The sequence below is a fragment of the Marinilabilia salmonicolor JCM 21150 genome (genome assembly GCF_000259075.1).
GTDB classification, from domain to species: Bacteria; Bacteroidota; Bacteroidia; order Bacteroidales; family Marinilabiliaceae; genus Marinilabilia; species Marinilabilia salmonicolor.
In genome coordinates, this window is sequence record NZ_AJKI01000011.1 from 1 (window position 1) to 230,686 (window position 230,686).

Here is a 230,686-nt window from a genome sequence, read left to right on the forward strand (position 1 = left end):
TTGGTCAGTTATTATTCAGTACGAATACTTTTCTTAACCGTTCTTTTTCCAACCCCTCTTCGCTCTCTATCTCTTCGTGGCAGCCTCTTTTGGCGCCCCGTTTTTTTTCAAAAGCGAGTGCAAAGATAAAGTAAATTATTTTCTCTGCCAAAATTATTTTTGTCTTTTTTTCAAGTGCCGATCTCGTCGGCTGTTTTTCAAAAAAAACTGCTCTGCTGTTTCTCTCGGACCCCTTGGTCTCTCTTGCAAAGCGGGTGCAAAGATAACGCATTGTTTCCCGCTTTTCCAAATCTTTTTTCAAAGTATTTGTGTGAAAAAATGTCAATCCATTGAGGGTCAAATATAGAAGTCTCAAATTTTATGTCAGAAAAGTAAAAGTAAGAGTTTTTGGGGAGAGTGTCAAGGGAAGAAGAAGGGTTGAGGATTGAGGGTTGAGCTCTCATCAGCTCAACATCTCACCATCTCACCATCTCACCAGCTCAACAGCTCAACAGCTCATCAGCTCATCAGCTCATCAGCTCGCACAAAAGGTCTTGTTCCCCTCTCCAAGCCATTCCTTTTCCAAAAAACCTCTTATATAGAGCCGTTAACAAGTTCTAATTTTGTAAATTCGCAGAAATATAACTTCAAATATTATATACCTGCAAGCCAATGACAGCATCAAAAAATCTGGTAATTATACCAACCTACAATGAAAAGGAAAACATAAAAGCCATTATAACGGCTGTATTTGCTCAGCCTACTCCATTTGACGTTTTGATTATTGATGATGGGTCGCCCGATGGAACCGCATCCATTGTTAAAGAGATGCAACAATCTGCTTCAGAAAAACTTCATTTATTGGAACGAGCCGGTAAACTGGGACTGGGCACTGCCTACATCACCGGTTTTAAATGGGCTTTGGAAAACGGGTATGAATTTATTTGTGAGATGGATGCCGATTTTTCTCACAATCCGGAAGATCTGAACCGGTTATACGATGCATGCGATAAAGATGGTGCAGATTTAGCGATTGGATCCAGGTATAAGTCGGGAGTAAATGTGGTGAACTGGCCCATTGGAAGGGTGTTGATGTCCTATTTTGCTTCCACCTATGTAAGACTGGTTACCGGAATGAAAATCATGGATACCACAGCAGGCTTCAAGTGTTATCATCGAAAAGTTCTGGAAACCATCAAACTCGATAAAATACGGTTGAAAGGATATGGTTTTCAGATTGAAATGAAATTCTCGACCTGGAAGTACGGATTCAAAATTATCGAAATCCCCATTATTTTTACCGATCGCCAGGAGGGGGCCTCAAAAATGAGTGGAGGAATTTTCAGCGAGGCTTTGTGGGGTGTTATAAAAATGAAAATCAGCAGTTTCTTTAAAAAATACGAAGTCTGAAATTGATTAACAACCTAAATTACAATCAGCAATTCACTAAAAGAATTTAAAGGCAAAGATCTTATTATATAAGAGCTGTAATTATAGCAAACCTATATTAAATGGCTATTCTAAAGATAGTTAAAAAGAAGTTGACAGGGCGTTTTTAACAGAAGCCCCATGAAAACCCCGGAATTCTTTAACCAGGCTATTGACATCCTCTAATCCTGCCTGTTACTTTATTAATAAAACGCAAAATCATGAAAACACTTATAAAAAATGCAACCATCATCAATCAGGGAAGTTCCTTCGAGGGCAGTGTGTTGATAAACGACCGGCTGATTGAAAAAATCTTTCGAAAAGAAGATCTGCTTCCTGATGCCGACAAAACCATCGATGCAGAAGGATGTTACCTCATTCCCGGAGTCATCGACGACCAGGTACACTTCAGAGAGCCGGGACTCACGCACAAGGCAGACATTTATACTGAATCGGGCGCTGCTGTAGCAGGTGGAATCACCTCCTTCATGGAAATGCCCAATACCAATCCGCAAACTACTTCAATAGAGACACTCAATGACAAGTTCCGAATTGGTGAAGAACGTTCCGCTGCCAACTACTCTTTTTATATGGGAGCAACCAACGACAATCTGGAAGAGGTCTTAAAGGCAGATCCTTCCACTGTCTGCGGAGTAAAAGTATTTATGGGCTCCTCCACCGGAAATATGCTGGTTGATAAAAAAGAGGCCCTGGAGAATATATTCCGGGAAGTTCCCATGCTGATAGCAACGCATTGTGAGGATGAAAACACCATCAAAAACAACACAAAAAGATTTAAAGAAAAATACGGGGAGGAAATGCCATTCAGGTATCATCCTCAAATCAGAAGTGCCGAAGCTTGTTACAAATCTTCCTCCATGGCTGTTGAACTGGCATCAAAGTATAATACCCGGTTACATATCCTGCATTTATCAACAGCCCGGGAGATGTCTCTTTTTTCCAATAGTATCCCATTAAATGAAAAACGAATCACAGGAGAGGTATGCGTACATCACCTGTGGTTTTCAGACGAAGATTATGACAAATCCGGTGCCCGTATAAAATGGAATCCTGCCGTAAAAACTGCTCAGGACCGGGAAGCATTGCGTGAAGCACTCCGCACCAACATCCTGGATGTCGTAGCCACCGATCATGCCCCTCATACATTGGAAGAAAAAAACAACAACTATTTCCAGGCGCCCTCCGGAGGACCGCTGGTACAACACTCTCTTCCTGCTATGCTGGAATTATCTGCTCAGGGAATTTTCACCAAAGAGATGGTTGTGGAAAAAATGTGCCATGCACCGGCAGATCTTTTCGGAGTTGAGAGACGGGGTTATATCAAAGAGGGATACTATGCCGATCTTGTCATCATCGACCCCAATCAGAAGGAAAAAATTGAAGATTCCTCTGTACATTATAAATGCGGATGGAGTCCTTTTTCGGGAACCACCTTTTCGCATCGTATTACACACACTTTTGTCAACGGGTACCCGGCTTATTCCAACGGAGTAATCAACAGAGATCAAAATGGTATGATGTTAACATTTAAAAGATAGAAATATGGCCAAAACAATCCTTTATCTGTTCTTTTTACCGTTTTTATTTATATCCTGTCAGTCAGAGTCCGGAAAGAATAACCACCCTGCTCCCACCACCAATTCAGGAATTGTGGTTGCCGACACCATCCTCTACCCAGTGGACATCATTAATCTCGACATGACCAATACGTGGGCCTCGTCTCGCCTGCGCAACCTGGAACATCAGAAACTGATTGATCTTCTTTTCCAAGCAGTTTATAAAGGCAAAGCCAAAGCACTGGATTATTACAACCGGGAACCCATCCCGGCGGAGGAATTAAAAAAAATGGAAGAAACGGGGAAGTTTGACAGAACACAAGCCGCTCAATTGCAATTTGAAGAAACCTGGCGTGTTGATCCACAGGAAGGCACAATGACAAAGAGCATACAGTCGGTTCTTCTTGCATGGCCGGTTTTCGATAGTCAGGGAAACTTTCAGGCATATCAGGCAGGTTTTGTAATAGCACTGAATCATTAATTTATGAATTATTCAAAAACAATTAATACCGCATCCCTTGCTCTGCTGACCGACTTCTATGAAATCACAATGGCTTACGGATTCTGGAAACACAATATGCATGAGCAAAATGCGGTTTTCAATCTTTTTTTCAGGAGCAATCCGTTTGACGGAGGTTTTACCATTGCAGCAGGCCTGGAAACTGCAATTGATTATCTAAATAGCTTTCACTTTAGCGAAGCTGACATTGACTATCTCCGGAGTTTGAAAGGGAATGATTCCAAACCACTGTTTGATGAAAAATTCCTGGCGTATCTCACTTCCATGGAGTTTGATTGCGATGTAGAGGCGATTCGGGAAGGGACGGTTGTATTTCCAAATGAACCGCTCATACGCGTAAAAGGTCCCATTTTACAGTGTCAGTTAATCGAGTCCGCCTTATTAAACATCATCAACTTTCAGACCCTCATAGCCACCAAGTCGGCACGGATAAACCTTGCAGCCAACGGTGAGTCGGTCATGGAGTTTGGCCTGAGAAGAGCCCAGGGCATAGACGGGTCTATCTCTGCCACCAGGGCTGCTTTTATCGGTGGCTGTTCCGGCACCTCAAACGTTTTAGCTGCTAGCCAACTGGGAATTCCGGCTTTGGGAACGCATGCCCACAGCTGGGTACAGGCATTTGAAGATGAATTGGCAGCCTTTGATGCATTTGCAGAAGCATTACCCAACAACACCATTTTTCTGGTGGATACCTACAACACCCCAAAAGGAATAGATCATGCCATTGCAGCAGCAAAAAAAGCGGAAGCCCTGGGACATCGGATTAACGGAATCCGGCTGGATTCGGGCGACCTGGCTTATCTGAGTCAATTGGCAAGAAAAAAACTGAACGAAGCAGGTCTTTCCCATATGAAAATTGTTGCCAGCAATGATCTGGATGAATATCTGATATCAAGCCTGAAACAACAGGAAGCAGCTATTGATTCCTGGGGCATTGGCACCAAACTGGTTACCGCGTTTGACCAACCTGCACTGGGGGGTGTCTATAAACTCGCTGCCATTGAAGCTAATAATGGAATATGGCTTGACCGCATAAAACTGTCGGAACAATCCATCAAAGTCAACATCCCAGGAATTCAGCAGGTTAAGAGATTTTACAAAGAAGGAATCATGGCAGGAGACATGATTTTTGATGAACGAAAAGACCTCTCCGGCTCTGTAAAAATGATAGATCCTTCAGACCCTACCCGAACCAAAATACTGGATAAATCAAGCCTCTCTTGCGAGAATTTGCTGATGCCGGTAATAAAAAACGGGAAATGCGTATATCAGAAAGAATCTATTTTAAAATTACAGCAACGAACATCAGAACAACTTAATTTGTTAGATAAAAGCATCAAACGATTTGTAAACCCGCACATTTATCCTGTTGGAATTGAGGAGACCCTTTACAACAGAAGACTGGAATTAATTGTAAAATACAAACAGGATAAGCAGAGATAAAACCATCGCTGCTAAAAAAAAGCCACACCATGAATGCATTACTAATAGTCGATGTACAAAATGATTTTCTTCCGGGGGGCAACCTTGCTGTACCGAATGGTGATCTCATAATCCCCGTAATCAATAATCTCCAAAAGAAATTCAACCTGATTGTTGCTTCACGCGACTGGCATCCGGCCAATCATGGTAGTTTTGCATCTAACCATCCGGGAAGAAAACCGGGAGATACCACAATTCTCAACGGACTTGACCAGATTCTCTGGCCGGACCACTGCATTCAAGGAAGCCCGGGCGCTGAACTTTCTTCCATGTTAAACCAGTCTCTTTTTCACAAAGTTATTTTCAAAGGCTCCAACCCTGAAGTGGATTCCTACAGTGCTTTTTTCGATAACGGTCATAAAATAGAGACCGAACTGCACCATTTTCTTCAGAAAAAAGGGATAAAACGACTTTTCATTGCCGGACTTGCAGCTGATGTTTGTGTATGGTTTACTGTTAAAGACGCACTGAAGCTGAGTTATGAGACTTTTCTGATTACCGATGCCACCAAAGGTGTGAATATGAATCCCGGTGATACCGAAAACGCACTGAAGGATATGAAGCAAGAAGGTGCTATACTGATTTCATCAGAACAGGTTGAAGATTTCATGTAATACAAAAATAATAATAGTTCGTTAGATTTTTAGAAGTTAGAAGTTGGAGGTTAGTGACCAACAGGCAAAAATTTAAGAGGCAGAAGAAAAAATATTGACCCAAGAGCCATCTTTCAACATTCTAAATAGTGCCTGTCCATAAAGTACCATTTACTGCGTTACGCTTGTCCGAAAAGTACTCATTTACGAAAAGTAAACTCCGTATTTTCGGACTTCGCAAGCCTTGCAAATGGCACTTTCTGACCAGACACAGCTCCAGCAAGAAATTTTCCCGACTTTATAGACGGGCACTAAATAGTGTTTGTCTATAAAGTCCAACTTCTGCGTTGTTGCTCAAAATCTAAATCCTCAAATACTTTAGTATTCTGCGGTTTAGATTTTTCACACGCCTTGAATTTGAACTTTCTAGTTCAAACACGTAAAAAACACTTAGTTTTTGGACAGAGACTAAAGAAAGTTTTGCGTGATAAGCAAAAATCTAACTGCATGCCATAATATTTTGATTATTAATCACCACAGGTGCAAACTTTTTGAAATATTACTTGAAAAACCTTGCACTTTGAATGAAGCGAGCATGGCATATATACAGCCATAGTGAACTATGGCGAAAAAGCTTAACGCAGAAAAATTAAAATAGCACAAAAATTAGTTTGAGAAATTATGGGTCTTTACACAAGTAGATTCCGTGTCGGATTATAGCCACCGCGATGAATAAACCAGGTTAAGAACTCTGGAGAACAAAACGTGCATTTTTCCTTGTCACCTGAGAATCGATTACAATGCGGTCTTTTAGTTTCTCATCAATCACCGGTTGATTGTAATGCCGGATGGTCAGCAACTCCACCTGATCGTTGTATCTGACACTGTAAAACTCCTTCAGTTGGTCCACCATTTTTGCAAAACTATCTTTGCGGTCCACACAAACCGTAAAGTTAAGGGCCGAGGTCTGCAGCAGGTTGATGCGCACATGGTTCTGACTAAAAAGGGCCAGAATCCGGCTCAAATTCTCTTCTGTAATAAAGGAAAAATCCCTGGGAGATAAAGTTAGTACCACCTGGTCTTTCTTCAATATAAAAACAGGAACAGGAATTTTCGGGCTCTCCTGACGAATAACCGTTCCCGGCAATTCTCTGTCAAGAAAAGATTTTACATACAAAGGAATTTGTTTATTCTGAAGAGGTTTCAATGTTTTAGGATGAATAACCTGAGCACCATAATAAGACAATTCGATGGTTTCAGCATACGACAAGCTGTCAATTTTTTGGGCATCAGGAAAAATCCGTGGATCAGCATTGAGGATTCCGGGAACATCTTTCCATACAGTTACCCTTTCAGCATTTAACACATACCCGATAATGGCTGCCGTATAATCGGAACCTTCCCGCCCCAGCGTTGTGGAGATATTGCTGAATGTACCTCCTAAAAAACCCTGCGTAAGATAAAGAGAGGTGTCAACAAATGAAAAAGACCGTTCCATCAACTCGGTTGTCAATTTCCAATCCACATTGGCATCACGATAAAGGTCGTCAGTTTTCAGCACATGCCGCACATCCATCCATTTGTTATCAACATCGGAAAACTTAAGGAATGCACTTATAATATGCGTGGAAAAAATCTCTCCAAAAGAAACAATCTGATCGTATTCATAATCGAAATGCATCGAAGGCAATTGTTCCAGCCTTAGTTCCAACTGCTGGACACACTCTCTAAAAGGTGAAAGCAGCGGGTTCTGAAGGTCACCGAACAAATCGAGGACAATATTATTGTGAAACTCCTTAATAAACCTGAGTTGGGCATTGCATGCGTCTCTTTCTCCGGAGAAATAATGCTGAACCAGCGTCTCAAAAGCGTTGGTCATTTTTCCCATGGCCGACACAACAATAACCTGAGGTTTATCCAGATGACTGACAATTTCAAGAAGATTCCTGACCGCTCCTGCATTCTTGACCGAAGCACCTCCAAATTTAGATACCTGCATTGATGACTTCTGATTAAATGTTAAAAAACAATTTTTCTTTTCCCTGTTTGGGGTGGATAAAAGTAAAAATAATTTATGTATAAAATAGTACGTTAAAAAAAGCTTAAACGCAGAGACGCAATGACGCAAAGTCTTTATTATGAGCGAGTACTTGCTTGCTGCCATGGTTTTACAATGAATTAATTATCAACTATTTGTAAAAGTTTAACGGAGTGTTGTATAAGGTAATCCTTCTAAAAACGGGATTTTTTCCTTTTAGGGGAATACCTAATGTAACTTTGACAAATCAGGATTGTGTTTTTAAAAGGCCGAAGGTCTTGGCGCAATAGTCTGGAGCAATGTTCCGGGGAAATTGTAATAAATCAATCCCCCCTCTCTTTATGGGTCGCAAAGCGACCCATAAAGAGAGGGGGCGTGAGGGATAACTCCAGTCCCAGGGCGTTGCCCTGGGCTATTGCTCTCAGGCTTTCAGCCTGTTTACACATTATCCGGTTTAAGTATTAGGTAGGTTAGGAATACCGAATAAATAGTAGAAACCTCAATTTTTCCCCGGTCAGTAGTGAATTAATTGAATAGTTTCTACTTTTGCAGTAAAAATACACCACGTGGAAATAAGTACATTACCTGCAACATTCGCCGGTCATAACAGTCTTGGAGTAATAAAAAAATGGACCCAATCCCCTGAAGGCAATGTAACCCTCAAGGGTCTTTCAGGGTCCGCGGCGGCACTTTTAGCAGCGGCGGCAAGTGATAAAGTCAAACATCTTTTTATACTTGAGGACAAAGAAGAAGCTGCCTATTTTTACCACGATCTGGTGCAACTTTCAGGAGAAGAGAGGATTTTTTTCCTCCCCTCCACCTACAAAAGATCTCCCGAATTTGGTCAACCCGACAGCAACAACACCATCCTGAGAACAGAGGCATTGGAACAGCTTCAAAACACTGACAGCTCTGCATTGGTTGTCACCCACTCTGAAGCTTTGATGGAAAAAGTGCCAACACGCACGGAACTTACCGGGCAATCCATGACCATCAAAACAGGAGACAATCTGGATCCCGCATTTGTGGAAGACTTTCTGCAGGAATTATCATTCCAACGGGTGGATTTTGTTTATGAACCCGGTCAATATTCATTGCGTGGTTCCATCATTGACATTTTCTCTTTTTCCAATGAAGACCCCGTGCGGGTAGATTTTTTCGGAGACGAAGTGGAAAGCATCAGAACTTTCGACATAGAAAACCAGCTCTCGAAAAGAACTTTGGAACAAGTCACCCTGCTTCCGGATTTGGGCAAAAAACAGGAGGGAAAAGAATACATAACACTTCCTGATTTTCTGGGAAAAGAAACAAGAATCTGGATTCAATCACCACGACAGGTATTTCAGAAAACAGAGACCATCTACCAAAAAGTAGAAACGAAATATCATCAGGAAAACAAAGGTGAAGAAATACCGGGGCTCCCCGCTCCCGAAGACCTGGTATCCTCCGGTGAACTAAAGTCTGCCTTTGATAACTATCCTCTCATCAACTGGGGAAGTATTATAAATAAAGACGTTAGCGGTCCGGTCATCGATTTTCAGACATCACCACAGCCGGTTTTTAAGAAAAATTTTGATCTGCTGGAAAAAGACATCCTTTCCAAACAGGAAGAAGGTTATCGAATCTTTATTCTATCAGACAATCCCCGCCAATTGGATCGTCTGCGGCAGATTTTCGAAGATCGTGGAAAATCTCTCAAATATGAAGAGATCAATCATGCATTACACGAAGGTTTTATCGATCATGAATTGAAACTTTGCGTTTACACCGATCATCAGATATTTGACCGTTATCATAAATTTTCGCTTCGAACGGATAAAGTCAGAGCGGCCCGCCAATCAATCTCCATCAAGGAACTTACCCGACTTAACCCCGGGGATTATGTGGTACACATCGATCACGGAGTGGGGAAATTCGGCGGATTGGTAGCCTCAGAAGTAAACGGACAACAACAGGAAGCCATTAAGTTGATTTACCGGGACAATGATGTGATACTCGTCAACATCCATTCGCTGCACCGCATCAGCAAATTTAAAGGCAAAGATGGGGAGCCACCCAAAATAAACAAACTGGGAACCGGAGCATGGCAACGGGTTAAAGAAAAAACCAAGAAAAAAGTCAAGGACATTGCAAGAGAGCTTATCGCCCTGTATGCCGCCCGAAAATCACAACCCGGCTTTTCTTTTTCATCGGATAATTTCATGCAGAAAGAGCTGGAAGCATCCTTTATTTATGAAGACACCCCCGACCAGAATAAAGCAACGCAAGCAATCAAAGGGGATATGGAAGAAAAAACGCCCATGGACAGACTTGTGTGCGGTGATGTGGGATTCGGCAAAACAGAACTGGCAGTGAGAGCTGCCTTTAAAGCAGTGACCGACAACAAACAAGTGGCTGTACTGGTACCCACCACCATTTTGGCACTTCAACACTATCACACCTTCAGGGAAAGATTGAAAGATTTTCCCTGCAGCATAGAATATGTAAGTCGCCTGAGAAAAACATCGTCCACCAAAAGGGTAATTAAAGAGGTTAAAGAAGGCAAAGTTGACATTGTCATCGGGACTCACCGCCTGGTAGGGAAAGATGTGGAATTTAAAGACCTGGGGTTGCTCATCATTGATGAAGAGCAGCGATTCGGGGTTGCCGTAAAAGAAAAGCTCAAGCGCATCAAAGTAAATGTGGATACATTGACGCTTACTGCGACTCCCATCCCCCGCACCCTACAGTTCTCTCTGATGGGAGCCCGTGATTTGTCCATTCTGAACACGGCCCCGCCCAACAGACATCCGATTATTACTGAACTTCATACATTCAATGAACCCATCATCCGGGAGGCCATTTCTTACGAACTGGAACGCAACGGTCAGGTTTTCTTCATCAACAACCGTGTCCACAACATATATGAGATGGAGAAAGCCATCAATCAGTGGATGCCGGAAGTAAAAACCGTAGTGGCCCATGGTCAGATGGAAGGCGCCAAGCTGGAAAACATTATGATGGAGTTCATCGAAGGTGAATACGATGTGCTGATTGCCACTACCATTATTGAATCGGGACTGGACATACCCAATGCCAACACTATAATTATAAACAATGCACACCATTTCGGGCTGAGTGAACTACACCAGTTACGCGGACGAGTGGGGCGTTCGAACAAAAAAGCCTTCTGCTATTTATTGGCTCCTCCTTCCTCAACACTTACACAGGATGCACGACGACGATTGCACATCATTGAAGAATTTTCGGAACTGGGAAGCGGATTCAATATTGCCATGCAGGATCTTGACATCCGGGGCGCCGGAAATATGCTGGGGGCCGAACAGAGCGGATATATTGCTGACATAGGCTATGAAACCTATCAACGGATTTTGCAGGAAGCAATGCTTGAACTGCGCGAAGATGAATTCCCCGAACTCTTCAAAGATGAACCAAAACCGGGGGATGAAACAACCGCTTACACCCGCGATTGTCAGATTGAGACTGATGAAGCAGTAAGAATTCCGGAAGATTACGTCAGCAATACCGCAGAGCGCATGGATCTGTATCGGGAGCTTGACAATATTGAAAAAGAAGAAGAACTTAAAACATTTGAAAACAACCTAACGGATCGGTTTGGTGCGACTCCAGTGTCCACACAATCGTTACTTGATGTGGTAAGAGTACGTATGAAAGCCAAAACAATGGGCATAACACGTTTGCTGTTAAAGAATCACACGGCCCGGTTGCATTTTATTGACAATCAGCAATCCGGATTTTACCAATCAGAAACATTCGGCAAAATTCTTCAATGGATACAACAACACCCCAAAGAAGTTCAAATGCAGCAGAAAAATGAAAAACTGGTACTCACCATAAAAAACATAAAAGGGATTACCAACCTGCTAGATAAGCTGAAGGAAATTACGACCCCATCTGCTCCTTAGGTATAGCCTCCTGCAGAACCACAAGAATCTTTTCGGCTTCCCCCAGCTCATTATTCAAAACATATCCCCGGCATTCCAGCCGATGAGTGGTAGTCTCAATGGCCATATTTACAGCATCCGCATTGCCCTGATTAAAAATATTGGCCAGAGCTCCCCTGTCGATGTTCATCCAGGGCCTCATGGTAAACACCGAGTGCCCACGCATATCAAAAGCAGGATTGACATATTCTCTGAAAGCAGGATTGTAATCCACCACTTCAAAAAGACGATTAATTACCAAAACAGGTCCGGTTCCGGTAAGGGCAGCCTCTTTCCACTTTTTAAGTTCATCAACACATGCCATGAAACCGGATATTTCGACCAACCCAAACTGAAATGCAGGTCTTTGATTAAAAAGAATCCTGGAGGCATGCACCATAACCTTCAATGGTTTTTGGTGAAAAGTTTTTATCTGAAGATGAAAAGGCTCAATCTCCTCTGAAGTATCATCAGCAAGAACACTTTCCAACATAGGGACAAATTCATCATCCACAAAATCGACCAGGGAGGTTCCCACAATATCCTCCATATAATGAGTTTTAAACAAATCGAGCGCCAGATTATTCAGATACCTGATAACCCCATCCTGAACAATGGTCATTGCTATGGGAGCTTTGGAAATATAATTGCGAAAGCTTTGTTCTCTTCGTTTTTGGTCCACATCCGCTTTATGCTTGTAATAAGCCAGTTCCATGGTAATTCCCAACTCTTTTTTTGTAATTGGTTTTACCAGGTACCCATACGAATTGGAGAAAACAGCCCGTTCCACCACCTCATGACTAGTGTCGCTGGAAACAAAAATAACAGGAACTTCGCACTCTCTCTGAATATGCTCTGCCGCCTGAATACCATCCAAATCACCTTCGAGATGTATATCCATCAAAACAATGTCAGGTTTATTGGATTTACACTCCTCTAACGCTGCAACTCCATCTTTACATCGTCCGATAATATCGAAGCCTAAATCCTTAAGAAACAAAGAAAATATTGCGGAGATGAAACGATCATCTTCAACTACCAGAACTTTTCGCATAATATGGTACAATTTTTGGGAACATTCCCCAAACCAAAAAAAGTTGAGTTAACCTTTTAATTCATAAATCAGGTTAAATTTGCTTTGGAAAAACCGACAAATATTCAACAAAACGGCCCTTTAATAACATTTCAGAACATGAATTTAGCGATTGATCAGGGAAATAGCAGTACCAAACTTGGTTTTTTTGACAAGGGGAAATTAATTGCCACTTACAAGCTGGTTTTCCTTGACAAAAAAGTCATCTCTGAATTGATAAAACGGTACCGTCCGAACAATATTATTTTATCATCAGTAACAGATCAAACAAAGGAACTTGAGCAAATATCCGGAAATATTCCGGGACAATTTCTTGTTTTTGATCATCTTACTCCAATTCCGGTTAAGAATGGATACAAAACTCCGGAGACACTGGGGAAAGACCGGCTGGCTGCAGTCATTGGGGCGGCGGCCATTTACCCGGACATCCCATTACTCGTCATAGATGCCGGCACCGCCATTACTTTTGATCTTTATCACGACCATGTTTATTACGGCGGCAATATTTCACCGGGATTAAAAATGCGATTTGCCGCCCTTCATCAGCAAACCAGCAGATTGCCTGAAACAACAACCGGCGACACCCCCTTCTGGGGCAAGACCACTGAAGAGGCCATTCGCTCAGGAGTTCAGAATAGTTTGTTAATGGAATTTGAGGGATATATTAAAAAAGTAAAGAAACAATACCCAGATGCAAAGACCGTCTTAACCGGAGGAGATGCAGATTTTTTTGTCAGCTACACAAAAAGTATCATCTTTGCACAACCAAATCTTGTACTTTCCGGACTAAACCGAATAATTGAATACAATGCATAAAAACAACAGATACCACATCCTTTTGCTATTGGCACTTTTGATTTCAACTGCTGCATTTGGCCAAAAAAGAACCTTTTCTCCCTTTTCCCGCTACGGCATTGGTGAGTTAAACACCTCCGGATTCGGACAAAACGCCGCAATGGGTAATACCGGAATCGGTCTCAAAAGTGACAACCATCTTAACATTCTCAATCCTGCATCCTACTCCGGCATAGACACCATGTCGTTCTTTTTTGAAGCAGGAATTTCAGGATTTACACAAGATTTCTCCAGTGGAGGGGGAAACGAGACCTACAATAATGTTGACTTTAGCTATTTTGCCATGGGATTCCCAATAACAAGGAACATTCATGCTACCATGGGATTACGGCCGTTTTCCAACTCAGGATACAAATTTGAATTCTCGGATGGTACAAGCCTCAACAAAGCCATAGGAAGCGGAAACCTTTCAACCGTTTACGGAGGAGTCTCAATAATACCGGCCCCCAATTTTTCTTTAGGAGCTCATGCCAGCTATATTTTCGGGAATATTCAGCACACCACTTTTATTGAATTTCCGGAGGATGCTGATGCCTATAAATATGGTGTACAATCAGAAATTCACGCCAGCGACTTCTTCATAGATCTGGGAGCTCAATACACCCATCAGATTTCCGACGAGAAGTCCATGACTTTTGGTTTCACCTATCGTCCCCAGGCTTCCCTGAAAGGAGATTTTCAAAGAACAGTGGCCAAAGGAGCCAGTTACTCGGAGGACGGAAAACTTTTCGGGGCAAACATTATAATTCCTGAAGCAACGGACACATCGGATGTTTCAGGTTTTGACATGGCGCAATCCATCGGCGTGGGAGTTTCCTACAAAAGCGGGGACCGATTGTTACTTGCTGCAGATTACACCATGGCCAACTGGGGAGATGTGGATTTCCCCGACACTCATACCCAAACCACCAACAGCACTCAACTTTCGGCCGGTGCACAATACACCCCCGACAGCCGTTCACAAAACTATCTGGCACGCATGAAATACCGGGCCGGAGTAAAGTTCGGTGAAGAGTACATTCGAATTGGAGATGACAAAATCAATAACTTTGGCATAACTTTTGGAATAGGTTTACCATACAACCGATCAAAAACCTCGGTCAATCTGGTTTTTGAATACGGAAACAGAAAGCCAACGGGCAATCTGGATATGTCAGAAACCTATGGAAAAGTAACATTGAATTTCACTTTCCATGAGTTCTGGTTTAACAAATGGAAGTTCCAGTAAATCAAACTCAGAAATCAAAAGAATTTTTCTGATATTTTAATTACCTTTGCAGCTGTTTTTAAAAATATGCCTTTTTTAACTGGGTATCATCAATTCAAATAAAGAAAAAGAAGTCTTTAAAGCAAAGTAAAACAAAATATCAGATCAGAATCAGTTTTAAAAAGACTGTTTAAGGTTACAAACAAAAAATAATTCTCATGAAAGCGTTTGCAATTATAACTTTAGGATTGCTGTTGTCAACAGTCCAGACCTTTTCACAAAAAGGTCTGGAAGACGGATCGAAGTACGGACACGGAGAAGACAGCATTCAATGTCTAAAAAACCTCTCACTTTATACCGAGCTTGTAAAACAAGATCGTTATGATGAGGCTTTGCCTTATTGGGAAACTGCATTCAACGAATGCCCATTGTCCACCAGAAGACTTTACACTGATGGTGAGAAAATCATGGAACACAAAATAAAGCATGCAGAGAATCAGGCTGAAAAAGATAAATACTTCGATGAATTGATGAATGTTTATGATCAGCGCATGAAGTACTTTGGCGATCATTCCCGTTATGGCATTCCATACATCAAAGGGAAAAAAGCCATCTCCATGCTGGATTACAAAAAAGATGACAGTGAAATCAGGAAAGAAGCGTATGGTTTGCTCAAGGAATCTGTTGAAGGAGACGGTGAATCTACACAGCCTGCTGTCCTCGGCATTTTCATGACCAGCACTGTTGCCATGTTTAACGATGGTGAAATTCAGGCTGAGGATGTGGTTAACAACTACACAACCATTATTGATTTGCTGAATGCTCAGATAGAAAATCCCAAGATGGCTAAATACAAAGGCACGCTTGAAGATTTGGCCGGCAAAATCGAAGAACTTTTTGGCCGTAGCGGTGCAGCAGATTGCAATACACTGGACAGAATTTTCTCTCCCCAGTTGGATGAGCATAAAGAAGACCTTCCCTGGTTGAAGCGTGTAAGCCGTTTGCTGGCAAATGAAATGTGTGAAGACATGGATCTGCTCTACAAAGTATCAGAATACCAGCACAACATCGAACCATCGCATTCATCTGCTTACGGACTGGCTCGTATGTATCTGAAATCGGGAGATACTGACCGTGCTTCAGGTTATTATAAAGAAGCCATCAACCTGGTAGAGGATGATGGACAAAAAGCCAAATATTACTATCAGTTAGGATTGGTTAATCTGGCAGGAAACAATTTCTCCTCAGCCCGATCCAATGCATTAAAAGCTATTGAAGCTAATCCGGAATGGGGACAGCCTTACATCCTGATAGGGAAAGCATACGCCACATCAGCATCTGCTATAGGCGACGATGAGTTCACACACAAAACAGCCTACTGGGCTGCAGTGGATAAGTTCATTCGAGCAAAATCTGTAGATCCTGAAGTAGCTGACGAAGCCAACAACCTGATTAACGTATATGTGAAGCACTTCCCCGAAGAAAAAGAGATTTTCTTCCAGGGACTCGAAAAAGGCGGTTCATACACTGTAGGTGGTTGGATTGGTGAGCGTACAACTGTTAGAAGCAAATAATAATCTTTGCAGACAAAAAAAACAGCAATTCACTTGCTGACACTAAACAACAGATGAACCACAGATTTAAACACGATAAATCCAAAATACAAACAGCAGGCAGTATTTTTTTACTGCTTGCTGTTCTTGTTTTGTTTACCTCCTGCCAATCGAATACCTCTGAAGAGATACAGGCTGCAGTAGATGAGGAAAACCTTCCCTCTTTGTCGGTTAAAGATCTGGAAACAGCCGTTACAGATTCCGGCCGAATTGCTTATCGGTTTATCACCCCGGAAATGAATCAGTACGAAAACCTGGAAAAACCTTATACAGAATTTCCGGAAGGCTTACATTTGATTATTTACAATCAACAGGAAGAAATAGATGCTCAGATAAAAAGCAAGTATGCCATTTATCATGAAAGTGAGGATCTCTGGGAACTTCAAAACGATGTGGAAGCTGTCAACTTCAAAAATGAGGTCATCAACACCGAACAGCTGTTCTGGGATTCACGAAAACACATCATCTATTCGGACGAGTTCATTAAAATTACCACTGATAAGGAAATACTTACCGGCTACGGATTTGAGTCGGATGAACGACTGGAAAACTATACCATCAAGAGAATTAGTGGAATATTAAGTGTGCAAGAGAACCAGTCGGAGTAACTCCCGATCACAAAGATTTTTATTACCTTGCGATTCAGACTGCTATCAACTGAGTAATGGAATATTTACCAATCATTATTGCAACCATACTGTTTTCGGCTTTTTTTTCAGGTAGTGAAATGGCATTTCTCTCTGCCAATAAATTACTGATTGAACTCAACAGACGAAAAAATCCGAGAATCGCGCGCCTCATTGACCGTTTTCTCCGAAAGCCGGGAATGTTTATCACCACCATTCTCATTGGCAACAATATTGCGCTGGTAGTTTATGGTATTTACATGGGCCAATTGTTTGAACCAATGATTGCACGGTATTTTTCATCTGATTTTGCCATTTTATTGCTTCAAACGCTGATATCGACACTCATTATTCTGATAACAGCAGAGTTCCTGCCCAAAATACTATTCCGCCTCAATCCCGTTTTCACCCTGAATATGTTCAGCATACCACTGACATTATTTTACGGAACATTCTTCCCAATTTCACGACTCACGGTCGGGGCATCCAATTTTCTGCTTAAGAAATTTGGGAACTCAACTGAAGCCATTTCTACAGAAGATCTTGTAATAGGACGTTTGGACTTTAACCACCTGCTGGAAGAGCATCAGGAGCAAAATGCCACCGATAGTAGCGTGCCCCAGGAAGTCAAATTCCTTAAAAATGCGTTAGATTTCTCTTCGGTAAAAATACGTGAGTGTACCATCCCCAGAACAGATCTGGAGGCCATTGATGCAGAAGAATCCATTGAGAATCTGAGACAAAAATTCATTGACAGCGGTCATTCCAAGATTCTTGTATTCAAAGAGAACATTGACAACATCGTTGGCTATATTCATGTTTCAGAGCTTTTTAAACATCCGCGAAAGCTAAAAAACATCATTAACCCCATCAGTATTGTTCCCGAAACAATGACCGCCAATAAATTACTGGAAATATTCACCAAAGAACACCGCAGTATCGCACTGGTGGTAGATGAATTTGGAGGTACCGCAGGTATTGTAACGCTGGAGGACATTCTTGAAGAGATCTTTGGAGAAATAGATGATGAGCACGACATCTCGGATCTTGTTGAAAAGCAGGTTGACGACCAGAAATATCATTTATCGGCACGTTTTGAGGTGGATTATCTAAATGAAAAGTATCCCCTTGACCTTCCGGTTTCTGATGAATATGAAACTCTTGCCGGAATGATTCTCAATTTTAACGAATCCATCCCCACGATTGGCGAAGAAATAAAGATTCCCGGCTTCACCGTCCGCATTCTGGATGCCACCAGTTCCAAAATTGAATTGGTTGAACTCATCAAACAGACTGAAGAATAATTGGTCAGTTTCCATAATCATTATAAATTCGCGCTTCTTAAAGAGGAATAGGAAAACGGATTGTGCAATTTTTTGTATATTCGTCACCTGATTTAAAAAAACAAAATTAATCTGTATTCGAATGGCAACTTTAGAAAGAATCAGAAGTAAAGGAGGAGTTCTTGTAGCCGTGATGATCGGCTTCGCCCTGTTTGCCTTCATAATGACCGACCTGCTGAGTTCAGGCTCATCCATTTTTCAGAGATCACAAATGGAAGTAGCGGAGATTAATGGAGAATCTGTCTCCATTCAGGACTTTCAGGCACGTGTGTCAGAAATGGAGGAGTATACACGTTTGAACTCAGGAGAATCTTCTCTTGACGCTGAAATGGTTAACCGCCTGCGTGATCAGGCCTGGAACCAGTTAATAAATGAAGTAATCATGGGTGAAAAGTACCAGGAACTTGGTATTGAAGTAACCTCTGCGGAATTGCTTGAGATGGTCACCGGAACCAATGTTCACCCGACCATTCGTCAGCTTTTCAGCAATCCTCAAACCGGCGCATTTGACAAAGAGCAGGTGATTAACTTTCTCCGGTCCAAACAATACGATCCGACCGCAAATTTCTACTGGACTTTTGTAGAGCAACAAATCATTAATGAGCGCTTGTTCAGCAAGTATTCGTCCTTGTTGGAAAACGGCATGATGGTTACCAACCAGTGGGTTGACAGTGAAACTAACGCCCGAGGCTCAAAAGTAGATTTTAACTTTGTGGCAGGCAGTATCACTTCCATTGCTGATGATGAAGTGACTGTTACGGATGGTGAAATTGAAACCTATTACAACAACAACCACGACGATTTCAAACAGGAAGCAAGCCGCGATATTGAATATCTGACTTTTGATGTGGAACCCACCGAGGCAGATCATGAGCAGACACGTCAGCGACTGTTGGAAATGCGTGATGATTTTAGTGACCCTGAAATTGACGCAGCGCAGTTTGTAAGAATCAATTCGGACATTCCTTTCAACGGAAGATATCAGAAAGCGGAAGCGCTGGATGACGAAATCAGAGCATTTGTAACCTCTGCATCCGAGGACGAGGTGTATGGACCGTATTTTGAGGATAACACCTTTAAACTGACCCGTCTGACAGATGTGGCCCAGTTGCCTGATTCAATAAGAGCCCGTCACATACTGCTTCGTCAGAATCCACAAAACCCAAATGAGGCCAATGAAGTAGCGGACAGCCTCATTAACCTGCTAAACAACGGAGCAAACTTCGCAGAATTGGCCCGTCAGTATTCAGAAGACCAGGGATCGGCTGTTAACGGTGGTGACCTGGGGTGGTTCCGTCAGGGAATGATGGTAAAACCCTTTGATGATGCCTGCTTCTTCGGAGATAAGGGAGACATAGTAAAAGTTGAAACTCAGTTTGGAACGCATATCATTCACATTCAGGATAAAGGAGTGCCCACCACAAAATATCAGCTGGCCACCTTAGGACGTGAAGTTACTTACAGTTCACAAACTTATCAGAATGTTTACTCAGAGGCTACCAAATTTGCTGCCTTAAACAACACTGCAGAAAAATTCAATACTGCAATTGAGGAACAAAATCTTACCAAAAGATACGGACGTAACCTGAATAAGAATGATCGCCAGGTTGGTGCTTTGGATTCGCCCAGACAACTTGTAAAATGGGCCTTTGAAGCAGACCCGGATGATCTGTCCCCCATCTATGAATTTGGTGACCAATTTGTGATTGCTGTTCTAACTGATATTACAGAAGAAGGTACCATGCCGCTGGAAGAAGTTCGCAGCCGCATAGAGCGACAGCTGATGAACGACAAGAAAAAAGAGGTTCTGGTTGAACAACTACAGCAGGAAAAAGATAGTGGGAAGTCATTGCAGGAAATTGCTGAAACCCTGGAAGCGGAAGTTCAGTCGGCCAGCGGCATTGATTTTAGTGCTTTCCAGGTTACAGGAGCCGGCGTAGAACCCGCATTGGTAGCTCTGGCTGTATTCTCTCCCGAGAACCAGTTGTCCGATGCTGTTGCCGGAAACAACGGTGTTTATCTGGTAGAGGTGACCAACAAGGAAGAAGCTGAAGTGGATACAGATCAGGTAAAACAACAGTTGGCACGAACACTTAATTCAAAAGTAAGTTATCAGTTGCTGCAAACCATCAGAGAAGATGCTGAAATTGTGGACAACAGAGCCAATTTCTATTAAAAGACCAATACCACAATACAGAAAGGGCGGGATTTTCAGTAAATCCCGCCCTTTTTATTGTATTCATCCGTTTAAAATTTCATAATTACCTGATAAAAAAATAATTAAAAATTTGAGAACGAATGGAACCGCTTGGCTCTTGCATAGTTTTCCTTAAGCACCTGCCAATAAACGTTTCACAGTATTGGAAACATCCTTTCCGTCAGCTTTCCCGGCCAGTTTTTTGGTCGCAACTCCCATCACTTTGCCCATATCTTTTACAGACTCAGCACCAACCTCTTTAATAATTTCTTCAACGACTTTTTCCAACTCTTCGGGAGAAATCTGTTCAGGCAGAAATTCGGAGATGATTTCCGCCTCAGCTACCTCCTTATCGTATAGGTCGGCACGCCCCTGAGCAGAATATATATTCGCTGAATCCTTTCTCTGCTTAACCATCCGCTGAAGTAACTTCAATTCGTCATCCTGTGATATTTCACCGCCGGATTTCCCGGAAGTTTTAGCTTCAATGAGCTCTTTCTTAACACTTCTCAGCGCTTCGAGTCTCAACGCATTTCTGGCTTTCATAGCCACTTTAATCTCTTCGGAAATTTTATCTATCAAACTCATAACTAAAATTAAATTAGTTGTATATCAATCAACATTATCATTCAGCCAGGGGTTATTGTCACTCACCCAGGGACCATTTTTCCCGTCTTTCAGTGAAAACCTTGACACTTTATTCTCTGAACCCGGTTTATTAGGGTTATTTTCGGTATTAATACCGCTCTTTTTCAGTATCACACCCCTTCTTTTATAGGCAGGAACCTTTTCCATCTCTTCAATCATTCGTTCATCACCCAGTTCTTCAGGTGTCAGGGCTGCAGCAGATCCCGGCTCCAGCAAAGAAGCTGCCGACAAGTCAGTGCCCGATGACAAAGAGAACAGGTCATCGCCCTCAGTTTCATTTTCCGGAACATCCCTGTTCTCGCCATATAAAATTTCAATTTTTTCTTTTTTTCGCCGCTCTATTTCATCAAAATCGATAACATTTGCACGTTCCTCCTCCCTATCCAGTTCAATTTCTTCCTCATCACCGGCATTGGTCACATTCCCTTCTTCATCCATATTGAAACGGGTAACCTTATTCTTTACCGGTTTCTCCTGATCATTTTTTATAATATGTCCCGATGCAAACCCTGTAGCGATGATGGTAACACCTACTTCGCTTTCCAGTAGCTCATCGGTTCCTGAGCCCCATATAATAGATGCGGTAGCCCCCACACGTCCCTGAACATAATCTGTTATCTCAAACACTTCGTCCATGGTAATTTCATCCACCCCCGAAGTAATATTAAGCAAAATATTTTTCGCGCCTTTGATATCGTTGTTATTAAGCAATGGAGATTCCAATGCGGCCTGGATTGCATCAATGGCCCGTTCGTCACCATCGGCCGTTGCGGAGCCCATGATGGCCACCCCACTATCTTTCATTACAGTCTCCACATCTGCGAAGTCCACGTTGATGTAGCCATGCACCGTAATAATTTCGGCAATTCCTTTGGCCGCCGTTGACAGCACGTTGTCGGCACGTGAGAAGGCATTGCTCAGTTTCAGGTCGCCGTACATATCTCTCAGTTTCTCATTGTTAATAATCAACAGTGAGTCCACATGTTTTTCCATTTCTGCAACCCCCTCAAGGGCCTGTTCAATACGAATTCGTCCTTCAAACTTAAAAGGAATGGTTACTATGCCCACAGTGAGAATCCCCATATCTCGGGCGGCTTTGGCAATTATGGGAGCAGCTCCTGTACCCGTTCCTCCTCCCATTCCGGCAGTAATAAAGGCCATCTTGGTATTATCTGCCAACACCTGCTGTATATTTTCCAGACTCTCAATAGCCGCTTCACGGCCCTTCAACGGTTTATTCCCGGCTCCCCTCCCTTCAGTGAGCGATTCTCCCAGTTGAATTTTCACAGGCACGGGACTATTCGAAAGCGCCTGAGCATCTGTATTACAAACCACAAAGCTTACGTCTTTTATGCCCTGTCCGTACATGTAGTTAACAGCATTGCTGCCACCACCACCCACACCAATCACTTTAATGATGGAATTGGGATTCCCCGGGATATCGAAATTCATCAAATCTTCACTCATAATAACCTCCTTATGTACTGGAATTACATTTCCGTATCTTTCTCCTCAAACATACCGGCAAGTCGGCTGAACAAATCCCCGGTAATATACTCCAATTTATCTCGCTTTGGTTTTTTACTTTTTGTTGCATTGTTCTTTTTGCGTTCCGATTTAGAAGTAGGTGGTTCTTCCTTCTCCACATCCTCAAAAAGCTGCTGTTCTCGGGTAATGACACTGCCCGGATACTTCCCGGCAGAAATCAACAATCCGGCAGCTGTAGCAAAAGAAGGCATTCTCAACAGTTCCTCTTCTTCTGTGGAACGAGCTCTGGAAACAGCCCCCACCCTTGCATCGAAGCCGGTTTTCAGCTTAGTAAGTTCCACCAGGTGTTTCAACATTGATCCACCCCCGGTGAAAACAATACCGGCTCCAAGCTTCTCGAAATATCCGGATCGTTCGATATGATGCTCAATCAACTCAACGATTTCCTCCATTCGGGCCTGAATAATGCAAGCCAGACTTTTAAACGCAATTTCCTTAGGTTCCCATCCCGAAATACCGGGAATAGTAACCACGGCATCCTCACGCGCCATGGTTCCCAAAGCAGATCCAAACTGGATCTTCATCTTCTCGGCATGTTTTTGCAACACACCACATCCTTCTTTAATATCATTGGTAACCACATTTCCACCAAAAGGAATAACAGCAGAATATCTCAGCACATCATCCTGAAAAAGGGCCAGATCAGTGGTTCCTGCACCAATATCCACCATCACCACACCAGCTTCCTTCTCCTCGTCAGACAGAACAGCTTCAGCAGATGCCAGGGGTGTAAATACAAGTCCGTTCAGACGCAAACCTGCCTTTTCAATACATTTTTCTATTTTTCGCACATCAGACTGGGTCCCAATCACCACATGAAAATTCCCTTCAAGTTTCTGGCCGGAGTACCCGATTGGTTTCTTCACGCCCCTTTCATTATCAACGGCATAGTCCTGAGGAACCACATGCAGAATTTTTTCATCAGGTTGCAGAACAATACGGTAACTATCCTGCAATAGTTGCTCCAAATCGAAGCTTTTGATGAGTTCATCCTGCTTTATAAAGCGGTAACAACTGTTTCCGGTGGCACGGACATTAAATCCTGAAACACTGACAAACACATCAATCAGCTTGATATTCAAACGTTGTTCAAGTGCAGAAACCACCATTTTTACGGCGTTCACAATTTCCTCCACATTAAACACCACTCCGCGTTTCATTCCATCACATCTAACACTCTCCAAACCAAGGATTTCAACTTGTCCATCGGGGTGTTTTCGTCCGACAGCGGCAGCCACTTTTGCGGAACCGATGTCAACAGCTGCTATTAAATTCATATCCTGACTCATATATTTCGTTTTTTAGAGCAAAGAACCTGTCCTTTAAATTTCAAATTTATAACCTGATAATTATTCCACTCACGGGGCGATAACCCCTGTTTATAGAGGGCTCTCAGGTTTCTGAGTTTCTCTTCCACACGTTCGGGCGGGCCTAATAAAATCAGGTGATCACCAACGCGTGGAACCATAACAAAATCACCATTTCTTTTTACATAAACCTGTTCTATCTGGGCATTCCAGAAAGGATCATTTCTAAAAATCCTTGCCAGCTTCAATAAATCATCCATTTTGCCATCCAGCTCACCACTCACCACCAGCACACGAGCAGAAAAATTATCAAAAACAGGCATCTCCTGCCCGTCCTCATCAATATAATAGGTTCGGGTATTTTCAAACACACGAATCAACGGTAAGTGTTGTTCCAGATCAACCCGAAGATATCCTCCGATGGTTTGATAAACCTCACAGGTTTTAATGGCCGGATGTTTCTTAATAAAGTTTTCAATCTCGAACATGGAAACCGAATTCAACTCCTTACCCAATGTATTTTTATATTTCCCAAGTACGGCCTCTCTGATTTCCGTACCGGTTACAAAGCGGGTATCGGCACTATCGAGCACGGTAACCACGACATCACGACAAACCACGCCATCCGTGTGTTCACCGACAAAACTTAACATTATCGGGAAATAGAGCAATAACAAAGCCCAAAGTAATATTTTCCTTAATCGCTTCATCCTTTAGTTTCTTCAGCCCATTTTCGGATTACCGGCACCAACCGGTCAATATCTCCTGCTCCCATAGTCACCAACACTTCAGGATTTAACCTTTCAATATTTTCCAGAAGATCCTCTTTGGACGATAAGCACACCTTCGTTCCTGAAATTTTTTCAAGAATCAGTTCACTTGAGATCCCCGGAATAGGTTCTTCACGTGCCGGATAAACCGGCAATAAAATAACATCATCCAGTCCCCCGGCAAGAGTTTCAGCAAATCCATCAGCAAAATCACGGGTTCTTGAATACAAATGCGGTTGAAACACTCCGGTAATTCGACATTGAGGATACGCTGAGCGTACACTCTTCAATGTGGCCCTGATCTCTTCGGGATGATGTGCATAATCATCAATATAGACAAACCTGCCTGCATTGCGAAAAACCACATCAAAACGACGTGCAATACCACTGAACTGAGGCAATCCTTTCCGTATTTCGTCTTCCGTAACACCGCAAAGTAAACTCAATGTAATGGCCCCAAGAGCATTTTCCACATTGATCAGTCCCGGAATGGTCAGACGAAAATTATTCAGTCGCCCCGAAGGTGTTTCCACATCAAAAGTAAACCCATCACCTTCTTCCTTTATATTAATTGCCTGGTAGGAAGCATCTCTGGTGATGGAGTAAGAAATAACCTCTACATTATCGGCAAGTCCTTCGGGAACCGGCAGACCTGCTTTTAAAACCAGCCATCCATTGCTTTTAATTCTTTGAGCAAAACCATCAAATCCCGCTTTTACTTCATCGATGCTTCCGTATATATCCAGATGATCGGCATCCATTGAAGTTATCAGGGCAGCATAAGGCGTCAGCTGCCAGAAGGAACGATCAAACTCATCAGCTTCAAGAACTACAAAATCAGCATCCTTACTACCAATAAAATTGGTTCCGAAATTTTTCGATATACCCCCCAGGAAAGCATTTATCTTCAAACTGCTGTTATGAAAAAGGAAAGCCGTAATGGTAGAAACAGTTGTCTTCCCATGTGTTCCGGCCACACAAACAGCATTCAGACTTTCGGTAACCATCCCCAGCACTCTGGAACGCTTAAACACATCAAACCCCTCCTTTCGGAACCATACCAGCTGACTTTGAGTTTCCGGAACCGCAGGAGTATATACTACCAGCGTATCTTCAGCAGAAACAAAGTCGGCAGGGATTACCTGCTCAGAAGCATCAAAAAACACCAGGATTCCTTCACGTGACAAAGCCTCTGTTACAGGGCCGGCCACCCGGTCATACCCCGCAACCAAATACCCCGAGGTATGAAAAAAGCGAGCAAGCGCACTCATTCCGATACCTCCAATACCGACAAAAAAGACTTTTTTATATTTATCCAGTTGTGCCATTCGCCTGTTTAATCTCTGTTTCGAATAATCTTTTCGACCTCTTCTGCAATCTGGTCGGCAGAATTGATATGTGCAAATAATTTAATTTTCTCCTCCAGACGCTTTCTTTGTTCATCATTCTTCAACAATTCCAAAGCATCCGGGATCAGCTTTTCACTTGTTTCACGATCAGCAACCATCAGGGCAGCTCCCTCCTTAACCAATGACATGGCATTCTTTGTCTGATGATCTTCCGAAACATTAGGTGAAGGAATCAGGATGGCTGCTTTTCCAAGCAAAGCCAACTCGCTTATGGTACCGGCACCTGCTCTGGACACCACCACGTCTGCCATGGCATAAGCCATATCCATCTGACTGATGAATGGAACCAGCTTGATAGAGTCTCCGGCGTTTTCACCAATTTCTTTTTCCAGTTTTTCATAATAATAGGGGCCGCACTGCCACAACAATTGTATCTGATCCTGCTGTTTTAATGAATCAATGGCATGTAAAACCCCGTTGTTGATGCTGCCGGCTCCCAATGACCCTCCGATTATCAAGATGGTTTTCTTTCGGTTGTCCAAACCAAACTCACGATACGCAGAAGCTTTATCCACATTTCGAAGCAGATTCTGCCTTACCGGGTTGCCAGTCAGGACGATTCTGGATGGCGGAAAGAAACGTTCCATATTGGGATAAGCCACACAAATACGTTTGGCCTTTTTTGCAAGAATCTTATTGGTTACCCCCGGATAGCTGTTCTGTTCCTGCAACAAGGTCGGAATTCCTGCAGCAGAAGCAGCCTTAAGCACAGGGCCGCTGGCATAGCCTCCCACACCCACAGCCACATCAGGGTTGAAAGAACGAACAACACTTCTGGCTTTCCACAAACTGGCGGCCAGCTTAAAAAAGAAAGTCACATTCTTTAAAGTCAGTCTTCTTTGAAAACCTGCCACCGGCAAACCCACTATTTTGTAACCAGCAGCAGGAACCTTCTCCATCTCCATCTTTCCGAGCGCTCCCACAAACAATATTTCAACATCAGGATTCCGTTTCTTTACAGCATCAGCAATAGCAATAGCCGGAAAGATATGACCTCCCGTACCACCACCGCTGATAATTATTTTGATATTATTGTCCACTTCAAACATTTTTTATTTTCAATTCTCCTGCTCAGTCTTTGCCAAACGTGCTTCGGCTGCCTTCTCTCTGGCTTTTTCCTGTTGGTTGTACCTGCTGACAGTCAAAATAGCTCCAAGCCCAAAACAGGTAAACAGAATAGAAGTTCCCCCCATACTTACCAAAGGCAGCGGTTGTCCTGTCACAGGAAAGATGCCCACGGACACTCCCATATTCACAAAGGCCTGAATCACCAACATCAATCCAAGGCCAAGCACCATAAATGCAGGAAAAGTCCTTTTACTGGAATTTACAATAACTCCAATACGCCCCAACAAAAAGAAATAGGCAATCACAACGGCTACAGCTCCAAAAAACCCAAACTCCTCGGCAATAATGGCAAAAATAAAATCGCTGTAGGGGTGTGGCAAAAAGTTGCGTTGTTCACTGTTTCCCGGTCCCTTACCGATCATTCCTCCGGTAGCAATTGCTATTTTTGACTGGGTAAGCTGATAATCACTGCCATATTCATCCTCCTGATTTTCATCTTCCATAAAACGCTCAACCCTGGCAGCCCATGTTTCGGCGCGATCTATCAACACTACGTCATTCATTGCCAATATCAGCACCAAAGAGACTATGGCCAAACCGGTAAATCCGGTAAAAAACAAGTACTTGAATGGCACCCGCCCCAAAAACATCATCAACATCACTACTCCGGCCAATAAGACAGAGGTGGAGAGGTTTTCCGGAAAAATCAGCAAACAAACAATTCCGGCATGAATCATTATGGGCCAAAATGCGCCCTCCGTGGGTCCATCATCACGTTGATGTTGCGCCAGAACCCGGGCCACATAAACAATCAGTGCAAGTTTAGCCATTTCAGAAGGCTGAAAAGAGATGCCGATGCCCGGTACCGTAAACCAGCGACTTGCTTCGTTGAGGTTCTGCCCCGACACCAATGTCAACCCAAGCATAGCAATAGAGATGTAAAGAGCCGGAACACTAAATATGACAAAATACTTGTAAGGGATATGATGCACCACGACTATCACCCCAATGCCCATTAGAAGGAATGTAAGCTGTTTAAACATGAAATAAGTAGTGTTCCCTCCCTGTGTTTTATACGCAAGACTCCCTGTGGCACTATATACCGTAAGCAGGGACACAAGTGCAAGAAAAACCACAATGACCCAGATGGTCTGGTCTCCTTTGATATATTTTCGAACAAAACTACTCATCAACCTTCATGCTTTTTCACCTCCGCCTTAAACATATCGCCCCGATGGACATAATTATCAAACAAATCAAAACTGGCACATGCCGGAGACAACAGTACAACGTCTCCTGAACGGGCAGCATCCACCGCCTGCTCTACGGCCTGCGACATAGAGTTCGCCTCTGTCACAACCGGAAGTTTATTCCCGAAAACAGCCAGCAGCTTGCGGTTATCCACTCCAAGACAAATAAGATGCTTAACCTTCTGAATGGCCAGCTCTTCCAATTCGGAATAATCATTCCCCTTATCGGTACCCCCGGCAATCCAGATTACAGGTCGTTCCATGCTTTCCAACGCATACCAGGAACTATCTATATTGGTGGCTTTACTGTCGTTGATGTAAAGCACACCGTTCAACTCTGCCACACTCTCCAGTCGGTGTGCCACTGACGGGAAATCTGTTAGTCCCTCTTTTACCGCCTCTTCTGATGCCCCCATTCTCAATGCTGCCAACGAAGCAGCCATTGCATTGCTCAGGTTGTGCTTTCCCGGAAGAGCAATATCCACAACAGGAATGCTGAAATGGTGACGCGGTGTATTAAACACTACTTTTTCACCATCCACACAGGCTCCCTCTCCATAAACATCATCAAAAGCAAATGGACAGCGGTGTCCCGGATATTTCATCATCTTCAGGCGCACCATAATCTCTTTATCGTGGGCATTGAAGATGAAGATTTCATCATTGGTATGGTTATTCAATATGCGAAACTTTGCATCCACATAGTTCTCAAACTTGTAATCGTACCTATCCAGATGGTCGGGCGTAATATTGGTAATAATAGCGGTATGACATTTAAAGTCCTTCATGCCATCGAGCTGAAAACTACTCAGTTCGAGCACAAAAATATCGGGATCTTTCTCCAATAATTCACGTGCCATGCTGTTCCCCACATTCCCGGCCAGCACCACATTTAGCCCGCTCTTTTTCATTAGATGAAAGATCCACATTGCAGTGGTGGTTTTTCCATTGCTACCCGTTACCCCAACCATTTTTGCGTTGGAATAGCGACCTGCGAATTCAATCTCCGAAATCACGGGGATTCCCTGTTGATGCAAAGCTTTTATCAAAGGTGAATGATCCGGAATCCCGGGACTTTTCACCACTTCCAGAGCATTCAGTATCCGTTGTTCGGAATGCTTCCCGCTCTCAAAATCAATCCCCGCATGTTCAAGTTCAGCCTGATGCTGAGGTTTTATTTTTCCACAATCAGAAACAAACACAGAAAACCCTTTCGCCTTCGCTAAAAGGGCGGCACCGGTTCCGCTTTCCCCGGCTCCAAGAACAATAAGCTCCTTATCCATGCCTTATCTGATTTTCAAAGTTACAATAGTCAATACGGCCAGGATTATTCCCACTATCCAAAAACGGGTAACAATCTTAGATTCCGAATACCCTTTGAGCTGATAATGATGATGCAGCGGAGACATTCGGAAAATCCGCCGTCCCGCTCCAAAACGTTTCTTTGTATATTTAAACCATGAAACCTGAATCATCACAGAAAGATTTTCCACCAGAAATATGCCACAAAGAATAGGAATCAGCAATTCCATCCTGATAAGCACTGCAAATACTGCAATAATACCGCCTATGGTAAGACTTCCTGTGTCGCCCATAAATACCTGAGCCGGAAATGAGTTATACCACAAAAAACCAACGGTTGCCCCGATAAAAGCACTCATAAACACCACCAACTCCTCGGAATGGGGCACATACATAATATTCAGATAATCGGCATAAATGGTATTACTGGAAACATAAGCCAGAATACCAAGCGTTGTACCAATAATGGCCGATGTGCCCGTAGCCAGGCCATCCAGTCCATCTGTAATGTTGGCCCCATTGGAAACTGCAGTGGTAATAAATATTACTGCAAAAACAAAAACAATCCATCCCCAGTAAGGTGCTTTCTCTCCTATAAACCAGAGCACGGACTCATAATTAAACCTGTTTTCCTTAAAAAACGGAACATTGGTGATGGGGGCTTTAACATATTTTGTTTGGGGTGCTTCCACAACCACTTCCGTAGTTACCTGACGTGTTTCAGCATCTCCGGGAGATTCCATTCTTACCACCACATCATCGCTGAAATAGAGGGTAAGTCCAACAATCAATCCCAGGCCAACCTGTCCGATGATTTTAAATCTTCCGGCAAGACCTTCCTTGTTCTTTTTAAAAACTTTGATATAATCGTCCAAAAACCCGATAATCCCCAGCCAAATGGTGGTGGTAATCATCAAAAGCACATATACATTGTCAAGTTTCCCAAACAATAATACAGGAACCAGGATGGCAGTTATAATGATGAGACCTCCCATAGTGGGCGTTCCTTTTTTCTGATATTGTCCCTCCAGACCCAGATCACGAACGACCTCCCCAATTTGTTGCCGCTGAAGTTTTCGGATAATCAGTTTCCCGAAAATAGTACTCATCAAAAGGGCAAAAATGATAGCCATTCCCGAGCGAAAGGAGATGTATTGAAACATCCCGGCACCGGGAAAATCAATTGATTCAAGATATTGATATAAAGAAAAAAGCATAGCTACTGTTGTTGTTCAAAAAACGCTCTTATAATTTCTCTGTCGTCGAAATGTGACCTTTGCCCTTTCACCTCCTGATAAGTTTCATGCCCCTTACCGGCAACCAGCACAATATCTCCCGGACGGGCAATACTACAGGCTGTGCGGATGGCTTCTTTACGGTCGATAATGGTCAGCACTTTGTATTTATCTTCAAACTTTACCCCTTCCATCATTTGGTCAACAATTGACTGGGGTTCCTCGTCCCTTGGATTATCGGAGGTCAGTATCACTTTAGAACTCTGCTTCACTGCCTCTGCGGCCATGACAGGTCTTTTGGCAGCATCGCGGTTCCCTCCGGCACCAACCACGGTAATCAGCGATTGTTCAGGAGTCCGGATATTGTTAATGGCTTCCAGTACATTCTTTAAAGCATCCGGCGTGTGCGCATAATCCACCACTCCGGTAATTCCATTCTCCGATCGCACGGTTTCGAACCTTCCTCCCACCGGTTTCAGCCGACTCATAGCCACCAGCAACTCATCCTTAGGCCATCCAAGTTCTCTTCCGGCTCCGTAAACTGCCAGCAGGTTGGAAGCATTGAACTTCCCGATAAAAGGAGTCCAGAATTCATGTCCATCCATCAACAGTTGCATTCCCTCAAAAACCCCTTCCATAATGCGGGCTCTGTAAGTTGCTACCTCCCGCAACGAATATGTTTTAGCATCCGCTTTGGTATTCTGAAGCATCACGCGACCGTTTTTATCATCCAAATTGGTGAGTGCAAACGAAGATGATAACAAACCATCGAAAAACATTTTTTTGACCCGGATGTATTCGTCAAAGGTTTTGTGATAATCCAGGTGATCGTGAGTAATATTGGTAAATACACCCCCTTTAAACTCAAGGCCTGTAACGCGTCCCTGATGAACAGCATGCGAACTGACTTCCATGAAACAATAATCGCAACCAGCTTCCACCATTTGATGCATAAGCCGGTTCAGCGTTACCGAATCGGGAGTGGTAAGTCTTGTTTCCAGCATCAAACCGTCCACATAATTGGCCATAGTAGAACAAAGTCCGGCTTTATACCCCAACAATCTGGCAGTATGATAGAGCAACGTTGCTATGGTGGTCTTGCCATTTGTTCCCGTAACACCGACCAATTTTAATTTTTCAGAAGGAGCATCGAAGAAATTACGTGCCATGAAGGCCATTGCCTGATGCGTATCCTTTACTTTGAGAAATACCACATTGGGATGACTGCCTCCCTGAAATTCCTCACAAACCACCACGAGGGCTCCTGAAGCAATGGCTTTATCTATAAAAGCGTGACCATCAGCAAGGCTTCCCCGGAGCGCAAAAAAGAGCGAATGCTGTTCCACATTTCTGGAGTCGAATGTAAGATCGGCAATTAAGGGATCAGCACCTCCGATTCTCTCTTTAATTTCGACCCCTTTTATTATATCTGAAAGTCTCTTCTGCATAAAATTCCTTCTTTATTTATAAGTGCAGTCCAACCTGCTTTATTCAAGATAAATAGTTATCGTTTCCCCACCCTCAACGGGGTGCCCGTCGGGGATAGATTGATTCACCACCTTACCATACCCCGAGATGGCTACTTTAAGCCCTCTGTTTTCGAGTAAGGCTACCGCATCTTTGGCTCCCATGCCTTTAACCAGAGGCACAACAGACAAAGGAATATTTTTAGGCACCCACTCTACTGTATGTTCTTTGGCACGAGTAGAGACCCATTCGGTATTCAGTTCCTGATTGATTCCGGGAAACCTCATCTCTTCAAAGATAACTGACAAATCCTGAACAGTTCCTCCCTTGGACCAGGGATAGACGCCCTCTTCCACCTTTTTTGTATAATAATTATCTTCCAGTTTGTTATAACTTAAGGCATATACGCGGTCGGCAATCTCCCGGAAAACTCTTCCGGCCACCACATTGCCATAATAAACATTGTTGGATGGGCTGTTCACCGCAACAATACAAGAGTACATCGGCCTGTCGGCAGGGAAATATCCCACAAACGAAGCCAGATATTCAACTCCACCTTCACCTTTGTATCCCGAAGCGCCCTTAGCAAGCTGTGCCGTACCGGTTTTTCCGGCAATCTTATAAGTTTCATTTCTGATATTGGTGGCGGTACCTCTCTCCACAACCCCTTCTAATAAGTCCTGTACCTTTTCCAGGGTAGCAACAGAACAAATAGCCGGGTTCAGGACTTCAGTATCAAATTCTCGCAATACTTCCCCGTGCTGACTGATGGCCTTCACAAATTTGGGCCGGACAAGTTTGCCATTGTTGGCCACCGCGTTATAAAAAGCAAGCGTTTGTAAAGGCGTCTGCTTCACTTCATATCCTATGGACATCCAGGGCAAGGTGACGCCCGACCATGATTTATCCCCGGGATATTTTATCACAGGACTTCCTTCACCTTTAATTTCAACGCCCAGCGGCTCATTCAGTCCCATCGCATAAAGCCGGTCCACAAATCGTTGTGGATTGTTCCGGTAGTTTTCAAAAATTATTCTTGAGATACCAATATTTGAAGACTTTTCAAACGATTCCCGGACAGTTATTTTCCCAAAGCCGCCATGATGGCTGTCCCGCATAATCCGGTCATAATAAGCATAGGCCCCATTTCCGGTATCCACCGAATCGGTCAATCGAACCACACCATCTTCGAGGGCGGCAATCATGGATGCCAGTTTAAAGGTAGATCCCGGCTCAACAGCCTCCCCAATGGCATAGTTGAAATGATCCTCAATATAAATCCCCGGCCGACTTCGGTATAAATTCACCATTGCTTTTACAGCACCGGTTTCCACCTCCATCAGAATCGCCACGCCATGATCTGCATCATGCATCTCAAGCTGTTCCCGAAGTGATTGTTCAGCCACGTCCTGCAATCCGATGTCCAGGGTGGTTATGATATCTTTTCCATCCATGGGAGGAATATCCTCCTCAGGTATCCAGCTACCTGCAATGCGTTTCCATGTACTAAGACCGTTGGTTCCCCTCAGTACATTATCGTAGGCTCGTTCCAGACCTACCATGCCTCCTTTATTTTTTTCTCCATAAAGTTTACCAATGGTCCGGGAAGCCAGAGAACCAAACGGATGACGTCGTTCATCATACTGTCTGGGAATAAAACCACCTGTGTTTTTTCCCTGTCTGAAAATTGGAAATTCCTTTACTTTCTGAAGTTCCAGATAAGAAATTTTGCGGGGATGGACCAGATAATAACGAGAACCGTTGCGTCTGGCCTCCACCAGATCACGCTTATAGGCAGAAGCACTTTTATCACCGAAGAAACGGGACAAACTTAAGGCCAGACTATCAATTTTTGAAGTAAACAACTCAGATGTCAGCCCGTGAGCATGCAGATCCATATAAATACGGTAGCTGGGAACAGAGAGAGAAATTTTCCGCCCATTTTGATCCAGGATGTTACCACGGTTGGCTTCTATTACAATACTGCTGCTTTCCAGCGTTTTTGCTTTCTCCTCCCAATGCGAAGCCTCAAAAACCTTCAGACTAAAAACTTCAAACAAAATCCACAGCACTAAAGCGCCAAACACAAAGTAGATGGCAGACAGCCTGAAAAGTATTTTTTGTTTGATGCTCATATTCCCCAACCTGATAATTTCCCCAAATATTCTTTTTAATTTTTTAATCCAGTTCTTCCACCTCCAGCTTTCGGGGAGGCGTCTTCAGCACTTCCAGTTCAATGCCGGCCCTGTTTACCCGCTCCATCACTTCACTTTGCTTACTCATATTCATCAACTCGGACGAAGTGGTAATGGCCTCATATTTTAATTCTTTAATCTCCTGCAACAACTCCGCCTGCCTGTCCAGCAGATGCTCCATCTGGTATCTGTTTCCGATGTACAAAACTCCCAAAAAGACCAAAAAGGCCAAAAAGCCCCAATGTTGTCCGACACTTTTACCTGCCAGGAACCGTCCGTACAAAAACTCTTTAAAGGAAATTCCTTTCAGTTCTCTGAACTCTTCCTTGCCCGGGAGAAAGTCAGTCTCCCCTGTCTTGCTCTTTTTCTGTAGAAACTTAAACAACTTCATAGCTTCTCAGCAATTCTTAATTTGGCACTTCTCGCTCTCGGATTTTCTTTCACCTCTTCATCACCAGCCTGTACCGCCTTTCGTGTAACAGCCTTAAAAGGAACATCCCGATTACCATACAAATCTGTATCGGCCTGAGATTTGGCAAAGTTCCCCGAGCGAATAAAGTTTTTAACCATCCTATCCTCCAGTGAATGATAGGCTATAACCACCAAACGTCCCTCAGGCTTTATCACACTGGGCATTTGCATCAACACCTCTTCAAGAACTTCCATCTCCCGGTTGACTTCAATCCTCAGCGCCTGAAAAACTTGTGCCAGAAATTTATTGACATCCTTCTTCGGGGCAACTGTTTGTGCGAGGTTTCTAAGATCAGCAGTTGACCTGAAAGGCTTATTGTTTCGCTCAGCTAAAATAGCTCTGACAAGTTTGCCGCACGAAGGAACCTCTCCGTAAAGCTTAAAAATCGAAAATAATTGATTTTCGGAATACCCATTTATTATGTCAGCAGCCGTCAACTCAATCCCGGGTCCCATTCGCATATCCAGTGCCCCGTCGAACCTAAATGAAAACCCCCTCTCGGGTGAATCAAAGTGGTGAGACGAAACCCCCAGGTCCCCTAAAACACCATCTACTTTCTCAATACCAAGGTAATCCAGAAAGTGTTGCAGATAGCGAAAATTGTGCTTCACCAAAGTAAACCGATCATCTTCCGGAGCATTCTCCCATGCATCCGCATCCTGATCAAATGCAATCAGACGCCCTTCACGCCCCAGGTGTTTTAAAATCTCACGACTGTGACCGCCCCCGCCAAATGTAAGATCCACGTAAATCCCACCGGGCTGGATATTCAGCCCTTCAATGGAAGTATCCAATAAAACCGGAATGTGGTATTCTTTTGTCATTATCCTCCTTTATTCTGCAAAAATATCACCTATTCTTTTTCCTGAGACGGAAATTCACCTAAAATTTTCTCCGCAAGATTACCCAAACTTTCCGCAGGCATTAAACCCTGGTCGTAAAGCTCTCTGCTCCATACTTCAATATATTGATCCACCCCCAGCAAAACAATTTCCCGCTCTACTCCAATCTGTTCGGTCAACCGTTTCGGAATCAAAAAGCGACCATTTCCGTCCAACGAAACCTCAGCCGATCCTCTGAAAAACTGCCTTAAAAATTTGGAATGTTCACGATTGTACGGATTTATCCTTTTCCGAATATCTTCTAACTTCTCCTCCCAAACCGAATACGGATAAATATGAAGACATGGCTCAAAGAGATCTTTGCGCACAACAAGGCGCAAATCGTCCTCTCCCAACACCTTTTTAAAAGCGGAAGGAAAAACGACGCGACCTTTTGCATCGGTTTTGCACTCAAAATCTCCTATAAATGTGAACATTACAGTTTGGGTAATATTTTCGTAAAACTACAATTTTTTTAAACCACAATCAACCACTTCGCACCACTTTATTGCATTTTTTTGACAAAAAGATCGTCTGACGTTGCAGAACGGGGATTTCCACAACCTGATTTTTTTTTTGTAATATTGCCCTCAAAAGGATTTACCCTGGATTATTCATAAATTATCGATTACAATGTTCAATTGCTGCTAAATACATGCGTCCTCAATAAAATTGATTTGAAAATAATTCACTATTCCCTCCATCAATTTTCTTTACGGGTGCCAGTATTTATTGGCAATTGAACATTTCATAGCGAAAACTCATGAATCGAAAATCGACGAAGTCAATAAACCAGGTTAACCTGCTTTTATTCATAAAATTTTATTCAGGTGGAAACGAACAATCTCAACAACGACTCCAAACTAATTGATGTTGAAAAGGTTTTTGAAACCAAGAACCCTTCATTGTTTAAGATCATTCCTTCTTTTATTTTCCGGTATCTGAAACGAATCATTCATCAGGAAGAGATCAATGAATTTCTGGCACGAGAGAACCATTTGAAGGGAGCAGAATTTGCTCAATCCATTTTGACCAACTTATTTGGTGCCAGTTATGAAGTCTCTGGCCTGGAGAACATTCCCGAAAAGGGTCGTTATTTATTTGCCAGCAACCATCCATTGGGGGGACTTGACGGAATTGCATTTCTGGTAGCGGCAAGTCGCAGGTTTCCTGATCTAAAATTTCCGGTCAACGATATTTTACTTAATCTAAAACCCTTAAACAATATTTTCGTACCCATCAACAAACACGGAGGGCACTCACGCGAAGCGGCCCGGCTGATTGAAGAAGCTTACAAATCCGACAGTCAGGTATTGATGTTTCCTGCGGGTTTGGTCAGCCGAAAGCAAAAAGGAGTAATCAGAGATCTGGAATGGAAAAAGAATTTTGTGCGCAAAGCGATTCAACACCAGAGGGACATTGTACCCGTTCATATTTCGGGAAAAAACACCAATTTCTTTTACCGGCTGGCCAACATCAGAAAAAGGCTTGGCATAAAAGCCAACATTGAAATGCTGTATCTTCCGGATGAGATGTTTAAACAAAAAGGTGAAAATCTGACCATCCGGTTTGGGAAACCCATTGCCTGGGAAAGCATTAAAGAGCAGGGCACACCTGAACAATGGGCCATTAAAATAAAGGAAAAAAGCTATGAGCTTGCAAAAAACCATTAATTTTGTAAAAACCCTCTTCCCAAAGAAGCAACTATCCGGTTAATCCTTACTAAAGAAAGGTACCGGCAGTGTTGCCAAACAAAAAAGAAAGTTCCAAAATTGAACCAATAATAAGCTAATGAATTCTGAAAAGCCAATCATCCCTCCCGTACCACGGGAAGACCTGGAAGCAGAACTCACCCGTGAACGTTTTGTACGTTTCACCAACAAAGGTGAGAATAAGATTTATGATTTCACCGCCAATGACGCACCATCTCTGATGCGTGAAGTGGGGCGTCTTCGTGAGGAATCATTCAGAGCCGCAGGTGGCGGAACCGGAAAAGATTGTGATGTGGACGATTACGACATCGGTGATAACCCGTACCATCAGTTGATTGTATGGGATCCCAAAGCCAGAGAAATTCTGGGAGGATACCGTTACATCATGGGTGAAACCCTGAAGCCGGATGCAGAAGGAAAGATTCACCTGGCAACGGCCCGGATGTTTCATTTCTCAGAACAGTTTATTAAAGAATACCTCCCAAAGACCATTGAACTCGGACGATCTTTTGTTCAACCTCAGTATCAATCAAGTAAAATGGGGGCAAAAAGTCTGTATGCTTTAGACAATTTATGGGATGGACTGGGGTCATTGATCATCAATTATCCTGACATGGAATATTTCTTTGGAAAGGTTACCATGTACGCCCACAGCAACCTTAAAGCACGTAGCCTCATCAGAGCATTCATGGATAAATATTTCAACGATCCGGATAAGCTTGTATATCCCCATAACCCTGTAAGTTCAGCGCTGACTGAAAGTGAAGTTCAGGAAATCTTTTCGGGAGAGTCATTTGCTGCTGACTACAAAACCCTCAGCAAAACAGTTCGAGAACTGGGAGAAAACATTCCTCCCCTGATCAATGCATACATGAACTTATCTCCCTCCATGCGCACGTTTGGAACATCGGTAAATGAGCGCTTCGGAGGCGTGGAAGAAACCGGAATTATCATTACCATTAAAGAACTTTATCAGGCCAAGATAAGTCGCCACGTTCATACCTACAACCCCGACGAAAAAAATGAGGACCAATAAAAAGCGATAGTGCCCGAATCAATAATTTAATAGAGCAGTTGGGCATTGCATAATATTATCTCTCATGTAAATCTGCAGGCATGACAAAAGCTACCGACCAATATACTTTTGATGTTGTTGTGATAGGAAGCGGTCCGGGAGGGTTCGCTGCCGCAAACAGGGCCACCGACTTTGGAAAAAAAGTTTGTATCATCGAAAAAAGTCACATCGGTGGAGCCGGCGTCATCAATGGTGTATTGACTTCCAAAACCATGTATGAACTAAGCATGGATTATTCTGTGGCAGCACGTGTTGACCGTGGATACCGGGCCAGTGCATTAAGCGTTGATTACAATCTGGTACGAAACACCATTTTGGAAGCTGCCCGTGAGAAACAATACCAGATGCGCAGTCAGATCGAAACTTTTGCCAATGTATCCCACAAGGGCACTATCAGTCTGATTACCGGATATGCCAAATTTAAAGATGCTCATACGATAGAAGTCGATGACCAGGGAAAAATGCTTACGATTCAGGGTGAACATTTCATCATCGCCACAGGAGCTCATCCCCGCAGGCTTCCCGGAATTAAAACCGACGGAAAAAGAATCATAACTTCCGACAATATTCTCTCCTTATCAAAATTCCCCGGCCGTTTGCTCATTATTGGGTCAGGAATTATCGGATGTGAGTTTGCGACCATCTTTTCTAATTTCAACCAGACACAGGTACACCTTCTTGACCGGTCGAACCGGGTGCTTCCTTATGAAGATGATGATGTAAGTGAGTTTGTATCCGATAATCTGGAGAAAAACGGAGTTATTGTGCATCATACGGCACAGCTAAGATGCATTCGGGAACACCCCGGACACCTGGAAGTCGTATTGGATTATGATGCCGGGAACAGCAGGGTTATTGAGGTTGATGTTGCCCTAATTGCTATTGGCCGGGAACCGAATACACAAAACATCGGTCTTGAAGTACTGGGAGTTACCCCCGACAAAAGAGGGCTGATTCCCGTTGATGAAAACGGATGCGTGGAAAACAACAATGGCCATAAACACATCTATGCCATTGGAGATGTAACCGCACAAGCCCAATTGTACAGTGTAGCAGAATTTCAGGGAAGGCTGGCTGCCGAGGCCATTGCAGATAATATTTGTTATCTCCCCGATTATTCCAATATGTCAACTCTGATGTTTTTCAAACCCGAGGTTGCAGCCGTTGGGGCAAATGAGAAAACACTTCAGGAAAAGAACATTGGTTACAGAGCTGTTTATTATTCCAATATACTGGTAAACCGTGCCATAGCAATGCGCAACACCCATGGTTTTGTAAAAATCCTGGTTAGCAATGATGATGAACAGCGTATTTTGGGCATGAGAGCATCCGGCCCTCAGGCCTCTGCTTATATCGTTGCTGTGGCGCACCTCATCAACCAGGGGAACAGTCTGAGTGAAGTTTTGCGGGTGTTCTATCCTCATCCCAGCATCACAGAAGGCATTCAGGAAAGCATGAGAGCACTCGCCTCTAAATCAATTTTCAAACCGGTGGCATTTCCCAAACACATAAAAGTAAGTGAATGGAAACCCGGAGACCCGAAAACGCAAACTCCCAGAGATGAAAAAATCAGGAAAAGTCAAAAAAAGTAAGACCTTCAAAATTATTATTTTTTCAATTGTTGGTATAACGGCACTTTACACGCTACTTCCCGATTACCTTCAAAAAGGAATGATATACCTCACTCCCGATATTGATGACTATAAAATATTCGATAACAGAGAAGTGGAAACCGGAACGCCACGCTCCTGGCCGTTAACATTCGACTATAATCAATATACCATAACCCCGGAATCTGTCAGGGACTCGATGAAAACCCTTCAGACAACCGGCTTCCTGATTATTAAAAATGACTCCCTTCTTTTTGAACAATACTCAGAAGGACATAATTCTACAACAATTTCCAACTCTTTTTCCATGGCCAAAAGCATTGTCTCGCTACTCATTGGATGTGCCATTGAGGACGGACATATCGGCAGTTTGGACGATAAAGTAAAAAAATACCTGCCATGGCTGAAAGGGCCCCACAGTGATCAATTGACCATCCGGCACCTGCTCACCATGAGTTCCGCATCCGACTGGGATGAACACTACAGTTCTCCTTTCTCTATTACAACACGTGCCTACTATGGAAGAGATTTACCGGGAACAATGAAGCAGGTTAAAATAGTAAACCATCCGGGCATCATGTTTAATTACCGGAGTGGTGACACCCAGTTTTTAGAACGAATTCTTTCTGCAACAACCGGGATGCCACTGGCTGATTATGCATCGAAAAAACTTTGGGAACCATTAGGTGCAGAAGTGCCGGCCCTTTGGTCGCTTGACCGCCGTGAGGGCACTGAAAAAGCCTATTGCTGCTTCAGCAGCACCCCACGCGACTTTGCCCGCATTGGAAGCCTGGTGCTTAACGGGGGACTGTTTCATGGAAAAAGATTAATCTCCGATCAGTATATCAAAATGATGACAACACCAGCGAAGTATCTTACCAATGAAGAAGCACAAATGGTAGAATACTACGGACTTCATTGGTGGGTAATGAATTACGGAGGCGAACAAATTCCTTATGCACGAGGCATCCTGGGCCAATACATTTTTGTAATACCCTCCCACAACGCAGTAATTGTAAGGCTCGGGCATCAACGCAGCAATGAGTACCGCAATCATCACCCCAAAGATGCATACACCTGGATCAGAACGGGTCTGAATATCCTTGAGCAAAGGCAATAATCCACATCAGCAAAAAGGGTGAAACTATTAGCAGTTTCACCCTTTTGTTATCATCAGGTTAACTTTTTAATAAGCTCTGGTATTAATTCCTTCGATGAAGTTAATAAAGGAGGTATTTACCACTTTATTTCCGCCCGGAGTGGGATAATTCCCGGTAAAGTACCAGTCACCACGATCGTTGGCACAGGCACGATGCAAATTCTCGACTGTTTGATAAACCACTTCCACTTCCGCATCGATATCAGATGGAGTCAGCATTTCAGCAATTTTGGCAGAGATCTGCTCATCTGTAAATGGTCTGTAAATCTCTTTTACATAATTTACAATCTCCTCTTTGGGAAGGTTCTGTTGTTCCTTACACTGACGGTAAACCTTCTCTATTACTTCCTCCTGACCGGAATCTTTAAGCAATTCGACAGCCGCCCCAAAAGCACAAAAATCTTTCAGCCTGGCCATATCAATACCATAACAGTCAGGGAAACGTATCTGTGGAGCAGATGAAACAACAATAATCTTTTTTGGATGTAACCTGTCCAGTATCCTGAGGATACTTCGTTTCAGCGTAGTCCCCCGAACAATAGAGTCATCAATAATAACCAGGGTATCCACTTTGTTCTTCACAATACCATAAGTAACATCGTAAACGTGAGCTACCAAATCGTCGCGGCTGCTATCATCGGTAATAAAAGTGCGCATCTTCACATCTTTGATGGCCACTTTCTCTATACGGGGTTCAAGACTCAGGATCTCCGATACCTTTTCTTCTGTCAGGTCCTTACCCAAAGCCATTATTTTTCTGGTTTTCTCAACATCCAGATGAGAACGAATGCCCTCTATCATTCCGTAAAATGCAGTTTCAGCAGTATTGGGGATGTAAGAGAAGACCGTATTCTCCAGATCGAAATTTATTTTCTCCAGAATATTATCCGAAAGCAAACGCCCCAATTCTTTACGTTCCGTATAAATATCTCTGTCGCTTCCGCGGGAAAAATAGATGCGTTCAAAAGAGCAGGATTTTTTTTCCTGAGGCACGGTAACCAGCTCTTCCGACACTGTTCCGTCTTTTTTAATGATCAATGCATGCCCGGGCTTCAGCTCATTCACCTCCACCGATCGGACATTCAGGGCAGTCTGTATTACAGGACGCTCTGATGCCACCACCACAAACTCATCATTCGCATAATAAGAAGCAGGCCTGATACCCCATGGATCCCGCATCACAAAAGAGTCACCATGACCTATCAGACCGGCAATTACATATCCTCCGTCCCACCGCCGGCTGGAACGCTCCAATACTTTTCGGACATCAAGATTTTTTTCAATTAATGCGGATATTTCTTTATTGGAATAGCCCTCATTCTTAAACTGCCTGAAAAGCAACTGATTTTCCTCATCCAGAAAATGGCCCACATTTTCGAGCATGGATTCTGTATCCGTATAATCTTTCGGATGCTGCCCCAGATCTATCAATGTTTTAAAAATCTCATCCACATTGGTGAGGTTAAAATTACCGGCTAGCACAAGATTCCTCGAACGCCAGTTGTTTTCACGCATCACAGGATGTACGTAATCAATGCTGTTATTCCCGAAAGTCCCGTACCTTAAGTGTCCCAGGTAAAGTTCTCCCGCAAAGGGAAGATTCTCTTTGGCCCACACAGGGTCATTAAGTAGCTCGGGATGGTGATCGTAAGCATTGTCGAACCTGCGGTGAATGTCTGAAAAGACCTCCTGAATAGGATTGCCCTTATTGGAGCGTTGACGGGATAAATATTTCTTACCTGCCGGCTGATTCAGTTTTAAACTCACCACTCCGGCACCATCCTGCCCCCTGTTATGCTGTTTCTCCATCAGAAGATACAGCTTGTTTAGCCCGAAACGCCACGTTCCATACTTCTCCTGGTAATAGCTCAGCGGTTTCAACAACCGAATGAGAACAATACCACATTCATGCTTAATCTGATCACTCATAATTTAATTCATCAGTAAATAATTCATCTAAGTTATTGGTCTGATGGAACTCGCATGCAATAGTTATACCTATTAATTATAGCTAACCTTTGCATACTCATTTCAATAAAAAAAAATGGTCAATAGCAGCCCCCTGATACTGACATGCACACGAACCAAAAAAAATATTCTACAAAAAGAAAAGCCCGCTTGATTTACAAGCGGGCCTGATTTTTATTTTAAAGATCTTAACGGAACATCAGAAACTTTTACCACATAACAGGCCGGAAAAATCTTCTTCAACTTGTTTAGAAGCGGCAATGCTTCGTGTTTGTGTCTGAAATTCCCCACTCTGACGCGCCAGAATGGTGCACTGTACTCAATAAAAACATTCTCTTCGGGAAGATCGGCCAACACTTTTCCTTTGGCATCCAATGCTTCCTGCCTGGCTTTGCTACCCACCCCACTATACAACTGAACCCGGAATCCTTCAACTCCTCCGGCTCTTTTATTCATATCAATATGGGTATTAACAAGTGCTCTCATGCGAGCCGATTGTTCAATGGCAATAATTCCCTGATTACTGCTTACCTGCTCCAATCTGGAAAAAACATCGGAATTGTAAGCCGCATTTTCACCTGGCAATTGAGCATTCACCCCAATTGCAATCAAAAGAAAGATAAATCCTGCTACTATTTTCATCTTAATCTGTTCTTCTTGTGCAGGCAAAGTTACAATTTTTATTCCTTTACCGGCACTACCAGAACAGGAATATCTGCAAGATTGAGCAGCTCATTGGCAAAGGGCCTGAATACACTGTCGAAGGGACTGAGTGCCTTACTTAGATGAATGGCAATAACGGAAGCCCCTTTTTGCTGAGCAAGAGAAAGGATATTTTTGGCATCTCCGCCCCATTTAAAAGGAGTCACTGAAACCTCCAAATCGGTATTGCTCTTAATGTATTTTTCTGTCTGTTTGGCATAAATATCACTCAGACCGGGAAGAATCCACCTCGATTTACGCTGAAGAGCAAGAATATCAATCTCTGCTTTGAGCAATTTGGCAAAACCGGTTACCACAGGAACTATTTTCCGGGTAAGCTTATTGTGGTCCAATGGTAAAATGACTTTATGAGGAGATTCCCATTTCATACCTTTTCTGGTGGTCAATACCGGACATGGAGCATGCGACACCAATCGATAAGCATTACTGCCCAGCCAACGATCCTCAACTCCGGAAACACCATGTGTTCCAACCACAATAAGGCTCACATCATCATACCTTGCCTGATTGGTAATTTCCCTTACCACATTACCTTCCCTGACTTTAAAGTCGAATTCTCCATTGTAAACACGATATCCCGAACTGTATTTCTCAATGAGATGCTCCAGCCACACTTTAGCCTGCCCTATCAATCGTTCCTCCGGATTATCACCTAAAAATTCCGGTGCATATTGTTGACCTGTCTGAACATGAATCATCCTAAGGGATGCATGCAACTGATTGGACAACTCTATGCCAATTTTCAAAGCAAAAACCGAGTTGTCCGAAAAATCGATGGGGACGAGAACGCGTTTCATTCGTATAGGATTTGATTTTTAAGATCTAATGGAACTCGCGATTTTTTCATATATGCTCTAATGTGGCTGATTTGAGAAATCACAGCTCCATGCTCGTTTCATTCGTATATTTTCTATACAATCTGGAATTACACGAATATACGTAATGTCCTTCAAAGTAGTTGCACAAAACAGAAATTTCTTACTCCGATTCGAGAGATTGGGCAAGTTCGTCTGTCATTTCCAGATTATGAAACACATTCTGAACATCGTCATTGTCCTCAAATTCATCAATCATCCTCAAAAACTTCTTTGCATTTTCCAGATCCAGTTCCTTGTAATTATTGGGAATCCTTTGCAAAGCAGCATTCTCGACAGTAATGTCAAGTTCTTCAAGTTTTTTCTGAACAGCTCCAAAGTCTTCCATTTCGGAAGTTACCACAATCAAATCTTCATCTTTCTCTATCTCCTGAGCTCCTGCATCAATAAGCTCCAGTTCCAGCTCTTCCAGATCCATCTCATCATTTTTAACAATCTGAAAGACCCCTTTTCTGTCAAATAAAAAACTCAATGATCCGTTGGTTCCAAGACTTCCTCCCCGTTTATTAAAAATAGAGCGCACTGCTCCGACGGTTCGGTTATTATTATCTGTCATACACTCCAGAAATACAGCTACCCCCCCGGGGCCGTAGCCTTCAAAGGCAATTTCCTGAAAACTGTCACCTCCAATTTCCGATGCTTTGGCAATAGCCCGGTTGATATTGTCTTTCGGCATATTCACCGAACGACCATTCTGAACAGCTAACCGAAGGCGGGGATTGGTCTCAGGGTCTGCTCCCCCTTCCTTTACCGCCACCTGGATTTCCTTGGTAATCCGCGTAAACATCTTTGCTCTCTTAGCATCCTGTGCACCTTTCCGATGTTTAATATTCGCCCATTTACTGTGTCCTGCCATAATTCGAAACTTTTTATTTGCAGTTCGTTGAAAAAATGAAGCACAAAACTACAAAAAACCGCTTTTTCTCACAAGCCACTGATTCATTATACATTAGGGCGAAAACATCAAAAACATTCAAATACTCGTCACTTTGGGGAAACCACAGATTAGCATTAAATTTGCCACCTATTTTATTAAAAGAAAATGAGAGATCAGGAAAAAAAACAAGCGGTTGAGGGAGTGGAAAACGTCCTCACATACGAGCACAACGGGAAAAAACTTTACATAGAAACTTACGGTTGTCAAATGAACTTCGCTGACAGTGAAGTGGTAGCTTCTGTTATGCAAATGGATGGCTACGAAACTTCCGGAAGTCATACCGATGCCGATGCCATTTTTATCAACACCTGTTCCATCCGCGAAAATGCAGAACAACGGGTTTTAGCAAGGGTCAGGGAATTAAAAGCCCTCAAAAAGCAACATCCCAAACTGGTAATCGGCATTATTGGCTGTATGGCAGAACGTGCCAAAGAACAGCTGTTTGAGGTTGGTGCCGATCTGGTTGCCGGTCCCGATGCCTACATGGATTTACCCAATCTGGTCAGTCTTGTGGAGCAAGGAGAGAAAGCCATCAATGTTGAGTTGTCCACTACAGAAACTTATCGCGATATTATCCCCAAGCGCCTGGGGCCCAATAAGACCTCTGCATTCATCAGTATCATGCGTGGATGTAACAATTTTTGCACCTACTGCATTGTCCCTTATACCCGCGGGCGGGAAAGAAGCCGGGATCCGGAAAGCATCAGAGAAGAATTTGACAAGCTGGTTAAAGAAGGGTACAAAGAAGTTTCTCTGCTGGGCCAAAATGTCAACTCTTACCTGCACAAAAATGGTGATAAAGAAATGGATTTCCCGGTACTATTGGACTTTCTTGCCACTGAATTTCCGGAAACCCGTATCCGCTTTACCACTTCCAACCCCAAAGATATGAGCGATGAGACCCTCAAAGTGATGGCCGCTCACCACAATTTGTGTAAGCATATTCATTTACCCCTGCAATCAGGATCTACAAAAATCCTGAAACTGATGAATCGCAAATACACCGCCGAATGGTACAAAAACCGAATAGAAGCCATCCACGAGATATTACCCGGATGTGGCATCACCACGGATGTATTTTGCGGATTTCACTCCGAAACTGAAGAAGATCATCAGGCAACCCTTGATCTCATGCAATGGGCCGGTTTTGACATGGCCTTTATGTTTAAGTACTCTGAACGTCCCGGAACCTATGCCCATAAAAAATTACCCGACAATGTACCCGAGGAAGTGAAAGGCACGAGACTTCAGGAAATTATTGCGCTTCAAAACCGACTTTCGCTGGAAAGCAACCAAAAAGACATTGGAAAAACTTTTGAAGTATTGGTAGAAAGTGTTTCAAAAAAATCGACCCAGGAGTTTTTTGGACGCACCTCCCAAAACAAAGTAGTGGTATTTCCCAGGCATAATTACAAAGTCGGGGAGACCGTAAAAGTAAAAATAACTGAAGTCACCCAGGCTACAATGCTGGGCATACCCATTGAAAACAACTAATACATCATGGAAGATCAGATCAAAGAATTCAGAGATTTTCGTTCAAAAATGAATGAACGCATCCTTTCGCAGGACAATCTTGTAATAAAAAGATTATTTAATCTGGACACCAACACCTATCAGGATGGTGCCCTGCCGGTAAAAACAAAAGAGATGCTTGGACTTGTGGCATCAATGGTTCTGCGATGCGATGATTGCATCAAATACCATCTGGAAAAATGTTTTGAACAAAATGTCACCACCAAAGAGATGATGGAAATTTTTTCTGTGGCCAATATCGTGGGTGGCACCATCGTCATTCCTCACACCCGCAGAGCCATGGAATACTGGGACATATTGAACGGGCATCAATAGAAAAAATTGCTTAAATTTAATATCCGACCTTTCCTCCAAAGGAGATAATAACACGCCGTTAATTTCCAAAACCGGTATGTTTAAAGTAATTTTGCCACAAACCAAAAAGATAAAAATGACCAAAGAACTGGATTTTGAATCGATACGTCCTTACCAGGACCATGAAATTCAACAGGTATTTGAACGTCTCAAAAATGAAACTTCATTTTTGGATCTCATTGGATTTCTTTATCCTGAATTGTCGGCACAACGCTTCATCGACATGATGATGCAGATAAAAAGTATCCGCCAGTTTCAGCAGGAAGTAATATCTCCCTACGTAAAACAAATCATCAAGACCACCACCAAAGGAGTTACTTCCGAAGGCCTTGAGCAACTTGATCCCAATGAATCATATCTTTACATCTCCAACCATCGGGATATCGTGTTGGATCCGGCAATTCTGAATGTCATTATGTTTGAGCATAATTTTGACACCACCGAAATTGCCATTGGTGATAATTTATTGATTTATCCGTGGATTACGGATCTGGTAAAACTGAACCGGACTTTTATTGTAAAACGGAACCTTCCGGTTCGGCAAATGATGGAGAGTTCCACACTGCTGTCGGAATACATTCGCCATACCATTACCAGCGTTGGACACAGCATCTGGATAGCCCAGCGAGAAGGTCGCTCCAAAGACGGGAACGACCGCACCCAGCTCAGCCTTCTTAAAATGCTCAACATCAGCGGAGAGGACAAATCCGTGGCAGAAAATTTTAAACAACTTAAAATTGTTCCGGTATCCATTTCTTACGAATATGATCCGTGTGATTACCTTAAAGCCCGTGAATTCCAGCAAAAACGTGACAATCCGGACTATACAAAGACACAGGATGATGACTTGCAGCACATGGGAGCAGGCCTTCGCGGAAGAAAAGGACGTGTTCATTTTGCTTTCGGCCAGCCTATCAACAACGAGTTTGATATTTTAAAAGACATAGAGAACAAGAATGAGAAGTTTGAATTTCTTGCCGGACTAATAGACAGACATGTCCATGAGAACTATCGTCTCTGGCCCGGAAACCTGGTTGCCTGGGATCTGCTCAACGAAACAAATGAATACGGCAATCTTTACACAGCCGAGGAAAAAGACACTTTCAACAAATACCTGGAGGAACATCTAGATCGCATTGAAGGTGACAGAGCCTTCCTGAAAAAAACTTTACTCGAGATGTACGCCAACCCTGTGGTAAATAAGCGGGAACTGTCAGGAGACTCTTTTAAAACTGAAGAGTCATAATATTCTGACACTGGATTTTTCACTTGTATATCATGATATAAAAATTCAAAAGCCCGGAATAGCTTCCCGGGCCTTTTTTATTTCCGTTCTCTTCAGCAGGAACTTTAACCATTAAAAAGGCATACCCAAAATGTCAGGTACGCCTTTTTATAAATTACAAATGTCTGTTTTACTCCTCTCTGGTTTTCTTAGCAGCCTCACCTTTCAATTCTATCATCAACTCATTCAATTGAGCATCGCTGATGGCGGAAGGTGCATCGTTCATCACATCGCGACCGGCATTGTTCTTCGGGAAAGCGATTACCTCCCTGATAGAATCCAGACCGGCAAACAACGAAACCCAACGATCAAAACCAAAAGCAACACCGCCATGAGGAGGCGCGCCGTATTTGAAAGCATTCATAAGGAAGCCAAACTGATTCTCCGCTTCTTCTTCCGAGAAACCAAGAATCTTAAACATCTTTTGCTGCAATTCATCATTGTGAATACGAATGGAACCTCCACCAATCTCAACACCATTGATTACCAGATCATATGCGTTGGCACGCACCTCCCCGGGGGTGGTATCAATCAACTCCACATCCTCCTCTTTAGGCGAAGTAAACGGGTGATGCATAGCATAATAACGCTCTGTTTCATCGTCCCACTCCAAAAGTGGAAAATCGACCACCCAAAGCGGAGAAAACTTATTCTTATTTCTCAGTCCCAGACGGGATCCCATTTCCAAACGCAAGTCGCAAAGAGCCGACAAAGTTTTTTCTTCTTTACCGGCCAAAATCAATAACAGGTCTCCCGGCTTTGCTCCACACATATCAGCCCAGGCTTTAAAATCATCAGCAGAGAAGAACTTATCCACAGATGTTTTGAAAGAACCATCCTCATTGTATTTCACATACACCAAGCCCTGAGCACCCACCTGAGGGCGTTTCACAAAATCAGTAAGCTGATCCAGATCCTTACGGCTGTAAGAAGCACATCCCTGCGCACAAATAGCGCCAATATACTGAGCATCATCAAACACCTTAAAACCTTTTCCGGAAGCTGTTGATGTTAAATCAACAAATCGCATACCGAACCGGATATCAGGCTTATCGCTACCATAATATTTCATAGCCTCTGAATAAGGCATACGCGGGAAATCACCTTCCATATCAACACCTCTCAACGATTTGAACAGATGCTTGGTCATCCCTTCGAAAGTGTTGAGTACATCCTCCTGATCCACAAAAGACATCTCACAATCAATTTGTGTAAATTCAGGCTGACGATCGGCGCGAAGATCTTCGTCGCGGAAACATTTCACAATCTGAAAATACCTGTCGTAACCGGCCACCATCAATAATTGCTTAAACACCTGCGGCGATTGTGGCAAAGCATAAAACTGTCCGGGATTCATACGAGAGGGAACCACAAAATCACGTGCCCCTTCAGGAGTAGATTTCATCAATACCGGCGTTTCCACCTCCATGAACCCTTCCTTATCCATATAATTACGTATCTCGAGGGCCATTTTATGACGAAGTTCCAGGGCTTTACGGGCAGGATTTCTGCGAAGGTCGAGGTATCGGTATTTCATTCTGAGTTCTTCTCCGCCATCAGTCTCATCCTCGATGGTAAACGGAGGAAGATCTGAAGCATTCAGCACCTTCAGCCCATCGGCGATAACTTCAATATCCCCTGTAGGAATCTTGCTGTTTTTACTGCTGCGCTCGGCCACTTTACCGGTAACCTGCACCACATACTCACGACCGAGGTTTCTAACAGCTTCACTCAGCTTATCTTCTGTTTCACTGTTAAAGACAAGCTGGGTAATTCCATAACGATCTCTGAGGTCAATGAAAGTCATTCCACCCAAATTGCGAACACGCTGCACCCAACCACTAAGAGTAACGGATTTATCGATGTCAGCAATTCTTAATTCTCCACAGGTATGTGTTCTATACATTATAATTGTCATTTTTGGGGAATAAACCGCCCCGGTTCCAACAGAAATTTTGATTTTAGAATATCTTTGCGAAAATATAAAGAAAAAAAGAAACAGCGACATCGCTTTTCAAAAAGGTTAAAAAATATGGAAAAAATTGATTTCACAGACCAGTATTTCATGAAACAGGCATATTTGGAAGCCAGAGAAGCTCTGCGGAAGGATGAAGTACCCGTAGGCGCAGTAGTGGTAAGTGAAGGTACGATAATATCGAGGGCTCACAACCTTACAGAAACATTAAATGATGTTACTGCCCATGCGGAGATGCTTGCCATCACATCGGCCTCGGAAGCACTGGGAGGTAAATATCTGAACAACTGCACGTTATATGTCACACTGGAACCTTGTACGATGTGTGCGGGAGCATTAAACTGGTCCCAAATCGGACGTATTGTTTATGGAGCCGATGACGATAAGAGAGGTTACAAAAGAATGACACCGTCCCCGCTTCACCCCAGAACGGAAGTAATTGGAGGAGTCATGAAGCAGGAGTGCGGAGAATTGGTAAAACAATTCTTTACCGGCAAGCGATAAAAAAAAGTCCCCTCCTTCGGAGCTACCGAAAGAGGGGACAACCCAAGTAACCCTATGAAGTAATTAGCGAACAGCTACTTTCTTCGTGGTTCTGTGATTCCCCACGGTTACATTTACGATATATAGTTGACCACTCGCTAATTCTATTTGATTAAATCCTGATGCTGCCTTACGACTGGTTACCATCCGTCCACCCATCGAATAAACATCAATATTTGCCTGAGGTCCGGGGGCTGCCAGCAGCGCTTCATCAATCCGTACATTTACCTGGCCATAATCACTGGTTACAAAAACCGGCTCTTCAGCTTCAAATCCTTCTATCACGGAAGTTATAACCTTTGCACTGCGCGAAAGATGCAATACAAAACGATCGTTGTTAATTCCAAGGTCAATCGGGGTATAAGAGTAAGTCGAAGTTCTGAGATTGGTATATTGTCCCAGTTCTTTATCCTCCAGAACCACATCGTACTCATCCGTAAAATCATCAAGCGTTGCAGAAATGGTACACTCATTATATACTCTGTTTCTCACACTCACCGGAACAGCGATATAACTACGTCCGTTTAAGGCTGCAAAACCATTAATAGCCATAGCTTCAGTTCCGATACGAGTATATATTTCAGGAATCTTTTCATTTGAGTTAAACATCTTATGAGAATCTTCACGTCCCAATTCGTCGGTGAAAGAATCATAATAATAAATGACAGTGGCATCGAAAATAAATTCATTTTCAATTTTCAGACGAATAAGATCATAAACAGTAGTTGACTTCAACAAGTTACCTTCAGTTGATACTCCGGTAAACTCATTTCTTTGTTTCTGAGCATTGAGTGAACCACCAATAGCTACAAACAAAACGGCTAAAACAATTGAGTAAAACTTTTTCATAGGGCATTCTTTTATCCCGACAAACGGGGTTACTATCAATTTAATGGCTTCTTGGTTTGACGAACGACATCTTTTATTTGACTAATCAATGTTTTTCTTTGACGAACGTCTTGCTTTCTTTAACGAACCCCCACTTTAAAGGTTTCACTTTTTTTAAACTATTTTTTGACGAAAGGTCGGATTTTTTCCATACACGAGTCCTTTTTGCTGACGAACAACCTCCGAAGAGCCATTCTTCCACGCAAATATTCCTTAAACAAATCAGTGTACAGAAAAGTAATATCTCCTCAACTATGATTTACAAAAGAAGGTTGCCAATTTTTAAACAGATAATTACGAGAAGAAAAAATGCTTATAAATGGTTTTTTCCACAAAAAACGGATGCTCACAAGCAGCAAAGAAAATTTTTGTTTAACCGATTTAAGGCTATCGATTCCCTTCACCTCAGTTCAGTGAGCATTCGCAACAAAAGGTTCTATCGCACTGAAATTCGATTATCCAAAAAAAACAAGAGCATGCTGGGAAAACACTTAAAAAAGCTAATGTCAAGTCAAGCATAGTCTGACGGGCCAAACCTTGCTCTTTCTACCTTGTGCTTCTCAAAAAAAAGACTCACGTAGCTATTTTGTTGATTTGCACAAGGTGGAAAATCGCGGCGACTTACCCCACATTCTTCACTTTACTTGACACTAGTAGTGCGATCACAAAATACTATTTCATATTTCACATCCCTTTTTCCTTTCTGCATCGTTAAAATTTTGCACCGTAGCTATGGCTATGCTTTAAAATTTTGCCTTGCAGAAAGAAAAAATGAAAGCAAAATCTTCGAAACACTATTTAGCGAACGCACTACTAGTGAAAGACTTAGAGTGCAATATTCCATCCCGGGTGAAAGCTATTATATGGAAATACTAAGAAAAGCCTGTAGCTGCAAAAGTGAAATGTCAGCTCATCACAGTTTAAAGGAATGTCATAATGAAGAACAACTCCTGCTATTTGAAAGGCGCGTTGCCCTGTCCGCTTTCCTGGCCGGCAGATGGAGGAAAGGCTTAATGAGCCACCTTGCAACCCTTCATTCAGCAGGTTGTTGAAGACTGCAAAGGAAGTTTGTCAAAAGAGAGTTCGAAGTATTCAAAACACAAGATCAAAACATAAAGAAAGGCATAAGCACTCATTTGCATCAGAATGTTTTGAAAGAAATGAGTGTTTTAGCCGTCAATTTTCCGCAAAACACTCCAATTAACCAGACTACAAACCCGGTCTTTAAGCACCGGACATTTCTCATCTATAATCTGCCTAACCTCTGAAGGACGCTCAACCTTGCCGGCAAACAACGCTACAGGAAAAGCCACATCAGACAATTCCGGTTCGGTATCCATATTGCGGAGGCCAAAAGTACGGATAAACACCTCCTCGTATCCGGGCATGATCTGCCGAACTTCGCGAACATAACTAAAGGCTCCAACTCTGTCTTCAGCAAAAACAGGATGAACGTGAAAGGCATTATTAATTTGCTGCATGAGAATTTGACGAAACTCTCTGCCAGCAATACCAATAACCATTGCAGTAACAATACCCCCGGAAATAACAATCTCTCCCGGTTGATATCGCTGATAATTATAATGACTGGGGTGTGTATTTTTTAGATAGGTAGCCCAAAAAAGATTCTCACTTTTCCCAATAGGACGCACATATGGATGCAGCAACAAGTCTCCGGCACGGAAGCGCAATATAACATTCTCCATGTCGATACTACGTGTACGGGCCAGAATCTGCTCTTTAAACCTGTTATTGTGGTAAGGTGCTTTCCGCTCCGGAGGGATTGACTTTCGGGGGCTGACTTCCGGGAAAAGAGAAATTCGTGTTACCGAAAAAACAGCCTCTCCCTTTTGATTAAAAAGCAAATGAGAGGATTCAATAAGCGTATGTCCTTCAATTCGGGCAGGACGCACATCGGTAATTTTAATTGAACATGAAAAAGTATCACCCGGAAAAGCGGGATTCAGATAAAGCGCATCACGCATCTCCACTTTCAAAACACTCGAGTGTGCAAAGTTCTCCACCCCCAGACTTAATGTAAGGTTCAACAAAAATCCATAGGGTAAAAAAATCTGATGAAAGCCCAATCTTCCTGCAAATTCGCGACTGCTCTCGGGATAAGATGCGGTAGGCATAAACCCACTCCACATACTCAGCACAGACTCATCTACAGTAATATTGTAACGACTGACAATTTCTTTTCCGACAAAAACCTTGTCCAAATCAAGACCGTATTCGGCCCTCCGGTTTGGTTTCAAATACTCTTCCATACATATCAAACTTCCCTGCAAAAATAGCAAAACCACTCCATGCTATCAAACGACATTCATCATTGATTTAACCTGCATTATTCATCAGTATGAAATTTGTCTAAGTTGTTGGCCTGATGGAGATTGCATGCAAGAACTTAAACATGTTCTTTTGAGGCAATCATTGCCATGCCCGTTTCATTCGTTTAAAATTTTGTAATTAACTGACAAAAACCCAATTAAAAATTTGAGAACAAATGGAATTGCTTCACTCTCACATAATATTTTTTAAACATCTTCTAGTACCTCCCATCGCCACCAAAGGCTTGTCGACGGCGCGGCGCTAAAGCTTCAGCAACACGTGGTTTGTGAAATTTATGCTTAAAAAATTTCATGCTCGTTTCATGAATGAAGCAGGTTAAATCATCAGAACCTTTTAAGCATCAACAACCCTGCAATAAGCACTGTAAGACCCATTAGATATCCGGCATTGACCAGTCCTGCGAAAGGCACCAGAAAAATCGCCATAAGGAAAGAACCTATTGCCCCTCCGGCCACGTCCCCCATATAAATAAAAGCAGCTGATTGCTCAAAACGCCCCTTGTGAAGCGAAACTCCAGCAACAAAAATAGCTCCTCCAAGCACTGCAAAAGAGAAAACCAAAGAAAATACAGCTACCGGGAAAAACCAATATCCGGCAAGAGAATCAAGAAAAGGAACAGACAACACAGCTAAAACCGACATCCCAATCAATAAGACAGGAAAATAGCGGGCGCTGAAAAACCACACTTTGCGATGCCCTAACCAGGCACCTATCGCCAACCCTGCCATAAAAAAGGAGAATAAGAGCCCTGTTGCCTGAAAAAGATTCCCCATCACCAACTGCCAGTAAAGAAGCAACAAAACCTGCATTCCTCCCAAAACCAATCCGGCAAGAAAAACCCCACCTGCACTTTTACGAAACAAAAGCAGTCCCCCTACAAACAATACCCCCAACACCAAGGCAAACCAGGACAACTTAACATCCCAGAACCCACTTAAATCCCTAAGGGCCAACTGAAACAACACCGGACTAACCCGTGTATTCATACGAACATTACTGTCAATAATCTTTTCAACATCATCAATTTGCGACTGCAAAATCTGAATTGGAATAAACTCATCATTCAAAAATTTATTGTTTCTGCCCAAATCAGTGTGAAAGTCAAACCAACCGGCAGTGATCTCTTCCTTTGAAGCAACAAAAAGAACTTTTTCTCCTGCCCAAATCCGCAAAAAAGGAAAAACATCACTAACAGTCTCTTCCAATACCATCAGAATCTGTCTTCTGGAATCAGACAACGAAGAAGAGTATTCAATCCCACCTGTCACAAACAAACCATCAGGTCTAAGGTTATCAGCTATCAGCTCAAAGAAATCATTGGTGTAAAAACGCGTAGAAGCCAGGTTTTCAGGGATGCCTCCGCCAAGCAGAACCACATCATAAATATTTTCAGCACCGTGTTTAAGAAATCGGTGTGGATCCGACTTAACAAACCTCACCCTTCCATAATCAGCGTCATTAAAAGAAAGAAGCCTCTCTTCTAACGATATGCGGGCCTGATCCGAGGAGACAAAATCTATATACAACCCTTCATATTTCATTGCTTCGGAAACCAATCCCGGACTGGAATTAATTAACAAAAGACGCTTCGGAGAGGGATGCAGCATCAACGCCGGATTCAAATGCTCCGCACTTCCGGAGACAATAGTGGTATCCGCAATAAAACGCCCCCCCATAAAGACTCCTTGCTCCCCATCATCCTCCCACACATCAACACTGCCGTGCGGTGAAAAAAAAGTTTCGGTTAAATTCCGGTCACCTGAAACCATTTGACGCCCTGCCTCATATTGCGGCATAAAAAACAAAACCACAACCACAAGCAATCCCAGTACTGCCAACCCTCTCTTTAAAGGGCTCAGCACAGGTGCAAAAAGAAACAGGGCAACAAGTACATTGAGAACCACCAATAACGTAATGGCGGAAAAGGCATTCAACCAAAAAACCGGCACCAGATAAAATAACCACCCGGCAACCAGACTCCCCCATTGTTCGGAAATATAAACCCTTTCAGTTTGCCGTTCAGAAGTTTGATAACTCAGGGCCGCAGAAAACCAGGCAAACATCATTCCTGCAGGAAAACAATAAACAAAAGTCGCAAAAGCTGTAATCAACAACCAATCGGAGATACCCGCGGACAATCCGTCACCAGCCATCCAAAGACGGGCAAAATACAAAGACCAAAGCGACAATAATGCGGCAAATCCTGAAAACAATGGAAACAATCCGGAGTGTGACAACCTGAACCCCTTAAAAAACCGGGCAAAAAAAGCCCCAGCCCCGGAAAAGAGCATCCAAAACGAGAGAAAAACCCCAACAATCAACTCATTGACAACATACAATGACGAAAGCTCACGCAACAAAACAACCTGGACCATCAGCATGGAAAAACCACTCACAAAAATCGCTGTACGTCCTTTAAATAAAGAAGAAGAAAGGTTCGGCTTTACAATATTCAACATTATAAAAAGTTATCCTGATAAGTTTTTAAACAGTTTTATCTCCAAAAACAAGGGCTTCAAAAGCAAAAATATTGGCATCTTTCCAACCATCCCAGCCAAGCCCTGCTTTATCCCGGGCACAATGTCCCAATAATTCTTCAAGGTTCCAACCCGTTTTTATGGCCACCTGCGGAAGAAAAGTTCCACTACGTCCGTTTTTCTCAATGAGAATTCCATGCTTACCCGGAACAATCTCATCCACACAAGCCACTTTCACCCGCGGAGTCAGGACGGATATTTCAATGTCAACCTCATTCAACTCATCCTCTGTTACGGACTCAAAACGGGAATCATTCAAAGCAGCGGCAGCAGTCATTCTGTCTATTACCCTCCAAAGCGGCACATCATCACCAAAACTCCCGATACACCCACGCAATTCCCCACACTTATAGAGCGATACAAACGCCCCGGTGCCGATAGTCAGGTTTTCAGAACTCAGCTTTCCGGGGTCTTGCATAGTCTGCCCTGTCAAAGCCATTTTTAATGTCTGATGAGCCCTGTCAAGCAGCCACTGTTTTTCCTCGTTATTCAAAGAGAAACCAGCAATCTCCTTTTTTGTTTTGGGTAATCTGTAAACAGCCATAGCTCGATAGCCTACCACTCGTTCTTTATCGCCGACAGAGACATCTCCGGAATTGCCAAAATCAACCTCCTCCCATCTAATGCCACCGACATGCCTTGTAATGTTCAATAAGGTCAAGACAGACGACCATCCGCACATACTGGTTGAGAGTCCCTCAACGTTCAGTTTTCTGTTTCTTTCCAACACCGACAACAATTCATCCGGATCATTCTTCAGCACCGCCTCTGCAGTATTGGCATCAACCTGCAGGGCCATTTCATAAGAAGGATAGTGAGAGAAATCTGTACTTATGACAAATAAATTCCCGGAGGTAAACCATTTTTCCAGAGTTTTTGCAATACGCGGAGTTACGGAAGCATCGTGTGGCCCAACAAGCAAAGGAACTAATTTAAAAGGATGTTTGAGATGGAATTGCAAAAAAGGCACCTGCACTTCAAGAGAGTGTTCCCGGGCATGAACCTCAGGATCAGAAAATATCCCCGATTCCTGCTCAACCAACTCGCCGGCAACGTCTGCATCCACCTCCACCGGTCCGAAGGGAGTCATAAAATCGCCCTGCATATACACTGCTGCACCATCAAAGGCGACACGGTGGCTGGAGCCTATAAGAAATATCCGCTCAATTTTGGCATCCTCCGGAATCTGATTAAAACCCGAAGCCGCAATTTTCCCGGAATAGACATAACCGGCATGCGGAACAATAATGGCAGCTACCTCATCGTTCGTATCCCTTGGTTTGGCACGACTAAATAATTCCTTCAGATGCCCGTGCAGCAAACTTGCATCATCCTCATAAAACATTCCGGCCACTGCCGGTTTCCTGTCTCTTTTCAGCATCTTCTCCTTCATTGAAATTTGATAAGCTAAAATTAATATCGAATGAAAACCCGATCTTATGCAATCCTTGCTAAAGTTACAAACATAAACTGCAGACTCAAAAAAAAACAACCTCATTAATTCTCTCTATCCCCGCATATTAAAGGGACCAAAACATTTTTTAACGTCATTTTTTCTCTAAAAGACTTGCGAGTTCCAAATGAACCCCCTATTTTTGCACCGCGTTTGAGAGAAACGGATGACTCAGTAGCTCAGCTGGTAGAGCACGTCCCTTTTAAGGATGGGGTCCAGGGTTCGAATCCCTGCTGGGTCACCAATTAAGAAAGCCACTCATTTTTTGAGTGGCTTTCTTGTTTTTCAAGCACCCCATCTTGAAACATCTACTGACAGAAATCATAACAAAACTCGCTCAAAGATCGTAATTTCGGAAAAAGAAATCTCTTTTTAAGATGGGCAGACAACTAACAAACAGCATCTTCTCCAACACCCTTCGTGGTGGCGACATACGTTTTCCGTGAACAGAAAAAAGAACTAAAAACTCCTCAAAGTATAATTCTTTCAAAATAAACCATGGAAAACACACACATAATATCCCCCAAGCCACTGACTTTTGAAGTCATTTACCAGATTCTCGACAAAAATCAAAAACTGGAACTCTCAGACGAATCGGCCGGTCTTATAACTCACTGTAAAAATTGGCTGGATCACAAGCTGCAAACAGAAGAAGGCCCGGTTTACGGCATCAACACAGGCTTTGGAGCCCTACACAATCGTTCGATCTCCAAAGCAGACTTGAGCAAACTGCAGGAAAACCTGTTGCTGAGTCATGCTTGCGGAGCAGGACCTGAAGTGCCTAGAGATGTGGTACGTCTGATGCTGTTGCTAAAGATACATGCGCTGAGTCTGGGCAAATCAGGCATCCAGCTTCAGACAGTTAAACGGCTGATAAACTTTTTCAACAAAGGAATTGTTCCGGTAGTTCTGGAGCAGGGATCGCTGGGGGCATCAGGCGATCTTGCACCTTTGGCACACCTTTTCCTGCCACTACTGGGACATGGAGAAGTATGGATCGAAGACGAAAAAATGGCCGCTTCGGAAATGCTCCAAAGACACAACTGGCAACCGGTAAAGCTGGAAGCAAAAGAAGGATTGGCGCTGCTCAATGGAACCCAATTCATGAGTGCCCATGCAGTTTTCACACTTCTTAAAGCTTTCCGTGTGGAACAGCAAGCCGACATAATTGCAGCTCTAAGCCTGGATGCTTTTAACGGACGAATTGATCCATTCATGGAAATGCTTCACACCGTCAGGCCCCATCCGGGTCAGATTGAAACAGCACAACACATCCGTGAACTACTCGAAGGCAGCGAGCTCATCAACCAACAAAACAAAGAAGTACAGGATCCCTACTCGTTTCGATGTATTCCACAGGTGCATGGCGCAGTCAAGGACGCCATTGGATATGTGGCAAGAGTGGTAGAAACAGAGATTAACTCAGTAACCGACAATCCCATCGTTTTCCCTGAAGAAGAACAAATACTGTCGGGAGGAAACTTCCATGGAGAACCGCTGGCACTGGCATTAGACTTTCTGGGCATTGCTATGAGTGAACTGGCTAGTATTTCGGAACGACGTGTTTACCGACTCATATCGGGTGAAAGAGGATTACCTGTTTTTCTGGTAGCCAACCCCGGACTGAATTCCGGTTTCATGATTCCTCAATATGCAGCAGCCTCCATTGTGAGCCTGAATAAGCAAATGGCCACACCAGCTTCCGTTGACAGTATTCCGTCGTCTAACGAGCAGGAAGATCATGTAAGCATGGGTGGCAACGCAGCCACAAAAACCCTGAAAATTGTACGCAATGTAGAAAGGGTGTTGGGCATAGAACTATTCAATGCCGCCCAAGCACTGGAATTTAGAAGACCTGCAAAAACATCTGTTTTTCTGGAGAATCTGATGAAAGAATTCAGAGAAAAGGTTGCCTTTGTACATGAAGACAAAATAATGTACATGGAAATCGAGAAAGCCGTAAACTTCCTAAGGGGTAAACCCACGGATAAATTCAGGTCTTAGCTACTTTTTCAGGAGACAACTCATCACAATCCTCACACGAAGACTCCTTACCTTTTCGTATCAGGTGAAGCATTTTTTTCTTAAACTCATGCTCTGCACCATAAAGCTTTATTACCTGATCGATGGTAAGGATTTTTTTAAACTTTTCATGGTATTGCTTTTCCACACGGGCCTTTTCCACTTCATAGTTGATATAATTATCCACCGCCGTCTCTTTTTCAGAAGCACTCAACTCACTCTCAGAATGATAAAGCTTATTGATATTTTTCATTTTTTCGTTCCAAAGCTCATCCATCTTTTCACTCATCTCGTTGTAGACAGGCCAGAATTTCTGGGCATCTTCAGCACTCAACCCTATGCGCTCAGTCAAAAAAGCAACCTTCTGTGATTTCAACCGCTCAATTCTGGATTCTTTATTATCCTCCTGAGCATTTGCAGGCACAACAAGAGCCTGTCCCACTACAAAAAGTATTGCAATCAAATATTTAAAATGCTTCATGACTCAGTTTTTATCGTATGAAAAAATTATTGGAAAGAATGGTTATTCAAAATAAGTAACAGCAGCCAACTCTTCTTCAGAGAATGTTCCATAAAAAACAGAATCGGGCGCCAGGACAATGTCAGCACCTTCAGTCAGAATAAGTTCATTAATATCCTTTTCGTCAACAATCAATGCCAGAGAATTAATAAAGTCATCTTCCTCAGAAGTGGATTGTGTAACACCGGCATCACCGGGAAATAGTTTTGGCACCTGGTAATACAAAAGAGCAATAATCACGAACGCTGCGGCCATAGCCAACCAGGGTTTAACAACTGAGATTACGGAACCTACTTTATCCCCGGCAACCTCTGCTGCTGACTCTGCCTCTATTTTTTTCAGCATACGAGTCTCAAAATCCCCAAAATAATTTTCAGGAACTTCAAACGGACATTTTTTATTTCCAAATAATTCTTCACTCATAACACTAACATTAACCCGGCTCAAAACATTTACTAAGTGTTTGTCTATAAAGTCCAACTTCTGCGTTATTGCTCAAAATCTAAATCCTCAAATACATTAGTATTCTGCGGTTTAGATTTTTCACACGCCTTGAATTTGAACTTTCTATCTCAAACACGTGAAAAACGCTTAGTTTATATACGAGCACTACTTAGAACATTTACAGGCCCAAAGGTTTAACCTGCATTATTGACTTCGTCGAACTTCGTTTCATAAATAATCTATTCTGTGCCCAACTATCTGCAAAATACAACCGTCCTCATAAAAGCGAGGCTTTTCCTTTTAAGGGTATCCAAAATATTTTTGTGTTTTTAAAAGGCCGAAGGTCTTTAAGCAATAGCCTGGGGCGTTGTCCTGGGCTGTTGCTATCAGGCTTTCAGCCTGTTTACATCTTACCTGCCTTATGTATAAGGTAGGTTTAAACAGTCAAAACACTTCATCCTTTATAAATGCTTCTATTTTCCTCACTGCATGAAAATAGGAGGCTTTTAGCGCACCTACTGACGTTCCCAGAATATCGGACATCTGTTCATACGTCATACCATCAAAATATTTCATATTAAAAACCAACCGTTGCTTTTCTGGAAGGGCCAGCAAACATTTCTGCAGTCGCTTTTGAATCTCATCACCGGTAAAAAGCGGATCTGATTCCACCTTATTGCCCAGCATGGTTTCTATATCAGCATCTTCATGAAGCAAACCCTCTTTTTTCTTATTGATGTAATTAAGCGTTTCATTGGTAGCAATCCGGTAGAGCCAGGTGTATAAGGATGCATCACCCCGGAAATTGCCGATATGATTCCAGGCCTTCATAAAGGTATTCTGAAGCAGATCATCGGCATCTTCGTGAACAATTACCATTTTCCGAATATGCCAGTATAGCCGCTCCTTATACTTCTTCATGAGCAACGCCAAAGCCTCATTTTTTTTATTGGCTTTTTGCGCCAGATACAGTATTTCCTTATCGTGGGACTGCATGAAAATTCACATTTATTTAGTTGCGAAGATAACAAGAAAACACAATTTAAGGGTTTGTTAAGCCCCTTTATTCCTATCCCAAAAAAATCAGCTACATTTGCACCCTGATTTTTAGGAATCAGAGGTTGGCCCAGTAGTATAACACTAAAAAACACAAAATATAATGGCATTACAATGTGGCATCGTAGGTTTACCCAATGTGGGAAAATCCACACTTTTTAATTGTCTGTCGAACGCCAAAGCTCAATCGGCGAACTTCCCGTTTTGCACCATCGAACCCAATGTGGGCGTAATTACTGTCCCTGATGAAAGGCTGGTACAACTGGAAAAACTGGTCAAGCCCCAAAAGGTGGTTCCCACCACTGTGGAAATTGTGGATATTGCCGGGCTGGTCAAAGGTGCAAGCAAAGGAGAAGGACTGGGGAATAAATTTCTTGCCAATATCCGCGAAACCGATGCCATCATTCATGTTCTCAGATGCTTTGAGGACGACAATGTAACACATGTGGATGGATCCATTGACCCGGTTCGCGACAAAGATGTTATTGATATGGAACTTCAGCTCAAAGACCTGGAGACCATTGATGGCAGAATCACAAAAACTGAAAAAATTGCCAAAACATCTAAAGACCCTGAAGCCAAAAGATTGCTTGATGTTCTTTTAAAATATAAAGCAGCACTTGAAAGCGGGAAATCAGCCAGGACAGTAGAACTCTCCGAGCAGGAGCAAAAGGTAGCCAAAGATCTTTTTCTCCTGACCAACAAACCCATCATGTATGTATGCAACGTAGATGAAGCATCTGTGATAACCGGCAACAAGCATGTGGAAGCGGTAATAGAAAACGTCAAAGATGAAGACGCACAGGTTCTGGTAATTGCCGCACAAACCGAAGCAGAAATTGCCGAACTGGAGACCTTCGAAGAACGCCAGATGTTTCTGGACGATTTGGGACTTAAAGAGTCTGGTGTATCAAAGTTGATTCGTTCAGCCTACAAACTGCTGAATCTGAAAACCTATTTCACAGCAGGAGAGAAAGAAGTACGTGCATGGACTTTCCCGGCAGGTGCACTTGCTCCTCAGGCGGCTGGAGTAATCCATACCGATTTTGAAAAAGGGTTCATACGTACTGAGGTAATCAAGTACGACGAATATGTGAACCTGGGATCGGAACAGGCCTGCAAAGAAGCGGGCAAAATGCACATTGAAGGAAAAGAGTATGAGGTTCAGGATGGAGACATCATGCACTTCAGGTTTAATGTGTAGTATTCGACTCAGGGAGAATACTAATAACGGGCTGTTTATGATTTACAGTCCGTTTTTTTTCAAAAAACAAAAACACAATTCACCATTTGCACAAAACATTTTTTTCACAAATCGACCAATACAAAAACGACATTTTCTGAGCAAATCTTTTCATTTTATTCAACGAAAGGATTCATTAACAACCCCCTGACACCTAAATTAAAATATGTTAAAAAAACACAATGATAGTTCCCTCGCTTCAAAATATCTGCAATTTATTTTTCCTTTGCAATTATGAATTTCCTGAAAAAAAAAAAGATGAGAGAGACAGAAAACGATACGATAGCGAAGTTGAAGCGAAAGATTTTGATTTATTCAATCATTGAAGTAGCAATTGTAATTGTGCTGATAGTTTTCGGTGCATTCCTTTTTAACATTACTTTTTCGTAAAGAATCAGGGCAAAAATAACCTGAATTCTTTACGAGCAATTTCTTTCCCCCGAAGTCGGGTAATGAGTTCCCACTTTCCAGCTTTATCTTCATAAGGCTCCCACACAGTATCTCCAAGAAAGAATTCCCAGTCATTTGAATTTATTACGACTTCCCCCGAAAAGGGAGGAGCTGTTTTTCCATCCTTATCAAAAAAGGGAGGATGATTAATCGTAAATTCCAACACCTCTCCTTTTCCACCTTTTATTTTCAAAACATACCCGAATTCCACATCAGGAAACACAGGGATTTCCGTGGATATTTTTTTTAATTTCGGCAAGTCACGGGATTTTCGGTCCCATGAGCTGTAAATTCCATAACTGTAAAGTTCTATTTCCGGTTTTTTCCTTTTGGGCATAATTCAATAATTGGGATATTCAGACAAAGATTAGTCAACCAAATAATAGCGCAATTGATCAAGCATAATGGGAATATCCTCAGGATCCACTCCATGCTTCATTAATATAGGCCGATCTTCGACAAATGCCTGCACAAACTCCTTCAGAGACCACTCCTGATGCTTCACGGATTTCAGATACCACTCAAGGGCTGATTTCCGATCACCACGGCACCAGTTAATATGACCCATATTCATAAAATCATGCTGTGTGGGATGTTCTTCGATAGGTTTCTTCCCGTATTTAAGGGCCTGATCCAACTTCCCCTCAACAAGCGAACACCAGGCAATGGGACGCCAGACCTTATGATTATCCGGTGCCAGATATTCCACTTTAAAGTAATACTGTAAAGCCTCATCAAATCGCTTCAATTCAAGCAGGCAGTGACCAACACTAACCTGGGTATGCAAATCGTCAGGCTTGATTTGCTCAGCAGCTTTATAGTACTCAAGGGCTTTCTCTGGGTTTTTCAAATAACGGTAACAAAGGGCGATTTTTTTAAGATTCCACACCTGTGAATCGCCATAAAGATCGGCTTGCAAATAGTAATGCAGTGCCTTTTCATAATAATCATTCTGCTGATAACAATAGGCCAGTTTTTGAAGAATCTGTCGCTCCGGCATCTCTTTTTCTGCCTCCTGCTCATATATTCCGATAGCTTCACGGAAATAATTCTTACCAAACAAATACTCGCCCAGTTTCAGTGCAGTGTTCTGACCGGGTGTCAATAATGATAGAAACCATTTCTTGTGAAAAGCCATTTCCCAATTGAACGGATCATCGAAGGAAGACTTCTGGGGATGCAGTTTGAAAAACCGATAAAGATCCTGAATGTATTGATTGGAAATAAACAGTTCCTTCTTCCCGGGATCTACCAATTCATCACTCTGCTGAATCTCCCGCATAGCTTCCAGTTCACTTCCGAACATTTTCCCCATCATCTCTTTTTGCATTCCGGGCATCTGCGGAATACTCATCACCAGACTGTATTTATCGGAATTACACATAACTCCCGAATCGGCCATCGACTGAAGCATCTGCGCATTGTTCAACGGCCCTGTTTCATTCTTCAATGCATCTTTCACAATCGGGTTGGGATAGAAAAAGGGCAAAAACCAATGGTGCAGATCGTTGAAGAATGAAAAATGCTTAAGCATCTTAAAAGTGGACATAAACAAATCCGCACCCTCCATTTGCATATGACTCAACTCTTCCAGTTTATTCATCAACTCGGGAGAGTCCGAAAAAACATCCTCCCAGTCGGGATTTTTATCTTCCGACAGCGCATCGTTTAATAAGTTATCAAGATCCAGCTTTTTCCTGAGATTAGGTTGAATGCGAGCGACCTCGGGAAGAATCTCCTCATGCATCTTTTTCGTGAGCTTTTCGGTCTCTCGGGTACGAATAATCTGAATCAAAATAGATTGAATGGTCTCCACCGGAAATAACTCATTCAAACGGGAGATTTTTTCTTTCATTCCGGGAGTAATGGAGAGACGTGTATCGTACTCGTAAAGCACAAAAAGCAATCCGGTAAAGGCCCTCAGTTTAACTTGCTTATGCGGATGTTCACACAGCTGAAACAACAAATCAAGATTCTCCTGACGAAAGGTCGTAAGCAGATTAAGAGTAAGGGCACTTACCATGACACTCTGCCACGGCCAAAAAAATTCTTCTCCAAAAAACACATCCTGTACCTGTTGTTGTCTTGACCGGGCAAAACCAGGCAAAGCAGCAACCATCTCAAACAATCTGTCCTGAGATTTTTCCAGTTCATAAGACAATGGGATTTCAGAATCTACCGTGTAGGCAACCAGATATTCATCTGTAGCCTTCAGATAATCATCCATCATGCCTGTTAATTCCTCTTCAGACTTACTTTTCAAATATCGCCGTGCATCAAAAAGCCACCCCTGACCGGTCTTATTTCGCAATTCATCCACAATCCGGTCGGCAATATTATAAATATCCACCAACAAATGATTGTAAACCTGCTGTCGCTCCGGATCTGAAAACCCCTCCACGGTGTATCGCAAAAGGCTTTTATAGGTCATCTCCAGATTGTAGAGCCCGTCAATAAGATCACTGCTGTGCGTTTCTTTTACCAAATCGCCCAACACATCAAGCGATTCTTTCACCCGCTTTACCTCCAAAAGCCGGTAAACCTTCATTAGCTGTTTGTGCACTGGCGTTTCCATATCATTGTTTCTTTTCAAATTTCAGTATTACGTCCACCCCGGAATCTTTCACATCTCCCTGCGTAAGACGCAGAAAAAGGTTGCGGGTCACCTCATACTCAAGGGTAATAGTTTGCGGAGTCAGCGACTCATCCTCATTCTCTCCAAAACCACGTTGGTAAGTTACAAACAAATTGTTGGTGATATACTTACCAACCATAAAAGTAGCACTTTCCCAGTCATCACCCGCCTGCACCTCCACCATGTCAAGATTAAAAGTATTTCCAATCGTTTTTGTCAGTTGAGAAGACACCAAACCTGACAACATGGCCGATGGTACATTTCCGGAAACCCCCTGCTGATTGCCAAAACTAAGTTCATCAAACGACTGATTAAAAACAAGATAAGCCATCGCATCACGCTCAGTTATGCTACTTCCGTTGAGGGTAAAAGAGAGATTAGGTTCAAAGGCCGTGCCAGCAGCTTTCATGATCAGTTCATTTTTCTGTTTATCTTTCCCGCGAAACTGATAAGAGGCTTCCAGGTTTACCCGGGGATTAATTTCCTGTCCTCCCTGAAACGTTAACTCTCCCTCCTGTATAATAAGTTTTCGCCCATACAAAGTGTAATAACCCCGTGAAATCCCCAGCGTTCCAAAGATCTCAAAATACGTGTTGTTTTTGAGCAGATCAAAATCGCCATACAACTCCAGGTTCATATCTTCCGATTTCACCCAGGTGTTTCGTGGAATACGCACATTCAGACGACCGGTGAGGTTTCTCATCATATTGTTTGCCTGAAGAGTATCCCGACGAGAAATCGTAAGAGTATCTTCTCTGTTTAGCAGGATACTGTCAGTACCCTGTTCTTCCAGCGCCCTGACAAGCATAGGTTTGTTTACTTGAGACGGGGCACCCATATCCAGCAATGCAGGAAGATAAAAGCTCGACCGGAGGAGGGTAAGATCTCCGCCAAACTCAGGAACATTGTTTTTCATTCGCACCCACGCATCCGAATTAATCTGAATTTCATGATTCCTGTGTCGTGAGACAAAAAAATCCCGGGCCTTCAGCGAAACATCAGCATCCGACAACGTACCTGACACAAATGTTGAGTCAAAAGCAAGATTACCCTGAGCCATCAAAGTTCCCTTTTCGTTGCGGATAAAAAGAGAATCGACTACCACCCGGTTGCTGTCAAGCATTGTCACGAGTTTCAGATCAGAATATTTAATGCCGTAAGCAGGCCATATCAAGCCCCCGTTGGTTACACGGATATGCCCATGCAACACGGGACTGACTATTTCACCGGAAACTTTGACATCCATATCCAGCAGTGCTTTGAATAGTTGATCCTCGGTATCATCAAAAACAAAGAATGCAGAAGGACGCACTTTCCGGGCCACAATTTCTCCGTCGATAGTTTTAATCGTCGAAACCATCTGACTATCGGTAAAATTAATTTTCACTTCCGAGAGAGCCTCCACCAAAACTGAGTCATTACGCGGACTTTTTACCTTCAGAGAAGCTCTCAGAGTATCCGCAAGATGCGACACGTTCACATTCATTTTTTTCACCCTCAACTCGCCAGCCTGAAGGCTATCGCCCTGAATATTCAATTCAAAAGAAGGACCACTCAGAGGGCCGTTGGCACTCAGATTCACGAATGCCTCTCCCGATACCGGAAGTTTCTGCTTCAACAGTTGCCCAATCAGCGTCAGATCAAGATGCTCAATCAATGCATGCACAGCCACAGAATCTCCCGGCTGATACTCCCCACCTGCCTGAAGCCGGAAATTGCGATTATTTCTGGCCACTACCTGCAATGAATCCAAGGCCATGCGGGTGGAATCAATCACAATCTCCGGGCGCTGACCTGCAAGCGAAAATTCCTCAAACGCTGTAGTAACTCTGAGCTCCGGTACGTTAAACAGGAATGGCATTTCCATATTACCCTTTACCTGAGTCTGCAGTGAAAGCGAATCGGGCATCCACAAAGCCAGGCGGGCATCCCAGTTATCTCTCTCCATCTTACCGAAAAGTCTAAGTGAATCGGCCTTCTGTCCGGAAGCCACCACATCATTCAGCAGAATATTACCATTGCCGCAAACCCCATCAGAAGAGAGCAAACCGTCCCCGGAAAAGCGCAGTGAAGACACCGTAGCCAGTGTATCATAAGCCAACGAATCCGAAACAACGCTCACATCTACCAACAACGAGTCAGCCCGTCCGTGAGCAATCCCATTAAGATGCAGGTTTTCCCATTGAACGGGAAGCTCAAAATAAGACTTAAAAGCCTTCAGGTCAGTCAAGGTAAGAGTTACGTCAGATTGGATACTCCCATCCTCTCCATAAGAACCGGAGGCCGAAATGCTGGCAGAAGGATTTCTGAAAAACAGGGTATCCAACACAATATTTTGTTGCCGGATCCGTCCAGACATCCACAAAGAATCCACCGGCACCCGGGCTGCAACAGACTGGCGCATCAGCAAAGAAAAATCAGCCCGAAGCGATGAAAAATCATTACCGGTACCTTCAGCATTCAACTCCATATTGAACAATGTACTGTCGCCCCATGCAGGCAAAAAACGATCGGCAGGAAACCGATCAGCCTTCAGTTTTAACGATATGGGCGCTTTGTTTTCTTTCAAATCTGCCAGTGCTTTCAGATCAAAAGTCCCCAGATTGGTTGTAAAGCGGGTATGCACATCAGTCCTGCCATCAAGATAGCTTCCCTTTAACCCAAACTCTTTCAGCCGATGTTCCTGCCAGCTGGTACCCGAAAAATCGCCATCCACTTTAAGAGGAGAACTGCTGCCCTCCAGCCCGTTTCCGGAAATATTCAAACTCCCGTTAAGAATCAATGGCATATCAGCCAGAAGCAACCATTGCTGCGGATCTATCTTCCTAAAAAGCAGATCAATATTTACCCGGGACTGATGGCGGGTAGAATCATTCAGTATCTCAGGAAACCTCAAAACCCGGCCATTAACATTTATCTGTTGATCCTGATGCGATACCACCAGCTCAACATCCATATTTCCACTGGCAACAGAGGTTTTCAAATCAATACTAGGTGTCACCCCCAACCTGAAATCGGGCACCACCCATGCAAATTCATCCATCTGCACAGGAGCCGCTTCCAGATCACCCGAAAGTATCTCCATATCAGTGTAGCTTCCTGAAAACCCTATGCTGTTTCGCGGAGTCACCAAAGTCAGATCCCTGACTGTCCACACAGAATCCTTTTGCGCAACACGGACCTGAAAATGGTCCACATCAGGCATTTCAGCCGGAGTTTTGAAACCCAAATGACTCAAATCAACCTCCAACCCCTCAGGGCTGTATGCTCCCGAAAGCTCTAAATTTAGTTCTTTCACAAACCCCGGAACGAGCGTATCGTTCATTGCAAGATGAATATACCCGTCGGTAAGCGAAAACTTTCCTAACTCAAAACTCATTGGAGAAGCATCTGAAGTAGTTTCCTGTTGCTCTCCAGCAGGAGGAAGGATATCCTGAAAATTCCACGTAGAATCAGTCCGCTGAATCAAATTCACATAAGGCTTTTCCATCTGAATAGATTCCACGCTTACCTTCCCGTTCAGAAGCGGCCACAGCGAATAACGCAAAGAAAGGGATTCGATGGCCAGCATTGTATCCTCCTTTGTCTCGCCAACCCACAACTGACGAAGCGTAAGGTGCGTGAAAAAATTGCCTTCAATACTGCCCAAAGCCACTTCTCCCCTCAATTGTTCATTGGCAACTTTCACCATCTGTGACCGCACTATTCCCCTAAAAGCCGAAGTTTGCGTAAACAGCAGCAAGAGCAACACCAACACAATAAGACCGGTGAAAAAAAATATTATATATTTTAGTAGTTTCTGCATATCAAAAAGCGTGTCCTATATTCAAATGAAACTGCCAATCATCATCGTCATCAAAAACAGGACGGGCAAAATCAATTCCTACCGGTCCAATGGGAGTGGAAACCCTTACTCCTGAACCAGCTGCAAAACGAACCTCATCAAATTTAAAAGTATTCTCCTCACGCCAGACATTACCAAAATCCATAAACACAACCATACTCAACGGTCCGAATATCTTGATCCGAGGCTCAATACTACCTTCCAGCACAGAGTTTCCTCCGATGGGAATGTTCTCCTCATCCAAAGGCCCCAGCATTTGGCGTGTCCATCCGCGAACAGACTGGCTCCCACCGGCAAAGAAACGCTCTTCAAAAGGTGTCACAACACCATTTCCCCAGGGACGGATACTCCCCGCCTTAAAACGCATAGCCAGAACCAATCCACTTCGAACCGGCTGATAACGCTTAACCTCGAGAAGATATTTAAAAAACGGATAAGCCGAATCAAAAAAAGAACTGTTAGCCCGGGTATTGATTCCCAGTGACCATCCATCGGTTGGGTCGAAACGCGGATTGGCAGTGTAATAAAGAAATCCCAGCGAAACCCCGTTCTTAGAGTAGGTAGATTGATCCAAATCCCGGAGAGAACGTTCAAATTCTGAGGTGATTTCAATATCCACCCGCTCAAAATAGAGAGAAACTGAACCGGTCAGATAATCGCTGAAATTCTGATGAAGCGACAAATCACCTCCCCATATAAAAGAATCAAATCCCCGTTCATTTCTGCGCCTGATCATTGGCTTAAACTCCAGCGAAGAGCGAGGCCCCAAAATGGCAGGTTTGGTGATTTTGGCCTCGAAACGATAAGGTTCAAGCGCCGAATGCTTGGCATAGAAATTTGTCCTCATCACCGGGCCCGGGAAATTGAGATAACTCACATCCACAAAAGTCCGGAATTCATCTTCCCGGCCATAACCCACACCAAAGCGGGTTGACCACCGGGGGGCCTCCTCAATGTTCAGTTTTAAAGGGATGGTTTCCTTCTGACGGCTGGAAAGACCGGCCTGAAGGGATGCTATCCTGAAAAGCCCAAGTTCATAAATTTGCTTTTGAGATTGGGACACCCCCTTCGAACTGTAAACATCGCCCGGCGCAATGGTCATCTGTTTGCGAATGGCTTTCTCAGGAGTTCGGTCCAGTCCTTCAATACTCAACTCCCCAAACCGACAGGAGGGACCTTTATCAATATTCCAGTCAGCAAAAGCTTTTAAAGTATCAGCAGAAAGCGAAATAGCCGGCTGCACATCCACATAAGCAAATCCTAAAGAGGAAAACCATGTAGCAATCACTTCCTGGTCACTACTAACCTCTTCGTCACGAAACCGTTCTCCCCGTTTTGTTTCAAGCTCGTTCGTCTCTTTATGCCAGGCCTCACCCATCAACAAAGAGTCTTCCAGTCCTGCTTCTTTTGTAGAGAAGCTCACCCCTCCGACTGTAACCGGACGTCCCTCTTTTATCCGGATCAACAGATCCACTTTATATTTCCGGGGATGCATCTCCAGTTCAGGTTCTTGAATCTGCACATGCAAATACCCCTCACTTTGATAGAATGCTTTCAGTTGAGCTTTATTCATCTCCCAGGCCTCGGAGCTATAAAACGATGCTTCCTGCTTAAAAATAAGCTTTCCTATCCATGAAGCTTCATTAAACGTAATTTTCTCCAGCAACTCTCCATCATCAAATGCCTCATTTCCTTTAATTTTTATTTTCCTGATTTCCGCATTTTCCTGAGCATAACCGGCAAGGGAAAGGCACAATGCCATCCACAAAAGAAGGTACCGGATTGTATATCGATTATTGAATTTCACCATAATATGTTTTCATACCACTAGAGCATTGCGACAAGCGAAAAAGTTCAACAACTACAAACTAAAAGTATGCAATTTTTCCACCAACTCAGTTTTTTGATACCAGTCATTAAAAACCATTTCAAGGGAATCTGCTCTGAATGTCCCAAAACGATAGTCCCGATACGCTTCCAACACCTTCAGGAATCGCTTCTTATTTGCCAATGGTTCTCTGAAGCGCACCACTGTGGAATGAGCAGTCTGTAACTTGTATCGTTTGTCCAAAGATTGCTGCAGATCCGTATTTCTGAAATTCTTTCGCAAACGATCTCTTAGAATATTTAAACCAGTCCCTGTAGGAAATCCCTGAACCATGATACATGAAGGCGATGCTGTAATTCCCTTAAAAATAAATCCCATAGTGCCGACATCCGCAATACTTTCTTTTACAACTTCTGCATACCGCGATAAATCAATTCGGTCATAGTGAAAACCATCATAGCATGAAATAAGAGACATTACGGTAATGTGAAAATCTGATTCCGGATAGTAATACTGATCAGGTTCAACATCCTTCAATACGTTCAAAAACCGGGAGACCTCCTCTTTTACCTGATCATCAGGCCTAATCAATAGAGTAATTCCTCTCCGTTCATCAGATTCGGAATCCATCATTGAATCCACCACCAAACGCTCATCATTAATTTCATGAACTGCCTTTCTGTAAAGGGCATTATAATGCTGAAAAAGCTCCATCCTGCTTTACTTTTGGATTGTTTTGCACTAACCTGTTTTATTCATAAATAATTTATTCCAATGCCAGACTATCTGATAAATACAACCGCCAGTTACAAAGACGGTATCCTATCCATCACCCTTCCAAAAACAGAGGAGGTAAAGCCCAAACCGCCTAAAAGCATCAAGATTTCTTAAAAAGAGCCACTGTCTTAAAAAGGCAGAAATTTTTAATCCTTCTAAGAACTGCGTCGGAAAGCCTGCATAACAGAGCTTTCCGGCATTTATACTTAAAAAATATCATGCTCGTTTCATAAGGATAATTTATTAATGATTTCATCAATCAAGGTTAGTATTAAATTATTTTTCCTTTTAGTAAAGATAAAAATTATCCCTAAAAAAGAGTTCTCTGCAAAGTAATTCCAGCTAATCCAACTGCTTTCTATAAATATCTACATTTACCAGTAACAATATCCTACTATTTTAAAATGATTTAAAATTCACAATATATAAAACAACGACCAAGTCACTCTGCAAATCAGCAATCAATCACAGCCAAAACAAACAGATAATAATAACACAGAATAACTGGCATCTTATAAATTTCTTTCTTATATTTGCAATACACTATTTTAATAGGAATTATGACAACAATCAATTCACTCCAAAAGAGTTTTTCCATGTGTATGTGTATGCCGACAGGCAGACACAATGGAAGGCTCATGTACATATAAAAACCACTTTTTTTTCATACAGAGAAAGGCCTTCTGATAATCAGAAGGCCTTTTTTATTCCTGCAATTAATCCTCCAACACTAACCTGAATAATTCATAAATAATTTATTACGATGATCAACCACCTACGAAACATGAACGTCCTCGATAAAATTGATTTGAAAATAGTTCACTATTCCCCTCGTCAATTTCATCTGCGGTTGCCCATATTTCTTGCGGCTTGACCATCTCATCACAATAATTCATGAATTAAACAGGCTAAAATCAGAAACTATGAGCAACCGAATCATTCAAAAAAACAACCACTCCACATCCGCCATTACGCCTCAAAGAGAGCAATTCCTAAGGAAGAAGATCGCTCATCTTAAAAAGACAATCAATGGTAATGGTGACCTAAACACAAAACCCGATCAATCTTATTTACACCACAATTCACTGGGACTTTATGGACAGAAAGGGAGTGATGACTTTACAATCCGTCTCAAACCAACCGAAGCCGGTTTTTCTCCGGCGCAGCTGAAAAACATTGCCCAGACTGCATCCAATTATGGTCAGGATGCCCTTTACCTCACATCTCGCCAGGAAGTTGAAATTCCTCTTCTTCCGGTCGAGCACACCCCCGATGCACTGGAATACCTTTTATCACAAAGAATAGACATCTCGGGCAGCACCCACAATGTTTTTAACATCGTCAACCCGGAGGATGCCGGCACTTCACTCCAGGAAAAATTCGACACCACTCCACATGTCCTTGCGTTAAACAGAATTTTAAATCATTCCTCCAATTCATCCCTTCGTCACATTGGCCTCCGCATTGGGTTTGCCGGTGATTATCGCGACAATACATTGGCTCGCTACAACGACATTGGCTTTATTGCCACTACCCGTGAAGGGGAAAGAGGGTTCAGGGTTTTTATCGGAGGAGTACCGGGGCCCAAACCAACTCCGGGACACCTGTTGTCAGGATTCCTGGAAGAGACCGAAATTCTTTATGTCATTGAAACCATCAAACGCATACTTACTGAAAACGAGGAAATCATCCCTGAAAAAGCCCCAAACCTGCGATATATTATTGATCATCTGGGAAGAGAGAAGGCCTTTAAACTTTTTTCTTCATACTACCCAGACATAAAGCAGGAAAAGAAACATTACTTAAGTCCGAAGGAACTCAGGCTTTCATTCAGCACCCCCCGGAAACCGGGAAATATAAATTTCCCGTTGCTCTCCCGTCAATGGGTTTATCGCTATGTAAGGGATCAAAAACAGTCGGGCCTCTTTTCGGTGGAGTTGCCACTGTCTGATGGTAATATCAGCGCATCCGGTCTGATAAGGCTTGCAGAATTTCTAACCCCTCTCGGAGATGACAACATTCGGATAAGCGTTCATCGGAATTTTTTCCTGAGGAATATTCCGGGGGCACAATTACTTCCATTACAGGGATTACTAAAAGACATCAGCAACCAAAACGATGAAAAAGAAGACATAAGCCCAATTACACTAAATGGACACAACATACTGGAAAGACTTAGAAAAACAGGGTGCGCCCGAATATAGCTTTGCAAACAGTTCGAGCAATTTAAAACCAGATTTTTTTACCGGGGGAAAGAGGAATCAAGGCCACATTAAACAATGTCCCGCCCTCATTGGTTAATCAGAAAAACACAAGACTATGGAACTAAAAGACAAAACCATCGTTGCAGTTATTCATGACATCTTTGAAGACCTGGAATTATGGTATCCTGTCATTCGCTTACGTGAGGCAGGTGCCAAAGTCGTGCTGGCCGGAGAAAAACCGGGAAAACAATACACCGGAAAAAACGGACTTCCAGCCACTGCCGACATTGGTTATGACGACCTGAGTCACGAAAAATTTGACGGATTGCTTATCCCGGGAGGTTATGCCCCCGACAAGATGCGACGGTACTCCAAAGTGCTTGAATTTGTGAAGCAAATAGATGATGCCGGAAAACCGATCGGCATCATATGTCACGCAGGATGGGTCCCCATATCCGCAGGCATACTGAAAGGCAGAAAAGCAACCAGTGTAGGTGCCATAAAAGACGACATGACCAATGCCGGTGTCAACTGGGTTGATGAACCGGTGGTTACTGACAGAAATCTGGTTTCTAGCCGTACACCGGTGGATTTACCCGATTACATGATAGCTTATTTGCAACTGCTCAAATAAACAGAAAGAGAAATCTCGCTCTAGTGTGGCAATTAATAACTGACACACTAGCTACCCCTCCCATCGGGCATTTTTCACCCACTCAACCACAAACCTGGCATTTTCATAAGGAATGTCAGGTAGAAAGCCATGCCCCAAATTCAGTACCAGATCGGGATGTTCCCTGTAAAACGGGATATACTTTTCCAGCTCTTTGGCAATATCCTCCCGTGAGGCATACAACAGGCGCGGATCGATATTCCCCTGAAGTCCCACCCCCGGGTGTACCAGCTCACGCGCATCTCTAAGCGGCATTTGCCAGTCGACACTCACAAAATCGGCCAAATCGGGTGTTACATTTTTCAATCCGGTTCCCAGTCCTTTGGGAAAATAAATAAACGGGGTTCCCGTTTCCCGAACAGCCCGGGATATTTTCAGAATCGCAGGCCAGAAAAGCTCCCTGTACAAATCAGCAGGTATAACTCCGGCATGGGTATCGAAAAGCTGAAAAACATCCACCCCGTGCTTAATCTGACTTTGTGCATAAACAACCGACATATCGGCAATGGCATCAATCAATTTCTGAGCATCACGCTTGTTGCTATACAGATATTTAACCACATCCGGGAAATTGGGATCTTTTCCTGTTCCCTGCACCATATAGCACAACGTGGTGAGCGGGGCTCCGCAAAACCCAATCAAAGGCGTTCCACTGGGTCGGTCCGTGATAATGGAATCAATATTCCGGTAAATATATTCCAGCCGCGATTCATCAGGATTTAGTGCCTGGGAGGGCTCATTGAAAGCAGCCAGTGGTTGTTCAAAGACCGGCCCCCTGCCTGTAAATGACATATCCATACCCAACGCTACCGGGACCACTAAGATATCCGAAAACAAAATAGCGGCATCCACTCCCAAATCGTAAACCGGCATCAAAGTCACTTCCGAAGCCAGCCGGGGATCACTCATCAGTTCGTGAAAATCATACTGCTCCTTCAACTTTCGGTAATTGGGTAAAATGCGCCCTGCCTGACGCATAAACCAGACGGGAGGGCGTTCGGTTGGAATGCCTTTTAGTTTATTTAATAATAGTGTATTTTGCATCTTAATTTTTTTCAGATCGTAGAGGCGCACGATCGTGCGTCTCTACTCACCACCTGTTATTTCAATGCATTCAGCGCTTTCGCTGAAGCCTCAAGCAGTTGATTTATTTCATCCATGTTATGGGCCTGAGAAACAAAGGTGCACTCAAACTGCGAAGGAGCCAGGTAAATTCCACTTTCCAGCGATTTACGGAAATACTGTGCATACCTCTGAGTATCACAGGAAGAGGCCAACTCGTAATCAAACACCTCATGTTCTTCCGTAAAAAAGAGCGTCAACATACCACCTACCCGATTCACCACTCCGGGAACACCCGATTTTTCCAGATTTTTGAGCAGTCCTGCCTCCAGACTGGCTGCCAGCTCTTCTATATCATCGTAGATTTCCGGGTTGTCTTTCAGAATTTTCAACATAGTGCTTCCGGCGGCCATGGCCAGGGGATTCCCGGAGAGTGTTCCCGCCTGATAAACCGGCCCCTCGGGAGCCAGATAATCCATAATATCCGCACGTCCTCCAAAGGCTCCTACCGGAAGACCTCCTCCGATAATTTTACCCATGGTGGTTAGATCGGGAGTGACTCCCAGGTATTCCTGAGCGCCTCCGGGTGCCAACCTGAAACCGGTAATAACCTCATCAAAAATCAGCACCGTGCCGAATTTTTTGGTCAGTTCTTTGAGCCCCTGCAAAAACCCGGTACGCGGAGGAATCACCCCCATATTTCCGGGAACCGGCTCTACAATCACTGCTGCAATCTGATCGGGATATTCCTCAAATAATTTTTCTACTGATTCCAGATTATTGTAGGAAGCTATAAGCGTATCTCCGGCTGCAGCTTTTGTAACACCGGGACTGTCGGGCAATCCCAAAGTCATAGCACCGGACCCTGCCTGAATCAAAAAACTATCGGAATGGCCATGAAAACACCCCGCAAATTTGATCACCTTATCACGCCCGGTATACCCTCTGGCCAGCCGCAAAGCACTCATGGTAGCTTCCGTGCCGGAATTTACCATCCGCACCTTCTCCACCGAAGGAACCATCGAAACAATCAACTCTGCCATCTGGTTTTCCAGCAATGTGGGCGCTCCGAAGCTGGTTCCTTTAGCCGCAGTTTCCCGAATAGCCTCCACAATTTCTTCCCTGGCATGCCCCAGAACCAGCGGTCCCCAGGAAGCCACAAAATCAATGTATTCATTACCATCGATATCCCATACTCTTGATCCTTTTCCTCTTTCAATAAACAACGGATCGCCACCTACACTTTTGAAGGCACGCACAGGACTGTTCACCCCTCCGGGCATTAGCGTACGTGCTTTTTGAAAGGCTGCTATACTTTTGGTTGTGGTCATATAATTAATAGAATTTAATCGTTAAATAATTGTTATTATTTACCAATTCACTTAGAGTCCGTCTATAAACTAAGCAATATCTGTTTCTGGTCATGTGTTTGTCAAGAAAGTGCCAGTTACAAGGCTTGTGAAGCTCGAAAATACGCAGTTTACTTGAGTAAATGAGAAATTTTCGGGCAAACGTAACGCAGTAAATGGTACTTTATGGACAAACACTACTTAGCCTGAATTTGATTCAACATAAATTCTTTGGCATGATAAGAAATAATAACATCAGCACCAGCTCTTTTGATAGAGGTAAGAATCTCCCGGATAATCCGCTGCTCATCAATCCAGCCATTCTGCGCGGCCGCCTTCACCATTGAAAATTCACCACTCACATTGTAGGCAACCACCGGCATATTAAAGGTTGATTTCACCCGGCTAATCACATCCAGATAGCTAAGAGCAGGCTTTACCATCACCATATCTGCCCCTTCGCTGATGTCTTCCTGAACTTCTCTAAGAGCCTCATCACTGTTGGCCGGATCCATCTGATAAGTGGAACGGTCACCAAACTGAGGAGCACTCTCCGCAGCATCCCTGAAAGGCCCATAAAATGCAGAAGCATACTTGGCCGAATAAGCCATGATGGGTGTATTTTCAAAACCATTCTCATCCAGAGCTTTGCGAATGACTGCGACACGACCGTCCATCATATCGCTTGGCGCAATAATATCAGCACCTGCCTGCGCCAGTGCTACTGACTGTGCCGCAAGCGTTTTAAGGGTAAGATCGTTGTTCACATCCCCATCTACAATCGTTCCGCAATGGCCATGAGTGGTATATTCACAGTTACAAACATCTGCAACAATCATCACCTCTGGAATAGCCTCTTTTAATGACGTAATAGCGCGAGGAACAATCGCATGCTGACTGCAGGCCACAGTACCATCCTCGTCTTTTTCTTCAGGAATTCCAAAAAGCAGGATTTTGTCAACACCCGTTGTTTCGTAAAGATCCTTAACCTCTTTCACCAGCATATCAATGGAATGCTGATAGTTTCCAGGCATTGATTTTATAGGATTTTGTACACCCTCTCCGGGACACACAAAATATGGCATAATCAAATCATCCTTATAAACGATGGTTTCGCGCACCATATTCCGGATGGCAGGTGTTTTGCGTAATCTTCTGAGACGTGTTACTGGAAAACTCATAATATAGATTGTTAAATTTTAATAATAGTTTACTAAACATTTTTCAAAAATCCTCCATGCCCAATGCTCTATACACATCCCGGCGCTTCACTTCACCAACTCAAGCACACATTGCGCTAAACCTTCATAACTCTGTTCAGACGCAGTTGCTACCGGCTCTATACCTAATTCTCGTACAGCATCTGAAGTGGTTTCTCCAATACTTACAATCCTCAGGAGTCTGGCTGTTTCTTCTAACTGTTCATAAAGATTTCTAATGGCAGAAGGACTGCTCACGGCAATAAAATCATAATCATCTGCTTTGATCTGATTCATCACCGCCTGATCCATTGAATCGGGGCTTCTGGTTTCATAAACATCAATACGTTCTACCGTGTTTTGAGAAGTCAGGACATCCGACAAAGTATCCGGAGCAAGATTTCCCAAAGCCAAAAGGACACGTTTCCCCTTTCCCAACAAATCCAACAGTTCTCCGGCAAACTCCACCCCCGAATGTCCGGCTCCCACAAAATCCGGTTCAATACCGAAACTCCTCAACGGCGCAGCTGTGCCCTCCCCTATAACTGCTATTTGGTTATTGGAATGAAAAGAGCACTGTTCCAAAAAAGAAGTCGCCCCGTTTTTGCTGGTAAAAACCACCCAGTCATACTCCGACAAACGACCCGGAATAGAAAAAATCCGGAAGTTAATTTCAATCATTGGACACGATAAAACCAGCATCCCTTTTGCTTTCAGGACTTCAGCAAACCGGTCATTTGCTCTGACAGGCCAGGTGGATATGACAAGTGGTTGTTTCCGCATCTCACATCACTTTAACGTATTTGTTCTAATATTTCACGTCCTCCAGCCGACAAGAGCCTTTTGGCCAATTCCTGAGCACTTGCATTGGCATCTACCAATGAGCAGGTCACCGATTCCTTCAGCAATTTACGGCCATCCAACGAAGCCACCAACCCGGTCAGTGTAATCCCCTGTTCTTTCACTTCGGAATAACATGCCACCGGCACCTGGCAACCACCTTCGATGGTTGTCAGAAAAGCGCGCTCTGCAGTGGTTGTCAGTAAAGTTTCCGGATCTGTTATCTGATTTATAATTTCCGCCATTTCCGGATCATTATCACGAATCTCCATGGCTACAGCTCCCTGGCTCACTGCCGGCAACATTATTTCCACAGGAAGAAATTCCGTGATACGTTCCTCCAGTCCCAGACGTATAAAGCCGGCACCGGCCATAATCATAGCATCGCAGTGCCCTTCCTGCATTTTGCGCAACCGGGTATTAACATTCCCACGAATATCCACCACCTGTAAATGCGGATTAAAATGCAGCAACTGCGCCTGGCGTCTTAGGCTGGAAGTACCTATCTTGTCGGCTGACGTCAATTCATTTAACCCGCGTCCATCGCAGGAAACCAAAACATCCCGAACCTCTCCGCGAGGTAAAACACCTCCCAATCTCAGTCCTTCCGGCAATAAAGTCGGAAGATCTTTCAGACTATGGACTGCCACATCAACAGTGCCATCCAACAATGCATGCTCAATTTCTTTGGTAAAAAGTCCTTTGTCACCTATTTTCGACAGTGCCACATCCAGCACTGCATCTCCTTTGGTGTTGATGGGTACAATCTCCACCTGAGTATCCGGGAAAGTCTCCAGCAAAGCTTTTCTCACCGCTTCTGCCTGCCACATTGCCAGTTGACTGCTTCGCGTTCCTATATTTATTTTGTTTTTGATCATATTTATCAGTCAAATAACCGGTTAACCATCTGCACAAGTTCTTCTTTACGCCCGTTCTCCGTATTGCTTTTCAGGTTTTTAATCATCGTATTAATAACCTTTTCAGACAAGTGGCGTCCATATTTTTCCATGGCCTCCACCTCTTCCTGAGAATGAGCAGAACTGAAGTTTTTCAATCCGTCGTCGTGCATTTGTCGCACAGAAGAGATAATATACCTAATGGTAGGAGCCAGTCTCTGACTCATCAGCCAATCCTGAAACTCCTCGTTTTTGATGGCAATAATTTCTTCAGCAATATTGAAGTAACTTTTCTTCTTCTCTTCATTCTGGGTCACAACCTGTCTCAGGTCGTCAATATTCAGCAACTTGAGATTTTTCAGAAGTCCTAATGATGGGTCAATATTCCGGGGAACTCCCAAATCAATCATCATAATTTTATGTTCAGGAGAATGGGACATTGTTTCAGTATTAATCAGATGCTCTCCTGAGACCGAGGAAATAACTATTTCAGCATTACCCACTGCCTCCGACAAATGCTCAAAGGGAATTATCTCGGCGCCATAACGATCTGCAAGCTGCTGTGCTTTTTTCATGGTACGGTTGGCAATGGAGATAAAGCGACATCCCCTCTTGTAAAGGTTTTTCACCACCAACTCTCCCGTTTCCCCGGCTCCAACCAGTAGTATTTTTCGCTGATCCAGATCAGAAAAATGCGCCCGGCATTTTTCTACTGCGGCATAACTTACCGAAAAGGCCCCTTTACTGATTCCGGTACGGGTACGCACCTGTTTGCCCACCTCTAATGCTTTCGTAAAAAGCCGGTCGAGCACTTTCCCCAGATTTCCCTGTTCACGAGCATGAGCAGTGGCTTCTTTTATCTGGGAAACGATCTGATATTCTCCCACTACCATAGATTCCAGGCCGGATATCAACCTGAATAAATGAACAACCGCATCTGAGTCGAAAAGATGATAGAAAACATTTTTAGGAACAGCTGAATGCCCTGTATATTCGTCTAAACACTGAGTGATATGCTGCATAGCTCCTTTAAGGCAGCCTGACTTTGTAGAGAAATAAAGTTCCGTGCGATTGCACGTCGAAAGAATGAGTATGCCATCAACCTCGCTGCCTGAGAGAATGCATTTGGACAATGCGGTCGCATCATCCTTATTGAAAGCAAAACACTCCCGCACATCAAGGGAAGCAGATTTATGACTTAAACCGATGATTCCAATCATATTGACGGTCGGTAAATAATTGAAAATTCTTATAATGAAAAACTGGTGACAAGGTCCAGAGAAAACAGATCCCTGTTAAAAATCAAAACATTGCAACCGGGGGAGACAACCCCGAAAAAGAAAATTCAAATAACGTTTCAGACAAAAGCAGATCAACCTCTACCTTAGACACCTGCCTAACCGGCCATTTCGCAATCTCTACCACCGAACTACAATCGGGAATATGCATCACTACTCCACCATTCCCGGACCATTCTGAAGCATATTGTCCGTCGTCATAAACGACCAGATAATCAGCATGAGACAACGTCAAAGAAGTCGCAGGAATTAATAGATGATGATTAGAAGCAACGGAAGTTCCGTCAGAATTGAACACACCATTATCAGGCCGGGTAGTGACTTGCATTGAAAACAAAAATGCCACCCCCAGAAGAATCAGATAAGGAATAAAGCTGCCTGTGATGCCTATTAAAAACATTTAGTTGCCTGTATATTAACCTGAATAATTCTTAAATAATTTATTACGATGATCAACCAACTGCGAAATATGAACGTCCTCGATAAAATTGATTTGAAAATAGTTCACTATTTCCTTCATCAATTTCATCTGCGGTTGTCCATATTTCTTGCTGTATGACCATCTCATTACAAAAATTCATGAATTAATCAGGTTAAATCTGTTCTTTCCGGAAAATCAAAGATAGTAATTTCAAACAAACAATTAACGTCAGGAATTATGGTTTATTTCTAATTTTCGTCCAATCAGAAAAAAAAGAGTGATTCATTTAACCTGCATTATTGACTTCGTCGAACTTCGTTTCACAAATTATCTATTGCGATGTCCAACTATCGACAAAATACCAGCGTCCTCGCCAAATTTGATTTAAAAACAGTTCACTATTTCCTGCACCAAATTTGCCTGTGGTTGCTGGTATTTCTTGATATTTGAACATCTCATAACGAAAACTTATGAATAAAGCAGGTTATGTGAAATTTTTTATTAATACTCAATCCGTATGCTATTTCAACAACACACTATCGGGGGCGAATCCACTCAATTGCCTAAAAAAACAAAAAAAGTCTTTCGTAACCGGTCTAAGGCTACAGTAAAAATTGTATTTTTCAATTAATCACTAAACAGGAAACCAAAAGAATTGTTATTACTTGAAACAGGACTTAAAAAAATGGAACTTTATCCGGAATTAAGACCAACAAACCTATAAAGATTTTTATTATGAAAAAGAAACTTATTTATTCAGTATTTGTAGCCCTGGCCTTTATTGTTAGTGCCTGTGGAGGAAAAACAGATGTAGTTGACTCAGGAACCTACGAGGGAGCAATTAAAAAAGTTGAGGCAGAAAAAACTGAAATTTATGTTGAAACCAGTGACGGCAAGACACTGGAACTCTATTTTACAGATGAAACAAAGCTCACACAAGATGGAACAGAGACACCATTTTCATCTCTGACAGAGGGACAAAAAGTAGAAGTCACCGTTGAAAAAGTCGGTAAACGTCTTGATCCCAAGGCTGTAAAAATATTAGAATAACATGAACCAATTACCTGATTTTTGGCGGACGGAAATATGGCACCCGCTTACTGTGCATTTTCCGGTTGCCTTGTTATCGTTCGCCACAATTTTCATTATTGCAGGTTACTGGACAAAAAGGAGCAACCCTATGTTTACCGGGAAAGTTCTTCTAATTGCAGGAACTCTTGGAGCATGGGTTGCCATTTACACCGGTAGTTTAGCCGATGCTGTAATCACGCGGCAGCTCTGCGACCCCACCGTATTAGAAGACCACGAAAACGGAGCATTTACTGTTGCATGGCTTTTCACTGCAGCATCAGCCCTTGTTGCCATTGATCACTTTAACTTTCTGAAGAAATTTCAACAAATACTTCGTACAGTCATAATTGCATTAATCATTACCGGAACCGGCTTTCTGGTTTATGCAGGCCATCTGGGAGCAACCCTTGTTTACCAGCAGGCTGCAGGTGTTTATACACCTTCCGAAGATTGTATTGAATTTACAGACCCTGACTCTTAATTCACTGTTTTACTCGCCTGGTTAAAACGTTATCACCTTGTCGCTGTCAAGCACCCAGTCGGCCAGGAATCCCATGGTTGATTTATTAGCTCCTTCAAAGTAGGGATGATTCTTGTAAATTCCACATCGGGCCATGCAGGTGCCACAAACCTCCACCGGAACTCCCTGACCAATTAGATCCTTTAGCATCTGTGAAAGATCCTGGTCGTAACCTTCAGGTGGCTTACAAACATCTCTGGCCATATCCACCGAATCGTTCATCAGGAAGATTCTGACATCGTTTCCTTTTTTCTTTAATGTGTCCGCAAGGCGAAGTCCATTCCATGTTACATCTGTATTGTCGTATGGTTCACGATTAAAAATGAATAGAATTTTCTGCATTTTAGTATGATTTATTTGAGCATTAACAATCTTGATACAACTCCGGTTATTATTTCAACTGCTTTATCCACTTCCTCCGGCGTGGTCTGTTTTCCGGTAGATATACGAACTGTTGAAGCAGCTTTACCGGGCTCTATATTCATTGCTTTCAGCACCGATGATGTCTCCACGGAATTGGCATGGCAAGCGGAACCTGCAGAAACAAGCACCTGATCGCCCAAACTGGCAGTCAGGGTATGCGCATCGATTCCTGAAAACACCACACTTAATGTATTGGGAAGTGTTTCAGCGTGATTGGCATTAACACTCACTTTTCCACCAAATTTTGTCTTAAGTCCGTTCCACAACCTTTTTTTTGCCGACAACATAGTACTGGTATTTTGCTCGAAATCGCGGACAGCTATTTCACATGCCTTCCCCAAAGCAACAATATATGGAACATTTTCTGTCCCGGGTCTTAAGCCATTTTCCTGTCCGCCGCCCACCATCAGATTTTCCACTTTCACTCCTTTTCTCACATACAAGGCACCAATTCCCTTTGGAGCATACACTTTGTGCCCGGCAATGGTAAGCAGATCCACCCCCAGCAAATCAACATCGATATTTACTTTGCCAACCGATTGAGCTGCATCAGCATGAAAAATCACGTTATGTTCCTTGGCAACAGCTGCAATTTCCCGGATTGGTTGAATGGTTCCCACTTCATTATTGGCATGCATTATTGTAATGAGGATTGTATCCGGACGAATGGCCCTGGAAACATCATGTGAATCAACAACACCTTCAGAGTTAACAGAAAGATAGGTTACTTCAAACCCGGTCCGCTCCAAATACCTGCAAACCTCTAAAACAGAAGGATGCTCAATTTGAGAGGTAATGATGTGTTTCCCTTTATCCTGATGGGCCAGAGCCACCCCACGAATAGCCAGATTATTTGACTCTGTGGCACAACTTGTAAATACGATTTCTTCAGGAATGGCACAAATAGTGTCGGCCACTTGCTGTCTGGCTTTAGCGATGGCTTCTTTATTCTCCTGCCCCATTTTGTAAGAGCTGGAAGGATTACCGAAATGCGTCTGAACGAAATGCAGCATTTCCGTAATCACCTCCCGGTCAACAGGTGTTGTTGCGTTATAATCAAGGTAAATAGGAGTGTTCATATCTTACCAATTCTCTTAACTCGTAAAGCACTTTTTTACAACCAGCTTATACAATAACAAACAATATATAAACAGGCTTAAGGCCCTAACCTTACTTTTAGAAAAAACTCGATTATTCACACATAAGAAAACCCATAAAAAAGAAAAAAGTTAACAAAAAAGGGAGAACTTCTCTATAAATTAAAGCAGGCCCTCCCTCTATGATAAAAATTGTCAATTCTCTATTTCGTCAGAACCCTGACAATATCTTCAGTCTTCACCGATTGCTGTTCTCCGGTTTCCATGTTTTTGAGCGTCATAGTACCAGCGTTCATCTCCTCTTCGCCAACCAAAGCGACAAAACCAATATTTTTCTTGTTGGCATAGGTCATTTGCTTCTTCATTTTGGCACTGTCGGGATAAACCTCCACTTTCAGCCCCTGTTGTCGCAGCTTCCCGGCAATCTTTAAACAGTACGCTCCCTCCTGAGGACCAAAATTCACAAACATCAGCTGAGTGGTGCTGGTCACTTCCGGGGGATAAAGCTCCAACTGGTTCATGACATCAAAAATCCGATCGGCGCCAAAGGAAATCCCAACTCCAGACACATTCTTCAGTCCAAATATTCCGGTCAGGTCATCGTAACGGCCACCACCTGTAATACTGCCAATATCCATATCGAGAGCTTTCACCTCAAAAATAGCTCCGGTATAATAATTAAGACCCCGCGCCAGCGTCAGATCCAGTTCCACATTGGTTTTTAGATCCAGACTGTCAACCAGTGTCAGCACTTCACGAAGTTCTTCAACCCCCTTGGTGCCAACTTCTGAAGAGGTAAGAATCCCGGCCAGCTGCTCCAACTTGTCATAATTAGAGCCGCTAAGCGCAAGAATGGGTTGCAATTTATCAATGGCATCGTTTGTCAATCCCTTCTCTTCCAATTCGGAGTTCACCTTCTCCAACCCAATTTTATCCAGTTTGTCAATGGCCACCGTAATATCGGTGAGACGGGAAGCTTCCCCGATAATTTCGGCTATTCCGGCCAGTACTTTGCGGTTGTTGAGCTTTATCGTCACCCGAATTCCCAGTTTCCTGAAAACCTCATCCACAATTTGAATCAGTTCCACCTCATTGAAGAGGCTGTCGCTGCCAATCACATCCACATCGCACTGAAAAAATTCACGGTAACGCCCTTTTTGTGGACGATCGGCCCGCCACACAGGCTGAATTTGGTAACGCTTAAAAGGAAATGATAATTCATTTTGGTGCTGCACCACAAAACGGGCAAAAGGCACGGTCAAATCATAACGAAGCCCTTTCTCACTAATCTGCCCGGTTACCCGGTTAGAGTCCTTTTGTGCCAGCAAGCTATCATCAGCCTTATTCAAAAAATCTCCTGAATTTAAGATTTTAAAAAGAAGCTTATCGCCCTCATCTCCATATTTTCCCAACAAAGTATCGAGGTTTTCCATGGCCGGGGTTTCGATAGGCATATAGCCATATCGTTGAAAAACTTCCTTGATAGAATCGAAAATATAATTGCGCCGAACCATTTCGGCAGGAGTAAAATCGCGTGTTCCTTTAGGAATAGATGGTTTTTGAGCCATTGTTGATGCTTTATTTAAATTCGGTTGCAAATTTAGGAATAATTATCATTGCACCATAGCACTCTACTTATGAAGGGATAAACAGTTGATTCTAAAAAAAATCGAGAAAAAGATTCTTTCCTGTTATCCATTTCTTTGTATATTTGAATTATATCAAAAAAAAGAACATGAAAGCTGCACAATCAAAAACCGGTAAAAAACTCTTTTCCAATGAAAAAACAGGAAGAGAAATATTAAAACGCCTTCATGAAGCAGGACGAAAAAATCCGCACATAAAAATCAAACTTAATATTCCGTCTGACAAGCCACATCAAAGCAGGCAACTTGTTCTACGTGAGGGCTAATCCCCCAAAAACATCCCCTAACCCATGAATTTTGCTTTAGCTGCAGTCTTATTCTTGCTGCTATCCTTACCGGGAATAGCATTTAGAAGAAGCTATTATTCCTCCCGCTTCTCAATCTCATTCATCTCAACGAACTTTGTAAATGAGATTATTTGGGCATTGGTTCCTTCTTTTATATTTCACGCAATTGCCATCTGTTTTCTGGAATCCTTTTATCAGGAAGATTTAAAAATAGAATATGTAGGATATTTATTATCGGGAGGAACAGATAAAACCGAAATTTCAGTAATATTCAAAAACATCAATAACAACCTCTCCTTTATTCTTCTATATTTGATTTCGATTAGTATTGTTTCTGCTCTCTCCGGAAATATTTTCAGGTGGATCGTTCGGGGGACTGGCTTTGGACATCTATATTCGCTCTCTGAGATATCCAAACAGATGGCATTACCTTTTTACAGGTGAATATAAGATGATTGAAAAAGGCAAGGAAGGTTTATTGGATCTTCTCAAAGATTTGAGCAAAGGCAAATTTTCCCATGGATTTAGAAACTGGAAGATACATACAAAAATCAGCTTCATTGTAGTCGATGTTCTAATCTCAATCGAGGGCGAAAACATTCTTTACTCAGGGAAATTAGAAGATTATTATCTCTCCCAAAATGGAGGATTAGACCGGATTTTAATAAAATACCCCCTCAAAAAACCCTACTCGACCAAAGGAAAAGGAACGTTTATAGATATTCCCGGTGATTATCTTATTCTTCAATTTAAGAACGTTCAAAACATTAACATTTCATACATTTTTGAAGAAGAACCCGAAGTGCAATACGACGATTCTGAACAGGAGAATGTTCCTTCATTAGAATGGGAAAACTTGCATACATGAGTTTTCATTTACCTACAGCAACCAATCGAATATCAAATTGCAAAACAGCATTGGGAGGAATCTTATTGCCGGTTCCCCTGCGCCCCCATGCCAACTCCGCCGGAACCCAGAACTTATACCGGCTACCCACCGACATGAGCTGCAGCCCCTCCTGTAATCCATCTATGAGTTCATTCATCGGAACGATGGAAGTTTGATTGGCTCGGTAGGTATCTTCCAAAATAGTTCCGTTGAGCAACAGAGCCCGCTGATGAATCTCCACTTTACTCCACTCGTCGGGTTTTTCACCCTCTGTCTCTTCCACTATCGTGTACTGAAGTCCGCTTTCGGTTTCGACAACACCGGGTTTCCGGACATTTTGCTCCAGAAAGTCCTCGCCGGATTTCCGGTTATTCCCGGCGGAACCTTTACTCTTTTGACGTTTTTCTCTTCGCGCCATAGAATTTGAGATTAAAATTGATATTAAGGCTGAGACAGGCAAATCTCAAAGCCTAGTACACTTCGTTCACAACAATCTGCAAAGAAAGTAATTGCCCCGTAAAAAGAATAAATTACGTGTGATAAAATTATTTAGAAGTGTATGTCCATAAAGTACCATTTGCTGCGTTACGCTCATCCGAAATTACTCATTTACGATGAGTAAACTCCGTATTTTCGGACTTGCGCCACCGCTAAAGCTTTAGGTGGCACGCGGTCAGAAACCCCCGAAGAAAAATCGGGGCAGGCTTTACAACTGGCACTTCCTGAACAGACACAGATATTGTGAAAATATTTTTGTGAGTTTATAGTAGGACTCTATTTAGTGCCAGCAAGAAAACTTCTGTTTTTTAGGTGTGCTTAATAAGAAAACGTCAAGTGCAAGGCGGGCGATGTCTGAAAAACAGGAGTTTACTTTTCGTAAATAACTGTTTTGAAGGCAAGCCCAACGCAGCAATTGGCGTTTTCTTGCAAGCACTATTTACTGAAAATGCTCCTCATCCTTTTTCGGATATTTTTAATGGAGATAGAATGCTTTGCAGTCCCCTGATCTCCCAACAAAAAAGCATAGGGTTTCATTGACTCCACATGTGTGAATACAATCCGCGCAATTGCCAGAAAAGGAACGATAAGCAACATTCCAGGAATTCCCCAGATAAGACTGGCTGCCACCAAACCTGTAATAATAAAAAACGGGTTCACCCGGACATTTCCACCCACAATATTGGGTGTCAATATATTATTTTCAATAAACTGAATGATGATAAAAAGGATCACCACATGAAAGGCCATCGTTGGATTATTTTCTCCAACCAAAGCAAACAACAATGGAACGAGTCCACCCAGCAATGTTCCGAAATAAGGAATAAAATTAAATACTGCAGAAATAATTCCAAGGGCTATGGGATATCGAATCCCCACTATAAGTAATCCGGTGGAATTGATGATACAAAGAATAAAAACCACAGCCAAAACACCAGCCATATATCGTCCGAAAACACGGGATACTTCTCTTAAAACGCTAACCACCTCCTGTCTGTTTTCCCTTCCAAAAATCATCATCAGAAAATAGGCAAACTTGGTTCGGTAATAAAGAAAAAGGAAAATATAAACCGGCAAAAGCCCGAAACTGACGATTGTGCTTGTCGTAGCATTAAAAATATCCTGAAGGTATTGTCCTCCGGAAGACAAAATATTTCCTGCCTGTTCTTTTATCAGGTTCCGTGTTTCCTCCTTATCAAAACCGAAGTGTTCACTGATTCCGGATATGGAATCAGCCAGATTTCGTAGTCCACTCTCGGCCAACTGAGGCAAATCGCCTGCAATAGGGGTAATCTTGCTGTAACCAAACAAACCCAGACTAAATAAAACACCCAAACCAAGGATAATGGCAATAAAATTAGCCAGAATCCGTGGAACTTTGTGTTTTTCCAGCCAGTTACCCACCGGAAAAAACAAATAAGACAGTAAAAAACCAAAAGCAATTGGCCACAAAAAATTGCGGACAGCAATGAGTCCGTAAACAAAAAGAATCAGCGCCAAAAGAACAAAACTAACGCGCTGCACGAAGTTGAAGCGTCTTTCAGACTTTTTATATTCGGAGGTATTTCTCATGAATTCGAAAGATTTCTTTGGTGGCACGAAGTTAATAAATTAACCCCATAAGGTAAACCGGAAAAGACAAACTACACAGCCCGACCTAAACTTTTTTAATTACCAATAATCCTTTCCCAGAATATGAGATATTTCTATTTTAGGATTCTTTTATCCATTTATCCTTTTTAATTATCTTTGCACCCGATAATCAACAAAGGAAATCAAAAAGATGAAACGAGTCCCGAATGTTCGGAACGAGTTCCATCAGACCCATAACTTAGAGTCTGTCCATAAACAAAGCGTTTTTCACGTATTTGAGATAGAAAGTTCAAATTCAAGGCGTGTAAAAAATCTAAACCGCAGAATACTAATGTATTTAAGGATTTAGATTTGGAGCAACAACGCAGAAGTTGGACTTTATAGACAAACACAACTTAGACAAATTATTTACTGATGAAATACCACCTGATAACACTGGGATGCCAGATGAATATTGCCGACAGTGAGCGTGTAAGTGCTGTGTTGGAGAAAATGGGTTACGAGCGAACCGACAATGAAGAAGAAGCCAATCTTTTGGGGATGCTGGCCTGCTCGGTTCGTCAGAAGCCCATCGACAAAGTATATAACAAGATAGCTCAATGGAACCGATGGAAAAACAGGCGCAACCTCATTACCTTTATATCGGGCTGCATTTTGCCCACCGACAAGGAGAAATTACTCAAGCAATTTGATATCATCTTTGCCATGAGTGAATTACCGCAGCTTCCCGATATGATCCGGAATTACGGGGTGGTCAACGAAGCCTCCATCAGTTTGCCGGAACTCCGGACGCCAAAAAACGAGAATATCATCGGGCTTTGGGGCATCAAACCCAAGTACCATTCCTCTTTTGAGGCTTTTGTGCCTATTCAGAACGGATGTGATAAGTTCTGTACTTTCTGTGCAGTTCCTTACACCCGGGGAAGAGAAGTATCACGCCCTTCGGAAGAAATTGTTGATGAAGTGCGCCATCTCGTAAATCAGGGATACAAATCGATTACCCTGTTAGGACAAAACGTCAACTCTTACGGACTGGACAAAAATGGTGAAGAAATCTCTTTTGCTGAGTTACTTCGAAAAATCGGAGAATTGGGAAACGCTTCAGAGGAAGAGTTCTGGCTTTATTTCACCTCGCCTCATCCTCAGGACATGAACCGGGAAGTGATTGAAGTGATTGCCCAATACCCCTGTCTGTCCAAACAAATTCACCTCCCCATGCAAAGCGGAGATGACAAAGTGTTGATAAAAATGAACCGAAAGCACTCCATGACCAAATATCGTCAGATTGTGCAGGATATACGTGAACTGATTCCCGAAGCAACAATCTTTACCGACATTATTGTAGGTTTTACAGGCGAGGATGAGAAAGCATTCCAAAATACGGTCGCCGCCGTTAATGAATTCAAATTCAACATGGCCTTTATTGCCATGTATTCGCCACGCCCCGGAGCTGCCAGTTATCGTTGGGACGATGATGTGGATCCGGAAATCAAAAAAGAGCGACTTCACAGGCTGTCGGAAACCATGAAACAACACACCAGAGTTTACAATGAGAACCTCGTTGGTAAAACCTTGAGGGTCTTGGTCAATGGGCAGGACAGGAAATCCGGCTTCAGCAACGGACTTACCGAAGGCAAAATTACAGTAAGGCTTAATCGTTTTGCTCCGGAATTGATGGGCAAAATTGTTAATGTAAAGATCACCTCTGCAGCAGACATGTCCCTTAGCGGGGAGCTTTCAGAAATTTTAACAGCAAAGGAAGTGTAAGCTTCATCAAAACAACAAACAGTTAATTAGTTTCTGTCCATAAAGTACCACTTGCGTCGTTACGCTTGCCGCCAAAATACTCATTTACGATTAGTAAACTCCGTTTTTGGCGGCTTGCGCCACCCATCGGTCGCCAAAGGCTTGCCGACGGCACGGCGCTAAAGCTTTAGGCGGCACGCGGTCGCAAGCCTAGCAATTGGCACTTTCTGACTAGAAACAGGACTAAAAACTAATTGTGCTTAGTTTATAGACAGGCACTAATTACAATCACTTATGAATTCTGTCATTTCAGCAAAAAATTTTCAACCAATAACACTTTCATCCGGGGCAGGTCGTAAAGTAGCCTTTAAAACTCTGGGGTGTCGCCTGAATCAGTATGAAACCGATGCCCTGGCCACTCAATTCGACCAGGCAGGATATCAGATTGTCGATTTTAAAGAAAAAGCAGATATCGTGGTGGTGAATACCTGTACGGTGACCAATCAGAGTGACCAGAAGTCACGTAACCTCATCAATCAGGCAGCCCGCAACAACAAAGGTGCTGTGGTAGTGGTGACCGGATGCATGGCCAATAACCATAAGGAACAACTGGAAAGTGACCGGAAAATCACTTATGTGGTGGAGAACAACCGAAAAGGAAATATTCGCGATTTGGTGGATGCACAACTGACTGGGGAAATCATTCACCCTACTGACACCAATGGGGATGTATTCCGGTATAGTGCAGTTGACAAAAGTCTCCATACACGAAGTGCGATTAAAATCCAGGACGGATGTGATAACCACTGTACCTTCTGCATTATCCCAACAGTGAGAGGCAGGGCTGTAAGTCGTCCACTCCCCCAAATACTGGAAAATGTAAAACAAACTCTTGACAATGGATTCAGGGAATTGGTAATAACCGGAGTAAATATCGGACGATACCGGTGGGAGGATAAAACTTTTGAAGATGTGGTGGAAGCCATACTCAACATTCCGGGTGATTTCCGCGTGCGCATCTCATCTTTAGAACCCGATGGTTTTGGCGAACGGTTCTATAACCTCTTCAAACATCCCAAACTGGCCCCTCACCTGCACCTTTGTCTGCAAAGCGGTTCAGATAACGTATTGCTGCGTATGCGGCGCATGTACACCCGTAAAACATTTGCCTCTATTCTCAAACGTTTCAGGGAAGTACGACCCGATTTTAATTTCACAACCGACATAATTGTGGGCTTCCCCGGTGAAACCGATGAGGATTTTCAGGCGAGTCTGGATGCCGTAAAACGCTTTCAGTTTAGTCATGTACACACCTTTAAATACTCTGTTCGCCAGGGAACCCGAGCAGAGCGAATGGAAAATCAGGTGTCGGAAAAAATCAAAACCTCACGCTCAGCAGCCATCAGAGAACTGTCAGAAGAGAATAAAAAAAACTATTACACGAAGTTTGTCGGCCAAAAAGAACGGGTACTGATCGAAAAAATTGATAAAAACGGGTTTGCTACCGGATATGGCGAACACTATATCCCTTTCCGGTTCAAAGCCGATGGCATGGAAAAGAACACCTTTCAAACGGTTCGGGCCATTCGGGTAGAAGGCGAAGACGACAAATTGAGACTCTTCGGAGAACCGGAATAAAAAAAAATCAGAAAATCAACACCGGCCCCTGGCGCATGGACTATTGGTCACAAAAAATCCAAAGAACCCGCCCAAAACTACATGTTTTACTATTTCGTTGAATGTCATGGTGTCCATAGATTGCCCTCCGGTAAAGTAGTAGTACCCAAATCCGGCAGCTGCTCCCACGGCTATGCTGATGAGTGATGTTTTAAAATGCTTTGACTTCAAAAGGCCTTTGATGCCTTTCTCCCCTTCTAATTCTAATTTTTTAAACTGCATAATGCCTTCGTTTTACAAAATGCAAATATATAAATATTTAAATAACAATCTAAATCCTGACCTTCTTCAATTACGAAAGCATCCCCAATTTCTTCCCTGATTAAGATCCCATGTAATTTTTTCTTAACTTAATCGTCTGATAAAAAGCCACTCATCAACTCAATACTCGCATGAAGTTCTCACTTTTCATCCTGACATTTCTGCTCGTCACCACTTCTTTGAAGGGCCAGGAATCCAAAGAGGTTGTGGCTTTGCCAATAGATAAGCCATTAACCATCGACGCGGTGCTGGATGAAGCATTCTATCAGCAAGTCACTCCCGCTACAGATTTTCTACAACAGGCTGCGAAAAAGAAGGAATACTTCCTCCTGAAAGAACAAAAATGAAAAACCATCTGAAAGCATTGCATAGCGAACTCTAAAACCATTTATTGTCATCCTTTCTTTCAAGTCATCCACAAAGAGATTCCCGTACTGGTTGGTCAGGTTATCATTCTCAGGAATGCTTAGAGAGCCTCCTTTCAGTCCACTCTCTATCAAGAATTGCATAAACTAAATCATCAACCCATTTCCCATTTAAGTACAAACTCTCAATAAAATGAGCCTCTTTACGAAAACCTAAACGTTCCACTAATCTTATGGAACTGTTGTTTTCGGGATCAATAGACGCAATTACCCGATGCTTTTTCAAATCAAAAAACAAGAAATCCAGAACTCTCTCAACAGCCTCTGTAGCATATCCCTTATTATGAAAATCTTTATTTAACGTACATCCGATTTCAACCTGACGGTTCTCTTTATCCAGAAAATGAACCCCGATATCACCAATTATCTGGTTTATACTCTTTTCCACCAACACAAACTGAAACCATGTTTCAGGAACATTCAATTGCCGCGAAGTCTTATCAATAAAAACTTCTACATCCGTAATTGTCTCTGGAATCCATCCCTGGTATTTATTTACCTCTTTATCTGATCGATATTCAAAAACCATCTCCTTGTCAGCAACGGAAACTGGTCGGATATTTAATCTTTGTGTCTCAGGTATTATCATTATTCCTCATTCGAAAGGTTTAGATTCCTTTTGTGTCCTTTTGCCAGTTTAATTGTATGGGTCAGTAACTCTTTATTTCCCCAACTACCATGTCCGGGAATCACAATCTCTGCTTCAGGATAAGCTGCCAGCACCTTACCCACAGTTTTATCCCATTCTTCCACCACTGCATCTGCCAAATTCCCCAGACCACGAGATCCCATTGATTTTACAAGACATCCACCAAAAAGAATCCTTTTTTCAGGAAGCCAGACCGTAATATTGTCAAAAGAGTGGCCAGCTCCAAAATAACGGCAGATGATGGGCTCACCATTAAAATCAATTGTCAGGGAATCAGAAAAAGGCGTTGAGGGAACAGGTAAGTTCAGCTCCTTACACTTTTCAATCGTCATGAAGTTGGCCAGCGACTCAATCCCTAAATTGTGGAGATACCCCAGGCCACCAAGACAATCGTCGTGAAAATGACCAACGATTACTTTACTTATATCCACCGACATAGAGTCCTTTAAATACCTTGTCAGTTTTTCAGTTTTGCCATCGTCCATCGGGGTATCCACCATTAACGCTTCTCCATTTCTGACAACCAGCATCCCATTAGAGGGGAAACGACCAAATTCATCCGATTGATGCCAGGTAACATGAACATAAACAGAGTCGGCAAGCTGGAAGAGCTGAATATCATTATTGACCACAATAGTCTTAGGTTGCTTCGCATGTATTTGACAAAGCCCTAAAAGCCCGATGAGTAAAACAAACAATCTCTTATTCCCTTTCATCCTTATAAAATTTGTTTATTAAGGTCGGATGGAACTCGTCCCGAACATTTGGGACTCGTTTCATCGTTTTAGATTATTATATACTTGTGTTTACAACAAAAACTCCTTACAGTCGCCTTCTCCCAATTCGTAGACTTTATCAATAAATCCAATCTTTATCTGAGGAGAACGCCCCGATTCAAAAGAGACCTCCACGCGGTGTTGGGTAAAGTGCAGCCAGATCCAGTGCCCGCGGTAGCGAATACGCATGTTAAACCCTTTGATTTCTTTGGGCAACCGGGGATTCAACCACAACACGCCCCCTCTGATTTCCAGTCCGGTATAACAACGCTGGATCATATCCACAGTCCCGGCCATGGCTCCCAAATGAATTCCCTCAGCTGTAGTGCCCCCCTGGATATCCTCAAAATCGCTCTTCAGGGATTCCTTAAAAACCTGATAAGATTCTTCTCTGTCAGTCCGTGAGAACACCCAGGAAAACACCAGTCTGCTAAGAGTAGAGCCATGAGAACTCCGATCGATGTAATATTTTACCGTTTCCGGAATGGTGTTGCGGTCAAAATGATAACCCATGCGACGAAACAAAGCTTCTATCTCATCAGCCGATAAAAGATAAAAAAGCATCAAAACATCTGCCTGTTTGCTCACCTTATATCTATTGGGACTGTCACCTTCGGCTTTCAGGATGCGATCCAAACGTTGAATATCACCATACTTCTTTTTGTAGTGCTCAAAATCCAGTTCTTTTAAGTTATCATACCCCTCAAACTGACTGATGATGCCATTCTCCATAAACGGCACATACATTTTTCGACTAATGTGCTGCCACCTTTCAATTTCATCATCGTCGATTTTCAACTCTGCAAACAACTCCCGCTTCCTGGTATCCGAAAGCAAATCCACAAAATCAAGTGCTGTTCGCAAAACCCATACAGCCATCACATTGGTATAGGCATTATTGTTCAGTCCGGATTTCTCATAATCAGGATATTCGGTATGGAATTCATCCGGCCCCACAACACCGTGAATCTCAAATCGTCCACGTTTATCGTTAAATACAGCAATGCTCGACCAGAAACGGGCTATTTCAAACATCATCTCGGCCCCATAAGCCATCAAAAATTCGATATCCCGGGTAGCTTCATAATACTGATAGATATTGTAGGCGATGGCTACTCCCACATGACGCTGCAGATATGTATTGTCGGGATCCCAGTTCCCTGATTGGGGATTTAGGTGAACCACCTGGCTCTCCTCCCTCCCGTTACTTCCACTCTGCCAGGGAAACATAGCTCCTTTATAACCAGCAGTTTTTGCTGCCCTGCGTGCGGCCGGCAACCGATGGTAGCGATACATCAACAAGGAACGGGCAAGCTCGGGCAATTGAAAATTAAGGAATGGAAAAACAAACAGTTCGTCCCAAAAAACATGACCACGGTAGGCTTCCCCGTGCCAACCCCGTGCAGGAACTCCCACATCCAGTCCGATTGTATTGATTGAAGCTGTTTGAAGAATATGAAATATATGGAGACGCAGAATCATTTGAGTCTGGTCGCCATCCTTAATGTCAATATCGCACCGATACCACAACTCTGCCCATGATTGTGAATGCGCTTTCAGCAATTCGGAAAAACGTCCGGCTTCCGATAATGCATCACGAGCTTCCAGCACAGGTTCAGTAATTGCCCGGTCGCGTGAAGAAAAAACAGCAACAATCTTCTCAATGGTTAGAGGCCTTTTCTCCTCACATTCCAGCGTGAAAATATTTGCCACATATCCCACTTTTTTAAAAAATTCACTCTCCATGGAAACCGCTTCGCCATTTTTATAAATTTGAGTACGTGCAGCCTGAACCATTCTGGTTTTTGACTGATTGGCCTGAACGCGCAAATAAATTGTATCGAACTCAAAATGACCAATTTCCAAGGGCTGCAAGTGCTCCGATGTTAGATCTTGGTATCGGGGAACCCCACTATTTATCACAGTCCCATCAAGAGCAGAACGAATCTGAATTTTTCCTGACCAATTTTCCGGAGTCAGCGTCCATTCAATACCAGCCAGGTGGCAATTTTTCATATTCACAAAGCGACGGGCAACCAATGTCGATTCTTTCCCGTCATGCTCCCTGAATTTCATGCTCCGTGTCATAACACCCCCATACATATCCAGTTCCTGACGATAGAATAAAAGTTCTACATCATCAACTTTAAACCAACTCCCATCGTCATGCCTGAAGGAAAGTGGCAGCCAATTTGGCCAGTTTACCAAATCTTCATTCTCCACAATATGCCCGGAAACTTCAGAGCGGGCACGATTGTAACCACCCGCCATATATGTTCCGGGATAATGCACTTGGCCCGCAGCACATTCTTCGGCTGCAGAACGTGTGGCTACATAGCCATTTCCCAAAGTAAACAAAGCTTCCCGAAGTGGTTCGTGGTCGGGAATATAATCGTCGTAAATAACTTTCCACAGATTATTTTCCTTCATATTGCTGTGTTTTTTTCAGGAAGAATATCTTTTCCTGATGATTGATAAAGAAGTATTCCAAGCCCCATGAAGTAGCAACCTTTTCGGCACAATACGGTTTTACTAATATCCCGAATGCTCAAAAAACTATTCGTGAATTCCTCCAATGCAGGAATTATCCAACCAATTCGATTTTCTTAAATTTAGCAAGAAATATCAGAATACCAATGATATCTTTGCAGTCAAAGTGAGTTATTATGGCAATGAAAGACTACAGAAATCTGAGAAAGGCACTGGGAAAAGAGGAAGAATGGCCTCAACTTTATATGTTTAAATTTATCGTACCCAATCAACACGGGAAAGTGGACAAAGTAGTTTCCTTGCTTCCGGAAGAAAGCGACATCTCTTTTAAGCACACCAAAAGTCTCCGCCATGTTTCGATAACCTGCAAGGCAATGATGAGTCATCCGGACGATGTAATAACCATTACTCAAAACGTTACAGCCCTCGAAGGAGTGATGGCTCTATAGCATATAAAAGCACCGGAAGGAAAGATCCAGCCGGTGCTAATTTTATAGGAAATTCAGCAATGTTTCTCCCTATTCCCGGGGCAGTATCTTAATGGCAATTCCCTTCATAGTTTGCCATCCTGCTGCATCAGTTAGTCTTACCATAAAGTGATAATCGCCCGTATCCGCATCCTCGGGAACAAATATGTCAACTTCCGCCTCATACGAAGTCAAACCCGAAGGAATATTGTATTCATCGATAAGGTGAAACGGATTAACGGGTTCCTTTTCCGGCTCCATTTCACACTCAACCGCATCGGTGCTGTGGGTGTGATGGTCAAAATTATTGTGCGACTCAATACTGAAAGCACTCAATTCTTCATTGTCGGTAAACACAGCCCTGAAAGTAAAAGTCTCTCCCGGATATACCACCGAACAATTTACCGGAAAAGCATCGCTTCCTGACATATCAACAACCGGATACATATCGTCCTTATCATCGCTGCAGGATGAAAAAAGGAAAAGCGAAATCATCAACACACTCAAGAAAGTTCTCATCATCATCATAAAAATTTAAATATTTATCAATAATTAAAAGGAAACACTCATTGAAACAATAAAATTACGTCCGGGTCCCGGAGCCTCTATCAGCCGGTAGAAACTGGTATGATCGAGATACCGGACATTAAACAGGTTTCGCATCTGAAAACGCCAGTTGATTTGCGCCGCGCCGACCTGACGGGATGCCCCTGCCAATATGGAAGTCAGCCCATATCCCGGAGTTTTATTTTCGGGAGGAACTATCTCATTCTGAGCTGCAACAAGGCGATACTCCCCTCTAAGTATCAGGTTTTCAAATGACCGAAAAAAAGGATGGCTATATTCCAGAGAAAAGTCTGTCGTCCAGGGAGGTGAAAACGGCAACGTAAACCCTTCTTTATCTCCTGTCATCTGCCGGGAGTAAACATACTCCGATTCCAGAGCGCTTTTCAGTCGGTCAGAAATCCGATATTGCATCATCAGTTCACCTCCTGTGCGAAATACCTCATTATTCTGATATTTGAATCGTTGCAAACCCTGTTCATAACCGCCTTCCGGTCCCAGGTAAATATAATTTGGAAACCAGGTCACAAAGGGGTTTATCTCAAATCCAAAGAAATTCCATTCATGTCCAACCGCAGCATCCAGTTGCCACGACACCTCAGGCGAAAGATTGATATCCCCCTCCTCGTAGCGGTACATGTGATAGTTCATTCCATTTGCCGCCAGCTCTTTGGGGAGTGGCATCCGAAAGCCGTTGCCAAAATTCAATTTAAAAAACGAACGTTCCTGATGATAGTTTACACCCAGCGCCCAACTCACAAAGCTAAAATCCCTGTCGACATCAGGTGCTCTGAGAATATACTCTTCTCCATTTTCACGCGGACTCACAAACCAATCGCGATGCGGCTCAATCTGAATCCTTGAAAAGTCATAACGAATACCTGCATTAACAACCCAGGGAGGTGTCAAAAAAACCTTATCGTGAATGAAAAGGCCCGATTCAGTACTTTGAAATGCAGGAATAATAAAACCCCATCCGTCAATTTCATTCACCTGATGCTCTACATCTCCGCCAACAGTAAGGTTGTGACGACCTATTTCAGGAATTTTCCAACGCACATTTACACTTCTGGTTTCTTTTTGAAACCACCGTTCAAGATTATCGGGTGGTTTAGGCATATATCCATGCGCCACAGCCTCAGAGAATTCCTCACGCCGATTATGTTGCCATCCTGCATTGATTCGTATTTGATGAGCACCCGGAGAAATCGTGGTATTGCTCGTCACTTTTCGATGACGCACCTGCTGATATGGCAAATCTATGGTACGGGAAGAGCGGTCATAATCGATGGAAGAAGTTCTGATTTCCAGTCCGTGAGCATTGGCAAAAAAACCGCTTTTAGCATTAAGCTGACTAACCGTAAGTCGGGTCATAAATTTATCTGAAGTCCACCCTAAAGCCAGATTGCCATTATTCTCATAGCCGGCGGTATTGCGCATCGCACCGTCTTTGAGCTGAAAGTAATATGAATAGTACTCGATACTATCGGCAGGCACGCGGTAATCGGCATAATCTACAGCCGACACTCTGGCTCTTAAAAACAAATGATTCCATCTCTTAAAAAGTGCTACAGAACCACCAATCGACTGGTTGTTGCTCCGCCCCGTGAGGTCCACCGCCACACCTGAAGAATTCTGTCCGGGAATTGAAAAACTCCGCATATCAATAACACCACCAATGGCACCAGAACCATACATCAGAGATGCCGGTCCTTTAATTACTTCCACATTTTCAATCCCGTACTGGTCAATTTCCAGCCCATGGTCAGCTCCCCACTGCTGTCCCTGATGTGCTACCCCGTTTTCTGCCACCACCACACGGTCGAAACCAAGGCCCCGAATCAAGGGCTTCGACTGTCCGGAACCAATATCGATGGAACTGATACCCGGCAACCGCCTGAGGGTCTGCATCAAGCTTCCTGAGCGATTATCCGCGATAAATTTCCGATCCACCACCGCCACACTTCGTGAATCTTCCCTGTTCAAAATACTTCGATAGGTTCCTTCCACCACCACTTCGTTCAGCGAATGATCTTCCCGCTGCAAAGAAATATGCAACGGCATCTGTTCGTTGATGTCAATTTCTCTTAACCAGGGCTCATACCCTAAAAAAGAAACTTCAACCAAGTACTTTCCCGAAGGAATATTTTTTATCTGAAAAGCCCCATCTTCTTCAGTCACCGTCCCCATCCCCAATGATTCGATGTGAACCACTGCCCCCGGTAAAGGATCATTGTGCTGACAGGTAACCACCCCTTGCAGTGATAAACTTGACTGGCCCGTTAACCCTGAACTCACCAACAGCAGGGACCACAGAAAAACACTTTTCATATTCAACACTACCATAAAAAACAAACCGAAACACCGGAATTTTACCACATTACACATCACCAACCGTCACTGAGTCACCACATTGATTACAAATACCCCGAATCACCAAATCATGCTCTTCGTCCACGAACCCATCAGGTAGGTTCAACGATTGCACCTTAATGCTTTTCAGACAAAAAAGGTTGTGACATTTCCGACAATAAAAATGAGCGTGGTCCACCTGATGATGATGTCCTTTCTCACAGTTGTTCAGTGCATACTTTACCATCACATTATCGGCCACAATGCGATGAATTATTCCTGCATAGGTGAGCGTCTGTACACTGCGATAAAAAGTTGCCCGGTCGTACAATTCTCCCATCACATCTCTGATCTCATTTTCAGATTGAGGACCAGAAGACTCTTGTAATACCTGTATTAAGGCTATACGAGGTGTGGTTTTTTTCACCTTATGGTGGTCTAATATTTCTGAAGCAGTCATAAGTTTCATATTAAAACAATGCAACAAAGTTAATGAAATAACATTTCATTTGAAACAATGTTTCAATTAATCCGCTTTTTTCACAAATACCTCATTCCGATGCTCAACTACCTTTGATATACAATCGTCCTTAATATTTATTCAACCAACCAACACAACCTCAATCGGCTCCAACGACATGTAAATCATAAAAATTTTCATTACTTTAAGAGTTTTAAAACAACAAACCCAATAAAAAAATCTAAGATGAACCGTCACAAACGATTTTCAATAACAGCAATGCTGCTTTCGGCATTAATGTTTACCTCCTTTAGTCCCGAAGATGAATGGAAAAAACTGCTGGACAAAGACCTTTCCAAATGGGAAATGTATCTGAGCTTTAAGCATCAGAACAATTACGACGGCAGTCACCCACTGGATAAAAACGGAGAAACCATTGCACCCGTCGGCTACAACAATAATGTAAACAATGTTTTTTCGGTAATTGAAGAAGACGGAATCCCTGTTCTTAAGATAAGTGGCGAGTATTACGGGTGCGTTTTCACCAAAGAGTCTTTCGACAATTACCACCTGAAGCTAAAAGTGAAATGGGGTGATAAGAAATGGGAACCCCGCAAAGACAAACTTTTGGATTCCGGACTTCTCTATCATTCAACTGGAGACGCCGGAGTGGATTACTGGCGCTCATGGATGCTCTCTCAGGAATTTCAAATCATGGAAGGCCACATGGGTGATTACTGGGCCATTGGAAATACCGCAACTGATGTCCGCGCCTTCCCTCAGGAAGGAATGATGAACACGGTTGCCGGACATGAGGAACCATTCATTCCCATAGGCGGCTCAAGCGGGCGCGATGCTTTTTGTTTACGAAGTGCCGATTATGAAAGTGCCCCTGGTGAATGGACCACCCTGGAACTTATCTGCTTTAACGGGAAAAGTCTGCACATCGTCAACGGAAAAGTTGTAATGGTATTGCAAAACTCCAGAATGACAACCGAAGACGGAACCCAACCGCTGGAGAGTGGCAAAATTCAGATTCAGAGTGAAGCGGGTGAAGTTTATTTTAAAGACATCAAAATTAAACAACTGAATCAATTCCCCGCACAATGGGAAAAATTCTATCATTAATATAAGATTAACCTAACCCACCACCCACACAAAACGGCTAATACACTTAATTACAATTAGTTGCTTTCATGCATTTTTTTAAAAGGAAAAAGCCTCGGTTTTAGGAGGACTACCCTATACATAAAACAGGTTAGCCACAACAGGCTGAAAGCCTGGAAGCAATGGCCCAGGGCAACGCCCTGGATTTATCATCATTCCCCCCTCTCTTTATTGGTCGCAACGCGACCAATAAAGAGAGGGGGGAATGATTTATTACAATTTCCCTGGGGCGTTACCCCAGACTATTGCTTAAAGACGTTCGGCCTTTTAAAACCAATGGAACATCTTCGCTCTCGCATAATATTTTCTTTTCGGCAATCACTATTTTCAGACAAGCTTGTCTTACATTTTCCTAATTAAAGAAAAAATTCTATAAATCAACAAACATAAGACCTGCCACTCTGTTTTAGTTGCAGACAACACAATCATTTATCAGGAAAATAACAGAGAATCATGGTTAAAGAACAAAATCTCCAGGAAAAGAAACAGGTAATTGTTGTTGGAGGCGGATTTGCAGGACTCCAACTGGTTAGAAATCTGGACAAACGTTTTTTTAATGTCTTATTGATCGACAAAATCAATCATCACCAATTTCAGCCCTTATTTTATCAGGTCGCCACATCACAAATTGAGCCGGCAAGTATATCCTTCCCTTTCAGAAATATTTTCAAAAGCAGATCCCACATCCAAATAAGGATGACAGAGATGCTCAAAGTTAACCCGGATCATCAAACCATTACCACCACTATAGGTGATTTTTCATACGACTATCTGATATTGGCCACCGGTTGCAGAACCAATTATTTCGGAAACGCCAACATTCAAAAGAACGCATTTTCCTTAAAAACAACCTATCAATCCATCACCATCCGAAATCATATCCTTACAACTTTTGAGAAAGTAATTGCGGCCCCCAAGGCAGATCGTGAACGGATGCTGAACCTGACCATAGTCGGTGCCGGGCCCACCGGGGTAGAGCTTGCCGGAGCCTTCTCCGAAATAAAAAAAGAAATCCTTCCGAAGGACTATCACGATATCGACCTGTCAAAATTCACCATACGCCTGGTTGAAGGCAGCAACCATGTACTCAACAACATGAGCAAAGCATCGGGCGAAGCGGCTGAAAAATATCTGAAAAAGATGGGTGTGGTACTCCTAAAAAACACCTTTGTTAAAGATTATGACGGAGAAAATCTTACACTAAGCTCGGGAGAGACTATAAAATCTGCCACCGTCATTTGGGCTGCCGGAGTAACAGGGAGAAAAACTGAGGGAGTTCCGGCCGATGCAATTACGCGGGGGAACCGAATCATTGTGAATCGGCAAAACAAAGTACAAGGATTTGACAATATTTTTGCGGTAGGGGACATTGCTTATATGGAAACACCGGATTATCCCAACGGACATCCACAGGTTGCCAATGTTGCTATCAATCAGGCGCGTTTACTTGCAAAAAACCTAAAACAACTGCAACAAGGCAAACCGGTGGCCGATTATAAATACAAAGACCTGGGCTCCATGGCCACCATCGGACGGAATAAGGCGGTGGTTGATCTTCCATTTATCCGGTTTAAAGGATATATTGCCTGGCTGGTCTGGATGTTCTTACACCTCATGCTCATTCTAAGCGTCCGTAACCGGCTCATTATTTTTATCAACTGGGCCTGGCTTTATGTGACCAAGAATACTTCCCTGCGATTAATTCTTACTTCAGGAAAAACATCAGATGAGCAACCATAATTCGAACCACGTAAATCGCCCCCACAGCGTCTTAGCCCACCTTAGGAATAAAACTGGTTAGGAGTAAATATGCTGTAAGTATGAGAGCAATAGCCCGGGTTAAACATCGTAATAAATAATTTATGAAACGAAGTCAATAATCCAGATTAAATATCTCTAAGAACCACAAGAACTCAGGCTTGTCTTCTGCCCCACTTGACAGACAAAACAATTAAGGAAGTTACTTTAACAACTTCAAGTATCACATAATAAAGATGGACCAGGGAGTCGTCAACCTGCTTTCCGTCAATTATCATTAACGCTCTTTCTGAAAGGGCGGGCAAAAGAACAAAGGTCTGAACAAGCAAAACGAGCATTAAAACTATGGAAAGACTCTTAACAACAAGAGATAGTTTTCTGAAGCTCAACACCAGAATGGCCGAATAGGCTACCAATAAGGCCCATTCTATAAAATTTAATGCCCTGAAAACCTTCATCCCAATACCCAACCCAATGGGTAAAGTTACCCCGGGTGCCTGAAACTTAATCCAGGCTTCCATAAAACTTATGGAACTTACTGCACCGGCCCAAAACGTCAGGATAATTACGGCAAATAAAATGGCTTTTCTCATTACTTTAATTCAAGCTCAAAGTTCAACAGCAAGAGATTTTTTTACTTCACAAATATACAAAACCGCCGAATAAAGGACAAAAACATCCTCTATATTCCTCCATTTGAGCTGCCACTCTAAAACAAAACAAATGAAGGATTAGAAAAAGCCCCAATCTGTCCAACAATAATAGCAAACATCTTGTTACACTGTAACCTTATTAATTGACGGAATCGAACATCGTTTCACCAACCATCCATAGCAATGTTCAGTTTCAGAATAAACCTATTTAACAAATCAAAAAACAAGCTCATGAAAAATCAACTCAATAAATACAGTCGTCTCATTACACAGGATGAAAGTCTGCCGGCAGCGCAAGCCATGCTCTATGCCATTGGGATGAGCGAAGACGACCAGAAAAAAGCTCAGGTGGGAATCGTAAGCACTGGCTTTCAGGGGAATCCCTGCAATATGCACCTCAACGACATCGCCACCCTGGTAAAAAAGGAAGTTGACCGGCAAAAAGACCTTTACGGGCTGATTTTTCATACCATAGGAGTTAGCGACGGCATAACCAACGGTACGGAGGGCATGAAATATTCCCTTCCATCCAGAGAACTTATTGCCGACTCCATCGAAACAGTGGTCAGTGCTCAATTTTACGATGCCGTGATTCCCATTGTTGGATGCGATAAAAATATGCCGGGCGCCATGATTGCACTTGGAAGGTTAAATCGTCCGGCCATCCTCATGTATGGAGGAACAGTCAAGAAAGGAAGCTGGAAAAACCAGGACCTGAACATCGTTTCCGCCTTTGAAGCCTATGGCGAAAAATTACGCGGAAAAATCTCCGATTTCGACTACAAAGGAATCATCAGACACAGCATACCGGGAGCAGGAGCCTGTGGCGGCATGTACACAGCCAATTCCATGGCGGCAGCAATCGAATGTATGGGAATGAGTTTACCCTACACTTCCTCAAATCCCGCTGTAAGCCCCCAAAAAAGAGATGAAGCACAAACTTTGTCAAAAGCCATCAAAACGGTGCTGGATAAAGACATCAAACCCCGGGATATAATGACTCGCCAGGCTTTCGAAAATGCCATCACGCTAATTATGGCCACGGGGGGATCCACAAATGCGGTCATCCATCTCATCGCCATGGCCAAATCGGTAGGTGTACCGCTCAGCATCGACGACTTCCAGGAAATTAGCAACAGAACTCCATATCTGGCCGATCTGAAACCCAGTGGAAAATACCTGATGGAGGACCTGCACAACATTGGAGGAATTCCGGCGGTAATGAAATTCCTGCTTAAAGAGGGATTGATTGACGGAAATCCCATGACGGTGACCGGTAAAACAATAGGCGAGAATCTCGAATCGGTACCAAACCTTCCCGGAAACCAAAAAATTATTGCTCCGCTAAGTCATCCCATCAAAAAATCGGGTCATATCCAGATTCTCTATGGAAACCTGGCAACCGAAGGAGCTGTTGCCAAAATTACGGGGAAAGAAGGAGACCATTTCAGCGGGCCGGCTCATGTATTTGAGGATGAAAAGGAAGCCATCGAGGGCATTGGCAAAAGCGTGAAGCCCGGTGAAGTCATCGTGATACGAAACAGCGGCCCCAAAGGCGCCCCCGGAATGCCCGAAATGCTAAAACCTACAGGGGCAGTTATGGGAGCCGGTCTGGGCAACGATGTGGCACTTATTACAGACGGCAGATTTTCCGGCGGATCACATGGTTTTGTGGTTGGTCACATCACCCCGGAAGCATACAGTGGAGGCCTGATTGGTTTAATACAAGACGGAGATATTATCACCATCGACATCAATAAAAACCTGCTTGAGGTGGATCTTTCTGATGAAGAAATTGCAAAACGAAAAAAAGAATGGGAAAAACCTGTGGAAAAGCCGGCCACCGGAATCCTGAAAAAATTCAGAAACTCAGTCGCCTCTGCCTCAGAGGGGTGTATCACAGATCAATAACAAACTCCCCTATCAGTCTTTCCAGCCATACATTTGCATCCGGAGTTCCCTCTGCAGGAGCCCAGGATGCAAACTGTTTGTCATTGGAGGGATTATAGGGGCCGTCTTTCACCTCATAAACTACCGTTCCTCTCTCCAGCGAAATGGCCATATGCCATTCCCCGGGAGCTATCTCCACAGCATATTTCCCTGCCTTGTGATCCAGTAATTGACAATGCGAAACATTACCTTCATTATCAAAGAACAGCATCATTAATCGTCCCCTAAGCAAAATAAAAACCTCTCTCTTTTCCGGATTTTCATGCTTATGAGGACGCACATAAGTCCCGGGCTCAAAAGCATTGAGCATACGTTGCAAAACATCTTCATCCCCAAAATGGAAATTCAGATTTTTCCGTTTTCGCTCCAAACTATCGGCTTGTCCGGAAAGGTAATCCAACAATTGCTGATCAATCAACTTCATTGGCACAACACTATTTAATTAACCGAAGATTGTATGGATACCGATATGATCGTCCTTCATTCGTTTCCATTATGGCCTTAATCACAAAAATTACCGCAAAAATCACAATAGCGATCAATAAGGGAACACCAATTAGCACCACACTAAGTGCTCCGGCAACCATCACAGCAATGGCCACCGTAATCTGAAAATTCACAGATTCTTTCCCTTCTGCATCAACATGTGGATACTCATCCTTTTTGATAAGCCATATGATCAAAGGCCCAATCACATTTCCAAAAGGGATAAGCAGCCCGGCAAAGGCAGCCAGATGACAATACATTCCCCAGTTTTTTTCATCTGTCGTCATACGCTAATACTTTTAATCAACCATTCATTAATCACTCGTTTCTTACACCCGGGCAATACGAACAAAACAACCGTAAAAACCTCAAATAAGTAGCAAATCTTTGCTCCCCACAGGTATAAAAATATCCTTTTTTCTTATGAATCTCAAACCGAAACTCTAAAAGTAATCAGAACACGCCAGAGGGATGCCTTTTTATTCAATCCTAATCACATATTATAGCTGCTCATCCCTATAATAAAGTATTCCCGGAGATTTAACCTTAGAGGACAAACCTTTAGCTGACAAGAGCAGTCAAAACAACCTCAAACCACTGAATACAAAAAAATTATTATTTTTCTTTCTCCTCTATCAGGATTATTTTTCACTATTCACCAACCATAATCAGCCCTTGCCTTTAATCTTTTTTATCAGTTTGCTACAAGAAAAAACACATATCAAAAAAAACATTAACTTTGCTTTTCTAAAAACTCATTTTCAATGCCATCAAACAAACTGACGATACTGATTGCAGATGATATGGACAGCATTGCAGAGTTTATCAAAGCTCAGCTTCATACACTCAGCAATGACATCAATTTTCAGCGCGCCCGCGATGGTTACGAAACATATCGCTGCGCACTGGAAACTAGTCCGGACATCATTCTACTGGACTGGGAGATGCCTGAGATCTCAGGGATGGAGGCCTTGAAAAACCTCAAACTCAATCCGAAAACGCAGGACATTCCGGTCATTATCATTTCCAGCTTTTCAAGTTCTGATAAAGTAAAAGAAGCTCTGGAAGCAGGAGCCATTGATTATGTCCGTAAGCCTATCGAAACCGACGAGCTCATAGCAAGAGTCAGCTCTGCCATGACACTGGCCAACACGCTCCGGGAGCTGAAAGTTCAGAAACAACAGTTGGAAATTGAGCAAAAGAAAACCCACCACATTCTAAAGAACATTTTACCTGCCGAAATTGTCAAATCGCTTAAAAGCGGAGTAGTCATTCAACCCAGACCCTATCGGAATGTCACTATTATAATGGCCGATTTGGTGAATTTCACCGAAAAAGCCACACGTATGTCTCCACGCAAACTGTTGGATGAATTGCGCATAATTTTTACCAAGTTTGATGAAATATCTCAAAAACACAATTGTGTTCGCATCAAAACCATTGGCGATGCCTACATGGGAGTCAGCGGGATGTTCAGTAACTCCAAGGAACATGCCCTGAGAGCTGCAAAAATGGCCTGCGAAATGAGAGATTTCATCCGCGAACGCAACAAACAAAAGGGCATTCAGTGGGAACTTAGAATTGGCCTGAACTCCGGTGAAATTATTGCCGGTTTTATCAGTGAACACAATTTATCTTACGACATCTTCGGAGATAACGTTAATATAGCGGCCCGGATGCAAACCTACAGTGGTCCGATGCAGATAAATGTTTCCGAATCAACCCGGAAACTGCTCGAGCCCCATTACAATTTTGTGAGGCGGGTACCGCAAAGAGTCAAGGGCAAAGGTATGATTGAGATGTACTACCTACATAAGCCAAGGGAAAGCCAAAATTTTATTACCAAAAACGTCAACGGTAACCAGCGTTCACCTGTCACACGAACCTTATAAAAAAACAATGGTCAGATTGCGCCGACCACTGTTTTATTTTAGGAGTTCTCCTCTTTCCTGTCAGCCTTTCTTCTGCAGGGTTCTGTATTTTATTCGGTGCGGAGAAGCATCTCCAAGTCGTTTCTTCTTATTTTCCTCATAATCAGAATAACCGCCTTCAAAGAAATGCACATTTGAATTACCCTCGAAAGCCAGAATGTGTGTGGACACCCGGTCGAGAAACCACCGGTCGTGCGAAACGATTACTGCACAACCTGCAAAATCATCAAGCCCCTCTTCCAGCGCCCGCAAAGTATTCACATCAATATCGTTGGTTGGCTCATCAAGCAACAGCACGTTGGCCTCTTCCTTTAGTGTCATGGCCATGTGCAGGCGGTTGCGTTCACCGCCCGAAAGAGCTCCACACTTTTTCTCCTGATCACTTCCGGTAAAATTAAACCTGGCCAGATAGGCACGGGCATTGATTTCTTTTCCTCCCATTCTCAGGGTTTCATTACCTCCGGACACCACTTCGTACACCGACTTTTCAGGATCAATATCGGCATGCGACTGATCCACATAACCAACTTTGACAGTTTCTCCCACTTCAAACGTTCCACCATCGATGGTCTCCTGCTCCATAATCATTCGGAACAGAGTGGTTTTTCCGGCACCATTGGGCCCAATAACCCCCACAATGCCGTTTCGTGGCAACTGAAAATCCAGGTTATCGAACAACAACCGATCACCAAAGGCTTTTGCCACATTGTGTGCTTCAATCACTTTTTCTCCCAGGCGTGGCCCGTTGGGAATAAATATTTCCAGTTTCTCTTCCTTTTGTTTCACATCCTCCTGCATCAGGCTTTCATAAGCAGAAAGACGGGCTTTAGACTTGGCCTGCCGGGCTTTGGGGGCCATTCGCACCCATTCAAGCTCTCGCTCAAGTGTCTTTCGCCGTTTTGACACCTGCTTTTCTTCCATCTCCAGGCGTTTGGCTTTCTGCTCCAGCCAACCCGAATAGTTTCCTTTCCAGGGGATTCCTTCCCCCCTGTCAAGTTCCAGAATCCAGCCGGCCACATTGTCCAGAAAGTACCTGTCGTGTGTAATGGCAATTACGGTCCCCTGATAATTTTTCAGAAATACTTCCAACCATTGAACAGACTCAGCATCCAGATGGTTTGTCGGCTCATCAAGCAACAATATGTCTGGCTCCTGTAGCAACAAACGACATAGAGCCACCCGTCTTCTTTCACCTCCGGAGAGTTCACTCACCGGCTGATCTTCCGGTGGACAACGCAAAGCATCCATAGCCCTTTCCAGTCGGCTATCGAGATTCCAGGCATCATACTGGTCAATTTTCTCCTGAAGTTTGGCCTGCTCATCCATCAAAGTCTGCATTTTGTCAGGATCCTCAAGCACTTCCGGATCTGCAAATTTCAGATTGACCTCTTCATACGCCTTCAGCACATCCACAACATCCTTCACCCCTTCTTCCACTACCTGTCTTACCGTTTTCTGATCATCCAGGTGAGGTTCCTGCTCCAGGTATCCCACCGAATAACCCGGAGAAAAAACGACATCCCCCTGGTATTCTTTTTCAATACCGGCAATAATTTTCAAAAGTGTTGATTTACCGGAACCGTTGAGACCAATAATTCCAATTTTGGCTCCGTAAAAGAACGAGAGATAAATATCTTTCAGAACTTTCTTCTGTGGAGGATAAACTTTACTAACCCCCACCATACTAAAAATAATCTTCTTGTCGTCAGACATATTTTTTGCTTTTTAATTCTTACACTCCGATACAAAACAAAACCCGCCGGTAAAATCACCAACAGGTTTTGATAAGACCTTGTCAACGGACAAAATCTATCTTATTTTCTTTAAATCTTTTTCCTGAAAAGCATCATCCTGTGCCATTTTCATCATAGCATAGTCAAAATAATAAAAATGCGGGTCACCTGCGCCCACCAACATTTTATATACACGTGCTCTGATTCGGGTTTTCTCGGGCCCCACCTTATGGAGAAATACTACATCCTCGCGCTTCTCTGCAATAGCCTGGGCCACCTCCTCACGAGTTACAATTCGAAATTGATGTGGATAGATATCACGAATCTCCCGTTCAGTGTCAATCTCTTTGGCCAAATCTTCTTTGGTTAGGTAAAGCACCTTATTCTCCAAATCGTCCTTCTTCTGTTTATTGTAATACTTAAAAGGATTCTTATTAATTAAAGAAGGGTCATTCAGCATTAATTGAACATGGTTTTGCATAAAACGGATAAATGCTTCCAACTTATAGCTGTAACTATCATCCTCCACCTGTTCGTATGCCAGCGGCAATGAGCACAGATCGGGCATATCACGAACTTTTGCAGCTCTCTCTGCCATCAGCAAACTTAGAAAATTATATCTGGCTTTAGTTCTGTCTCTCTCAAAGGTAGCCTTGGTTATCATCAGAAAAGAATAAGACGAATTGTTGCGGTAAGCTTCAAACTCCGCATCATTAATAAACTGGTAATCGGTAAGCGTCCAAGAGTTCTCCATCACTTTTCGGATGGCCATATTAAAATCGCTCATTGGATTTTTCTCGAGCAAAACCAACGTTTTACTCTTCATGAAATTCTGATAATCCACCTGCTCAGGCACATGCTCCTGCGCCATAAGAGACAAATTCATTGCCGCACAAACAACAACAAAAAAAAGAATACGTTTCATATTATATCATTTTTCAAATTTCAACCACGTGAGGATCAGCTCAGTAATCAACAATTGCTTTCAAGCTTTATTTAAGAACCAATCCGCCTCAAAATTTAAAAGTAAAGGTACGCAATCAGGAATCAAAATTAAGGAAAATTTACCATCTTTATAATCAAAATAGAGCGAACACATTTGTTGAAACTCTCAAAAATCAGACTACATTTACCAAACGCGAAAAATCCTAAGAAAAAATTATGCTCACATCTTTTTTTAATAAGATCATCAGCCAGTTTATTTCCGATCGTGAAGATAAGGCTGATATGGATTCAAAAACCAAGACCCTGCTGCTCAACATTACAAATTTTCTCTTTTTCATCACGGTTTTAACGCAGGGCATCATTTCCCTGATTCATGAAAACCTCATTCTTGCTGCACCATTGCTTATCCTGGCTATTGCCTTCAGCATTAATTATTATTTTAGTTCAAGGGATGAGCAGGATTTGAGGTTTCAGAATATTTTTCTAATTATACTGGGGTTGACATTCTGCTTTTTCATAATCACAGGTGGCAGCACAGGCCTTGATGGCTACTGGACCATCTTTTTCCCATTGCTGACAATGACCATCAGTGGCAGAAAAAGGGGGAGTTACTGGGCGCTCTCACTGTTCGCCTTCATCATCCTCTATTTCATAATTCCAATTCAGCCTGCCGGCTGGATGAACACCTACACGCTGGAACAAAAACTTTTCATCTCCTCCTCTTTTATTCTGGCCTTTTTTGTGGGTTACACTTTCCAATTTATCCGGTCGGAAGTTTTTCTGGAAAAAGACAGACAAATTCTGGAGTCAGAAAATCAAAACAGAGCCCAGGAAAGCCTGATAAATAAACTTTCATATCAAATACGTACTCCCCTCAACAATATTACCGGCATTCTGGAGATGTTGGAAAACTCGGTAATGAGTGATCAGCAAAGAGATTATCTCAATACCATTCACGCATCCACCAATAATTTGGTTGATGTGGTTAATAATCTGGTTTTTTCGTCCAAAACTTTCTCACATGATCCTGAAAACATTACCAGCTTCAACCTTTACACAACGCTCAACAATACTATCCGCCTGTTTTCGGCAAAACCGGCGCACAGCAGAATAAGGTTTAACCTCTCTCTGTCTGCCGACATCCCCACATCCATTACAGGAAATAGCATCAAAATCAAACAAGTGTTCCTTAACCTGGTTAGCAGTATTCTCAATAACAATAACCAGCCCAATAAATTTATAACCATCGAAGTATCCCGTCTCGATAGTATGCCGGAAAAAGTGGAATTACAGTTTCGCATAGTGACCAACATGGTTGTTCCCATGGATAAAACCAGAAGTGACGAAGGGTTTTATAACCACAACGATCTGATCAGAATTAACCACAGCCGGATTATTGACCTGCTGGATTTAGGGATAACACTGAAAATAATCGAATCTGAAGGTCGCACTTTCAGCATTTTATGCGATGATGAAAAAACCGTCTTTGAATTTTCATCCTCTTTCACCGAGGGGCAGCAATCTATCTCAGAAAATGACGGGCATCACAAAGAAATCCCTCTGCAATCGCACGAAAAACCCGGAATAGACCTTAAAAACGCCAATATCCTTTTGGCAGAAGACAACATCAGTAATCAACAAATCATTATCCTGTACATCAAAAATGCAGTCAAGAAAATAGATGTGGCGTTTAACGGAAAAGAAGCGCTGGAGAAATTCGGGCATACCAAATACGATTTGGTACTCATGGATATCCAGATGCCCATCATGGACGGACTTAAAGCCACTCAGAAAATAAGAGAAATTGAACAAAGCACCAATTCACATACGCCCATTATTGCAGTAACAGCCAATGCTTTCCCTGAAGACAAAGAACGTTGCCTGGCCACCGGGATGGATGATTACATCAGTAAACCTTTTCAGCCCGATGAGTTGCTTCAACTTATTAAAAAGCACCTCTCCTGAAAGGTTTAATGTATTTGATGATTAATTACTGCATCTGGAAAAGGAGACCGTTTGCGTTCATCTTTAACCCAAATTTGTCCCCGTGGAAACGAGCCAATTCCGTCATAAAAGCATTGTGCTAATTTTTCCCGGGGGAAGCTACTACCAATGACATATTTTTGTAAAAAACCAAAATATCAACAGATTGACAGTTGGTCCCCATTCTGGGACGCGGTTTCATTCGTTCAACCTTTCCCCGGTTTTTTTGACTGGCGTCGATCTTCGATTCGAGCTTGCCTCCTTCGGGGGCGGACCAATTCTGTCATCAAAACATTATGCCCCAAACTTTTTTTGGAGCAGGCACTCAGGATGACGTTTCTGAAGAACCGTCTTTGTTAATTGAATTGCCAAGAGGTTTAAAACCGATAACAAGCATATCGTCCACCTGTTCGACAGCCCCTTCCATCCACTCCTCTGTTTTCTGATGAAGAAATTTTTTCTGTTCGCTAAACGCCATACGGTGCATATGCAGCAGCAACAACCTGAATCGACGATACTTAAACTTCTTATGATCTGGTCCTCCAAACTGATCCGGCAGTCCGTCTGAAAAGAGATAAACCACATCATCATCTTTCAGAAAGACCTCTTTTCGGGTAAATACCGGCGACTCTCCTTCCTTCAAGTATCCAACGGGAAAACGATCTCCTTTGTAGGTGTGAATTTCATTATCGCGCACCAAATAAAATCCGTTGTAAGCTCCTGAAAATTCCAAAGTTTTATTTTTTCGGTCTATCACAATCAGCGACATATCCATGCCGTCGTTTACCCGCCCCTCTTCTTCAACAGCCGGTTGCTGACGATGCAGCGTCCTTATGAGATCGCCATTCATGGTCTTTAATATTTCTGAAGGAGATTCCACCCCCTGCACTTCAACAATATTCTTAAGAAGGTCGATTCCGATAATGGACATAAATGCCCCGGGAACTCCATGCCCGGTACAATCCACTGCCGCCACAAAAACCTTATCTCCCTTTTCATGAAACCAGAAAAAATCACCACTTACGATATCGCGCGCCCTTAAATAAACAAATGACTGAGGGAAGACATCTAAAAAAGAAACCTCTGAAGGTGTCATTGCTTTTTGAATTCGTCGGGCATAATTAATACTATCCGTAAAGCTGCGGTTGATTCGGGTCAGAATCTCACGTTGTGCCTCAATCTGGTTTTTATTCACCGTCTTTTCCTGTAGTTCCCTGTTCGCTTTTCTGTAATGTCTTACACGATAGTTTACAAACAAATGAAGCACAAATATTAATGCAAGAATATAAAATGCAAGTGCATAGTTGGACATCCAAAGCGGAGGGTTTACAACAATTTTTAGTTCCAGGGGATCATTATTCCAGGTAAAGTCATTGTTGGAAGCAATCATTTTCAGCGTATATTCCCCCGGCAGCAAATTTGAAAAAGAGACACTGTTTTCTCTGGTCACTGCCCTCCATTCCGAATCATAACCTTCCAGAAAAACACGGTAGCGATTTTTAGCAGGCTGCGTAAACTCAAGAGCAGAAAAACCTATTTCCAGACTGGTAAAAGCCCTGTACTTAAAACTTATTTCATCCGTAAAAGGCCAGAATGATTCAGCTTTCTTACCCCGTCTGACAATTTCAATTCGTGTGATTGCCAGCGGAGGTTTGTGCAGATTATATTGAAGCGAATCCGGATGAAACCAACACACCCCTTTTGCCCCACCAAAAAACAAAGTCCCTTCCCTGTTTTTAAACACACTGTTTTGATTAAAAACATATCCGGGAAGACCATCCACCACATCAAAATTAAAAACTGTACCATCGGGATTGATGCAGGAAATACCTTTATTCGTGGAGACCCATGCTCTATTGGTATGATCAGCCACTACAGATTGAATCATATCATTCTCAAGATTCCTGTTTCCCGCCATCAATTCAGGCTCGGGATTTTGAGGATCTAATTTCCATACACCCGAACGGGTACCAACCCAGATATCACCATTGTATGCCAGTTCAACGGACAAGATGGATGTTCTGATCTCAGTACTGTCGCTTCCCAAAAAAGGAATCCTCCCAATCTGCTTTGTATCCCGGTTCCAAACATTTAATCCTCCGGAGGTACCTATCCAAAGATTGCCCTCTTCATCCGTGGTCAATGCATTGATGTGATCGCTGTAAAGTCCTGACCTGGCTTTTTCATCAAAAAAGTGACTAAATACATAACGTCCATCAAAACGATAAAGTCCAAAACCTGTACCAATCCACAAATTCCCGTCATAATCACTGGCCAGAGAATAGATATGGTTGGTCTTTATCAGATTATCAATACCAAAATCGAGACCACTCCTAAATTCTTCAAATCTATCCGTGGAAGCATTCAGGGAATAAAGCCCGCAATTGGTTCCGGCCCATAGCACTCCTTCACTATCTTCGAAAATCGCATAAACAGCATATGGATAAGTATGCATTTTTCGATCACACTGTATGGGATAACTCATTACGGTGTGAGCTTCGGGATTGTACTTGTATATTCCGGAATCATTAGTCCCCAGCCATAAATCCCCGCTGTTATCCTGAAAAACACTCTGAAAGTTTACCGAACCAAAAGCTTTACTTTTTATTACCTCCCCGGGCAGTGTTTTTACTTTCGGAGGAGCAGGATTCAATTTCAAAACGCCATTAAACTTAGTACCGGCCCAGATGATTCCTGATTGATCTTCAAAGACAGAAGTAATTTCATATATTTCAAAAAGCCTTTTCCCCGGGGTGAAGTCCTTCCCGTCGGACGTCTGATTGTAAAAAAACAAACCCTGCCCGGTACCTGCCACCAGGTTTCCGTTTTTTAACAGCAAAACATCTTTGGCCTCAGGAATTTCATCAGCCCCTAAATCGACCACCGGTTCTTTTCCAAAATGGCCGGACGAATTCGCCGTCAATATATTGAGCCCTGACGAACAAGCAAGCAGGAAGGTATTACCTTTCCAACGCAGCAAATCTAAAACTGTTTCATGATTCGCCTTTGAACCCGGTTTCTCACACCGCAATCTGGAAAAATGCCTTGATTCAGTATTAAATCTGTTCAACCCATCTTTGGTCCCAACCAGAATAGAACTGTCTGACTCCACCAACAGCGGATAGGTAATGGCATCGCGTACATTAAAAACATTATTAAAGTGCCCGTAATTCTCAAATCCGACGGAATCACCTTTAAAAACAGAAACGAAAGACTGTGTTTTCACCCACAGATTACCTGATTTATCGGTAAGCAAGCCATATACTCCGTTCTCCGGAAGCGAATTATCATCTCCGGGATGTGAAAGAAAAGAAGTAAACCGACCGGTAGTATAATCCAAACGACTCAAACCGTTATTTCTGGTACCAATCCACAAATCATTATTGTTTCCGGGAACGATACATTGTATATGATTTCCGGAAATAGAGTGTTTATCTGATGGGTTATGCCGGTAAGTTATATAATTATATCCGTCATACCTATTGAGCCCATCCTCGGTTCCAATCCACAAAAAGCCGTAACTATCCTGAAAGATTTCAGTCACGGAATTATTGGACAAGCCATCTGAGATAGTCATTTGTGATGTCCCGAAATCACCTGACAACTCAGCACTCCAGGTTGCATCCGCAATCACAAAAAACAAAAAAATATGAAGAAATAGTCTTTTCACAGTCAGGGATATTGGAAAACTACAATTTGTCTGGATACAACGAAAATATAAAAAAACATGGCAATTCCCATCTATCCACCATTAAAAAACCGGAAATACAGTGAAGCATTCCGGTTTCAATCTTTTTTGGCTTCAAAAACACCTCTTCAATCATTCTTTAAACCCAACTTTTTCCTTAAACCATTCAAGATTTTGAGACTTGGGACGTTCAATGGGTAATCCATACAAACGGTCCCATATCAGCTGAGTCAATACCCCCAAGGCCCTGGAAACTCCAAAGAGCATTGTATATACAGGATATTCCGTAATGCCGTAACTCGACAACAAACTTCCTGAAATGGCATCAACATTGGGCCATGGATTTTTTACTTTCCCTGTTTCGGATAAAATATCCGGAACAACATCATATATTTTTTTTACCAGCTTAATCAGCGGAGCTTCCGGAATATACTTATTGGCAAAATCAAGCTGAACAGCAAAACGGGGATCGGTTTTTCTTAAAACAGCATGACCATAACCAGGAATAACGCGTCCTGCATCCAGCGTCGCATTTGCATACTCGCGCACCTGCTCCGTAGTAGGATTATCGGTACCCAGTTCATCCATCAACCGCTGCAACCAGTGCATCACATTTTGATTGGCCATTCCGTGCAAAGGTCCGGCAAGGCCGTTCATTCCTGCCGAAAAACTATAGTAAGGATTAGAGAGGGCCGATCCCACCAGATGTGTGGCATGAGCCGAAACATTTCCGCCCTCATGATCCGCATGAATAACCATATATAAACGCATAAGACGCCTAACTTCCTCACTTTCGAACCCCATCATATGAGCCAGATTGCCTGCCCAGTCCAAAGACGGATCAGGGTCAATATACTTTTCATCGTGAAAAACCCTACGATAGATATAAGCAGCAATTACAGGCAAACGGCTAATGAGATCCATTACCCCTTCATACATCGGATCCCAGTAATCACGTTTATCCATACCTGCCAGATACGCTCTCCGGAAATGTGATTCAGTACTCATAGCAAGAATGGCAGAATTAAACTGAATCATGGGATGTGCACTTTTGGGCAATGCATTTATAACATCAAAGGCATGCTGAGGAATATCCTGCGCTCTCTTCGCCCATGAATCACTAAGAAACTTCACGTCTTCATCATTGGGGAGCTCACCCAAAAGCATGAGATAAAACAATCCTTCAGGCAATGGTTCTCCATCCTCAGAAAGTTTAGGTAACTTCTCTCTTAACTCAGGGATTGAATAGCCCCTAAAGCGAATTCCCTCATCCGGATCCAGTTTGGAGGTACAGGTGAGTAGGGAAACCACACCTTTCATACCTGAAAAAACCTGCCCCAGAGTGGTCTCCTGAATAATAGAATCGCCATATTCTTTCTGAATTTTTTTTACAGTTTCAGCCTGAGGTCTGCCTTTTGTAATAAGTTTATCTTTTATGTAGTCCATATAAAACAATAATTGGTTATTTGCATTTGATTCTTTGGAGAGTTAGCCTGTACATATCAAAACCTGATAAACAAACAAAAAAAATTAAAAAATGTTTTGATCAACACCTGCAAACCACCGTCCATAAAAAGACACAGCTGGACAAACAAAACATCGCACTGACAAAACAACAATCAATCAAGGCAGTACAATAGAATTTGGACCACAATTAACAAATTCATTATTTTAGTTAATTAACACAAACATAAAAAAGCCGGAAAGCATTTCTGCAATCCGGCTTAAAATTCTAATCCTCTAAAAAAATCAGAGGGCTGTAATTCAGAAACTGTAAATTATTTCTTTACAATTTTCTTATATCCATAAACAGCAGCATCACCCAATTCTTCTTCGATGCGAAGCAACTGATTGTACTTGGCCATACGGTCTGAACGACTCAATGAACCAGTTTTAATCTGTCCGCTGTTGGTAGCAACTGCAATATCAGCAATGGTAGCATCTTCAGTCTCACCTGAACGGTGCGAAGTAACAGAAGTATATCCGGCACGGTGGGCCATCTCAATAGCATTCAACGTTTCAGTCAGCGTACCAATCTGGTTAACCTTAATCAGGATAGAGTTGGCAGCACCAAGCTCGATACCTTTCTGCAGGTAATCAACGTTGGTCACAAACAAATCGTCACCAACCAACTGACACTTATCACCAATCTGATTGTTGAGTTTCACCCAACCATCCCAGTCACCTTCATCACAACCATCCTCGATTGAATCGATGGGGAATTTAGATATTAGTTCAGCCAGGTAAGCAGCCTGTTCCTCTGAGTTACGCTTAGCTCCGTTAGGACCTTCAAACTTGGTGTAGTCATAAACACCATTTTCAAAAAATTCGGAAGCAGCACAGTCAAGTGCAATAGAAACCTGACCACCATCTTCCAGGCGTCCGGGCTTATATCCGGCATTATCAATCGCTTTAATGATGCAGTTCAAAGCATCCTCTGTTCCTTCAAGTTCAGGGGCAAAACCACCTTCGTCACCAACTGCAGTGCTCAGTCCGCGCTCTTTCAAAACAGCTTTCAATGCGTGAAATACTTCAGCACCCATACGCAAGCCTTCGCGGAAAGTCTTTGCACCAACAGGACGAACCATAAACTCCTGGAATGCAATAGGAGCATCGGAGTGCGACCCACCGTTGATGATGTTCATCATAGGAACAGGAAGAGTTACTGAATTGGTTCCGCCAATATATCGGTAAAGAGGCATATCAAGATATTCGGCAGCAGCTTTGGCAGTAGCCAGAGAAACGCCCAAAATAGCGTTGGCACCTAACTTGCTTTTTGTTTTGGTTCCGTCCATTTCAAGCATCTTGTTGTCAACGCCTACCTGATCCAAAGCACTCATACCAACAAGCGCAGGAGCAATCACAGTATTAACGTTTTCAACAGCCTTAAGAACACCTTTACCAAGGTAACGACCTTTATCGCCGTCGCGAAGCTCCAGTGCTTCATTTTCGCCGGTAGAGGCGCCTGATGGCACAGCAGCACGGCCAATAACTCCACAATCAAGAGTCACTTCCACTTCTACAGTAGGATTTCCGCGTGAATCCAGAATTTCGCGGGCATGAACATTAGCAATTTGTCCCATAATGTTATCGTTTTATTTCGGTTTAATATTTGATTAGAAAAAATCTCTCACCCAAGAATTAATTTACCACCCCAAATATCTCAAGAAGTAGCAGAATTGTCAAAAAAAAAGGATAAAGCTCTGACCCTTTATCCTTTTTTAAGAACTTTTAAATCAAATGAGAGCTCATCTGGTTTATTCTTCTTTTTTCTCTTCAGCTGCATCATCAGCTTTTGGCTCTTCTTTCGCAGTTTCAGGAGCCTTCTCGGCAGCCTCTGCAACAGGAGCAGCAGTTTCAGCAGTTGATTTTTTAGCTCCTCGGCGACTTCTTCTGGTACTTTTCTTGGCAGCACCTGAAGTCTCAGAAAGCATATTTTCGTTGTAGTCAACCAGCTCGATGTAGCAAACTTCGGCAGCATCTCCCTGACGATTGCCCAGTTTCAGGATACGGGTGTATCCACCTGGACGACTGGCCACTTTTTCAGAAATTTCACGGAAGAGTTCTGAAACTGCTTCTTTGTTCTGAAGGTGACTAAATACAATACGACGGGAATGAGTATTGTCAGTTTTTGATTTATTGATCAGCGGCTCAACGTACATACGCAATGCCTTAGCCTTAGCCACCGTAGTTTTAATTCTCTTGTGAATAATCAGAGAACTGGCCATGTTTGAAAGCATAGCCTTACGATGAGCACTGGTGCGGCTTAAGTGATTAAATTTCTTTCTATGTCTCATTGCAATTATTCCTTGTCTAATTTATACTTCGTAATATCCATACCGAAGTTGAGCCCCATGTTGTCCAGGAGGTCATCCAACTCAGTAAGCGACTTTTTACCAAAATTCCGGAATTTCAACAAGTCGTTTCGGTTGTATTGTACCAACTCGCCAAGAGTTTCTACATCAGCAGCCTTAAGACAATTAAGGGCACGAACCGAAAGATCCATATCAACCAGTTTGGTTTTAAGCATCTGACGCATATGCAGTACTTCTTCGTCGAACTCGTCACCGCTTGCCTTCTCTTCAGAATCGAGGGTAATCTTTTCGTCTGAGAACAGCATAAAGTGATGAATAAGAATCTTAGAAGCTTCCTTCAATGCATCTTTAGGATGAATAGAACCATCAGTCTGAATCTCGAAAACAAGTTTTTCGTAGTCAGTTTTCTGCTCAACCCGGTAATTCTCTATATCGTATTTCACATTACGAATAGGGGTATATACAGAATCGATGGCAATGGTACCAATCTCCTGTTCGGAATTCTGATTTTCAGCTGCAGGAACATAACCACGCCCTTTTTGAATGGTCAGTGTCAATTGGATTTTCACATCTGTATCCATATGAGCAATAACCAAATCCGGATTCAGTACTTCAAACCCGTTAAGGAATTGATTGAAATCACCTGCAGTCAGGGTCTCTTTACCACTGACTTTAACAGTAATCTTCTCCTGATCGTGGTCTTCCACTGTCTGTTTAAACCTGACCTGCTTAAGGTTCAGAATAATCTCACTAACATCATCAACAACACCGGGGATGCTTGAGAACTCATGGTCAACACCCTCAATCTTCACAGTTGTTATCGCATATCCTTCGAGTGAGGACAATAAGATTCTTCTTAAGGCATTTCCAACAGTAATACCATATCCCGGCTCAAGAGGACGAAATTCGAAGCGACCGAATTTGTCGTCAGCCTCGAGCATGATGACTTTGTCAGGTTTTTGGAACGCTAATATTGCCATAAGAATTAATTATTTAGAGTATAATTCAACGATCAACTGTTCTTTAATATTTTCAGGTATTTCTGACCTGTCGGGAACATTAATAAATTTTCCCTGCATGGTGTTATCATCCCATTCAAGCCAGGAGAATTTCTGAACACTTGAATTACTTAAAGAGTTACTAATCACCTCAAGTGATTTAGATTTTTCACGAACACCCACTAACTGGTCGGGGCGCAAAGTATAAGAAGGAATGTTTACAATCTGACCATCTACGGTAATGTGACGGTGCAGAACAAGCTGACGGGCAGCTGCACGTGTGGGTGCAATCCCCATGCGGTAAACAACATTGTCAAGTCTGGACTCGAGCAATCCGAGCAAAATCTCACCGGTAATACCTGTCTTACTGGTTGCTTTCTTAAACAAGTTACGGAACTGTTTTTCGAGCAATCCATAGGTGTATTTTACCTTCTGCTTTTCTTTCAACTGCACACCATATTCACTGGTCTTACGACGACGTGAATTTCCGTGCTGTCCCGGAGGATAATTTTTTCTTTCGAAATATTTATCGGGTCCGTAAATGGATTCCCCAAATTTACGGGCAATTTTGGTTTTAGGACCAATATATCTAGCCATTCTACTAAATTTTTGATTTTAAATTTTTGATTTCAAATGATGAATATGACAGCCGCAAGATTATAGAGAGGAGGTTTATAATATATATAACCCACCATAATTCAAAACTCAAAACCAAAAACTTATGGTTAACAACTAGTTAAACAATTAAACTCTTCTTCTTTTTGGAGGACGACATCCGTTGTGCGGAAGTGGGGTCACATCAACAATCTCGGTAACATCAATTCCACTGCCGTGGAGGGCACGAATAGCCGATTCGCGGCCGTTACCCGGACCTTTCACATAAACTTTCACTTTTCTCAGACCCATATCATGTGCCACTTTTGCACAATCGCTGGCAGCAGTTTGAGCTGCATAGGGAGTGTTCTTCTTAGAACCACGAAATCCCATTTTACCGGCACTGGACCACGAGATCACCTGACCATTGTTGTTGGTCAGAGAAACAATAATATTGTTAAAAGAGGAATGAATATGGGCTTGTCCCACAGCTTCCACCTTAACAACTTTCTTTCTTTGACTTCCCGTCTTTTTTGCCATAATTCAGTTAATTATTTCTTCTTGTTAGCAACAGTTTTCTTCTTGCCTTTGCGAGTGCGGGCATTGTTTTTGGTTGACTGACCGTTCACGGGCAAACCAATCCGGTGACGGATACCACGATAACAACCAATGTCCATCAGTCGCTTAATATTAAGCTGAACCTGAGATCTGAGTTCTCCTTCAGTAGTGATGTTCGAACTAATAATCTCACGGATTTTGGTCAGTTGTTCATCAGTCCAGTCTGTGACCTTGGTTTCACGGCTTACACCGGCCTGGTCAAGCACCTTTTGGGCGGTACTGCGACCTATCCCAAAAATATAGGTCAGAGATATCTCTCCCCTTTTGTGCGTAGGAATATCAACTCCTGCAATTCTTGCCATATTCGTAAAATTTTATCCTTGACGTTGTTTAAACTTCGGGTTCTTCTTGTTGATCACATATAAGCGACCTTTGCGCCGTACAATTTTACAGTCGGCACTGCGCTTCTTAACAGATGCTCTTACCTTCATGTCTCTATAATTTGTAAAATTATTTGTATCTGTAACTTATTCTTCCTTTTGTAAGGTCATAAGGAGACATTTCCACCTTGACCCGGTCGCCCGGTAAAATCTTGATGTAATGCATCCTCATCTTACCGGAGATATGGGCTGTTATTACATGCCCGTTTTCCAACTCTACACGAAACATAGCATTGGAAAGTGCTTCGATAATAGTACCGTCTTGTTCTATGGAAGCTTGTTTTGCCATAAAATGTGTATCTTTTTATTTTTCAGACTGCAAATGTAATACTTCTTCGACAAATTTAAAACTGGATAATATATCTGCTTCATTTTTTCCCACTGCAATAGTGTGCTCAAAATGAGCAGAAACCTTTCTGTCACGTGTCCGGATCGTCCAGCCATCGGCTTCCTGTACAATGTGTCGCTTTCCCAGATTTATCATAGGCTCAATGGCAATAACCATTCCTTCTTTCAACTTCACACCATTCCCTCGTCGCCCATAATTAGGAACTTCCGGAGATTCGTGAAGGTTTTTACCGACACCGTGGCCCACCATTTCACGCACTACAGAAAATCCGTTATCTTCACAGTATGACTGCACAGCATAACCGATATCTCCGATTCTTTTGCCTTCCACTGCCTGCTCAATTCCATTGTACAATGACTCCCGGGTAACTTGCAAAAGTTTTTTTATTTCGTCATCCACCTCACCTACACAGTAAGTATAAGCAGAATCTCCATAATACCCGTTGAGCAGAGTTCCACAATCCACGGACACAATATCACCATCTTCCAATGGCTTATCGTTAGGAATTCCGTGAACCACCTGGTCATTGACCGAAGTGCAGAGAGAATTGGGAAAACCCTGGTAATTCAGAAAAGCAGGAACACCTCCATGATCTCTGATAAACTCTTCTGCAATTTCATCCAGTTTGAGAGTCGATACCCCGGGTTTGATCCATTTGGCAACCTCACCATGGGTTTTGGCAACCAACATGTTACTTTCCCGAAGTAACTCAATCTCCTCTTTTGTCTTTAAATATATCATTCTGTCAAACAGCCCTTCTTTTAATACATGGCAGCTCCACCACCGGTACGTCCTTTAATCCGTCCGGACTTCATCAATCCATCATAATGTCTCATCAGGAGGTGACTCTCAATCTGCTGAAGTGTATCAAGTACAACTCCCACAAGAATCAATAATGAAGTACCTCCATAGAACTGGGCAAAAGTCTGATCAACCCCTGCCAGCATTGCAAATGCAGGAAGAATCGCTACAATGGCCAGGAAGATGGAACCAGGTAATGTAATTTTAGACATTACAGAGTCCAGAAATTCCATGGTCTTTTTACCGGGTTTAACACCGGGAATAAAACCGCCATTACGCTTCATATCTTCAGCCATTTGCTGAGGATTGATAGTAATTGCAGTGTAGAAATAAGTAAATATAATAATCAGAAACGCAAAGGTAAAGTTGTACCAGAACCCGGTAAAGTCAGCAAAAGTTGCTGCAAATCCGGTAGCCGTTTCGCTGTCAGCAAACCCTGCAAGAGTAATGGGTACAAACATAATAGCCTGTGCAAAGATGATGGGCATTACACCCGCAGCATTAACCTTCAGCGGAATATACTGACGTACACCCCCATATTGCTTATTTCCTACAATTCTCTTGGCATACTGAACCGGTACACGACGAGTTCCCTGAACCAACAGAATAGTACCTGCAAACACAAAGAAGAGAACTACAAACTCGATCAGTAACATTACAAGACCACCACCTTCTTCAAGTCGGGAAACAAATTCCGCAATCAGGGCGAAAGGTAACTGTGCGATAATACCAATCATAATGATCAGCGATATACCATTACCAATTCCTTTGTCGGTAATCCGCTCTCCTAACCACATTACAAACATGGATCCTGCAGTAAGGATTATGGTCGAAGTCACTGTAAATCCCCATCCGGATGCAGCAAAAGCTGAATCGGGCAACTGTGCATGAAGATTGGCGATGTAACCGGGAGCCTGAAACAACAAAATTATAACAGTAAGATACCGTGTAATCTGATTGATTCTCCTTCGCCCGCTTTCACCTTCACGCTGTAAACGCTGAAAATAAGGAATGGCAATACCAAGCAACTGCACAACAATAGAAGCCGAGATATAGGGCATAATACCCAATGCAAAAATAGAGGCATTGGAAAAAGCTCCTCCCGAAAACATATTCAACAGTCCCAGTACACCACTGCTGGTTTGGGCCTCAAGATTGGCCAACTGATTTGGATCAATACCCGGAATTACAACGAAAGACCCCAAACGGTAAATAAGAATAAAACCGATTGTTGTCAAAATACGAGACCTGAGGTCTTCAATCTTCCAGATATTTCGGATGGTTTCTATAAACTTCATGAGTGTAATTTTCTATATTAACAAACAAACAATGACCCTCACATAAGGTGAGGGCCAATGCTGTGTGTCTATAATTCTTCAGCAGTTCCCTGAACAGCTTCGATGGCCTCTTTTGCCGATTTTGAAAATGCATGAGCTTTCACATTGATTTTTGCTTTCAGCTCACCATAGCCCAAAATCTTAACAAGGTCATTCTTGGCAATCAAACCGGCATTGTAAAGTGCTTCGGGAGTGATTTCTGCGTTATTGGTTTTGTCAACCAGCTCCTGCAGAGTACGAATATTGATTGATTTGTACTCTTTACGGTTAAAGTTCTTAAAACCGTATTTGGGAACACGTCTCTGCAAAGGCATCTGCCCGCCTTCAAAACCTACTTTCTTGGAATATCCCGAACGCGACTTAGCTCCTTTGTGTCCACGAGTGGAAGTACCACCCAGACCGGAACCCGGTCCGCGACCAAGACGTCTCCTGTAATGAGTCGATCCTTTTGCGGGTTTTAAATTATTTAATTCCATGATTTATTTCGATAAAAACGTTAAACCAAAATTACTTTTCAACACTAACAAGGTGTTGTACTTTCTTAACCATACCCAGAATATTCGGAGTATCCTCATGCTCTACGGTACCATTAAGTTTCTTAAGCCCAAGTGCATCCAAAGTGGCCTTTTGTTGTTTCGTACACCTGATGCGACTTTTAACCTGGGTAACTTTTATTTTAGCCATTTTAAAAGGTTTTATCCGTTAAAAACTTTGTCCAGGGTAACGCCACGTTGCGCAGCAACAGTTTTGGCATCACGCATTTCGCACAGTGCATTAATGGTTGCTTTCACAAGGTTGTGCGGATTTGCAGAACCTTTGGATTTCGCCAAAACATCTGTAACACCAGCACTTTCAAGCACGGCACGCATCGCACCACCGGCAACAAGACCAGTACCATGAGAAGCAGGTTTCATAAAAATCTGTGCACCTCCGAATTTGGAGATCTGCTCATGAGGAATGGTACCATTCAGGATCGGTACATGAACCAGGTTCTTTTTTGCCGCTTCAACGCCTTTAGCAATGGCGGTGGTCACCTCATTGGCCTTACCGAGTCCCCAGCCTACAACACCATTCTCATCTCCTACGACAACAATGGCAGAAAAGCTGAAAGTACGTCCACCTTTGGTTACTTTGGTAACACGGTTAATTGCTACCAGGCGGTCTTTAAGCTCGATATCATTATTCGTTTTAACTCTTTTGTTGTTTCCAGCCATAATGTTTAGAATTTAAGACCGGCCTCTCTAGCAGCATCGGCCAATTGTTTAACTCTACCATGATACAAATACCCGTTACGGTCGAAAACCACATTTTCGATGCCCGCACTTTTAGCTCTGTCGGCAATCATCTTACCAACCAAAGCTGCCTTTTCAGACTTATTACCTTTCTCTGCAGTGATATCTTTCACCAAAGAAGAGGCTGCTGCCAGGGTATTCCCGCTTTTATCATCGATCAGTTGAACAGAAATCTGCTTATTACTGCGATAAACTGACATACGGGGTTTATCTGCGGTTCCGGAAATATTTTTCCTGACCCGCTTTTTAATTTTCAGTCTTCTATTTTGTTTTGAAAAAGCCATATCAAATAACTTTATTTACTCAGATTAAACCTTTGCGCTCTTACCAGCCTTACGACGAATTTGTTCACCAAGGAAGCGAACACCTTTTCCTTTGTATGGTTCTGGTTTACGCAATGAACGCAATTTAGCACAAACTTGACCCAGCAACTGCTTATCAGCAGATTCCAGAGTAATCAAAGGATTACTTTTTCGGTCAGTTTTAGCCTCAACACTTACTTCTTTCGGCAATTCGATGTGAATCGGGTGAGAATACCCAAGCGAAAGTTCCAGTATCTGGCCGGTATTTTGTGCACGATAACCTACACCAATCAACTCGAGTTGCTGCTTATATCCTTCTGATACGCCAACAACCATATTACTGATTAATGAACGGTACAATCCGTGCATGGCCTTGTGCTTTTTCTCGTCTGAGGGCCTTTTCACTTCAATATTTCCGTCGTTAACTTCTACGATCATATCGGGGTCAATCTTCTGATGAAGTTCTCCTTTGGGACCTTTTACAGTCACCAAGCTGTCCTTAACCGTTACGTTAACACCGGAAGGTATGCTGATTGGTACTATTCCTATCCTTGACATAACTAAACCTCCTTTTTAATAAACGTAACACAAAACTTCACCACCCACTTTTTCATTGCGGGCTTCCTTATCGGTCATAACCCCCTTTGAAGTGGATATAATCGCAACTCCCAAACCATTCAAAACGCGTGGTACCTCACGATACCCGGTATATTTCCTTAAACCGGGGGTAGAAACACGCTTCAGTTTTTTAATGGCGGATTCTTTCGACGAGGCATCATACTTAAGGGCAATTTTGATAATTCCCTGCTTACCATCGTCCATCACTTTGTAGTTGAGGATATAACCTTTGTCAAACAAAATCTTGGTCATCTCCTTCTTAAGATTGGAGGCAGGTACCTCAACAACCTTATGCTTTGCCATAACGGCGTTCCTGACACGTGTCAGGTAATCTGCAATTGGATCTGTCATCTTCTTAAGTTTAAATTGATCCCGCAACCGGGACAATATTTAACACTTACTCTCCTTACCAACTGGCTTTTTTAACTCCGGGGATCAAGCCCGAAGAAGCCAATTCACGAAAAGTAATCCTGCTAACACCAAATTGACGCATATATCCCTTGGGACGACCGGTGAGTTTGCAACGGTTGTGTTGTCTTACGGGAGATGCATTACGAGGAAGCTTTTGCAAGCCCTCGTAATCACCCTCGGCCTTCAGTCTGGCCCTTTTTTCAGCGTATTTGGCAATAAGTTTGTCCCGCTTACGATCGCGGGCTTTCATGGATTCTTTTGCCATATTAACTAGTTCTTTTTAAGGTTTTTAAACGGTAATCCGAACTCACGAAGCAAAGCAAATGCTTCTTCATCGGTTTTTCCTGAGGTCACAAAGGTAATATTCATACCCATAATTTTGTTAACGGTATCAATATTTATTTCAGGAAAAATGATTTGTTCTTCAACACCCAGGGTATAATTCCCTCTGCCATCCAGCTTACTGTTGATTCCTTTAAAGTCACGAATACGAGGCAAAGCCACGCGAATCAGACGCTCAAGGAATTCATACATATTATCGCGGCGCAAAGTAACACTGGCACCGATGGGCATTTTCTTACGCAATTTAAAATTGGAGATATCCTTTTTGGAATAACGGGGCACTGCCTGCTGTCCGGAAATAGTTGACAACTCTTTTACAGAGATGTCAATCAGTTTTTTATCGGCAACAGCATCACCAACACCCTGGTTGATTACAATCTTCTCCAATCTGGGAACCTGCATCACAGTTTTGTAGCCAAACTCTTTCATAAGAGCTTGTACAATCTGTTCCTTGTATTGTTTTTCTAATGTAGGTGTATAGCTCATTACTTGATCTCCTCTCCTGATTTTTTAGAATAACGAACCAACTTCCCCTGATCGTTCAATTTACGACCAATACGGGTAGCTTTACCTGAGGAGGGATCCTTCAGGTTAAGATTGGAAATATGAATAGGGGCTTCCTTTTTCACGATGCCGCCCTGTGGGTTTTCAGAATTGGGTTTGGTATGCTTACTTACCATATTCACCCCTTCCACAATGGCGCGCTTCTTCTCGGGAAAGACCTCCAGAATTCTTCCTTCCTGTCCTTTGTTGACACCGGCATTTACAATGACGACATCACCTTTTTTGACATGTAATTTTCCCATGATTTTTTAACTCTTTAAAATTTAAAGCACTTCAGGCGCCAATGAAACAATCTTCATGTACCCTTCGCGAAGCTCGCGGGGAATGGGTCCAAAAATACGGGTTCCCCGCATTTCGCCCAAATTATTAATTAGCACACAGGCATTATCATCGAAACGGATATAAGAGCCGTCGGCGCGCCTAACTTCCTTCTTCGTGCGAACAACTACCGCTTTACTAACGGTACCTTTCTTCATTTCGCTTGAAGGCAAGGCACTTTTTACGGTTACCACAATGCGATCGCCCACGGAGGCGTATCTGCGTCCGGTACCTCCCAGTACGCGGATACAGAGAACCTCTCTGGCGCCACTATTGTCGGCAACATTAAGTCTGGATTCTTGCTGTATCATGATTACTTAGCTCTTTCAAGGATTTCAACTAATCTCCAACGTTTGGTTTTGCTCAGGGGGCGTGTTTCCATAATACGAACAGTATCCCCTATATTGCAGGTGTTCTCGGCATCGTGCGCGTGAAACTTCTTTGTCTTCTTCACAAATTTCCCGTAAATGGGGTGCTTCTCACGGATCACGACGGCAACAACGACGGATTTTTCCATCTTGTCGCTCACCACTACACCTGTTCTTTCTTTTCTAAGATTTCTGGTTTCCATCTACTTACGATTTTTCATTAAGTTGCTTCTGACGCAGGATTGTTTTCATGCGTGCGATGTCTTGCCGGGTATGCTTAATCTTCATAGGATTCTCCAGGGGAGAAATGGTATGATTAAGTTTCATACGAACCAGCTCTTGACTAAGCGCATCAATACGCTCCTCAATTTCCTGAGGTGCCATTTCTTTAATTTCTGAACTTTTCATACTCCTTAATCATTTGAAGATTCAACAAAATCCCGACGCACCACAAACTTGGTGGTAACGGGTAGTTTCTGAGCCGCCAAACGCAGGGCTTCTTTGGCAATCTCGAAAGAAACGCCGTCGCATTCAATAAGCATGCGTCCGGGTGTTACAGGGGCAACAAATCCTTCAGGAGAACCTTTACCTTTACCCATCCGAACCTCTGCAGGCTTCTTGGTAATGGGTTTATCGGGAAAGATACGAATCCAGATTTGTCCCTGACGTTGCATATAACGTGTCACTGCGATACGGGCAGCCTCTATCTGGCGGCCGGTAATCCATTTAGTCTGCAGTGATTTAATTCCAAAAGAGCCGAATGCCAGCTCATGCCCGCGTTGGGCATTACCCTTCATTCTTCCCTTTTGTTGCCTTCTGTGTTTTACTTTTTTAGGTTGTAACATCGTTAATGTTTCAATTAAAGTTTAACAGATGATTACTTTCTTCTCTTTTTGAATCCGCCTTTTCCTCCACGGTTTCCACCAGCTTCCTTCTGATTAAAATTAGGAGAAAGATCAGGTTTACCATAGATCTCACCTTTACAAATCCAGACTTTGATACCAATCAAACCTGTTTTTGTCAAGGCTTCGGCTTTGGCGAAGTCAATATCGGCACGGAAAGTATGAAGGGGTGTACGACCTTCTTTATACATTTCGGAACGAGCCATTTCAGCTCCGTTCAAACGACCTGATACCTGAATTTTAATCCCTTCAGCTCCCATACGCATGGTAGAAGCAATAGCCATTTTAGTAGCACGACGGTAGGCGATACGGCCTTCCAGCTGACGTGCAATATTATTGGCTACGATCAGGGCATCCATTTCAGGACGCTTTACTTCAAAGATATTGATCTGTACCTCTTTATCAGTAATCTTTTTTAACTCTTCTTTCAGCTTGTCCACCTCTTGTCCGCCTTTACCGATAATAATACCCGGACGGGCAGTATAAACGGTAATGGTAACGAGTTTCAGCGTACGCTCAATGATGATACGTGAAACACTTGCCTTGGCCAGACGAGCGTTGAGGTATTTGCGAAGCTTGGAATCCTCCAACAGCTTATCGCCGTAGTCTTTCCCACCGAACCAGTTGGAATCCCATCCACGGATAATTCCTAACCTGTTACTTATTGGATTTACTTTTTGTCCCATCTAGCTCAATTTAATTTTCTTGATTTTCAACTTTACTGTCAACCTTGATAGTCACGTGGTTCGACCGCTTGCGAATACGGTGCGCACGTCCTTGCGGAGCGGGTCTTAACCGTTTAAGGATACGACCTGAATCCACATAAATCTCTTTCACAAAGAGATTGGCATCTTCCAGCCGAACGTCCTCGTTCTTTTCTTTCCAGTTGGCGATGGCTGACAACAAAAGTTTCTCAACACGACGGGAGGCCTCCTTGGTGGAAAACTTCAGGACGTCAAGTGCCTTATTCACTTCCATTCCGCGTACCATATCGGCAACGAGCCTCATTTTACGCGGGGAAGTAGGCACATTCCGAAGCCGGGCAACATATTCCTGCTTCCTGGCTTCTTTTATTTTTTCTGCTCTTATTCTTTTTCTTGCACCCATTTTTTTGTCATTAATTAATTAAAACTGGGGGACGATTAACGTTTTTTGTTCCCACCATGACCTCTGTAGGTACGTGTGGGAGCAAACTCGCCCAATTTATGTCCTACCATATTTTCGGTTACATAAACAGGAATAAATTTATTTCCGTTGTGTACCGCTATGGTATGCCCCACAAATTCAGGGGCAATCATTGATGCACGGGCCCATGTTTTAATGACCGACTTCTTGCCGGATTCATTCATTGCTGCGACTTTCTGATCCAGCTTGTAATGAATATAGGGTCCTTTCTTTAACGATCTGCTCATAATTCAAACAATTAACCGGTTACTTTTTCCTTCTTTCGAGAATGTACTTGGAAGAGGCTTTTTTCTTGTTACGGGTTTTGTAACCTTTGGCAAGAACGCCATTCCTTGATCTTGGATGTCCGCCGGAAGAGCGGCCTTCACCACCACCCATCGGGTGATCTACCGGGTTCATCACAACACCACGAACACGGGGGCGACGACCCAACCAACGGGTACGACCGGCCTTACCTGATTGTTCGAGGGCATGATCGGAGTTACCAACAGCACCAACAGTGGCGCGACAAGTGGTAAGCACCATTCTCGATTCTCCGGAAGGTAATTTCACAACGGCATACTTTCCTTCGCGAGCAGAAAGCTGAGCAAAGGTACCGGCACTACGGGCCAATGCACCTCCCTGACCGGGACGCAGTTCGATGTTGTGCACAATAGTACCTAAAGGAATATCTCCCAAAGGAAGACTGTTTCCAATTTCAGGCGCGATACCTGAACCGGATTGTACTTTGTGACCAACCTGCAACCCGTTAGGTGCAAGAATGTACCGTTTTTGACCATCTTCATATACCAGCAATGCGATTCGTGCACTACGATTAGGATCGTATTGAATAGAATCTACAGTTGCGGCAACACCGTCCTTATTTCTCTTGAAATCGATTACCCGGTACTTCCTCTTGTGACCTCCTCCGAGGTAACGCATAGTCATTTTACCACTATGGTTACGTCCTCCGGATTTTTTCAGAGGCCGCAATAAGGACTTCTCTGGTACACCTGAGGTAATCGAGTCAAATGCACCAATAATTTTGTGTCTCTGCCCCGGTGTTGTGGGCTTTAATTTTCTTACTGCCATGTCAATTAAATATTGCTAAAGAAATCAATCTTATCTCCTTCGGCTAGTGTTACAATTGCTTTTTTGAAAGAATTGGTCCGTCCGTTGATGATACCGCCTTTGGTATAACGGGTTTTCAGTTTACCACCATAAACCATAGTGTTTACATCGGTTACTGAAACGCTATACATTTCCTCAACGGCTTTTTTAATCTCAATTTTGTTGGCACGCTTGTCCACAATAAAGCCGTATCGGTTCAGGGCATCGCCAAGCCAGGTCATTCTTTCTGTTACTATAGGCTTAATTATTACTTCCATGACTTAATTTGTTAAGCGTTAAAAAGTTGGGCGATTTCTTCCACCGAGCTTTCGGCCAGAACCAGCGACTGCGCTTTCATAATACTGTAGGTATTAAGTGCGGCAGTGGTAGCTACTTCTGATTTGGGAACATTACGTGACGAAAGATAAACGTTACGATCCAGATCTTTCACTACAACCAGTGAGCTCTTTCCTTCAACATTCAGATTCTTACGAATATTCACAAACTCTTTCGTTTTAGGACTTTCCATCTGGAAATCCTCGACCACTACGATGGCATTATTTTTTGCTTTGTATGCCAGGGCCGATTTACGAGCCAGTTGCTTCAGTTTCTTATTCAGTTTAAAGCGGTAGTCACGCGGTTGTGGGCCGAAAACACGACCACCACCACGGAAAACAGGTGATTTCACACTACCGGCACGAGCAGTACCCGTACCTTTTTGCTTTTTAATTTTTCTAGTACTTCCGGCAATTTCAGCACGCTCTTTCGATTTGTGCGTTCCCTGACGGTTATTGGCCAGATATTGTTTCACGTCCAGATAAATGGCATGATCGTTGGGCTCAATACCGAAAACAGCGTCGGGCAATTGCACTTTTCTGCCGGTTTCCTGTCCTTGTATGTTAACTACGTTCAGTTCCATTACTTTTCAATAATTAGATATGAACCCTTAGGTCCAGGAACAGACCCTTTAACCATCAACAGGTTACTTTCGGGAATTACTTTGATAACTTTCAGGTTTTCAACTTTCACATTGTCACCGCCTGTACGGCCTGCCATTCTCATACCTTTGAATACCCTCGAAGGATATGAAGAAGCACCCAGAGAACCGGGAGCACGACCACGGTTATGCTGACCATGGGTTTTGTCACCCACACCTGCAAAGCCATGACGCTTTACTACACCCTGAAACCCTTTTCCTTTGGAAACACCGGTAATATCCACAAATGTGTTCTCACCAAAAAGATCCACTGTAACGACATCACCCAGTTTGAGTTCATTTTCAAATTCTTTCAATTCAACCAGCTTGGCCTTGGGAGAGGTTCCTGCCTTCTTGAAATGTCCTTTCAAGGGATTGGTAGTACTTTTCTCTCTTTTCTCGTCAAAAGCCAACTGAATGGCTTCATACCCATCGGTCTCCATTGTTTTGACCTGAGTGACGACGCAAGGACCAGCTTCGATAACAGTGCATGGAACATTTTTCCCCTCGGCACTGAAAACGGAAGTCATTCCGATTTTTTTTCCAATTAATCCTGGCATTGCTTAAAGATTTAAATAATTAGATCACACTTTAATTTCAACTTCCACACCACTGGGAAGTTCCAACTTCATCAACGCATCGATGGTTTTAGCAGTAGAACTGTAAATATCGATCAGACGCTTATACGAAGCCAGTTCGTATTGTTCACGTGCTTTCTTGTTAACGAAAGTGGAACGCAGAACTGTGAAAATCCGCTTGTGTGTGGGCAGCGGAATTGGGCCGCTTACCACTGCTCCGGTGGTTTTAACGGTCTTCACGATCTTCTCGGCAGACTTGTCCACCAGATTGTGATCGTATGACTTGAGTTTGATTCTTATTTTTTGATTCATAATGGTTGATGAGAACTGTTTCTATAATAATTCGACTTTACCTTTGGCCTCTTTAACCACTTCCGTTGCAATGCTCTTGGAAACTTCTTCGAAGTGACTGAATTCCATTGAGGAAGTTGCACGACCTGATGAAATGGTACGCAAAGCGGTTACATAACCGAACATTTCGGCCAATGGCACTTTGGCTTTAACCACACGTGCACCGGCTTTGGATTCCATTCCTTCCACCTGTCCGCGACGCTTATTAAAGTCAGAAATAACATCTCCCATATATTCTTCAGGAGTTACCACTTCCACTTTCATAATTGGCTCGAGCAGCACAGGCTTGGCTTTCATACAGGCAGCTTTAAATGCCTGGCGACCGGCAATTTCAAACGAAAGCTGGTCAGAGTCCACCGGGTGGAAAGATCCGTCAAGCAGTTCAACTTTAAGGCTGTCAACATTGAAACCGGCCAACACACCATTTTTCATAGCGTCTTTAAAACCTTTTTCAACAGAAGGGATAAATTCCTTAGGAATGTTACCACCTTTTACCATATCAATAAACTGAAGACCTTCTTTATCGTCATCTGCAGGGCCTACCTTCACAATAACGTCGGCAAATTTACCACGACCTCCGGTCTGCTTTTTAAACACCTCGCGGTGATCAACAGTCTTGGTAATTGCTTCTTTATAGTTCACCTGAGGACGTCCCTGGTTACATTCAACCTTAAACTCACGTTTCAGACGATCAACAATAATCTCGAGGTGCAACTCACCCATACCGCTGATAACAGTCTGTCCGTTTTCCTCATCAGTTTCAACACGGAAAGTAGGATCCTCCTCGGCCAATTTGGCAAGTCCGGCACCCAGTTTATCCATATCTTTCTGACTCTTAGGCTCAACAGCAACACCAATCACAGGATCCGGGAATTCCATTGATTCCAAAGCAATAGGATGCTTCTCATCACACAGGGTATCTCCGGTGCGAATATCTTTAAAACCTACTCCGGCACAAATATCACCTGCAGAGATGGTATCCCTGGGCAACTGCTTATTGGATTTCATCTGATACAAACGTGCGATACGCTCTTTTTTCTCAGTACGTGAGTTCCAAACATAAGAACCTGCATCAATTTTACCGGAGTAAACACGCATAAACGCCAGACGTCCCACAAACGGGTCAGTAGCAATTTTAAATGCAAGCGCGGTAAACGGAGCATCTTCGTCATGAGGACGAGCCTCTTCTTTACCGGTCCTAGGGTTTACACCTTCAATCTCTGCCACGTCGATGGGCGAAGGCAGAAAACCGACAATCGCATCGATCAAACGCTGAACACCTTTATTTTTGAAAGCAGATCCGCAAAGCATGGGAACAACTTTCATATCGATGGTGGCTTGACGCAACACCTCGATCAATTGCTCTTTGGTGATGGAATCAGGATCTTCAAAATACTTCTCCATCAATTCATCATCATACTCAGCAACTGATTCAATCAGTTTTCCGCGCCACTCTTCCACTTCGTCCGCCATTTCGGCAGGAACGTCCTGAAGTTCGTATCGGGCACCCAGCACGTCGTCATCAAACCAAACAACGGCTTTATTCTCAATCAGGTCAACCACTCCGCGAAAATCCTCTTCAGCACCGATGGGTACCTGAACAGGAACGGGGTTAGCGCCAAGGACTTCTTTCACCTGGCGAACCACTTCGAAGAAATTGGCACCTGAACGGTCCATTTTATTCACAAAACCCATACGGGGAACACCATACTTGTTGGCTTGTCTCCATACGGTTTCGGACTGGGGCTCAACACCACCAACGGCACAAAACACAGCAACGGCACCATCGAGAACCCTCAGTGAGCGCTCTACCTCAACGGTAAAGTCAACGTGACCCGGGGTGTCAATGATGTTAATTTTATAATCTTCGTTGTTGTATTTCCAGTTGGTTGTAATGGCAGCGGAAGTAATGGTAATACCTCTCTCCTGCTCCTGCTCCATCCAGTCCATTGTAGCGGAACCATCGTGCGTCTCACCGATTTTATGCGTCATACCGGTATAAAACAGAATCCGCTCGGTAGCGGTTGTTTTACCGGCATCGATGTGCGCCATGATTCCGATATTTCTGGTATATTTTAAGTCTGCCTTTGCCATATTAAGGTTTCCTTTTATTTAGTTAAGTTTAAAATCTGAAGTGAGCAAATGCACGGTTGGCTTCGGCCATTTTATGCATATCCTCTTTTCTTTTGAAGGCTCCACCTTCCTGGTTATATGCGGCAACAATTTCAGCACCCAGCTTTTCGGCCATTGATTTACCACTACGCTTACGTGCAAATGCAATCAGGTTTTTCATACTTACAGATAACTTTCTGTCGGCACGAATTTCGGTTGGAACCTGAAAAGTTGCACCACCAACGCGACGGCTTTTAACCTCAACTGCGGGTGTAACATTTTCCAGTGCTTTTTTAAACACTTCAAGAGGTGCTTTACCCTCTTTTTCTGCTTTTTCAGCAATACGATCCATCGCATCGTAAAAAATAGCATAAGCCACGGATTTCTTTCCGTCGAACATCATGTTATTTACGAACTGCGTCACCATGGTGTCATTAAACTTCGGATCGGGAAGAATAATCCTCTTCTTTGGTTTACTTTTTCTCATCTCTTCTTTTTGTTTATTAGCTTTATTATTGGCTGTATCCGTGTCTTCAACGGTCTCGCGACCATTTACTCAACCTTTGTTTACAAACCAATAAACAAAGACCAAACAGTGAAACTAAAATTACTTCTTAGGACGCTTAGTCCCGTACTTGGAACGACGCTGAGTACGTCCCTCAACTCCTGAAGCATCGAGTGCTCCGCGAACAAGGTGATAACGAACACCGGGAAGATCTTTTACCCTTCCACCGCGCACCAATACAATTGAGTGCTCCTGAAGGTTGTGTCCTTCTCCCGGAATGTAGGCGTTCACCTCTTTTCCGTTGGTCAATCTTACCCTAGCCACTTTACGCATAGCTGAGTTCGGTTTCTTTGGTGTTGTGGTATAAACTCTCACACAAACACCACGTCTTTGCGGACATGCATTCAAAGCAGGCGATTTACTTTTCTCCACCTGTTTTTTCCGTCCCTTCTTTACTAACTGATGAATTGTTGGCATATAAACAATTGTTTTAAACTTAAATTACTCTTTTAAAACGGGTTGCAAAGGTAGTCTTTTTACATTAAAAATCTCACTGATTCTCAACATTTTTCACACCTATGCACAAAAAAGCGGTGCAAAAGTACTAATTTTCAATTGAAAATACATAATATAACCTGAAAAATTCTTGTAATTATTTGGTTAAAAATACTTTTAATAAAATTATGATGGTTCAAAGAAGAGGTCTAAACCGCAAAACCCGGGAAAATTCATCTTTCCGGTTCCAAATCCCGTAATCATCCGAAAAAACATTTTAAAGATCTGATTACGAATAGAAATGCTTTTCTCCCTGAATGGTTTTAGCTTTTGACATTGGTTTCATTAACTCTCAAGCAAAAATTAATTCTTATTTTTAACCACCCGTGTCCGGTTAATGATTTTTATTTCCCCACAACAAGAAAAAACACATTAAATATGAAAACACTGTCGTTTATTACATTTTTGTTTCTTTTTTCTACTCAATACGCTTATTCTCAGAATACCTATGAAAAAAACAAAGCAATAGAAAGCATCTCTGCCAATGAACTGATGACTGATATCGAATTCCTCTCCTCTGACCTGCTTGAAGGCCGGGAGGCAGGCAAAAGAGGAGCCCGGATTGCAGCCCTTTACATTGCCTCAAGGTTTAAACAACTTGGACTGAAACCATTCAACTCCACCTCTGACCTGAATAACACCACTGATCAGTACATTCAAAAAGTCCCTCTGGTATGGAGTAACGTCGAAGAAGCATGTATGGTATTAAAGAAGGGACAACAAGATATCCGATTTGCCCCTGAAACTGATTTTAATCCACCGGTAACGGATTACTCCTTTAACATTAATGGGAAGGTGGTTTTTGCAGGATATGGATTAGGAGTGAAGACCAAAGAAGGGCTTAAAAACAAAATACTTTTAAGAGCAAAGGGATATACCGGAATGAGAGACACTTTGTCCAAAGGATATCAACAATACAACTCCCTTTCCGAACGCGAATTGACAAACATTAAGAACAGTTTTGCCGGTGAAGCAGGAGTTTCCGTAATCCTTGAATTTGATCCTGAAAATCCAACATTCCCGGTGCTGACCGGTAACGAGAAAAAAGATTACGCTGAGAAAGAACTATCAAAACGCTCTTCAGGAATATACAAACGCTCAGTTCGCCGAAGTGGAACTGAACTTAGCGTTAATCCTCCGGTTTTCAAAGTATCTCACCGTATCGTAAATGCCCTGTTTCCCAATTGGGAGGAAATGTTATCAGAATATAATCCCATTGACAAAAGAAAAAGATCTCTTCCCACTTCAATTTCCGGAATCGAAGTATCCGTTGAGGTAAAAGAAACTCCTTTCACCTGTGGTAATGTGATTGGGGAAATTGAGGGTAAAAACAAAGACGAAATCATTGTTATCGGTGCACACTATGATCATTTGGGCATGTACGATGGTTATATATACAACGGAGCAGACGACAATGCTTCAGGGGTTGCAGGCGTTATCGCCCTGGCAAAAGCATTTACAAAATCCGGCGCCATCCCGGAGAAGACGCTGATTTTTGCAGCCTGGACTGCAGAAGAAAGAGGCCTCCATGGTTCAACTCATTTCGTTAATACTTTTAACGATACAGAAAAAATAAAATATTACCACAATTACGACATGATTGGACGAAGTTCAAATCCGGAAGAGCCGGACTCTGCTGTTTCGTTTTTATATACTAAAAGCTGGGAACACGCAAAAAAAATCACCATGGAAAACAACAAAGGTGCAAACATCAACCTCAACATTCGTTGGGGTGCAATGGAGGATCCAACCGGAGGAAGCGATAATGCACCATTTGCAAAGAAAGAGATTCCCATTATGTGGTTTCATACAGGGGGACATCCCGATTATCACGGGCCATATGACCACTCCGGAAAAATAGATCAAGCAAAGATTGAAAAAATTATAAAACTCAGTTTTCTGAACATCCGGGATTTAGCCTTTGGGAAAAACCAATAGAGAACATTCCCCGATAAACAAGACTTTTACAAGGAACAATTGTATATTTGCAGCCTGAAATTTGTAAATTCATCAAAACCAACAAAAAATGAAGGCATACGTATTCCCCGGGCAAGGCGCCCAATACGTTGGAATGGGAAAAGATGTTTATGACAACAATCCCATGGCCAAGGAACTTTTTGAAAAAGCGAATGAAATTCTGGGATTCCGTATTACCGACCTCATGTTTGAGGGAACGGACGAGGATCTGAAGCAAACAAAAGTAACCCAGCCGGCAATATTTTTGCATTCGGTAATTCTCTCTAAGACACTGGGCAATGAGTTTCAACCAGAGATGGTTGCAGGGCATTCACTGGGGGAGTTTTCTGCATTGGTTGCAGCCGGAGCCCTGTCATTTGAAGACGGACTCAGGCTGGTATATCAGAGAGCAATGGCCATGCAAAAAGCCTGTGAAATAAAACCCTCTACCATGGCAGCCATTGTCGGTCTGGAAGACTCGGTTGTTGAGGAGGTTTGCAACGCCATCGATGATGTGGTGGTAGCAGCCAACTACAACTGTCCCGGACAGTTAGTGATTTCAGGAACCTTTGAAGGAATCGACAAAGCCTGTGACCTGTTGAAAGAAAAAGGTGCTAAAAGAGCGTTAAAACTTCCGGTAGGAGGTGCATTTCACTCTCCACTGATGGAACCTGCACGTGCAGAGCTGGCCGAAGCCATTGAAAACACCAGGTTTGATATTCCGGTTTGTCCTGTTTATCAGAATGTGGATGCCAAACCTCAAACAGATCCGGCCAATATCAAAGCCAACCTCGTATCGCAATTAACAGCACCGGTAAGATGGACCCAAACGGTACAGAATATGCTGGCCGACGGAGCCAATCACTTCACAGAAATCGGCCCGGGAAAAGTACTTCAGGGACTTATCAAAAAAGTAGACCGAAGTGCTCAAACCGACGGAGTCAGTCAATTACAATAATTATTTCAATATCAGAAAACAGTCTGCCGAAACATTCAGCGGACTGTTTTTCTTTATAATCTAGCCTGCTTTATTGTTGATTTGCACAAGGTGAAAAATAGCGGCGGCTTGCCCGACATTCTTCACTTGACTTGACACTAGTTCCACATCACGACCGCTTTCTGCGTTTTTCCATCCATCAAAATGGTAAGCGGTTTTTCAAACTGAATTACTTTAAAATATTTTGTCTCCTCGACGGGTGTTTGTTCCTGAAGAAAATCAAGGTCAACAAATTCCACATCGGTTGTTCTTCTGACAGAAAAATAACCTACATTCATGGAAGTCACGTTGTGGAAGAAATGTGACCCCAGGGATGCATCAAGGGGAAAATCCGGCAGTCCCATTTCAACAACAACTCTTGCCTGGGAAATCTGCGACCAGTAAACAGGAATTCCTGTTGATGGATCACGTGTTCCCCAACGCCCGGGACCAATTAAAACATATTCACGCCCCTCCTTTTCCATTTTTTTATTCAGCTCAGCCATCTCAGCAGCCATCTCACGGGTCTTAATACGATCAAACTTTTCCACATCCATAAAAACCAAATCGCGGATATGTTCATACCGTCCATTTCCCATCCCTTTTTCTGATTTCAGAACTATTCGTTCTTCTTTTACCTCATCAAAATTCACATCCACATGGTTTTCCAACCGTATCAAAGGTTTTATTTGCAACAACCACAAGGTTGGGTACCCGTTGGGCCCGGCATCAAGATCAAGAGCAAATTCAATCTCCACCGGGGCCCCCATCGCCTCCCTGAAATAGCGCAACAGGACATCCAATGCATGAGGCAGTGGAACCAAATCATATTTCAGGATATTGGCAAAGTTCAACACCCGGGGACCTCTCAACGAAAGATCTGTGGTTAACCGGTCATTGTTGATATCATAAACCATTGCGCAATGTTTGAGGTTTCCGTCCTCCTCTGCCTCGGTGATATCCAGTTTCCGCACAAAAGCATCCTCTCCTCCATCCATCAGGGTTGAACTTGTATCTTCAAGATCAACTGCATAAAAATAGTCCTGCGAATCTTTGATCTGATCCCCCAGAGAACTCAACTCCAGGTTCGGAAACCGCGGACAGAAACGCCAGGCTTTTTCTCCTCCTACCACATATTTTCCCAGTCCAACACCAATTACGGCAAATCCATCCTCGGGCTTCATATAAGAAAATGGGTAATAATTGAAAGACTGGGCCACACCGCTCACATGGGGATAAAAACGTTCGTGCGCTTTCTGGCCAACAAGTTTTTGAATGATGACGGCCATTTTCTCTTCATCTATTTTATAATGTACTGCATCGAAATAATCTCTGGCCGTTGGACTAAAAATAGAAGCATAAACCAATTTAACAGCAGATGCGAGCTGGTCAAAACGAACTTCCGGATTGGGATCGTTATTGGGCAAAACATAAGTGGTGAAAACTCCTGCAAAGGGCTGTAAAAGACTATCTTCAAACAATCCGGAAGAACGCACAGCCAGCGGGGCGTCCATATATTCCACATATTGACGCAGTTTCCGGTCAACCTCGTCACTCAGGCGCGCAGAAAGAAAACGCTTCTTTACCTCCTCATAATCTTTTTCGTCATATACCGATTTCTGAAAATTGTTTTTTTCCAGAAAAGCGGTGAACTCACCGGCTCCTAGAATGGTAGTTGGCGGGATTTTTATATTCAGTTCGGGTACGATAGAATTAAAGTCAATGTTTTCAATAAAATTGCTTAAAAAGGCAAGCCCTCGTCCCTTTCCGCCAAAAGATCCATCACCAATGCGCATCACAAATCGATCCATGTGAACCATCGCCGGGTCGAACTGCACAACACGTCCTCTAAGCCTTTCCATCCGCGCCTCCTCAAAAACATCCAGAATCTTCATTCTCAACTTGGTGGTACTGTCGAAATCTTCAATTCTGTATGGCCGTAGCCTTTTGGCAATGGAAATTTCACCCCGTGCCATCAGCCAGGTAGAAATCCCGTTTCGCTGAGCATGGTAAAGAAGGGATTCGGGAGGAACATCCTGCAGGCAACGAATAAACTCTTTCAGATTCCGGGCAGTGGCAAGAATAATTCCCCGGGAGTTGGTAAAAACAAAATTTCCAAACCCCAGCTTTTGATGGATAAAATTATAAATATCCATACTCAGGGTGTCGGAATTTTTATCTATAAAATCAGCATCTACCTCTTGTGCTTTTTGCGCATTGGCAGGATCGGATGACTGTAACAAAGCAGGCAGCGTGGTTTTTGATTTGACATACTTAATCAAATCAACCCCGGCATTTCTGTCCAGCTTGCCGTTACGTGAATATTTGACATCTGAAATAACACAAATAAGGTTATCAAGATAGTGATCTACAATTTCAACCGCCTCCTCGTACGAACTGACCAGCAATACCTTTGGGCGAACCCGCATTTTCAATATTTTATGGGTCTGATCCGAAGTTTCTTCCGTAAGGATATTTTGCGTCTGCGTCATTATAATGGAGTAAAGCAATGGCAGGTATCGGGTGTAATAGCGTTGGGAATCTTCCACCAGCAAAATAATCCTGACATCACCCACTGCCACATCATTGGCCACATTCTTCTTATCTTCCACATATTTAATCATGGCCAGAAAGACACGGGAATCCCCATTCCATACAAAAACTTTATCGATACTTCCTCCGGGTGACGATGGCTCATCAAAATATTTGAGATCCTCATTGTTATTGACCATCAACAAAATGGGCAACTCACTGTTTTCCCTCCTGATTTCCTGACTCAATGAAACAGGCATTTGTTTATCCAGGCCTGCCATCAGAATGACCATATCAAACCGGCGTTTCGATATCAGCGAAAGAGCTTCATCATAAGTCGCAACACTGGTAATGCGGGGGGCGGAAAAAAGGTTAAGCTGAAGATACTCTCCAAAAATTTTATCAAAAAAACGACCTTCACGTACAATCGAATAGGAATCGTAATGAGTGGCAACAAGCAACACCTCGGTTACCTTAAACGCCATCAACTCCTGAAAGATATCCTGATCTGATTTTTTTCTTTTGAATATTTTAGACAGCTCAACGTAATGATTTTCAGTGCCCATAGTTAATCCTACTTTTTAATAAAACATCAAAACAAGGTATAGGATTTTAAGTACAAAACAAAGAGGTTTATCTCCATTAAAGACCAAAAAAAATCCTGCCCGAAGACAGGATTTCTTATTTCATCCGTATAAAATTTGTTTATCAAGGTCGTATGGAACTCGCATGATTAGGTTTTATACATGTTCTTGTGGGCCGGCCAATCAGGAGGAACCTAAGATCGAATGCCCGCTTTACTAGAGTTTTCTATTTTAAGATCGAATCAACTAGAAAATTTCTAAGAGACGGAACATTATCTCCCGAAAAACCCAATAGCCTATTACCTTCCCAATACAGATAAACAGTCCCGTTAAAAGGATCCTCAATGACATACTCACCTTCAACCAGCCCGGGAATATCCATTTGAGCAAATTTAAAATAATTGCGAAGAATCTCCTTTATCCGGTCATTATTCTCTCTCTCCATTATAAACATCGTCACCTCGCCCTCATCATTCTCATAACCTGCCCTGAAAGCACTTCCCATAAACTCCAGTCCCATAAAAGTGTTGGGAATAAACTGCCGGGTGTTAAGAACCCGGTTTTCCTGTGGAAAAAGTTCTATCACAGGGGGAAGACCTGTACTCTCAGATAAATCGGGAACAAGTTTTTTGGCAGTATTGAGCAGCACGCCGCTACCAGCTCCCGGCTCACGATATGAATTCATTTTCACATAATAACGATCCACAACAAAGTTCAGGATTGCGTCTTCATAATACCCCTGAGCACCGATTTTCCGCACATCCGCTTCTGGTGGACGTTCCATGCTATAAATGCCAAAGGCATGATTAGAATCTCCATGATCATACACCTCAAGCGTTAATTCAGCATCTCCTTTTTCATAGTGAACAACCCAGACTTTCTGGAAGTTATAGCTAAAGTAGAACTCAGAGGCTCCATTGATATGGTTAAATAAATTGCTCTGATCGAAAACCTTAACCTCTCCATCTTGTTGCCACCCATCTATCCGGGGAGGTGTAAAAGAAAAAGCATTCACAGAAGCAGACAGCATCAATGCAAAAGAAAACAACAAGAGTTTCATCCGTATAGTAATTAAAAAATTAACAATAACTCAACAGGCCAAATATTCTTTTATACAAGAAACTCCCCGGGAACATTTCCGATTCTGGCGATATTTGTAATCTTAGCTTTTACATCAAAACCCGCTTTACAATGTACTGTGCACTCTTCGCACCCCACACAGGGATCGTCAGAAAGGTTCAAGGCAAGCACCGTTTCACGGGCTTTTGCGGGATACGAATAAGCATAATTATACATATATGAACGCATCAGGTCAGAGACCGGCAGATTGCGCGGGCACTGGCCAACACACGAACTACATCCGGAACAAAACATCCCCTGTTCATTTCGGGCCAGTTGCAAATCGCTTTCTTCAGACGGGGAAAGCCTCACATCCGAAGCGACAGACCAGTTTTCCATCAGCATATCGAACGAAACAATCCCCGGAATACAAGTATGCACGTAAGGTGTGGAGAGTGCAAATTTCAACGCAGCCTTACAGTTTACCGGTTTGGTTTTATCTTCATCCAACCATCCTCCGGCCATATTCTTCATTCCTACTATGCCAATGCCGGCTTCATGGGCTCTTTTAAGAGCTCCATTCAATTCATCATCCTCTGCATACCGAAAATTATAGGTGGTTAAAACAACCTCATAAAAACCTTTATCAACTGCTGCATTGATCAGGTGAGCCATATTACGGTGTGTGGAGAATCCAACATGCTTCACTTTACCCGACTTCTTCGCCAGCGTCATAGCTTCAATAAATGCGGGTGAGTGAAGATATTCCTCATCATCAACTGCATGCAAATAAAGGATATCCACATACTCCATCCGGAGTCTTTCCAAACTGAGGTCAAGCATTTTCAGGAATTCTTCACCCGAAGCATTTCTTTCCGGCTTTACTTTTGTTGCAATAACAAACGAATCACGTGGCTTATCCTTAAAGAAATTGCCACACATCTCTTCATTTCGCCCGCCCTGATAACCATGGGCCGTGTCAAAATGTTTAAACCCAAGACCATAGGCTGCCTTAAGAATATTCGGATTATCTGCCCTCATTACACCAAAACTTACCACAGGAAGACGGATTCCGGTATTACCAAGGTTACGGTAAATAACCGCATCCTGCTTTTCAGGATTCACAGAAGAAACTTCGGCCGTTTTACCGGAAGAAGAAATAAATCCGGCTGTAGCGGCCGCACCCAGTTTCAGGAAATTACGCCGGTTAAAAGAAGATTTGCTCATACAATCAGCATTTAAGAGAGATAAAAAAGCAAAACACAATGCTTAAATATAAGCAAGAAAAGGTCTAAAAACAAAAAAGGTCGATCTCAGCTGAGATCGACCTTTTTATTATTTTGATCAGAAATCTTAAATTCTAAAAATGCAATAGAGTCGGAGGGTTTCACCTTAATGCCAAAACCTAAATCAAGTTTCCATCTCAGCACCTGAGAGGGAAAGCCTTTCTTCAGATAGGCATAAATATAAGGATGCACCCACAAGGTCAAATTCTTCAATTTATGCTCTTGCACTACAAACCGGAGTTGATTGTCTAACGAATCAACAAACAGAACAGATGGAGTGATCTCCCCTGTTCCTTTACATACAGGACATTTTTCAGCTGTTTGAATATGCATTTCGGGTCTGACCCGTTGTCGCGTGATTTGCATCAGACCAAATTTACTCAACGGCAGGATGTTGTGTTTTGTCCTGTCGGAGTCCATGGCCTCTTTCATTTTCTCAAATACGCGCTGACGGTGTTCAGCCGTTTGCATATCAATAAAATCAACAACAATAATCCCTCCCATGTCACGAAGTCTTAGCTGCCGTGCGATTTCTTCGGCAGCCGATACATTGACTTCCACAGCATTGGTTTCCTGATCGGATGAAGATCGCGACCTGTTACCACTGTTCACATCAATAACATGCAGGGCTTCTGTATGCTCGATAATAAGATAAGCTCCACTTTTGAACGATACTGTTCGTCCAAAGAGGGCTTTCACCTGCTTTTCGATTCCAAACTGGTCAAACAAAGGTGCATCACCTCTGTAAAGTTTTACAATTTTTTCTCTTCCGGGAGCAATCAACTCAACGTATTCTTTCACCTCCCTGAAGATTTCGGTATCGTTAATATATACCGACTGAAATGAGGGATTAAGAAGATCTCTTAGAATGGCGGAGGTACGTCCGACTTCACCCAGAACAAGTCCGGGGATTTTTACGTCACGTACCCTGGCAACAGAATCTTCCCATCTTTTAACGAGGGTGCGAAGCTCCTTGTCAAGTTCGGCTACTTTTTTCCCTTCAGCCACGGTTCGGATAATGACCCCGTAGTTTTTAGGTTTTATACTGAGCAACAAACGTTTCAGACGGCTTCGTTCTTCTGGAGAATCAATTTTCTGACTCACCGACACTCGGTCAGAGAAAGGAATGAGAATAAGATTTCGACCAGCAATGGAAATTTCTGAGGTCAACCTGGGGCCCTTGGTAGAAATAGGTTCTTTAGCCACCTGGACAAGAACTTCCTGTCCACCGGTTAACACATCTGAAATAGTCCCGTTCTTATTAATATCGTTTTCCGGTTTGAACTTGTGCAATGAAACACTCCCTTTTTTGGTTTTGGCGAGTTTGAGATATTTATTAAGGCTCTGAAACTGAGGTCCCAGATCCAAATAATGCAAAAAAGCATCTTTCTCATATCCGACATCCACAAAAGCGGCATTTAACCCGGGCATAATTTTCTTAACTTTTCCCAGATAAATATCGCCAACGGCAAATTTGACATTGCTCTGCTCCTGCCTGAGTTCAACCAGGCGTTTATCTTCAAGCAAAGCAATAACAAGTTCGCTGGGAGTTACATCTACAAATAGTTCTGCACTCACAATACGAATTAAGTTAAATAAAAATTATTTCAAAGAGCGATTTTATACTTATAACAAAAGAACAAACACCACAAAAAGGGGAGTTTGTTCTTTTAAGTCTTATGAGGTCAAAAGATTACTTTCTCTTCTTATGACGGTTTTTCCGCAATCTTTTCTTCCTTTTGTGCGTTGACATCTTATGCCTTTTTCTTTTTTTTCCGCTTGGCATAGCTTTTCAATTTAACAGTTAAACATCTTTACTGAACATTGTTTTTCACTTTCGTAACGAAGCTCTTAGATGGCTTGAACGAAGGAATAAAATGCTCGGGAATAATAATGGTAGTGTTTCTGGAAATATTACGGGCAGTTTTTTCTGCACGTTTCTTTACTACGAAGCTACCAAAACCTCTTAGGTACACATTTTTACCCTTTACCAGGTTACCTTTCACTGTTTCCATGAAGGCCTCAACAGTCTTCTGAACCGTAACCTTCTCAATTCCTGTATTCTTCGAAATTTCGTTAACAATATCAGCCTTTGTCATCTCTTTATAAAATTATTTAATTATCAACTAATTAGACGTCTTTTTCGAAATTCAGAATGCAAAGATAAAGGAATTCCATAAGAAAAAAAACAAAACCCCTATTTTTGCATAAAATTTTAATAATGACCAATTTCCCCGAACAAATCAGAGAATGGTATTTCAAGCATGGTCGCCAACTGCCCTGGCGTGACACCAAAGATCCCTATAAAATATGGATCTCAGAAGTCATTCTGCAGCAAACGCGGGTGGATCAGGGGCTGGCTTATTACCAAAGGTTTATTGAAGCTTTTCCGGATGTAACTGCATTGGCGCAAGCATCTGAAACCCGCTTAATGCGACTCTGGCAGGGCCTTGGGTATTACTCCAGGGCCCGAAACCTGCATCAGGCAGCTCAAACCATTGTCAACGAATGCAATGGTAAGATGCCACAAACATACAAAAAAATCAAGAATTTAAAAGGAATAGGTCCCTATACAGCATCCGCAATTGCCTCTTTTGCTTATAACCTGCCCCATGCAGTAGTTGACGGAAATGTTTACAGAGTACTGTCACGCTACTTTGCCACAGATTTACCCATTGATTCTACAGCAGGCCGGAAACATTTCTCAAAAGTTGCCGATGAGTTACTGGATAAAAAAGACCCTGCCGGTCACAACCAGGCCATCATGGAGCTGGGTGCTTTGATATGCAAACCGGCAAAACCGCTTTGTGAGCAATGCCCGGTAAACGAAACATGCGATGCATTTGCGACAGGAACACAAAATCGTTTTCCCGTAAAATCAAAGCGAATAACCAGAAAAAAAAGATATCTGCACTACCTTATAATAATAAAGAATCAACACATCATTATAAATAAGAGAACAGGGCAGGATATCTGGAAAGGACTTTATCAGTTCCCGCTGATTGAAACTCCCGGGCCGGCATCTTCGAACGATCTTGAAAAAGAACTAAAAAACAAAAACACCGGGTTTTCAGGCATCAAGAAATCATTGGAAAAGAGACACCTGCTCACTCATCAGGAATTACATACCAGTTTCTATAAGGTGGAAATAACTTCTGAGGAGCTTTTAAGCAGATGGACAGATGAAACCTCTTTTCAATCCATTCCTATAAACCAAATCAAAGAAATTCCGTTCCCACAACTTATCGCTGAAAACCTCAGCAAACTTCTCCCTTAAAATAAACAGCACGACAGCACCCGTCACAACCAACACAGACAACAGATACAGGAGATTCTGACCAATGGAAACAAATCAAAAATCCTGAAAAAATAATGAAATGCAGCCAAAAGTTTAGTACTTTAGCTTTTTAAAATCCAAAACCTGAAAACAATGATAAATAAGGTAATTTTAGTAGGCAACGTAGGGAAAGACCCTGATGTAAGATATTTTGACAACAATAAAGGAGTAGCCAATTTTACCCTGGCAACCACCGAAAGGGGGTTTACCACACGTGATGGTCGGCAAATCCCGGAACGGACAGACTGGCATAATGTTACCGTACGTCGTGGTCTTGTTAAAGTTGCAGAATCATACATCAAAAAAGGCACACAACTGTATGTGGAAGGCAAGCTTCGCACCCGGTCGTACGAACAGGACGGAGTCACCAAATACGTAACAGAAGTGATTGCCGACACGGTAAAACTACTGGGCCGCAAATCGGATAACCCCGCCGTTGATGACAATTCATACAGTGGCAATTCAGGAGCACAACCGACTCCGGATTCAGGTCAGAGCATGGCCCCACAAAATCAGTCATCCGGAAATGAAGGTTTCAGTGCCGGAGACGACAGCAATGAACAGGAAGACGATCTTCCATTTTAATTAACACCGAAAAACAATTACATCCATGGAAACGGAACCTCTTCTGTCGGGATTTTTTCTAATGGCTTTTGATGTATCGCTACAACCGTTCACTACCAGTTTGGGAGTGGCCATTGTAGCGACCATCTTTTTACTGACAGGATCGGCGCTTGTCTCAGGCTCCGAGGTGGCATTTTTCTCACTCAAACCCGATGACATCGATCATCTGAAAGTAAACAACACTTCCCGAAGCAAGCAAGTCATAAAGCATCTGGAAAACCCGGAATTACTTCTGGCCACAATCCTTATTGTCAATAACTTCATCAATGTTGGCATTGTAATATTGGCAGCATTTATCTCCTCAGGACTAATCTCTTTTGGTGACAGCACTACCCTGAAATTTGTATTTGATGTCATCATCATTACGGCCATTATTCTGTTTTTCGGAGAGATTTTACCCAAAGTTTTCGCCGGACAGTCGCCTGCCCGTTTTGCATTACGTGTAGCATTCCCACTGAAAACAGCCACCAATCTGCTGAAACCACTCAGCATGCTTTTGGTTAGATCGTCGGAATACGTAAGAAACAAGGCCGCACAACGGGCAAGAAATCTGTCGCTGGACGATTTATCTGACGCACTGGATCTGACAGGTGATGAAGTATTTGAAGAAAAAGAGATTCTCAAAAGCATTGTAACCTTTGGCAACATCAACGCCGGAGAAATCATGACCTCCAGGGTTGATGTAACCGACATAGACATCAAAAGTGATTTTAACAAAGTGTTGTCTGTCATCGTTGAATCGGGGTATTCACGAATCCCGGTTTTTGAAGAAACACCCGATAATGTAAAAGGCATTCTGTACGTGAAGGATTTACTCCCACACCTTGGGAAAGACAACACATTCAGGTGGCAAAATTTAATCCGTCCTGCCTTTTATGTCCCCGAAACCAAAAGAATCAATGATCTGTTGACTGAATTCCAGACCAATAAAATCCACATGGCCATCGTAGTAGATGAATATGGGGGAACCTCAGGAATCGTTACGCTGGAGGACATCCTTGAAGAGATAGTTGGCGAGATAAGTGATGAACTGGATGAGGAAGAAGACTTTTTCTCTGTTCAGCCCGACGGATCACTAGCCTTTGAGGGTAAAACCATGCTGAAGGACTTTGCAAAAATCACAGAAACGGACGAATCGGTTTTCGATGATTTTAAGGGAGAAGCAGAGACGCTTGCTGGACTATTGCTGGAAGTAAAAGGAGTTATTCCGGAAAAACATGAAATTATTGAAATTGGTCCTTACAAATTCACCATTCTGGCAGCGGACAAACGCAGGATAAAGAAAATAAAATTTACAAAAAGGCAGGTTTTATGACACAAAAATCTCTGATACAACGATTTACTTTTCTTTTATTTGCAATACTTTTCGTTTCGTGCAGCAACAACTATGCACCTAAACCAAGAGGGTATTTCAGAATAACCCTGCCGAAAAAAACGTATCAAAAAGCGGACACCACATTGCCCTATACTTTTGAATTTCCTGAATATGCCCGTTTAAAACCGGACAACAGCGGAACGCAAGAACCTTTTTGGATAAATCTGGATTTCCCCCGGTTTGATGCAAAAATCCACATAAGTTACAAACCGGTTGAAGACAACCTATACCAATTGCTCGAAGACAACCGGGAACTGGCGTTTAAACACACCATTAAAGCCGATGCCATTAAAGAACAACTCTTTGAATCTCCGGAAAAAGAGGTTTATGGAATATTGTATGAAATAGAAGGCAACACAGCCTCTCCGGCTCAATTCTTTGTCACCGACAGCACCAGACATTTCCTGCGAGGATCACTGTATTTCAACACAGTACCCAACAAGGACTCCATTGCTCCCGTTCTTGAATTTGTAAAGCAGGACATTATTCACTTAATGGAAACACTCACCTGGAACTCATTGTAGCATGCCGGTAATGTTTGAACAGAAAGAAAGGTCATCGCTTGTGACAGTGGTATGGCAAATCAGCGAGACAGAAGAAGAGCTCCTGAATCTATTGCCCGCTCTGAAGGAAGAAGAAAAGTCATTCTTTTCACGGCTGAGTTTTCCTGCACGCCGGCTCGAATGGCTGGCCTCCAGGGTCCTTATCCATCATTACACAGGCCAATACCCGGCAGCACGCTACAAAGACAACGGGCAGCCATTCCTGATCGATTGCAACGACAAAATAAGCATTTCACACACAAGAGGATATGCAGCCATCTCTGTTTCCAAAGAAAAGACCCCCGGAGTAGACATCGAATACCCATCACCAAGAATTGAAAAAGTCATGAATCGTTTTCTGCATCCTGAAGAGAAAACGTTTTTATCCTCAAACCGTGTGCTGAAAGAGCGTCAACTGGGGCTCATCTGGTGCCTGAAAGAAGCTGCATTTAAACAATGTGGCATCCCTGGACTCATTTTTAAAGATCAGATAATCGCTCAACCTTTTACTCCCAAAACCCACGGTGGCAATTTCTCAGCCAAAGTAATACACACCCAGCGTTCTCCCGAGCTCCTTCAACTAAAGTACACCATACACAAAGATTTTTATTTGGCATGGACTGTTTAATCTTCATGAATTACCCGTCACGAAAACGCATGAAGAATAAAGGTCAGAGCAACTGAAAAGTTCCGGCTTTTTTCAGGAACTATTGTATATTTGCTGAAACCGGAATAAAACATTAATCATTTATTGCTATTGACATTGAGTATTTATTCACATATTCTCCAAAACACAAGCCGGCACAGCAAAATGCTGGCATTGTTGATTGATCCCGACAAGTGCCGGAACAAAGACCTGGAAAAACAAACATATCTGATTAACCAATACCGGCCGGGACTGATTCTGGTAGGCGGAAGTCTGACAACTCAACCGGTTGAACCCGTCGTAGAGTATCTGAAACAAAACACAGATATTCCCGTCGTTTTATATCCGGGGCATCCATCACAAGTTTCCTACAAAGCAGATGCTTTGCTTTTCTTATCTATGATATCGGGACGCAATCCGGAGCTGTTGATTGGAGCACATGTTACCTCAGCACCGGCAATTCGCCAAAACAAGCTTGAAACCATACCTACAGGTTATATGCTCATTGACGGAGGAAGTCCCACTTCGGTGGAATACATCAGTCAGACCCGCCCCATTCCGGCAGAAAAACCCGACATCGCCGTGGCCACTGCCATTGCCGGTGAAATGCTTGGTTTAAAAATGATTTATATGGATGCCGGCAGCGGAGCCAAAAACGCCATCACAGCTGAAATGATCAGGAAAGTTAAAGAACAACTTGAAATCCCATTGATGATTGGAGGGGGCATAAATACTCCTGAAAAATTTAAAACAGCAATCTCTGCAGGTGCAGATATTGTTGTTATCGGGAGTGCCCTGGAAAAGACCCCCGAACTTCTGAGAGATTTTTCAGAGATCACAGCTCATTCGTAATGTTCGCCATAACGGAGCACCTCCACATCCTCAATAGTTATAAGACCTCCGGCATTGGCTTTGTCCAGCAGACGATTTATTATCAAAGCAAAATCTTTCAACCGGTCTCCCACATCCACAAGACTCACAATCACAGGCTTATCTTCCGAAAGAGCAAATATCTTACTGCTATGCAACAGGCTTTTTTCTCCATACGACATTACCCCTCTGGTTATCGTAACACCTGACATTTTGTATTTCTTTGCTGCATAAATTATTGCCTCAAAAAGAGGGCGCTGATACACCTTATCGGATTCCCCGACAATAATTACCAGCTTCTTAACCCTACCGGAAAGATTCATAATACATCATTTGATAAAACAGATAATCAATTTACTGATGTATTTTGACAATTTCAATTTAACTTTTACAAAGGGTTGTTTTTCGGTGATTTTAAGATGACCATTTGGAAAGTAATCTACCACAACGTTCATCGGTTTGCGAAATACAATAAACCGCACATCTCTGGCCGGAAAAATTAGAATCTAAAGTTGAGCCGGCTTCCATTCATCACCCAAAACTTATAATTTAATCTTCTCAATCACTAAAGTTCATTTATAAACATTTTAACAATAGAAAATCACCCTCATTACTTGTATCTTTTCAGGGATTTACTAATTTTACGTTGAACCCTTTTTTAACGAATATTATTAACCTTTTATTAAATTTATGCTACTATGAAAGTATATCAGGCCGATCAAATCAAAAACATATCGCTGCTTGGAAGCAGCGGCTCGGGGAAAACCACCCTTGCTGAAGCAATGCTTTTCGAGGGTGGTGTTGTAAACCGCAGAGGTAATATTGAGAACAAAAATACTATATCTGATTATCACCGGGTAGAACATGAATATGGCTACTCGGTTTTTTCGTCCGTACTCTTCACTGAGTGGCAGGAGAAAAAACTAAATTTCATCGATGCTCCGGGAGCTGATGACTTTATTAGTGGCGCCATTACTGCACTAAATGTTACCGACACAGCCCTCATGGTACTCAATACCGCACAAGGAGTTGAAGTAGGTACCGAAAACCTTTTCCGCTATACGGAGACCTATCACAAACCGGTAATTTTCGTGGCCAATCAGCTGGATCATGAAAAAGCGAACTTTGACAACACCATGGATATGGCCAAAGAGGCTTTTGGCCGGAAATTGGTTATCGTTCAGTACCCGATTAATGTTGGTCCCGGATTTGATGCTTTGGTGGACGTTCTGAAAATGAAAATGTATAAATGGGGTCCCGACGGAGGAGAGCCCGAGATACTGGAAATTCCTGATTCCGAAAAGGCCAAAGCCGATGAGTTACACAACGAATTGGTAGAAGCAGCCGCTGAGAATGATGAAGACCTGATGGAACTTTTCTTCGAAAAAGGATCCCTGGACGAAGAAGAGATGCGTCGCGGAATTCGGAAGGGGCTTGTCGGAAGAGACCTTTTTCCTGTTTTCTGTGTTTCTGCCATAAAAGACATGGGAGTGCGCAGATTAATGGAATTTCTGGGCAACATTATCCCACTGGTATCTCAAATGCCTCCAAAAAAGAACAATAAAGGCGAAGATGTTCTCTGTGATCCCAATGGACCTGCCTCCATTTTTGTTTTCAAGACAAGCATAGAGCCACACCTCGGCGAAGTGAGTTTCTTTAAAGTGATGTCGGGAAAAGTCTCAGAAGGCATGGATTTATACAATATGACCAGGGAAAGTAAGGAAAGATTGTCCCAACTATATTGTGTAGCAGGAAACACCCGCCATAAAGTGGAGGAACTTCAGGCAGGAGACATAGGTGCAACTGTAAAGCTTAAGGAAACAAAAACTAACCATACACTTAACACCAAAGGATGCAACTTCATATTTGAACCAATCAAATATCCGGACCCCAAGTATCGCACGGCAGTTCGGCCGGTAAATGAGAGTGATGATGAGCGACTGGGCGAAATCTTCCAGCGTATGCATGAGGAAGACCCCACCATTGTTGTGGAGTACTCCAAAGAGCTGAAACAAATACTGGTTCACGGTCAGGGAGAGTTTCACCTCAACACCATGAAATGGAGAATTGAAAACAACGATAAACTGCCCATCGAATTCCTCACTCCGAAAATTCCTTATCGGGAAACCATTACAAAACAGGCCCGGGCGGATTATCGTCACAAAAAACAATCAGGTGGTGCCGGTCAGTTCGGGGAAGTACACCTCATCATTGAGCCTTATTACGAAGAAATGCCTGCTCCAACTGTTTACAAATTCAACGGACAGGAGGTTAAGGTCAACGTTAGGAACACTGAAGAAATTGAGCTCAACTGGGGTGGGAAACTGGTTTTCTGCAACTGTATTGTGGGGGGTGCCATCGACAACCGATTTATGCCTGCCATCATGAAAGGACTGATGGAAAAAATGGAAGAAGGACCACTTACTGGTTCATATGCACGTGACATCAGGGTTTGTGTATATGACGGCAAGATGCACCCCGTAGACTCCAACGAAATTAGTTTCAAACTGGCCGGACGCCATGCCTTCAGTCAGGCTTTTAAGGAAGCCGGGCCAAAAATTCTGGAGCCCATCTATGATGTGGAAGTAAGAGTTCCTTCTGATCGCATGGGTGATGTTATGAGTGACCTTCAGGGACGAAGATCCATCATCGAAGGGATGAATAGTGAAAAAGGCTTTGAGGTTATTAAAGCCAAGGTCCCGCTCAAGGAGATGAATAAATACTCCACATCACTGAGTTCACTCACCGGAGGTCGTGCCTTCTACACAATGTCATACAGCAAGTATGAGAAAGTTCCGCCCGAGATCCAGGAACAATTGCTTGCAGATTACGAGAAAGCATCCAAAAATAAAGAAGAATAAGCTTTTTCATTTTTTCGGAAAGGGTGTCTCTTGCAGGGACACCCTTTTTTGTTTAACTTATCGAACATTAGACCTGGCGAAAAGGTTAGTTTAGTAGTGTCTGTCCATAAAGTACCACTTACTGCATTACGCTTGCCACCAAAATACTCATCCCTATTGTGCTTTTTGTTGGTTTTTTGTTCAAAAAACCTTACCAAAGCTACTTCGGGACTGCGCTTTTGGCGGCTTGCGCCCACCGCTAAAGCTATAGGCGGCGCACGGTCGCAAGCCCCCGATGATATCGGGGCAGGCATTGAAATTGGCACTTTCTGATCAGACACATGACTAAAAACAAACTTTAGACAGGCTCTAAAATAAAACCAATAAAACGGCACTTTATGAAAATAGCCTTTTTTAATACAAAATCTTATGACAAAGAGTATTTTAAGAACGTCAACAAAGGAACAGGCATTGAGTTGACCTTCTTTGATGGCACACTGAACTGCGAAACCACTGAACTCACGAAAGGACATCAGGGAGTTTGTGTTTTTGTAAACGACAAATTGGATACAGATGTCATCAAAAGCATTGCAGAAAACGGGATTCAGCTCATCGCACTCCGCTGTGCCGGATTCAACAATGTTGATCTGGAAGCCGCCCAAAAACACAACATTAAAGTAGTGAGAGTTCCGGCATATTCACCAAGCGCAGTAGCAGAACATGCTTTAGCCCTGATTCTCACACTAAACCGAAAAACCCACAAAGCATATAACCGTGTGCGGGAAAGTAATTTTTCGCTGGAACGGCTTACCGGATTTAACCTCAAAGGAAAGACAGTAGGAGTAATAGGAACCGGTAAGATAGGTGCCGAATTTTGTACAAACATGTTGGGATTGGGATGTAAAGTCATAGCACAAGACCCTTACCCTAATAATGAACTAAAAGACAAAGGAGTAAAATATTTGAAAATTCCACAACTGTTGAAACAATCCGATATAATATCCCTTCACTGTCCGCTCACCCCGGATTCAAAACACCTGATTAACAAGGAGACCATTAAGCAGATGAAACCGGGAGTTATGCTGATAAACACCAGTCGCGGGGCACTTATCAATACCAAAGATGCCATCAAAGGACTTAAAAAAGGACAAATCGGCTATCTTGGAATAGATGTTTACGAACAGGAGGAAGGTTTGTTTTTTCATGATCTTTCTGAAAACATCATCCAGGATGAAGATATCATGCGGTTGATGAGTTTCCCCAATGTATTGATCACCTCGCATCAAGCGTTCTTTACCAGAGAAGCACTGGAGCAAATAGCAACTACCACAGTGCAAAATATTCAAGACTTCAAAGAGGGGAAACCACTTGAAAACGAAATAGTTTCCAAACATTAAAACTCAACATTATGGATACTTTATCAGAAGCAATCAACAAACTAAACAAGGACGGTTTTACCGAAGACTTTCGGGCCACCGAAGAGTGCATAGAAGCCCTGAGGAGCAAGAAGAAATTCAACCCCGAACAACTCAAAATTGTACAGTCGTATCGCTTTGAAGGGCCTACCGACCCTGCCGACGAGATGGTTTGCTTTGCCATAGAAGCCAATGATGGCACTAAAGGAACCTTGGTTATGTCATTCAATTCCGAACATTCACAAGCCATAGAAACCATCAGGAAAATACCCGTAAGAAAATAAAATCGATTATCTTTGAGTTACACCTGAAAGCAAAAGCATAATAAGGTAAGCAAAACCCTTACAGGCAAACTATGGAAAACCGTTCAAAAAAGATCAGACTTGGAATATTTATATTGGCGGGCTCCGCAATGTTCATCTTTCTTATTGCCTTCTTTACAGCCCGCGAATTCTTTGAAAAAACCGACACCTATTATGTTTCCTTTCAGGATGTATCGGTAAGCGGTATGGAAGTGGGCAGTACCGTGAAGTATTTGGGGATAAACGTAGGGACCATTTCGAACATAAGCATTAACCCTCAGGATGTTACAAGCATTGTGGTGGAATTATCATTAAAGCCGGGAACCCCCATCAAGGAAGATTCCAAGGCAGAAATAGTTTCACTTGGAATAACAGGCATGAAGGCTATTGAAATCAGAGGTGGCACCAATGAAGCGAACCTTCTCTCTCCCGGCTCTTACATTCAACCCGGGGGGTCTCTCACATCTGAAATTACAGGAAAAGCAGAAGTCATTGCCACCAAAGTTGAGAATGTGCTCAACAACTTGCTGGTTATCACGCATCCCGATACACTTTCAAAACTCCCCCGTCTGCTCAGCAATTTCAATGAACTTACTATTGATGCAGACCGGACTATTTTGCGCCTTGACTCTTTGATTGACAACAACCAGACGGACGTTCGATCCGCCATCCGAAATGCCAATAAAATCAGTGAGAACCTTCTGGGATCAAGCATCGCACTGGATCAAACACTCCAAAAAATCAACAAACTCATTGGGAGTGACTCTATTGCAGACATTCTCGGAAACACCCGGGACATTACCCAAAAGCTTAACGAATCAGACATTACCCGACTGATTGAGGAATTGGCAGGAGTAGTTGCCCGTACACAGGACTTACTCATCAAGGTAGATGACGATATAAATCAGGGAACCCGTGATTTTGTAGAAAGTCAGGAGTTACTTAAATCCACCTTACGCAACCTGGATGAGGCATCAAGAAAAATCAACAACAACCCCTCCTTGCTTATCCGAAAAAACAAACAAAAAAATCTGCCCGACGAACAATTAAAAAATTGATATGAGACTAACCATTCTACTTAGTTTACTAACTGCATTTTTAGCGGCCGGTTGCGGATCTCAGAAAGAAGCCATAAAGAGATATTATGTCATTGAATCATTAAATGATACCACTATAGTATCTTTAGATTCACTGCACCAATCGGATGCATGGTGTGAAGTGGATGAAGTAGAGGTTTATCCCGCATTCGATACCCGACGCATAGTACTGCGGGATAATTCTCATCAGGTACGCTATTTCGGAAATCATGAATGGGCAGTTCCACCTGCTGATTTTCTTACTCCCATCATTATCGATTATCTGGCTGAATCCGGAACCTTTGCCAGAGCTGCTGCCCGTTTCTGGGAAAGAACACCTGACTATAGGCTTCAAACCACCATCTTTAATCTTGAGGTAGTCTCCTCAAAGCGAAAAACATTTGAAGCACATCTGAATCTGAAGTTTGATCTAATTGACATAGATACCGATGCCATTTTACTAACTCACAGTGCAGACAGGAGATCCGCTTTGCAAGAGCGGGACCTCAACCTGCTGGCTTCGGAAATCAGTCTTATTTTCCATGAAGAGCTGGCTGCATTCGCAGCTAAAACTCAAGAAACCTTATCAAAGCACTAGCCGGGCGTGAAGCAAAAAGACATTCATACATCGCAATATTTCTATCTTAAAGGAAGTACCATTTGTGTTTCCGGACCTTTGAACATCCACAACAGTGCCGGATTCCTTCATGATACAGAAGCTTTTTTTCGCTCAAATCCCGGCTCCGGTTTCACGATCAGTTTATCAAACCTCACCCAACTTGATAGTGCCGGAGCAATAGCGCTGCATTCTCTTCAAGAAACCGCTCAGCATTACGACATCACGCTGAATATGCAGGATGCCTCCGAAGAAATTACAAACAAACTGGAACTCTTCCGACCGGTAAAAAACAAAACTGTTGCAACCGGCAAACAAGAGCCTTTCTTTTATAATCTTGGTGATAAAGCAATCCACATATTAAATGAATATGTTGTCACATTCTTTTACCTGGTTTCAGATATTTTGTTCTGGTCGGTGAGGGATGTCTTCAATAAAAAACAACGACGAAAAGGAGAATTTCTCAATCAGGCAGTATCCATTGGAGTCAATGCACTACCAATTGTAGCTTCAATGGCTTTCATAATAGGGTTGGTACTGGCACTTCAATCCTCCTCACAACTGAGAAATTTTGGGGCCAACATTTACATTGTTGACCTTACTGTAATCGCCATGATGGCTGAAATGGGGCCTCTGATTACGGCTATTCTGGTGGCAGGCCGAAGTGGGTCAGCCATTGCCGCGGAAATTGCCACCATGAAAGTCACTTCGGAGCTTGATGCTTTGAAGACCATGGGACTCAACCCACTTCGATTTGTGGTAATTCCCAAAATATACGGAAGTCTGATTACTCTTCCGTTTCTGACAATTCTGGCGAGCATATCGGGCATTGCAGGAGGAGCCCTTGCTGCTTATTTATACCTTGACATCACCCCCGAAATATTTTTCAACAGAATGCCGGAAGCCCTCTATCAGAAAGACATCCTTACCGGGTTGATCAAAAGCATCGTATTTGCAGTGATTATTGTAATTACCGGAGCATTTTTTGGTTTTAAAGTAGAAGAAGGAGCCGAAGGAGTAGGACGTTCCACAACCAGTTCGGTAGTAGCCGCTATAACCCTGGTCATTATTGCCGACAGTATTCTTGGGCTGATGTTTTATTAGTTCACAGACAATAACATGAAACAAAACAACATAATAGAAGTCAACCATCTTAAAGTGTCTTTCGACGAGCGGGAAGTATTGAAAGACGTCTCCTTTAGCGTATCCCAGGGAGATGTCACCGTCATTCTCGGAGGCAGCGGCTCAGGCAAAAGTACCATACTCAAACACTTACTAGGTCTGTTTCCTGTGGAAGCCGGAGTTGTCAATCTGTTAGATCAGGACATTGCAACTCTAGAAGAGAAGAATGAACTTGATTTTTATTTGAAACTGGGCGTATTTTACCAGAACGGAGCATTGCTAAATTCTCTAACCGTTGGTGATAATGTCGCACTCCCTTTGGAACAGCACACCGACCTCCCCCCGCGACTGATTGAAGAGATGGTCAGAACCAAGCTTAATCTGGTCAACCTGGAAGATGCCTATTATCTGTATCCCTCCCAATTGAGCGGCGGAATGCTTAAACGGGCGGCCCTTGCAAGGGCCATCATTCTGGATCCTCCGCTGCTTTTCTGCGATGAACCGGGAGCCGGATTGGATCCTGTGTCACTGGCAGCACTGGATGAACTTATTCTGAAACTACGGGATCAACTGGGAATGACTGTAGTAATGGTTACTCACGAAGTCTCCAGTATTCTCCGAATTGCCGACAAGATACTTTTTGTGGAAGATGGAGTCATTGGTTTTGACGGGACACTAAGTAGCGCCAGGAAGTCTTCCCTCCCTTCGCTGAAGGACTTCTTCACTGTGGGAACAGGCGGGAAAAAAGGATGACATATTTCACTTCAATAAGCGGGGAAACAACAGGGTAAGAATTATCCCACGAGCCAGCATAAACAACAACATTCCCAACCACAAGGCATGATTCCCCATATACGGGAAAAGCACAAAAAATGGAAGAAAAAAGAAACACCCGGCAGCAATAACCATACTGTTGCGCATAGGCACTGAAGCAGTCGCCCCAATGTAAACACCATCCCAGATATAGGAAGGAAAACTTACAAGGGGAAGGAAAATGACCCACCAAAGAAAATCACTTCCTCTATCTACAACCTCTTGCTGATCGGTAAAAAAGTGAAGCAATTGGTCTCCTGCAATCGCATAAAGCACTGTAAACAAAGCCCCCATACCAAATCCCCAATAAAAAAGGAATCCAATGGTTTTTTTCAGGGTACTTTTATCGTTAGCTCCAAACCAGCGCCCAACCATGGCCTCGGCGGCAAATGCAAAGCCATCGAGGAAATAAGAAAAAAGTAATGCAAACTGAAGCAATGCGCTATTCGCAGCAAGTGTATCATCTCCTATGCCTGCAGAACGCGAAGTAAAAAAAGTGAAAACTGCTATCACACTGAGGGTCCGGATAAAAATATCTCCACTGACATTCATGAATTTGGAAAACCCCTGACGTAAAACCTCTAATCTGATAGTAAAAAATTGCCAGGCCCATTTGTATTTCCTAAAAAACAATATGATTGCCAGGATAAGACCAGCATACTGACCAATAACCGAACCAAGTGCAACTCCTTCAGCCTTAAGTCCCATCACCCGTACAAACAAAACACTGCTCAAAACATTCAATATGTTTACACTAACGGAGATTAACATCGGGTAAAAAGCATTCTGCATTCCAAGAAACCAACCATAAAAAACCATCAGTGAAATTGCCGCCGGTGCAGCCCAAATGCGAATAAAATAATACTCCCGCGCAATCGCTTTCACCTCCGCGGAACCTTCCAGTAACCAAAAACTAAAATCTCCCACCGGAACCTGAAACATCAATAAAAGCGCCGCTCCCGAAAATGCCACCATTAGCCCGCGCTGCAGAACCAGCGCCATTTCCTGCCGGTTTCCCCGGCCAAAGGACTGAGCGGCCACCCCGCTCATACTCATGCGTAAAAAAGCAAATCCCCAGTAAACAAAATTAAATATGACTCCGCCCAGAGCTACTGCACCCATAAATAGTGTGGAATTCAGATGCCCCATCAGATAGAGATCAACCATACCAAGTAACGGAACCGTAAGGTTGGTCAGGATATTTGGAATCGCAAGCCGCAGTATTTCTTTATTCATATTCAAGCGAGTTGAGGGATGCAAAGATAACAAACCCCCATGATTGAGAAACCGGCTCCGTTCATCAGAATAGTAGTACCCTCAAAAAATACTGTGTCATTATTTACACCCCCACTACAAGCAAGTCTCAGCACCTAAAGGTTCTTTTGTCGAAGCCGCATAACAAAACATTTAACAAATTTTAATTCGTTTTATTTGGAATAAATCCAAATAGGCATTAATTTTGGACAAGTTTATCTGAAATAAGAGAAAATAAATTGATTGTCTAATCATAAAAACTTAAACATTATGGCATTTGAACTTCCAAAACTCGATTATGCATACGATGCATTAGAACCTTACATTGATGCCAAAACCATGGAAATCCACCATACAAAACACCATGGCGGATACACCACCAAACTAAATGCAGCCGTTGAAGGCACAGAACTGGAAGGGAAAAGCATTGAGGAAATCCTATCCAATGTTTCCAAACACTCAACTGCAGTGCGGAACAATGGTGGTGGCTTTTTTAATCACAATCTTTTCTGGAAAGTAATGGGACCTAATGCCGGCGGAAAACCTGAAGGCGAATTGCTTGCTGCAATCGAGAAAAAATTCGGTTCTTTTGATAATTTCAAAGAAACTTTCAACAATGCAGCAGCCACTCGTTTCGGATCAGGATGGGCCTGGCTGGTAAAAAAAGAAGACGGTTCACTGGAAGTAGGAAGCACTCCCAACCAGGACAATCCGTTGATGGACGTTTCCGACCTGAAAGGAACTCCGATTCTTGGACTGGACGTATGGGAACACGCCTACTATCTGAAATACCAGAATAAACGTCCCGAATATATTGATGCATTCTGGAGTGTGGTGAACTGGGATGAAGTAAACAAACGCTTCAAAGGATAAGAATACCAATAACCATTTGTCGATCAATATTTTATACCTGAAAAAGAGGCTGTCGTTTGAGACAGCCTCTTTTTTATGCGAGCTATTTAACTTACCTTATACAGGCTGAAAGCATGAGAGCGATAGCGATAGCCCAGGGCAGCGCCCTGGGTTTAGAGGCACCCCTCACGCCCCCTCTCATGGAGTTGTCCAAAAAGTAAAAAGCACCAAAAAGTGTCATGTTGAGCGTAGTCGAAACATCTGGTTTTCAACCGAACAGATTCTTCGACAAGCTACCAATGACAAACCAGGTGCGGCGGATTCTGTGGCAAGCAAAGCAGCAAAGCTGAACGCCAATCCGCCGTTTTGTCTCCTGTGGCGGATCGGCTTCGGCTTTGCCGCTTTCCCAAGAAAGAATCCACCACACCTAATTCGGTAATTACCTCTTTAAGGGATTTTAATTTTGAGCATTCCCCTGTCAAATATATTATTCCCCAAGCTTTTTTTGGGGTAGGTTCTCAGAATGTCATCAAAATTGAATTTTTTGGAAAGCTTCATGAGACAAAAGCACACCCACACAAAAACTCCCTCTGCCGGCAAAGCTAACAGAGGGAGTCATCAAAAAGAGTCACTCAAAAATAATTTAAGACAAATCAATCACCCGCTTATTTAATTTCAATCATACGAGCAGGCTTCGGTTTTACCTCTTCACGCTTCTGCAATTTAATTTTCAGAAGACCATCTTTGTAAGAGGCATCGATTTTTCCTTCATCCACCTCATTTTTGGGGATAGCAAATGAGCGATTGAATGATGAATAGCAAAACTCACGTCGGGTATATCCATGTTCTTCATCCTTCTGCTCATCTTTCTCTTCCATTTCAGCAGAGATGCTTAACACACCGTTGTTGACCTCTACCTTGAAATCATCTTTCTTCATACCCGGAGCGGCAACTTCAATCACATATTCATCTTCATTCTCCATTACATTTACTGCAGGAGTGGAAGTTTTGTATCCCTGACGAGCTGGAGCTTCAAAAAAGTCGCCACCAAAGAAATCATCAAATATGTTGGCGATTTCTGGTACCTGGTTGTTAAATCTTCTTACAAGTGTCATAATTATATCCTCCAATTTTTTAGTTTAACATTTAAATTTTTGTACTCTGATAAACCTTACATCAAAGGAAATGCCAACACCATAAAGCTGTCTAAATGACAGATTTAAGACACCTTGTGCGCCAAATTGTCACCAGAACGCTCAAGAATCAGCCAATTTGTCATATTGCTTACTCAAAAATCATTTTAAACCCGAAAACATCACTCTCTAAACTCCAAGAAGAAGCCACCCCATTTGCCGGATAAACCGAACATTCCTACGATCAAAGAAATTTCCATCTTGCAGGGATGAGATCAACTTAAAGAAACGGACAGGCAACAAAACAAAGAACACGACCATAATAAAAAGTAAAATCCCCTGAACAGTCTCCATTGAATTAACCTCAGATTTCTGAATAAATTTATCGGGCAAAGCTATTTCTATTCGCGAAAAACGGGAATCAATAGTTTCACCTCTATAGGCTTGAACCTCTTCCGGAAAGAGAAAAACACTCTCTTTGGGGGTAACACTTAAATAACAGACATCAAACAGAGAATCCTTTACCAACCCTTCCTTATTTTCATAGCCTTCGACGCCATATCCCCGCAGAAAACTCATTTTATGGTCTTCCCAATCATCATATATGGGAAAAATCAACATCCAGACATAAAGCACGCCGGCAACTACAGAAAGAAATGTGATTTTTCTCTTTAAACAAAGCCCTTTAAGCATGCCCTTTTCTTTCTTCAAAAACAAATATATTTTATTGAAAAACAATATATTTTTATTTAAAATCAATAACCAGGAAGGACTTTTCAATAACTTTTGGATTATTTATCTTCTTAAAGCTCCGATTAACTGCCGGCCCGCCATCGGGCCTCCTGCTTCATCACTCCTGGTTAGCACGGAGTGGAGCGATTATATGGAAGAAGTAAGACCAACAAGAATTTAAAATACGGATAACATAGAGGTAACATGGAAGAGCAGGCAAAACAAGATCTTTGAGCCGGAGACATTTTTTTTAATTTCCTCCCAACAATTCCTGTGTGTAAAGGGTCGTTTCAAACGAGAAACGACCCTTTAATTAGTGTATGCTCCTAAAGTACCATTTGCGTCGTTACGCTTGCCGCCAAAATACTCATTTACCCAAGTAAACTCCGCTTTTGGCGGCTGCGCAAGCCTTGCAACTGGCACTTTCTGACCAGACACATGGCCATGTACAAACTTAGCTTTGTTTATAGACGGGCACTAATTAGCCCTTGTGTTTGTAATTGGTTAGTGCATAAATTTAAGTCCATTAATATCAAATTAGTGTATGCCCATAAAGTACCATTTGCTGCGCTACGCTTGCCCCCAGAATGCTAATGCTCTTATTCATCCGTCTAAAAATTATTTTCAAGGTCGGATGGAACTCGTCCCGAACATTCGGGACTCGTTTCATTGGTAATTAATCATTGTTAACTGGTAATTGCCAATCACCCTCTGTAAAACAAGGCCTTAATAATATAAAAAGCCATGCGTGGATTTTCTTTCAAACGTCTGGTTGAATATCCAAACCACTGCTCGCCGAAAGGAACATAAACCCGCATTTGATGTCCGGCAGCCAGAAGTTCTTTTCTCAATTCGGGAGTAACACCGTATAGCATCTGAAATTCGTAATTCTTCCCGTTAAGTGAGTAACGCTCAATAAGCCCTTGCGCACCATCTGTCAAAGCCCTGTCGTGAGTTGCGATTCCAACATATATACCTTTTTGAAATAGAAAGTCAAGAGCTTCCAAAAAGTGAGAATTGATTTCTTTCCTGTCTTTAACCGCAATATTCTCCGGCTCCAGATAAATCCCTTTACAAAGACGCACATTGACCGGTTTTTTGGCAGAATGCAACGCCGCAAGAAACTCCAGATCTTTTGGCGTTCGCTTGAGGTAAGCCTGAATAACGATGCCCACATTCTCGGGGTACAAATCGTGAATCTTTTGGTACAGTTTTAGTTCATCATCCACGCAACTGCTGTCTTCCATATCAATTCGCACAAAAGAATTATAGGAACGTGCCTTTTCTACAATTTCCTGCACATAATTACATCCCGTTTCAAAATCAATCTGAAGTCCGAAACTGGAAGGTTTCAGAGAATAAGTTGCCTGAATCCCATCCTGCTCAAAACGATCAATCATATCCAGATAAACTTTTCTAACCTCATCCGCCTGACTTAGTTCTGAGATATATTCCCCGAGATGGTCGATGGTTACACGGATTCCTTCCTTTGCAAGTTTCTGTGAAGCAGCAACAGCATCATCAATTTTTTTACCTGATATATAGCGTCTTGAAAAGATCCAGACAAATTTCTTTGGAAGGTAAGGCAAAACCGATGCAATGAATTTGTTTATCATACGTTAAAGAGATAAGGACCGCAACCATGATGGGAAAAAACCCTCATCAGGGTCAAAAGTCGTGAAACATAAGTCCTCATTTTCAGTATAACCCCACCCAACCGCGAAGGACTTATGTAAATTTTCCAAAATAAGGTCAGAAAAAAAATGACACATCTCACGATTAAGTCAGCAATTGACTTAGTCTGATAAAATTCATATTTTGTTGTAAGTCTGATTTGTAAATCAAATCAGCACGATGCAAAGAGGGGAGAGAAAGGGTCATACTAAGAAATATGAACAGAAACATATTCACAGGGTTATTTGGTGCCGCAGCAATCTGGCTGTTAACGGCAAACATGGGTTTTGCGCAAAGTTGTGATTACACCAACGGACAAAACGATGATTGGATATTCAATAAACGTTGTGCTCCGGTGACCGTGGAACGCATTGTCACTTTCCGCGGAGTGGATGATGGAGGTACCGGAAACGTAAGCATTTACTTCGACTGGGGGGATGGGACAGATCCGGAAATTATTTCTGCATCAGAACTCACAACTGGTAACTGGCAGGCCAGTGCCACACATATATATCCTAAAAACGGAGACAGATGCAATTACTACGCAGAGGCCTTTTTAATGGTTGATGGCGTATTATGTACCAGCTCGGGGCAGGGCCAGACGGCAACTGTATGGGACATTGACAACGAAAACGGAGGCGAATTAAACATCAGCCCAGTGGTTTTCCCCATTTGCGTTGGAAACGACGGAAGCGTGCGTTTCACGGATGTAAGTCAATGGAATTGTACTCCACCGGATGAAGAAGACACCCCAAATAATAAAAATCGATGGACGCAATGGATTTATGGAACAGGCTCAACTTCCATAATCGATGCAACAGTTGGTGGCGTTGGATACTCCTGGCCACACCGTGGCTCGGTGGAATATTATCCCGAGCCTGTTGAAGCTCCTGCCCCTCCTCCCTCGATCTCTGAAGAGATATACATCCCCGATTATTACGACGTAGGCGATTTTTTTGAAGTCACCATTCGCAACTGGAATACCTGTAACCCATACAATGAAGACCCCACAACTCCTCCGGGAGACCCGATAAACGGTGACAATCCTCCGGTGACAACCACTGCCATGGCTCTGATTGTAGCCATCCCGGACGGATCTGTTGATCCTGCAGGACCATTTTGTGAAACAGATGCTCCTTACACACTGGTGCCCGCCACATCCGGAGGGACCTGGTCGGGGCCTGGGGTTGATCCCTCCACAGGAGAATTCACCCCTGTTGCGGCAGGACCGGGGACACACACCATAACTTATAATGTATCGAATGCCTACGGTTGCTCAGCATCAGGAAGTGTTGATATTGATGTGAGGGAAGCACCTTCCCTCGACATCACACCGGGCACAGCTATTTACCTCTGCCCCGGACTGGATCTGCAACTCAACGCAGCAATAAGTGGAGGAACCCCGCCATATTCCATTCAGTGGACAGGAGATACCGGTCCCCTCAGTGCCACCAACATTACCAACCCTGATTTTAATACCGCCAACACAGGAAACTTCAATCTCACTGCAATAGTCACCGATGATACCGGCTGTAGCAATCAGGCAGACATCACCATCGACATTGAAGATGTTTCCATTGTTTTCGACCCCAACCCAATAGAAGTTTGTGCCGGACAAACCGTAGAGCTAAGTCCGATAACTGATGGTGGCTCCACGGTATTTACAAGTCATACATGGAGCGGGAGCGATACAGACAAACTATCCGCCACAGATGTTGCAAACCCGGAATTTAGTTCTTTCGAAACCGGAACATTCACCTATACCTACACGGTAATCGACGACAAAGGTTGCTCAGATCAAACAGACATCAGTGTTATTGTCAAAGAACAACCCGTGGCTGATGCAGGTCCTGATGAACAACTCTGTTCACTGACACATCAACTCAACGGCAACCAGGTTAATGGAGCCACCGGACTCTGGCAGACAATTTCAGGCCCCGGGACCCTCACTTTTGATAACGCAACCATTCACAATGCCACCATTACTGCTGACACTTACGGAACCTATGAGTTATCCTGGAATATTGACCTGAACGGCTGTACTTCCACAGATGTTGTAACAGTTATTTTTTCCGAAAGTCCTTCTCCTTCAACAGGCGATGACATAAAAGTATGCGGATTATCCACCAGTCTTGAAGCGATTCCCGATTTTGGGACCGGTAACTGGACCGCAACTTCAGGGCCAGGAACCGCAACATTTACAGATGCCACTGACCCAACCACAAATGTCACTGTTGACACCCCTGGCGAGTATCTCTTCACCTGGACGGAAGCGTCTGCTGACAACTGCTCCGGAAGTGCCGTTCAGACAGTCAACTTTCTTCCACAAGCAGAAGCAAGTGTGGCACCATTTAGTACCGAAGCGTGCTCCCCTCTGGAGATTACCTTTGAAAATACATCAGTCAATGCCGAAACTTATCAATGGGATTTTGGAGACGGAGCCGCAAGCACCCTGGAAAACCCCACCCATATATTTCGAACCACCACCAATTCTCCTGAAACTTTTGACATTACCTTTACGGCAAAAAACGCAGACAACTGCAACGACACAAAAAATTATCAAATAACTGTCAACCCCATTCCTCAGGCCCTATTTGAAACTTCGGACCTTGCAGGATGTTCACCGATGAATGTCACACTTAACAATCAAAGTTCAGGTGCCACAAGTTACAGCTGGGATTTTGGTGACGGGAGCGATTTTAGTGAAGAAGAAGCCCCCGCGCACACCTACACAAATTCGGAGGCATATGTTCAATCTTTCAGAGTAAATCTAACGGCAGAAAACGACTATGGATGCACCGACAGCTATTTCACATACATTACAGTTTATCCCGTCCGTGAAATTGAGTTAACAGCCACTCCGGAGGAGGGCTGTTCTCCGTTTACCTCACAACTACTGACGCAATCAGGTGCAAAAAGTTATTATTGGGACTTCGGTGACGGAAACACCGAAACAGGCACTTATCAAACCGCACATATTTTCGAAAACAACACCGGGGAAGACATCAGCTACGAAGTATCTGTAACAGGCACCTCCTCGTTTGGATGCCCTGAAGAGGCGGCTACGATGATAACCGTACATCCGTCTCCTTCTCCAGGCTTTACCGCTACTCCGACTGAGCAGCAAATGCCCGACAGAACCGTTTCTGTAAATAATACCACTACCGGTCAATGGAATTATTCCTGGTCCTTTGGAGATGGCACTACTTCTGAAGAAATCAACCCGGAACCGCATCAATACGAAGCCTCAGGGGATTATGAAATCAGCTTGCGTGCTTATAGTGCTTTCTGTGAAGCCACCATTTCAGAGATTATATCCATCCGTCCTATGATGCCTGCCATCGACTACGGACAAGATGAGAGTGGCTGTCCTCCATTAACGGTGTCTTTTTATAACAACACCCTTGATGCAACTTCTTATCTCTGGGAGTTTGGTGATGGCCAGTCCTCAAATGAGAAAGAACCAACACACACCTATCGGGTACCCGGCATTTACACCGTGCGCTTAACCGCCTATGGCCCCGGAGGCACCATCACTGCAGAAGATGTAACCATTGAAATATACAACACACCGACAGCCCTCTTTGAACCGGTCCCCAAAGTTGTTTACATTCCTGATGATGAAGTAACATTCCTGAACAAATCACAGGGAGCCAATTTCTGGGAATGGTCATTCGGAGACGGCAATTCATCAGTAGAATTTTCTCCCACCCACTCCTATGCCAGTACCGGCAGCTACGATGTTACATTAAGAGTGGAGAATTCAGATGGATGTACAGATGAGATTACCATTCCGGATGCAGTCAAAGCAGAGCAGGGAGGAGAAATTGATTTCCCCAATGCATTCACGCCCAACAAGAATGGCCCCACAGGAGGTCAGTATCAATTTGGCGAGCGAACCAATCATGTATTCTATCCATTTGTGCAGAAAGGCATCGTAGAATACAAACTCCAGATATTCTCCCGTTGGGGAGAACTACTGTTCGAAACCACCGAGATCAATCGCGGATGGGACGGATATTACCGTGAAAAGCTGGCCCCCCAGGGAGTATATATATGGCGGGTAACAGCCACCATGAGTGATGGAAAACGAATTGAAAAAGCAGGAGATGTAACCCTGCTCAGATAATGAGATGGCCCCGTTATGCATAAAATCAGACCAATACATATCGCTCTTTGGAGTATGCTTTTTCTTTTTTCAGGAACGGGCACTTATGCACAGGACCTTCATTTTTCTCAGTTCTATGCATCACCGCTGTATCTGAGCCCCTCTTTTGCCGGTGCCACCGATGGGGGCCGGCTGGTAATGAATTACAGAAACCAGTGGCCGGGTATAGAAAAAGCATTTTCCTCTTATGCAGTCTCATTCGACAACTACTTCAACTCATTCAACAGTGGACTGGGCGTACAACTCATACAGGATAAGGCAGGAAGTGCCGGATTAACCACCACCCATGCAGCACTTCAATATTCCTACAACATTCAGATTACAGATCAGTGGCAGGTTGTGCCTGCCATCCAATTTGCCTACGGAAACCGTTCCATTGATTTCAGTAAATTGCGGTTTGCCGATGAGCAAATCGGAGGCGGAGCTTCAGGTTCATGGGACCAGCTGACCAATGAACAAGCGGAATATGTTGATTTTGCCTCCTCCGTGCTGTTTTACAGTCCGTTTATGTGGGTTGGCATGACAGCGGATCACCTGGCTACCCCCAACTATTCATTTTTGGGAGAACGAATGCAGCTTCCCCGAAAATATGTATTCTTTGGAGGTGTGAACCTCTGGACGGAGAGGCGGCGCAGAATAAAAGGAGACCGTTCCTTCAGCGGAACCTTCAGAATTCAGCATCAGCAAAATTTCAACCAGGCAGATGTTGGCGCCTACTGGTTCAACGATCCGTTGGAAATAGGGCTATGGTACCGGGGGCTTCCGGTTTTTGGTAACGATACAGAATCCAAATTCAATCAGGATGCCATCGTCCTTTCCCTATCGTACCGTCACGGCGCAGTTCGCTTTGGATACAGCTACGACATTACCATAAGCAATCTGGGATGGAATTCTGCCGGAGCACATGAACTCTCCCTGATTTTTGAATTCAATCAGAACTTCAGCCTGCGAAACCGAGGGCAAAGACCCGCTGTGCCGTGCCAGGCATCGTCCAATCCACTCATAGACCAACAAAATACCGGAAAATACAGAAACAAACGGAAGCGAATTTTCTGATCCGGACAACATTGTAAACGAATAAAAAAATACAGAAATAATTCTTTAGTTTTTATTATATTTGTTAAAACGGTGAAGTAACCATGCATCGACACACACCTGGCTCACATTGGGGTATCACGTATTTAACCGACCTTATACATAAGAAAGATACGGTGACAGGATGAAAGCATGAGAGCAAGTGCCTGAGGCAACGCCCCAGGAAAATTGTAACAAATCCCCCCTCCCATTATTGGTCGCGTCGCGACCAATAATGGGAGGGGACGTAAGAGATACCTCAAAACCCAGGGCGTTGCCCTGAGCTATTGCTCAAAGACCTTTGGCCTTTTAAAAACGCAACACATTATGTATTCCATTGAAAGAAAAAAGCCTCGCTTTTTAGAAGCCTGCTTTATTCATGCAAAGCAGACTATCATGCAAAAAACAAATTACTAACAGATAAAATAAGCACTATGAACTTTTCACTTCCTCAATTACCTTACGCTTTGGATGCTTTGGAACCAAACATCTCAAAGAAAACACTGGAGTTTCATTATGGCAAGCACCATCAGGCTTACGTAAACAACCTGAACAACCTGGTGTCGGGAACCGAATTTGAAAATGCCGATTTGGAGACCATTATCAAAAAGGCCGATGGAGGCATCTTCAACAATGGAGCCCAGGTCTGGAACCACACTTTTTATTTTTCTTCCTTCTCTCCCAAAGGAGGAAATGCGCCCACAGGCCCTTTGGCACAAGCCATAGACGAAGCATTTGGCTCGTTTGAGCAATTTAAAGAAGAATTTGCCAAAGCTGCCGCCACATTGTTTGGATCAGGCTGGGCCTGGCTGGTAAAAAACAGCAGCGGGAAACTGGAAATTGTAAAAGAGAGCAATGCCGGCAACCCGCTTCGAAACGGACTCACCCCCATCCTCACTTGTGATGTGTGGGAGCATGCCTACTACCTCGATTACCAAAACAAACGCCCTGATTACATTCAGAAATTCTGGAATTGTGTGGACTGGGACATCGTTGGAAAAAGATTCTAACAAATTAAACCAATCAGGTCCGGATTAACCTGCTTTATTGACTTCGTCGATCTTCGATTCATGAATTATCGTTATGAGATGTTCAAATATCAAGAGATACAATCAACCGCAGATAAAATGGATGCAGGAAATAATGAAACGAGCAAGCTTGCGAGTTCAATACGACCATAAAAAATAATAATAAACCGTATTAATTATTTTCAAATCCATTTTATTGAGGACGGTTGTATTTTGCAGATAGTTGGACATTGGAATAGATTATTTGTGAATAATGCAGGTTAAATGCCGGAGTTGATTTTTCAAAATTAACCAAACACTATGAACAACCTGAAAGATTTAATCCGACGAAACAGAAGTTATCGTCGTTTCTATGAAGAAGAAAGCATTCCTCAATACATTCTGGAAGGGCTTGTTGACCTTGCCCGTCTTTCCCCGTCAGCCCGCAACGCTCAAACGCTCAAATACTTCATATCCTGCGATGCTGAAACCAATGCAAAGATCTTTCCGCACCTTTCCTGGGCAGGTTATCTCCCCAACTGGGACGGCCCTGTAAAGGGAGAAAGACCCTCAGCCTACGTCGTGGTACTCAATGACACAAAGATTTCGGATAATTATTTTTGTGATGACGGCATTGCTATCCAAAGCATCCTTTTGGGAGCAGTCGAGCAAAATCTGGGAGGCTGCATCATTGGTTCGGTGGACAGACTAAAACTGTCCAATGCACTGAACATCCCCAAACATCTGAAAATTGTTGAAGTCATTGCCCTAGGAAAACCAAGAGAACAGGTAGTCATCGAAGACCTTAAAGATGACAACATCAAATACTGGAGAGACGAAAGCCAGACCCACCATGTGCCCAAAAGAGCACTGGATGAAATTATTATAAAATGCTGATTTCTCAGAGGCTGTCCGGCAAAGACAGCCTCCTTTTGCTTTACAAAGGACGACTGGTCAACTCTACATCCATGGCCACATCATCTCCTTTTTCGTTGGTTACAATTCTGAATTTCACCTGATCGCCCGGTTCAAGATCATTAAAATCACACCCAACCACTGCCTCATAGTGAAAGAACAGATTAAGTGGCGGATACTTTATAAAACCATAGCCCGATTTTACAGACAAAATGGTACTCACCTCATAATCCTCTCCCAGTGGTTCTTCGTCCTCCTCTTTAGGTGCCAAATCTCCATTTTTTGTTGTCGAATCCTTATTCACAAAAAGGCTTTCCACCAACGGAATCTCCTCAGGTTTTGGTTCATTAATGATCTCTTCCATATAAACCGGATAAGTAACCATATTCAACAAATCCTGCGAAGTTCTCGTAACCCGGTGATTCCCGTAGTCGTCGCGATAATCAAAATCCCAGGACAGCAGCATTATGCGCACACCGAGGGAGTTAAGCTTTCGCGCCAGCGGCACATAGTCACTGTCGGACGCAATCAGGACAATTACGTCGAAGCGGTTGTGAAATGCCAGGTCAAAAGCTTCAAGCGCCAATAATACATCAATGCTCTTGTCGAATCGGGAACTTCCACCTGCATTACTTTTCTGAGGAAGATAGTGCGTGGTAATACCCTCTGACATCAATATATCATCAAATACCCGGTCGTAATAAAGCAAATTCCCTTTCTGACTGGCTTCAGCAGCACCTGGACGGCTTCTGAAGTAATGTGCATCAACAATCTGACAATGAGCGAACCCCATGGGGCCATACTCTACTGAAGCCACTTTATTACGAATGAAATCATGTAATCCCGAGATGCTTATTCTGCTGTGTTTTGAATGAACGTAGTTGTAATAATTACTTACATGAAAGAAATAATTGCCATCATAAAATACTCCTATTCGAATCAATTCTTTGTTTTTTTCTAATTGCATTTTTCAGTATTTGTTTTTTGATTTTTCCAAGACGCCTTCCCATCTCTATTTCCCTCTAATCAGGTGGACAGCGCCTTCTTTTCTGTGCACTTCATTATCATTATATCCTACGCCCCGTATATTATAAAAATAAACTCCCGGAGCGCCCATCGTCCCCCCTATTTTACCATCCCAGCCACGCGCAGGGTCATTCCCCTCATAAACGCGACGTCCCCAGCGGTTAAAAACAACCATTTCAAACTTCTTAATGGACTTGTAAGCCACTCTGAACTCATCATTTATCCCATCACCATTGGGCGTAAACACATTGGGCACTTCCAGTTCCGATTCCCATACGCTCACCACAAAGGGGGCACTGAGGCTTTCACACCCTGAGTCGCGGTTCACAACCCGCAGATATACGCTATCGGTTCCCGCTGCAGAAAACACAAATAACGGGTTTTGTTCAACCGACTGCCCCGAGTCTCCAAAAGACCACTCCCAGGCATTCACTTTCCCCTGAGATTGATTGTTAAATTTGATCTCAATGGGGGCAGACCCCTGTGCATCAGAATGACGTTCATTTAGCACAGTATCTTTTTTCACATCGGCTTCAAATTCGGCTGACACAGCAATGGCTGAATAATCAAGGGTCGATTCAAGGACATTGCCAAAGCGGCCGGAAACTGTTACCACATAAGCTAAGTCTTCAAAAGGAGCATCAAACTCCACACTCCTTCCTGATTTCGATTCGTTACCGTCAGGCAGGGTAGTCCACTCAAAAGACAGATTGTAATGAACGCCTCCAAAACTTCCGTCTGCAGGATCATAAAAAATCAACGGAACGGTATCTGCAGAGGCAGACATTTCAACACCAAAACAATCATCATAAGTTATCTCAGCCTCCAGATTGGTGATTTCCTGGGTATTGTAAACCCAAAATCTTTCATCTGCCACAACAGCACCCGTCTCATCCTCCACTACTACGCGATATCCTCCGGGAGATCCGGCAACCAATTGGTTTCCGGTATTGGTCAAAGGATTATCCCAACTGTTATTGGTTACATCGTGCTGAAACCATGAGAAAGAAGGACTGCTTCCGGAATAATCAAATCGAACCGACATGGGGCTGGCTACAGGAAAGCAAAACACTATATCATCCGGGGTCGTGGACGAATACTCAGTTTGAGCAACAAAAGCATTGTCCGCAGAGAGTTGTCCACGAACACTGAATGAAGTCAAAAGAGAAACAATAAAAAACAACAGTAAAGATCTAATTGAGAACATTCTGAAAATCATTAACCGTTAGAATAAGTGACGAAATTACAATAATAAAACGTACCATAAAGTAATTTAATTGTGAATCTGATATTAAAACCCCAAAATTCAAAACTATAGAGCAGTTTCATGTCCCATCACTCAGGAATTCTTATATTTGAAAGCGAAAAAAACAACCACAACTGTTATGCACAACAAATCCCTGAGATACAAAACATATAGCTTTTTAGTGATACTTTTTGTCATGATTATTGCTGCCTGTACTTCCCCGGAAAAGAAAAAAGAAACTGAAAAAGAAACAGGCGGAAAAGAAATTTACACAGAAGCATCCGAAAAGAAACTGGAAGAATGGCATAAAAACAAACTATCGCTTTTCGTTTATTTTGGTGTCTATTCGCTCTATCAGGGAAAGTCGGACAACCAACCGGTGGGCAGCGCAGCCGAAAACATCATGGCTACGGCAAGCATCTCACCCGAAGAGTATGAACGAAAAGCACGGGAATTTGACCCCAAAAAGTGGGATGCCAATGAGATTGTTAATATGGCACGGGACATCGGGATGAAAAGAATTGTGCTGAACGCAAAACACCATGACGGATTCTGCCTGTTTAAAACCAATACAACAGATTTTAATTCGGTAGATTTCACCCCGGCAAACACAGATCTGGTAAAAGAGATGTCGGATGCCTGTAAGTCGGGCAACATAAAGTTCAGTCTGAGTTACTCCCTCACCGACTGGCATCTTCCGGCTGCCGGACCAATGTCAGCAAATCACAACACCCCTGTAACAGAAGAGCATCATAACACAAACCTGAAACAAATCGAGGAACTGTTGACCAAATACGGTTCTGTTTCCGAAATATATTTTTATTCAGGATTAAACACCCCGGAACAAAGCAATGAAATACGCCGGCTGGTCAAAAGGCTTCAACCCGATTGCCTGATCAGCGATGGCATCGGCAATGATATGGGAGATTTTATTGCCACAGAATTCAATACATTACCCGGTACGCCCCCCGATATTGCATGGAACATGCTTGCGTCGGCATTCCCGGACACCAGAGCATTTACCGATGTAAAATCAGGCAAAAATCCGGTAGCTATAGCAAAAGAAAAAGTCAGGGAGATGATACAGGTAATCTCCTCCGGCGGGAATTATTCTTTAAGTATTGGCCCTAAGGCTGACGGCTCAACGGAGGGAGAGGAAGAAGAGATTCTCAAAAATATTGGACGATGGATAAAAGTAAACAGAAACGCTGTTTATGAAACAATTGGATCTCCTTTCAACACCCAATCATCAAACTTTAAAATCACCAGAAAGAAGAATAAGCTATACCTTTTTATGGAATCAGTTCCCGCAACTTCCACCATCCGGCTGTCGGGGCTGGACAATAAAATTACCGCCGCCAGGTTTCTGGGTAGCGGCATATCCCTCCAGTTTGTCAACAAAGGCAGTGTAAATGAAATCCTTTGGACATCCCCCGCCATGGCAGACCCCATGGAACTTCCTGTAATTGAGGTAGAATTTGAAAACACCATTCGTCCCTTACCACGCAAAAGCATAAACGTCACCTCCGCAGACACTCTGATTTTAGGAAGAAAAGAGGCTATTCACCACAACAGTATCACACAACAGGACCGGGTTACAGCCATCCCCTCCACCATCGCTCTGACATGGCATATTAACGCATCACACCAGCAAAAAGCAGATTTCAAATATCTGAAAACTCAAAAAGACAGAGAGATTGAGGCCATAACAGCCCAGGGAAGCCAAAACTTTATTCTAAAAGGCAAACAAGGTCATCTGATTTGTTCTAAATATGACACCATCCAAACAGGAGACATCTACAGATCTGACATCTTTTACGGAGACTTAAAAGAAGTCCACGTAAACCCCAATGGCAGTAACCGTTTAAGAATTTTGAAAACATCATGGCATAACCTCAGGAACATCAAGGATACACATCTCATTCCTCTCCCCATGTCCACCAGATATTACTATGTGGAAATAGAATCTGAGAACGAACAACAATATTGTTACAGAATAACCGGAAACGATGGTTTGCAGATTTGGTTCAATCAGGAAGAAATTCTTCTGAACCGTAATCATGCTCCAGGCACACCAATGACAAGAGAGCTGGTGTTCGACCTCAAAAAGGGAAAAAACATCCTACTGATAAAGAACTATAATCGTGTTGGTAGCAAGGACTATTTTGATCTTCTTTCGCTTCCCGATGCACATTGGTGGCGACAGACCATTTCCATCCCCGCAAATCCGAAATACCTGAAAATAAAATCTGCAGGTCAACAAAATCCCTTTCAGGATATAGGGTTAGGACATTTAACCATTACATTAACCCCCGAAAAGTAATCGAAGTAACCCACAGACCACCAGAAAATTAAAAACCGAAGAAATCTGTTTTTTCGTGGAGAATTATTTACAACAGCTGAACGAAGCACAACATAAAGCGGTGATTAACACCGAAGGACCTTCATTGGTCATTGCAGGAGCTGGCTCGGGAAAAACCCGTGTGCTGACATACAGAATTGCATATCTGCTTGAAAAAGGGGTAGCCCCCTGGTCCGTTTTGGCATTGACCTTCACCAACAAGGCAGCCAGGGAGATGAAGAACCGAATCGGACAGATTGTAGGACAGGAAACGGCCTCCAAGCTATGGATGGGCACTTTTCACTCGGTTTTTGCCAAAATACTTCGCATAGAGTCAGAAAAACTGGGTTATCCATCCACTTTCTCCATTTATGACACTACCGACTCCAAAAGCCTCATCAACAGCATCCTTAAGGAATTGGGGCTCAACAAGGAAAAAGCCTACCGTCCGGGAGCTGTACTGGGAAGAATCTCTGCAGCAAAAAATGACTTGATTATTCCGGCAGTATATGCCAAAGATCCTCAACGCACCAGCGCTGATGCAGCAGCCCGTATGTTCAGGATGCCGGAGATTTACCAGCGTTATATGAGAGAGTGTCGAAAAGCAGGAGCCATGGACTTTGATGATTTGTTGCTCAACACCAATATTCTTTTTCGCGACAATCCAGAGATTCTGGAAAAATATCAAAACCGCTTTCAGTACATTTTGGTCGATGAGTATCAGGATACCAATTTTTCGCAATACCTTATTACCAGAAAGCTGGCCGAGAAACACAAAAACATCTGTGTGGTGGGAGATGACGCACAGAGCATTTACAGCTTCCGCGGGGCCAAAATTGAAAACATCCTAAACTTCCGGAACGATTATCAGGGCTATCAGCTTTTCAAACTCGAACAGAACTACAGATCCACTCAAAACATTGTAAACGCAGCCAACAGCATCATTGCACATAACGAGAAACAGATAAAGAAAGAAGTCTATTCACAGAACGATGAGGGGCAGAAAATTAATATGTTCCAGGCACAGTCAGATGTGGATGAAGGATTTATTGTCATCAACGACATCAATGACAACCGCCTGAGACACCAGTCTCAATACGAGGATTTTGCCATACTCTACCGGACCAATGCACAGTCACGGATATTTGAAGAAGCACTCCGTAAGAAAAACATACCTTATAAAATATATGGAGGTCTTTCGTTTTATCAGCGAAAAGAAATAAAAGACCTGCTGGCTTATCTGAGAATTACCGTAAATCCACGGGACAGCGAAGCTCTCAAGCGGGTTATCAACTATCCGGCCCGGGGAATTGGAAAAACGACCATGGAAAAGATTGAAAACCTGGCCAGCCAGAACAATCTCAGTCTTTGGGAAGTAATAACCAACCCGGCCTTACCCAATACCGGATTCAACAGCGGAACCCTGAAAAAACTGAGCAGTTTTGCACGACTGATATCAGGTTTTATGAGTCAGGCACCAAATATGTCCGCCTTTGACCTCACCAATGAGATAGCCACTCAAAGTGGTATTATGAAAGAGCTTCATCAGGAAAAATCGCATGAAAACCAAACACGCATTGAAAACCTGGAAGAACTTTTCAATGCCATTCGTGAATTTTCCGATGAACGGCAGGAAAGTGGAGAAAACAACAGTCTGGTTGATTTCCTGGAAGAAGTATCTCTGTTAACCGACCAGGACAATGACAAACCCGACGACCTCAATAAAGTCACATTAATGACCATTCACACAGCCAAAGGGCTGGAATTCAAAAATGTTTATATCGTCGGCGTGGAAGAAGGACTTTTCCCTTCATCGATGGCCTCGGCTACCGAATCAGGCATTGAAGAAGAACGCCGTCTTTTTTATGTAGCACTTACCCGTGCGGAAGAACGGGTTACATTGACTTTTGCCCGGAATCGTTACAAATACGGAGAATTAACCTTTGCCAGACCCAGCAGGTTTTTAGGAGAAATTAACCAGGAATACCTGAATATTCCTAGCGAATCCAGAAGTTTTGCACCAACAGGAAAGGATCGCGGCTCAGCCATAAAAAAGAAACGATTCAATCTGAAAGATGACACCTCTCAGGAAAAGAAAAAATTTAATTTCAGCGGGAAAACACTGCGGGACAATGAATCATCATCGCGGTTTAATTCTCTTGCTCCCGGTGAGCAAAATCATATTCAGCCCGGCGTAATTATAGAGCATGAGCGTTTTGGACAGGGAAAGGTTCTGCATCTTGAGGGAGTCACCCCAAATATCAAAGCCACTGTGTTTTTTAAGAATGCGGGACAAAAACAATTATTACTTAAATTTGCCAAACTTAAAATAATCACTTAGATTTGCAATACATTTAAGCTTCAAAGGATTACGATTAAAAAAAATCGCATCTCTTACCAGAACAATCATTTTTTGAAGATTTTTCCAGGCAAGTTCGTTTTTTTTAACAATGAAATACGATATTTGCAAACCCTGAAACTTACTTGAGAGGTTACCGTTATAACAAACAATTTTATATTCAAAAACCGAGGTCGGAAATCCGGCTTTCACAGCGTTAACATCAATAACAACCCTCTTGTGAACCCGGTGTCCGGGTGCTTTTAAGACACTACTCCGGACATCTTACCTTTTTCAAAAGAACCTTGCTGAAGTATAAATTAAAACGCTACGTTAATCAGCAAAAAAATAATTTTTTTAAACAACTAATGGATTATAATTCAAGCCGAAAGAAACTGGTCTTGCCTGAATATGGACGTCATATTCAGAAAATGGTAGATCATGCACTTACCATTGAGGACCGCGAAGAAAGAACCCGATTTTCGAGAGCCATTATTGGCGTAATGGGAAATTTATTTCCACATCTGCGTGATGTCAGTGATTTCAAACATAAATTATGGGACCATCTGGCCATTATGGCCGACTTCAAATTGGACATCGATTATCCGTACGACCCTCCTGTTCCCGAAAACTTCCAGGCAAAACCGGACCCCGTTGCCTACAATCAGGGTAAAATGACTTTCAAACACTACGGGACCATCGTAGAAGAAATGATACAGGAGGCCTCCCAAATGGAAGAAGGTCCCTTAAAAAGGCATCTCATCATGCTTATCGGAAATCACATGAAAAAATCTTTGTCCAACTGGAACAAAGACAATGCAACCGATGATCGCATTCTCAGCGATATAGAACGTCTCTCAAATGGCAAAATCAAGATTGAAGGAGAAGCAAGAATCAATGATTTCCGTGAATTTAAAGACACCAACAACAACCACAATCGTCAACGGAAAAAATTCATTCGCAAAAACAACAACTAACTATAACTAGTGTCTGCAAGGAAACTCTGGTATTTAGCGTCTTTATACATTATAGGATGCGCTTCGGAATAGGAATAGCCCAGGCAAGCCTGGCTCTTCACTCTGCTTTCACTATATTTGATAAGAAGTCGCCAAATACAAGGCTTTCGACCGCGTGCCGGCCAAAGCTTTAGCGGTGGCGCAAGTTTTTGAATCTAAGGAGTTTATTTTTCATAAATAACTGATTCAAAAACAAGAATAACGCAGTAGTTGGCGTTTTCTTGCAAAGACTAACTTCTTACCGGAAATAATTTTACAAAATCACCCAGAACAATGAACAGCTTCGAAGTGCAGGGGGGTCTGCAATTAAAGGGCGAGATCACACCCCAGGGTGCGAAAAATGAAGCCCTGCAAGTTATTTGTGCCGTTTTACTATCACCCGAGGAAGTTATTATTGATAATCTTCCGGACATTTTGGATGTCAACAACCTGATTGACCTTTTAAAAGATCTGGGTGTAACGGTAAAACGTCTCTCTTCCAAAAAGTGCAGCTTCAAAGCTGAAAACATCAACCTTGACTATCTGAAGACCAAAGAGTTCCGAAAGCGAGCAGCCTCGCTTAGAGGTTCCATTATGATCATGGGCCCACTGCTGGCACGTTTTGGAAAGGCTTATTTCCCAAAACCGGGAGGTGACAAAATAGGGAGACGACGCATGGACACTCACTTTTTTGGCTTTGAGAAACTGGGTGCCACATTCAATTTCGACTCCGACGATATATTTTATACCGTTCATGCAGAAAAGCTGGAAGGATCATACATGCTTTTGGATGAAGCATCCGTTACCGGCACAGCCAACATAGTGATGGCAGCAGTAATGACTCCGGGCAAAACTGTCATTTATAATGCAGCCTGCGAGCCTTACATCCAGCAACTCTGTCGGATGCTCATCTCCATGGGGGCAAAAATTATTGGAGTAGGGTCCAACCTGTTGACCATTGAAGGGGTTAAAACACTGAAAGGATGCAAACATCGCATTCTGCCCGACATGATTGAAATAGGCAGTTTTATCGGCCTTGCAGCAATGACCGGAAGCGAAATAACCATCAAGGATGCAGCCACCGACCACCTGGGAATCATCCCACTAGCATTCAAACGGATGGGCATCAATATGCACATAAGTAAAAACGAAATATACATTCCTCCAAAACAAAAATATACCATCGAGACCTTCATTGATGGTTCTATTATGACCATCTCAGATGCCCCCTGGCCGGGATTAACCCCGGATCTTCTAAGTGTATTTCTGGTGGTGGCAACACAGGCCAACGGAAGTGTTCTCATTCATCAGAAGATGTTTGAAAGCCGCTTGTTCTTTGTGGATAAACTCATTGATATGGGTGCCCGGATTATATTATGCGATCCCCACCGTGCAACAGTGATTGGTCTGAATCAGGAAGCGCCGCTGCGAGCTAGTGTTATGACTTCTCCTGACATTCGGGCCGGTGTAGCTCTACTCATTGCAGCTCTTTCCGCCAAGGGTAAAAGCGTCATTCATAACATCGAGCAAATCGACCGGGGTTATGAGCAAATCGACCAGCGATTAAACCGGTTGGGAGCTAAAATCAAGCGCATTTGAAGAAATATTTCTTTAATAGAGGCCTTTATTTTGTCTTTTTTACACCTTTTTAACTCGTCTTTGACTGCCTCATAATCAGCGGCTTAATATATCGACGCATTAAAGATATAATTTATAAGCATTTTTCAAAACAAACAACCCGCTTTTTTTCATGTTTTACAGCATAGTTTTGTTGCGCAATTAAAACCACTGGTCACTCTTTTGATGGTATTCATCTAAAAACTTTGACCAGTCCGAATAATTTATTGAAACTTTGTGCAGTAACATTTCGGGAAAGACTATGCTTATGAAGAACAAGTTACTAATAATCATCACACTAACAGGAATTGTATTTCTGTCTTTCATCAATGGTTCTCCTGAACCACGTGTTGGGCTTGACATCGGTAATAAAGTTCCTGAGATCAGTGAACCTCTTTTGGATGGGACTCGCCTTACTAGCGAAGACCTGAAAGGCAAAATGGTACTGATTGACTTCTGGGCGTCCTATGATGCTCAATCAAGGGTGGAAAATCCATTAAAAACAGAGATGCTCACAAATTACAGCAATCAGGAATTCCTCAACGGAAAAGATCTGGTGATTGTCAGCATATCTCTTGACAGGTTTAAAACCCCCTTGAATCAGGTTATTCAACGAGACAATCTGGAAACACTAAATCACATTTGTAATTTCCAGGGTCGTGAATCAAATCTGGCCAAGGATTTTGAGGTAGAAGAACAAATGAAAAACTATCTGGTGGACGGTGATGGACGGATTGTGGCAGTGACCAATGACATAAGGAAAATCGACCAGACATTAGCACGACTCAGAAAATAGCTTTTTGTAATTATTTACAGGGATTCAAGGACAGTAAAAAGCATCGACTTTTTGCTGTCTTTGTCATTTTTGCGGTAGTCGTTATGCCAAAATGTCCCTCTTTTTAATATGGCAAAGAAATTGCATACCTTTGTGCGCCAAATATTAAAAAAAAGACTACAAGATATGAGCAGAAAAAAAGCAACTGAAGAAAAAACAAAACAGGCTGAGGCTCAGGAAACTTCAGACAAAAAGACTGAAGAAACACAAGAAAAAGCAACTACTGAAGCCACCGACAAGGAAGCCGAAGAGATAAAATCAGAAGATAAATGTGAAGAAGCCATGCAAGATGCCGAAGATGAACAAACTCTGTTAAAAAGGCAGCTTGAGGACTTGAACGACAAACACCTGCGACTAATTGCTGAATACGACAACTTCAGAAAAAGAACCCTGAAGGAAAAAATGGAACTGTCAAAAAGCGCAGGAGAGGGCATTCTTGCAGGCATACTCCCCGTTATCGATGACTTCGACAGAGCAAGAGCACACCTGGGAACTGCCAGCGATCTTGACGCAGTAAAAGAAGGCATAGACCTGATATACAATAAATTTCAGGAATTCCTGAAACAACAGGGAGTCGTGGAAATCGCCACAGAAAATCAGGAGTTTGACAGCGAGACTCATGAAGCCATCACTAAGATTCCGGCACCATCGGAAGATATGAAAGGGAAAATCATCGACTGTGTTCAAAAAGGCTACAAACTCAACGACAAAGTGATTCGCTATCCCAAAGTTGTTGTTGGAGAATAAAACCAAAATATTATCATGTCAAAAAGAGACTATTACGAAGTACTGGAGGTTTCGAAAAGTGCAAGTGCTGAAGAGATAAAAAAAGCTTATCGAAAAAAAGCCCTGAGATTTCACCCCGACAAAAACCCCGGTGACAAAGAGGCAGAAGATAAGTTCAAGGAGGCAGCGGAGGCCTATGAAGTACTTGGAAATGCAGAGAAACGACAACGATACGATCAATTTGGACATGCCGGTGTAGGCGGTGCTTCCGGAGGTGGTTTCGGAGGTGGCGGAATGAGTATGGACGACATATTCTCGCACTTTGGAGATATTTTCGGTGGCGGCTTTGGCGGATTCGGAGGTTTTGGCGGATTCGGAGGCTCTTCCCGTGGCGGGCAACGCGTAAACAAAGGGTCTAATCTCCGGGTGAAAGTAAAACTTACCCTGAAAGAAATTGCCAACGGTGTCGAGAAAAAAATAAAAGTTAAAAAATACGTCTCCTGCGATCATTGCAACGGTACCGGAGCTGATGGCGGAACAGCTTACAGCAACTGCTCCACCTGTGGTGGATCCGGCCAGGTAACCAGAGTTGCCAACACCATTCTCGGGCAGATGCAAACACGCTCCACCTGCCCCACATGTAACGGGGAAGGTAAAACCATCACCAAAAAATGTGCGCATTGTAACGGAGATGGTGTTATGCGAACCGAAGAGGTCGTCAGCATCAATATCCCGGCCGGCGTGGAAGAAGGTATGCAACTATCAGTTTCCGGCAAAGGAAATGCTGCCCGACGAGGTGGAATTAACGGCGATTTACTGGTACTTATTCAGGAAGAGAAACATCCGGAGTTGATTCGCGATGGCAGTGACCTGATATATCATTTGCAACTGAGTGTACCTGATGCCATAATGGGGACTCCGGCAGAAATCCCAACGGTGGAAAGTAAAGTTAAAGTTAAAATTGAACCAGGCACTCAGCCCGGAAAAATCCTCCGCCTTCGGGGAAAAGGATTACCCGAAGTAAACAGTTATCATCGCGGTGATTTACTGGTTCGTGTCAATGTGTGGATTCCCTCCGATGTATCCAAAGAGGAGCGGAAAACACTAGAAAAACTTAAAGAATCAGATTCTTTCACACCAAAAGCCGGGAATGAGCAGAATGGTTTTTTCAGTAAAATGAAAGACATCTTTTAATTGTTGAAACTGTTTATAAAATACCACAAAACGGGTATCCGGGAAAGGATTCCCGTTTTTTTTATATCTTTTGCCTCGTTAAAACGCAAAATATGAATATCCAACAACTGGAATATATTGTGGCCCTTGACGATCATCGTCATTTTGTCGATGCCGCCGAAAGCTGCCACATCACCCAACCAACGCTCACCATGCAGGTGCGCAAGATGGAAGACGAAATAGGTGTGCAAATATTTAACCGGTCCAGGAAACCCATTGAACCCACTCCGGCAGGCGAAGAGATCATTATCCGGGCCCGTCAGATCCTCCGGGAAATTTCAGATTTGCGCAATTATGTCAGTCACGAAAAGAAAAGCATCGAAGGAGAATTCCGTCTCGGTATCATTCCCACGCTGGCACCATACCTTATCCCGCGTTTCCTGCCTCAGTTCATCAGCGAGAATCCAAATACGCACTTGCGGATCGAAGAACTTGAGTCAGAGCAGCTGCTGAAAGCACTGCACAACGACCGGATAGACATAGGCTTAATGGTTACCCCGACAGAGGAAAGACAAATCAGGGAAATACCCCTCTTTTATGAGCCATTCCTGTTTTATGCCCCCTATGACCATCCTTATATGCACAATGAATTCATCGAGGACAACCTTTTGGATCCCGCAAAGGTACTGGTTTTAACAGAAGGGCATTGTTTTCGCAATCAAACACTTGACATTTGTGGCAAAGCCAATCAGGCCAACAATGCCTTTGGGTTTTATTACGAAAGCGGAAGCATAGAAGCCCTTAAAGCAATGGTGCGCAAAGGAATCGGATATACCCTGGTGCCTGAATTATCGGTTGATTCTATGACTGACCGCCCGTTTGTCAGGAGGTTCACTGTACCAGAGCCGGTAAGGGAAGTGAGCATTGTGGTACACCAAAGCTTTACCCGCCAGTTGTTGATTGACCAAATAAAGTCAGCCGTACTCGACAACCTGCCGGATAATATAAATAAAACAAAGAGTGTGAAGAAGATTAAGTGGAGGTAAATAAAAAACTTTCATAAAAATTTTGCATTTTAAAAAATCATTCCCTAAACTTGCAAAGTCTAAAACATAACAAATGTCATAAATAGTGGGTCTGACCCGCAATTAAGCAAAAACATGAACATTTCAGTTGCAAATATTTGGTGGTGGCGTCATTTCTTTTTTCCTCAGAGGGATTAAGGTGGTGTCTTCATGCTCAAATTTGTAACAAAAGCATAATACAGAAAGGCTTACCGGAAATCCCGGTGAGCCTTTTTTTTATCTCAACATCGAAAACAGAAAAACAACCGATACCTATGAAAAAGCAAAAATTAAATCTCTCATGCAGTCGTATTCCGGCCCACGTGGGCGATGTAGTAACTCCGGTAAGCATTTATCTGAAACTTCGGGATCTGTTCCCCAATACCATTCTTCTGGAAAGTTCAGACTATCATAGCGGAAACAATTCCCTCTCCTTCATCTGCTTCAACCCCATCGCCGATTTTATCGTTAACAAAGAAACCGTAAGGACCCGCTTTCCTGACGGAAACAAATCGGAGATCAAGCTACCGGGCCAGAAATCTGTACCTCAGATAATGCAGGAATTTATCGACAGTTTTGACATCCCGGAAACAGAACAAAAAAAGTGCCCGGTTCCCGCTTCCGGTCTTTATGGCTATACCTCCTATGATGCCATCCGCTATTTTGAAGATATCACACTTAATATTAACACGGAAGCTCCCCACGCCATACCCGATATCCGTTATCACCTCTACCAGTCTGTTATTGCCTTTAATCATTTCACCAACCAGCTTTACCTGGTGGAACATCTTCTTCCAGGTCAGGAGTCGTCTTTAAATGACACACTGGAAATTCTAAAAAACCGCTCGGTACCCTCCTTTTATTTCTCCCCCATTGAACATGAACAATCGCCTCTGAACGAGCAACAGTATATGGAAATGGTCACCAAAGGTAAAGAACACAGTTATCGGGGAGATGTCTTTCAGATTGTATTGTCGCGCCAGTTCTCGCAGGCATTCAAAGGCGATGAATTCAATGTTTACCGGGCATTGCGCCACATCAACCCCTCACCTTATCTTTTCTATTTCGATTATGGCAATTACCGCCTGATGGGGTCTTCTCCGGAAAGTCAGCTTGTCATTGAAAAAGGACTGGCTACCATCAATCCCATTGCCGGTACATTCCGCCGCACAGGAGACGACCTGAAAGATATGAAACTGGCCGAAGAGCTTAGCCAGGACCCAAAAGAGAATGCAGAGCATGTAATGCTGGTGGACCTTGCCAGAAACGACCTTGGCCGTAACTGTAAAGAGGTGGAAGTAAAAACCTACAAAGAAGTTCAGTACTACAGCCATGTACTCCACCTTGTATCTGAAGTAACCGGAAAGTTAAGAGACCCCAATGCCGTTGCTCGTGTCATGGCTGACACATTTCCTGCCGGAACCTTATCCGGAGCACCTAAGTACAAAGCCATGCAACTTATTGACAAATATGAACCTCACAATCGGGGATACTATGGCGGTTGCATCGGAAAACTGGGACTGGATGGTTCATTTAACCAAGCCATTATGATACGGTCGTTCCTAAGCAAAGACAACACACTCTTCTATCAGGCAGGAGCGGGAGTGGTTTCAGAGTCTGTTGAAAAGAAGGAACTTCAGGAGGTAAACAACAAGCTGGGGGCCTTGAAGAAGGCGATCGAAATGGCTGCAGAGTTCTAGTTTTTTAGTTAACAGTCAGCAGAGAATAGAAAAAAGAACTAACAACCCGACAAAGACCGTCATTTTGGCTTTGCAAAAAAACAAAAAAATGAAGATACTCGTTATAGACAACTACGATTCATTCACCTACAATCTGGTGCATTATCTGGAGGAAATAGCCGACCAGGAAGTGGATGTTTTCCGGAACGATAAAATCACCATCGAAGAAGCGCGTGCTTACGACAAGATTGTTTTATCACCGGGCCCGGGAATTCCCGATGAGGCGGGAATACTAAAGCCGCTGATAAAAGAGCTCGCCCCTACCCATTCCATTTTTGGAGTTTGCCTGGGTTGTCAGGCCATAGCCGAAGTTTTTGGTGGATCCATCTATAACCTACCGAAGGTATATCATGGCATCGCCACCCCCATCAGCGTATGCGACCGCAACGAAATGCTTTTTAACACACTGCCTGACACCTTCATGGGTGGCAGATACCACTCATGGGTGGTCAATGAAAAAGACCTTCCGAAAGAATTGAACATCACTGCACGGGATATTCAGGGACAAATCATGGCCATCACCCACAAAAAATATGATGTCAGAGCAGTTCAGTTCCATCCCGAATCAATCCTTACCGAGCATGGAAAGCAAATGATAAAAAACTGGCTTGAAGGATAATTTAGTGAGTAGTTTTTAGTCAGTAGTCAATATAAAAAACCTGACTTCAAAAACATAGAGCTACCAAAGGTTAACGGGATTTCAAAAGCAAATTGATGAATAGAATGATCAGTCATCCATTCAAATCTCAAAACAGGAAATCAGCTTAATCGTTATCCTCTTCGCAATATCACCAGTGCATCAAACGATGATGCCAATATTTAATTTTAACACCTGGAAAAATGTTACAGCCAACATTAAAAAGACTATTCGAGTATAACACCCTCTCAAAAGCAGAGGCCAAAGAAATACTCGTCAACATTACCAGTGAAAACTACAGCAAATCAGAAGTCGTAGCGTTTCTGTCCGTTTTCATGATGCGCCCTGTAACCGTTGAAGAGTTATCAGGATTTCGGGACGGGCTGTTGGAACAATGCAAGCGTGTAGATTTGTCGGATTTTCAGACCATTGACATGTGTGGCACCGGAGGTGACGGAAAAAACACTTTCAATATCTCCACACTTGCCTCACTCGTGGTAGCCGGTGCAGGCTACAAAGTGGCGAAACACGGAAACACCGGGGTCAGCTCTGCATGTGGCTCCTCCAATGTAATGGAACATCTGGGCTACAAATTCACCAATGACAATGATCTTCTAAAAAGGCAAATTGACCAGGCAGGCATTTGTTTCCTGCACGCGCCACTTTTTCACCCGGCCATGAAAGCAGTAGGTCCCATCCGCCGTGAACTGGGGATTAAAACCTTCTTCAATATGCTGGGTCCAATGGTAAATCCCGCCAACCCGCAATTTCAGCTGGTAGGTGTTTTCAGCCTGGAACTGGCACGCATTTATCAGTATATTTACCAGCAATCAACAACAAAATTCAGCATTGTTCACAGCATCGACGGCTATGATGAAGTATCTTTGACAGATGCTTTTAAGGTGATATCGCACGAAGGTGAAAAGTTACTAAAGCCGGAAGATATCAAGTTGCCTGTAAACCGTCCTGAAGACATTTTCGGAGGCAACACGGTGGAAGAATCAGCCTCCATTTTCAAAAAAGTATTGAACCAACAAGGAACCCCGGCCCAAAAGAATGCTGTACTTGCCAATGCTGCTCTGGCCATCGGCACTATGGATGAGCAACTAACCTTTGAGCAATGTCTGGAAAAAGCTCACGACTCGCTCGAAGGAGGAAAAGCAGCTGCCACCTTAAAAAAACTTCTGGAAATTGTTTAACCCATATATCTCAAACTCATGAATATTCTGGATAAAATAGTGGCACAGAAACAGAAGGAAGTAACTGCCGCAAAAGATAATGTGTCGATAAAAGAACTAAAATACTATCGGCACTTCACGGCTCCAACAGCCTCAATAAAAGAACACCTGATAAAAAAGAGTGATTTTCCGGTCATCGCCGAGTTTAAAAGACAATCGCCCAGCAAAGGACAGATTCATGCCAATGCAAAAGTTGAAGATATCATACCGGGATATTCAGAGGTGGGAGTCGCCGGGATTTCAGTACTTACAGACACCCAATTCTTTGGCGGATATAACGATGATCTTAGTAAAGCCCGAGACCTTACGGACACCCCCATCATTCGCAAAGAGTTCATCATCGATCCATATCAGATATATGAAGCCAAAGCCATTGGGGCCAGTGCCATTTTGCTCATCGCAGCCATACTCAAAAAACAACAAGCCGCAGAACTTGCTGCTTTAGCAAACTATCTGGGGCTGGAGGTATTGATGGAGTTACATGATGAAAGCGAAGCAACAATGATTAACAGTTATGTAGATATGGTAGGCATCAACAATCGAAACCTCAAGACCTTTGAAGTAGATTTGCAACACGCCGCCAACATGATATCACTGCTTCCCTCACACATCCTTCCCATTGCCGAAAGCGGAATACATTCAGCAGATGATTTCAGATTCTTGAGAAATGCAGGTTTTCAGGGTTTTCTGATGGGAGAATACTTCATGAAGCACCCTGATCCCGCTCAGGTTTGTGCCAATCTAAAAGCGGAAGTTATCGGAAAAAGCGTCACCCGGTTGTGAGCTGGGAAAATAAAGAACAAATCATGCAAAACAAGATAAAGATAAAGGTATGCGGAATGCGTGATCATCAGAACATTCTGGACCTGGCTAAGCTGGAGCCCGACTATATGGGATTCATCTTCTACCCTAAATCGCCTCGTTTCGCCGGTAATATTTTAAATCCGGAGACCACCGCCCTGTTGCCTGAAGCCATTCACAAAACAGGCGTTTTTGTCAATGCAAATGCACAAACCATTAAAGATACCTGCAAAATATATAACCTAAACACGGTTCAGTTACATGGAAACGAATCAATAGACCTATGCATGGAATTAAAAGAAGAAGGGTTGGAAGTCATCAAAGCGTTTTCACTAAAACAACATTCAGATATTGAAATCACCAATCAATACAAGGATGTTTGTGACTTATTTCTGTTTGATACACCCACTGCCCAATACGGAGGAAGCGGCAAGAAGTTTGACTGGTCGATCCTGGAAGGGATTCATCTCTCCCGTCCTTTCTTCTTAAGCGGCGGAATTGAAAACGGAGACGCTTCCGGAATCCTGAAAGATTGCCCCATCAGACCCTATGCTCTGGACATTAACAGTAAATTTGAAACTGCTCCGGGTTTTAAAGACATCGCTTCAGTAGAACAATTTATCAAAACTATTCGCCAACAATAAAAAAACAATTCAATCCATATGTCAACTTCATTTCAACCCGACGAACGGGGCTTTTACGGTCCTTATGGAGGAGCATACATCCCCGAGATGCTCATTCCCAACATCGAAAATCTCAAAGAGAACTACCTGAGAATCATGAATTCGGAATCGTTCCGAAAAGATTTTAAAACACTGCTCGAAGATTATGCCGGCCGGCCGTCACCTCTTTATCACGCCGACCGGTTATCAGACCATTATGGTTGCAATATCTGGCTCAAAAGAGAAGACCTCAACCACACAGGCAGTCACAAAGTCAACAACACCATAGGCCAGATTTTGCTGGCCAATGAAATGGGGAAAAAACGCATCATTGCTGAAACCGGGGCCGGGCAGCATGGAGTAGCCACAGCAACCGTTTGTGCCCTGATGGGACTGGAGTGTGTGGTGTATATGGGTGAAACCGACATTGAGCGACAGGCTCCCAATGTAGCACGCATGAAAATGCTGGGAGCCGATGTCCGCCCCGCCATGTCGGGCAGTCGCACCCTCAAAGATGCCACCAACGAAGCCTTGCGGGACTGGATTGCCAATCCGCTGGATACTTTCTATCTCATCGGATCTGTAGTCGGTCCCCACCCCTATCCCGACATGGTAGCCAGGCTGCAGTCGGTCATCAGTGGCGAAATACAGTGGCAGATGAGAAACAAAACCGGCAACAGCAACCCCGACTATGTGGTAGCCTGCGTAGGTGGAGGATCCAACGCTGCCGGATCGTTCTATCATTTTCTGGACGAGCCGGAAGTACAACTCATCGGGGCTGAAGCCGCCGGAGAAGGCCTGACATCCGGGAAAACAGCAGCCTCCATTGCCATGGGCGAAACAGGTGTCATTCACGGAAGCATGACCAACCTGATGCAAACCGATGATGGCCAGATCACCGAACCGTACAGCATCTCTGCAGGATTGGATTATCCCGGTATCGGACCACTCCATGCCTGGCTGGCAAAAAGCGGAAGGGCCAAATACCTTTCGGTTACTGATCAGGAAGCACTGGATGCGGCCCTCCAGCTTACTCAAAAGGAAGGCATTATACCTGCACTGGAATCGGCACATGCACTGGCAGCACTCAACCAGCTGGATCTAAAATCGGGCGAAAATGTGGTTGTTACCATTTCGGGGCGCGGCGACAAGGATATGAAAACCTACATGGAACGCCTGAAATTAACCTAACCTGATGGATTCAAAAATCGTCAGGCGGTTATAATGCAAAATTGCTAAAACCAACGATACCCTTCAAAAAACAAAAAGAACAATACCAATGGAAAAATTAAAGTCCCTGCTTCAACGCAAGAAAGACCTGTTATCGGTCTATTTCACAGCAGGATTCCCCCATATCGACAGCACCGTAAAAGTTCTGAAATCGCTCGAAAAAGCAGGAGTGGATTTCGTGGAAATTGGAATGCCCTACTCCGATCCGCTGGCTGACGGTCCGGTTATTCAGAACAGCAGTACCATTGCCCTCCAAAACGGCATGACACTTAAAAAGTTGTTTGAACAGCTATCTGAAATTAAAGGAGAAGTATCTATCCCCATCATATTAATGGGATACCTCAACCCGGTACTCAAATTCGGCCCTGAGAAATTTGTAGAAGAATGTAAAAAGAACAATGTTAGTGGACTGATTCTGCCCGATCTTCCTTATGAAACTTATGTGGAAGAGTTTCAGGAACTATTCACCTCCCACGGACTCAGCAATATTTTCCTGATAACCCCGCAAACTCCGGAAGAGCGAATCAAGAAACTGGACAGCGCATCCACCTCCTTTATTTACATGGTATCCTCAGCGGCTGTAACTGGGGCCCGGGACGGATTATCGGCCCAACAAATTGAATACTTTGAGCGGGTCAACACCTTGCAGCTCAGCTCTCCACGCATGGTGGGCTTTGGCATCAGCAACCATGACACCTATAAAAATGTGTGTCAATATGCCCATGGGGCAATTGTGGGAAGTGCTTTTATAAAACATCTGGAACAAGCCGGCGATGACGAGGAGGGAATTATCTCCTTCATCAAGAAGATGAAAACGGGAAAGAACGCAGAATAATGGGGGTGAGGAGTAAGCTGATAAGGATTGAGGAATGAGCTGATGAGGGGTGAGAGATGAAAGTAATCCGGTATTCCATCCACTCTTCTAACAAACTAAGCCACGGAGCCCCTTATCGCTTTTTAATTTATTACTTTTGTAGCCAAAACAGTTACAAATATGTCAAAAAACCAAACAGCAATATTACGAATTCATTGCCCCGACCAGGGTGGAATTGTAGCCCGTGTCACCGATTTTATACATCAAAACAAAGGAAATGTCGTTGCCCTGGATCAATATACCAACCGTGAAGAAAACCGTTTCTTCATGCGGGTAGAGTGGGAACTGAATGGCTTCATGCTGGAGCGTGACGATATCGGAACCGTGTTCGGGCCCCTTCTGGGCAAACCGCTGGAAATGGTCTGGGATCTGAAGTTTTCGGATCAAATTCCCAGGATGGGGATATTTGTTTCCAAAAGTTCACACTGTCTTTACGATCTGCTGGCCCGTTACGAGGCCGGAGAACTGAAGGTGAACATCCCCGTTATCATCAGCAACCATCAGGAAATGGAAAAGGTGGCCAAACGTTTCGAAATTCCGTTTTATCATGTGGCTGTGACCAAAGACAACAAAAAGGAACAAGAACTGAAAGAGCTGGAGATACTGAAAGAGCACAATGTGGATTTTATCGTTTTGGCCAGATATATGCAAATTCTTTCTTCTGATTTTGTAAGCAATTTCCCCAACAAGGTTATCAACATCCACCACTCTTTTCTCCCGGCTTTTGCAGGAGCCAAACCATATCATGCAGCCCATTCACGCGGGGTAAAAATTATCGGAGCCACCAGCCATTATGTAACCACGGATCTGGATGCCGGCCCCATCATTGAGCAGGACATCATCCGGATTTCGCACCATGATTCGGTCGAAAGTCTGGTGCAAAAAGGAAAAGACATTGAAAAAATAGTTCTTTCGAGAGCCGTAAAAGCTCACCTGGACAGAAAAACATTGGTTTACAATAACAAAACGGTTGTTTTTGCCTAAATAGTGTTGGTCTAAAAAGTCCAACTTCTGCGTTGTTGCTCAAAATCTAAATCCTCAAATACATTAGTATTCTGCGGTTTAGATTTTTCACACGCCTTGAATTTGAACTTTCTATCTCAAACACGTGAAAAACGCTTAGTTTATGGACAGACACAGCTTCAGTTAGAAATTTTCCCGACTTTATAGACGGGCACTAAATATAACGCTATGCTAAAACTAAAACACCTCTTTTTTATAGTGATGGTCATGATCGGTTTCAGTTGCGAGAGCCAGACTAATCACCGGGGGTACATCGTTGATGTCGGCGATAAAGCTCCGCTTTTTGAAGCCACACTGGCGAACGGTGAGACTTTCCGACTCGAGGAAACCCGGGGAAAAGTTGTAATGCTACAATTTACTGCCAGCTGGTGTGGTGTATGTCGAAAAGAGATGCCCCATATTGAAAATGAAATATGGCAGTCCTACAAGGACAAAGGGCTGATTGTTATTGGCATTGATCGGGACGAGCCACTTGAAACCGTAAAAGAGTTTGCCAAAGAAACAGGCATTTCCTACCCTCTTGCACTGGATCCCGGAGCTGAAATTTTTCAGCTTTACGCCAAGAAAAAAGCAGGAGTAACACGAAATGTATTGATTGACCGTGATGGTAAAATCGTTTTTCTAACGCGGCTTTTTAACGAGGAAGAATTCTCAGGCCTCGTGGAAAAGATCGACCAATTGATGAAGTAATGAAGATTGTAATTATAAAATATAATGCCGGTAATATCCAATCGGTTAGCTTTGCACTGGAACGTCTGGGGTATCAGGCAGAAATCACAGCCGATCATGATACCATCCGGAAAGCCGATAAAGTTATTTTTCCGGGAGTAGGAGAAGCCAGCACAACAATGGCCTACCTAAAAAAAGAGGGGCTCGATCAATTGATTCCAACGCTGAAGCAACCCGTGCTGGGAATCTGCCTGGGAATGCAATTGATGTGCAGCCACTCGGAAGAGGGTGACATCCCCTGCCTGGGAATTTTCGATGAAAAAGTAAAGAAGTTTATAGCCCCGCCAAAGGACTCCGGAAACATAAAAATCCCGCATATGGGCTGGAACCAGCTTACCAATGTCAGGGAACCGCTGTTCAATAAAGAGCTGGAGAACGAATTTGTCTATTTTGTACACAGTTTTTATGTTGCTACAGGTCCCGACACTGCTGCAGAAAGCAATTACATCCATCCCTTTAGTGCAGCCCTTCGAAAAGACAATTTCTACGCCACCCAGTTTCACCCGGAGAAAAGTAGTAAAGCAGGAGAGCAGATACTCAGGAATTTCTTAGAAATGTAGGGGCGGAGATAGAAGCTAGAGGCTAGAAGTTAGAGGCTAGAGGTTAGAATTTAGATGTTAGAGTTTAGAAATCATACTTTCAATAAATGCAATCAATCGAATTAATACCCGCGATAGACATCATCGGAGGAAAATGTGTAAGACTCAGCAAAGGAGATTACAGCACACAGAAAACTTACAATGAACATCCACTGGAAGTGGCCAGACAATTTGAAGACAACGGCATCACACGGCTTCACCTGGTGGATTTGGATGGTGCCAAGGCTGGACATATTGTCAACTACAAAGTACTTGAGACCATCGCCGGGAAAACGAGTCTGACCATTGATTTCGGCGGCGGGCTAAAAACGAGTGAGGATTTGCGCATTGCCTTCGAAAGCGGAGCCCAAATGGTTACCGGAGGAAGCATCGCCGTAAAGAACCCTGACGAATTTTTGCAGTGGCTTACCACCCATGGTCCTGAAAAAATCATCCTCGGCTCCGACGCCAAAGATCGGAAAATCGCCACATCAGGCTGGCTGGAAACCTCCGAACTCGACCTGATGGATTTCCTGAAAGAATACATCAGCAAAGGAGTGACCCAAACCATTTGTACCGATATCAGCAAAGATGGAATGCTTGAAGGCCCGTCAACAGAGTTATACAAGGAGATACTGGCCAATTTCCCGGATCTGTATCTTATTGCAAGCGGCGGTGTGAGCAGCATGAAAGACATCGATGAACTGGAGGAAGCAGGTGTGCCGGCGGTAATTTTTGGGAAAGCCATTTATGAAGGAAGAATTAAGATGGAAGAGATTGAGAGGAGGAGTAGAGGGTAGGTAGGAGTCAGTAGGGAATAGTCAGTAGAGAATAGTCAGTAGCCAGTAGAGAATAGAAAATACCATTTTCTCTGGTGAGAGAATTATATAATTAACACTTAACTCAAACCATCATGAAAAAATTCAATTCATTTAAAGACCTATTGGTTTGGCAAAAGTCCATGAACCTCACAGTTACTGTCCATTCCAGTATTAAGAAGCTCCCTCAAATTGAAAATTTCGGGTTAATTTCGCAAATGCAAAGGAGTGTCGTGTCCGTCCCAAGCAACATTGCAGAAGGGTATGGACGAAATCAAACAAGAGATTTCATTAGATTTCTGCAAATATCAATGGGCTCACTTTACGAGTTACAAACCCAAATGGAGATATGCTACAGATTGGCCTATATTGAAAAAGAAGAATATGATAATTTTGACCTTGACAGTGTGGAAATTGCAAAAATGCTTTCTGCCCTGATCCGTAAACTCAAAGAGTCCCTTTAAACCTAAAATATAATACAATTCAAACTACTGACTACTGACTAAAAACTATTCACTATATCATGCTCGCAAAAAGAATCATACCATGCCTGGATATCCGCAACGGACAGACGGTAAAAGGCGTAAAATTTCTGGATATTAAAGAGGTAGGTGATCCGGTGGAACTGGGTGCCCTTTACGCACAGCAGGGTGCAGACGAACTGGTGTTTCTGGACATCACTGCCAGCCACGAAAAGCGGAAAACCTTCGTAGATCTTGTGAAAAAAATTGCCCGGCACATCAACATCCCGTTTACAGTAGGGGGCGGCATTAGTGAGTTAAGCGATGCCGATGCACTGCTGAGCGCAGGAGCCGACAAGATATCCATCAACTCTTCGGCAGTCAGGAATCCACAATTGATTAGCGATATGGCGCAGCATTTCGGCAGCCAGTTTGTGGTGGTGGCCATCGATGCCAAACAAATTACCGGAGACGACTGGGCGGTAACGGTAAACGGAGGTCGTATCCCCACAGAAAAACGACTCTTCAGCTGGGCCCGGGAGGCAGAAGAGAGAGGAGCCGGCGAGCTCCTGTTCACCAGTATGGATCACGATGGTGTAAAGCAGGGATTTGCCAACGATGCCCTGGCCAAACTCTCCGATGAACGAGGCATTCCCATCATCGCCTCGGGAGGAGCCGGTACCAAAGAACATTTCAAGGATGTATTTACCAAAGGAAAGGCCGATGCCGGTTTGGCCGCCAGCATTTTCCACTTTAATGAAATACCCATACCCGAATTGAAGAGCTATCTGAAAAACGAAGGTATCTCCATTCGGTAACCTTGCAAGCCATGCCGGACAAATCATTATCTTTGTCCTCAGATAATTATGTAAAAACACAAACAACATATCATGCAATTAGATTTTTCAAAACTTGGGAACGGACTTATTCCCGCCATCGTACAGGATGCTCAGACCAATGTGGTACTGATGCTCGGATTTATGAATGAAGAGGCATTTGCGAAAACGCAAAAGGAAGGCAAAGTAACTTTCTTTAGTCGTACAAAAAACCGCCTCTGGACCAAAGGCGAGGAATCGGGCAACTTCCTGAATGTGGTTTCCGTCACCCCCGATTGCGACAACGATACCATCCTCATCAAAGCCAATCCTGTTGGACCTGTTTGTCACCTGGGAACCGACACCTGCTTTGCTGAAGAAAACAAGGGCAACATTGATTTCCTGGTTCACCTGCAGGATTTGATTGACAAACGTCTGCAGGACATGCCCGAAGGCTCTTACACCACATCTCTGTTTGAAAAAGGCATCAATAAAATAGCCCAAAAAGTTGGTGAAGAAGCTGTGGAGACTGTCATTGAAGCCAAAGACAACAACGATGATCTCTTTCTTAATGAGGTAGCTGATCTTACTTATCACACTTTGGTATTGCTTACTGCCAAGAATTACCGCATCGAGGATGTTGTGAAAATTCTTCAGGAAAGACATAAGTAGTGCCCGTCTATAAAGTCAGGAAAGTTTCTGGCTGGAGCTGTGTCTGTTCAGAAAGTACCAGTTACAAGGCTTGCGAAGTCCGAAAATACGGAGTTTACTTTTCGTAAATGAGTACTTTCCGGACAAGCGTAACGCAGTAAATGGTACTTTATGGACAGAGACTAAGTAGTACTTGCAAGAAAACGACAGTTGCTACGTTATGCTTGTCTTCAAAACAGTCATTTACGAAAAGTAAGTAAAAAGGGCTCAACACAAAAAAACCGGAAGGAAAAAGATGGAGGGGAAAAAAGACGCTATTCTTCAGATTTTTGACAAATACTATTCTACCATTCACCCGGCACATGAATTGCTGATTATTCACAGCCAACTGGTTCGGGACAAATGCCTGAGAATAGCATCCAATCATCCGGAACTTCATGCGGATGATTCATTTATCGAAGAAGCTTCGATGCTCCATGACATCGGAATTTTCCTGACCGATGCGCCATCCATTGGTTGTCACGGGCAATACCCATACATCTGCCATGGTTACCTGGGCCGTGAAATACTTGAGAAAGAAGGGCTTCCCAGACATGCGCTGGTTTGTGAGAGGCACACCGGAACCGGACTGACCGTAAAGGAGATCAAAAAGCAGCAGTTGCCCTTACCTCAAAGAGACATGGTGCCTCGTAGTATTGAAGAGCAAATCATCTGTTTTGCTGATACTTTTTATAGCAAAGGAAAAGACCTGAAAAAAGAAAAAAGTCCGGATCAGGTAAGGAAGGCCCTTCAAAAATTCGGTGAGGATAAAGTAAAAATATTCAATCTATGGTGCGAGATGTTTCTGTAAAGGCTAAATCCCGGAATGCCGCCTGGTATTACCACCATCCGGATTACGGATACAACTGTGCCCAGGCCATGGTGAAACATTTTGGCGGCAGCGAAGAAGAGATTCAGTCCATGAGGAAGATGGGATCAGGTCGTGCACCGGAAGGTCACTGCGGAGCCCTGCATGGAGCTTTATATTTACTAAAAAAGTATCCGGAAGCATGGGATGAACTTATTGAAAAATTCAGTCAGCAAACCGGAAGTCCGTTTTGCAGATCTATCAGAAAAGAAAACAAGGCTTCATGCCGTCGATGTGTGGAAATTGCTGATGATGTCCTTCTAAAAATTAAAAAACCCTTAAAATAGACAACCTTATGCCCTCAAAAATATGGAAAGAACAGATTACTGTATCTTCTTTTGATGTAGGTGCTTCAGGTCGTCTGGAAGCAGCAGCACTGATGCGCCATTTTCAGGAGGTGGCCGCTCATCATGCAGATGAATTAGGTGTTGGTTTTTCCGACCTGATGAAAGAAAAGGTCTTTTGGGCCCTTACGCATTTGCAAATTGAAGCTGACCGATGGCCGCGAATGGAGGAAAAAATCACCGTAGAAACCTGGCCCCGGGGAACCCAAAAACTTTACACCACCAGAGATTTCATAGTTTCGGATAGTTCGGGGAAAGTCATCATTCGGGCCACTTCTGCCTGGATTATGGTGGATTATCTGCGAAAACGACCGGTGAGACCAACAGAGAGACTGGGAAACATTGATTTCACTCCTGAAAGAGAGGCTATCAGCAGTTTCCCCGAACCGTTCACCTGTGAGGGAGATCAACAATCTAAAACAGAGAGGAAAGTTGCTTATTCCGATCTGGACATCAATCAACATGTCAATAACACCCGATATGTGGAATGGATAATGGATACCATCGGTTTCCAATCAGACAAATCACTCAGTTCTCTGAATATCCACTTTACAAATGAATTTAAATACAACGAAACGGCGCTTCTCAAATGGGCGACAAACGGAGATAATTTCTATTGCTCAATTACTCACCAGGCAACAGATAAAACAGGGGTTGAGGCTTGTCTGAAATTTACAAAATAAGCACATCATACCAATACGTACCTCAAAAGTTTACAAAGGTGTTACTAAATACAAAAATGGCTTAAGCCATTTCTTGCCTTTTTGATCCACGAATTACGCGAATTAAACGAACCAATAAAACAAAAAAGCGCTTTCGGGAAGCCCCGAAAGCGCTTTTTGCTCTTAATCATAAGAAATCCAAGCGACATCTCTCGATAAAAGTCAGAATTTCTTATTGCTGTTGTTGATCTGCTAATTTCTCATCCACCTTTTTCTTCACATCAGGATTGGTACTGTAAGCAGCAATCATCTCCTGATACAAAGCAGGGCTGATTCCGGCATTTGAGATAATTTCATTCATTTTTTGCTGGGTTTCCATCTGGATTGCCTGCAATTGTTGAGAGATACTCTGGAACTTTTTCATATCAGCTTCTTCAACACCTTCCGGCTGCTGCCCCTGCTGCATCTGGCGGGCAATCTGATTAAAGTTGTCCAGTTTCATTCCTCCTTCTTCAATTTCTTTCATCATTTTCTTTTCTGCATCCTGCTGTACCGGCACTACTTTCACCACTACATCAGCAAACAAATCAACCTCCTCATCAGAATAACTTTTTTGTGTCTGCTGCCCCTGTTGTTGCATCATCATCTGATTCTGGGCAGCAACAGTTCCACCTAGCAAAAAAATTCCCGTCAAAAATAAACTTACAAATTGTTTTTTGAAACTCATATTATTACCTGTTTTACAGAGGGCTGAAAAAAATCATTCATTCGGAAAATCGCCCTCATCTGATTAAAAAAAACCGAACAAAAATTCTTAAATCATTATTATTTAACAACATAAGCAAACCTACAAAACCAACTATCCAATTCCAAAAAATTAATCTGTTGATTTCCCCTGTCGCACGACATCCCTTACTTATTTAGGATATGCTGCAAAACGCATATTTCTTTTGTTATTGACCTCTTAAAGCATAACAACGAGTAAATAGGTACAAGGTTATTTCACAGCACACTCTTATTCCTTTGAACTTGTATATAAAAAAACGGCTAATCAAAAAAACAAAATTTCTTCACCGCTCCAAACTGGAAGTATTTCAATACTCCTTCGATTGGATCGGCTTGTAAATTCTGCTCTTTTGACTATTTCAGCAGGCCCTATTTAGAAACAATCTTGTTACAAATTACTAATTACAAATATTTGTATTTTTATATATCTGAATTCATCCCTAAATTCGAGATCTCAAACAGGCACTTGCACATAGAAATGAAAAAAACGGAGCAAATACCACAGTTCATTATTTTTCTGTAATGCAGACAGCCACAGAATAAACTTTTATTAACAACCATACGTAACAAAAAATAGTTCAACCAACAACAAACAAAATATGAAGAAGGTCGTTTTTTCCATCATTTTGTCATCCATCGGAATCCTGATTCTGATTCACATAGCTTACGACCCGCCACTTCCAAACCTGGGCGAGCTGAAGCTGAAACAAGAGTATGCTATCAAGCCAACGCCATCGGTGGACCACACCCTTTTTGAAGAACTTCAAAAGGATTTCAATTCACCACAGGAAGTTACGGAAGCCTGTATTGAGTGTCACAACCAGCGACATAAAGAAGTGATAGCCTCCAGCCACTGGAACTGGGAGCGTATTTCATATGTTGAAGATCGCGGAATCGCAAGTATGGGAAAAAGCAATGTATTAAACAACTACTGCATAGGGGCCAGTTCCAATGAGCAATCGTGTGCTGCCTGCCATATTGGTTTTGGGATGACAAACGACCGGTTCGATTTTGACAACGCCAGAAATGTAGACTGCATGGTTTGTCACGATAATAGCGAAGAGTACCACAAGGGCTCGTCTATGGCAGGATACCCTGACCGGTCAGTCAACCTGGCCCGAGTAGCCCAAAGTGTAGGCCGCCCTCAGAGAATGAACTGCGGTGCCTGTCACTTCTACAGTGGTGGAGGAAACAACGTAAAACACGGAGATCTGGAAGAAGCCCTTCTGTCAACAACCCGGGAGGTGGATGTACATATGGCAGCCAACGGGATGAACATGACATGTGTGGACTGTCACTCGGCAGAGAATCATAACATGAAAGGAAAACTCTATTCTGTTTCCTCCAGCGATGAGAATCGTTTGACCTGCGATCACTGTCACACCAGCACTCCCCACATGGATCGGAATCTGGATTTGCACACAGCACGGGTAGCCTGTCAGACTTGTCATATCCCCACTTATGCCAAAGAAAATCCCACAAAAATGGAGTGGAGATGGTCTGACGCAGGCCGTCTTGTAGAAGGAAAACCAATCCATGAAACAGATACCTCAGGGGTGGAAACCTATCTTTCCATTAAAGGATCATTCCGCTGGGAAAAAGACGTGGCACCCGAATATTACTGGTTCAATGGCCATGCAACCCATTATGTCCTGGGCGACCAGGTTGACAGCATCCCTATTCAGGTAAATCAACTCCTGGGTTCAGCTGATGATAACCGCTCTAAAATCTACCCAGTAAAAGTCCATCGTGGCGACCAGATTTATGATCCGGAAACCAACCTCCTGATTCAGCCAAAACTTTGGGCTGCCGAAGAAGGAGACAGTGCATACTGGAAAGACTTTGACTGGAAACTGGCAGCAGAAGCCGGAATGAAAAGAGTAGGCCTTCCATACAGTGGCAAACATGAATTCGTCAATACCGAGATGTACTGGCCTGTCAACCATATGGTGGCTCCCAAAGAAGATGCATTGTCCTGCGAAGAATGTCATCGCAGAGACGACAGCCGTCTGGCCGGGCTAAATGATTTCTATATGCCCGGAAGAGATTCACATGCAGGTCTCGATTTCATTGGCAAACTACTGATTATTGCTGCCATGGCAGGGGTCATTCTTCACGGACTGGGAAGAATCGTTGCCGCCATAAAAAACAAAGAGATAGAATCTGAAGAGATCAACACCAATTACAATCAATAAGCGACAGAAGATTATGCAAAAAGTATATATCTATAAAAAATTCGAGCGGTTCTGGCACTGGACCCAGGCCGCCCTCATTTTCTTCCTGGCCATAACAGGCTTCGAAGTACATGGAAGCTTTTCATTTCTGGGCTATGAGCAAGCCGTTGAGTCACATCGGGTGGCTGCCTGGATGCTGTTGATTCTCATAGCATTCTCCATATTCTGGCATTTCACCACCGGTGAATGGAGGCAATACATACCGACTTTCTCAAAGTTGCAGGCACAGCTTCGTTACTATACATTGGGCATTTTTAAAGGAGAACCACACCCAACACGAAAGTCAGTGCATAAAAAGCTGAATCCACTACAGGCCCTGACCTATCTGGGATTTAAGCTTGTGATGGCACCATTACTGGTAATCACCGGTATTGTTTATATGTTCTATCGCACCATTGATGCCAACAACATGGTCATTGTAAGCGATATTCCGCTGGAAGTTGTTGCTTTTTTGCACACTTTAGGAGCTTATCTGATCATTATGTTTGCAATCGTGCATATTTATATGACAACTACAGGACATACGCCCACCTCAAATATCAGGGCCATGCTCACAGGCTACGAAGACTTAGAAGATGATTCGGAACAAGAGTTAAAGGACGAAAACAAAAAAGACGAATAACATGGACCGAAAGAACAAATTCATGAACCCTTATCTGGCAGGTATTCTCCTGGGGTTTGTATTGTTGGCGACCATTTACATAACGGGACGGGGGCTGGGTGCCAGCGGAGCAATGAAAAGTGTGGCAGTAACCTCTGTCAAGGCCGCTGCCCCTGAGCATTACGAATCCACCGCCTATTATCAGGATTATGCGGCAGATCATCCGGATGGCCCCATGAAATCATGGTTGGTATTTGAGATGCTGGGAGTTTTGATCGGGGCTTTCCTAAGTGGAGCACTGTCAGGCCGGTTGGGGCTTAAATTGGAAAAAGGTCCCGGTGTAACCAATACCACCAGAATTATCGGAGCTATTATTGGCGGAATGCTATTTGGTTTCGGAAGTCAGTTGGGACGAGGCTGCACCAGTGGATCAGCCCTCAGCGGAATGGCAGTGATGTCGTTTGGTGGCATCATCACTATGTTAGCGATCTTTGGCGGCGCCTATGCTTTGGCATGGTTCTTCAGAAAATTATGGATAACCCGATAAATTGTAAAAAATGGCACCATTAATACCTGAAATAATATCCCCCGAATATAATTATCTCGTAGCCCTAATTGTGGGCCTGGGGTTCGGATTTGCCCTGGAACAGGCAGGATTTTCGAGTACACGTAAATTGGTAGGGCTGTTCTACGGATACGATTTTACCGTATTAAAAGTATTCTTCACAGCTGGCGTTACTGCAATGATCGGAGTAGTAATGCTCTCGCACCTGGAGATGCTCAATACGGAAATCATTTTTGTGAACCCGACGTTTCTCCCTTCTGCCATCACGGGCGGAATTATTATGGGAGCCGGATTCATTATCGGTGGCTTTTGTCCCGGTACAAGCGCGGCGGCAGCAGCCATAGGAAAGCTGGATGGCTGGGCATTTATTGGAGGAGCCACCATTGGCATCTTCGCTTTTGGAGAAGTATTCCCCCTATTGGAAGATTTTTACCTGGCCGGAAACCAGGGGCCGTTACTCTTTTACGAAGTACTTGGCATTGAGAGAATCACCTTTGCATTGATTCTGACAGCAGTAGCCATCTTCGCTTTTGTGGCAACAGGCATGATTGAAGATAAAGTCAACAAAAAGCCGGTACATATCCTGAGTGGTAACTGGAAAAAAAAGACCATTGCCGCAGCCATCCCCCTCGCCGTGGTTCTTTTGATAATGTTTACTCCTTCGAGGAAGGAATTTACCATGGAAAAACTGGAAGCACGGGCAGCAGCAGGAGAATGCAAACCAGATTTGATTGATGCGGACAAGCTGGCGTTTGAACTCATGAACAATTATTATCATTATAATGTAATTGACGTTCGGTCGCCCGAAGAATATGAAGAATTTCATATTGCCACAGCCATCAACATTCCGTTGGACGATTTGCACAGCACAGCCTACCGGGAGTTACTCAATCAACGCATACAGACAAACGTTTTCTATGGAGCCTCTCCGGCACAGGCAAAAAAGGCCTGTCTGATTGCCCGATATCACGGAAATACGACCAGCTTGGCACTTGATGTGACTGCCGAGAATTTCAGAAACACTTTTTACGGTGAAATCAATATACCGGAGAACCCCACAAAATCGGAACAAACCGTGGCACTATTCAGACGCAGGGCAGCCGAAAAGATGAAAGAAATTGAAGCAAATCTGGCTTCCCGGGAGAAACCCGTTCAGAAAAAAGTTATCCGGGTACAGGGAGGATGTAGTTAGAGAAGTTAATCAAAGACAGAGTTATACTTTAAAGGACTAAATTACAAACAACCAGTAACAACGTTATCAAAAAAGAGAGGGCCTCCAATTCAGGAAAGCCCTCTCATTTTATTTCAAACACTTAAAGCTATTCATTTCCTTCCGAATACATCCCGATATAAGTACCCACAAAGCCACCTGCGTTAGCAGTACTCAGATAGGTTGCATCCTGGCCTTCGGCCAGCACATCCCAATTCTGCTTATCTTCCGAAATAGAGAAATTAAGAAATTCTCCCTCCCCCTCAACACGCAGAAAGACAGAATTATGGGCCCCGAGCCCTGTCTTTTTCATAGCCAGACGTTTTTTCTCGGGAGTTCCCTGCCTGACAGTGGTTTTTTCCACAAACGCAACGAGTTCACCATGCTCTATACCGACCCCAAGAAAATAGTTATTGGCTTCTGTCCTAAAACAAGCCAACCCGGCACGATCACCAACATTTTGAGACACAACCTTTACTTCCGTCGTTACTGAAAAGTTCTTATGTTGTTGTCTTCTACCGATAAATGAAGGATTCTTCTTCTCTCTCATTGTAACGGCCCTGAAATCCAATCTCAGACTTCCATTGTCCAGTTCGTACCATTTCTTTTTAGGAGTGCGAATAAAGTTCCAATAAAATTCCAGAGAATCTGTATCAAAATCATCTCTGACAGTGAAGTTTCCCGATGGAAAAAAATCCCTCTCCTGTTTTCCGTTCAACTGATGTCCAGATTCCCCTTTCAGCGGAACCTCCTTCCCGGGTTCAAGAATAACAGGCCATCCGTCCTGCCATTTTACAGGCAGCAGAAAAGTCTCCCGACCGGTATTGTAGTGATTCTCAAGGTATGGCCGGCACCCCAGAAAAACGGCCCACCAACTTCCGTCTACGTACTTAATCAAATCGGCATGTCCGGTCGAAGTAACAGGATTTTCCCTTTCGTTTGGAAGATTTCTTTGCGTAAGAATCGGATTATTCACGAAAGCCTCATATGGTCCTGTTACATTACGACTTCGAAAAATAACCTCAGAATGATTTTCTGCTGTTCCGCCTTCGGCAGCCATCAGATAGTAGTAGCCATTCACTTTATAAATGTGAGGTCCTTCAATCCAGATGGGCTTTTTGGAGATGTCGTGTCCTCCATCAACAATCATTTTTCTCGGACCGGTCATTTCGTCCTTTTCCAGATCGTACTCCTGAATCCAGATTGCTTTGTGTCCCGGGTAAACAGGATCACCCTCAGGATCGCCGTTATTTACAATCCATGCCCTGCCGTCATCATCAAAGAATAATGAAGGGTCGATACCTGGGACCTCCGAAATAAAAACAGGGTCACTCCAAGAACCTGCCGGATCTTTTGCTTTGACCAGGAAATTGCCTTTTCCTCCAACAAATGTAGTAACCATGTAGAAGGTATCATTGTGGGGATTATAACTAATTGCAGGTGCAAAAATGCCTTCCGAAATTTCCTGGTTCGTAATGTTCAGCTGCGATGATCTGTCCAACACATGACCTATCTGTTTCCAATTCACCAGATCGGTACTGTGAAAAACAGGAACCCCGGGAAAGAAGGAAAAAGTAGAATTTACCAAATAATAGTCCTCTCCTTTCTTACAAACAGAAGGATCGGGATAGAACCCACTTAAAACAGGGTTAAAATACTCCATTTCCCCGAGTTGATTTTCATCATAAAACTTGTCGGTCCCCCGGTATTCAAACCAATGAAAAAAAGCTCCTTTTTTTACAGTCTCATGAGTACCGCACGAGCTAACCAAAATAAAGAGTGGCAGCAGTATAAAAATCCTGAATTTGTGCATAACAGCGTTTTTTTAGTTGTGGGATCCGGAAAATATTTTCCGAATTAATTATGATGTGTCATGTCGAATTTGATTTTCTTCAATTCATCCAAATCGTGAACCGGTCGCTCAAGTTCTGCAGGAATAGGCATCTTTGAAAAAGTCTGAAAATAGAGCAAACAAGCATCTCTCCACCATTCCGCCTCGCGGGACTGTATTTTCAGTTTATGTCTCACATGCTCGAAACGTTCTTCATCAATCATTCCCTGCATCCGATCCCATTTTTTCTGCATCAATCGCACTTCCTCCACGCCGTCATAATAATGGTAGCAAAGTTCGTCCCACAACGACAGGCCTGAACTCATGGTATAATCCCATGGAAGGTGATGAAACCAGAGGATCAGGTTTTCCGGACATGTTTTGGGATTGTTGTACATAGATGCCAGTGGCTCCTCATATTGCTCAACCGCATTACTACCACTCTCTGAGCGGTCAAACCCAATTCCGGATTCCGAAGCATTGTGGTAGTATTTAGGCAACCAGTCGGGACGTGCCCCTTCAATCTCAGTCCACGGTTCGGGACCATGATGGTGGCTCCATCCCATCAGGTGGTGAAGCCCGAGTGGTGTCATATAATTGACCACAGCCTCACGTGAGCGCATCATGATATTCAGAGTAGGATCAATAAAAGCAGAATCATTGGAGAAAGTCATTTTCAACCATTCCTGACCAATTTCATCGGCCCTTAATGTATGATCCCAGGCCAGTCGCCCATAAGCATACCAGTTGGCTTGTGCAAAATGATGCCCTGTCCAGTTGGTATCGCGACCAATGTTAGCCACTCCGGCAATAGCGGTATGTTTCTGATTAAACAAAGAACCATCCGTAGCTTTGGCAACAGTTGAACCCGGCCCTTTGACATAAGTATCGCTTTCAAAAGTCTCCTTTTGCATCGTAGGCAAGTAAGCCAAATGATTAGAGAAGCCCAGGTATTCCTGGGTTATCTGGAATTCAATCATCAGAGAAGTCTCCTCCATGGCTCCAAATACAGGGCTAAAGGGCTCTCTGGGTTGAAAGTCGACAGGACCGTTTTTCACCTGAACAATAACATTCTCATGAAACTTGCCATCCAATGGCACAAATTCAGTGTAGGCTTGCTTGGCACGGTCGTCTCCGGATGGTGCATAAACAAAAGCCCGCCACATTACTATTCCGTTATAGGGCTCCAAAGCTTCGGCCAACATATTGGCGCCATCAGCATGGGTACGGCCATAATCCTGCGGACCTGGCTGACCTTCTGAGTTGGCCTTCACAAGGAAACCTCCAAAATCAGGTATCTCTTCATAGATTTCCTCCACTTTATCTTTCCACCATTCCCGAACTTCGTCTCTTAACGGATCTGAATCTTCCAGACCTCCAATTACAGCCGGGGAAGAAAAATTTACAGACAGGTAAACTTTAATATTGTAGGGGCGCAATAGATTGGCAAACCGAACAACCTGCTCCAGATATTCATCAGTTAAAACTTCGGGAGCAGCATTTACATTATTTAGAACCGTACCATTGATTCCTATCGAGGCGTTGGCCCGCGCATAAGTTTGGTAATGCTCTTTCAGGACTTTAAAAATTTTCTCTCTGTTCCACCAGATGGAATGCCCGGCATATCCGCGTTCAACTGTTCCGTTAAGGTTATCCCAATGATTAAGTAATCGGAGTTCATACTTCGGAGATTCAACAATATTAATAGCGGCAATATCTTCCTCACTTTGCAACATGCGAATAAAGGCAAACGTTCCATACAACACACCGGCATCACTATTGGCTGTAATCACCACCTGCGCATCGCTTCCCGTTCCGATCGTTTGGATAACATACCCTTCCGGACCACAGTTCTTCAAACGGTCTTTCAACCCCTGAATGTTTATTTTTTCATCGAGTCCAACACCCATAAGAATAGAACTTCCTGCTAACTTCTTATTGACGACTGCATCCACCGATGTCATGGCTTTGATCGCTTTCATCAATTCATTTTGTGCCACTTCAATCACAGGACTACTTTCTTCCACATAAATTTTCTTCAGTCCTGAATATTCATCAAGAACTTTATTTGATACCTTCTCATATCTCAGCCATAAGTTTTCACCTGATTCGGCCATCATCAATCCCGGCATTGAAAAAACCAGAAAAAACAATAATAAAATCTTTCCTCTCATATCTGTTTATTTTGAATCATTTATATTCATACAATTGAATCCGCTGTATATCAAACTCATCAACAGGAATGCGCAAATGCCGTCCCTGATGACTCTGATCTCCATTCATCCTGAACTTCCGCATCCAGTCTCCCCCGGTCTTCTCAATCTGGTCTATCTCTCCTATTCCGGCAACTGACTTTTCGTCCAGACTTTCAAAAGTCACTACAACACCTGTTCCTGCGATAATAAATTCATCCTCCCCCATGTAAATTATCAACCCGCCGGTTTCGGGCCATTCCGATCCATCTTTTGCAGCCGGACTCCAACCAAGGGTATAATCATGTTTAAAATGAAACCTATAGTTCCCCATCACGAAGGAAGTATCCCGTCGTTCATTATTGAACCAGACCCCGGCAGTCTGTTCTCCCTGCTTTTCAGCCAGAAGGGGCATTAGCTGATGGAGAACTTCGTAGCTCCTGGTTAACGGGGCATTCGTGGGATCGGGTGTATCTTCAATTGAAAATGGACTGAAACCCAATGCAGCATGTTCTCCGAATGCATAAAACACCCGGGCATGATTGCCTGGCTCATTTCTGATTTCAGGAATAAACAATGGATTATTGGGTAAATGATAAAGATTGCACCAATGATTGAACCCGGAATCATAAATATCAAGTGCATAAACATCAATGGCAGGAGCTCCCAGTTTCCAAACATCAATAAGATGAGCCAACGGACCGGCTGACGGATATTCGCCCGGTTTCCTCCCTCTGGAATTCAAGGCTGCATTTACATACATGGGCAAAGGATAAACGTCCTTTCCTGCTTGTGTTATCTCCCCGGCATATTTGGCAAAATGCCATGCCATAAACAGTTCATCAGTATAAAGGCTTTCACCAAAAACTTCCTCCCAGTCACCAGTCTCCCTTTTACCATTAGATTCCCACATCTGAGAAAGGTGTTCCTGTGTTTTCGGATTATCCTCCTTCAGAAGAACAATTAATTCTTCGGGGACATCTTGATTAAAAGCCTTGTTGGCCTCGGAATGATAATCACGGGCCTGTGGAATCATACCTATCTCATTCTCCACCTGCACCATGATCACTGTGTTCTGATCCCTGTCTCTTTCTTTTAAAAACTCCATCAGCTTCACAAAAGCCCTTTTGTCAGCTTCAAGATTATTCCTGGAAAAAGGGGTCAGTATTTCCAATGCTTTCCTTTCTTTGGTTTTACTTCTCGGAAATCGTTCCCAGTCCTCTTTTACCCACAAAGGAGCGTAACAGGACATGCTGTTCTTCCAACTCCCGAACCAGAGTAAAACAAGTTTAGTATCATACTTCCGGGCCTGATTTATCAATTGATCCACCGAAGAAAAATCAAATTCTCCTGCCACAGGCTCTACCAGTTCCCAATAAACGGGTGCAAGAACGGTATTGAGTTTCATTGCCTGCAGGTCGGGCCAGATTTTTTCCATAAATCCCAGGTCGGAAGCACTTGAATTCCCAAGTTCTCCTCCCAGCATGAGCCAGGGGGCATCATTCACCATCAATTGAGTCGTCTCTCCATTGGAACCCAGGTATGGAATTTTAGATTCTTGTCCCACAATGACATAGGGTGCCATCAACAACAAAATCACAAAACCTGAAATAAAACGTTTAACCATAACTTTCATCTTTTATTCATCCAGTCTCAAAAAACTATCCGCCAAACCATTAATTATCTAAAAGAAATTATCAATAAAATCTCTTTTGTGGTCAATAAAAGAGAGACTTTGAACACGTCAATTTTCCGAAAACCTTTCTAACAGATGATTCCATTTCCCATTGGCCAGTTCTGTATGATATAGAAAAGCAAAAACTATCACCTACCAATAAAATCCGTTAACAGCATAGAATAAAACTAACTCTCCCTGGAACAGTTAATCAAAAAACAGATTGGCCACACAAGAAAGTGCAGCCAACCTATTTATTTTTACTTAACAAGCTTCATCTTCGATATTCTTCTTGAAGAGTGGAAACAAAACTTGCATGAGTTTTTTCTTTAATATATGGCTTCACAGTTTCAATTAGTTATACCCCGGATTTTGATAATCCGCTTTCTCCGCTTCATCCATTTCCATTGCATCAAGTTGTCCTTGAGGAATTGGGCGCAGATAATGAAAATCCTGGATGTCCCGGGTAAACACATCAGGTTCATTTCCCTGTTCATCCAATGCTGCGGACCCAATGGTATATTCTGAAGAAAGCTCACGCCACATTTGGGTACGCACCAAATCATACCACCGATACCCTTCGCCGTAATACTCACGAGAACGTTCAGCAAGAATATACTCAACATCAATATCAGCCGGAGTTGCATCCATCATTTCCTGGCTAAAATCGTCCATTTTGGGAGCATTTCCATTGTTGTCCCATCTCCAATTTCCGGCACGACCACGGATCACATTGATAAGATCTCTCGCAGTCATTCCAGCTGCAGTAGCAGCGCCCTTCACGGCAGCTTCAGCTGCAATAAAATAAAATTCAGAGAATTTAGCGATATTAAAAGGTCTGGTACTACCTGCATTGGGTTGTCCAAGTCCACCATCATTATCGGTACGATAAACACCTAGCTTCCAGAGACCGGGATATCTCAGGCGGCTAATTCCACTTGGAGGAATCACATAATCAGCTCTACCAGGAACAACTCCGGCACCAATATCACTTTTATAAGGATCATTGGAATAATCCACAGCGACAACAGGCTCCTCTTCTAGAAAAGTAAGAATTGGTTCTCCCGGAGCAACAGTCATATTATTGGCATTGTAAACAACATCCAGATCAGTTCCACCTTTAGGCCAGTTGGCACGATATACTGTGGTAAAAGTTCCGTCAAACCGGGAATCCAGCGTTTTCTCAGCAAAAGTCTCCGTTACAACTTCAATTGTTGGACACATCCTTGTCCATGGACGACCCAATGGCTGAGAAGCTTCACGTAGTACAGGACTTATTCTGTCATTCCAGTCAGGGTCAGCACCACTTTTGGTATTGATGTAGTTCCAGGTCATAAACCAAACTGCAAAGTTGTCCGGAGCACCTCCACTTCCGTATGTCAGACTACCTCCGTTATAATATTCACTTTCTTCAGTATGATCAGCATACAGCAAAATCTCACTGTTTCTATCATTTTGTGCAAGATTAACATCGTAGTAAGTAGGCTGAAGGCTGTAAGGGCCTGGGTTCTCAATGGCGAAAGTTGCTACATCATAAGCCTGCTGAAAATACCACTGCGCATCATGTCCGTCAGGATCATTTCTGTTTGTTTCCGGATAAGTAGGAATGTTTTTAGGATTCTCTAACCACCACCCATAAGTCAGATACGCCTTCGAAAGAAAAAGACGAGCCACAGTCTTGGTAACGCCACCTGTTACTCTTGGATCGTCAGGAAGATTCTCCACTGCAACTACCAAGTCGGGAAAAATAACTCGGGAATACACTTCCGGCACAGTATTTCTTTTGGAATACCTGGAAGTTGAAGTATTAAAAGCCAACTCTCCGGCACCTAAATCCAGAGGCACACCACCAAAAGTTTGTACCAGCATAAAATAATTGAATGCTCTGAAAAAACGGGCCTCAGCAACAAGTGCATCCGAGATCGTTCCAACTTCTTCAGCATTTTCTATAATACCATTGGCAGTATTTATACTTGAAAAAGCATTCCCCCACAACACATCGGCACGACTACTGGTAGATGTTAAAGAACCGGCTCCGGATAAATCCATATCTTTAAAGTTTCCATCAGCACTTTGTGCATAGGTTACCTCATCAGTTCCTGTAAGGGTAGCATTGTAAAAATACCCCTGACCAAAAACATATCTAAGTTGAGAATACAATGCTGTAACTCCACTTTCCACACCTCTTTCAGTTTTAAAGAAAGATGGCTCATAAATGCTTCGGGGATTTTCTTCCAGAACATCAGAACATCCCCCAAGAAGAAATGCAAACAACGCAATCCCCAATAGTCCTTTTATATATTTATATTTCATTATAATGCTTTTTTAAAATGTCAAATTAATACCGAATAAGAAGTTTCTGGTAGAAGGTGTGTTGGTACCAATAGTAAGCAGTCGCTCCTGCATCTGATCGGTTACGGCAACATTCTCATCTGCATAAGAGTTGGTTTCAGGATCCATACCCGACTCATCATGATATGGTGAGAAGAGAACAAAAGGATTCTGAACTGTAAAATATACTCTCAAATTGTTCAGACCGGTTCTTTCCAACCACCCTTCACGATCGAAATTGTAGCCCAAAGTCATTGCACGCACTTTGAGATAGGATGCATCAAAATAACCCAGAGTGTTACCATATTTGGGGTTATCACCGCTGGTCAGGCCACCTGGCTTGGGATACCGTGCACCTGTATTTTGAGGTGTCCAGTAATCAACATCCACATTTCCTCTACGGCCACTCAACATATTGAGATATCCATTCGCTGAATACAAGGTACTTATAAGTGTCCCTCCATTCTGGAAAGCTCCGATTGCAGTGAAATCAAAGTTTTTATAAGCGACTCTTGTATTGAAGCCCCCCTGGAAATTGGGATCAACTTCAATAATCTGACGATCATCTGAACCAATACGACGGACAGGTGTTCCATCGTCGTTATATTCACCATCATATTTTACTTTAATCATACCTGCATTTCCCCCGGGCTCCAGAATATCCAGGTAAGGATCATCTTCCTGCCAAAGACCGGTACGCTCATAGTCATAGATTACATTGATGGGGTGTCCTACAAACCACCAGTTGCTTTCATCGACTTCGCGACCCGAAGAGAGTGCAACGAGCTCATTATTATTAGAGTAAAGATTCACTCCGGCTTCCCAGGTCCAACCATTTCTGTCATCAATGATTACACCATTAAGAGAAAGTTCAAACCCTTTATTCTGAGTCTCCCCTACATTTGCCATATAACTGCTCACCCCGGATGTTCCAGGCATATTAACACTCAACAGCAAATCTTTGGTGTTTTGCACATAATATTCAAAACTACCGGAAAGACGATGTTTCAAAAGAGAAAAATCGATACCATAGTTCCAGGTCTCAGAAAACTCCCATCCTAATTCATCATTGGGCAGTTCACTCACATACATACCAGTAGCATACTCACTCCCAAAATTATAAGGACGTAGATTCAGACGACCAAGTGTTTTGTAAGGATCTACTGCCTGATTGGATGTCTGTCCGTAACCAACACGAAGCTTTAGTCGGTTAACAAAGGAAACATTATCCATAAAGGACTCTTCAGAAATATTCCAACCGGCAGAAACTGCAGGATAAGAGTGCCATTTTTGCCCTTCTGCCAGGCGGGACGATGCATCAGACCTAAATGTAGCCATCAACATATACTTACTTTGGTAGGAATACATCACACGTCCCATCCATGACATCAGCCCACTTACGCTATAATCCTGGTTGTCCGGATCAATGGTTTTCTCACCCTGCGCATGTCCAAGATTGTAAAACTGAAATTTATCCGAAGGAATGTCTTTAGCAGACATATGTGATTTGTTGTAGCGTGTTTCCTCTGCTGAGTATAATGCAACAACATTCAAATTGTGCTTTCCGTTAAAAGTACGATCGTAGGTAAGCAAATTCTCAATAGCCCAATTAGTGGTCAGTGAATTAGCTACCATTGCTGTTGACTCAGTCGTCGGATTGGAGCTAAACACACCCTCACCGGTATATTCACCTTCATTCTTTGTACGGAAATTTAATCCCAGATTAGCTCTGTATTTGAGTCCCTCAATTCCGGGGATGCCAACCTCTGCAAACAAGGTATTGTAAGACCCAAAAGCTTTGTCCTGATCAATCCAGGCATCTCCAAGGGCATCTACAGTTTCCTCTGTATAAACCCACTGCTCATCGAGCGGCATATTAACCGTTCTTTGAGTTGTTCCATCCTCATTGAAAGGATCAGCAATTGGAGACATGCTCAAAACCCCATAAAGGCCCATATTGTTGCCATTAGAAACAGAGTAATTATTATTCGAGGTAAAACCAACACGAACATAATCACCTATTTCCTGATCAAGAGTTCCCCGGAAGGATATTCTTTCATAATTCTGGCCAGGAATAACCGCTTCATCCTTATAATAACCAACACCAAAGTTGTAGCTGGCTTTCTCAGTTCCACCGGAAACACTTAAATCGTGACTAGTAACCATTGCCGAAGAATAGAACAAATCCTGCCAATCTGTATTCACATCATCAAACTCATCAACAGTATTTGTGAATTGTCCGGCGGCCTGGCGCAAAGCCACAAAATCAGGTCCATCCATCATGGGGTATTCGGCAAAAAGACTCTTTACTCCATAATAACCATGATAGTTAACCGTGGCTTTTTGACCCTTTTGTCCTTTTTCGGTAGTAATCAAAATAACACCATTAGCTCCTCTGGAACCATATATAGCTGTTGAGGAAGCATCCTTCAAGATATCAATACTTTTAATATCATTAGGATTGATATCTCCGATAGAACCGGCAAATGGGATACCATCTAATACAACCAAAGGATCATTACTGGCATTAAGAGAACGAGTTCCTCTAATCCGAATTTGCATCTCCGACCCGGGCTTGGTAGATGTTCTGCTCATTTGAACTCCGGCAACCCTGCCTTGAAGCGCTTCTGACACATTGGAAGAAGGTACCTCACTCAGTTCATCACCCCGCATAGAAGCCACAGAACCAGTAACCGCCTCCTGTCGCTGTGTTCCGTAACCAACAACCACAACCTCATCAAGTGACATTAACTCCTCCTGAAGAACAACATCAATGGTTTGGCGTCCTCCAACAGGAATTACCTCAGATTGGAATCCGATAAAATTAAATACCAGATTTGCATCAGCAGGTACCTCAATAGAATATACCCCGTCCACATTGGTAATCGTTCCTGTAACAGTGCCTTGCACTATTATATTAACTCCGGGCAAAGGACCACCTGCAGGATCCGTTACTGTACCCGTTACTTTCACCTCTTGGGCAAAAGCAACAAAGGATACTGATAGAAAGAGATACAATGCAAGCATCGTTCCCTTTTTAAATACATTAGTTTTTCTCATGGAAATAAAATTTGTTGATTAGTAGATTGAAATTTTGATGATTCATTAACTTTTTATTAAAACAGAAGAATCTTACTCTTCCCAAACACATATCACAAGAATCGACACACTAAGCATTGCTAAACCAATATTCATCAAAAAACCCTAAAATTCCTTGCACGAAGTTAACAGGAAGCAGTAAGCCATGGGAGGAGAAACTTATTTTAAAGGCGTACTTATATGATAAAAGGTAAATTTTTAGTGTAAAATGGTGGATATTTTTAAGGATTGCCCATTTAGACGGCACAATCCTGTTAAAAACATTTAATAAAAGCGAAAATGATACTGACACCCTACCTCTTTAGCGATTCTTACAAACACAAAAAGTCAACCGGAAAAGTGGCTCATTTCGTTGGTGACAGAAGCGAACCAAAATCTTTCAACCTATCAAAAAAGGCCTGCCGGAAAATTCCGACAGGCCTTTACTTAAAAGGAACCTAAAGTATCATCAAAAATTTAGTCTTCCAGTTCACCGGTGAAGTCCTCACTAACATCACGACCAGCAAGGCCATCGGCAAAATATTTGTAAGCTACCTTACGTTCATAATCAGCATCCCACAACAATCTGACAATTTATCCTACCTTATTACCCCCTGGCAAAGCAATCTGCTATGAACTAATTATCAACATTACAAGTGGTGATCCTTAATATATTCTGTTGGTTTCTTACCAATTTGCCTGGAGAAGCACTTACTAAAGTACTTGGGATCTGAAAACCCTACCATAAAACTTACTTCAGAAACAGATAGCTTGTCCTGTCTGAAAATCTGGGCAGCCCTCTTTATTCTCATCGACCGGATAAATTCCACCAGAGAAAGCCCTGTCATTGACTTTACCTTTTTAAGAATAATAGAGTGACTCATATGCATTTCGTCCACCAGTACCGATACATCGAAAGAAGGATCTCCCATCTTATTTTCTGTTACTTCCATAAGTTTTGTCAAAAACTTTTCGTCTGCTGGAGTAATTAACTCCTCAGAAGGCTCAAGAGATAATTTCCCTGCAAAATTTTGCTTAAAAGCCATCCTTGACTTAACAAGAGAACCAACCTGAGCTTTAAGGATATTAACATTAAACGGCTTGGTAATATAACTATCAGCGCCGGTTTTAAGCCCCTCCAACATATTGTCATCCCCGGTTTTTGCAGTAAGCAGAACTATCGGTATATGACTGGTTTCAAAACGCTTTTTAAGACTTTCAGTCAGCTCGGTGCCCAACATTCCGGGAAGCATTACATCACAAATAATGATGTCCGGCATTTTGGATAATATCCCGGGGAATGCTTCTTTTCCATCATAAAAAACATCCACCCTAAATTCCTTTTCGAACACCCCTGCCAACCAGTTGGCCAACTCATGATCATCTTCCACAATACACATTCCCGGCTTTTCCCTTTCTTCATCATTCGTGGAAAAATCATTTTCTGAAACCGTTTCCACAACAAACCCGGAATCATTTCTTTCATCTGTCTTCGCAGACAGAAACCCTTCACTTTCCGTAATCTCTGCACTTCCCGAACTTTCAGGCAATATCATTTCGAAACAGCATCCTCCTTTTTCCCGATTGTAAGCCCTTACTTCTCCCTCGTTCAAAGCAACAAACTCCTTTACAATAGAAAGCCCGATTCCGGAACCGCCCAAATGTGAGTGTTCTCCGGTTTTCACCTGACTAAACCTTTCAAAAACCTTAGTAAGCAAATGGTCGGGAATTCCTGGTCCGGTATCACAAACACGCACCATCACCTTTCGCTCTCCGTGTGGCAAGTCCCCATTGTTACAATTCTCCAACTGAAGAGAGACTCTGCCTCCGGATGGAGTAAATTTCATTGCGTTAGACAATAGGTTATACAATGCTGTGGAAATCATTTTTTCATCTGAAGTAATCCATAACTCTTCAGTCGCTTCAACACAAACTTCAATATCCTTTTGATCCGCCAAAGAGTTAAAAGCAGCCAGGGTATCCTGGCACAAGGTCAAAAGATTAAACGTTACAGGTTTTACTTCAGAATGCCCGGTATCTATCTTTCGAAACTCAAGCAACTGATTCACCATGTTCAACAGACGCATCACATTCCGATGCATTATTGAAAGTGTACCGTAAACCTCATTATTTAAATCATTTCTGTTCAAAATTTCCTGAAGAGGGGCATGAATCAAGGTAAGAGGAGTACGGATTTCATGGGATATATTGGTAAAAAAGCGCATTTTTGCTTCAGTCAGCTCCTTATCCTTCCTGTGTTGGATACTCTCAATAATCAGATTGTTTTTCTGCTTGGCACCAATAAGGGAATACTTTCTAAAAGTAAACAACAAGAAAACGACCAGTGCAAAATAAACAAAATAGGCCCAGCCTGTTCTCCACAATGGAGGCTTAATGGTCACAAGAATGGAAGCCGTTTCCGAAAACCACTCCCCGGCACAGTCTGTAGCTTTAACTTCAAAAACATAATCACCTTCATGAAGGTTTGTGTAAGTAGTCCGTCGGTTTTCGCTATCCGTCTCCTGCCATGATTCGTTAAAGCCCTTCAATCGAAAAGCATATTTTATATCTCCCGGATTGGAAAAATGAAGTGCCGAAAACTCAAAAGTAACCTCATTATTCCTGTGAGACAATGTAAGATGATCCGTATAAGGAATATTTTTATCCAGAATATACTTCCCGCTCACCTTTTCACCCGGAAAGACCGGATTGTTATGCAAAAGCAGTCCGGTAATCTGAGGCTTTGGAGGAAAGGGATTAGACCGCATACTGTCGGGATGGAAAACCGCAACTCCGTCAACACCCCCAAAATACATTACTCCAGTATTCGGATCTTTGTAAGACGCATTGACATGAAACTCACCGGATGGCAACCCGTTGTTTACTCCATAATTTGTGAAAACCTCTTTTTCAACATTGAATCTGGATATTCCTTTATTAGTCCCCAGCCATAAGTAACCATGATTATCCTCCTCAATAAAAAGAACCAGACCTCCGGCTAATCCATCATCTTCTGAATAGGATCGAAAAGTTAGCTGTCCGTTTTCCGCAGATGTGGTAAGTCCTGATGACTCATCATATAAGACTTTATTCAACCCACTTCCGGTAGCCAGCCACATTTCTCCGTTCTGATCTTCCCATATATCATAAACATCATTATAGCTTAAACTGAGCGCATTTCCAGTAATGTTTTTGTAAGCTACAAATTCGCCGGTTCTAGCGACAACTTTCTCTTTACTACAAACATTCACTCCTCCACCTTTTGTACCTATCCAAAGAAGCCCCCGGGAATCTTCCAAAACACACAACACTTTATCACTGCTCAACCCCAAAGAATTGGCGGCCGTTCCATAATATTCCTCCACACGGTCAGTCTTCTTGTCAATAAACCCCAATCCCCGCCCCCAGGTACCAAACCAAATCCGGGAATCTGAGTCTTCAAACAATGAAAAAACAAAACCATTTACCAGATAATTTCTAGACTCTTCTGCCTGATTGTAAACAGTCACCCTGTTGCTTGCCGAACCGATCCACAACTCGTCTTCGCTATCGACCAATAAGGACATAACTTCTCTGGTATATTGCTCATCATCGAAGTAAACCCGGGAAATATTATTTCTTTTGGATATCCCTTGATTCTGAGTAGAAAAAACATCTATCCCTGCGGCCGCTGTACCCACCCAAAGACGTTCATCCATTCCGGTAATGGCAGTTACCAGATTATCACTAAGTCCTTTATCAGGCGTATTCCCGGGACGAATAACATGAAAGCCTCTGGAATAAAGATCCAAATAAGTCAAACCCTTACTTTCAGTTCCTATCCAGAGAATACCGGTTCGGTCAATCATCAAAGAGTTGATAAGGTCATCGGGAAGAGATGCATTATTTCCCTGCACATATTTATATTGCGCACTTACGCGGTCTTTAGAGATTTTAAAGAGGCCTCCCCCCCTGGATCCAACCCACAAATTTCCCAAATGATCAAAAGCAAGATCTTCAACCCAATCAACTTCAAGCCTCTGTGCAACCGACGATGCACCAGTGTAGAAATGCTCAAGTTCGACCCCGGGCTCAGTAATCATTCCTTCAGGAATTTTAAACAGTCCTTCATAAGAACCTGCCCAAACATTTCCTTGTTCATCGACTACAATCGAAGTAAACACAGTTACGCCCAACGTCTGATCCGAAATGGAAGTAAACTCATTCCTTTTAATATCATATCTAAACAAGCCTTCCTCACCCCCAACAAACAAAATTCCTTCGCGAATTTCTTGAATCACAGTAATAGAAATATTTTTTTTCCCGGGTTCAAATATCTTTCCTTCCGAATTAAAATATCTAGCCGTTTCAGAAACGTTTCGAATCATATTTCGCTCTCCTGTCTCATCAGCAGAGAACAACAATAACCCTTCGGAAGTACCTGCCCATAAATTATTCAGACTGTCAGTCTCAAGATCCTGAACCAAATCATCATAGGTGAGATTATTGAACCGGGTGATATCACCTGTCGCAAAATCCAATCTATTGATACCACCACTTCGGGTACCTATCCACAAATATTTATTCTGATCGTTTTCGAGACAAATAATTTCATTATTGGAAAGAGATTCCGGGTTATTCTGAATGTATTTGTAGGAAAGAAACTCATATCCGTCATAACGATTCAGACCATCCTTTGTTCCTATCCATATAAACCCTTTATCATCTTGAAGCATGCAATAGACAGAAGATTGTGACAAGCCCTGACCGACAGGTATATCCCGGAAAAAAAGTTCTGAGTTCCAATAGGAGCGCCCTTCTGCAGCAGTTAAAGCCATGAAAGACAACAATAAAAAATTAATAACCAACTTTTTGCACTTCATCAGCGATTTTTTTTCAGCAGAGAACTGATTCCAATTTACTATTCTTTTGCCGGATTCTGCACAAAGTTAAAAAATATTTTATTTTACGCAATCGATTGCGCAAAGCGAATCATTATTCTTACATTTGCACTTCAGAACTTTAGAAAAATGCAAAAAAAGGAAGTCACCATATACGATATAGCACAAGCGTTGCAAGTGTCTCCGGCCACGGTAAGCAGAGGATTAAAAAACCATCCTTCCATCAGCAAAAAGACCTGTCAAAAAATCCAGGAAACTGCGCAAAAAATGGGATATCGGTCCAATGCTCTTGCCAGCAGTCTTCGAACCAGCAGGAGCTTCACTCTGGGCGTTATTGTTCCGCGACTGGACAGTAATTTCATGTCAACCGTTCTTGCCGGGATGGAAAAATCGGCAGTAGAACTGGGGTATCACCTCATCATAATGCAGTCTTTCGAAACTTTGGAAAAAGAGAAAGAGTGTGCACAACTGCTATTTAACCACCGGGTGGATGGGCTGTTGGTCTCAACATCTGCAGAGACAGGCCACATAGAACATTTTGCACCTTTTTTAGCCAAAAGTATTCCCGTACTTTTTTTTGACAGAGCCCCTTTAGATCCACATCCTTTCAGCAGTGTTACCATTGACAATCATCGGGCAGGCTACGAACTAACAAGAATCATGTTACAAAAAGGAGCCACCCGGTTGCTTCACATTACCGGAAACACCGGACTCAGGGTATATAAAGAACGACTGGAAGGGTTCAAAGCTGCACTTAAAGAATTTAACCTCTCTTACTCAACCGACAACCTCTGGCAAACCAATCTGGGCGTTGAAGACGGAATCCGGGCTGCAGCAAAGATACTTCAAATGCACCCATTGCCTGATGGGATCTTTGTGGCCAATGACACCTGCGCCATTGCCATTATCAACCATCTTCAAAGTAACAACATTCTAATACCAGGTCAAATTCAGGTATCCGGATTCAACAATGATCCTTTTGCTTCACTATTTACACCACAACTCACCACAGTGGAATATCCGGGGATTGCAATGGGGGAAAGAGCAGTTGAAACCATCATCGATCTGATTCAAAACAAAATTAAAACCACAAAAAAAGAATCGCTGGACTTTAAACTAATCAACCGTTCGTCCACACGGTGAATAGGAATCTGGATTCAGAAGGCAGCCTATTTTCTTTAGCCTGCTTTATTCATAAGTTTTCGTTATGAGATGTTCAAATATCAAGAAATACAAGCAACCACAGGCAAATTTGGCGCAGGAAATAGTGACCTATTTTTAAATCATATTTAGCGAGGACGCTGGTATTTTGTCGATAGTTGGACATCGCAATAGATAATTTGTGAATAATGCAGGTTAGAGTTTAATAATTAAAACGTATAAATTATGACAAAGCAAAAAACAGCAATCATCACAGGTGGAACCACCGGCCTGGGAAAAGCAATTACCAAAACATTTATTGATGCAGGAATTTTCACCATCATCATCGACCTGAATGAGGAAAACCTGAATGCAGCAAAAAATGAATTTGGAGACAAATCCGGTTATGAACTCTTCAACCTGGCAGAACTGGATAAGATCCCTGCTTTGGTGAATTCATTGGAAGAAAAATACGGGCATTTGGACATCCTGGTTAATAACGCAGGAATCCATCTCAAAAAATTCGCATTGGATGTCACAGATGAAGAATTCAAAAGAGTCATCGAAATCAACCAAAATGTAATCTTCTCATTATCCAGAGAGGTCGCCCGCAAAATGATTAAGCATGAATCAGGCGCTATCCTCAATATCAGCTCAATGGCAGCCATTTACGGGATACCGCAGGTAATCGCTTATACCGCAGCAAAAACGGCAGTAGAAGGAATGACCAGAGCCATGGCAGTGGAGTGGTCTCCAAAGGGAGTCAGGGTAAATGCCATTGCCCCCGGATTCATTTATTCAAAAATGTCAGGCAAAGCGCTGGACAGTGACCCCGAACGCAAGCAAAAGGTATTCTCACGAACGCCGATGGGACGGATGGGAAATCCGGAAGAAGTTGGCTCTGCAGCCCTGTTCATGGTTTCGGATGCAGCCAGCTACATCACAGGAGCTGTCCTGCCTGTTGACGGAGGAAACTCCATTGGATTTTAGTCCTGCCAGCTGATTCTAAAACATCAAAAAAAAATATCATGAAAATTACCAATGCAAAAGTGATTGTTTGTTCCCCCGGCAGGAACTTCGTCACTTTAAAGATATATACCGATCAAGGCGTATATGGTTTGGGCGATGCAACACTTAATGGACGGGAACTTGCAGTAGCAACCTACCTTAAGGAGTATTGCATTCCTGCGCTGATCGGGAAAGACCCCCGGAACATCGAAGACATCTGGCATTATTTCTACCGTGGTGTTTATTGGAAAAGAGGTGCTGTTACGATGACTGCCATATCCGCCATCGACATGGCATTATGGGATATCAAAGGCAAAATGCTGAACACCCCTCTTTACAATCTTCTGGGAGGAAAAAGCCGGGACCGGGTAATGGTATATGCCCATGCCAACGGGGTAGATCTGGATCATGCACTGGAAAGTGTAGCTCACGAAGTTGATCAGGGCTTTAAAGCCATTCGCGTGCAATCGGGAATTCCCGGACTGGATCACACTTACGGGGTGGCCAAAAAAGGGGAAAAATATGAACCTGCCGGCAAGGGACTTCCTAAGGAGGACTTCTGGGATACGCACAAATACCTAAACTGGGCTCCTAAACTGTTTAGCAAAGTCAGAGAACACTTCGGTGAAGACCTTCTTCTTTTACACGATGTTCATCACCGTCTGACGCCCATAGAAGCAGGACGATTGGGAAAAGAGTTGGAGCCATTTCATCTTTATTGGATGGAAGACGCCGTAACAGGCGAACTTCAGGAAGGGTTAGAAATTGTTCGTCAGCACACAACAACCCCAATCGCCATTGGAGAAGTTTTCAATTCTGTATATGATTATACGACGCTTATCTCAAAACAGCTCATCGATTTTGTCCGGATGCCGATTGTACATGGGGGAGGAATCACGCATCTCCAAAAAGTGGCCGCATTTGCCTCCATCTATCATGTCCAGACAGGATTCCATGGGGCCACCGATTTATCCCCGGTAAATATGGCTGCGGCACTGCATTTCGATTTTGCCATCAATAATTTCGGAATCCAGGAGTACATGCCTCATGAAGAAATTGTCAATGAGGTATTCAAAACCAATTACACTTTTGAAGACGGCTACATGTACATTGACGACACTCCCGGAATTGGAGTGGACATTGACGAAGAAGCGGCAGAAAAATTCCCGTACAATCCGGCAAGCTTGCCAGTCAACCGCAAAGCCGACGGAACCCTGTTTTATTGGTAAATAACAACCATATCAATAATGCCGGTTTCTTTTAATTAAGATGATTGTTTCTATATTTGTCAGGAACAATCATCTTTTTTATGACCTGGACACGCAAACAACTATCCATCCTGGCAATTGTAGCCATCACCTCGTTCATGGGAACCTTTTTAATTTCTTCCATCAACATTGCTTTGCCGGCCATAGAAAAAAGTTTCGGACTGGATGCCGTAACCCTCAGCTGGGTCATTACTGCATTTCTTCTTGCAATGGCTATTCTGTTACTTCCGGTAGGACGCTGGGGC

General features: G+C 43.0%; 205 protein-coding genes and 1 tRNA gene (1 of these 206 cut by a window edge). 93 read left to right on the forward strand and 113 right to left on the reverse strand.

Annotated features, from left to right (window positions below):
* Window positions 1-4: 4 nt before the first annotated feature.
* Window positions 5-301 carry a hypothetical protein gene (locus W7W_RS0107015; RefSeq protein WP_157202454.1) on the reverse strand — a complete coding sequence of 99 codons (297 nt, stop codon included), beginning with the start codon at window positions 299-301 and terminating at the stop codon, window positions 5-7.
* Between the two features lie 350 nt (window positions 302-651).
* On the opposite strand from W7W_RS0107015, the gene W7W_RS0107020 reads away from it, so the two are divergent.
* The 5 genes from W7W_RS0107020 to pncA all read left to right on the forward strand — a co-directional run bounded on the left by W7W_RS0107020 (window position 652) and on the right by pncA (window position 5,600).
* Entirely contained in the window at window positions 652-1,389 is a 738-nt protein-coding gene (locus W7W_RS0107020) for a polyprenol monophosphomannose synthase (RefSeq protein ID WP_010663091.1), read from the forward strand.
* A gap of 239 nt (window positions 1,390-1,628) precedes the next feature.
* Window positions 1,629-2,966 carry a dihydroorotase gene (locus W7W_RS0107025; protein WP_010663092.1) on the forward strand — a complete coding sequence of 446 codons (1,338 nt, stop codon included), beginning with the start codon at window positions 1,629-1,631 and terminating at the stop codon, window positions 2,964-2,966.
* A 4-nt stretch (window positions 2,967-2,970) separates the two neighbouring features.
* A complete protein-coding gene (locus tag W7W_RS0107030; protein WP_010663093.1) occupies window positions 2,971-3,465 on the forward strand; it encodes a hypothetical protein in 495 nt (164 codons plus the stop codon).
* 3 nt (window positions 3,466-3,468) lie between these two features.
* Complete coding sequence (locus W7W_RS0107035; RefSeq protein WP_010663094.1) at window positions 3,469-4,947, forward strand: nicotinate phosphoribosyltransferase; 1,479 nt, start codon at window positions 3,469-3,471, stop codon at window positions 4,945-4,947.
* A 29-nt stretch (window positions 4,948-4,976) separates the two neighbouring features.
* Window positions 4,977-5,600, forward strand: a complete 624-nt coding sequence (gene pncA, locus W7W_RS0107040; protein ID WP_010663095.1) for a bifunctional nicotinamidase/pyrazinamidase — start codon at window positions 4,977-4,979, stop codon at window positions 5,598-5,600.
* 721 nt (window positions 5,601-6,321) lie between these two features.
* On the opposite strand, the gene W7W_RS0107045 is transcribed toward pncA, so the two are convergent.
* Window positions 6,322-7,578 (reverse strand): aspartate kinase, encoded by a 1,257-nt coding sequence (locus W7W_RS0107045; RefSeq protein ID WP_010663096.1) that lies wholly within the window; start codon window positions 7,576-7,578, stop codon window positions 6,322-6,324.
* A 605-nt stretch (window positions 7,579-8,183) separates the two neighbouring features.
* On the opposite strand from W7W_RS0107045, the gene mfd reads away from it, so the two are divergent.
* Window positions 8,184-11,543 (forward strand): transcription-repair coupling factor, encoded by a 3,360-nt coding sequence (gene mfd, locus W7W_RS0107050; RefSeq protein ID WP_010663097.1) that lies wholly within the window; start codon window positions 8,184-8,186, stop codon window positions 11,541-11,543.
* Here the strand turns inward: mfd and W7W_RS0107055 are convergent.
* A complete protein-coding gene (locus W7W_RS0107055) occupies window positions 11,521-12,615 on the reverse strand; it encodes a response regulator (protein ID WP_010663098.1) in 1,095 nt (364 codons plus the stop codon). The two genes, mfd and W7W_RS0107055, sit on opposite strands and share 23 nt — an antisense overlap.
* A gap of 138 nt (window positions 12,616-12,753) precedes the next feature.
* On the opposite strand from W7W_RS0107055, the gene W7W_RS0107060 reads away from it, so the two are divergent.
* From W7W_RS0107060 to W7W_RS24005, 6 genes are all read left to right on the forward strand, one after another.
* The gene (locus tag W7W_RS0107060; protein WP_010663099.1) at window positions 12,754-13,470 is read left to right on the forward strand and encodes a type III pantothenate kinase; all 717 of its coding nucleotides are present in this window, start codon (window positions 12,754-12,756) and stop codon (window positions 13,468-13,470) included.
* Window positions 13,463-14,737 carry a membrane protein gene (locus W7W_RS0107065; protein ID WP_010663100.1) on the forward strand — a complete coding sequence of 425 codons (1,275 nt, stop codon included), beginning with the start codon at window positions 13,463-13,465 and terminating at the stop codon, window positions 14,735-14,737. The genes W7W_RS0107060 and W7W_RS0107065 overlap by 8 nt, the downstream gene beginning before the upstream one ends.
* A gap of 197 nt (window positions 14,738-14,934) precedes the next feature.
* Complete coding sequence (locus W7W_RS0107070; RefSeq protein ID WP_010663101.1) at window positions 14,935-16,290, forward strand: tetratricopeptide repeat protein; 1,356 nt, start codon at window positions 14,935-14,937, stop codon at window positions 16,288-16,290.
* Between the two features lie 53 nt (window positions 16,291-16,343).
* Complete coding sequence (gene lptC, locus W7W_RS0107075; protein WP_010663102.1) at window positions 16,344-16,937, forward strand: LPS export ABC transporter periplasmic protein LptC; 594 nt, start codon at window positions 16,344-16,346, stop codon at window positions 16,935-16,937.
* A gap of 56 nt (window positions 16,938-16,993) precedes the next feature.
* Window positions 16,994-18,259, forward strand: coding sequence for a hemolysin family protein (locus W7W_RS0107080; protein WP_010663103.1), 1,266 nt, complete (start codon window positions 16,994-16,996; stop codon window positions 18,257-18,259).
* A 121-nt stretch (window positions 18,260-18,380) separates the two neighbouring features.
* The gene (locus W7W_RS24005; RefSeq protein ID WP_010663104.1) at window positions 18,381-20,474 is read left to right on the forward strand and encodes a peptidylprolyl isomerase; all 2,094 of its coding nucleotides are present in this window, start codon (window positions 18,381-18,383) and stop codon (window positions 20,472-20,474) included.
* Between the two features lie 153 nt (window positions 20,475-20,627).
* On the opposite strand, the gene W7W_RS0107090 is transcribed toward W7W_RS24005, so the two are convergent.
* Genes W7W_RS0107090 through W7W_RS0107155 form a run of 14 tightly spaced genes read right to left on the reverse strand, consistent with a single transcriptional unit; the run spans window position 20,628 to window position 36,484 of the window.
* Window positions 20,628-21,083 (reverse strand): GatB/YqeY domain-containing protein, encoded by a 456-nt coding sequence (locus W7W_RS0107090; protein WP_010663105.1) that lies wholly within the window; start codon window positions 21,081-21,083, stop codon window positions 20,628-20,630.
* A gap of 24 nt (window positions 21,084-21,107) precedes the next feature.
* Complete coding sequence (ftsZ, locus tag W7W_RS0107095) at window positions 21,108-22,610, reverse strand: cell division protein FtsZ (RefSeq protein WP_010663106.1); 1,503 nt, start codon at window positions 22,608-22,610, stop codon at window positions 21,108-21,110.
* Window positions 22,611-22,633: 23 nt separating this feature from the next.
* Window positions 22,634-23,980 carry a cell division protein FtsA gene (ftsA, locus tag W7W_RS0107100; protein ID WP_010663107.1) on the reverse strand — a complete coding sequence of 449 codons (1,347 nt, stop codon included), beginning with the start codon at window positions 23,978-23,980 and terminating at the stop codon, window positions 22,634-22,636.
* Window positions 23,977-24,708, reverse strand: coding sequence for a cell division protein FtsQ/DivIB (locus W7W_RS0107105; protein WP_010663108.1), 732 nt, complete (start codon window positions 24,706-24,708; stop codon window positions 23,977-23,979). Before W7W_RS0107105 ends, ftsA begins: the two co-directional genes overlap by 4 nt.
* Window positions 24,705-26,096, reverse strand: a complete 1,392-nt coding sequence (murC, locus tag W7W_RS0107110) for a UDP-N-acetylmuramate--L-alanine ligase (RefSeq protein ID WP_010663109.1) — start codon at window positions 26,094-26,096, stop codon at window positions 24,705-24,707. The genes W7W_RS0107105 and murC overlap by 4 nt, the downstream gene beginning before the upstream one ends.
* Before the next feature lie 8 nt (window positions 26,097-26,104).
* On the reverse strand, window positions 26,105-27,226 hold the full coding sequence (murG, locus tag W7W_RS0107115) for an undecaprenyldiphospho-muramoylpentapeptide beta-N-acetylglucosaminyltransferase (protein ID WP_010663110.1): 1,122 nt from the start codon (window positions 27,224-27,226) through the stop codon (window positions 26,105-26,107).
* Between the two features lie 9 nt (window positions 27,227-27,235).
* Complete coding sequence (locus tag W7W_RS0107120) at window positions 27,236-28,435, reverse strand: FtsW/RodA/SpoVE family cell cycle protein (protein WP_010663111.1); 1,200 nt, start codon at window positions 28,433-28,435, stop codon at window positions 27,236-27,238.
* Window positions 28,435-29,778: a UDP-N-acetylmuramoyl-L-alanine--D-glutamate ligase gene (murD, locus tag W7W_RS0107125; RefSeq protein WP_010663112.1), complete on the reverse strand. Its 1,344-nt coding sequence runs from the start codon at window positions 29,776-29,778 to the stop codon at window positions 28,435-28,437. The genes W7W_RS0107120 and murD overlap by 1 nt, the downstream gene beginning before the upstream one ends.
* A 3-nt stretch (window positions 29,779-29,781) precedes the next feature.
* Window positions 29,782-31,014 (reverse strand): phospho-N-acetylmuramoyl-pentapeptide-transferase, encoded by a 1,233-nt coding sequence (mraY, locus tag W7W_RS0107130; RefSeq protein WP_010663113.1) that lies wholly within the window; start codon window positions 31,012-31,014, stop codon window positions 29,782-29,784.
* 2 nt (window positions 31,015-31,016) lie between these two features.
* Window positions 31,017-32,480: a UDP-N-acetylmuramoyl-L-alanyl-D-glutamate--2,6-diaminopimelate ligase gene (locus W7W_RS0107135; RefSeq protein WP_010663114.1), complete on the reverse strand. Its 1,464-nt coding sequence runs from the start codon at window positions 32,478-32,480 to the stop codon at window positions 31,017-31,019.
* Window positions 32,481-32,519: 39 nt separating this feature from the next.
* On the reverse strand, window positions 32,520-34,634 hold the full coding sequence (locus W7W_RS0107140; RefSeq protein WP_010663115.1) for a penicillin-binding protein: 2,115 nt from the start codon (window positions 34,632-34,634) through the stop codon (window positions 32,520-32,522).
* 43 nt (window positions 34,635-34,677) lie between these two features.
* Entirely contained in the window at window positions 34,678-35,085 is a 408-nt protein-coding gene (locus W7W_RS0107145) for an FtsL-like putative cell division protein (protein ID WP_010663116.1), read from the reverse strand.
* A complete protein-coding gene (gene rsmH / locus W7W_RS0107150; RefSeq protein ID WP_010663117.1) occupies window positions 35,082-35,990 on the reverse strand; it encodes a 16S rRNA (cytosine(1402)-N(4))-methyltransferase RsmH in 909 nt (302 codons plus the stop codon). Before rsmH ends, W7W_RS0107145 begins: the two co-directional genes overlap by 4 nt.
* Before the next feature lie 29 nt (window positions 35,991-36,019).
* On the reverse strand, window positions 36,020-36,484 hold the full coding sequence (locus W7W_RS0107155; RefSeq protein WP_010663118.1) for a division/cell wall cluster transcriptional repressor MraZ: 465 nt from the start codon (window positions 36,482-36,484) through the stop codon (window positions 36,020-36,022).
* A gap of 393 nt (window positions 36,485-36,877) precedes the next feature.
* Between W7W_RS0107155 and W7W_RS0107160 the strand changes: the two genes are divergently transcribed.
* From W7W_RS0107160 to W7W_RS0107175, 4 genes are all read left to right on the forward strand, one after another.
* Window positions 36,878-37,720 (forward strand): 1-acyl-sn-glycerol-3-phosphate acyltransferase, encoded by an 843-nt coding sequence (locus W7W_RS0107160; RefSeq protein WP_010663119.1) that lies wholly within the window; start codon window positions 36,878-36,880, stop codon window positions 37,718-37,720.
* A 118-nt stretch (window positions 37,721-37,838) separates the two neighbouring features.
* Complete coding sequence (locus W7W_RS0107165; protein ID WP_010663120.1) at window positions 37,839-38,795, forward strand: GNAT family N-acetyltransferase; 957 nt, start codon at window positions 37,839-37,841, stop codon at window positions 38,793-38,795.
* A gap of 80 nt (window positions 38,796-38,875) precedes the next feature.
* On the forward strand, window positions 38,876-40,426 hold the full coding sequence (locus W7W_RS21880) for a dihydrolipoyl dehydrogenase family protein (protein ID WP_010663121.1): 1,551 nt from the start codon (window positions 38,876-38,878) through the stop codon (window positions 40,424-40,426).
* On the forward strand, window positions 40,395-41,564 hold the full coding sequence (locus W7W_RS0107175; RefSeq protein ID WP_010663122.1) for a serine hydrolase domain-containing protein: 1,170 nt from the start codon (window positions 40,395-40,397) through the stop codon (window positions 41,562-41,564). Before W7W_RS21880 ends, W7W_RS0107175 begins: the two co-directional genes overlap by 32 nt.
* Window positions 41,565-41,630: 66 nt before the next feature.
* Here the strand turns inward: W7W_RS0107175 and W7W_RS0107180 are convergent, their stop codons facing one another.
* The 4 genes from W7W_RS0107180 to W7W_RS0107195 form a co-directional block, all read right to left on the reverse strand.
* Window positions 41,631-43,532 (reverse strand): amidophosphoribosyltransferase, encoded by a 1,902-nt coding sequence (locus tag W7W_RS0107180; RefSeq protein WP_010663123.1) that lies wholly within the window; start codon window positions 43,530-43,532, stop codon window positions 41,631-41,633.
* Between the two features lie 213 nt (window positions 43,533-43,745).
* Window positions 43,746-44,213 (reverse strand): SPOR domain-containing protein, encoded by a 468-nt coding sequence (locus W7W_RS0107185; protein WP_036163438.1) that lies wholly within the window; start codon window positions 44,211-44,213, stop codon window positions 43,746-43,748.
* 38 nt (window positions 44,214-44,251) lie between these two features.
* Window positions 44,252-45,091, reverse strand: a complete 840-nt coding sequence (locus W7W_RS0107190) for a universal stress protein (protein WP_010663125.1) — start codon at window positions 45,089-45,091, stop codon at window positions 44,252-44,254.
* Between the two features lie 181 nt (window positions 45,092-45,272).
* Window positions 45,273-46,025 carry a YebC/PmpR family DNA-binding transcriptional regulator gene (locus W7W_RS0107195; protein ID WP_010663126.1) on the reverse strand — a complete coding sequence of 251 codons (753 nt, stop codon included), beginning with the start codon at window positions 46,023-46,025 and terminating at the stop codon, window positions 45,273-45,275.
* Window positions 46,026-46,211: 186 nt separating this feature from the next.
* Here W7W_RS0107195 and miaB (W7W_RS0107200) point away from each other — a divergent pair, with 186 nt between their 5' ends.
* The 3 genes from miaB (W7W_RS0107200) to W7W_RS0107210 all read left to right on the forward strand — a co-directional run bounded on the left by miaB (W7W_RS0107200) (window position 46,212) and on the right by W7W_RS0107210 (window position 49,239).
* Window positions 46,212-47,600, forward strand: a complete 1,389-nt coding sequence (gene miaB / locus W7W_RS0107200) for a tRNA (N6-isopentenyl adenosine(37)-C2)-methylthiotransferase MiaB (protein WP_010663127.1) — start codon at window positions 46,212-46,214, stop codon at window positions 47,598-47,600.
* A gap of 6 nt (window positions 47,601-47,606) precedes the next feature.
* Window positions 47,607-47,954 carry a carboxymuconolactone decarboxylase family protein gene (locus W7W_RS0107205; protein ID WP_010663128.1) on the forward strand — a complete coding sequence of 116 codons (348 nt, stop codon included), beginning with the start codon at window positions 47,607-47,609 and terminating at the stop codon, window positions 47,952-47,954.
* 76 nt (window positions 47,955-48,030) lie between these two features.
* Window positions 48,031-49,239, forward strand: coding sequence for a 1-acyl-sn-glycerol-3-phosphate acyltransferase (locus W7W_RS0107210; protein ID WP_010663129.1), 1,209 nt, complete (start codon window positions 48,031-48,033; stop codon window positions 49,237-49,239).
* Between the two features lie 169 nt (window positions 49,240-49,408).
* Here W7W_RS0107210 and aspS read toward each other — a convergent pair whose 3' ends face one another.
* Entirely contained in the window at window positions 49,409-51,184 is a 1,776-nt protein-coding gene (aspS, locus tag W7W_RS0107220; protein WP_029510459.1) for an aspartate--tRNA ligase, read from the reverse strand.
* Window positions 51,185-51,310: 126 nt separating this feature from the next.
* Here aspS and W7W_RS0107225 point away from each other — a divergent pair, with 126 nt between their 5' ends.
* The gene (locus W7W_RS0107225) at window positions 51,311-51,757 is read left to right on the forward strand and encodes a nucleoside deaminase (RefSeq protein ID WP_010663131.1); all 447 of its coding nucleotides are present in this window, start codon (window positions 51,311-51,313) and stop codon (window positions 51,755-51,757) included.
* 63 nt (window positions 51,758-51,820) lie between these two features.
* Here the strand turns inward: W7W_RS0107225 and W7W_RS0107230 are convergent, their stop codons facing one another.
* The 4 genes from W7W_RS0107230 to amrB all read right to left on the reverse strand — a co-directional run bounded on the left by W7W_RS0107230 (window position 51,821) and on the right by amrB (window position 58,966).
* Window positions 51,821-52,645 carry a T9SS type A sorting domain-containing protein gene (locus tag W7W_RS0107230; RefSeq protein WP_010663132.1) on the reverse strand — a complete coding sequence of 275 codons (825 nt, stop codon included), beginning with the start codon at window positions 52,643-52,645 and terminating at the stop codon, window positions 51,821-51,823.
* A gap of 1,208 nt (window positions 52,646-53,853) precedes the next feature.
* Window positions 53,854-54,954: a hotdog family protein gene (locus W7W_RS0107240; protein ID WP_010663134.1), complete on the reverse strand. Its 1,101-nt coding sequence runs from the start codon at window positions 54,952-54,954 to the stop codon at window positions 53,854-53,856.
* Between the two features lie 405 nt (window positions 54,955-55,359).
* A complete protein-coding gene (locus W7W_RS0107245) occupies window positions 55,360-57,495 on the reverse strand; it encodes a spermine/spermidine synthase domain-containing protein (protein WP_010663135.1) in 2,136 nt (711 codons plus the stop codon).
* A gap of 25 nt (window positions 57,496-57,520) precedes the next feature.
* Complete coding sequence (gene amrB, locus W7W_RS0107250) at window positions 57,521-58,966, reverse strand: AmmeMemoRadiSam system protein B (protein ID WP_010663136.1); 1,446 nt, start codon at window positions 58,964-58,966, stop codon at window positions 57,521-57,523.
* Between the two features lie 228 nt (window positions 58,967-59,194).
* Here amrB and W7W_RS0107255 point away from each other — a divergent pair.
* Window positions 59,195-59,270 (forward strand) — tRNA-Lys (locus tag W7W_RS0107255).
* A gap of 254 nt (window positions 59,271-59,524) precedes the next feature.
* On the forward strand, window positions 59,525-61,030 hold the full coding sequence (gene hutH / locus W7W_RS0107260) for a histidine ammonia-lyase (protein ID WP_010663137.1): 1,506 nt from the start codon (window positions 59,525-59,527) through the stop codon (window positions 61,028-61,030).
* Here the strand turns inward: hutH and W7W_RS0107265 are convergent.
* From W7W_RS0107265 to W7W_RS0107275, 3 genes are all read right to left on the reverse strand, one after another.
* Window positions 61,020-61,529 (reverse strand): hypothetical protein, encoded by a 510-nt coding sequence (locus tag W7W_RS0107265; RefSeq protein WP_010663138.1) that lies wholly within the window; start codon window positions 61,527-61,529, stop codon window positions 61,020-61,022. The genes hutH and W7W_RS0107265 overlap by 11 nt on opposite strands.
* Window positions 61,530-61,571: 42 nt before the next feature.
* Window positions 61,572-61,991 (reverse strand): hypothetical protein, encoded by a 420-nt coding sequence (locus W7W_RS0107270; protein ID WP_010663139.1) that lies wholly within the window; start codon window positions 61,989-61,991, stop codon window positions 61,572-61,574.
* 465 nt (window positions 61,992-62,456) lie between these two features.
* Window positions 62,457-63,008, reverse strand: coding sequence for an RNA polymerase sigma factor (locus W7W_RS0107275; RefSeq protein WP_010663140.1), 552 nt, complete (start codon window positions 63,006-63,008; stop codon window positions 62,457-62,459).
* Window positions 63,009-63,171: 163 nt separating this feature from the next.
* Here W7W_RS0107275 and ychF point away from each other — a divergent pair, with 163 nt between their 5' ends.
* The gene (gene ychF / locus W7W_RS0107280) at window positions 63,172-64,272 is read left to right on the forward strand and encodes a redox-regulated ATPase YchF (protein WP_010663141.1); all 1,101 of its coding nucleotides are present in this window, start codon (window positions 63,172-63,174) and stop codon (window positions 64,270-64,272) included.
* Between the two features lie 433 nt (window positions 64,273-64,705).
* On the opposite strand, the gene W7W_RS0107290 is transcribed toward ychF, so the two are convergent.
* From W7W_RS0107290 to W7W_RS0107310, 5 genes are read right to left on the reverse strand one after another with little or no spacing between them, the layout of a single operon-like run.
* Window positions 64,706-65,098, reverse strand: coding sequence for a DUF3859 domain-containing protein (locus tag W7W_RS0107290; RefSeq protein WP_010663142.1), 393 nt, complete (start codon window positions 65,096-65,098; stop codon window positions 64,706-64,708).
* Between the two features lie 30 nt (window positions 65,099-65,128).
* A complete protein-coding gene (locus W7W_RS0107295; protein WP_010663143.1) occupies window positions 65,129-67,336 on the reverse strand; it encodes a tetratricopeptide repeat protein in 2,208 nt (735 codons plus the stop codon).
* 1 nt (window position 67,337) lies between these two features.
* The gene (locus W7W_RS0107300) at window positions 67,338-71,201 is read right to left on the reverse strand and encodes a translocation/assembly module TamB domain-containing protein (protein WP_010663144.1); all 3,864 of its coding nucleotides are present in this window, start codon (window positions 71,199-71,201) and stop codon (window positions 67,338-67,340) included.
* 1 nt (window position 71,202) lies between these two features.
* Window positions 71,203-73,050, reverse strand: a complete 1,848-nt coding sequence (gene bamA, locus W7W_RS0107305; RefSeq protein ID WP_010663145.1) for an outer membrane protein assembly factor BamA — start codon at window positions 73,048-73,050, stop codon at window positions 71,203-71,205.
* A 51-nt stretch (window positions 73,051-73,101) separates the two neighbouring features.
* Window positions 73,102-73,782, reverse strand: coding sequence for a 2'-5' RNA ligase family protein (locus tag W7W_RS0107310; protein ID WP_010663146.1), 681 nt, complete (start codon window positions 73,780-73,782; stop codon window positions 73,102-73,104).
* 60 nt (window positions 73,783-73,842) lie between these two features.
* On the opposite strand from W7W_RS0107310, the gene W7W_RS23455 reads away from it, so the two are divergent.
* From W7W_RS23455 to W7W_RS0107330, 3 genes are all read left to right on the forward strand, one after another.
* The gene (locus tag W7W_RS23455) at window positions 73,843-73,959 is read left to right on the forward strand and encodes an Hsp20 family protein (RefSeq protein ID WP_010663147.1); all 117 of its coding nucleotides are present in this window, start codon (window positions 73,843-73,845) and stop codon (window positions 73,957-73,959) included.
* An 809-nt stretch (window positions 73,960-74,768) separates the two neighbouring features.
* Window positions 74,769-76,049 carry a ferredoxin--nitrite reductase gene (locus tag W7W_RS0107325; protein ID WP_010663149.1) on the forward strand — a complete coding sequence of 427 codons (1,281 nt, stop codon included), beginning with the start codon at window positions 74,769-74,771 and terminating at the stop codon, window positions 76,047-76,049.
* Window positions 76,050-76,164: 115 nt separating this feature from the next.
* The gene (locus W7W_RS0107330) at window positions 76,165-76,683 is read left to right on the forward strand and encodes a type 1 glutamine amidotransferase domain-containing protein (protein WP_010663150.1); all 519 of its coding nucleotides are present in this window, start codon (window positions 76,165-76,167) and stop codon (window positions 76,681-76,683) included.
* 51 nt (window positions 76,684-76,734) lie between these two features.
* Here W7W_RS0107330 and hemE read toward each other — a convergent pair whose 3' ends face one another.
* From hemE to W7W_RS0107365, 7 genes are all read right to left on the reverse strand, one after another.
* Window positions 76,735-77,766, reverse strand: a complete 1,032-nt coding sequence (gene hemE, locus W7W_RS0107335) for a uroporphyrinogen decarboxylase (protein ID WP_010663151.1) — start codon at window positions 77,764-77,766, stop codon at window positions 76,735-76,737.
* Window positions 77,767-77,822: 56 nt separating this feature from the next.
* Window positions 77,823-79,115 (reverse strand): glutamate-1-semialdehyde 2,1-aminomutase, encoded by a 1,293-nt coding sequence (hemL, locus tag W7W_RS0107340; RefSeq protein ID WP_010663152.1) that lies wholly within the window; start codon window positions 79,113-79,115, stop codon window positions 77,823-77,825.
* Window positions 79,116-79,330: 215 nt separating this feature from the next.
* Entirely contained in the window at window positions 79,331-80,314 is a 984-nt protein-coding gene (hemB, locus tag W7W_RS0107345) for a porphobilinogen synthase (RefSeq protein ID WP_025006919.1), read from the reverse strand.
* A gap of 87 nt (window positions 80,315-80,401) precedes the next feature.
* The gene (locus W7W_RS0107350) at window positions 80,402-81,115 is read right to left on the reverse strand and encodes a uroporphyrinogen-III synthase (protein ID WP_010663154.1); all 714 of its coding nucleotides are present in this window, start codon (window positions 81,113-81,115) and stop codon (window positions 80,402-80,404) included.
* A gap of 11 nt (window positions 81,116-81,126) precedes the next feature.
* On the reverse strand, window positions 81,127-82,050 hold the full coding sequence (gene hemC, locus W7W_RS0107355) for a hydroxymethylbilane synthase (protein WP_010663155.1): 924 nt from the start codon (window positions 82,048-82,050) through the stop codon (window positions 81,127-81,129).
* A 5-nt stretch (window positions 82,051-82,055) separates the two neighbouring features.
* Window positions 82,056-83,288 (reverse strand): glutamyl-tRNA reductase, encoded by a 1,233-nt coding sequence (hemA, locus tag W7W_RS0107360; RefSeq protein WP_010663156.1) that lies wholly within the window; start codon window positions 83,286-83,288, stop codon window positions 82,056-82,058.
* Between the two features lie 82 nt (window positions 83,289-83,370).
* A complete protein-coding gene (locus W7W_RS0107365; protein ID WP_010663157.1) occupies window positions 83,371-83,766 on the reverse strand; it encodes a hypothetical protein in 396 nt (131 codons plus the stop codon).
* A gap of 756 nt (window positions 83,767-84,522) precedes the next feature.
* Between W7W_RS0107365 and W7W_RS0107370 the strand changes: the two genes are divergently transcribed.
* Together W7W_RS0107370 and W7W_RS0107375 are read left to right on the forward strand one after the other, a co-directional pair.
* Window positions 84,523-84,837 (forward strand): hypothetical protein, encoded by a 315-nt coding sequence (locus W7W_RS0107370; RefSeq protein WP_010663158.1) that lies wholly within the window; start codon window positions 84,523-84,525, stop codon window positions 84,835-84,837.
* Window position 84,838: 1 nt separating this feature from the next.
* On the forward strand, window positions 84,839-85,339 hold the full coding sequence (locus W7W_RS0107375; RefSeq protein ID WP_010663159.1) for a DUF2231 domain-containing protein: 501 nt from the start codon (window positions 84,839-84,841) through the stop codon (window positions 85,337-85,339).
* A gap of 21 nt (window positions 85,340-85,360) precedes the next feature.
* Here the strand turns inward: W7W_RS0107375 and W7W_RS0107380 are convergent, their stop codons facing one another.
* From W7W_RS0107380 to hisS, 3 genes are all read right to left on the reverse strand, one after another.
* A complete protein-coding gene (locus W7W_RS0107380; RefSeq protein WP_010663160.1) occupies window positions 85,361-85,720 on the reverse strand; it encodes a DsrE/DsrF/TusD sulfur relay family protein in 360 nt (119 codons plus the stop codon).
* Between the two features lie 11 nt (window positions 85,721-85,731).
* Window positions 85,732-86,880 carry a cysteine desulfurase family protein gene (locus W7W_RS0107385; protein WP_010663161.1) on the reverse strand — a complete coding sequence of 383 codons (1,149 nt, stop codon included), beginning with the start codon at window positions 86,878-86,880 and terminating at the stop codon, window positions 85,732-85,734.
* A 221-nt stretch (window positions 86,881-87,101) separates the two neighbouring features.
* Entirely contained in the window at window positions 87,102-88,466 is a 1,365-nt protein-coding gene (gene hisS, locus W7W_RS0107390) for a histidine--tRNA ligase (RefSeq protein ID WP_010663162.1), read from the reverse strand.
* Between the two features lie 167 nt (window positions 88,467-88,633).
* Here hisS and W7W_RS23460 point away from each other — a divergent pair, with 167 nt between their 5' ends.
* From W7W_RS23460 to W7W_RS0107405, 3 genes are read left to right on the forward strand one after another with little or no spacing between them, the layout of a single operon-like run.
* Window positions 88,634-88,810: a hypothetical protein gene (locus tag W7W_RS23460; RefSeq protein ID WP_010663163.1), complete on the forward strand. Its 177-nt coding sequence runs from the start codon at window positions 88,634-88,636 to the stop codon at window positions 88,808-88,810.
* Window positions 88,811-88,834: 24 nt separating this feature from the next.
* Window positions 88,835-89,275: a hypothetical protein gene (locus W7W_RS0107400; protein WP_010663164.1), complete on the forward strand. Its 441-nt coding sequence runs from the start codon at window positions 88,835-88,837 to the stop codon at window positions 89,273-89,275.
* A gap of 7 nt (window positions 89,276-89,282) precedes the next feature.
* Window positions 89,283-89,699 (forward strand): hypothetical protein, encoded by a 417-nt coding sequence (locus W7W_RS0107405; protein WP_010663165.1) that lies wholly within the window; start codon window positions 89,283-89,285, stop codon window positions 89,697-89,699.
* Between the two features lie 4 nt (window positions 89,700-89,703).
* Here the strand turns inward: W7W_RS0107405 and W7W_RS0107410 are convergent, their stop codons facing one another.
* Window positions 89,704-90,138 carry an FKBP-type peptidyl-prolyl cis-trans isomerase gene (locus W7W_RS0107410; RefSeq protein ID WP_010663166.1) on the reverse strand — a complete coding sequence of 145 codons (435 nt, stop codon included), beginning with the start codon at window positions 90,136-90,138 and terminating at the stop codon, window positions 89,704-89,706.
* Window positions 90,139-90,653: 515 nt separating this feature from the next.
* Complete coding sequence (locus tag W7W_RS0107415; RefSeq protein WP_010663167.1) at window positions 90,654-91,790, reverse strand: AI-2E family transporter; 1,137 nt, start codon at window positions 91,788-91,790, stop codon at window positions 90,654-90,656.
* Window positions 91,791-92,225: 435 nt separating this feature from the next.
* On the opposite strand from W7W_RS0107415, the gene miaB (W7W_RS0107420) reads away from it, so the two are divergent.
* Complete coding sequence (gene miaB / locus W7W_RS0107420; protein ID WP_010663168.1) at window positions 92,226-93,578, forward strand: tRNA (N6-isopentenyl adenosine(37)-C2)-methylthiotransferase MiaB; 1,353 nt, start codon at window positions 92,226-92,228, stop codon at window positions 93,576-93,578.
* 273 nt (window positions 93,579-93,851) lie between these two features.
* Window positions 93,852-95,195 carry a tRNA (N(6)-L-threonylcarbamoyladenosine(37)-C(2))-methylthiotransferase MtaB gene (gene mtaB / locus W7W_RS0107425; protein WP_010663169.1) on the forward strand — a complete coding sequence of 448 codons (1,344 nt, stop codon included), beginning with the start codon at window positions 93,852-93,854 and terminating at the stop codon, window positions 95,193-95,195.
* Between the two features lie 15 nt (window positions 95,196-95,210).
* Here the strand turns inward: mtaB and W7W_RS0107430 are convergent, their stop codons facing one another.
* Window positions 95,211-95,456 carry a hypothetical protein gene (locus W7W_RS0107430; RefSeq protein WP_010663170.1) on the reverse strand — a complete coding sequence of 82 codons (246 nt, stop codon included), beginning with the start codon at window positions 95,454-95,456 and terminating at the stop codon, window positions 95,211-95,213.
* A gap of 170 nt (window positions 95,457-95,626) precedes the next feature.
* Between W7W_RS0107430 and W7W_RS0107435 the strand changes: the two genes are divergently transcribed.
* Window positions 95,627-95,842, forward strand: coding sequence for a hypothetical protein (locus W7W_RS0107435; RefSeq protein ID WP_010663171.1), 216 nt, complete (start codon window positions 95,627-95,629; stop codon window positions 95,840-95,842).
* Window positions 95,843-95,951: 109 nt separating this feature from the next.
* On the opposite strand, the gene W7W_RS0107440 is transcribed toward W7W_RS0107435, so the two are convergent.
* The 3 genes from W7W_RS0107440 to W7W_RS0107450 all read right to left on the reverse strand — a co-directional run bounded on the left by W7W_RS0107440 (window position 95,952) and on the right by W7W_RS0107450 (window position 99,775).
* Window positions 95,952-96,509 carry a GNAT family N-acetyltransferase gene (locus tag W7W_RS0107440; RefSeq protein ID WP_010663172.1) on the reverse strand — a complete coding sequence of 186 codons (558 nt, stop codon included), beginning with the start codon at window positions 96,507-96,509 and terminating at the stop codon, window positions 95,952-95,954.
* On the reverse strand, window positions 96,509-97,285 hold the full coding sequence (gene bla / locus W7W_RS0107445; protein ID WP_010663173.1) for a subclass B1 metallo-beta-lactamase: 777 nt from the start codon (window positions 97,283-97,285) through the stop codon (window positions 96,509-96,511). The genes W7W_RS0107440 and bla overlap by 1 nt, the downstream gene beginning before the upstream one ends.
* A 90-nt stretch (window positions 97,286-97,375) precedes the next feature.
* Window positions 97,376-99,775 (reverse strand): glycoside hydrolase family 65 protein, encoded by a 2,400-nt coding sequence (locus tag W7W_RS0107450; RefSeq protein ID WP_010663174.1) that lies wholly within the window; start codon window positions 99,773-99,775, stop codon window positions 97,376-97,378.
* A 236-nt stretch (window positions 99,776-100,011) separates the two neighbouring features.
* Between W7W_RS0107450 and W7W_RS0107455 the strand changes: the two genes are divergently transcribed.
* Window positions 100,012-100,284, forward strand: coding sequence for a DUF493 family protein (locus tag W7W_RS0107455; RefSeq protein WP_010663175.1), 273 nt, complete (start codon window positions 100,012-100,014; stop codon window positions 100,282-100,284).
* Between the two features lie 69 nt (window positions 100,285-100,353).
* Here the strand turns inward: W7W_RS0107455 and W7W_RS0107460 are convergent, their stop codons facing one another.
* The 3 genes from W7W_RS0107460 to W7W_RS0107470 are packed head-to-tail and all read right to left on the reverse strand — an operon-like array spanning window position 100,354 to window position 103,678.
* Window positions 100,354-100,824 carry a DUF4625 domain-containing protein gene (locus tag W7W_RS0107460; protein ID WP_199898068.1) on the reverse strand — a complete coding sequence of 157 codons (471 nt, stop codon included), beginning with the start codon at window positions 100,822-100,824 and terminating at the stop codon, window positions 100,354-100,356.
* 30 nt (window positions 100,825-100,854) lie between these two features.
* Window positions 100,855-103,197, reverse strand: a complete 2,343-nt coding sequence (locus W7W_RS0107465; protein ID WP_029510466.1) for a TonB-dependent receptor — start codon at window positions 103,195-103,197, stop codon at window positions 100,855-100,857.
* A gap of 49 nt (window positions 103,198-103,246) precedes the next feature.
* Window positions 103,247-103,678 (reverse strand): Fur family transcriptional regulator, encoded by a 432-nt coding sequence (locus W7W_RS0107470; protein WP_010663178.1) that lies wholly within the window; start codon window positions 103,676-103,678, stop codon window positions 103,247-103,249.
* Window positions 103,679-103,924: 246 nt separating this feature from the next.
* On the opposite strand from W7W_RS0107470, the gene W7W_RS0107475 reads away from it, so the two are divergent.
* Together W7W_RS0107475 and W7W_RS0107480 are read left to right on the forward strand one after the other, a co-directional pair.
* Window positions 103,925-104,806, forward strand: coding sequence for a 3-keto-disaccharide hydrolase (locus W7W_RS0107475; protein WP_010663179.1), 882 nt, complete (start codon window positions 103,925-103,927; stop codon window positions 104,804-104,806).
* Window positions 104,807-105,298: 492 nt separating this feature from the next.
* Entirely contained in the window at window positions 105,299-106,585 is a 1,287-nt protein-coding gene (locus tag W7W_RS0107480) for an NAD(P)/FAD-dependent oxidoreductase (protein WP_010663180.1), read from the forward strand.
* A gap of 173 nt (window positions 106,586-106,758) precedes the next feature.
* On the opposite strand, the gene W7W_RS0107485 is transcribed toward W7W_RS0107480, so the two are convergent.
* On the reverse strand, window positions 106,759-107,196 hold the full coding sequence (locus W7W_RS0107485; RefSeq protein WP_010663181.1) for a hypothetical protein: 438 nt from the start codon (window positions 107,194-107,196) through the stop codon (window positions 106,759-106,761).
* Window positions 107,197-107,487: 291 nt separating this feature from the next.
* Between W7W_RS0107485 and ilvD the strand changes: the two genes are divergently transcribed.
* On the forward strand, window positions 107,488-109,167 hold the full coding sequence (gene ilvD / locus W7W_RS0107490) for a dihydroxy-acid dehydratase (RefSeq protein ID WP_010663182.1): 1,680 nt from the start codon (window positions 107,488-107,490) through the stop codon (window positions 109,165-109,167).
* Here ilvD and W7W_RS0107495 read toward each other — a convergent pair.
* Together W7W_RS0107495 and W7W_RS0107500 are read right to left on the reverse strand one after the other, a co-directional pair.
* Window positions 109,154-109,630, reverse strand: a complete 477-nt coding sequence (locus tag W7W_RS0107495; protein WP_010663183.1) for a WbuC family cupin fold metalloprotein — start codon at window positions 109,628-109,630, stop codon at window positions 109,154-109,156. The two genes, ilvD and W7W_RS0107495, sit on opposite strands and share 14 nt — an antisense overlap.
* A gap of 10 nt (window positions 109,631-109,640) precedes the next feature.
* Window positions 109,641-109,979 carry a DUF4870 domain-containing protein gene (locus W7W_RS0107500; RefSeq protein ID WP_010663184.1) on the reverse strand — a complete coding sequence of 113 codons (339 nt, stop codon included), beginning with the start codon at window positions 109,977-109,979 and terminating at the stop codon, window positions 109,641-109,643.
* A 477-nt stretch (window positions 109,980-110,456) separates the two neighbouring features.
* Here W7W_RS0107500 and W7W_RS0107505 point away from each other — a divergent pair, with 477 nt between their 5' ends.
* On the forward strand, window positions 110,457-111,584 hold the full coding sequence (locus W7W_RS0107505; protein ID WP_010663185.1) for an adenylate/guanylate cyclase domain-containing protein: 1,128 nt from the start codon (window positions 110,457-110,459) through the stop codon (window positions 111,582-111,584).
* Window positions 111,585-111,644: 60 nt separating this feature from the next.
* Here the strand turns inward: W7W_RS0107505 and ettA are convergent, their stop codons facing one another.
* Entirely contained in the window at window positions 111,645-113,336 is a 1,692-nt protein-coding gene (gene ettA, locus W7W_RS0107510; protein WP_010663186.1) for an energy-dependent translational throttle protein EttA, read from the reverse strand.
* Window positions 113,337-113,432: 96 nt separating this feature from the next.
* Window positions 113,433-114,281 carry a hypothetical protein gene (locus tag W7W_RS0107515; protein WP_010663187.1) on the reverse strand — a complete coding sequence of 283 codons (849 nt, stop codon included), beginning with the start codon at window positions 114,279-114,281 and terminating at the stop codon, window positions 113,433-113,435.
* A gap of 236 nt (window positions 114,282-114,517) precedes the next feature.
* On the opposite strand from W7W_RS0107515, the gene W7W_RS0107520 reads away from it, so the two are divergent.
* Complete coding sequence (locus W7W_RS0107520; RefSeq protein ID WP_010663188.1) at window positions 114,518-116,266, forward strand: response regulator; 1,749 nt, start codon at window positions 114,518-114,520, stop codon at window positions 116,264-116,266.
* A gap of 343 nt (window positions 116,267-116,609) precedes the next feature.
* Here W7W_RS0107520 and W7W_RS0107535 read toward each other — a convergent pair whose 3' ends face one another.
* The 36 genes from W7W_RS0107535 to rpsL form a co-directional block, all read right to left on the reverse strand.
* The gene (locus W7W_RS0107535) at window positions 116,610-119,954 is read right to left on the reverse strand and encodes a ligand-binding sensor domain-containing protein (protein WP_234408685.1); all 3,345 of its coding nucleotides are present in this window, start codon (window positions 119,952-119,954) and stop codon (window positions 116,610-116,612) included.
* A 150-nt stretch (window positions 119,955-120,104) separates the two neighbouring features.
* Window positions 120,105-121,418 carry a citrate (Si)-synthase gene (locus W7W_RS0107545; protein WP_010663190.1) on the reverse strand — a complete coding sequence of 438 codons (1,314 nt, stop codon included), beginning with the start codon at window positions 121,416-121,418 and terminating at the stop codon, window positions 120,105-120,107.
* A 332-nt stretch (window positions 121,419-121,750) separates the two neighbouring features.
* A complete protein-coding gene (gene eno, locus W7W_RS0107555; protein WP_010663191.1) occupies window positions 121,751-123,055 on the reverse strand; it encodes a phosphopyruvate hydratase in 1,305 nt (434 codons plus the stop codon).
* Window positions 123,056-123,229: 174 nt separating this feature from the next.
* Window positions 123,230-123,769 (reverse strand): 50S ribosomal protein L17, encoded by a 540-nt coding sequence (rplQ, locus tag W7W_RS0107560; RefSeq protein ID WP_010663192.1) that lies wholly within the window; start codon window positions 123,767-123,769, stop codon window positions 123,230-123,232.
* Window positions 123,770-123,774: 5 nt separating this feature from the next.
* A complete protein-coding gene (locus W7W_RS0107565; protein WP_010663193.1) occupies window positions 123,775-124,767 on the reverse strand; it encodes a DNA-directed RNA polymerase subunit alpha in 993 nt (330 codons plus the stop codon).
* 9 nt (window positions 124,768-124,776) lie between these two features.
* A complete protein-coding gene (gene rpsD / locus W7W_RS0107570) occupies window positions 124,777-125,382 on the reverse strand; it encodes a 30S ribosomal protein S4 (protein ID WP_010663194.1) in 606 nt (201 codons plus the stop codon).
* A 147-nt stretch (window positions 125,383-125,529) separates the two neighbouring features.
* Entirely contained in the window at window positions 125,530-125,919 is a 390-nt protein-coding gene (gene rpsK / locus W7W_RS0107575; RefSeq protein WP_010663195.1) for a 30S ribosomal protein S11, read from the reverse strand.
* Window positions 125,920-125,930: 11 nt separating this feature from the next.
* Window positions 125,931-126,299, reverse strand: a complete 369-nt coding sequence (rpsM, locus tag W7W_RS0107580) for a 30S ribosomal protein S13 (RefSeq protein ID WP_010663196.1) — start codon at window positions 126,297-126,299, stop codon at window positions 125,931-125,933.
* 12 nt (window positions 126,300-126,311) lie between these two features.
* Window positions 126,312-126,428 carry a type B 50S ribosomal protein L36 gene (gene ykgO, locus W7W_RS23135; RefSeq protein WP_009779203.1) on the reverse strand — a complete coding sequence of 39 codons (117 nt, stop codon included), beginning with the start codon at window positions 126,426-126,428 and terminating at the stop codon, window positions 126,312-126,314.
* A gap of 19 nt (window positions 126,429-126,447) precedes the next feature.
* On the reverse strand, window positions 126,448-126,666 hold the full coding sequence (gene infA / locus W7W_RS0107585) for a translation initiation factor IF-1 (RefSeq protein WP_010663197.1): 219 nt from the start codon (window positions 126,664-126,666) through the stop codon (window positions 126,448-126,450).
* Between the two features lie 15 nt (window positions 126,667-126,681).
* Window positions 126,682-127,467 (reverse strand): type I methionyl aminopeptidase, encoded by a 786-nt coding sequence (gene map, locus W7W_RS0107590; protein ID WP_010663198.1) that lies wholly within the window; start codon window positions 127,465-127,467, stop codon window positions 126,682-126,684.
* A gap of 20 nt (window positions 127,468-127,487) precedes the next feature.
* Window positions 127,488-128,825, reverse strand: coding sequence for a preprotein translocase subunit SecY (gene secY / locus W7W_RS0107595; protein ID WP_010663199.1), 1,338 nt, complete (start codon window positions 128,823-128,825; stop codon window positions 127,488-127,490).
* A gap of 68 nt (window positions 128,826-128,893) precedes the next feature.
* The gene (gene rplO, locus W7W_RS0107600; RefSeq protein WP_010663200.1) at window positions 128,894-129,340 is read right to left on the reverse strand and encodes a 50S ribosomal protein L15; all 447 of its coding nucleotides are present in this window, start codon (window positions 129,338-129,340) and stop codon (window positions 128,894-128,896) included.
* 31 nt (window positions 129,341-129,371) lie between these two features.
* Window positions 129,372-129,548 (reverse strand): 50S ribosomal protein L30, encoded by a 177-nt coding sequence (rpmD, locus tag W7W_RS0107605; protein WP_010663201.1) that lies wholly within the window; start codon window positions 129,546-129,548, stop codon window positions 129,372-129,374.
* Window positions 129,549-129,559: 11 nt separating this feature from the next.
* Window positions 129,560-130,078, reverse strand: a complete 519-nt coding sequence (gene rpsE / locus W7W_RS0107610) for a 30S ribosomal protein S5 (RefSeq protein ID WP_010663202.1) — start codon at window positions 130,076-130,078, stop codon at window positions 129,560-129,562.
* A gap of 5 nt (window positions 130,079-130,083) precedes the next feature.
* On the reverse strand, window positions 130,084-130,440 hold the full coding sequence (gene rplR, locus W7W_RS0107615; protein ID WP_010663203.1) for a 50S ribosomal protein L18: 357 nt from the start codon (window positions 130,438-130,440) through the stop codon (window positions 130,084-130,086).
* A gap of 24 nt (window positions 130,441-130,464) precedes the next feature.
* A complete protein-coding gene (rplF, locus tag W7W_RS0107620; RefSeq protein WP_010663204.1) occupies window positions 130,465-131,016 on the reverse strand; it encodes a 50S ribosomal protein L6 in 552 nt (183 codons plus the stop codon).
* 15 nt (window positions 131,017-131,031) lie between these two features.
* The gene (rpsH, locus tag W7W_RS0107625; protein ID WP_010663205.1) at window positions 131,032-131,427 is read right to left on the reverse strand and encodes a 30S ribosomal protein S8; all 396 of its coding nucleotides are present in this window, start codon (window positions 131,425-131,427) and stop codon (window positions 131,032-131,034) included.
* A 55-nt stretch (window positions 131,428-131,482) separates the two neighbouring features.
* Entirely contained in the window at window positions 131,483-131,752 is a 270-nt protein-coding gene (rpsN, locus tag W7W_RS0107630) for a 30S ribosomal protein S14 (RefSeq protein ID WP_010663206.1), read from the reverse strand.
* A 5-nt stretch (window positions 131,753-131,757) separates the two neighbouring features.
* Window positions 131,758-132,315 (reverse strand): 50S ribosomal protein L5, encoded by a 558-nt coding sequence (rplE, locus tag W7W_RS0107635; RefSeq protein WP_010663207.1) that lies wholly within the window; start codon window positions 132,313-132,315, stop codon window positions 131,758-131,760.
* Complete coding sequence (gene rplX, locus W7W_RS0107640; protein ID WP_010663208.1) at window positions 132,315-132,635, reverse strand: 50S ribosomal protein L24; 321 nt, start codon at window positions 132,633-132,635, stop codon at window positions 132,315-132,317. The genes rplE and rplX overlap by 1 nt, the downstream gene beginning before the upstream one ends.
* A gap of 21 nt (window positions 132,636-132,656) precedes the next feature.
* The gene (gene rplN, locus W7W_RS0107645; protein WP_010663209.1) at window positions 132,657-133,022 is read right to left on the reverse strand and encodes a 50S ribosomal protein L14; all 366 of its coding nucleotides are present in this window, start codon (window positions 133,020-133,022) and stop codon (window positions 132,657-132,659) included.
* A gap of 2 nt (window positions 133,023-133,024) precedes the next feature.
* Window positions 133,025-133,282 (reverse strand): 30S ribosomal protein S17, encoded by a 258-nt coding sequence (rpsQ, locus tag W7W_RS0107650; RefSeq protein WP_010663210.1) that lies wholly within the window; start codon window positions 133,280-133,282, stop codon window positions 133,025-133,027.
* 4 nt (window positions 133,283-133,286) lie between these two features.
* On the reverse strand, window positions 133,287-133,487 hold the full coding sequence (gene rpmC / locus W7W_RS0107655; protein WP_010663211.1) for a 50S ribosomal protein L29: 201 nt from the start codon (window positions 133,485-133,487) through the stop codon (window positions 133,287-133,289).
* Between the two features lie 5 nt (window positions 133,488-133,492).
* Complete coding sequence (gene rplP / locus W7W_RS0107660) at window positions 133,493-133,924, reverse strand: 50S ribosomal protein L16 (protein WP_010663212.1); 432 nt, start codon at window positions 133,922-133,924, stop codon at window positions 133,493-133,495.
* Window positions 133,925-133,956: 32 nt separating this feature from the next.
* Entirely contained in the window at window positions 133,957-134,667 is a 711-nt protein-coding gene (gene rpsC / locus W7W_RS0107665; RefSeq protein WP_010663213.1) for a 30S ribosomal protein S3, read from the reverse strand.
* A gap of 10 nt (window positions 134,668-134,677) precedes the next feature.
* Window positions 134,678-135,088, reverse strand: a complete 411-nt coding sequence (gene rplV / locus W7W_RS0107670) for a 50S ribosomal protein L22 (RefSeq protein ID WP_010663214.1) — start codon at window positions 135,086-135,088, stop codon at window positions 134,678-134,680.
* 35 nt (window positions 135,089-135,123) lie between these two features.
* Window positions 135,124-135,393, reverse strand: a complete 270-nt coding sequence (rpsS, locus tag W7W_RS0107675) for a 30S ribosomal protein S19 (protein ID WP_010663215.1) — start codon at window positions 135,391-135,393, stop codon at window positions 135,124-135,126.
* A 19-nt stretch (window positions 135,394-135,412) separates the two neighbouring features.
* Window positions 135,413-136,237 (reverse strand): 50S ribosomal protein L2, encoded by an 825-nt coding sequence (rplB, locus tag W7W_RS0107680; RefSeq protein ID WP_010663216.1) that lies wholly within the window; start codon window positions 136,235-136,237, stop codon window positions 135,413-135,415.
* A 5-nt stretch (window positions 136,238-136,242) separates the two neighbouring features.
* Window positions 136,243-136,533 carry a 50S ribosomal protein L23 gene (rplW, locus tag W7W_RS0107685; RefSeq protein ID WP_010663217.1) on the reverse strand — a complete coding sequence of 97 codons (291 nt, stop codon included), beginning with the start codon at window positions 136,531-136,533 and terminating at the stop codon, window positions 136,243-136,245.
* An 11-nt stretch (window positions 136,534-136,544) separates the two neighbouring features.
* On the reverse strand, window positions 136,545-137,174 hold the full coding sequence (gene rplD / locus W7W_RS0107690; protein WP_010663218.1) for a 50S ribosomal protein L4: 630 nt from the start codon (window positions 137,172-137,174) through the stop codon (window positions 136,545-136,547).
* A complete protein-coding gene (rplC, locus tag W7W_RS0107695) occupies window positions 137,174-137,791 on the reverse strand; it encodes a 50S ribosomal protein L3 (RefSeq protein ID WP_010663219.1) in 618 nt (205 codons plus the stop codon). Before rplC ends, rplD begins: the two co-directional genes overlap by 1 nt.
* A 24-nt stretch (window positions 137,792-137,815) precedes the next feature.
* Entirely contained in the window at window positions 137,816-138,121 is a 306-nt protein-coding gene (rpsJ, locus tag W7W_RS0107700; protein WP_010663220.1) for a 30S ribosomal protein S10, read from the reverse strand.
* 21 nt (window positions 138,122-138,142) lie between these two features.
* A complete protein-coding gene (fusA, locus tag W7W_RS0107705; RefSeq protein ID WP_010663221.1) occupies window positions 138,143-140,254 on the reverse strand; it encodes an elongation factor G in 2,112 nt (703 codons plus the stop codon).
* A gap of 28 nt (window positions 140,255-140,282) precedes the next feature.
* Window positions 140,283-140,759 carry a 30S ribosomal protein S7 gene (rpsG, locus tag W7W_RS0107710; protein WP_010663222.1) on the reverse strand — a complete coding sequence of 159 codons (477 nt, stop codon included), beginning with the start codon at window positions 140,757-140,759 and terminating at the stop codon, window positions 140,283-140,285.
* A 120-nt stretch (window positions 140,760-140,879) separates the two neighbouring features.
* Complete coding sequence (gene rpsL, locus W7W_RS0107715) at window positions 140,880-141,254, reverse strand: 30S ribosomal protein S12 (RefSeq protein ID WP_010663223.1); 375 nt, start codon at window positions 141,252-141,254, stop codon at window positions 140,880-140,882.
* A gap of 456 nt (window positions 141,255-141,710) precedes the next feature.
* On the opposite strand from rpsL, the gene W7W_RS23685 reads away from it, so the two are divergent.
* On the forward strand, window positions 141,711-143,270 hold the full coding sequence (locus W7W_RS23685; RefSeq protein ID WP_010663224.1) for a M28 family metallopeptidase: 1,560 nt from the start codon (window positions 141,711-141,713) through the stop codon (window positions 143,268-143,270).
* 88 nt (window positions 143,271-143,358) lie between these two features.
* Window positions 143,359-144,246 carry an ACP S-malonyltransferase gene (gene fabD, locus W7W_RS0107725; RefSeq protein WP_010663225.1) on the forward strand — a complete coding sequence of 296 codons (888 nt, stop codon included), beginning with the start codon at window positions 143,359-143,361 and terminating at the stop codon, window positions 144,244-144,246.
* 137 nt (window positions 144,247-144,383) lie between these two features.
* Here the strand turns inward: fabD and W7W_RS0107730 are convergent, their stop codons facing one another.
* The 5 genes from W7W_RS0107730 to W7W_RS0107750 form a co-directional block, all read right to left on the reverse strand.
* The gene (locus tag W7W_RS0107730) at window positions 144,384-147,362 is read right to left on the reverse strand and encodes a PEP/pyruvate-binding domain-containing protein (protein ID WP_010663226.1); all 2,979 of its coding nucleotides are present in this window, start codon (window positions 147,360-147,362) and stop codon (window positions 144,384-144,386) included.
* Window positions 147,363-147,606: 244 nt separating this feature from the next.
* The gene (locus W7W_RS0107735) at window positions 147,607-148,440 is read right to left on the reverse strand and encodes a DUF6599 family protein (RefSeq protein WP_010663227.1); all 834 of its coding nucleotides are present in this window, start codon (window positions 148,438-148,440) and stop codon (window positions 147,607-147,609) included.
* A 50-nt stretch (window positions 148,441-148,490) separates the two neighbouring features.
* Window positions 148,491-149,666 carry an aldo/keto reductase gene (locus tag W7W_RS0107740; RefSeq protein ID WP_010663228.1) on the reverse strand — a complete coding sequence of 392 codons (1,176 nt, stop codon included), beginning with the start codon at window positions 149,664-149,666 and terminating at the stop codon, window positions 148,491-148,493.
* Between the two features lie 86 nt (window positions 149,667-149,752).
* Window positions 149,753-151,303, reverse strand: a complete 1,551-nt coding sequence (locus W7W_RS0107745) for an Rne/Rng family ribonuclease (RefSeq protein WP_010663229.1) — start codon at window positions 151,301-151,303, stop codon at window positions 149,753-149,755.
* 236 nt (window positions 151,304-151,539) lie between these two features.
* Entirely contained in the window at window positions 151,540-151,824 is a 285-nt protein-coding gene (locus tag W7W_RS0107750) for an HU family DNA-binding protein (protein WP_010663230.1), read from the reverse strand.
* 104 nt (window positions 151,825-151,928) lie between these two features.
* On the opposite strand from W7W_RS0107750, the gene mutY reads away from it, so the two are divergent.
* The 6 genes from mutY (at window position 151,929) to W7W_RS0107780 (ending at window position 157,101) form a co-directional block, all read left to right on the forward strand.
* A complete protein-coding gene (gene mutY, locus W7W_RS0107755) occupies window positions 151,929-153,002 on the forward strand; it encodes an A/G-specific adenine glycosylase (RefSeq protein WP_234408681.1) in 1,074 nt (357 codons plus the stop codon).
* 153 nt (window positions 153,003-153,155) lie between these two features.
* Window positions 153,156-153,647: a single-stranded DNA-binding protein gene (locus W7W_RS0107760; RefSeq protein WP_010663232.1), complete on the forward strand. Its 492-nt coding sequence runs from the start codon at window positions 153,156-153,158 to the stop codon at window positions 153,645-153,647.
* Window positions 153,648-153,672: 25 nt separating this feature from the next.
* Window positions 153,673-155,001 (forward strand): gliding motility-associated protein GldE, encoded by a 1,329-nt coding sequence (gene gldE, locus W7W_RS0107765; RefSeq protein ID WP_010663233.1) that lies wholly within the window; start codon window positions 153,673-153,675, stop codon window positions 154,999-155,001.
* Window positions 154,998-155,585: a gliding motility lipoprotein GldD gene (gene gldD / locus W7W_RS0107770; protein WP_010663234.1), complete on the forward strand. Its 588-nt coding sequence runs from the start codon at window positions 154,998-155,000 to the stop codon at window positions 155,583-155,585. The genes gldE and gldD overlap by 4 nt, the downstream gene beginning before the upstream one ends.
* 10 nt (window positions 155,586-155,595) lie before the next feature.
* The gene (locus tag W7W_RS0107775; protein ID WP_238532129.1) at window positions 155,596-156,231 is read left to right on the forward strand and encodes a 4'-phosphopantetheinyl transferase family protein; all 636 of its coding nucleotides are present in this window, start codon (window positions 155,596-155,598) and stop codon (window positions 156,229-156,231) included.
* A gap of 123 nt (window positions 156,232-156,354) precedes the next feature.
* Entirely contained in the window at window positions 156,355-157,101 is a 747-nt protein-coding gene (locus W7W_RS0107780) for a geranylgeranylglyceryl/heptaprenylglyceryl phosphate synthase (protein WP_234408680.1), read from the forward strand.
* Here W7W_RS0107780 and W7W_RS0107785 read toward each other — a convergent pair.
* Window positions 157,092-157,442 carry a DUF190 domain-containing protein gene (locus tag W7W_RS0107785; RefSeq protein WP_010663237.1) on the reverse strand — a complete coding sequence of 117 codons (351 nt, stop codon included), beginning with the start codon at window positions 157,440-157,442 and terminating at the stop codon, window positions 157,092-157,094. The two genes, W7W_RS0107780 and W7W_RS0107785, sit on opposite strands and share 10 nt — an antisense overlap.
* A gap of 375 nt (window positions 157,443-157,817) precedes the next feature.
* Between W7W_RS0107785 and W7W_RS0107795 the strand changes: the two genes are divergently transcribed.
* From W7W_RS0107795 to W7W_RS0107825, 7 genes are all read left to right on the forward strand, one after another.
* Window positions 157,818-159,980 carry an elongation factor G gene (locus tag W7W_RS0107795; RefSeq protein WP_010663238.1) on the forward strand — a complete coding sequence of 721 codons (2,163 nt, stop codon included), beginning with the start codon at window positions 157,818-157,820 and terminating at the stop codon, window positions 159,978-159,980.
* 377 nt (window positions 159,981-160,357) lie between these two features.
* Window positions 160,358-161,356 carry a 2-hydroxyacid dehydrogenase gene (locus tag W7W_RS0107800; protein WP_010663239.1) on the forward strand — a complete coding sequence of 333 codons (999 nt, stop codon included), beginning with the start codon at window positions 160,358-160,360 and terminating at the stop codon, window positions 161,354-161,356.
* Window positions 161,357-161,367: 11 nt separating this feature from the next.
* A complete protein-coding gene (locus W7W_RS0107805) occupies window positions 161,368-161,658 on the forward strand; it encodes a phosphoribosylpyrophosphate synthetase (protein WP_010663240.1) in 291 nt (96 codons plus the stop codon).
* A 71-nt stretch (window positions 161,659-161,729) separates the two neighbouring features.
* Window positions 161,730-162,734: an MlaD family protein gene (locus W7W_RS0107810; protein WP_010663241.1), complete on the forward strand. Its 1,005-nt coding sequence runs from the start codon at window positions 161,730-161,732 to the stop codon at window positions 162,732-162,734.
* A gap of 1 nt (window position 162,735) precedes the next feature.
* Window positions 162,736-163,350 (forward strand): ABC-type transport auxiliary lipoprotein family protein, encoded by a 615-nt coding sequence (locus W7W_RS0107815; RefSeq protein ID WP_010663242.1) that lies wholly within the window; start codon window positions 162,736-162,738, stop codon window positions 163,348-163,350.
* Window positions 163,351-163,356: 6 nt separating this feature from the next.
* Window positions 163,357-164,472: an MlaE family ABC transporter permease gene (locus tag W7W_RS0107820; protein WP_010663243.1), complete on the forward strand. Its 1,116-nt coding sequence runs from the start codon at window positions 163,357-163,359 to the stop codon at window positions 164,470-164,472.
* Between the two features lie 15 nt (window positions 164,473-164,487).
* Entirely contained in the window at window positions 164,488-165,243 is a 756-nt protein-coding gene (locus W7W_RS0107825; RefSeq protein WP_010663244.1) for an ABC transporter ATP-binding protein, read from the forward strand.
* A 6-nt stretch (window positions 165,244-165,249) separates the two neighbouring features.
* On the opposite strand, the gene W7W_RS0107830 is transcribed toward W7W_RS0107825, so the two are convergent.
* Window positions 165,250-166,539, reverse strand: a complete 1,290-nt coding sequence (locus W7W_RS0107830) for an MATE family efflux transporter (RefSeq protein WP_010663245.1) — start codon at window positions 166,537-166,539, stop codon at window positions 165,250-165,252.
* Window positions 166,540-166,827: 288 nt separating this feature from the next.
* Here W7W_RS0107830 and W7W_RS0107835 point away from each other — a divergent pair, with 288 nt between their 5' ends.
* Window positions 166,828-167,430 carry a superoxide dismutase gene (locus W7W_RS0107835; RefSeq protein WP_010663246.1) on the forward strand — a complete coding sequence of 201 codons (603 nt, stop codon included), beginning with the start codon at window positions 166,828-166,830 and terminating at the stop codon, window positions 167,428-167,430.
* A 644-nt stretch (window positions 167,431-168,074) separates the two neighbouring features.
* Here W7W_RS0107835 and W7W_RS0107845 read toward each other — a convergent pair.
* The 3 genes from W7W_RS0107845 to W7W_RS0107860 all read right to left on the reverse strand — a co-directional run bounded on the left by W7W_RS0107845 (window position 168,075) and on the right by W7W_RS0107860 (window position 170,890).
* Complete coding sequence (locus W7W_RS0107845) at window positions 168,075-168,524, reverse strand: Hsp20/alpha crystallin family protein (protein ID WP_010663248.1); 450 nt, start codon at window positions 168,522-168,524, stop codon at window positions 168,075-168,077.
* Window positions 168,525-168,731: 207 nt separating this feature from the next.
* On the reverse strand, window positions 168,732-169,253 hold the full coding sequence (locus tag W7W_RS0107850) for a hypothetical protein (RefSeq protein WP_157202455.1): 522 nt from the start codon (window positions 169,251-169,253) through the stop codon (window positions 168,732-168,734).
* Between the two features lie 725 nt (window positions 169,254-169,978).
* Window positions 169,979-170,890, reverse strand: a complete 912-nt coding sequence (locus W7W_RS0107860; RefSeq protein WP_010663251.1) for a proline dehydrogenase family protein — start codon at window positions 170,888-170,890, stop codon at window positions 169,979-169,981.
* A gap of 275 nt (window positions 170,891-171,165) precedes the next feature.
* Here W7W_RS0107860 and W7W_RS0107865 point away from each other — a divergent pair, with 275 nt between their 5' ends.
* The 4 genes from W7W_RS0107865 (at window position 171,166) to W7W_RS0107880 (ending at window position 178,094) form a co-directional block, all read left to right on the forward strand.
* Complete coding sequence (locus tag W7W_RS0107865; protein ID WP_010663252.1) at window positions 171,166-175,077, forward strand: PKD domain-containing protein; 3,912 nt, start codon at window positions 171,166-171,168, stop codon at window positions 175,075-175,077.
* Between the two features lie 15 nt (window positions 175,078-175,092).
* The gene (locus W7W_RS0107870; protein WP_148660866.1) at window positions 175,093-176,172 is read left to right on the forward strand and encodes a PorP/SprF family type IX secretion system membrane protein; all 1,080 of its coding nucleotides are present in this window, start codon (window positions 175,093-175,095) and stop codon (window positions 176,170-176,172) included.
* Window positions 176,173-176,624: 452 nt separating this feature from the next.
* On the forward strand, window positions 176,625-177,200 hold the full coding sequence (locus tag W7W_RS0107875; RefSeq protein WP_010663254.1) for a superoxide dismutase: 576 nt from the start codon (window positions 176,625-176,627) through the stop codon (window positions 177,198-177,200).
* A 318-nt stretch (window positions 177,201-177,518) separates the two neighbouring features.
* Window positions 177,519-178,094 (forward strand): nitroreductase family protein, encoded by a 576-nt coding sequence (locus tag W7W_RS0107880; protein ID WP_010663255.1) that lies wholly within the window; start codon window positions 177,519-177,521, stop codon window positions 178,092-178,094.
* A gap of 40 nt (window positions 178,095-178,134) precedes the next feature.
* On the opposite strand, the gene W7W_RS0107885 is transcribed toward W7W_RS0107880, so the two are convergent.
* Together W7W_RS0107885 and W7W_RS0107890 are read right to left on the reverse strand one after the other, a co-directional pair.
* Window positions 178,135-179,079 (reverse strand): NYN domain-containing protein, encoded by a 945-nt coding sequence (locus W7W_RS0107885; RefSeq protein WP_010663256.1) that lies wholly within the window; start codon window positions 179,077-179,079, stop codon window positions 178,135-178,137.
* 45 nt (window positions 179,080-179,124) lie between these two features.
* Complete coding sequence (locus W7W_RS0107890) at window positions 179,125-180,345, reverse strand: T9SS type B sorting domain-containing protein (protein WP_010663257.1); 1,221 nt, start codon at window positions 180,343-180,345, stop codon at window positions 179,125-179,127.
* A 178-nt stretch (window positions 180,346-180,523) separates the two neighbouring features.
* On the opposite strand from W7W_RS0107890, the gene W7W_RS22840 reads away from it, so the two are divergent.
* The 25 genes from W7W_RS22840 (at window position 180,524) to W7W_RS0108015 (ending at window position 205,663) form a co-directional block, all read left to right on the forward strand.
* Window positions 180,524-182,707 (forward strand): alpha-L-fucosidase, encoded by a 2,184-nt coding sequence (locus W7W_RS22840; protein WP_010663258.1) that lies wholly within the window; start codon window positions 180,524-180,526, stop codon window positions 182,705-182,707.
* Window positions 182,708-182,762: 55 nt separating this feature from the next.
* Entirely contained in the window at window positions 182,763-185,066 is a 2,304-nt protein-coding gene (locus W7W_RS0107900) for an ATP-dependent helicase (protein WP_010663259.1), read from the forward strand.
* Window positions 185,067-185,431: 365 nt separating this feature from the next.
* Window positions 185,432-186,040 carry a DUF4290 domain-containing protein gene (locus W7W_RS0107905; protein WP_010663260.1) on the forward strand — a complete coding sequence of 203 codons (609 nt, stop codon included), beginning with the start codon at window positions 185,432-185,434 and terminating at the stop codon, window positions 186,038-186,040.
* Between the two features lie 312 nt (window positions 186,041-186,352).
* Window positions 186,353-187,657, forward strand: a complete 1,305-nt coding sequence (murA, locus tag W7W_RS0107910) for a UDP-N-acetylglucosamine 1-carboxyvinyltransferase (protein WP_010663261.1) — start codon at window positions 186,353-186,355, stop codon at window positions 187,655-187,657.
* A 286-nt stretch (window positions 187,658-187,943) separates the two neighbouring features.
* Window positions 187,944-188,471, forward strand: a complete 528-nt coding sequence (locus W7W_RS0107915; RefSeq protein ID WP_025006765.1) for a TlpA family protein disulfide reductase — start codon at window positions 187,944-187,946, stop codon at window positions 188,469-188,471.
* Between the two features lie 165 nt (window positions 188,472-188,636).
* On the forward strand, window positions 188,637-189,257 hold the full coding sequence (gene grpE / locus W7W_RS0107920; protein ID WP_010663263.1) for a nucleotide exchange factor GrpE: 621 nt from the start codon (window positions 188,637-188,639) through the stop codon (window positions 189,255-189,257).
* A gap of 15 nt (window positions 189,258-189,272) precedes the next feature.
* Entirely contained in the window at window positions 189,273-190,430 is a 1,158-nt protein-coding gene (gene dnaJ / locus W7W_RS0107925) for a molecular chaperone DnaJ (RefSeq protein WP_010663264.1), read from the forward strand.
* Window positions 190,431-190,522: 92 nt separating this feature from the next.
* Window positions 190,523-191,455, forward strand: coding sequence for a LysR substrate-binding domain-containing protein (locus tag W7W_RS0107930; RefSeq protein WP_010663265.1), 933 nt, complete (start codon window positions 190,523-190,525; stop codon window positions 191,453-191,455).
* A 293-nt stretch (window positions 191,456-191,748) separates the two neighbouring features.
* Window positions 191,749-193,173: an anthranilate synthase component I family protein gene (locus tag W7W_RS0107935; protein WP_010663266.1), complete on the forward strand. Its 1,425-nt coding sequence runs from the start codon at window positions 191,749-191,751 to the stop codon at window positions 193,171-193,173.
* 88 nt (window positions 193,174-193,261) lie between these two features.
* The gene (locus W7W_RS0107940) at window positions 193,262-193,831 is read left to right on the forward strand and encodes an anthranilate synthase component II (RefSeq protein ID WP_010663267.1); all 570 of its coding nucleotides are present in this window, start codon (window positions 193,262-193,264) and stop codon (window positions 193,829-193,831) included.
* A 221-nt stretch (window positions 193,832-194,052) separates the two neighbouring features.
* Complete coding sequence (trpD, locus tag W7W_RS0107945; protein WP_010663268.1) at window positions 194,053-195,048, forward strand: anthranilate phosphoribosyltransferase; 996 nt, start codon at window positions 194,053-194,055, stop codon at window positions 195,046-195,048.
* Window positions 195,049-195,066: 18 nt separating this feature from the next.
* Complete coding sequence (gene trpC, locus W7W_RS0107950; RefSeq protein ID WP_010663269.1) at window positions 195,067-195,870, forward strand: indole-3-glycerol phosphate synthase TrpC; 804 nt, start codon at window positions 195,067-195,069, stop codon at window positions 195,868-195,870.
* Between the two features lie 23 nt (window positions 195,871-195,893).
* A complete protein-coding gene (locus W7W_RS0107955) occupies window positions 195,894-196,532 on the forward strand; it encodes a phosphoribosylanthranilate isomerase (protein WP_025006764.1) in 639 nt (212 codons plus the stop codon).
* Window positions 196,533-196,550: 18 nt separating this feature from the next.
* Entirely contained in the window at window positions 196,551-197,741 is a 1,191-nt protein-coding gene (gene trpB / locus W7W_RS0107960) for a tryptophan synthase subunit beta (RefSeq protein ID WP_010663271.1), read from the forward strand.
* Between the two features lie 88 nt (window positions 197,742-197,829).
* Window positions 197,830-198,615, forward strand: coding sequence for a tryptophan synthase subunit alpha (trpA, locus tag W7W_RS0107965; protein ID WP_010663272.1), 786 nt, complete (start codon window positions 197,830-197,832; stop codon window positions 198,613-198,615).
* A gap of 159 nt (window positions 198,616-198,774) precedes the next feature.
* Complete coding sequence (purU, locus tag W7W_RS0107970; protein ID WP_010663273.1) at window positions 198,775-199,638, forward strand: formyltetrahydrofolate deformylase; 864 nt, start codon at window positions 198,775-198,777, stop codon at window positions 199,636-199,638.
* Window positions 199,639-199,845: 207 nt separating this feature from the next.
* Window positions 199,846-200,367, forward strand: a complete 522-nt coding sequence (locus W7W_RS0107975; protein ID WP_025006763.1) for a peroxiredoxin family protein — start codon at window positions 199,846-199,848, stop codon at window positions 200,365-200,367.
* Window positions 200,367-200,966 carry an imidazole glycerol phosphate synthase subunit HisH gene (gene hisH / locus W7W_RS0107980; RefSeq protein ID WP_010663275.1) on the forward strand — a complete coding sequence of 200 codons (600 nt, stop codon included), beginning with the start codon at window positions 200,367-200,369 and terminating at the stop codon, window positions 200,964-200,966. Before W7W_RS0107975 ends, hisH begins: the two co-directional genes overlap by 1 nt.
* 86 nt (window positions 200,967-201,052) lie before the next feature.
* A complete protein-coding gene (gene hisA / locus W7W_RS0107985) occupies window positions 201,053-201,784 on the forward strand; it encodes a 1-(5-phosphoribosyl)-5-[(5-phosphoribosylamino)methylideneamino]imidazole-4-carboxamide isomerase (protein ID WP_010663276.1) in 732 nt (243 codons plus the stop codon).
* A 113-nt stretch (window positions 201,785-201,897) separates the two neighbouring features.
* Window positions 201,898-202,266, forward strand: coding sequence for a four helix bundle protein (locus W7W_RS0107990; RefSeq protein WP_010663277.1), 369 nt, complete (start codon window positions 201,898-201,900; stop codon window positions 202,264-202,266).
* Between the two features lie 59 nt (window positions 202,267-202,325).
* Window positions 202,326-203,081: an imidazole glycerol phosphate synthase subunit HisF gene (gene hisF, locus W7W_RS0107995; RefSeq protein WP_010663278.1), complete on the forward strand. Its 756-nt coding sequence runs from the start codon at window positions 202,326-202,328 to the stop codon at window positions 203,079-203,081.
* A 72-nt stretch (window positions 203,082-203,153) separates the two neighbouring features.
* Window positions 203,154-203,750, forward strand: coding sequence for a bifunctional phosphoribosyl-AMP cyclohydrolase/phosphoribosyl-ATP diphosphatase HisIE (gene hisIE, locus W7W_RS0108000; protein WP_010663279.1), 597 nt, complete (start codon window positions 203,154-203,156; stop codon window positions 203,748-203,750).
* 274 nt (window positions 203,751-204,024) lie between these two features.
* A complete protein-coding gene (locus W7W_RS0108005) occupies window positions 204,025-204,579 on the forward strand; it encodes a phosphohydrolase (protein WP_010663280.1) in 555 nt (184 codons plus the stop codon).
* Window positions 204,558-204,923, forward strand: coding sequence for a C-GCAxxG-C-C family (seleno)protein (locus tag W7W_RS21900; RefSeq protein ID WP_010663281.1), 366 nt, complete (start codon window positions 204,558-204,560; stop codon window positions 204,921-204,923). Before W7W_RS0108005 ends, W7W_RS21900 begins: the two co-directional genes overlap by 22 nt.
* A gap of 8 nt (window positions 204,924-204,931) precedes the next feature.
* A complete protein-coding gene (locus W7W_RS0108015; protein ID WP_010663282.1) occupies window positions 204,932-205,663 on the forward strand; it encodes an acyl-[acyl-carrier-protein] thioesterase in 732 nt (243 codons plus the stop codon).
* Between the two features lie 211 nt (window positions 205,664-205,874).
* Here the strand turns inward: W7W_RS0108015 and W7W_RS0108020 are convergent, their stop codons facing one another.
* Window positions 205,875-206,369, reverse strand: a complete 495-nt coding sequence (locus tag W7W_RS0108020) for a DUF4168 domain-containing protein (protein WP_010663283.1) — start codon at window positions 206,367-206,369, stop codon at window positions 205,875-205,877.
* Window positions 206,370-207,027: 658 nt separating this feature from the next.
* Here W7W_RS0108020 and W7W_RS0108025 point away from each other — a divergent pair.
* Genes W7W_RS0108025 through W7W_RS0108040 form a run of 4 tightly spaced genes read left to right on the forward strand, consistent with a single transcriptional unit; the run spans window position 207,028 to window position 211,020 of the window.
* Window positions 207,028-208,623 carry a tetrathionate reductase family octaheme c-type cytochrome gene (locus W7W_RS0108025; RefSeq protein WP_010663284.1) on the forward strand — a complete coding sequence of 532 codons (1,596 nt, stop codon included), beginning with the start codon at window positions 207,028-207,030 and terminating at the stop codon, window positions 208,621-208,623.
* Window positions 208,624-208,636: 13 nt separating this feature from the next.
* The gene (locus W7W_RS0108030) at window positions 208,637-209,284 is read left to right on the forward strand and encodes a cytochrome b/b6 domain-containing protein (RefSeq protein ID WP_010663285.1); all 648 of its coding nucleotides are present in this window, start codon (window positions 208,637-208,639) and stop codon (window positions 209,282-209,284) included.
* A 1-nt stretch (window position 209,285) separates the two neighbouring features.
* Window positions 209,286-209,810 carry a YeeE/YedE thiosulfate transporter family protein gene (locus W7W_RS0108035; protein WP_010663286.1) on the forward strand — a complete coding sequence of 175 codons (525 nt, stop codon included), beginning with the start codon at window positions 209,286-209,288 and terminating at the stop codon, window positions 209,808-209,810.
* A 10-nt stretch (window positions 209,811-209,820) separates the two neighbouring features.
* The gene (locus W7W_RS0108040) at window positions 209,821-211,020 is read left to right on the forward strand and encodes a YeeE/YedE thiosulfate transporter family protein (RefSeq protein ID WP_010663287.1); all 1,200 of its coding nucleotides are present in this window, start codon (window positions 209,821-209,823) and stop codon (window positions 211,018-211,020) included.
* A 127-nt stretch (window positions 211,021-211,147) separates the two neighbouring features.
* On the opposite strand, the gene W7W_RS21905 is transcribed toward W7W_RS0108040, so the two are convergent.
* The 6 genes from W7W_RS21905 to W7W_RS0108080 all read right to left on the reverse strand — a co-directional run bounded on the left by W7W_RS21905 (window position 211,148) and on the right by W7W_RS0108080 (window position 227,007).
* Window positions 211,148-212,851, reverse strand: coding sequence for a glycoside hydrolase family 43 protein (locus W7W_RS21905; RefSeq protein WP_010663288.1), 1,704 nt, complete (start codon window positions 212,849-212,851; stop codon window positions 211,148-211,150).
* Window positions 212,852-212,895: 44 nt separating this feature from the next.
* Window positions 212,896-215,043: an alpha-glucuronidase family glycosyl hydrolase gene (locus W7W_RS0108050; protein ID WP_010663289.1), complete on the reverse strand. Its 2,148-nt coding sequence runs from the start codon at window positions 215,041-215,043 to the stop codon at window positions 212,896-212,898.
* A 16-nt stretch (window positions 215,044-215,059) separates the two neighbouring features.
* The gene (locus W7W_RS0108055; protein WP_010663290.1) at window positions 215,060-216,688 is read right to left on the reverse strand and encodes a GH35 family beta-galactosidase; all 1,629 of its coding nucleotides are present in this window, start codon (window positions 216,686-216,688) and stop codon (window positions 215,060-215,062) included.
* A 402-nt stretch (window positions 216,689-217,090) separates the two neighbouring features.
* Complete coding sequence (locus tag W7W_RS0108060) at window positions 217,091-219,049, reverse strand: RagB/SusD family nutrient uptake outer membrane protein (protein WP_010663291.1); 1,959 nt, start codon at window positions 219,047-219,049, stop codon at window positions 217,091-217,093.
* 12 nt (window positions 219,050-219,061) lie between these two features.
* On the reverse strand, window positions 219,062-222,127 hold the full coding sequence (locus tag W7W_RS0108065; protein WP_029510481.1) for a SusC/RagA family TonB-linked outer membrane protein: 3,066 nt from the start codon (window positions 222,125-222,127) through the stop codon (window positions 219,062-219,064).
* Window positions 222,128-222,795: 668 nt separating this feature from the next.
* Window positions 222,796-227,007 carry a hybrid sensor histidine kinase/response regulator transcription factor gene (locus W7W_RS0108080; RefSeq protein WP_010663293.1) on the reverse strand — a complete coding sequence of 1,404 codons (4,212 nt, stop codon included), beginning with the start codon at window positions 227,005-227,007 and terminating at the stop codon, window positions 222,796-222,798.
* Between the two features lie 147 nt (window positions 227,008-227,154).
* Here W7W_RS0108080 and W7W_RS0108085 point away from each other — a divergent pair, with 147 nt between their 5' ends.
* The 4 genes from W7W_RS0108085 to W7W_RS0108100 form a co-directional block, all read left to right on the forward strand.
* The gene (locus W7W_RS0108085; protein ID WP_010663294.1) at window positions 227,155-228,168 is read left to right on the forward strand and encodes a LacI family DNA-binding transcriptional regulator; all 1,014 of its coding nucleotides are present in this window, start codon (window positions 227,155-227,157) and stop codon (window positions 228,166-228,168) included.
* Between the two features lie 243 nt (window positions 228,169-228,411).
* Entirely contained in the window at window positions 228,412-229,155 is a 744-nt protein-coding gene (locus W7W_RS0108090; protein WP_010663295.1) for an SDR family NAD(P)-dependent oxidoreductase, read from the forward strand.
* A gap of 38 nt (window positions 229,156-229,193) precedes the next feature.
* Window positions 229,194-230,402 (forward strand): D-mannonate dehydratase ManD, encoded by a 1,209-nt coding sequence (gene manD, locus W7W_RS0108095; protein ID WP_010663296.1) that lies wholly within the window; start codon window positions 229,194-229,196, stop codon window positions 230,400-230,402.
* Between the two features lie 80 nt (window positions 230,403-230,482).
* On the forward strand, window positions 230,483-230,686 hold the start of the coding sequence (locus tag W7W_RS0108100; protein ID WP_010663297.1) for an MFS transporter. Its footprint extends 1,176 nt past the window's final position; only the first 204 of its 1,380 coding nucleotides appear in the window; its start codon is at window positions 230,483-230,485; its stop codon lies beyond the right edge, outside the window.

Coding starts and splice junctions, on each gene's coding strand:
- W7W_RS0107380 (WP_010663160.1), bottom strand. CDS start 85,720: ATGCAGAAAATTCTATTCATTTTTAATCGTGAACCATACGACAATACA.
- rpsQ (WP_010663210.1), bottom strand. CDS start 133,282: ATGGAAACCAGAAATCTTAGAAAAGAAAGAACAGGTGTAGTGGTGAGC.
- W7W_RS0107815 (WP_010663242.1), top strand. CDS start 162,736: ATGAGACTAACCATTCTACTTAGTTTACTAACTGCATTTTTAGCGGCC.
- bla (WP_010663173.1), bottom strand. CDS start 97,285: ATGAAAGGGAATAAGAGATTGTTTGTTTTACTCATCGGGCTTTTAGGG.
- W7W_RS0107185 (WP_036163438.1), bottom strand. CDS start 44,213: ATGAAAATAGTAGCAGGATTTATCTTTCTTTTGATTGCAATTGGGGTG.
- W7W_RS0108040 (WP_010663287.1), top strand. CDS start 209,821: ATGGCACCATTAATACCTGAAATAATATCCCCCGAATATAATTATCTC.
- W7W_RS0107885 (WP_010663256.1), bottom strand. CDS start 179,079: ATGCAATTAGAAAAAAACAAAGAATTGATTCGAATAGGAGTATTTTAT.
- W7W_RS0107195 (WP_010663126.1), bottom strand. CDS start 46,025: ATGGCAGGACACAGTAAATGGGCGAATATTAAACATCGGAAAGGTGCA.
- W7W_RS0107385 (WP_010663161.1), bottom strand. CDS start 86,880: ATGAACACTCCTATTTACCTTGATTATAACGCAACAACACCTGTTGAC.
- W7W_RS0107175 (WP_010663122.1), top strand. CDS start 40,395: ATGAAAAAATCAGGAAAAGTCAAAAAAAGTAAGACCTTCAAAATTATT.
- W7W_RS0107180 (WP_010663123.1), bottom strand. CDS start 43,532: ATGAGTGATCAGATTAAGCATGAATGTGGTATTGTTCTCATTCGGTTG.
- W7W_RS0107810 (WP_010663241.1), top strand. CDS start 161,730: ATGGAAAACCGTTCAAAAAAGATCAGACTTGGAATATTTATATTGGCG.
- W7W_RS0107800 (WP_010663239.1), top strand. CDS start 160,358: ATGAAAATAGCCTTTTTTAATACAAAATCTTATGACAAAGAGTATTTT.
- W7W_RS0107375 (WP_010663159.1), top strand. CDS start 84,839: ATGAACCAATTACCTGATTTTTGGCGGACGGAAATATGGCACCCGCTT.
- murA (WP_010663261.1), top strand. CDS start 186,353: ATGAACAGCTTCGAAGTGCAGGGGGGTCTGCAATTAAAGGGCGAGATC.
- W7W_RS0107060 (WP_010663099.1), top strand. CDS start 12,754: ATGAATTTAGCGATTGATCAGGGAAATAGCAGTACCAAACTTGGTTTT.
- W7W_RS0107165 (WP_010663120.1), top strand. CDS start 37,839: ATGAATTCTGAAAAGCCAATCATCCCTCCCGTACCACGGGAAGACCTG.
- W7W_RS0107105 (WP_010663108.1), bottom strand. CDS start 24,708: ATGAAGCGATTAAGGAAAATATTACTTTGGGCTTTGTTATTGCTCTAT.
- W7W_RS0107405 (WP_010663165.1), top strand. CDS start 89,283: ATGATTGAAAAAGGCAAGGAAGGTTTATTGGATCTTCTCAAAGATTTG.
- W7W_RS0107045 (WP_010663096.1), bottom strand. CDS start 7,578: ATGCAGGTATCTAAATTTGGAGGTGCTTCGGTCAAGAATGCAGGAGCG.
- W7W_RS0107035 (WP_010663094.1), top strand. CDS start 3,469: ATGAATTATTCAAAAACAATTAATACCGCATCCCTTGCTCTGCTGACC.
- W7W_RS0107055 (WP_010663098.1), bottom strand. CDS start 12,615: ATGCGAAAAGTTCTGGTAGTTGAAGATGATCGTTTCATCTCCGCAATA.
- W7W_RS0107760 (WP_010663232.1), top strand. CDS start 153,156: ATGATAAATAAGGTAATTTTAGTAGGCAACGTAGGGAAAGACCCTGAT.
- W7W_RS0107505 (WP_010663185.1), top strand. CDS start 110,457: ATGCCATCAAACAAACTGACGATACTGATTGCAGATGATATGGACAGC.
- rsmH (WP_010663117.1), bottom strand. CDS start 35,990: ATGACAAAAGAATACCACATTCCGGTTTTATTGGATACTTCCATTGAA.
- rpsN (WP_010663206.1), bottom strand. CDS start 131,752: ATGGCAAAAGAATCCATGAAAGCCCGCGATCGTAAGCGGGACAAACTT.
- rpsG (WP_010663222.1), bottom strand. CDS start 140,759: ATGAGAAAAAGTAAACCAAAGAAGAGGATTATTCTTCCCGATCCGAAG.
- W7W_RS0107940 (WP_010663267.1), top strand. CDS start 193,262: ATGAAGATACTCGTTATAGACAACTACGATTCATTCACCTACAATCTG.
- W7W_RS0107135 (WP_010663114.1), bottom strand. CDS start 32,480: ATGCAGAAGAGACTTTCAGATATAATAAAAGGGGTCGAAATTAAAGAG.
- W7W_RS0107545 (WP_010663190.1), bottom strand. CDS start 121,418: ATGGACTACATAAAAGATAAACTTATTACAAAAGGCAGACCTCAGGCT.
- W7W_RS0108015 (WP_010663282.1), top strand. CDS start 204,932: ATGCCCTCAAAAATATGGAAAGAACAGATTACTGTATCTTCTTTTGAT.
- rplR (WP_010663203.1), bottom strand. CDS start 130,440: ATGGCTTTTTCAAAACAAAATAGAAGACTGAAAATTAAAAAGCGGGTC.
- W7W_RS0107140 (WP_010663115.1), bottom strand. CDS start 34,634: ATGAGCATCAAACAAAAAATACTTTTCAGGCTGTCTGCCATCTACTTT.
- W7W_RS0108005 (WP_010663280.1), top strand. CDS start 204,025: ATGGAGGGGAAAAAAGACGCTATTCTTCAGATTTTTGACAAATACTAT.
- rplX (WP_010663208.1), bottom strand. CDS start 132,635: ATGGGAAAATTACATGTCAAAAAAGGTGATGTCGTCATTGTAAATGCC.
- hisH (WP_010663275.1), top strand. CDS start 200,367: ATGAAGATTGTAATTATAAAATATAATGCCGGTAATATCCAATCGGTT.
- rpsM (WP_010663196.1), bottom strand. CDS start 126,299: ATGGCAAGAATTGCAGGAGTTGATATTCCTACGCACAAAAGGGGAGAG.
- gldE (WP_010663233.1), top strand. CDS start 153,673: ATGGAAACGGAACCTCTTCTGTCGGGATTTTTTCTAATGGCTTTTGAT.
- W7W_RS0107825 (WP_010663244.1), top strand. CDS start 164,488: ATGAAACAAAACAACATAATAGAAGTCAACCATCTTAAAGTGTCTTTC.
- W7W_RS0108020 (WP_010663283.1), bottom strand. CDS start 206,369: ATGAGTTTCAAAAAACAATTTGTAAGTTTATTTTTGACGGGAATTTTT.
- W7W_RS0107460 (WP_199898068.1), bottom strand. CDS start 100,824: ATGATGAGAACTTTCTTGAGTGTGTTGATGATTTCGCTTTTCCTTTTT.
- W7W_RS0107120 (WP_010663111.1), bottom strand. CDS start 28,435: ATGAGTAGTTTTGTTCGAAAATATATCAAAGGAGACCAGACCATCTGG.
- trpA (WP_010663272.1), top strand. CDS start 197,830: ATGGAAAAATTAAAGTCCCTGCTTCAACGCAAGAAAGACCTGTTATCG.
- W7W_RS0107090 (WP_010663105.1), bottom strand. CDS start 21,083: ATGAGTTTGATAGATAAAATTTCCGAAGAGATTAAAGTGGCTATGAAA.
- ykgO (WP_009779203.1), bottom strand. CDS start 126,428: ATGAAGGTAAGAGCATCTGTTAAGAAGCGCAGTGCCGACTGTAAAATT.
- W7W_RS0107205 (WP_010663128.1), top strand. CDS start 47,607: ATGGAAGATCAGATCAAAGAATTCAGAGATTTTCGTTCAAAAATGAAT.
- W7W_RS0107455 (WP_010663175.1), top strand. CDS start 100,012: ATGGCAATGAAAGACTACAGAAATCTGAGAAAGGCACTGGGAAAAGAG.
- W7W_RS0107400 (WP_010663164.1), top strand. CDS start 88,835: ATGAATTTTGCTTTAGCTGCAGTCTTATTCTTGCTGCTATCCTTACCG.
- rpsE (WP_010663202.1), bottom strand. CDS start 130,078: ATGGCTGGAAACAACAAAAGAGTTAAAACGAATAATGATATCGAGCTT.
- W7W_RS0107265 (WP_010663138.1), bottom strand. CDS start 61,529: ATGAAGCATTTTAAATATTTGATTGCAATACTTTTTGTAGTGGGACAG.
- W7W_RS0107785 (WP_010663237.1), bottom strand. CDS start 157,442: ATGAATCTTTCCGGTAGGGTTAAGAAGCTGGTAATTATTGTCGGGGAA.
- rpmD (WP_010663201.1), bottom strand. CDS start 129,548: ATGGCTAAAATAAAAGTTACCCAGGTTAAAAGTCGCATCAGGTGTACG.
- rpsH (WP_010663205.1), bottom strand. CDS start 131,427: ATGACAGATCCAATTGCAGATTACCTGACACGTGTCAGGAACGCCGTT.
- W7W_RS0107415 (WP_010663167.1), bottom strand. CDS start 91,790: ATGAGAAATACCTCCGAATATAAAAAGTCTGAAAGACGCTTCAACTTC.
- W7W_RS0107310 (WP_010663146.1), bottom strand. CDS start 73,782: ATGGAGCTTTTTCAGCATTATAATGCCCTTTACAGAAAGGCAGTTCAT.
- ftsA (WP_010663107.1), bottom strand. CDS start 23,980: ATGAGTCAGGATATGAATTTAATAGCAGCTGTTGACATCGGTTCCGCA.
- rplQ (WP_010663192.1), bottom strand. CDS start 123,769: ATGAGACATAGAAAGAAATTTAATCACTTAAGCCGCACCAGTGCTCAT.
- hemA (WP_010663156.1), bottom strand. CDS start 83,288: ATGATTGGAATCATCGGTTTAAGTCATAAATCTGCTTCCCTTGATGTG.
- W7W_RS0107775 (WP_238532129.1), top strand. CDS start 155,596: ATGTTTGAACAGAAAGAAAGGTCATCGCTTGTGACAGTGGTATGGCAA.
- fusA (WP_010663221.1), bottom strand. CDS start 140,254: ATGGCAAAGGCAGACTTAAAATATACCAGAAATATCGGAATCATGGCG.
- W7W_RS0107990 (WP_010663277.1), top strand. CDS start 201,898: ATGAAAAAATTCAATTCATTTAAAGACCTATTGGTTTGGCAAAAGTCC.
- W7W_RS0107065 (WP_010663100.1), top strand. CDS start 13,463: ATGCATAAAAACAACAGATACCACATCCTTTTGCTATTGGCACTTTTG.
- W7W_RS0107430 (WP_010663170.1), bottom strand. CDS start 95,456: ATGCAGTTTAAAAAATTAGAATTAGAAGGGGAGAAAGGCATCAAAGGC.
- ilvD (WP_010663182.1), top strand. CDS start 107,488: ATGAAAAATCAACTCAATAAATACAGTCGTCTCATTACACAGGATGAA.
- grpE (WP_010663263.1), top strand. CDS start 188,637: ATGAGCAGAAAAAAAGCAACTGAAGAAAAAACAAAACAGGCTGAGGCT.
- W7W_RS0107300 (WP_010663144.1), bottom strand. CDS start 71,201: ATGCAGAAACTACTAAAATATATAATATTTTTTTTCACCGGTCTTATT.
- W7W_RS23685 (WP_010663224.1), top strand. CDS start 141,711: ATGAAAACACTGTCGTTTATTACATTTTTGTTTCTTTTTTCTACTCAA.
- W7W_RS0108085 (WP_010663294.1), top strand. CDS start 227,155: ATGCAAAAAAAGGAAGTCACCATATACGATATAGCACAAGCGTTGCAA.
- rplV (WP_010663214.1), bottom strand. CDS start 135,088: ATGGGTGCAAGAAAAAGAATAAGAGCAGAAAAAATAAAAGAAGCCAGG.
- W7W_RS0107240 (WP_010663134.1), bottom strand. CDS start 54,954: ATGGAAGAGTATTTGAAACCAAACCGGAGGGCCGAATACGGTCTTGAT.
- W7W_RS0107935 (WP_010663266.1), top strand. CDS start 191,749: ATGAAAAAGCAAAAATTAAATCTCTCATGCAGTCGTATTCCGGCCCAC.
- trpB (WP_010663271.1), top strand. CDS start 196,551: ATGTCAACTTCATTTCAACCCGACGAACGGGGCTTTTACGGTCCTTAT.
- W7W_RS0107500 (WP_010663184.1), bottom strand. CDS start 109,979: ATGACGACAGATGAAAAAAACTGGGGAATGTATTGTCATCTGGCTGCC.
- W7W_RS0107795 (WP_010663238.1), top strand. CDS start 157,818: ATGAAAGTATATCAGGCCGATCAAATCAAAAACATATCGCTGCTTGGA.
- rplC (WP_010663219.1), bottom strand. CDS start 137,791: ATGCCAGGATTAATTGGAAAAAAAATCGGAATGACTTCCGTTTTCAGT.
- W7W_RS0107440 (WP_010663172.1), bottom strand. CDS start 96,509: ATGATAATACCTGAGACACAAAGATTAAATATCCGACCAGTTTCCGTT.
- eno (WP_010663191.1), bottom strand. CDS start 123,055: ATGGGACAAATTGCTAATGTTCATGCCCGCGAAATTCTGGATTCACGC.
- W7W_RS0107475 (WP_010663179.1), top strand. CDS start 103,925: ATGAACCGTCACAAACGATTTTCAATAACAGCAATGCTGCTTTCGGCA.
- W7W_RS0107295 (WP_010663143.1), bottom strand. CDS start 67,336: ATGGAAACGCCAGTGCACAAACAGCTAATGAAGGTTTACCGGCTTTTG.
- W7W_RS0107955 (WP_025006764.1), top strand. CDS start 195,894: ATGCAAAACAAGATAAAGATAAAGGTATGCGGAATGCGTGATCATCAG.
- rpsC (WP_010663213.1), bottom strand. CDS start 134,667: ATGGGACAAAAAGTAAATCCAATAAGTAACAGGTTAGGAATTATCCGT.
- bamA (WP_010663145.1), bottom strand. CDS start 73,050: ATGGTGAAATTCAATAATCGATATACAATCCGGTACCTTCTTTTGTGG.
- rplO (WP_010663200.1), bottom strand. CDS start 129,340: ATGGAATTAAATAATTTAAAACCCGCAAAAGGATCGACTCATTACAGG.
- W7W_RS0107880 (WP_010663255.1), top strand. CDS start 177,519: ATGAACAACCTGAAAGATTTAATCCGACGAAACAGAAGTTATCGTCGT.
- W7W_RS0107145 (WP_010663116.1), bottom strand. CDS start 35,085: ATGAAGTTGTTTAAGTTTCTACAGAAAAAGAGCAAGACAGGGGAGACT.
- trpD (WP_010663268.1), top strand. CDS start 194,053: ATGTTACAGCCAACATTAAAAAGACTATTCGAGTATAACACCCTCTCA.
- W7W_RS0107890 (WP_010663257.1), bottom strand. CDS start 180,345: ATGTTCTCAATTAGATCTTTACTGTTGTTTTTTATTGTTTCTCTTTTG.
- W7W_RS0107275 (WP_010663140.1), bottom strand. CDS start 63,008: ATGCAGTCCCACGATAAGGAAATACTGTATCTGGCGCAAAAAGCCAAT.
- W7W_RS0107875 (WP_010663254.1), top strand. CDS start 176,625: ATGAACTTTTCACTTCCTCAATTACCTTACGCTTTGGATGCTTTGGAA.
- W7W_RS0107865 (WP_010663252.1), top strand. CDS start 171,166: ATGAACAGAAACATATTCACAGGGTTATTTGGTGCCGCAGCAATCTGG.
- lptC (WP_010663102.1), top strand. CDS start 16,344: ATGAACCACAGATTTAAACACGATAAATCCAAAATACAAACAGCAGGC.
- W7W_RS0107370 (WP_010663158.1), top strand. CDS start 84,523: ATGAAAAAGAAACTTATTTATTCAGTATTTGTAGCCCTGGCCTTTATT.
- W7W_RS0107495 (WP_010663183.1), bottom strand. CDS start 109,630: ATGAAGTTGATTGATCAGCAATTGTTGGATTACCTTTCCGGACAAGCC.
- rplD (WP_010663218.1), bottom strand. CDS start 137,174: ATGGAACTGAACGTAGTTAACATACAAGGACAGGAAACCGGCAGAAAA.
- W7W_RS0107025 (WP_010663092.1), top strand. CDS start 1,629: ATGAAAACACTTATAAAAAATGCAACCATCATCAATCAGGGAAGTTCC.
- W7W_RS0107930 (WP_010663265.1), top strand. CDS start 190,523: ATGAATATCCAACAACTGGAATATATTGTGGCCCTTGACGATCATCGT.
- rplN (WP_010663209.1), bottom strand. CDS start 133,022: ATGATACAGCAAGAATCCAGACTTAATGTTGCCGACAATAGTGGCGCC.
- W7W_RS0107520 (WP_010663188.1), top strand. CDS start 114,518: ATGCTCACATCTTTTTTTAATAAGATCATCAGCCAGTTTATTTCCGAT.
- W7W_RS0107155 (WP_010663118.1), bottom strand. CDS start 36,484: ATGTTCACATTTATAGGAGATTTTGAGTGCAAAACCGATGCAAAAGGT.
- W7W_RS0107735 (WP_010663227.1), bottom strand. CDS start 148,440: ATGAAACTCTTGTTGTTTTCTTTTGCATTGATGCTGTCTGCTTCTGTG.
- W7W_RS0107515 (WP_010663187.1), bottom strand. CDS start 114,281: ATGAAACGTATTCTTTTTTTTGTTGTTGTTTGTGCGGCAATGAATTTG.
- W7W_RS23460 (WP_010663163.1), top strand. CDS start 88,634: ATGAAAGCTGCACAATCAAAAACCGGTAAAAAACTCTTTTCCAATGAA.
- mtaB (WP_010663169.1), top strand. CDS start 93,852: ATGAATTCTGTCATTTCAGCAAAAAATTTTCAACCAATAACACTTTCA.
- rplE (WP_010663207.1), bottom strand. CDS start 132,315: ATGAGCTATACACCTACATTAGAAAAACAATACAAGGAACAGATTGTA.
- W7W_RS0107020 (WP_010663091.1), top strand. CDS start 652: ATGACAGCATCAAAAAATCTGGTAATTATACCAACCTACAATGAAAAG.
- W7W_RS0107435 (WP_010663171.1), top strand. CDS start 95,627: ATGAAGTTCTCACTTTTCATCCTGACATTTCTGCTCGTCACCACTTCT.
- W7W_RS0108035 (WP_010663286.1), top strand. CDS start 209,286: ATGGACCGAAAGAACAAATTCATGAACCCTTATCTGGCAGGTATTCTC.
- W7W_RS0107070 (WP_010663101.1), top strand. CDS start 14,935: ATGAAAGCGTTTGCAATTATAACTTTAGGATTGCTGTTGTCAACAGTC.
- manD (WP_010663296.1), top strand. CDS start 229,194: ATGAAAATTACCAATGCAAAAGTGATTGTTTGTTCCCCCGGCAGGAAC.
- rpsD (WP_010663194.1), bottom strand. CDS start 125,382: ATGGCTAGATATATTGGTCCTAAAACCAAAATTGCCCGTAAATTTGGG.
- W7W_RS0107225 (WP_010663131.1), top strand. CDS start 51,311: ATGGAAAAAATTGATTTCACAGACCAGTATTTCATGAAACAGGCATAT.
- amrB (WP_010663136.1), bottom strand. CDS start 58,966: ATGAAGGAGAAGATGCTGAAAAGAGACAGGAAACCGGCAGTGGCCGGA.
- rpmC (WP_010663211.1), bottom strand. CDS start 133,487: ATGAAAAGTTCAGAAATTAAAGAAATGGCACCTCAGGAAATTGAGGAG.
- W7W_RS0107835 (WP_010663246.1), top strand. CDS start 166,828: ATGGCATTTGAACTTCCAAAACTCGATTATGCATACGATGCATTAGAA.
- rpsL (WP_010663223.1), bottom strand. CDS start 141,254: ATGCCAACAATTCATCAGTTAGTAAAGAAGGGACGGAAAAAACAGGTG.
- mraY (WP_010663113.1), bottom strand. CDS start 31,014: ATGCTTTTTTCTTTATATCAATATCTTGAATCAATTGATTTTCCCGGT.
- rpsS (WP_010663215.1), bottom strand. CDS start 135,393: ATGAGCAGATCGTTAAAGAAAGGACCCTATATTCATTACAAGCTGGAT.
- W7W_RS0107730 (WP_010663226.1), bottom strand. CDS start 147,362: ATGGGCACTGAAAATCATTACGTTGAGCTGTCTAAAATATTCAAAAGA.
- murC (WP_010663109.1), bottom strand. CDS start 26,096: ATGGCACAACTGGATAAATATAAAAAAGTCTTTTTTGTCGGTATTGGA.
- W7W_RS0107410 (WP_010663166.1), bottom strand. CDS start 90,138: ATGGCGCGAAGAGAAAAACGTCAAAAGAGTAAAGGTTCCGCCGGGAAT.
- W7W_RS0107350 (WP_010663154.1), bottom strand. CDS start 81,115: ATGCGGAAACAACCACTTGTCATATCCACCTGGCCTGTCAGAGCAAAT.
- W7W_RS0107905 (WP_010663260.1), top strand. CDS start 185,432: ATGGATTATAATTCAAGCCGAAAGAAACTGGTCTTGCCTGAATATGGA.
- fabD (WP_010663225.1), top strand. CDS start 143,359: ATGAAGGCATACGTATTCCCCGGGCAAGGCGCCCAATACGTTGGAATG.
- W7W_RS0107270 (WP_010663139.1), bottom strand. CDS start 61,991: ATGAGTGAAGAATTATTTGGAAATAAAAAATGTCCGTTTGAAGTTCCT.
- map (WP_010663198.1), bottom strand. CDS start 127,467: ATGATATATTTAAAGACAAAAGAGGAGATTGAGTTACTTCGGGAAAGT.
- W7W_RS0107330 (WP_010663150.1), top strand. CDS start 76,165: ATGGAACTAAAAGACAAAACCATCGTTGCAGTTATTCATGACATCTTT.
- hisA (WP_010663276.1), top strand. CDS start 201,053: ATGCAATCAATCGAATTAATACCCGCGATAGACATCATCGGAGGAAAA.
- W7W_RS0108050 (WP_010663289.1), bottom strand. CDS start 215,043: ATGAGAGGAAAGATTTTATTATTGTTTTTTCTGGTTTTTTCAATGCCG.
- W7W_RS0107480 (WP_010663180.1), top strand. CDS start 105,299: ATGGTTAAAGAACAAAATCTCCAGGAAAAGAAACAGGTAATTGTTGTT.
- W7W_RS21900 (WP_010663281.1), top strand. CDS start 204,558: ATGGTGCGAGATGTTTCTGTAAAGGCTAAATCCCGGAATGCCGCCTGG.
- W7W_RS0107470 (WP_010663178.1), bottom strand. CDS start 103,678: ATGACTGCTTCAGAAATATTAGACCACCATAAGGTGAAAAAAACCACA.
- rpsJ (WP_010663220.1), bottom strand. CDS start 138,121: ATGAATCAAAAAATAAGAATCAAACTCAAGTCATACGATCACAATCTG.
- W7W_RS0107465 (WP_029510466.1), bottom strand. CDS start 103,197: ATGAAAAGTGTTTTTCTGTGGTCCCTGCTGTTGGTGAGTTCAGGGTTA.
- W7W_RS0107975 (WP_025006763.1), top strand. CDS start 199,846: ATGCTAAAACTAAAACACCTCTTTTTTATAGTGATGGTCATGATCGGT.
- hemL (WP_010663152.1), bottom strand. CDS start 79,115: ATGACCACAACCAAAAGTATAGCAGCCTTTCAAAAAGCACGTACGCTA.
- dnaJ (WP_010663264.1), top strand. CDS start 189,273: ATGTCAAAAAGAGACTATTACGAAGTACTGGAGGTTTCGAAAAGTGCA.
- secY (WP_010663199.1), bottom strand. CDS start 128,825: ATGAAGTTTATAGAAACCATCCGAAATATCTGGAAGATTGAAGACCTC.
- W7W_RS0107030 (WP_010663093.1), top strand. CDS start 2,971: ATGGCCAAAACAATCCTTTATCTGTTCTTTTTACCGTTTTTATTTATA.
- W7W_RS0107870 (WP_148660866.1), top strand. CDS start 175,093: ATGCATAAAATCAGACCAATACATATCGCTCTTTGGAGTATGCTTTTT.
- infA (WP_010663197.1), bottom strand. CDS start 126,666: ATGGCAAAACAAGCTTCCATAGAACAAGACGGTACTATTATCGAAGCA.
- W7W_RS0107750 (WP_010663230.1), bottom strand. CDS start 151,824: ATGACAAAGGCTGATATTGTTAACGAAATTTCGAAGAATACAGGAATT.
- rplW (WP_010663217.1), bottom strand. CDS start 136,533: ATGGAAGTAATAATTAAGCCTATAGTAACAGAAAGAATGACCTGGCTT.
- W7W_RS0107325 (WP_010663149.1), top strand. CDS start 74,769: ATGAGCAACCGAATCATTCAAAAAAACAACCACTCCACATCCGCCATT.
- W7W_RS0108065 (WP_029510481.1), bottom strand. CDS start 222,127: ATGAGAAAAACTAATGTATTTAAAAAGGGAACGATGCTTGCATTGTAT.
- W7W_RS0108080 (WP_010663293.1), bottom strand. CDS start 227,007: ATGAAGTGCAAAAAGTTGGTTATTAATTTTTTATTGTTGTCTTTCATG.
- W7W_RS0107860 (WP_010663251.1), bottom strand. CDS start 170,890: ATGATAAACAAATTCATTGCATCGGTTTTGCCTTACCTTCCAAAGAAA.
- ftsZ (WP_010663106.1), bottom strand. CDS start 22,610: ATGAGTGAAGATTTGATGAATTTCGATATCCCGGGGAATCCCAATTCC.
- W7W_RS0107245 (WP_010663135.1), bottom strand. CDS start 57,495: ATGTTGAATATTGTAAAGCCGAACCTTTCTTCTTCTTTATTTAAAGGA.
- W7W_RS23455 (WP_010663147.1), top strand. CDS start 73,843: ATGCCAGACTATCTGATAAATACAACCGCCAGTTACAAAGACGGTATC.
- W7W_RS0107740 (WP_010663228.1), bottom strand. CDS start 149,666: ATGAGCAAATCTTCTTTTAACCGGCGTAATTTCCTGAAACTGGGTGCG.
- pncA (WP_010663095.1), top strand. CDS start 4,977: ATGAATGCATTACTAATAGTCGATGTACAAAATGATTTTCTTCCGGGG.
- W7W_RS0107565 (WP_010663193.1), bottom strand. CDS start 124,767: ATGGCAATATTAGCGTTCCAAAAACCTGACAAAGTCATCATGCTCGAG.
- W7W_RS0107230 (WP_010663132.1), bottom strand. CDS start 52,645: ATGAAAAAGTTTTACTCAATTGTTTTAGCCGTTTTGTTTGTAGCTATT.
- W7W_RS0107845 (WP_010663248.1), bottom strand. CDS start 168,524: ATGACACTTGTAAGAAGATTTAACAACCAGGTACCAGAAATCGCCAAC.
- W7W_RS0107485 (WP_010663181.1), bottom strand. CDS start 107,196: ATGAGAAAAGCCATTTTATTTGCCGTAATTATCCTGACGTTTTGGGCC.
- W7W_RS21905 (WP_010663288.1), bottom strand. CDS start 212,851: ATGCACAAATTCAGGATTTTTATACTGCTGCCACTCTTTATTTTGGTT.
- W7W_RS24005 (WP_010663104.1), top strand. CDS start 18,381: ATGGCAACTTTAGAAAGAATCAGAAGTAAAGGAGGAGTTCTTGTAGCC.
- hisIE (WP_010663279.1), top strand. CDS start 203,154: ATGCAATTAGATTTTTCAAAACTTGGGAACGGACTTATTCCCGCCATC.
- purU (WP_010663273.1), top strand. CDS start 198,775: ATGTCAAAAAACCAAACAGCAATATTACGAATTCATTGCCCCGACCAG.
- W7W_RS0108030 (WP_010663285.1), top strand. CDS start 208,637: ATGCAAAAAGTATATATCTATAAAAAATTCGAGCGGTTCTGGCACTGG.
- hemB (WP_025006919.1), bottom strand. CDS start 80,314: ATGAGTTTTCCAGTAACACGTCTCAGAAGATTACGCAAAACACCTGCC.
- W7W_RS0107830 (WP_010663245.1), bottom strand. CDS start 166,539: ATGAATAAAGAAATACTGCGGCTTGCGATTCCAAATATCCTGACCAAC.
- W7W_RS0108060 (WP_010663291.1), bottom strand. CDS start 219,049: ATGAAATATAAATATATAAAAGGACTATTGGGGATTGCGTTGTTTGCA.
- W7W_RS0107450 (WP_010663174.1), bottom strand. CDS start 99,775: ATGAAGGAAAATAATCTGTGGAAAGTTATTTACGACGATTATATTCCC.
- ettA (WP_010663186.1), bottom strand. CDS start 113,336: ATGTCTGACGACAAGAAGATTATTTTTAGTATGGTGGGGGTTAGTAAA.
- rplB (WP_010663216.1), bottom strand. CDS start 136,237: ATGGCAGTAAGAAAATTAAAGCCCACAACACCGGGGCAGAGACACAAA.
- W7W_RS0107290 (WP_010663142.1), bottom strand. CDS start 65,098: ATGCCCAAAAGGAAAAAACCGGAAATAGAACTTTACAGTTATGGAATT.
- W7W_RS0107915 (WP_025006765.1), top strand. CDS start 187,944: ATGAAGAACAAGTTACTAATAATCATCACACTAACAGGAATTGTATTT.
- rpsK (WP_010663195.1), bottom strand. CDS start 125,919: ATGGCAAAAAAGACGGGAAGTCAAAGAAAGAAAGTTGTTAAGGTGGAA.
- W7W_RS0107365 (WP_010663157.1), bottom strand. CDS start 83,766: ATGTTTTTAATAGGCATCACAGGCAGCTTTATTCCTTATCTGATTCTT.
- hutH (WP_010663137.1), top strand. CDS start 59,525: ATGGAAAACACACACATAATATCCCCCAAGCCACTGACTTTTGAAGTC.
- W7W_RS22840 (WP_010663258.1), top strand. CDS start 180,524: ATGCACAACAAATCCCTGAGATACAAAACATATAGCTTTTTAGTGATA.
- W7W_RS0108090 (WP_010663295.1), top strand. CDS start 228,412: ATGACAAAGCAAAAAACAGCAATCATCACAGGTGGAACCACCGGCCTG.
- hemC (WP_010663155.1), bottom strand. CDS start 82,050: ATGATCAAAAACAAAATAAATATAGGAACGCGAAGCAGTCAACTGGCA.
- W7W_RS0108025 (WP_010663284.1), top strand. CDS start 207,028: ATGAAGAAGGTCGTTTTTTCCATCATTTTGTCATCCATCGGAATCCTG.
- aspS (WP_029510459.1), bottom strand. CDS start 51,184: ATGTATAGAACACATACCTGTGGAGAATTAAGAATTGCTGACATCGAT.
- miaB (WP_010663127.1), top strand. CDS start 46,212: ATGAGAGATCAGGAAAAAAAACAAGCGGTTGAGGGAGTGGAAAACGTC.
- ychF (WP_010663141.1), top strand. CDS start 63,172: ATGGCATTACAATGTGGCATCGTAGGTTTACCCAATGTGGGAAAATCC.
- W7W_RS0108055 (WP_010663290.1), bottom strand. CDS start 216,688: ATGGTTAAACGTTTTATTTCAGGTTTTGTGATTTTGTTGTTGATGGCA.
- W7W_RS0107190 (WP_010663125.1), bottom strand. CDS start 45,091: ATGAAACGCGTTCTCGTCCCCATCGATTTTTCGGACAACTCGGTTTTT.
- hisS (WP_010663162.1), bottom strand. CDS start 88,466: ATGGCTCAAAAACCATCTATTCCTAAAGGAACACGCGATTTTACTCCT.
- rplP (WP_010663212.1), bottom strand. CDS start 133,924: ATGTTACAACCTAAAAAAGTAAAACACAGAAGGCAACAAAAGGGAAGA.
- miaB (WP_010663168.1), top strand. CDS start 92,226: ATGAAATACCACCTGATAACACTGGGATGCCAGATGAATATTGCCGAC.
- hemE (WP_010663151.1), bottom strand. CDS start 77,766: ATGCAAAATACACTATTATTAAATAAACTAAAAGGCATTCCAACCGAA.
- W7W_RS21880 (WP_010663121.1), top strand. CDS start 38,876: ATGACAAAAGCTACCGACCAATATACTTTTGATGTTGTTGTGATAGGA.
- trpC (WP_010663269.1), top strand. CDS start 195,067: ATGAATATTCTGGATAAAATAGTGGCACAGAAACAGAAGGAAGTAACT.
- murG (WP_010663110.1), bottom strand. CDS start 27,226: ATGTTTGAAGTGGACAATAATATCAAAATAATTATCAGCGGTGGTGGT.
- murD (WP_010663112.1), bottom strand. CDS start 29,778: ATGGATAAGGAGCTTATTGTTCTTGGAGCCGGGGAAAGCGGAACCGGT.
- W7W_RS0107080 (WP_010663103.1), top strand. CDS start 16,994: ATGGAATATTTACCAATCATTATTGCAACCATACTGTTTTCGGCTTTT.
- gldD (WP_010663234.1), top strand. CDS start 154,998: ATGACACAAAAATCTCTGATACAACGATTTACTTTTCTTTTATTTGCA.
- rplF (WP_010663204.1), bottom strand. CDS start 131,016: ATGTCAAGGATAGGAATAGTACCAATCAGCATACCTTCCGGTGTTAAC.
- W7W_RS0107805 (WP_010663240.1), top strand. CDS start 161,368: ATGGATACTTTATCAGAAGCAATCAACAAACTAAACAAGGACGGTTTT.
- hisF (WP_010663278.1), top strand. CDS start 202,326: ATGCTCGCAAAAAGAATCATACCATGCCTGGATATCCGCAACGGACAG.
- W7W_RS0107210 (WP_010663129.1), top strand. CDS start 48,031: ATGTTTAAAGTAATTTTGCCACAAACCAAAAAGATAAAAATGACCAAA.